211 protein-coding genes, 2 tRNA genes and 2 pseudogenes (2 of these 215 running past the window's edge) are annotated in these 230,686 nt (G+C 48.8%); 121 read left to right on the top strand and 94 right to left on the bottom strand.

Translation table 11 applies throughout. The annotated features are described in order from the left end of the window. The 4 genes from L6468_RS06635 to L6468_RS06650 all read right to left on the bottom strand — a co-directional run. On the bottom strand, positions 1 to 811 hold the 5' portion of the coding sequence (locus L6468_RS06635) for a tagaturonate reductase (protein WP_091851811.1). 632 nt of this gene lie to the left of the window's left edge; the window shows 811 of its 1,443 coding nt (coding positions 1–811); the start codon lies at positions 809 to 811; its stop codon lies off the left edge, out of view. Positions 812 to 844: 33 nt separating this feature from the next. Continuing rightward, positions 845 to 1,903: a phenylalanine--tRNA ligase subunit alpha gene (gene pheS, locus L6468_RS06640; RefSeq protein ID WP_091819231.1), complete on the bottom strand. Its 1,059-nt coding sequence runs from the start codon at positions 1,901 to 1,903 to the stop codon at positions 845 to 847. A gap of 320 nt (positions 1,904 to 2,223) precedes the next feature. Continuing rightward, on the bottom strand, positions 2,224 to 5,487 hold the full coding sequence (gene carB / locus L6468_RS06645) for a carbamoyl-phosphate synthase (glutamine-hydrolyzing) large subunit (protein WP_237796580.1): 3,264 nt from the start codon (positions 5,485 to 5,487) through the stop codon (positions 2,224 to 2,226). A 127-nt stretch (positions 5,488 to 5,614) separates the two neighbouring features. Next, entirely contained in the window at positions 5,615 to 7,225 is a 1,611-nt protein-coding gene (locus L6468_RS06650) for a glycoside hydrolase family 10-like protein (RefSeq protein ID WP_237796581.1), read from the bottom strand. A 109-nt stretch (positions 7,226 to 7,334) separates the two neighbouring features. On the opposite strand from L6468_RS06650, the gene L6468_RS06655 reads away from it, so the two are divergent. The 5 genes from L6468_RS06655 to ettA all read left to right on the top strand — a co-directional run bounded on the left by L6468_RS06655 (position 7,335) and on the right by ettA (position 13,538). Further along, a complete protein-coding gene (locus L6468_RS06655; protein ID WP_091819234.1) occupies positions 7,335 to 8,702 on the top strand; it encodes a carbon starvation CstA family protein in 1,368 nt (455 codons plus the stop codon). A 73-nt stretch (positions 8,703 to 8,775) separates the two neighbouring features. Then, positions 8,776 to 9,276 (top strand): hypothetical protein, encoded by a 501-nt coding sequence (locus L6468_RS06660; protein ID WP_237796582.1) that lies wholly within the window; start codon positions 8,776 to 8,778, stop codon positions 9,274 to 9,276. A gap of 18 nt (positions 9,277 to 9,294) precedes the next feature. Beyond that, positions 9,295 to 10,170 (top strand): carboxylating nicotinate-nucleotide diphosphorylase, encoded by an 876-nt coding sequence (gene nadC / locus L6468_RS06665; protein WP_237796583.1) that lies wholly within the window; start codon positions 9,295 to 9,297, stop codon positions 10,168 to 10,170. Between the two features lie 3 nt (positions 10,171 to 10,173). Next, on the top strand, positions 10,174 to 11,808 hold the full coding sequence (locus L6468_RS06670) for a dipeptidase (RefSeq protein WP_091819237.1): 1,635 nt from the start codon (positions 10,174 to 10,176) through the stop codon (positions 11,806 to 11,808). A gap of 32 nt (positions 11,809 to 11,840) precedes the next feature. Beyond that, the gene (gene ettA / locus L6468_RS06675) at positions 11,841 to 13,538 is read left to right on the top strand and encodes an energy-dependent translational throttle protein EttA (RefSeq protein WP_091819238.1); all 1,698 of its coding nucleotides are present in this window, start codon (positions 11,841 to 11,843) and stop codon (positions 13,536 to 13,538) included. Between the two features lie 88 nt (positions 13,539 to 13,626). On the opposite strand, the gene L6468_RS06680 is transcribed toward ettA, so the two are convergent. The 8 genes from L6468_RS06680 to dnaB form a co-directional block, all read right to left on the bottom strand. Then, on the bottom strand, positions 13,627 to 14,775 hold the full coding sequence (locus L6468_RS06680) for an AIR synthase-related protein (protein WP_091819249.1): 1,149 nt from the start codon (positions 14,773 to 14,775) through the stop codon (positions 13,627 to 13,629). A gap of 62 nt (positions 14,776 to 14,837) precedes the next feature. Beyond that, a complete protein-coding gene (locus L6468_RS06685; protein WP_091819239.1) occupies positions 14,838 to 15,422 on the bottom strand; it encodes a LemA family protein in 585 nt (194 codons plus the stop codon). A 41-nt stretch (positions 15,423 to 15,463) separates the two neighbouring features. Then, positions 15,464 to 16,729, bottom strand: coding sequence for a TPM domain-containing protein (locus L6468_RS06690; RefSeq protein WP_091819240.1), 1,266 nt, complete (start codon positions 16,727 to 16,729; stop codon positions 15,464 to 15,466). An 11-nt stretch (positions 16,730 to 16,740) separates the two neighbouring features. Beyond that, positions 16,741 to 17,490: a shikimate dehydrogenase family protein gene (locus L6468_RS06695; protein ID WP_091819241.1), complete on the bottom strand. Its 750-nt coding sequence runs from the start codon at positions 17,488 to 17,490 to the stop codon at positions 16,741 to 16,743. A 12-nt stretch (positions 17,491 to 17,502) separates the two neighbouring features. After that, positions 17,503 to 18,234: a bifunctional demethylmenaquinone methyltransferase/2-methoxy-6-polyprenyl-1,4-benzoquinol methylase UbiE gene (gene ubiE, locus L6468_RS06700; RefSeq protein WP_091819242.1), complete on the bottom strand. Its 732-nt coding sequence runs from the start codon at positions 18,232 to 18,234 to the stop codon at positions 17,503 to 17,505. Then, positions 18,234 to 19,181, bottom strand: a complete 948-nt coding sequence (locus L6468_RS06705) for a phosphoribosylaminoimidazolesuccinocarboxamide synthase (protein ID WP_091819243.1) — start codon at positions 19,179 to 19,181, stop codon at positions 18,234 to 18,236. Before L6468_RS06705 ends, ubiE begins: the two co-directional genes overlap by 1 nt. Beyond that, positions 19,159 to 20,130, bottom strand: a complete 972-nt coding sequence (locus L6468_RS06710; RefSeq protein WP_091819244.1) for a PhoH family protein — start codon at positions 20,128 to 20,130, stop codon at positions 19,159 to 19,161. The genes L6468_RS06705 and L6468_RS06710 overlap by 23 nt, the downstream gene beginning before the upstream one ends. A gap of 91 nt (positions 20,131 to 20,221) precedes the next feature. Next, positions 20,222 to 21,778, bottom strand: coding sequence for a replicative DNA helicase (gene dnaB / locus L6468_RS06715; RefSeq protein WP_091819245.1), 1,557 nt, complete (start codon positions 21,776 to 21,778; stop codon positions 20,222 to 20,224). A gap of 178 nt (positions 21,779 to 21,956) precedes the next feature. Here dnaB and L6468_RS06720 point away from each other — a divergent pair, with 178 nt between their 5' ends. Both L6468_RS06720 and L6468_RS06725 read left to right on the top strand, forming a co-directional pair. Further along, positions 21,957 to 24,956: a TonB-dependent receptor gene (locus tag L6468_RS06720; RefSeq protein WP_091819246.1), complete on the top strand. Its 3,000-nt coding sequence runs from the start codon at positions 21,957 to 21,959 to the stop codon at positions 24,954 to 24,956. Between the two features lie 280 nt (positions 24,957 to 25,236). Then, positions 25,237 to 26,271: a pectate lyase family protein gene (locus tag L6468_RS06725; protein WP_176756911.1), complete on the top strand. Its 1,035-nt coding sequence runs from the start codon at positions 25,237 to 25,239 to the stop codon at positions 26,269 to 26,271. A gap of 87 nt (positions 26,272 to 26,358) precedes the next feature. On the opposite strand, the gene L6468_RS06730 is transcribed toward L6468_RS06725, so the two are convergent. From L6468_RS06730 to L6468_RS06775, 10 genes are read right to left on the bottom strand one after another with little or no spacing between them, the layout of a single operon-like run. After that, positions 26,359 to 27,801: an NADH-quinone oxidoreductase subunit N gene (locus tag L6468_RS06730; RefSeq protein ID WP_237796584.1), complete on the bottom strand. Its 1,443-nt coding sequence runs from the start codon at positions 27,799 to 27,801 to the stop codon at positions 26,359 to 26,361. A gap of 13 nt (positions 27,802 to 27,814) precedes the next feature. Next, on the bottom strand, positions 27,815 to 29,323 hold the full coding sequence (locus tag L6468_RS06735; RefSeq protein ID WP_091818595.1) for a complex I subunit 4 family protein: 1,509 nt from the start codon (positions 29,321 to 29,323) through the stop codon (positions 27,815 to 27,817). A gap of 40 nt (positions 29,324 to 29,363) precedes the next feature. After that, the gene (gene nuoL / locus L6468_RS06740) at positions 29,364 to 31,355 is read right to left on the bottom strand and encodes an NADH-quinone oxidoreductase subunit L (protein WP_091818594.1); all 1,992 of its coding nucleotides are present in this window, start codon (positions 31,353 to 31,355) and stop codon (positions 29,364 to 29,366) included. Between the two features lie 9 nt (positions 31,356 to 31,364). Next, on the bottom strand, positions 31,365 to 31,673 hold the full coding sequence (gene nuoK / locus L6468_RS06745; RefSeq protein WP_091818593.1) for an NADH-quinone oxidoreductase subunit NuoK: 309 nt from the start codon (positions 31,671 to 31,673) through the stop codon (positions 31,365 to 31,367). Between the two features lie 3 nt (positions 31,674 to 31,676). After that, entirely contained in the window at positions 31,677 to 32,186 is a 510-nt protein-coding gene (locus tag L6468_RS06750; RefSeq protein WP_091818592.1) for an NADH-quinone oxidoreductase subunit J family protein, read from the bottom strand. Between the two features lie 8 nt (positions 32,187 to 32,194). Further along, positions 32,195 to 32,740 (bottom strand): NuoI/complex I 23 kDa subunit family protein, encoded by a 546-nt coding sequence (locus tag L6468_RS06755; protein WP_091818591.1) that lies wholly within the window; start codon positions 32,738 to 32,740, stop codon positions 32,195 to 32,197. A gap of 11 nt (positions 32,741 to 32,751) precedes the next feature. Further along, on the bottom strand, positions 32,752 to 33,840 hold the full coding sequence (gene nuoH / locus L6468_RS06760; protein ID WP_091818603.1) for an NADH-quinone oxidoreductase subunit NuoH: 1,089 nt from the start codon (positions 33,838 to 33,840) through the stop codon (positions 32,752 to 32,754). 17 nt (positions 33,841 to 33,857) lie between these two features. Next, entirely contained in the window at positions 33,858 to 35,423 is a 1,566-nt protein-coding gene (locus L6468_RS06765) for an NADH-quinone oxidoreductase subunit D-related protein (protein WP_091818590.1), read from the bottom strand. After that, positions 35,420 to 36,124: an NADH-quinone oxidoreductase subunit B gene (locus L6468_RS06770; RefSeq protein ID WP_091818589.1), complete on the bottom strand. Its 705-nt coding sequence runs from the start codon at positions 36,122 to 36,124 to the stop codon at positions 35,420 to 35,422. The genes L6468_RS06765 and L6468_RS06770 overlap by 4 nt, the downstream gene beginning before the upstream one ends. After that, entirely contained in the window at positions 36,115 to 36,465 is a 351-nt protein-coding gene (locus L6468_RS06775; RefSeq protein WP_237796585.1) for an NADH-quinone oxidoreductase subunit A, read from the bottom strand. Before L6468_RS06775 ends, L6468_RS06770 begins: the two co-directional genes overlap by 10 nt. A gap of 128 nt (positions 36,466 to 36,593) precedes the next feature. Between L6468_RS06775 and L6468_RS06780 the strand changes: the two genes are divergently transcribed. Further along, complete coding sequence (locus L6468_RS06780; RefSeq protein WP_237796586.1) at positions 36,594 to 38,666, top strand: TonB-dependent receptor plug domain-containing protein; 2,073 nt, start codon at positions 36,594 to 36,596, stop codon at positions 38,664 to 38,666. On the opposite strand, the gene L6468_RS06785 is transcribed toward L6468_RS06780, so the two are convergent. The 4 genes from L6468_RS06785 to L6468_RS06800 form a co-directional block, all read right to left on the bottom strand. Next, positions 38,645 to 41,356 (bottom strand): PD-(D/E)XK nuclease family protein, encoded by a 2,712-nt coding sequence (locus L6468_RS06785; protein ID WP_237796587.1) that lies wholly within the window; start codon positions 41,354 to 41,356, stop codon positions 38,645 to 38,647. The genes L6468_RS06780 and L6468_RS06785 overlap by 22 nt on opposite strands. After that, entirely contained in the window at positions 41,353 to 44,466 is a 3,114-nt protein-coding gene (locus tag L6468_RS06790) for a UvrD-helicase domain-containing protein (RefSeq protein WP_237796588.1), read from the bottom strand. Before L6468_RS06790 ends, L6468_RS06785 begins: the two co-directional genes overlap by 4 nt. After that, positions 44,460 to 46,535: a DUF5686 family protein gene (locus L6468_RS06795; protein ID WP_143005669.1), complete on the bottom strand. Its 2,076-nt coding sequence runs from the start codon at positions 46,533 to 46,535 to the stop codon at positions 44,460 to 44,462. The genes L6468_RS06790 and L6468_RS06795 overlap by 7 nt, the downstream gene beginning before the upstream one ends. A gap of 89 nt (positions 46,536 to 46,624) precedes the next feature. Further along, a complete protein-coding gene (locus tag L6468_RS06800; protein ID WP_091818583.1) occupies positions 46,625 to 47,497 on the bottom strand; it encodes a sigma-70 family RNA polymerase sigma factor in 873 nt (290 codons plus the stop codon). Positions 47,498 to 48,224: 727 nt separating this feature from the next. On the opposite strand from L6468_RS06800, the gene L6468_RS06805 reads away from it, so the two are divergent. Together L6468_RS06805 and L6468_RS06810 are read left to right on the top strand one after the other, a co-directional pair. Then, positions 48,225 to 52,649, top strand: coding sequence for an InlB B-repeat-containing protein (locus L6468_RS06805; protein WP_237796589.1), 4,425 nt, complete (start codon positions 48,225 to 48,227; stop codon positions 52,647 to 52,649). Between the two features lie 15 nt (positions 52,650 to 52,664). Then, positions 52,665 to 52,826: a hypothetical protein gene (locus L6468_RS06810; RefSeq protein WP_176944318.1), complete on the top strand. Its 162-nt coding sequence runs from the start codon at positions 52,665 to 52,667 to the stop codon at positions 52,824 to 52,826. A gap of 53 nt (positions 52,827 to 52,879) precedes the next feature. On the opposite strand, the gene L6468_RS06815 is transcribed toward L6468_RS06810, so the two are convergent. Then, on the bottom strand, positions 52,880 to 52,978 hold the full coding sequence (locus L6468_RS06815) for a smalltalk protein (protein WP_176756895.1): 99 nt from the start codon (positions 52,976 to 52,978) through the stop codon (positions 52,880 to 52,882). Between the two features lie 207 nt (positions 52,979 to 53,185). Between L6468_RS06815 and L6468_RS06820 the strand changes: the two genes are divergently transcribed. The 6 genes from L6468_RS06820 to L6468_RS06845 all read left to right on the top strand — a co-directional run bounded on the left by L6468_RS06820 (position 53,186) and on the right by L6468_RS06845 (position 64,019). Beyond that, on the top strand, positions 53,186 to 53,815 hold the full coding sequence (locus L6468_RS06820; RefSeq protein ID WP_237796590.1) for a hypothetical protein: 630 nt from the start codon (positions 53,186 to 53,188) through the stop codon (positions 53,813 to 53,815). A gap of 591 nt (positions 53,816 to 54,406) precedes the next feature. Beyond that, the gene (locus tag L6468_RS06825) at positions 54,407 to 57,787 is read left to right on the top strand and encodes a helicase-related protein (protein ID WP_237796591.1); all 3,381 of its coding nucleotides are present in this window, start codon (positions 54,407 to 54,409) and stop codon (positions 57,785 to 57,787) included. Position 57,788: 1 nt separating this feature from the next. Then, entirely contained in the window at positions 57,789 to 61,058 is a 3,270-nt protein-coding gene (locus tag L6468_RS06830) for an Eco57I restriction-modification methylase domain-containing protein (RefSeq protein WP_237796592.1), read from the top strand. A 1-nt stretch (position 61,059) separates the two neighbouring features. Then, positions 61,060 to 61,533 carry a DNA-processing protein DprA gene (locus tag L6468_RS06835; protein ID WP_237796593.1) on the top strand — a complete coding sequence of 158 codons (474 nt, stop codon included), beginning with the start codon at positions 61,060 to 61,062 and terminating at the stop codon, positions 61,531 to 61,533. 123 nt (positions 61,534 to 61,656) lie between these two features. Beyond that, positions 61,657 to 62,508: an ASCH domain-containing protein gene (locus L6468_RS06840; RefSeq protein WP_237796594.1), complete on the top strand. Its 852-nt coding sequence runs from the start codon at positions 61,657 to 61,659 to the stop codon at positions 62,506 to 62,508. Continuing rightward, positions 62,508 to 64,019 carry a DUF2779 domain-containing protein gene (locus L6468_RS06845; protein ID WP_237796595.1) on the top strand — a complete coding sequence of 504 codons (1,512 nt, stop codon included), beginning with the start codon at positions 62,508 to 62,510 and terminating at the stop codon, positions 64,017 to 64,019. The genes L6468_RS06840 and L6468_RS06845 overlap by 1 nt, the downstream gene beginning before the upstream one ends. 162 nt (positions 64,020 to 64,181) lie before the next feature. On the opposite strand, the gene L6468_RS06850 is transcribed toward L6468_RS06845, so the two are convergent. Then, entirely contained in the window at positions 64,182 to 64,592 is a 411-nt protein-coding gene (locus tag L6468_RS06850) for a type II toxin-antitoxin system HicB family antitoxin (protein WP_237796596.1), read from the bottom strand. 18 nt (positions 64,593 to 64,610) lie between these two features. Then, positions 64,611 to 64,805, bottom strand: coding sequence for a type II toxin-antitoxin system HicA family toxin (locus L6468_RS06855; protein ID WP_237796597.1), 195 nt, complete (start codon positions 64,803 to 64,805; stop codon positions 64,611 to 64,613). 1,033 nt (positions 64,806 to 65,838) lie between these two features. Here L6468_RS06855 and L6468_RS06860 point away from each other — a divergent pair. Together L6468_RS06860 and L6468_RS06865 are read left to right on the top strand one after the other, a co-directional pair. Next, positions 65,839 to 66,129: a helix-turn-helix domain-containing protein gene (locus tag L6468_RS06860; protein WP_091818604.1), complete on the top strand. Its 291-nt coding sequence runs from the start codon at positions 65,839 to 65,841 to the stop codon at positions 66,127 to 66,129. A 68-nt stretch (positions 66,130 to 66,197) separates the two neighbouring features. Beyond that, positions 66,198 to 66,593 (top strand): PaaI family thioesterase, encoded by a 396-nt coding sequence (locus L6468_RS06865; RefSeq protein ID WP_237796598.1) that lies wholly within the window; start codon positions 66,198 to 66,200, stop codon positions 66,591 to 66,593. Positions 66,594 to 66,647: 54 nt separating this feature from the next. Here the strand turns inward: L6468_RS06865 and L6468_RS06870 are convergent, their stop codons facing one another. After that, positions 66,648 to 67,733 (bottom strand): 5-methyltetrahydropteroyltriglutamate--homocysteine S-methyltransferase, encoded by a 1,086-nt coding sequence (locus tag L6468_RS06870; RefSeq protein ID WP_237796599.1) that lies wholly within the window; start codon positions 67,731 to 67,733, stop codon positions 66,648 to 66,650. A 151-nt stretch (positions 67,734 to 67,884) separates the two neighbouring features. Here L6468_RS06870 and L6468_RS06875 point away from each other — a divergent pair, with 151 nt between their 5' ends. From L6468_RS06875 to rplI, 18 genes are all read left to right on the top strand, one after another. Continuing rightward, positions 67,885 to 68,355, top strand: coding sequence for an Lrp/AsnC family transcriptional regulator (locus L6468_RS06875; protein ID WP_091818572.1), 471 nt, complete (start codon positions 67,885 to 67,887; stop codon positions 68,353 to 68,355). Between the two features lie 163 nt (positions 68,356 to 68,518). Beyond that, positions 68,519 to 69,475, top strand: coding sequence for a signal recognition particle-docking protein FtsY (gene ftsY / locus L6468_RS06880; RefSeq protein ID WP_237796600.1), 957 nt, complete (start codon positions 68,519 to 68,521; stop codon positions 69,473 to 69,475). Positions 69,476 to 69,497: 22 nt separating this feature from the next. Continuing rightward, on the top strand, positions 69,498 to 70,799 hold the full coding sequence (gene rimO, locus L6468_RS06885; protein ID WP_237796601.1) for a 30S ribosomal protein S12 methylthiotransferase RimO: 1,302 nt from the start codon (positions 69,498 to 69,500) through the stop codon (positions 70,797 to 70,799). A gap of 28 nt (positions 70,800 to 70,827) precedes the next feature. Further along, entirely contained in the window at positions 70,828 to 71,115 is a 288-nt protein-coding gene (locus tag L6468_RS06890) for an HU family DNA-binding protein (protein WP_091854661.1), read from the top strand. Continuing rightward, the gene (locus tag L6468_RS06895; RefSeq protein ID WP_237796602.1) at positions 71,115 to 72,269 is read left to right on the top strand and encodes an HU family DNA-binding protein; all 1,155 of its coding nucleotides are present in this window, start codon (positions 71,115 to 71,117) and stop codon (positions 72,267 to 72,269) included. The genes L6468_RS06890 and L6468_RS06895 overlap by 1 nt, the downstream gene beginning before the upstream one ends. Continuing rightward, positions 72,253 to 73,248 carry an AAA family ATPase gene (locus L6468_RS06900; protein WP_091818567.1) on the top strand — a complete coding sequence of 332 codons (996 nt, stop codon included), beginning with the start codon at positions 72,253 to 72,255 and terminating at the stop codon, positions 73,246 to 73,248. Before L6468_RS06895 ends, L6468_RS06900 begins: the two co-directional genes overlap by 17 nt. Before the next feature lie 52 nt (positions 73,249 to 73,300). After that, positions 73,301 to 74,170 carry a DUF58 domain-containing protein gene (locus tag L6468_RS06905; protein ID WP_091854712.1) on the top strand — a complete coding sequence of 290 codons (870 nt, stop codon included), beginning with the start codon at positions 73,301 to 73,303 and terminating at the stop codon, positions 74,168 to 74,170. 1 nt (position 74,171) lies between these two features. Next, positions 74,172 to 75,239, top strand: a complete 1,068-nt coding sequence (locus L6468_RS06910) for a BatD family protein (RefSeq protein ID WP_091854665.1) — start codon at positions 74,172 to 74,174, stop codon at positions 75,237 to 75,239. 12 nt (positions 75,240 to 75,251) lie between these two features. After that, a complete protein-coding gene (locus L6468_RS06915) occupies positions 75,252 to 76,268 on the top strand; it encodes a vWA domain-containing protein (RefSeq protein WP_091854667.1) in 1,017 nt (338 codons plus the stop codon). Further along, a complete protein-coding gene (locus L6468_RS06920; RefSeq protein ID WP_237796603.1) occupies positions 76,268 to 77,284 on the top strand; it encodes a vWA domain-containing protein in 1,017 nt (338 codons plus the stop codon). The genes L6468_RS06915 and L6468_RS06920 overlap by 1 nt, the downstream gene beginning before the upstream one ends. Next, positions 77,284 to 77,994 (top strand): tetratricopeptide repeat protein, encoded by a 711-nt coding sequence (locus L6468_RS06925; RefSeq protein WP_237796604.1) that lies wholly within the window; start codon positions 77,284 to 77,286, stop codon positions 77,992 to 77,994. Before L6468_RS06920 ends, L6468_RS06925 begins: the two co-directional genes overlap by 1 nt. A 92-nt stretch (positions 77,995 to 78,086) precedes the next feature. After that, complete coding sequence (locus tag L6468_RS06930; protein WP_237796605.1) at positions 78,087 to 80,651, top strand: BatD family protein; 2,565 nt, start codon at positions 78,087 to 78,089, stop codon at positions 80,649 to 80,651. A 19-nt stretch (positions 80,652 to 80,670) separates the two neighbouring features. Further along, positions 80,671 to 81,366 carry a phosphatase PAP2 family protein gene (locus L6468_RS06935; protein WP_237796606.1) on the top strand — a complete coding sequence of 232 codons (696 nt, stop codon included), beginning with the start codon at positions 80,671 to 80,673 and terminating at the stop codon, positions 81,364 to 81,366. Between the two features lie 9 nt (positions 81,367 to 81,375). Continuing rightward, the gene (locus tag L6468_RS06940) at positions 81,376 to 82,629 is read left to right on the top strand and encodes an S-adenosylmethionine:tRNA ribosyltransferase-isomerase (protein ID WP_091854671.1); all 1,254 of its coding nucleotides are present in this window, start codon (positions 81,376 to 81,378) and stop codon (positions 82,627 to 82,629) included. 11 nt (positions 82,630 to 82,640) lie between these two features. Then, entirely contained in the window at positions 82,641 to 84,569 is a 1,929-nt protein-coding gene (locus L6468_RS06945) for an NAD(+) synthase (protein WP_237796607.1), read from the top strand. Between the two features lie 129 nt (positions 84,570 to 84,698). After that, positions 84,699 to 85,043, top strand: coding sequence for a 30S ribosomal protein S6 (gene rpsF, locus L6468_RS06950; protein WP_091818559.1), 345 nt, complete (start codon positions 84,699 to 84,701; stop codon positions 85,041 to 85,043). Between the two features lie 3 nt (positions 85,044 to 85,046). Further along, positions 85,047 to 85,313 (top strand): 30S ribosomal protein S18, encoded by a 267-nt coding sequence (gene rpsR, locus L6468_RS06955; RefSeq protein ID WP_013064765.1) that lies wholly within the window; start codon positions 85,047 to 85,049, stop codon positions 85,311 to 85,313. 18 nt (positions 85,314 to 85,331) lie between these two features. Next, on the top strand, positions 85,332 to 85,850 hold the full coding sequence (gene rplI, locus L6468_RS06960) for a 50S ribosomal protein L9 (protein WP_091818558.1): 519 nt from the start codon (positions 85,332 to 85,334) through the stop codon (positions 85,848 to 85,850). Positions 85,851 to 85,945: 95 nt separating this feature from the next. Here the strand turns inward: rplI and trmD are convergent, their stop codons facing one another. Beyond that, positions 85,946 to 86,623, bottom strand: coding sequence for a tRNA (guanosine(37)-N1)-methyltransferase TrmD (gene trmD / locus L6468_RS06965; RefSeq protein ID WP_091818557.1), 678 nt, complete (start codon positions 86,621 to 86,623; stop codon positions 85,946 to 85,948). 14 nt (positions 86,624 to 86,637) lie between these two features. Continuing rightward, a complete protein-coding gene (locus tag L6468_RS06970; protein ID WP_237796608.1) occupies positions 86,638 to 87,237 on the bottom strand; it encodes a hypothetical protein in 600 nt (199 codons plus the stop codon). A gap of 105 nt (positions 87,238 to 87,342) precedes the next feature. Here L6468_RS06970 and ligA point away from each other — a divergent pair, with 105 nt between their 5' ends. Genes ligA through L6468_RS06990 form a run of 4 tightly spaced genes read left to right on the top strand, consistent with a single transcriptional unit; the run spans position 87,343 to position 91,656 of the window. Further along, a complete protein-coding gene (gene ligA, locus L6468_RS06975) occupies positions 87,343 to 89,340 on the top strand; it encodes an NAD-dependent DNA ligase LigA (RefSeq protein ID WP_237796609.1) in 1,998 nt (665 codons plus the stop codon). After that, positions 89,337 to 90,011 (top strand): B3/B4 domain-containing protein, encoded by a 675-nt coding sequence (locus L6468_RS06980; RefSeq protein WP_091818554.1) that lies wholly within the window; start codon positions 89,337 to 89,339, stop codon positions 90,009 to 90,011. The genes ligA and L6468_RS06980 overlap by 4 nt, the downstream gene beginning before the upstream one ends. Then, positions 90,008 to 90,736, top strand: coding sequence for a tRNA pseudouridine(38-40) synthase TruA (gene truA / locus L6468_RS06985; RefSeq protein ID WP_237796610.1), 729 nt, complete (start codon positions 90,008 to 90,010; stop codon positions 90,734 to 90,736). Before L6468_RS06980 ends, truA begins: the two co-directional genes overlap by 4 nt. Before the next feature lie 2 nt (positions 90,737 to 90,738). Beyond that, a complete protein-coding gene (locus L6468_RS06990; RefSeq protein WP_091818552.1) occupies positions 90,739 to 91,656 on the top strand; it encodes a DMT family transporter in 918 nt (305 codons plus the stop codon). Positions 91,657 to 91,675: 19 nt separating this feature from the next. On the opposite strand, the gene tilS is transcribed toward L6468_RS06990, so the two are convergent. The 3 genes from tilS to L6468_RS07005 are packed head-to-tail and all read right to left on the bottom strand — an operon-like array spanning position 91,676 to position 94,776. Then, positions 91,676 to 92,992 carry a tRNA lysidine(34) synthetase TilS gene (gene tilS, locus L6468_RS06995; RefSeq protein ID WP_237796611.1) on the bottom strand — a complete coding sequence of 439 codons (1,317 nt, stop codon included), beginning with the start codon at positions 92,990 to 92,992 and terminating at the stop codon, positions 91,676 to 91,678. Next, entirely contained in the window at positions 92,982 to 94,151 is a 1,170-nt protein-coding gene (locus tag L6468_RS07000; RefSeq protein ID WP_091854680.1) for a class I SAM-dependent rRNA methyltransferase, read from the bottom strand. The genes tilS and L6468_RS07000 overlap by 11 nt, the downstream gene beginning before the upstream one ends. After that, a complete protein-coding gene (locus tag L6468_RS07005; protein ID WP_091818600.1) occupies positions 94,123 to 94,776 on the bottom strand; it encodes a 3'-5' exonuclease in 654 nt (217 codons plus the stop codon). Before L6468_RS07005 ends, L6468_RS07000 begins: the two co-directional genes overlap by 29 nt. 107 nt (positions 94,777 to 94,883) lie before the next feature. Here L6468_RS07005 and L6468_RS07010 point away from each other — a divergent pair, with 107 nt between their 5' ends. The 5 genes from L6468_RS07010 to L6468_RS07030 are packed head-to-tail and all read left to right on the top strand — an operon-like array spanning position 94,884 to position 102,277. Then, positions 94,884 to 97,379: an FtsK/SpoIIIE family DNA translocase gene (locus tag L6468_RS07010; protein ID WP_237796612.1), complete on the top strand. Its 2,496-nt coding sequence runs from the start codon at positions 94,884 to 94,886 to the stop codon at positions 97,377 to 97,379. A 22-nt stretch (positions 97,380 to 97,401) separates the two neighbouring features. Next, positions 97,402 to 98,010 (top strand): outer membrane lipoprotein periplasmic chaperone LolA1, encoded by a 609-nt coding sequence (gene lolA1, locus L6468_RS07015; RefSeq protein ID WP_237796613.1) that lies wholly within the window; start codon positions 97,402 to 97,404, stop codon positions 98,008 to 98,010. Position 98,011: 1 nt separating this feature from the next. Continuing rightward, positions 98,012 to 99,496 (top strand): DUF5687 family protein, encoded by a 1,485-nt coding sequence (locus tag L6468_RS07020; RefSeq protein WP_237796614.1) that lies wholly within the window; start codon positions 98,012 to 98,014, stop codon positions 99,494 to 99,496. 32 nt (positions 99,497 to 99,528) lie between these two features. Next, on the top strand, positions 99,529 to 99,966 hold the full coding sequence (locus L6468_RS07025; protein WP_237796615.1) for a T9SS type A sorting domain-containing protein: 438 nt from the start codon (positions 99,529 to 99,531) through the stop codon (positions 99,964 to 99,966). Between the two features lie 16 nt (positions 99,967 to 99,982). Next, complete coding sequence (locus L6468_RS07030; protein ID WP_237796616.1) at positions 99,983 to 102,277, top strand: pectate lyase family protein; 2,295 nt, start codon at positions 99,983 to 99,985, stop codon at positions 102,275 to 102,277. Between the two features lie 85 nt (positions 102,278 to 102,362). Here L6468_RS07030 and L6468_RS07035 read toward each other — a convergent pair whose 3' ends face one another. The 4 genes from L6468_RS07035 to uvrB all read right to left on the bottom strand — a co-directional run bounded on the left by L6468_RS07035 (position 102,363) and on the right by uvrB (position 108,406). Then, complete coding sequence (locus L6468_RS07035) at positions 102,363 to 103,376, bottom strand: GGGtGRT protein (RefSeq protein ID WP_091818544.1); 1,014 nt, start codon at positions 103,374 to 103,376, stop codon at positions 102,363 to 102,365. Between the two features lie 14 nt (positions 103,377 to 103,390). After that, positions 103,391 to 104,092 carry an iron-sulfur cluster assembly scaffold protein gene (locus L6468_RS07040; RefSeq protein WP_027450376.1) on the bottom strand — a complete coding sequence of 234 codons (702 nt, stop codon included), beginning with the start codon at positions 104,090 to 104,092 and terminating at the stop codon, positions 103,391 to 103,393. A gap of 159 nt (positions 104,093 to 104,251) precedes the next feature. Further along, positions 104,252 to 106,306 carry a molecular chaperone HtpG gene (htpG, locus tag L6468_RS07045; RefSeq protein WP_237796617.1) on the bottom strand — a complete coding sequence of 685 codons (2,055 nt, stop codon included), beginning with the start codon at positions 106,304 to 106,306 and terminating at the stop codon, positions 104,252 to 104,254. Between the two features lie 81 nt (positions 106,307 to 106,387). Then, positions 106,388 to 108,406, bottom strand: coding sequence for an excinuclease ABC subunit UvrB (gene uvrB, locus L6468_RS07050; RefSeq protein WP_237796618.1), 2,019 nt, complete (start codon positions 108,404 to 108,406; stop codon positions 106,388 to 106,390). A gap of 119 nt (positions 108,407 to 108,525) precedes the next feature. Here uvrB and L6468_RS07055 point away from each other — a divergent pair, with 119 nt between their 5' ends. The 9 genes from L6468_RS07055 to L6468_RS07095 all read left to right on the top strand — a co-directional run bounded on the left by L6468_RS07055 (position 108,526) and on the right by L6468_RS07095 (position 115,195). Beyond that, positions 108,526 to 109,353, top strand: a complete 828-nt coding sequence (locus tag L6468_RS07055) for an outer membrane protein assembly factor BamD (protein WP_237796619.1) — start codon at positions 108,526 to 108,528, stop codon at positions 109,351 to 109,353. A gap of 15 nt (positions 109,354 to 109,368) precedes the next feature. Beyond that, the gene (locus L6468_RS07060; protein ID WP_091818540.1) at positions 109,369 to 109,707 is read left to right on the top strand and encodes a DNA-directed RNA polymerase subunit omega; all 339 of its coding nucleotides are present in this window, start codon (positions 109,369 to 109,371) and stop codon (positions 109,705 to 109,707) included. After that, positions 109,704 to 110,045 (top strand): DUF4293 domain-containing protein, encoded by a 342-nt coding sequence (locus L6468_RS07065; RefSeq protein WP_091854689.1) that lies wholly within the window; start codon positions 109,704 to 109,706, stop codon positions 110,043 to 110,045. Before L6468_RS07060 ends, L6468_RS07065 begins: the two co-directional genes overlap by 4 nt. 72 nt (positions 110,046 to 110,117) lie before the next feature. Next, complete coding sequence (gene yihA / locus L6468_RS07070) at positions 110,118 to 110,714, top strand: ribosome biogenesis GTP-binding protein YihA/YsxC (RefSeq protein ID WP_091818538.1); 597 nt, start codon at positions 110,118 to 110,120, stop codon at positions 110,712 to 110,714. 3 nt (positions 110,715 to 110,717) lie between these two features. Next, the gene (locus tag L6468_RS07075) at positions 110,718 to 112,499 is read left to right on the top strand and encodes an ABC-F family ATP-binding cassette domain-containing protein (RefSeq protein WP_237796620.1); all 1,782 of its coding nucleotides are present in this window, start codon (positions 110,718 to 110,720) and stop codon (positions 112,497 to 112,499) included. Further along, positions 112,499 to 113,110, top strand: coding sequence for a recombination mediator RecR (gene recR, locus L6468_RS07080; RefSeq protein ID WP_091854717.1), 612 nt, complete (start codon positions 112,499 to 112,501; stop codon positions 113,108 to 113,110). The genes L6468_RS07075 and recR overlap by 1 nt, the downstream gene beginning before the upstream one ends. Positions 113,111 to 113,121: 11 nt before the next feature. Further along, positions 113,122 to 113,589 (top strand): hypothetical protein, encoded by a 468-nt coding sequence (locus tag L6468_RS07085; protein WP_237792747.1) that lies wholly within the window; start codon positions 113,122 to 113,124, stop codon positions 113,587 to 113,589. Next, positions 113,586 to 114,686 carry a glycosyltransferase family 2 protein gene (locus L6468_RS07090; protein WP_091818535.1) on the top strand — a complete coding sequence of 367 codons (1,101 nt, stop codon included), beginning with the start codon at positions 113,586 to 113,588 and terminating at the stop codon, positions 114,684 to 114,686. Before L6468_RS07085 ends, L6468_RS07090 begins: the two co-directional genes overlap by 4 nt. Beyond that, entirely contained in the window at positions 114,683 to 115,195 is a 513-nt protein-coding gene (locus tag L6468_RS07095) for a GNAT family N-acetyltransferase (RefSeq protein ID WP_237792748.1), read from the top strand. Before L6468_RS07090 ends, L6468_RS07095 begins: the two co-directional genes overlap by 4 nt. Here L6468_RS07095 and L6468_RS07100 read toward each other — a convergent pair. Then, positions 115,190 to 115,912 (bottom strand): TrmH family RNA methyltransferase, encoded by a 723-nt coding sequence (locus L6468_RS07100; RefSeq protein WP_237792749.1) that lies wholly within the window; start codon positions 115,910 to 115,912, stop codon positions 115,190 to 115,192. The genes L6468_RS07095 and L6468_RS07100 overlap by 6 nt on opposite strands. Before the next feature lie 72 nt (positions 115,913 to 115,984). Between L6468_RS07100 and tamL the strand changes: the two genes are divergently transcribed. From tamL to L6468_RS07145, 9 genes are all read left to right on the top strand, one after another. Then, the gene (gene tamL, locus L6468_RS07105) at positions 115,985 to 118,207 is read left to right on the top strand and encodes a translocation and assembly module lipoprotein TamL (protein WP_237792750.1); all 2,223 of its coding nucleotides are present in this window, start codon (positions 115,985 to 115,987) and stop codon (positions 118,205 to 118,207) included. A gap of 41 nt (positions 118,208 to 118,248) precedes the next feature. Next, positions 118,249 to 119,052 carry an MBL fold metallo-hydrolase gene (locus tag L6468_RS07110; RefSeq protein WP_237792751.1) on the top strand — a complete coding sequence of 268 codons (804 nt, stop codon included), beginning with the start codon at positions 118,249 to 118,251 and terminating at the stop codon, positions 119,050 to 119,052. 93 nt (positions 119,053 to 119,145) lie between these two features. Further along, positions 119,146 to 119,634: a Fur family transcriptional regulator gene (locus tag L6468_RS07115; RefSeq protein WP_237792752.1), complete on the top strand. Its 489-nt coding sequence runs from the start codon at positions 119,146 to 119,148 to the stop codon at positions 119,632 to 119,634. Between the two features lie 20 nt (positions 119,635 to 119,654). Beyond that, complete coding sequence (locus tag L6468_RS07120) at positions 119,655 to 120,926, top strand: adenylosuccinate synthase (protein WP_237792753.1); 1,272 nt, start codon at positions 119,655 to 119,657, stop codon at positions 120,924 to 120,926. Beyond that, positions 120,927 to 122,282: a histidine--tRNA ligase gene (hisS, locus tag L6468_RS07125; protein ID WP_237792754.1), complete on the top strand. Its 1,356-nt coding sequence runs from the start codon at positions 120,927 to 120,929 to the stop codon at positions 122,280 to 122,282. It abuts the gene before it with no gap. Positions 122,283 to 122,303: 21 nt separating this feature from the next. Beyond that, positions 122,304 to 123,134 (top strand): rhamnogalacturonan acetylesterase, encoded by an 831-nt coding sequence (locus L6468_RS07130; protein ID WP_237792755.1) that lies wholly within the window; start codon positions 122,304 to 122,306, stop codon positions 123,132 to 123,134. Positions 123,135 to 123,232: 98 nt separating this feature from the next. Then, positions 123,233 to 123,790, top strand: coding sequence for an NADH peroxidase (locus L6468_RS07135; protein WP_237792756.1), 558 nt, complete (start codon positions 123,233 to 123,235; stop codon positions 123,788 to 123,790). Positions 123,791 to 124,117: 327 nt separating this feature from the next. Continuing rightward, positions 124,118 to 127,858 (top strand): InlB B-repeat-containing protein, encoded by a 3,741-nt coding sequence (locus L6468_RS07140; protein WP_237792757.1) that lies wholly within the window; start codon positions 124,118 to 124,120, stop codon positions 127,856 to 127,858. 62 nt (positions 127,859 to 127,920) lie between these two features. After that, the gene (locus L6468_RS07145; protein WP_237792758.1) at positions 127,921 to 128,121 is read left to right on the top strand and encodes a hypothetical protein; all 201 of its coding nucleotides are present in this window, start codon (positions 127,921 to 127,923) and stop codon (positions 128,119 to 128,121) included. A gap of 230 nt (positions 128,122 to 128,351) precedes the next feature. On the opposite strand, the gene L6468_RS07150 is transcribed toward L6468_RS07145, so the two are convergent. After that, positions 128,352 to 129,176, bottom strand: a complete 825-nt coding sequence (locus L6468_RS07150; RefSeq protein WP_237792759.1) for a nucleotidyl transferase AbiEii/AbiGii toxin family protein — start codon at positions 129,174 to 129,176, stop codon at positions 128,352 to 128,354. Further along, positions 129,160 to 129,795, bottom strand: coding sequence for a type IV toxin-antitoxin system AbiEi family antitoxin domain-containing protein (locus L6468_RS07155; RefSeq protein WP_237792760.1), 636 nt, complete (start codon positions 129,793 to 129,795; stop codon positions 129,160 to 129,162). The genes L6468_RS07150 and L6468_RS07155 overlap by 17 nt, the downstream gene beginning before the upstream one ends. 221 nt (positions 129,796 to 130,016) lie before the next feature. Here L6468_RS07155 and L6468_RS07160 point away from each other — a divergent pair, with 221 nt between their 5' ends. Both L6468_RS07160 and L6468_RS07165 read left to right on the top strand, forming a co-directional pair. Further along, positions 130,017 to 130,220 (top strand): helix-turn-helix transcriptional regulator, encoded by a 204-nt coding sequence (locus L6468_RS07160; protein ID WP_091818521.1) that lies wholly within the window; start codon positions 130,017 to 130,019, stop codon positions 130,218 to 130,220. Between the two features lie 75 nt (positions 130,221 to 130,295). Beyond that, positions 130,296 to 130,649: a HipA domain-containing protein gene (locus L6468_RS07165; RefSeq protein ID WP_237792761.1), complete on the top strand. Its 354-nt coding sequence runs from the start codon at positions 130,296 to 130,298 to the stop codon at positions 130,647 to 130,649. Between the two features lie 161 nt (positions 130,650 to 130,810). Here the strand turns inward: L6468_RS07165 and L6468_RS07170 are convergent, their stop codons facing one another. The 4 genes from L6468_RS07170 to L6468_RS07185 form a co-directional block, all read right to left on the bottom strand. Then, positions 130,811 to 130,912, bottom strand: coding sequence for a smalltalk protein (locus L6468_RS07170; RefSeq protein WP_348535104.1), 102 nt, complete (start codon positions 130,910 to 130,912; stop codon positions 130,811 to 130,813). Positions 130,913 to 130,948: 36 nt separating this feature from the next. Then, the gene (locus tag L6468_RS07175) at positions 130,949 to 131,485 is read right to left on the bottom strand and encodes an HU family DNA-binding protein (protein WP_237792762.1); all 537 of its coding nucleotides are present in this window, start codon (positions 131,483 to 131,485) and stop codon (positions 130,949 to 130,951) included. Between the two features lie 397 nt (positions 131,486 to 131,882). Beyond that, entirely contained in the window at positions 131,883 to 132,281 is a 399-nt protein-coding gene (locus tag L6468_RS07180; protein WP_237792763.1) for a PIN domain-containing protein, read from the bottom strand. After that, a complete protein-coding gene (locus L6468_RS07185; protein ID WP_237792764.1) occupies positions 132,278 to 132,541 on the bottom strand; it encodes a hypothetical protein in 264 nt (87 codons plus the stop codon). The genes L6468_RS07180 and L6468_RS07185 overlap by 4 nt, the downstream gene beginning before the upstream one ends. A gap of 214 nt (positions 132,542 to 132,755) precedes the next feature. Here L6468_RS07185 and L6468_RS14695 point away from each other — a divergent pair, with 214 nt between their 5' ends. Beyond that, complete coding sequence (locus tag L6468_RS14695) at positions 132,756 to 132,881, top strand: hypothetical protein (RefSeq protein ID WP_255380709.1); 126 nt, start codon at positions 132,756 to 132,758, stop codon at positions 132,879 to 132,881. Positions 132,882 to 133,267: 386 nt separating this feature from the next. Here L6468_RS14695 and L6468_RS07190 read toward each other — a convergent pair whose 3' ends face one another. Further along, positions 133,268 to 133,504 (bottom strand): hypothetical protein, encoded by a 237-nt coding sequence (locus L6468_RS07190; protein ID WP_237792765.1) that lies wholly within the window; start codon positions 133,502 to 133,504, stop codon positions 133,268 to 133,270. Between the two features lie 128 nt (positions 133,505 to 133,632). On the opposite strand from L6468_RS07190, the gene L6468_RS07195 reads away from it, so the two are divergent. From L6468_RS07195 to L6468_RS07230, 8 genes and pseudogenes are all read left to right on the top strand, one after another. Then, a complete protein-coding gene (locus L6468_RS07195; RefSeq protein ID WP_237792766.1) occupies positions 133,633 to 133,809 on the top strand; it encodes a DpnD/PcfM family protein in 177 nt (58 codons plus the stop codon). A gap of 310 nt (positions 133,810 to 134,119) precedes the next feature. After that, positions 134,120 to 135,022 carry a DNA adenine methylase gene (locus L6468_RS07200; RefSeq protein WP_237792767.1) on the top strand — a complete coding sequence of 301 codons (903 nt, stop codon included), beginning with the start codon at positions 134,120 to 134,122 and terminating at the stop codon, positions 135,020 to 135,022. Further along, the gene (locus L6468_RS07205) at positions 135,015 to 135,842 is read left to right on the top strand and encodes a type II restriction endonuclease (protein WP_237792768.1); all 828 of its coding nucleotides are present in this window, start codon (positions 135,015 to 135,017) and stop codon (positions 135,840 to 135,842) included. The genes L6468_RS07200 and L6468_RS07205 overlap by 8 nt, the downstream gene beginning before the upstream one ends. Continuing rightward, entirely contained in the window at positions 135,839 to 136,720 is an 882-nt protein-coding gene (locus tag L6468_RS07210) for a DNA-methyltransferase (protein WP_237792769.1), read from the top strand. The genes L6468_RS07205 and L6468_RS07210 overlap by 4 nt, the downstream gene beginning before the upstream one ends. A 138-nt stretch (positions 136,721 to 136,858) precedes the next feature. Beyond that, positions 136,859 to 137,890 (top strand): hypothetical protein, encoded by a 1,032-nt coding sequence (locus L6468_RS07215; protein WP_237792770.1) that lies wholly within the window; start codon positions 136,859 to 136,861, stop codon positions 137,888 to 137,890. Positions 137,891 to 138,013: 123 nt separating this feature from the next. After that, the gene (locus L6468_RS07220) at positions 138,014 to 138,730 is read left to right on the top strand and encodes a hypothetical protein (RefSeq protein WP_237792771.1); all 717 of its coding nucleotides are present in this window, start codon (positions 138,014 to 138,016) and stop codon (positions 138,728 to 138,730) included. A gap of 88 nt (positions 138,731 to 138,818) precedes the next feature. Continuing rightward, positions 138,819 to 139,127: a hypothetical protein gene (locus L6468_RS07225; RefSeq protein ID WP_237792772.1), complete on the top strand. Its 309-nt coding sequence runs from the start codon at positions 138,819 to 138,821 to the stop codon at positions 139,125 to 139,127. Positions 139,128 to 139,378: 251 nt separating this feature from the next. Next, a pseudogene (locus L6468_RS07230) lies at positions 139,379 to 139,834 on the top strand (Fic family protein); the annotation flags it as partial. A gap of 150 nt (positions 139,835 to 139,984) precedes the next feature. Here L6468_RS07230 and L6468_RS07235 read toward each other — a convergent pair. Beyond that, positions 139,985 to 140,407 carry an Hsp20/alpha crystallin family protein gene (locus L6468_RS07235; protein WP_176944353.1) on the bottom strand — a complete coding sequence of 141 codons (423 nt, stop codon included), beginning with the start codon at positions 140,405 to 140,407 and terminating at the stop codon, positions 139,985 to 139,987. A gap of 282 nt (positions 140,408 to 140,689) precedes the next feature. Between L6468_RS07235 and L6468_RS07240 the strand changes: the two genes are divergently transcribed. Beyond that, the gene (locus L6468_RS07240) at positions 140,690 to 142,033 is read left to right on the top strand and encodes a right-handed parallel beta-helix repeat-containing protein (RefSeq protein ID WP_237792774.1); all 1,344 of its coding nucleotides are present in this window, start codon (positions 140,690 to 140,692) and stop codon (positions 142,031 to 142,033) included. Here L6468_RS07240 and L6468_RS07245 read toward each other — a convergent pair. The 3 genes from L6468_RS07245 to L6468_RS07255 are packed head-to-tail and all read right to left on the bottom strand — an operon-like array spanning position 142,030 to position 146,801. Further along, entirely contained in the window at positions 142,030 to 142,503 is a 474-nt protein-coding gene (locus L6468_RS07245; RefSeq protein ID WP_091818702.1) for a cytidine deaminase, read from the bottom strand. The two genes, L6468_RS07240 and L6468_RS07245, sit on opposite strands and share 4 nt — an antisense overlap. Then, on the bottom strand, positions 142,500 to 145,340 hold the full coding sequence (gene uvrA / locus L6468_RS07250) for an excinuclease ABC subunit UvrA (protein ID WP_237792775.1): 2,841 nt from the start codon (positions 145,338 to 145,340) through the stop codon (positions 142,500 to 142,502). Before uvrA ends, L6468_RS07245 begins: the two co-directional genes overlap by 4 nt. A gap of 9 nt (positions 145,341 to 145,349) precedes the next feature. Next, positions 145,350 to 146,801, bottom strand: coding sequence for an aminoacyl-histidine dipeptidase (locus L6468_RS07255; RefSeq protein WP_237792776.1), 1,452 nt, complete (start codon positions 146,799 to 146,801; stop codon positions 145,350 to 145,352). Between the two features lie 112 nt (positions 146,802 to 146,913). On the opposite strand from L6468_RS07255, the gene L6468_RS07260 reads away from it, so the two are divergent. The 3 genes from L6468_RS07260 to L6468_RS07270 are packed head-to-tail and all read left to right on the top strand — an operon-like array spanning position 146,914 to position 149,130. Then, the gene (locus L6468_RS07260; protein ID WP_371836509.1) at positions 146,914 to 147,081 is read left to right on the top strand and encodes a hypothetical protein; all 168 of its coding nucleotides are present in this window, start codon (positions 146,914 to 146,916) and stop codon (positions 147,079 to 147,081) included. Between the two features lie 18 nt (positions 147,082 to 147,099). Beyond that, positions 147,100 to 147,708: an OmpH/Skp family outer membrane protein gene (locus L6468_RS07265; RefSeq protein WP_091854923.1), complete on the top strand. Its 609-nt coding sequence runs from the start codon at positions 147,100 to 147,102 to the stop codon at positions 147,706 to 147,708. Between the two features lie 48 nt (positions 147,709 to 147,756). Continuing rightward, positions 147,757 to 149,130, top strand: coding sequence for an SLC13 family permease (locus L6468_RS07270; protein ID WP_237792777.1), 1,374 nt, complete (start codon positions 147,757 to 147,759; stop codon positions 149,128 to 149,130). Between the two features lie 8 nt (positions 149,131 to 149,138). Here the strand turns inward: L6468_RS07270 and L6468_RS07275 are convergent, their stop codons facing one another. The 3 genes from L6468_RS07275 to L6468_RS07285 are packed head-to-tail and all read right to left on the bottom strand — an operon-like array spanning position 149,139 to position 152,176. Beyond that, the gene (locus L6468_RS07275) at positions 149,139 to 151,322 is read right to left on the bottom strand and encodes a putative porin (RefSeq protein WP_237792778.1); all 2,184 of its coding nucleotides are present in this window, start codon (positions 151,320 to 151,322) and stop codon (positions 149,139 to 149,141) included. Next, positions 151,319 to 151,576 carry a hypothetical protein gene (locus tag L6468_RS07280; protein ID WP_091854919.1) on the bottom strand — a complete coding sequence of 86 codons (258 nt, stop codon included), beginning with the start codon at positions 151,574 to 151,576 and terminating at the stop codon, positions 151,319 to 151,321. The genes L6468_RS07275 and L6468_RS07280 overlap by 4 nt, the downstream gene beginning before the upstream one ends. A 3-nt stretch (positions 151,577 to 151,579) precedes the next feature. Beyond that, the gene (locus tag L6468_RS07285; protein ID WP_091854918.1) at positions 151,580 to 152,176 is read right to left on the bottom strand and encodes a DUF4468 domain-containing protein; all 597 of its coding nucleotides are present in this window, start codon (positions 152,174 to 152,176) and stop codon (positions 151,580 to 151,582) included. Positions 152,177 to 152,323: 147 nt separating this feature from the next. On the opposite strand from L6468_RS07285, the gene L6468_RS07290 reads away from it, so the two are divergent. Continuing rightward, positions 152,324 to 152,893, top strand: coding sequence for an L-threonylcarbamoyladenylate synthase (locus tag L6468_RS07290; RefSeq protein WP_237792779.1), 570 nt, complete (start codon positions 152,324 to 152,326; stop codon positions 152,891 to 152,893). Between the two features lie 149 nt (positions 152,894 to 153,042). Here the strand turns inward: L6468_RS07290 and L6468_RS07295 are convergent, their stop codons facing one another. From L6468_RS07295 to nusB, 6 genes are all read right to left on the bottom strand, one after another. Then, positions 153,043 to 154,380 (bottom strand): NADP-specific glutamate dehydrogenase, encoded by a 1,338-nt coding sequence (locus L6468_RS07295; RefSeq protein WP_091818693.1) that lies wholly within the window; start codon positions 154,378 to 154,380, stop codon positions 153,043 to 153,045. Between the two features lie 259 nt (positions 154,381 to 154,639). Next, positions 154,640 to 155,071: a DUF5606 family protein gene (locus L6468_RS07300; protein ID WP_091818692.1), complete on the bottom strand. Its 432-nt coding sequence runs from the start codon at positions 155,069 to 155,071 to the stop codon at positions 154,640 to 154,642. A 69-nt stretch (positions 155,072 to 155,140) separates the two neighbouring features. Next, positions 155,141 to 155,698 carry a dephospho-CoA kinase gene (coaE, locus tag L6468_RS07305; protein ID WP_237792780.1) on the bottom strand — a complete coding sequence of 186 codons (558 nt, stop codon included), beginning with the start codon at positions 155,696 to 155,698 and terminating at the stop codon, positions 155,141 to 155,143. Between the two features lie 9 nt (positions 155,699 to 155,707). Continuing rightward, a complete protein-coding gene (locus L6468_RS07310) occupies positions 155,708 to 156,691 on the bottom strand; it encodes a CdaR family protein (RefSeq protein WP_091854915.1) in 984 nt (327 codons plus the stop codon). Between the two features lie 15 nt (positions 156,692 to 156,706). Continuing rightward, complete coding sequence (gene yajC, locus L6468_RS07315; RefSeq protein WP_237792781.1) at positions 156,707 to 157,027, bottom strand: preprotein translocase subunit YajC; 321 nt, start codon at positions 157,025 to 157,027, stop codon at positions 156,707 to 156,709. Positions 157,028 to 157,051: 24 nt separating this feature from the next. Continuing rightward, positions 157,052 to 157,996, bottom strand: a complete 945-nt coding sequence (gene nusB, locus L6468_RS07320; protein ID WP_237792782.1) for a transcription antitermination factor NusB — start codon at positions 157,994 to 157,996, stop codon at positions 157,052 to 157,054. A gap of 205 nt (positions 157,997 to 158,201) precedes the next feature. Between nusB and L6468_RS07325 the strand changes: the two genes are divergently transcribed. From L6468_RS07325 to queF, 5 genes are read left to right on the top strand one after another with little or no spacing between them, the layout of a single operon-like run. After that, a complete protein-coding gene (locus L6468_RS07325) occupies positions 158,202 to 158,795 on the top strand; it encodes a 50S ribosomal protein L25/general stress protein Ctc (RefSeq protein WP_237792783.1) in 594 nt (197 codons plus the stop codon). Between the two features lie 11 nt (positions 158,796 to 158,806). Then, positions 158,807 to 159,394, top strand: coding sequence for an aminoacyl-tRNA hydrolase (pth, locus tag L6468_RS07330; protein WP_091818686.1), 588 nt, complete (start codon positions 158,807 to 158,809; stop codon positions 159,392 to 159,394). An 18-nt stretch (positions 159,395 to 159,412) separates the two neighbouring features. Further along, positions 159,413 to 159,862, top strand: a complete 450-nt coding sequence (locus L6468_RS07335) for an RNA-binding S4 domain-containing protein (RefSeq protein WP_237792784.1) — start codon at positions 159,413 to 159,415, stop codon at positions 159,860 to 159,862. A gap of 50 nt (positions 159,863 to 159,912) precedes the next feature. Continuing rightward, the gene (locus L6468_RS07340; protein WP_237792785.1) at positions 159,913 to 160,980 is read left to right on the top strand and encodes a hypothetical protein; all 1,068 of its coding nucleotides are present in this window, start codon (positions 159,913 to 159,915) and stop codon (positions 160,978 to 160,980) included. A 6-nt stretch (positions 160,981 to 160,986) separates the two neighbouring features. After that, positions 160,987 to 161,460, top strand: a complete 474-nt coding sequence (gene queF, locus L6468_RS07345; RefSeq protein ID WP_091818683.1) for a preQ(1) synthase — start codon at positions 160,987 to 160,989, stop codon at positions 161,458 to 161,460. Here the strand turns inward: queF and L6468_RS07350 are convergent. Beyond that, a complete protein-coding gene (locus L6468_RS07350; RefSeq protein ID WP_237792786.1) occupies positions 161,430 to 162,188 on the bottom strand; it encodes a lipocalin family protein in 759 nt (252 codons plus the stop codon). The genes queF and L6468_RS07350 overlap by 31 nt on opposite strands. 116 nt (positions 162,189 to 162,304) lie before the next feature. Between L6468_RS07350 and L6468_RS07355 the strand changes: the two genes are divergently transcribed. The 4 genes from L6468_RS07355 to L6468_RS07370 all read left to right on the top strand — a co-directional run bounded on the left by L6468_RS07355 (position 162,305) and on the right by L6468_RS07370 (position 165,781). Then, complete coding sequence (locus tag L6468_RS07355; protein WP_237792787.1) at positions 162,305 to 164,086, top strand: oxaloacetate decarboxylase; 1,782 nt, start codon at positions 162,305 to 162,307, stop codon at positions 164,084 to 164,086. Between the two features lie 71 nt (positions 164,087 to 164,157). Beyond that, entirely contained in the window at positions 164,158 to 164,724 is a 567-nt protein-coding gene (locus L6468_RS07360) for a 4'-phosphopantetheinyl transferase family protein (RefSeq protein ID WP_237792788.1), read from the top strand. A gap of 2 nt (positions 164,725 to 164,726) precedes the next feature. After that, the gene (locus L6468_RS07365; protein ID WP_237792789.1) at positions 164,727 to 165,617 is read left to right on the top strand and encodes an RluA family pseudouridine synthase; all 891 of its coding nucleotides are present in this window, start codon (positions 164,727 to 164,729) and stop codon (positions 165,615 to 165,617) included. An 11-nt stretch (positions 165,618 to 165,628) separates the two neighbouring features. Then, positions 165,629 to 165,781 (top strand): hypothetical protein, encoded by a 153-nt coding sequence (locus tag L6468_RS07370; protein WP_237792790.1) that lies wholly within the window; start codon positions 165,629 to 165,631, stop codon positions 165,779 to 165,781. Here L6468_RS07370 and L6468_RS07375 read toward each other — a convergent pair. Then, positions 165,778 to 166,245 carry a nucleoside deaminase gene (locus L6468_RS07375; protein ID WP_237792791.1) on the bottom strand — a complete coding sequence of 156 codons (468 nt, stop codon included), beginning with the start codon at positions 166,243 to 166,245 and terminating at the stop codon, positions 165,778 to 165,780. The two genes, L6468_RS07370 and L6468_RS07375, sit on opposite strands and share 4 nt — an antisense overlap. Then, positions 166,242 to 166,889, bottom strand: a complete 648-nt coding sequence (locus L6468_RS07380; protein WP_091818672.1) for an HD domain-containing protein — start codon at positions 166,887 to 166,889, stop codon at positions 166,242 to 166,244. The genes L6468_RS07375 and L6468_RS07380 overlap by 4 nt, the downstream gene beginning before the upstream one ends. A 74-nt stretch (positions 166,890 to 166,963) precedes the next feature. Between L6468_RS07380 and menA the strand changes: the two genes are divergently transcribed. Both menA and L6468_RS07390 read left to right on the top strand, forming a co-directional pair. After that, positions 166,964 to 167,863, top strand: a complete 900-nt coding sequence (gene menA, locus L6468_RS07385; RefSeq protein WP_237792792.1) for a 1,4-dihydroxy-2-naphthoate octaprenyltransferase — start codon at positions 166,964 to 166,966, stop codon at positions 167,861 to 167,863. A 98-nt stretch (positions 167,864 to 167,961) separates the two neighbouring features. Further along, positions 167,962 to 170,103 (top strand): M6 family metalloprotease domain-containing protein, encoded by a 2,142-nt coding sequence (locus L6468_RS07390; RefSeq protein ID WP_237792793.1) that lies wholly within the window; start codon positions 167,962 to 167,964, stop codon positions 170,101 to 170,103. A gap of 77 nt (positions 170,104 to 170,180) precedes the next feature. On the opposite strand, the gene L6468_RS07395 is transcribed toward L6468_RS07390, so the two are convergent. The 3 genes from L6468_RS07395 to L6468_RS07405 form a co-directional block, all read right to left on the bottom strand. Then, complete coding sequence (locus L6468_RS07395) at positions 170,181 to 170,417, bottom strand: hypothetical protein (RefSeq protein WP_237792794.1); 237 nt, start codon at positions 170,415 to 170,417, stop codon at positions 170,181 to 170,183. Between the two features lie 933 nt (positions 170,418 to 171,350). Then, positions 171,351 to 173,021, bottom strand: a complete 1,671-nt coding sequence (locus L6468_RS07400; protein ID WP_237792795.1) for a hemin receptor — start codon at positions 173,019 to 173,021, stop codon at positions 171,351 to 171,353. 68 nt (positions 173,022 to 173,089) lie between these two features. After that, entirely contained in the window at positions 173,090 to 174,100 is a 1,011-nt protein-coding gene (locus L6468_RS07405; RefSeq protein WP_237792796.1) for a hypothetical protein, read from the bottom strand. 134 nt (positions 174,101 to 174,234) lie between these two features. Here L6468_RS07405 and prmA point away from each other — a divergent pair, with 134 nt between their 5' ends. Continuing rightward, positions 174,235 to 175,122, top strand: a complete 888-nt coding sequence (gene prmA / locus L6468_RS07410; protein WP_237792797.1) for a 50S ribosomal protein L11 methyltransferase — start codon at positions 174,235 to 174,237, stop codon at positions 175,120 to 175,122. Positions 175,123 to 175,168: 46 nt separating this feature from the next. On the opposite strand, the gene L6468_RS07415 is transcribed toward prmA, so the two are convergent. From L6468_RS07415 to L6468_RS07470, 12 genes are all read right to left on the bottom strand, one after another. Beyond that, the gene (locus tag L6468_RS07415) at positions 175,169 to 176,137 is read right to left on the bottom strand and encodes a F0F1 ATP synthase subunit gamma (protein ID WP_237792798.1); all 969 of its coding nucleotides are present in this window, start codon (positions 176,135 to 176,137) and stop codon (positions 175,169 to 175,171) included. A 3-nt stretch (positions 176,138 to 176,140) separates the two neighbouring features. Continuing rightward, positions 176,141 to 177,733: a F0F1 ATP synthase subunit alpha gene (gene atpA, locus L6468_RS07420; RefSeq protein WP_237792799.1), complete on the bottom strand. Its 1,593-nt coding sequence runs from the start codon at positions 177,731 to 177,733 to the stop codon at positions 176,141 to 176,143. Positions 177,734 to 177,746: 13 nt separating this feature from the next. Further along, positions 177,747 to 178,286 (bottom strand): F0F1 ATP synthase subunit delta, encoded by a 540-nt coding sequence (locus tag L6468_RS07425; protein ID WP_091818663.1) that lies wholly within the window; start codon positions 178,284 to 178,286, stop codon positions 177,747 to 177,749. A gap of 14 nt (positions 178,287 to 178,300) precedes the next feature. Continuing rightward, positions 178,301 to 178,816: a F0F1 ATP synthase subunit B gene (gene atpF / locus L6468_RS07430; protein WP_091818662.1), complete on the bottom strand. Its 516-nt coding sequence runs from the start codon at positions 178,814 to 178,816 to the stop codon at positions 178,301 to 178,303. A 17-nt stretch (positions 178,817 to 178,833) separates the two neighbouring features. After that, positions 178,834 to 179,073, bottom strand: a complete 240-nt coding sequence (gene atpE / locus L6468_RS07435) for an ATP synthase F0 subunit C (RefSeq protein WP_091818661.1) — start codon at positions 179,071 to 179,073, stop codon at positions 178,834 to 178,836. A 62-nt stretch (positions 179,074 to 179,135) separates the two neighbouring features. Continuing rightward, a complete protein-coding gene (gene atpB, locus L6468_RS07440) occupies positions 179,136 to 180,185 on the bottom strand; it encodes a F0F1 ATP synthase subunit A (RefSeq protein ID WP_091818660.1) in 1,050 nt (349 codons plus the stop codon). Positions 180,186 to 180,201: 16 nt separating this feature from the next. Next, the gene (locus L6468_RS07445) at positions 180,202 to 180,603 is read right to left on the bottom strand and encodes a hypothetical protein (protein ID WP_091818659.1); all 402 of its coding nucleotides are present in this window, start codon (positions 180,601 to 180,603) and stop codon (positions 180,202 to 180,204) included. Positions 180,604 to 180,609: 6 nt separating this feature from the next. Then, the gene (atpC, locus tag L6468_RS07450) at positions 180,610 to 180,858 is read right to left on the bottom strand and encodes an ATP synthase F1 subunit epsilon (protein ID WP_091818658.1); all 249 of its coding nucleotides are present in this window, start codon (positions 180,856 to 180,858) and stop codon (positions 180,610 to 180,612) included. 36 nt (positions 180,859 to 180,894) lie between these two features. Beyond that, entirely contained in the window at positions 180,895 to 182,421 is a 1,527-nt protein-coding gene (gene atpD / locus L6468_RS07455) for a F0F1 ATP synthase subunit beta (protein ID WP_091818657.1), read from the bottom strand. A 99-nt stretch (positions 182,422 to 182,520) separates the two neighbouring features. After that, the gene (locus tag L6468_RS07460) at positions 182,521 to 183,135 is read right to left on the bottom strand and encodes a DNA alkylation repair protein (RefSeq protein ID WP_237792800.1); all 615 of its coding nucleotides are present in this window, start codon (positions 183,133 to 183,135) and stop codon (positions 182,521 to 182,523) included. Next, positions 183,132 to 185,084, bottom strand: coding sequence for a dipeptidyl-peptidase 3 family protein (locus L6468_RS07465; RefSeq protein ID WP_237792801.1), 1,953 nt, complete (start codon positions 185,082 to 185,084; stop codon positions 183,132 to 183,134). Before L6468_RS07465 ends, L6468_RS07460 begins: the two co-directional genes overlap by 4 nt. Then, a complete protein-coding gene (locus tag L6468_RS07470; protein ID WP_091818708.1) occupies positions 185,081 to 185,530 on the bottom strand; it encodes a helix-turn-helix domain-containing protein in 450 nt (149 codons plus the stop codon). Before L6468_RS07470 ends, L6468_RS07465 begins: the two co-directional genes overlap by 4 nt. A gap of 181 nt (positions 185,531 to 185,711) precedes the next feature. Between L6468_RS07470 and purU the strand changes: the two genes are divergently transcribed. The 11 genes from purU to L6468_RS07525 all read left to right on the top strand — a co-directional run bounded on the left by purU (position 185,712) and on the right by L6468_RS07525 (position 196,708). Beyond that, positions 185,712 to 186,575 carry a formyltetrahydrofolate deformylase gene (gene purU, locus L6468_RS07475; RefSeq protein WP_091818654.1) on the top strand — a complete coding sequence of 288 codons (864 nt, stop codon included), beginning with the start codon at positions 185,712 to 185,714 and terminating at the stop codon, positions 186,573 to 186,575. Between the two features lie 5 nt (positions 186,576 to 186,580). Beyond that, positions 186,581 to 187,168, top strand: a complete 588-nt coding sequence (hisH, locus tag L6468_RS07480) for an imidazole glycerol phosphate synthase subunit HisH (RefSeq protein ID WP_237792802.1) — start codon at positions 186,581 to 186,583, stop codon at positions 187,166 to 187,168. Continuing rightward, the gene (gene hisA, locus L6468_RS07485; protein WP_237792803.1) at positions 187,165 to 187,899 is read left to right on the top strand and encodes a 1-(5-phosphoribosyl)-5-[(5-phosphoribosylamino)methylideneamino]imidazole-4-carboxamide isomerase; all 735 of its coding nucleotides are present in this window, start codon (positions 187,165 to 187,167) and stop codon (positions 187,897 to 187,899) included. The genes hisH and hisA overlap by 4 nt, the downstream gene beginning before the upstream one ends. After that, entirely contained in the window at positions 187,866 to 188,624 is a 759-nt protein-coding gene (hisF, locus tag L6468_RS07490; protein ID WP_091818651.1) for an imidazole glycerol phosphate synthase subunit HisF, read from the top strand. Before hisA ends, hisF begins: the two co-directional genes overlap by 34 nt. Beyond that, positions 188,621 to 189,268 carry a bifunctional phosphoribosyl-AMP cyclohydrolase/phosphoribosyl-ATP diphosphatase HisIE gene (gene hisIE, locus L6468_RS07495; protein ID WP_091818650.1) on the top strand — a complete coding sequence of 216 codons (648 nt, stop codon included), beginning with the start codon at positions 188,621 to 188,623 and terminating at the stop codon, positions 189,266 to 189,268. The genes hisF and hisIE overlap by 4 nt, the downstream gene beginning before the upstream one ends. A gap of 32 nt (positions 189,269 to 189,300) precedes the next feature. Continuing rightward, a complete protein-coding gene (locus tag L6468_RS07500; RefSeq protein ID WP_091818649.1) occupies positions 189,301 to 190,002 on the top strand; it encodes a cell division ATP-binding protein FtsE in 702 nt (233 codons plus the stop codon). Between the two features lie 33 nt (positions 190,003 to 190,035). Continuing rightward, positions 190,036 to 191,352, top strand: a complete 1,317-nt coding sequence (locus L6468_RS07505; RefSeq protein ID WP_091818648.1) for an aspartate kinase — start codon at positions 190,036 to 190,038, stop codon at positions 191,350 to 191,352. A gap of 18 nt (positions 191,353 to 191,370) precedes the next feature. Continuing rightward, positions 191,371 to 192,528 (top strand): diaminopimelate decarboxylase, encoded by a 1,158-nt coding sequence (lysA, locus tag L6468_RS07510; RefSeq protein WP_091818647.1) that lies wholly within the window; start codon positions 191,371 to 191,373, stop codon positions 192,526 to 192,528. Then, on the top strand, positions 192,525 to 193,466 hold the full coding sequence (locus tag L6468_RS07515; protein ID WP_237792804.1) for a glycosyltransferase: 942 nt from the start codon (positions 192,525 to 192,527) through the stop codon (positions 193,464 to 193,466). The genes lysA and L6468_RS07515 overlap by 4 nt, the downstream gene beginning before the upstream one ends. After that, positions 193,463 to 195,427: a fructose-1,6-bisphosphatase gene (locus L6468_RS07520; protein ID WP_237792805.1), complete on the top strand. Its 1,965-nt coding sequence runs from the start codon at positions 193,463 to 193,465 to the stop codon at positions 195,425 to 195,427. Before L6468_RS07515 ends, L6468_RS07520 begins: the two co-directional genes overlap by 4 nt. A gap of 144 nt (positions 195,428 to 195,571) precedes the next feature. Continuing rightward, positions 195,572 to 196,708, top strand: a complete 1,137-nt coding sequence (locus L6468_RS07525) for a Rid family hydrolase (protein ID WP_237792806.1) — start codon at positions 195,572 to 195,574, stop codon at positions 196,706 to 196,708. A 1-nt stretch (position 196,709) separates the two neighbouring features. Here the strand turns inward: L6468_RS07525 and L6468_RS07530 are convergent, their stop codons facing one another. From L6468_RS07530 to L6468_RS07545, 4 genes are read right to left on the bottom strand one after another with little or no spacing between them, the layout of a single operon-like run. Beyond that, positions 196,710 to 198,719: a tetratricopeptide repeat protein gene (locus tag L6468_RS07530; protein ID WP_091818707.1), complete on the bottom strand. Its 2,010-nt coding sequence runs from the start codon at positions 198,717 to 198,719 to the stop codon at positions 196,710 to 196,712. 26 nt (positions 198,720 to 198,745) lie between these two features. Then, on the bottom strand, positions 198,746 to 199,306 hold the full coding sequence (gene def, locus L6468_RS07535; protein ID WP_237792807.1) for a peptide deformylase: 561 nt from the start codon (positions 199,304 to 199,306) through the stop codon (positions 198,746 to 198,748). Between the two features lie 27 nt (positions 199,307 to 199,333). Further along, on the bottom strand, positions 199,334 to 199,750 hold the full coding sequence (gene ruvX, locus L6468_RS07540; protein WP_091818642.1) for a Holliday junction resolvase RuvX: 417 nt from the start codon (positions 199,748 to 199,750) through the stop codon (positions 199,334 to 199,336). Between the two features lie 12 nt (positions 199,751 to 199,762). Beyond that, positions 199,763 to 200,257 carry an SPOR domain-containing protein gene (locus L6468_RS07545; protein ID WP_091818641.1) on the bottom strand — a complete coding sequence of 165 codons (495 nt, stop codon included), beginning with the start codon at positions 200,255 to 200,257 and terminating at the stop codon, positions 199,763 to 199,765. Positions 200,258 to 200,474: 217 nt separating this feature from the next. On the opposite strand from L6468_RS07545, the gene L6468_RS07550 reads away from it, so the two are divergent. From L6468_RS07550 to L6468_RS07560, 3 genes are read left to right on the top strand one after another with little or no spacing between them, the layout of a single operon-like run. Then, positions 200,475 to 200,681: a YtxH domain-containing protein gene (locus L6468_RS07550; protein ID WP_091818640.1), complete on the top strand. Its 207-nt coding sequence runs from the start codon at positions 200,475 to 200,477 to the stop codon at positions 200,679 to 200,681. 47 nt (positions 200,682 to 200,728) lie between these two features. Continuing rightward, positions 200,729 to 201,076: a phage holin family protein gene (locus tag L6468_RS07555; RefSeq protein ID WP_091818639.1), complete on the top strand. Its 348-nt coding sequence runs from the start codon at positions 200,729 to 200,731 to the stop codon at positions 201,074 to 201,076. 15 nt (positions 201,077 to 201,091) lie between these two features. After that, positions 201,092 to 201,355 (top strand): hypothetical protein, encoded by a 264-nt coding sequence (locus L6468_RS07560; protein WP_237792808.1) that lies wholly within the window; start codon positions 201,092 to 201,094, stop codon positions 201,353 to 201,355. Between the two features lie 32 nt (positions 201,356 to 201,387). On the opposite strand, the gene L6468_RS07565 is transcribed toward L6468_RS07560, so the two are convergent. The 3 genes from L6468_RS07565 to L6468_RS07575 are packed head-to-tail and all read right to left on the bottom strand — an operon-like array spanning position 201,388 to position 204,019. Beyond that, positions 201,388 to 202,152, bottom strand: coding sequence for an MBL fold metallo-hydrolase (locus L6468_RS07565; protein ID WP_237792809.1), 765 nt, complete (start codon positions 202,150 to 202,152; stop codon positions 201,388 to 201,390). Further along, positions 202,149 to 203,171: a UDP-N-acetylmuramate dehydrogenase gene (murB, locus tag L6468_RS07570; RefSeq protein WP_237796658.1), complete on the bottom strand. Its 1,023-nt coding sequence runs from the start codon at positions 203,169 to 203,171 to the stop codon at positions 202,149 to 202,151. The genes L6468_RS07565 and murB overlap by 4 nt, the downstream gene beginning before the upstream one ends. Further along, positions 203,171 to 204,019 carry a DUF4348 domain-containing protein gene (locus tag L6468_RS07575; protein WP_091818636.1) on the bottom strand — a complete coding sequence of 283 codons (849 nt, stop codon included), beginning with the start codon at positions 204,017 to 204,019 and terminating at the stop codon, positions 203,171 to 203,173. The genes murB and L6468_RS07575 overlap by 1 nt, the downstream gene beginning before the upstream one ends. A gap of 130 nt (positions 204,020 to 204,149) precedes the next feature. Here L6468_RS07575 and L6468_RS07580 point away from each other — a divergent pair. The 3 genes from L6468_RS07580 (at position 204,150) to L6468_RS07590 (ending at position 205,276) form a co-directional block, all read left to right on the top strand. Further along, positions 204,150 to 204,223: transfer RNA gene (locus L6468_RS07580), tRNA-Arg, on the top strand. 8 nt (positions 204,224 to 204,231) lie between these two features. Then, a tRNA-Val gene (locus tag L6468_RS07585) sits at positions 204,232 to 204,306 on the top strand. Between the two features lie 370 nt (positions 204,307 to 204,676). Beyond that, positions 204,677 to 205,276 carry a response regulator transcription factor gene (locus tag L6468_RS07590; RefSeq protein WP_091818635.1) on the top strand — a complete coding sequence of 200 codons (600 nt, stop codon included), beginning with the start codon at positions 204,677 to 204,679 and terminating at the stop codon, positions 205,274 to 205,276. 26 nt (positions 205,277 to 205,302) lie between these two features. Here the strand turns inward: L6468_RS07590 and L6468_RS07595 are convergent, their stop codons facing one another. From L6468_RS07595 to L6468_RS07610, 4 genes are read right to left on the bottom strand one after another with little or no spacing between them, the layout of a single operon-like run. Next, the gene (locus L6468_RS07595; RefSeq protein ID WP_091854343.1) at positions 205,303 to 206,892 is read right to left on the bottom strand and encodes a peptide chain release factor 3; all 1,590 of its coding nucleotides are present in this window, start codon (positions 206,890 to 206,892) and stop codon (positions 205,303 to 205,305) included. Next, a complete protein-coding gene (gene rfbD / locus L6468_RS07600; protein WP_091818633.1) occupies positions 206,889 to 207,737 on the bottom strand; it encodes a dTDP-4-dehydrorhamnose reductase in 849 nt (282 codons plus the stop codon). Before rfbD ends, L6468_RS07595 begins: the two co-directional genes overlap by 4 nt. A 9-nt stretch (positions 207,738 to 207,746) precedes the next feature. Next, on the bottom strand, positions 207,747 to 208,289 hold the full coding sequence (locus L6468_RS07605; protein ID WP_091854341.1) for a DUF4924 family protein: 543 nt from the start codon (positions 208,287 to 208,289) through the stop codon (positions 207,747 to 207,749). An 8-nt stretch (positions 208,290 to 208,297) separates the two neighbouring features. Beyond that, positions 208,298 to 208,978, bottom strand: coding sequence for a LysE family translocator (locus tag L6468_RS07610; protein ID WP_091818631.1), 681 nt, complete (start codon positions 208,976 to 208,978; stop codon positions 208,298 to 208,300). Positions 208,979 to 209,118: 140 nt separating this feature from the next. Here L6468_RS07610 and L6468_RS07615 point away from each other — a divergent pair, with 140 nt between their 5' ends. The 4 genes from L6468_RS07615 (at position 209,119) to L6468_RS07630 (ending at position 215,827) form a co-directional block, all read left to right on the top strand. Further along, on the top strand, positions 209,119 to 210,105 hold the full coding sequence (locus L6468_RS07615; RefSeq protein WP_237792810.1) for an ROK family protein: 987 nt from the start codon (positions 209,119 to 209,121) through the stop codon (positions 210,103 to 210,105). 237 nt (positions 210,106 to 210,342) lie between these two features. Continuing rightward, on the top strand, positions 210,343 to 212,121 hold the full coding sequence (gene rpsA / locus L6468_RS07620) for a 30S ribosomal protein S1 (RefSeq protein ID WP_091818629.1): 1,779 nt from the start codon (positions 210,343 to 210,345) through the stop codon (positions 212,119 to 212,121). A gap of 189 nt (positions 212,122 to 212,310) precedes the next feature. Then, on the top strand, positions 212,311 to 214,041 hold the full coding sequence (gene recJ / locus L6468_RS07625; protein ID WP_091818628.1) for a single-stranded-DNA-specific exonuclease RecJ: 1,731 nt from the start codon (positions 212,311 to 212,313) through the stop codon (positions 214,039 to 214,041). Between the two features lie 13 nt (positions 214,042 to 214,054). After that, positions 214,055 to 215,827: a RecQ family ATP-dependent DNA helicase gene (locus tag L6468_RS07630; protein WP_237792811.1), complete on the top strand. Its 1,773-nt coding sequence runs from the start codon at positions 214,055 to 214,057 to the stop codon at positions 215,825 to 215,827. Between the two features lie 3 nt (positions 215,828 to 215,830). Here the strand turns inward: L6468_RS07630 and L6468_RS07635 are convergent, their stop codons facing one another. The 4 genes from L6468_RS07635 to L6468_RS07650 form a co-directional block, all read right to left on the bottom strand. Further along, the gene (locus L6468_RS07635) at positions 215,831 to 216,457 is read right to left on the bottom strand and encodes a LolA-like protein (protein WP_237792812.1); all 627 of its coding nucleotides are present in this window, start codon (positions 216,455 to 216,457) and stop codon (positions 215,831 to 215,833) included. An 83-nt stretch (positions 216,458 to 216,540) separates the two neighbouring features. After that, the gene (locus L6468_RS07640) at positions 216,541 to 217,458 is read right to left on the bottom strand and encodes a 3-phosphoglycerate dehydrogenase (protein ID WP_091818625.1); all 918 of its coding nucleotides are present in this window, start codon (positions 217,456 to 217,458) and stop codon (positions 216,541 to 216,543) included. A gap of 78 nt (positions 217,459 to 217,536) precedes the next feature. Further along, positions 217,537 to 218,604, bottom strand: a complete 1,068-nt coding sequence (gene serC, locus L6468_RS07645) for a 3-phosphoserine/phosphohydroxythreonine transaminase (protein WP_237792813.1) — start codon at positions 218,602 to 218,604, stop codon at positions 217,537 to 217,539. A gap of 140 nt (positions 218,605 to 218,744) precedes the next feature. Continuing rightward, complete coding sequence (locus L6468_RS07650) at positions 218,745 to 220,073, bottom strand: DEAD/DEAH box helicase (RefSeq protein WP_237792814.1); 1,329 nt, start codon at positions 220,071 to 220,073, stop codon at positions 218,745 to 218,747. Between the two features lie 185 nt (positions 220,074 to 220,258). Here L6468_RS07650 and L6468_RS07655 point away from each other — a divergent pair, with 185 nt between their 5' ends. From L6468_RS07655 to L6468_RS07685, 7 genes and pseudogenes are all read left to right on the top strand, one after another. Then, on the top strand, positions 220,259 to 220,753 hold the full coding sequence (locus tag L6468_RS07655) for an RNA polymerase sigma factor (RefSeq protein ID WP_237792815.1): 495 nt from the start codon (positions 220,259 to 220,261) through the stop codon (positions 220,751 to 220,753). A gap of 12 nt (positions 220,754 to 220,765) precedes the next feature. Further along, positions 220,766 to 222,079, top strand: a complete 1,314-nt coding sequence (locus L6468_RS07660) for a hypothetical protein (protein WP_237792816.1) — start codon at positions 220,766 to 220,768, stop codon at positions 222,077 to 222,079. 25 nt (positions 222,080 to 222,104) lie between these two features. Then, positions 222,105 to 222,611, top strand: coding sequence for a hypothetical protein (locus L6468_RS07665; RefSeq protein ID WP_237792817.1), 507 nt, complete (start codon positions 222,105 to 222,107; stop codon positions 222,609 to 222,611). Positions 222,612 to 222,767: 156 nt separating this feature from the next. Further along, positions 222,768 to 222,962, top strand: a pseudogene (locus L6468_RS07670) (DUF6078 family protein); the annotation flags it as partial. 193 nt (positions 222,963 to 223,155) lie between these two features. Further along, positions 223,156 to 224,385, top strand: a complete 1,230-nt coding sequence (locus tag L6468_RS07675) for a rhamnogalacturonan acetylesterase (RefSeq protein ID WP_091818623.1) — start codon at positions 223,156 to 223,158, stop codon at positions 224,383 to 224,385. Between the two features lie 4 nt (positions 224,386 to 224,389). Continuing rightward, positions 224,390 to 226,966 (top strand): glycosyl hydrolase, encoded by a 2,577-nt coding sequence (locus L6468_RS07680; protein ID WP_237792819.1) that lies wholly within the window; start codon positions 224,390 to 224,392, stop codon positions 226,964 to 226,966. A 5-nt stretch (positions 226,967 to 226,971) separates the two neighbouring features. Continuing rightward, a complete protein-coding gene (locus tag L6468_RS07685; RefSeq protein WP_091818621.1) occupies positions 226,972 to 227,163 on the top strand; it encodes a hypothetical protein in 192 nt (63 codons plus the stop codon). 1 nt (position 227,164) lies between these two features. Here the strand turns inward: L6468_RS07685 and L6468_RS07690 are convergent, their stop codons facing one another. Beyond that, positions 227,165 to 227,860, bottom strand: coding sequence for a tRNA1(Val) (adenine(37)-N6)-methyltransferase (locus L6468_RS07690; protein WP_237792820.1), 696 nt, complete (start codon positions 227,858 to 227,860; stop codon positions 227,165 to 227,167). A 90-nt stretch (positions 227,861 to 227,950) separates the two neighbouring features. On the opposite strand from L6468_RS07690, the gene lon reads away from it, so the two are divergent. After that, a complete protein-coding gene (gene lon, locus L6468_RS07695; protein WP_237792821.1) occupies positions 227,951 to 230,434 on the top strand; it encodes an endopeptidase La in 2,484 nt (827 codons plus the stop codon). Continuing rightward, positions 230,431 to 230,686 carry the beginning of a tRNA guanosine(34) transglycosylase Tgt gene (gene tgt / locus L6468_RS07700; protein ID WP_091818619.1) on the top strand. 887 nt of this gene lie beyond the right edge of the window, so 256 of the gene's 1,143 nt are visible here — the first part of the coding sequence; it begins with the start codon at positions 230,431 to 230,433; the stop codon falls past the right edge of the window. Before lon ends, tgt begins: the two co-directional genes overlap by 4 nt.

The following is a 230,686-nucleotide window of genomic DNA, read 5'->3' on the forward strand; positions in this document are numbered from 1 at the left end:
CGAACAGCACGTGCAGTCCGGCCTTGTCTGCAGGGAACTCCTGAGCTACTTCCTTTGGAGCCTCGATAACCCAGAGGTGGAAGTTCTCGGCCTGTACAACGAGGTTGTCACGATAGCCAACCTTCTCCTGAATCTCAGCAATCTCCTTGCGGGGGAAGCCTGGAACGATACGGTCTACGAGGGTAGCGTAAACGCCGCAAGACTCCTCGAACCATTTCTTGAAGCCCTCAGGCAACTGCCACAACTCGATGTATTTCTCGATGCAATCCTTCAGCACGTGACCATTCAGGAAAATCAGCTCACAGGGGAAAATGATAAGTCCCTTGGTGGGGTCGCCGTTGAAGGTCTGGTAACGACGGTACAACAGCTGAACCAGTTTACCGGGATAGCTGCTGGCTGGTTTGTCGTCCAACTTACAAGCGGGGTCGAAAGCGATACCGGCCTCTGTGGTATTAGAAATCACAAAACGAATCTCGGGCTGGTCAGCCAGTGCCATGAAGGCATCGTTCTGAGAGTAGGGATTCAGGGCACGACTGATAACGTCGATGCGCTCCAGGGTGTTTACGGGCTTACCGTTCTCACGGCCCTGCAGATTGACGTGATACAGACAGTCCTGACCGTTGAGCCAGTCTACCATACCGCGTTCGATGGGCTGAACGACTACGACACTACCATTGAAATTGGTCTTCTGGTCCATGTTCCAGATAATCCAATCTACAAAAGCACGAAGGAAGTTACCTTCACCAAACTGAATCACCTTTTCAGGCATCACGCTCTTAGGAGCGAATTTTTTGTTTAACGGTTTTAACATAGCGTTGTTTGTTTTAGAATTATGTTTTTAAAATTAGTCAGCTGCTTGGAATTCTTCCAGGAAACGGGTATCGTTCTCAGAGAACATACGGAGGTCTGATACACGATATTTCAGGTTGGTGATACGCTCTACACCCATACCGAAGGCATAGCCGCTATACTCCTTAGAGTCGATACCGCATTGCTCCAGTACGTTAGGATCCACCATACCACAACCCAGAATCTCTACCCATCCGGTGTGCTTACAGAAACCGCAACCCTCGCCACCGCAGATGAAGCAAGAGATATCCATCTCTGCGCTGGGCTCAGTGAATGGGAAGTATGAAGGACGCAGACGAATCTTTGTGTCGGCGCCAAACATCTCGCGGGCAAACGACAGCAGTACCTGCTTCAGGTCGGTAAACGACACATTCTTGTCGATATACAGACCCTCTACCTGATGGAAGAAACAGTGGGCACGGGCTGTGATAGCCTCGTTACGATAAACGCGACCCGGACAGATCACGCGGATGGGACCGGTCAGTTTGCCGTCCTCAGTATGCATGTTCTCCATCACACGAGCCTGTACGCTACTGGTGTGTGAGCGGAGCAGAATATTCTTGGTCACATCATTGGGATGCTGCGATACGAAGAAGGTGTCCTGCATATCGCGTGCGGGGTGATCGGCAGCAAAGTTCATACGGGTGAACACATGCAGGTCGTCCTCTACCTCGGGACCGTCGGCCAGCACGAATCCCATGCGACTGAAGATATCGATAATCTCGTTGGTCACAATGGTCAGGGGGTGGCGTGTACCCAACTGGATGGGGTAGGGCGTGCGTGTCAGGTCGATGGCTTCGTCGCCAGACTCCTGTGTGGTGCATGCCTCGCGCAGGGCGTTGATACGGTCTGTGATGCGCTGTTTCAGCTCGTTGATTTTCATGCCCACCTCTTTCTTCTGTTCTGCGGGCACGTTGCGGAAGTCCTTCATCAGCTCGTTCAGTTCACCATTCTTACTCAGGTACTTCAGTCGGAGCTTCTCTACTTCCTCAGCATTCTTTGCCTCCAGCGAGTCAACCTGCTGAAGGAGTTCGTTTATCTTTTCAAGTATCATTTTATATATAAAATTGCAATTTGTGTGCAAAGGTAACTAATTTAATTGAAAATTGATAATTGAAAATTGAAAATTTTGCTGCCGCACACCCAAAAAGTGCAGACGGTTGATAAAAAATTCCTATTATGCAACAAAAGCAGTATCAGAATCAGAATGGAGAGCTGGACACGGGAAACTAAAAAAACAGAGATTTCCAAACCTCTACGCGTACCGTGAACATATATGTACGCAAAGAAAGTTTGAAAATCTATGTTTTTAGTGTCCAGTGTCCAACGACTCTGTCCAAATTAGTCAACCATGTGTCTTACATATGTCATAGGTTAATTGTTGTACTCCTGCCAAGACTTTATCTTGATGTCGTCGAGACTCATGGCGGTGAAGGCTTCGATGAAGGCCTTTGCCAGACGTACATTGGTCATCAGGGGAATGTTGTGGTCAATGGCGCCACGACGAATCTTGTAACCGTTGGTCAGCTCACGTGAGGTGTGGTTCTTGGGTACGTTGATGACCAGACCCACCTTGTGCTGGGAAATGAGGTCCATCACATTGTTCTCGCCAGCCTCATCGGGCCATGCTACGGTGATAGCCTTCACGCCATTATCGTTGAAGAACTTGGCAGTACCGGCGGTGGCGTAGATGGTGTAGCCCTTCTTGGCCAACTGCTGTGCGGGTTCCAAAAGGGAAACCTTGCCTTTGGCACCACCAGAAGAGATGAGCACGGCATCCTTAGGAATAGAATAGCCAGTTGCTATCAAACTGTTCAGGAGAGCCTCGTTCAGGTCGTCGCCCAGACAGCCAACCTCACCCGTAGAACTCATGTCGACACCCAGGACAGGGTCGGCATTCTGCAGGCGGGCAAATGAGAACTGAGAAGCTTTGACACCGATGCGGTCAATATCAAATTCACTCTTCTCGGGCTTCTGGTAGGGGGCGTCGAGCATAATCTTTGTAGCCGTCTCGATGAAGTTGCGTTTCAGAATCTTAGAAACAAAGGGGAACGAACGGGAGGCACGCAGGTTACACTCAATGACCTTCACCTCGCGGTTCTTTGCCAGGAACTGGATATTGAAAGGACCGGAGATGTTGAGTTCGGCTGCAATCTTATGGGCAATCTTCTTAATCTGACGGATAGTAGAGAAATAGATGTGCTGTGCAGGGAACACCATCGTTGCATCACCAGAGTGCACACCGGCATACTCTACGTGCTCAGAGATCGCGTACTCAATCACCTCACCCTTGTCGGCTACGGCGTCGAACTCTATCTCCTTGGTCTCAGTCATGAACTTAGACACCACCACGGGGAATTCCTTGGATACCTCTGTAGCCATATTCAGGAAGCGTTGCAGTTCTTCCTCGTCATAGCATACGTTCATCGCAGCACCAGAGAGCACATATGAGGGACGCACCAGGACGGGATAGCCCACTTTGTCAACGAACTCCTTCACATCGTCGAAGCTCGTCAGCGCACGCCAGGCGGGCTGGTCGATACCAAGCTTATCGAGCATAGCTGAGAACTTGTCGCGGTTCTCGGCACGGTCGATATCTACGGGAGAGGTTCCCAGTACAGGCACACCCTGACGGTGGAGCTTCATGGCGAGGTTGTTTGGAATCTGACCACCCACTGAAACGATAACACCACGAGGCTGCTCTAAATCCATCACGTCGAGCACACGCTCCAACGAGAGTTCATCGAAGTAGAGACGGTCGCACATATCGTAGTCGGTAGATACGGTCTCGGGATTGTAGTTGATCATGATAGACTTATAGCCCAACTTACGAGCGGTGTTGATAGTATTTACTGAACACCAGTCGAACTCTACACTCGAACCGATACGGTAAGCGCCTGAACCTAAGACAACTACAGATTTCTCGTTATTGTAATAGTTGATGTCGTGGGCAACCTTGTATTTCTCGCCCTTGGTGTCGCCAAAGGCAGGTACGTGGGTATAGGTGAAGTAGAGATAGTTGGTGAGCTCAGGATGTTCGCTGGCTACTGTGGGGATGCGCTTTACAGAAGGCATGATGCCACGCTGTTTGCGGAGCTTGCGCACCTCAAGGTTCTCCTTCTCCATATTGGTTGACTTGGTCTTAAGCACAAAGCGTGCAATCTGGAAGTCTGAGAAGCCACAACGCTTCACCTCAAGCAGCAGTTCGTCTGAGAGATCCTCCAGCTTATCGAACTTCTGCAACTCGTGCTTCAGGTCAACGATGTGCTTCAGTCTTTCAAGGAACCATACATCAATCTTGGTCAGTTCCTCGATGCGCTCAATGGTATAGCCCTCTTCCAGAGCCTGGGCAATAGCGAAGATACGTAGGTCGGTGGGGTTAGCCAACTCGTTGTCGAGGTCGTCGAACTTGGTGTGGTCGTTGCCCACGAAGCCATGCATGCCCTGACCAATCATGCGCAAGCCCTTCTGAATCATTTCCTCGAAAGAGCGACCGATACTCATTATCTCACCTACGGACTTCATTGATGAACCAATCTGACGGCTGACGCCAGCGAACTTCGTGAGGTCCCAACGGGGAATCTTGCATATCATATAGTCGAGCGAGGGAGCAACATATGCAGAACTTGTAGTTCCCATCTCGCCAATCTGGTCGAGGGTATAGCCCAGCGCAATCTTAGCTGCTACGAAAGCGAGCGGATAACCCGTAGCTTTTGAAGCCAAGGCTGAAGAACGGCTCAGACGTGCGTTGATCTCAATGATACGATAGTCGTTGGTCGTAGCGTTGAAAGCAAACTGGATGTTGCACTCGCCCACGATACCCAGATGACGCACACACTTGATAGTAATTTCCTGCAGCATCTTAACCTGTTCCTCGGTCAATGAACAAGTAGGAGCCACTACGATACTTTCGCCCGTGTGGATACCCAGGGGGTCGAAGTTCTCCATAGAGGCCACGGTGAAGCAGCGGTCGTTGGCATCACGGATGCACTCGAACTCAATCTCCTTCCAGCCCTTCAGGCTCTCTTCAACCAGAATCTGGGGTGCAAAGGTGAAGGCCGACTCAGCCAGCTCTACAAAGGCTTTCTCATCAGGACAGATACCAGAACCCAGTCCTCCCAGCGCATAAGCTGAGCGAATCATGATGGGGAAGCCTATCTCGTGGGCTGCCTTCAGCGCATCTTCCATATTCTCTACGGCGTGGCTTACGGGCGTCTTCAGACTGATCTCGTCGAGTTTCTTCACAAAACGGTCACGGTCCTCGGTATCCATGATAGCCTCAACACTGGTACCCAGCACCTGTACACCATATTCCTTGAGTGTACCGTTCAAATAAAGTTCTGTACCGCAGTTTAGGGCTGTCTGTCCACCAAATGCCAAAAGGATACCATCAGGACGTTCCTTCTTGATGATTTCCGTGACGAAATGCGCATTAACCGGTTGGAAATACACTTGGTCGGCAATACCTTCCGAGGTCTGGATGGTGGCAATGTTTGGGTTTACCAACACGCTCTTGATGCCCTCTTCACGCAGGGCTTTCAGTGCCTGTGAGCCTGAGTAGTCGAACTCACCTGCCTGTCCGATTTTCAGTGCGCCCGAACCGAGTACGAGCACCTTCTTAAGATTCTTTTTGTTCATTTATTTTAGGGTTTAAGTCAAATTGGTTGCAAATTTACTAATATTTATTGAAATACCACGTCTAAATTTGAATATTTTTGCAAAATATGACGCTATTTGGATAGGGTGTTTATTTTTATGCAGGATATCAGCGTTTGATGCTAAAGAAACCGATGCGATGGTTACGTCCTTTTTTGCCCAGTGAACGCAGCTGATAGATGCCGTTAGGCAGACCATCTACCGACAAGAAAGCAGAGTAGGGGCGTAGGGCTACTTGGCGTCCATCGAGGGTTTCAACGATTACAAATTCAGCATCAAGGATGGTACCTTTTTCGGGCAGGGCGATAGGACGTCCGTCGGTCTTACTGATAGTGGGAGCTGCATAGCGCTTGCCCACGTTGAGCAGAAGTTGGGCGGGTGTGCTCTCTATGCCATAGCGGTTCATCGCTGTGACGGCATAGTTCTTTCCATTATTTGGCACCAGCAGACTTGTCTTGGTGATTCTGGCGGCTACCAGGTTCTCAGCCTTTGTGATATCTACGGGGAAGTCCTCGCTGGCATATATATTATAATAGATGTGGGGAGCATCGCTCTTATCGGTAGATGCCTGCCAGGAGAGGGTGTTATGATGCAGGGCAAGTTGAGAGGGTTCTGTTGGGGCTGGCTGCCCGGTCCATGTCATGGGTGGTACAAGTGCTGGCGTCTGGTTGAAACGCACGGTGAAGTCGTAGATGCCTTTCACGTTGTCGGTAAAGAACTTGGAACGGAAGAAGCAATGTCCCATGCCCAGTTGACGACTGACGTTCATCTGACGTACCACCTGGTCGAGTGTCCACTTGCCTTCGCGAGGGTCGAGGAAATAGATGCCAAGACCTGGTACTACAGGACGTCCGGCACTCTGTTCCTGCCAGTCGATTGCGAAGGGGAAAAAGTTATTACCCTGGAAATACATCATCGGGAACAGTCCGTCCATCAGTCCGTCGCGAAGCCAGGCTTGTGCATCCTGGCATACGGTGGTCCGGGCATTCCATCCACCGGCACGATAGCGGCGAAGGTCATCATATTTTCCAATAGGAGAACAAGTCAGTTTGACCCATGGCTTCTCTGTCTTAACTGCCTTGTTGATTTTACGAACGATGCTGGTAATGTACTCGCGGCCTTGCGGACGACTTACTTTGATTTTCCATGTCTCAGGATAGCGGATGTAGTCCAGGTGAATGCCGTCAACATCATAGTTGGTTACAATCTCCTTGCAGATAGAGGCTATATAGTCGCCAGTCTGCCCCTGTTCGGGATCCATGTAGCCATCGTCGCCAATCTTCTTGATTAGCTTGGGGAATTTCTGACGCAACTGCTTGCAACCCAGTTTGTTCCATTTTCCAACGGGGATGGTTACAACCCAAGCATGGCACTCCATGCCACGCTTGTGACACTCATCGATACACAGTTGCAAGGGGTCGTAGGAAGCCTTGCGGCCAGGCGTACCCGTGATGCAGCCGTCCCATGGTTCGATGGCCGAGGGATAAATGGTCGTACCGCGTACGCGTGTCTGTACGAGTACGGTATTGATACCTGCTTTCTGTAACTGGTCCAGTATTTGGGTGAGTTCGCGTTTCTGAGCTTCCGACTGATAGGAGTGAGGCCAGTCTATACCACCGATGGTTGTGAGCCAGACGGCCCTGACTTCGTACTTGGGAGATTGCGCCTGAACTGCGATAAAGGCGCATACTAGAATAAGAAAACAGATAAATTTCTTCATTTCTTGATGTTTTGCCTGCAAAGGTAGAAAATAATTATGAATTATGAATTATGAATTGTGAATTATTTTGTATCTTTGCATCGTCAAATTTGATAAAAGAAAAGCAGAAATGATTACTTTTGTACTGAGCCTTGCGGCTCTGGTTCTGGGCTATTTCCTTTATGGCCGTTTTGTAGAGAGAGTTTTCGGACCTGACGACAGACCTACGCCTGCCATTGCCAAGGCCGACGGTGTGGACTTCATGGTGCTGCCTTCATGGAAGATTTTCATGATACAGTTCCTGAACATTGCAGGTACTGGACCTATCTTTGGTGCCATCATGGGTGCCAAGTTCGGACCGGCTGCCTATCTCTGGATTGTCTTCGGATGTATCTTTGCAGGTGCTACGCACGACTATCTGAGCGGTATGCTGAGTATTCGTAACGGTGGCGCTAACCTTCCTGAGATTATTGGAAAATACCTGGGTAATGCCACAAAGCAGATTATGCTGATTTTCTCGGTTTTCCTGCTGATGATGGTAGGAGCCGTGTTTGTGTACAGTCCTGCCTTGTTGCTGCAGAAACTGTGCCTGAGTAGTGTGCCAGGCATCGAGATACTGAGTAACAGTACATTCTGGATTATTGTCATCTTCGTGTATTATATCATTGCCACGATGATGCCTATCGATAAGATTATCGGAAAGATTTACCCCTTGTTCGCATTCTCCCTGTTGTTTATGGCTGTAGCCCTGATGGCGATGTTGTTTGTGAAGATGCCAGATATCCCTGAGGTGTGGGAGGGCGTTGGAGAGGCCTCGCTCACAACGAAGAGCATCTTCCCCTGTCTGTTTATCACTATTGCCTGTGGCGCTATCAGTGGCTTCCACGCCACGCAGAGTCCGTTGATGGCGCGTTGCGTGAAGAGTGAGAAGATGGGTCGTCCTATATTCTACGGCGCTATGATTACTGAGGGTCTGGTAGCTCTTATCTGGGCTACGGTAGCTATGTATTTCTTCTACAATGAGCCAACACCTGGATATCAGGAGATGGCTGGTGGTGAGGAGATCATCAGTAAGGCACCGGCAATTGTGAGCATGGTGTGCGACAACTGGCTGGGGCTCTTTGGAAGTATTCTGGCCATTCTGGGTGTAGTGGCTGCACCTATCACCAGTGGTGATACGGCGTTACGCTCAGCACGACTCATCATTGCTGATTTCATCCACCTGGAGCAGAAGACGATGCGCAAGCGTCTGTATGTCTGCATTCCCATGTTTGCGGCTGTCATTGCCCTGCTTATTTGGCAGATGGCCAACCCTGAAGGCTTTGACGTCATCTGGAGCTGGTTCGGCTGGAGTAACCAAACCTTGTCTGTCTTCACACTATGGGCTATCACGGTTTATCTGTATCAACAGAAGAAGAACTACTGGATTTCGCTGGTTCCTGCCGTATTCATGACGGTGGTGAGTGTGGTGTATCTGCTAACGGAGCAAATTTTTTAATGTCACGATAACGTAACAACGTGATAACGATATAACGAGACAACGAATAATTATTAATTAAAAGATATCGATTATGAAAAAATTACTGTTTACGATGCTTTGCGGACTGATGTTCTCAGTCGCAGGCCAGGCTCAGACACAAGATCGTCTGCCATTTGCTAAGGATAAATACTATGCTTCTGCAGGATTGTCTAATTTCGACCTCAACTGGAGCAAGAATCAGAGTTGGCACATGGACCTGAATGCCAAGTGTGGTTATCTGTTTGAAGATGACTGGATGATAACGGGTACATTGGGTTACGACTGGCATAAGGTAGGCGACGATACGTTTACACTTGGTGCCGGTCTGCGCTACTATATTGAGCAGAACGGCTTATACCTGGGAGCCAGCGCCAATTATGTGAACAGTCCTATCCGTAAGGATTTTGTGCCCAGTGCCCAGTGTGGCTACGCCTTTTTCCTGAACCGTACCGTGACCATCGAACCGGAGGTATATTACAACCTCAGTACAAAGAATGTGACGGAGTATAGCGGCTTCGGTATCCGTCTGGGACTTGGTATTTACTTTGAGTAATAAAGTAGTGAAGAAATTATGTTAAGTGTAGAAGAACTGAACGATAAACTGATTGACCTCGCTTTTGCTGAGGATATTGGTGACGGTGACCACACCACGTTGTGCTGTATCCCTAAGGATGCCATGGGTGAGTCAAAACTGCTGATTAAGGAGGAGGGTATCTTTGCTGGCGTGGAGATTGCCAAGGAGGTATTCCGTCGTTTTGACCCTGAATTGCAAGTAGAGGTATATATTGAGGATGGTGCGCATGTGAAGCCAGGTGACATCGTGATGAGTGTGAAAGGCAAGGAACAGAGTTTGTTGCAGACGGAGCGCCTGATGTTGAATATCCTGCAGCGTATGAGTGGCATTGCCACAATGACGCACAAATATCAGCAGGCGCTGATTGATGCAGGCACGAAGACACGCGTACTCGATACCCGTAAGACAACACCTGGTATGCGTATGCTTGAGAAGGAGGCTGTGAAGATTGGTGGCGGTATGAACCATCGTATCGGCTTGTTTGATATGATCCTGCTGAAGGATAATCATATTGATTTCTGTGGTGGCGTGCATAATGCCATCTCGCGTGCTAAGCAGTATTGCAAGGATAACGGCAAAGACCTGAAGATAGAGTGCGAGGTGCGTAACTTCAAAGAGCTGGACGAGGCTCTGGCCGAGGGATGCGACCGCATCATGTTTGACAATTTCACACCTGAGGATACTGAGAAGGCGGTGAAGATTGTCAACGGACGTGCTGAGACGGAATCAAGTGGTGGTATTACCTACGACACAATGATTCCCTATGCCAAGGCGGGAGTTGACTTCATCTCGTTTGGTGCACTCACACACTCGGTGAAAGGACTGGACATGAGTTTCAAGGCTGCAGGCAGCGATAAACTGATTATTAAATAAATAATGAAAAGACAACTGATTTTATCAGCCATGCTCGTTGCTACGGCGGGAGCAATGGCTTGTACTAATTTTATTGTAGGTAAAAAGGCCTCTGTAGATGGCTCTGTGATTTGTTCTTATAGTGCCGACAGTTATGGCATGTTTCAGGGATTGAAGCATCAGCCTGCCGCCAAGCATCCGAAAGGAACGATGCGTCAGGTGTATGACTGGGACACGAATAAATATGGCGGAGAAATCCTGGAAGCTGAGGAGACTTATAATGTCATCGGCAATATCAACGAATGGCAGGTAACTATTGGTGAGACAACCTTTGGTGGTCGTGAGGAAATGGTGGATACCACAGGTATCATCGACTATGGTTCTCTGATTTATATCACCCTGCAGCGTGCTAAGACGGCTCGTCAGGCTATTGATATCATGACGTCACTGGTGGAGCAGTACGGCTATTGTTCTGAGGGTGAGACCTTCACAATCTGCGACCCCAACGAGGCTTGGATTATGGAAATGATGGGTTGCGCCAGCGACCGAAAGGTGGAGAAGGGCCGCACGGTATGGGTGGCTCTGCGCATACCAGATGATATGATTTGCGGTCATGCTAACCAGAGTCGTATCACAAAGTTTAATATGAAGGACAAGGAGAATGTGCGCTACTCCAAGAACGTGGTCTCTTACGCCCGTAAGATGGGATGGTTCAAGGGTAAGGATGAGGACTTCAGTTATAATGCTGCCTATGCTGCTCCTGATTTTTCAGGTCGTCGTATCTGTGATGCACGTGTATGGAGTTTCTTCAACCGTTATGCCGATGGTATGGACCGTTATATCCCCTGGGCTGAAGGTCATGATGCTAACGCAGAGGTGATGCCTCTGTGGGTGAAGCCCAATAAGAAACTCTCTGTGCAGGATGTGGAAACGGCTATGCGCGACCATTTCGAGGATACACCATTTGCGCTGGATAGCGACATGGGCGGTGGTATCTGGGAAATGCCCTATCGTCCTACACCTCTTTATTATAAGGTGGATGGCAAGGAGTATTTCAATGAGCGTCCCGTATCTACACAGCAGGCCGGCTTTGTGTTTGTAAGTCAGATGCGTTCTTGGTTGCCACGTCAGATTGGTGGCTGTTTCTGGTTTGCCAATGATGATGGTAATATGGTACCTTTCACACCTGTGTATTGCTGTGCTACGAAGGCTCCCCGTCCTTACGACACACCAGGTGCTGATGAACTGAACTTCTCCATGGACAATGCTTTCTGGGTACAGAACTGGGTGAGCAACATGGTTTATCCACGTTACTCTATGCTTTTCCCATCCTTGAAGGAGGTTCGCGACTCGCTGGATAATTCATATTTCCGTGCTCAGAAAGAGGTTGAGGATAAGGCGCTGACACTCGACGAGGCAGCACGTACAAAATATCTCACAGCCTATACAGCAGAGAAGGCTGAACAGATGTTGGCTCGTTGGCAGAAACTGGCTACTTATCTTATCGTAAAGTATAACGATATGACAGTTAAGCCAGAGGAGAATGGTCAGTTCACCCGTACAAAGTACGGACTTGGTGCTACGGTGAAGCGTCCTGGTTATTCTGAGAAGTATGCACGCGAAATCGTTAAGCAAACAGGTAAGAAGTTTGAGAAATAACAAGTGAAATTATTCACTATTCACTTAGAAATATGGCTACAGTTGACGACAAGAAAGTGATTTTCTCAATGGTTGGCGTAAGCAAGACCATTCAGCAAAATCAGAAACAAGTTCTTAAGAATATTTACCTCAGTTTCTTCTATGGTGCCAAGATTGGTATCATCGGTCTGAACGGTGCAGGTAAGTCCACATTGATGAAAATCATTGCCGGACTGGACCAACAATATCAAGGCGACGTGGTATGGAGCCCCGGCTATAGCGTGGGCTACCTTCCACAGGAGCCACCTCTTAATGAAGAGAAGACCGTCAAGGAGAACGTGATGGAAGGCGTTCAGCATGTGTATGATGCATTGGCTGAATATGATGAGATTAATGTAAAGTTTGGTTTGCCGGAATACTATGAGGATCCTGATAAGATGGAGAAACTGATGAACCGTCAGGCTGAACTGCAGGACATCATTGATGCTACCGATGCATGGAACATGGACTCTAAACTGGACCGAGCCATGGCGGCACTTAACTGTCCTCCGGGCGATTGGAGCGTGAAGAATCTCTCTGGTGGTGAGCGTCGTCGTGTGGCGCTCTGCCGATTACTCCTTCAGAAACCTGATGTGCTGCTCCTCGATGAGCCTACCAACCATCTGGATGCTGAGAGTATCGACTGGTTGGAGCAACATCTGCAGCAGTATGAGGGTACGGTGATTGCCGTGACGCACGACCGTTACTTCCTGGACGATGTGGCTGAGTGGATTCTGGAACTGGATCGTGGTGAGGGTATTCCCTGGAAAGGTAACTACTCTTCATGGCTGGAACAGAAGAGTCAGCGTCTGGCGCTGGAAGAGAAGGCCGCCTCAAAGCGTCGCAAGACGTTGGAGCGCGAGCTGGAGTGGGTGCGTATGGCACCGAAGGCACGTCAGGCAAAGGGAAAAGCTCGTCTGAACTCATACGACAAGATGTTGAATGAGGAACAGAAACAGAAGGAGGAGAAGTTGGAGATCTATATCCCCAACGGACCACGTCTGGGTAATAAGGTTATTGAGGCTGTCCATGTGGCGAAGGCTTATGGTGACAAGACGCTGTTCAGCGACCTTAACTTCAGTCTGCCACCTAATGGCATCGTTGGTGTTATCGGACCTAATGGTGCCGGTAAGACTACTTTGTTCCGTCTTATCATGGGCTTGGAACAGGCTGATGCTGGCACTTTTGAGGTTGGTGAGACTGTGAAACTGTCATACGTTGACCAGCAGCATAAGGATATCGACCCGGAGAAGAGTGTTTATCAGGTTGTGAGCCAAGGTAACGAAACAATACGCATGGGCGGACGCGACATTAATGTTCGAGCTTATCTGAGTCGTTTCAATTTTAGCGGTGCTGATCAGGAGAAGAAATGCGGGGTGCTCTCTGGTGGTGAGCGTAACCGTCTTCACCTGGCTATCGCTTTGAAGCAGGAGGGCAACGTCTTGCTTCTCGATGAGCCAACCAATGATATTGACGTGAACACGCTGCGTGCGCTGGAGGAAGGTCTTGAAGCCTTTGCCGGTTGTGCTGTCATCATCAGTCACGACCGTTGGTTCCTGGATCGTATCTGTACGCATATCCTTGCTTACGAGGGCGATGGTAATGTCTTCTATTTTGAGGGTAACTACAGCGAATACGAAACGAATAAGGCTCAGCGCTTAGGACTGGAAGAGCCCAAACGTGTGCGCTATCGTAAGCTGATGGATGAATGATATCTTGAATAAGATGATAAGAAAAGCCCTGACTAATTCAACTAAGTCAGGGCTTTTAATTTATTGGTATTCTAAGATTCCAAACCTATTAATATTCAAAGGTTCCGAACTCACTCTTAATCGTTAATGAGCGCTGTCCTTCTTCGATATGACCGATTACCTGTGCGTCGATATTGAATGACTTCGATATCTCGATAACTTTTTCTGCCATCTCAGGACGTACGTAGATTTCCATACGATGACCCATATTGAAGACCTGATACATCTCCTTCCAATCGGTGCCAGAACATTCGTGGATAGCACGGAAGAGGGGAGGAACGGGGAACATATTGTCCTTGATGACACGGCAGTTGTCATTGACAAAATGCAGAACCTTGGTCTGAGCACCACCAGTACAGTGTACCATACCGTGAATCTCGGGACGAATCTCATCCAGCAGACGCTTGATGACGGGTGCGTAGGTGCGGGTGGGAGAGAGAACCAGCTGACCAGCATCAACGGGAGAGCCTTCTACAGCATCAGTAAGTTTATACTTGCCGCTATATACCAAATCATTAGGAACGGCGTGGTCGAAACTCTCGGGATATTTCTCTGCCAGATATTTTGAGAATACATCATGGCGGGCTGAAGTCAGACCGTTACTGCCCATACCGCCATTGTAGCGTTTCTCGTATGTGGCCTGTCCAGTAGAAGAGAGACCAACGATAACATCGCCAGGACGGATATTGGCATTGTTGATGACATCGCTGCGCTTCATGCGACAGGTAACGGTAGAGTCAACGATAATGGTGCGAACAAGGTCGCCAACATCGGCTGTCTCACCACCAGTAGGATAGATACCGATACCCATCTCACGGAGTTCGCTGAGCAACTCATCCGTACCATTGATGATAGCCGAGATGACCTCACCGGGTACCAGCATCTTGTTACGTCCGATGGTAGAAGATACCAGGATATTGTCCACGGCACCTACACAGAGCAGGTCGTCGGTATTCATCACGATGGCATCCTGCGCAATGCCTTTCCATACAGAGAGGTCGCCCGTCTCTTTCCAATACATGTAGGCCAACGACGATTTTGTGCCTGCACCGTCGGCATGCATGATGTTACAATACTCAGGGTCGCCCCCCAGGATATCAGGGATAATCTTACAGAAAGCCTGTGGATAGAGTCCCTTGTCAATGTTCTTGATGGCTGCGTGGACATCTTCCTTTGCGGCACTGACGCCACGCTGCATATAGCGGTTATTACTCATAATTCCTTATTGGTACAATTTCTTTTGAAGCGTACTTTGCTTGCTTAAAATTCAACTTTAGGAGCGTTCTCAGAACCTGCGGCAGCCTCGAACTTATCCATCTTCTCAAAACCAAAGATGCCAGCCAACAGGTTGCTGGGGAACTTGCGAATGGCGACATTATACGTTTGAACGGCCTTGTTGAAGTTGTTGCGCTCCACGTTGATACGGTTCTCTGTGCCCTCCAGTTGTACCTGCAGTTCACGGAAATTCTCGTTGGCCTTCAGGTCAGGATAAGCCTCACCGATAGCAATGAGTCGTCCCAGAGCACTTGATAACTCGCCCTGAGCCTGCTGATATTCCTTGATATTCTCGGCATTCAGCGTGATGCTGGTAGCCTTTGAACGGGCGTTGACAACGCCTTCCAGAGTCTCTTTTTCATGAGAGGCATAGCCCTTTACTGTCTGAACCAGATTAGGAATCAGATCGGCACGACGCTGATAGGCCGACTGTACGTTGGCCAAAGCTGTTGTAGCTTCTTCCTCTACGCTAACCATTCCGTTGTAGGTACTCTTCACCCATCCAAAGAGAGCAATGGCGATCACTGCTATCACTGCTACAACGATTAAAACAACATAACTTTTTTTCATAACTTCTATTTGTTTTTTATGATTAATATCTTCTTGACTGATTACCAGCTGGATGTGGCACCACCGCCACCACTGCTACCGCCGCTGAAGCCACCTCCGAAACTGCCTCCTCCAAAGCCACCTCCAAAGCCGCTACTGCGACCGCCGCCAGTACCGATAATAACGGGGCCGGTATAGTGGCTCTTCTCAACAAACGGGTTGGGGCGTAACATACCAAGGGCGTAAGCCATCAGGTTCCATCCTAAGCGGCTGGCCATCGCGTAATACATGATACCCCATCCGATTAGAATAACGAGATAGAGGAATGGCAACAGGGGAACATCCTCGTCATCACTGCTTGTGCTACTCTTTGGCGTGAGTTCCGCCATCTCTGGCAGTTCCTTGCCTTGCAGAGTGTTATAGATGGCATCAACCATATAGATGAGTCCGCTATCGGGTAATTCTGCTTTCATACTGGGTATGAGGTAGTGCTCCTGCAGTCGGAAACATTCTACGTCGGTCAGTTCGGCTTCCAGGGCTCTACCGGTCTGAGTGCGGAACTTATGATCATCGTAGGCTAGTACCATTACCAGTCCGTAGTCTTTCTTTCCTACTTTGTAAATATCAAAGATTTTTTGAGCAAAGCCTTCAATATCAGCACCTTCCACATGACTGACAACTGCAACGACAGATTCAATGCCCAGCGAGTCGTCCAACTGCTTGAGTTTGGCATCGAGGCGGCTGACCGTTTCCTGACTGATGATGCTGTCCGGATTAGAAACGTAACGTCTTCCGTCCTTCAGATGAGGCATCGGAATATCCTCTGCCCGCCAGTAATGCTCTGTCGTGTTGGAGTAAGATAAATAGTCTTCATCTTCTCCGATTTCATCTAAAGCGTGTGTGCATGCACCCAAAGAAACGATAGCGCCAATGACAATAAGTCCTTTCCAATAGATAGTCCACTTGCGGTTGTTTTTACCCTGAGCGTTCCACTCGTGTATTATCTGACGGACCTCATTGGTATATTGTTTCTTTTCGTGCGTATATCTGCTTTGGTATTCTCTTCTAAGGGAAGTCGTGTTCTGACCCGTCAGTTTCTGAAAGATATTCTGCTTCGTTCTGAGTGCCTTCTTGTCTTCCTTATAGGATTGTTCCAAAGACTTTATCTGAATATTGTATTTCTGTGCACAGGCTTTCAGTTTATTCTTCTTATTCCTGATTAATGCCTGTCGTTCATTGTTGCTTGAACGCTCAGCATATAGTCCTCCGGCAATCAAGCTACCGAAGATAATGACGTAGAGGCTAAAAATCGTCCAGGCTGTTTCCATCTTCCTATCAGTTATTTCTCTTTACCATTCCAGAACTCCCAAGAGGCAAAAGCCTGCAAAAGAAGCATTTCCAATCCGTTTTTAACGCTAGCGCCTCGTTCTGCACCTTTTTTCATAAATAAGGTCTCGTCGGGATTATAGATAAGATCATAGAGGATGTTCTTTTCATCCATTGATTCATAGGGCAGTTTCGGACATTCTTCAGTCTTGGGGAACATGCCTACTGGTGTACAGTTAACTATGACATTATATTCTTTGATGACCTCTGGTGTGATATCTTCGTAGCAGATGGTGTCCGGACGTTGATAGCGGCTGACATAGACAGTCTCTAACCCCAATGACTGTAATCCATACGAGATGGCTTTTGAGGCACCACCGGTACCCAATACCAACGCTTTCTTGTGGTAGGACTCCAGCATGGGCTCAATGCTCTGTGTAAATCCGATAACGTCAGAGTTAAAACCTTTCAGCTTGATGTCATTACCTTCATGTGTCACCCTTATCACGTTGACGGCACCGATAGCACGAGCTTCTGGACTGATCTGGTCCAAATACTCCATCACTTTCTGTTTGTAGGGAATCGTAACATTCAGTCCTTTGAGCTCAGGATTCTGGTCAAGCACTTCTGCAAGCGCTTCGATGGTTGGAATCTCAAAGTTCATGTACTTGGCATTGATTCCCTCGTCAGCAAACTTTTGGTTAAAGTAATTGATTGAGAAAGAATGCCCCAATGGAAAACCTATAAGTCCATACTTGTCCATAATGTCGGTTTATTATTTAGTTGCGAAATACATCGTACATATTCCGAAAGTAAGGCGTTTGAATGTAGCCTCCTTAAAGCCTGCCTGACACAGAATCTGTTGCATTCTTTCGCCCTGGGGGAATGCTTCAATTGTCTTTGTCAGATATGAATAGGCGCTGGTGTCTTTTGAGATAAGGCGTCCGTAGACAGGTAACACCGTGTGAGAATAGATATGGAAGAGTTGTTTCATAGGGAACGACACGGGAGTGGTCAGTTCTACGATGCTGAGATGTCCGCCAGGTTTTAATACGCGACACATCTCACTGAGTCCCTTGTCCAGATCAGCAAAATTGCGAATACCAAAAGCGGCTGTGACAGCATCAAAAGTATTGTCTTCAAAGCTCAAATGCAGACAATCCTCCTTTGCAAATGAGATAGTGTCCTGCAAACCAAGAATATTCACTTTTTTCCTGCCAATCTCCATCATACCCTCGCTGATGTCGGCACCTATCAGTTTCCTGGGATGCAACATCTGAGCCGATAAAATAGCAAAGTCCCCTGTACCCGTAGCTATGTCGAGCATAGTCTGGGGTGCAAAGGGAGCTAACTGCTTGATGGCCTTTTTGCGCCATCCCTTGTCTATATCCCAAGAAAGCCGGTGATTGAGCGCATCGTAGGTGGGAGCGATGTTATCAAACATCTGCTCCACCTGCTGTGCCTTCTCACCCTCGTGGTAGGGTTTTATCTCTTCCTGTTTATACATTATCTTGTTTTCAGCCATTCGCTGACGTTACGCTCAATACGTGCGGCGATATCTCCTTCCTCAGCAGCCTTGTCGAACTTGGTGCCGGTGATGTGCTCATAGAGTTCAATGTAACGCTCTGATACGCTCTCTGCATACTCGTCAGTAATCTCAGGCATAGTTTGTCCAGGCTCGTTCATGAAGTTGTGCTCAATAAGCCACTGGCGAACAAACTCCTTAGAGAGCTGTTTCTGTGGCTCGCCCTTGGCGAGTTTCTCCTCATAACCATCAGCATAGAAGTAGCGTGATGAATCTGGTGTATGAATCTCGTCAATGAGGTATACCTTTCCGTCGCGCTTTCCAAACTCATACTTGGTATCAACAAGAATCAGACCGCGTTTAGCTGCAATCTCCTGTCCACGAGCGAAAATCTTACGTGTATAGTCCTCCATGATTGCATAATCTTCTGCAGAAACGATACCCTGTGCGATAATCTCTTCCTTGGAGATATTCATGTCGTGACCTTCGTCAGCTTTCGTTGTAGGTGTGATAATTGGCTCTGGGAAACGCTCGTTCTCGCGCATGCCATCGGGCAGTTTAACACCACACAACTCACGACATCCGTTCTTGTATTCGCGCCATGCAGAACCTGTAAGGATTGAACGGATAATCATTTCAACACGAAAGCCCTCGCATTTCAGTCCCACGGTAACCATAGGATCGGGGGTAGCCAGTTTCCAGTTGGGACAGATGTCAGTAGTTGCATCCAGGAACTGTGCTGCAATTTGGTTCAATACCTGTCCCTTGAAGGGGATTCCCTTGGGTAGCACCACATCGAATGCTGAGATACGGTCTGTGGCAACCATCACCATCAGATCGTCATTGATGTTGTACACGTCACGGACTTTACCGTGGTAAACACTCTTCTGTCCTTCGAAGTTGAAGTCAGTCTTTGTTAATGCTTTCATTGTTGTTTTTATATTCTTTATCGAAATTCTCGTATGCGTTGACGATGCGTGTCACCAGTTTATGGCGTACAATGTCCTTGCCGTTCAGGTTGACAACGCCGATGCCCTCTACATTATTCAAAATGTGCAGGGCTTCTATGAGTCCGCTTTTCTGTGAGTGGGGAAGGTCAATTTGAGTCATGTCGCCCGTAATAATCATCTTGGTGTTCCATCCCATGCGCGTCAGGAACATCCGAATCTGGGCGGGGGTTGTGTTTTGTGCTTCATCGAGAATCACCACAGCATCACTCAGCGTGCGTCCACGCATGAATGCCAGCGGTGCAATCTGTATGACATGCTTCTCCATCATGTCCTGAAGCTTTACCTGTGGTATCATATCCTCGAGCGCATCGTAGAGCGGTTGCAGATAGGGGTCAATCTTGTCCTTCATATCGCCAGGCAGGAATCCCAGTTTTTCACCAGCTTCTACGGCAGGTCTGCTCAAGATAATCTTTTTTGCTGTCTTTTCCTTTAGCGCCTTGACAGCCAAAGCTATGGACAGATAAGTCTTACCTGTTCCGGCAGGACCTACGGCAAACACCATGTCATTATTCTGATAGGCATCTACAAGTCGCTGCTGATTCTCGCTCCGGGCCTTGATGGGACGTCCGGCAATAGAATATACTATCACCCCTTCAGGCACATCATCGCGCGTGCGCTTACCTTTTATTATATCAAGGATGTCTTCTTCGCTGATAGAATTGAATTTTACGATATGCTGGCGCATCTTCTCCGTGCTTTCCTCGAAAGCAGCCATCTGTTCTTCGTCGCCCATAATACGTATCACATTATCACGAGCCACGATGCGAAGTTTCGGATATAATGCGCGCAACATCTGCAGGTGCGCATTTCCAACCCCATAAAACATTACTGGGTCTACATCTTCTATGACTATATGCTTCTCTATCAAAACGCTAATCTGAATATGTATTTACTGAAATCGAGTGCAAAGATACAACAATTTTTTGTAACCTTAAAGTAAATGACTGCACTTTTTATTTCTAAAATGGCATTGGCTCGTTGGATGGTGGTGGGATTGGCATTCCTCCGCCAAAGGAGTCAAAATCGTTGGGTAGGGGAGCGCCATTGTCGTCACCATTAACCTTTGAACTTAGAATCTCGCCACCTGACTGTGGACTCATAGGACCTAACCGGCCGTCCTCAGGATTCTCGAATCGGGTATATTCACCGCGGAAAGTCAGAAGTACATCACCTGTAGCACCTTTACGGTGTTTGGCAATGATAATCTCAGCCATACCGTGCAGGTCGCGTCCCTTATCATCCTGGAAAATATGGTAGTATTCAGGACGGTGTACGAAAAGTACCATATCGGCATCCTGCTCAATAGCACCTGACTCACGCAAGTCGCTCAACTGTGGTCGTTTACCTTCAAGACCTTCACGGCTCTCTACACCACGGTTCAACTGTGACAGTGCTAGGATGGGGATGTCCAGCTCCTTTGCCAGACCTTTCAGAGAACGACTGATCGTTGACACCTCTTCCTGACGACTGGAGAAACGCATACCGTTGGCATTCATCAGCTGCAGGTAGTCAATCATGATAATCTTTACGCCGTGTTCACGTACCAGACGCCGGGCTTTTGTACGTAACTCAAAAACCGACAGACCGGGTGTGTCATCAACATAGATAGGTGCACCCAGCAGATTATTGATTCGCTTATCGAGTCGGTCCCACTCGTCGGGCTGCAACTGTCCGTTCAGAATCTTCTTACCTGATACTTCGCAGACATTAGACAGCAGTCGGTTCACCAGCTGCTGGTTCGACATTTCCAATGAGAAGAAAGCTAGAGGAACCTGGTAGTCAGCTGCGATATTCTTAGCCATAGACAGTGCAAAAGCTGTCTTACCCATGGCAGGTCGTCCGGCAATAATCACCAAGTCTGAAGGTTGCCATCCGCTGGTTTTGTCATCCAGGCCATGATAACCTGTTGGAATACCCGTAAGACCATCCTTGTTCTTGGCAGCATCCTGAATCACCTTGACAGCCTGCGCAATAACAGGGTCAATCTGCGTGTAGTCTTTCTTCATGTTTTTCTGCGACAACTCGAAGAGAGAACCCTCAGCATGCTGCATCAAGTCATCAACATTGACCGTCTCGTCGAATGCCTTCGTCTCAATGTCGCTGGCAAATTGTATTAACTGTCTGGCAAGTGATTTTTGGGCAATGATTCGTGCATGATACTCCACATGGGCCGAAGAAGCAACACGTGAAGATATCTCGGCAATATAGGCAGGTCCGCCGACTTCCTCCAGTTGTCCGGTGTGTGCCAACTGATCGGCTACGGTGAGTACGTCGACTGGCTGTTCATTCATTGACAAATGCTGGATAGCCTCGTAGATAATCCTATTGCGTGGTTCGTAGAAACTCTCAGGTTTCAGTATCTCACATACTACGGAATAGGCGTCCTTGTCTACAAGAAGGGCACCTAATACGGCACGCTCTACATCAAGAGCTTGCGGTTGCAAATGAGCGTATGTATTGTCTACAGGTTGTTGTTGACGACTTTGTCTGCGTCGTGGCGTATTTTGTTCTGCCATATCTATTGATAAATTTGGAGTGCAAAGATACGAATTTTTTGTAAAGTGAGATAATTCGGATACGTTAAAGAATATAAAGATTTTATGGTGTAAGAAAAATATATAAGTGTAGATTAAACTTTTATAACAGACCTACGTCATATCATCAGTTGGAAAAATAATTAAAAACAAAAATATAATGAAGCGATTCTTACTTTTGATGGCCGTCGTTCTTTCGGCCCTATCAATGCAAGCACAGCGAACAATTACAGGTAAAGTGGTTGATGAAGCCAACGAGGCAGTCATTCAAGCCACTGTATCGCTGTTGAAAACAGACAGTACTTCTGTGACACATGCCGTGACCAACATGAATGGTCAGTACACGCTGACAGCTCCTGCTGACGGCAAGTACCTGGTCCGTGTAACGTATGTAGGTTACAAGACACAGGTTAGTAGTGTAACGATGGCAGGCAAGCCTGTAAATCTTGGCACAACATCTATGAAGGTAGATGCCGTCATGCTGAAAGGCGCAACTGTAGTCAAGAACCAGGCTCGTGTTTACTCAAAGGGCGATACCGTTATTTATAACGCGGGCGCATACAAGACTCCCGAGGGTTCTGTTGTTGAGGAACTTGTGAAGCGTCTGCCTGGAGCTCAGGTGTCAGATGATGGTACTATCACCATCAATGGTAAACAGGTGAAGAAAATCAAGGTTGACGGTAAGGAGTTCATGACAGGCGACACCCAGACTGCCATGAAGAATCTGCCTACCAGTATCGTAGAGCGTATCAAGACCTACGATGAGAAGAGCGACCTGAGCCGTATCACAGGTATCGATGATGGTAACGAGACTACCGTGCTTGACTTTGGCCTGAAAGCTGGTATGAATCGTGGTATGTTTGCCAATGTCGATGCCGGTGTGGGTACAAAGGATCGCTATACAGGTCGTGCCTTCGGTGCTGTGATGCGTGAAAACACCCGTGTGATGTCAATGCTCAATGCTAACAATGTCAATGACATGGGCTTCGGTGGCGGTGGCTTCGGTGGCCGTTTCGGTGGTGGTGGCCGTAGCGGCTTGCAGTCATCAAAGATGGCTATGGTGAACCTGAACTATGAGAAGACAGACCTTCTGCTGCTCGACGGATCTGTAACATGGAACCATCGTGACGGCGATACTTGGTCTCGTTCATCTTCTGAGAGTTTTATGAATCCTACGTCACCCTTCTCTGAGTCAGTCAATAGAAGTTTCTCCCGTTCAAACAGCTGGAGTGCCCAGGGTCGTGTTGAGTGGACTCCCGATACTGCCTGGAACATCAGTCTGCGTCCTACATGGAGCTACAATACAAATGACGGACAGTCTAAGAACGAATCAGGTACATTCAGCGTCAATCCCTATGACTATGTATCTTCTACGGATAATATCAGTGGAATGGTTGCTACCATGTTGGGCATCGACTCTTCGTTTGTTGTCAATAATCGTGTAAATGGCGGAATGAACTATAGCGATTCCAAGCGTCTGGGTGCTACCTTGCAGATTAACCGTAAGCTCAGTAATACCGGTAGAAATATCACGCTGCGTTCTACTTTCAATTATAGTGACGAGAATTCACAGCAATTCTCTAATAGCCTTGTAGGTCTGTATCAGTTGCTCACCGGCGACTCTACCTATCAGACAAACCGTTATAATGTAACCCCACAGAAGAACTACAGCTACGGTGTTCAGGCTACCTATAGCGAACCTCTTACACGTCGTACCTTCCTGCAGCTCAGCTACCAGTTCCAGTATAGCTATACCAAGAGTGAACGTAATACCTATGACTTCTGGAAGGATGGCGATCCTACACGTCAATATGACATGACTGGCGTTTATCCGGAATATCGCGATTGGGGTTCTATATTCAATCGTCTGAACGGTCATAGCTATACCGAGTTCCTCGATGACGATTTGAGTCGTTATTCAAATTACAAGAACTATACACATACTGCTGAAGTAATGCTACGAATTATTCAGCCAAAGTTTGACCTTAATTTTGGTGTGCAGATTGTGCCCCAGCTCTCTAAGTTCCATCAGGATTATCTGGGTAACAAGATTGATACCACTCGTACTGTGGTCAATTGGAGTCCTACTGCTAATTTCCGCTATCGTATTGGTGAGCGTGGTCAGTTGCGCTTGGAGTATCGCGGTTCAAGCAGCCAACCTTCAATGACCGACCTGCTTGAGATTAAAGATAATACCGACCCTCTGAATGTACGTACGGGTAACTCAGGTTTGAAACCTTCGTTCACACAGCGTTTCAACCTCCGCTTCAACAACTTCATTGAGAGTCACTCTCAATTTATCAATGCCAACATGAACTTCTCAACCACCAGCAACAGCATTGCACAGCGCACGGAGTATATCCTTGAGACTGGTGGTACCAAGTCACAGCCTGTGAATATCAACGGACAGTGGAGTGCTGGTGGTAGCGTGATGTATAACGTAGCACTCGATACACTTGGTTACTTCAATGTGAATACTGAGACTGGTGTGAACTACAACAACAACGTTGGATATTTCTATGATGGCAGCAGTAAGACTACAACGAAATCTACCACCAAGGCTACAACCCTGCGTGAACGTCTGGGCTTCAGCTATCGTAATGACTGGTTAGAGGTAGAGCTCAATGGTAGTGTGAACTACAACCACAACTCTAATGCCCTGCAGGCTAATTCCAACCTGAACACCTGGAGCTTCAACTATGGTTTCAATACTACCATCAATGCTCCTTGGGGTACACAGTTCACTACCAACGTAGGCATGGCCAGCCGTCGTGGTTTCAGCGATGCATCTGCTAATACCGACGAGCTCATCTGGAATGCCCAGATTGCGCAGAGTTTCCTTCAGGGTAAGCCCCTCTCTGTACGCCTCGAGTTCTATGACATCCTGCATCAGCAGTCAAACTTCTCTCGTATGGTCAGCGCCTTCTCACGCAACGATACCGAGTATAACGCAATCACCAGTTACGTGATGCTTCGTGTCAACTATCGCTTGAACCTTTTCGGCACAAAGGCTTCTCGTCAGCAGATGCGCAACGGCATGGGCGGTATGGGTCCCGGAATGGGTGGCTTCGGTGGCGGTCGCGGTGGTAACCGTGGTGGCAATCGTGGAGGCGGCTTTGGCGGCGGACGCGGCGGATTTGGTGGACCAATGATGTTCTGATTTCATCCACTTATATTATAATATACTACAAGAAAGGGCTCTCGATGGTAATTACCTCGAGGGCTCTGTTTTTTTATATGGATTGCCAATCTCTCAATAGATTAACTTCAGTGCTATACATAATCATGGTTTTAAAATTTTTTCAATATTTCTTTTCTTTATTCAATTTTATTTGTATCTTTGCCGTCGTGAAAATAATTAATAATTTAATCTAATGCGTATGTTTTTAAATTACAATCATCAACACTACAATCTAATGTTTGCAAGCATTATGCTTGTTATGTCTTGTTTTATCACTGCTTGTTCTGATGACGATAGTCCGTCAGAGAACAAGATTATCTCTTCAACCTACGACAGTCTGAAACCTATAGGCTTCGGTGAGAACACTACTGGTGGTAACAACCAAAAAGTTATAGTGGTAACAACTGCTTCACAACTGCAATCAGCCGTGAGTGGTACCAACCAGGCAACCGTATATGTGCAGGGTAATATCAGTCTCGACTCAATGCTTTTAGTTGGTTCCAATAAGTCAATTATAGGTCTTCAGGGTGCCACCATCAGTAACCTGAACCGTAGCGAAAAAGCTGGAATATTCCTTTTGAAAGGCAGTAGGAATGTCATTATACGCAATCTGACTCTGAAAGGACCTGGTGCCTATGATATTGATGCTAACTATAGTGATAACATCTGCTTGGTAGGTGCCAAGAACGTGTGGGTGGATCACTGTGATATACAGGATGGCATTGATGGTAATTTCGACATAGTGGAAGGTTCTGATAGTATCTGCGTCAGTTGGACACGTTTCCATTATCTTATTGAACCGATGGCTGGAGGCAGCGGTGGAAGTGATGATCATCGCAATTGTAACCTGATAGGTAATAGTAATAATACAGCTGATATCGATGAAGGTCATCTCAACTGTACGTTTATTTGTTGCTGGTGGGGCGAGGGATGTTCTGAACGTTGTCCGCGCGTTCGTTTTGGTAAGGTACATGTGGTAAACTGTTTATACGACGGTGATAATTATAAATACTGTATAGGTTATGGTGTCTATTCTAATATCTATGTAGAGAAATGCGCTTTCGTCTCTGAGAAAGCAAAGCAGAATGCCCTGAAAGATTATCGTAACAGCAAGGATTTTAATATCAAGGTTGTGGACTGCCTTGGTATAGATGACGTAGAACTGTCTCAGGGTAATTATAAGCAGTTTATACCTACCTATGATTATAAGACCTTCGATGCAGAGAAAGTAGAATCTATCCTGAAAAAGGATGACTATGGCGCTGGTGCCACTCTCAAAATATCACGCCCATAATTTTTGTTTTGAAAATATAGAAAAAAAAACTGGAGATATGCTCATCACGCATACCTCCAGTTTTAATATTTATCGATATGATAGAATTTACATAGCTACTGCAGCCTTGTCAATCCATTCGTAGATGCAAGAACAGATACCGAAGAGCAGGATACCCACGGTGCAAATGGCAAGGCTCCAGTTGATTGCGGCGCCATTCTTGAAGGTGGGCAGCGGATTCTCTTCCTTAGTAATATACATGGCCTTCACGATGAGCAGGTAGTAGTAAAGTGATACTACGGTATTCAGAAGTGCGATGAACACCACAAAGTAGGGCCAGAAAGGTGCACTTTCATGCCCACCAACTGCTGCCATGAACACAAAGAACTTAGAGAACATACCTGCGAAAGGAGGAATGCCTGCCAGTGAGAAGAGTGCCAGCGTCATCAGCAGAGCCAACTTGGGGTTGGTCTGATAGAGTCCGTTGTACGCATTCATCTGAGTCTTGCCGCCGTTGTTCTCCTCTACGGTGCTGATAACGGTGAAGACAGCCATGTTAGCTGCTACATATACCAGCACATAGAATGTCAGGGCGGTGAGACTGGCGGCGCTGTTACCTACTACTGCCAGCATGATATATCCAGCCTGTGAGATAGAAGAGAAGGCCATGAAGCGCTTTAGCTCATTCTGGCGGATAGCCATCAGGTTGCCCACGGTGATGGTGAGCATGATGACAATCCAGAGCAGGGGCTGCCAGTATTCAACGAGGCGTCCGAAGACATGCATCAGGATGATAGCCAGCGTCAGAGTGGCGGCACCCTTGGATACAACACTCAGGTAACCAGTTACTGGGGTAGGAGCACCCTCGTAGGTGTCGGCCGTCCAGAAATGGAAAGGCACCAAAGAAATTTTGAAGCCCAGTCCGCTGAAGAAGAACACCATACCCATGATAGTGAGTGGGGTGAACTGCATCTGAGCGGCCATATCATCGAAGTACAATGTGCCTACAGCACCATAAAGGAATGAGATGCCATAGAGCATCACGCCGCTTGAGAAGGTGGCGGTGAGGATGTACTTGGCAGCAGCCTCGGCCGACTTTTGCTTGTAGCGATCGAAGGCCACAAGGCAGGCCATGGGTACAGAAGCCATCTCAAGACCAAGGAAGAACATGAGGAAATGTCCTGCAGACATCATCATGTACATACCTAGCAGGGTAGAGATAACCAGCAGGTAGAACTCGCCAGAAATCTTTGTGGCATGATTATTCAACCATGACTGAGACATCACCACCACAATGAACGTACCCAGTGTGAGCACGGTCTTCATCACATTAACGATGGCAGATGATACATAGAGGCCACCGAAGGCTGTTGCAGGCTCGGCCAAGAAGCAGGGCACCAGCTGACAGAGCAGCAGAGCGCCTGTGAGTATGCTCAGCACATAGGTCTTGCGGGGACTCTTGCTCAATGCGAAGTCTGCACAGAAAACTATAATCAAGGCCAACATCAGGGTTGCCTCGGGAATCATATTCAAAAATTGACTGTAATCCATTTCTTTTCCTCCTTTACATGACTCCAATTGAACTTAAGATATTTCCTACTGAGGGCGAGATCATATCGCTGAAGAAGAAGGGAGCGCATCCCAGACCAGCCACACAGAAAATGAGGCAGCATACAGCAACACGCTCGTCCCATGAAGCATCGGTGAGTTCTAAGAAGTGCTTGTTCTCAACTTCGCCATAAAGAATCTTACCTACCACACGCAGGATATAGACAGCGGTCACCACAATAGATGTACAAGCGATGATTGTTGCCACCATACGGAATGATGATGAAGGATCACCTGCAAGCTCGTGTGCTCCAAATGAACCAACGAAGATGGTCATTTCAGCAATAAATCCAGAGAAGCCGGGAAGACCCAGGTTAGCCAGACCGGCGATAACATAACCCACAGCCAAGAAAGGCATAATCTTCATCAAACCAGCCAACTCGCGGATATCACGAGTGTGAGTACGACCATAGATCATACCAATGAGAGCAAAGAAGAGGGCTGTCATCAAACCGTGAGACAACATCTGCAGGATAGCACCGGTGCAGGCTGTCTGCTGCATCATCAGCAGGGCGAAGAGCACCAGGCCACAGTGAGATACTGAAGAATAAGCGTTGATGTACTTCAGGTCGGTCTGTACACAAGCGCTCAGGGCACCGTAAACCACAGAGATAGTAGTCAGGATCAGGAAGATCCAAGACAGGTTCTGAGCAGCGTCGGGCAACAGATACATAGCTAAACGGAAACAGCCATAACCTCCGAGCTTCATCAGCACACCAGCGTGGAGCATAGATACTGCTGTAGGCGCAGATGCGTGACCATCAGGAGACCATGTGTGGAAGGGGAACAGAGCACCCAGCACACCGAAACCGATGAAGATGAAGGGGAAGAAAGCGTTCTGAACCTCCTCAGGGATGTTGTGCATAGCAGCAATCTCGTTGACGTTCATTGTGGTATGACCACTGAAGTAGTAGATACCCAGTACGCCGAGAATCAACAGTGCAGAACCACCCATCAGCATCAGGGTGAGCTTCATGGCTGAGTACTCCTTGCGACCAGAACCCCATACACCAATCAGCAGGTACATAGGAATCAGGGCCACCTCATAGAACATGAACATGGTAAACATGTCGGTGCAGATGAAGAATCCATATACACCTGTAGAAAGGAGGGTGAACCAAAGGAAATACTCCTTGGTCATGGGTTTCAGCTGCCATGAGGCGAAGGTACCAGTGAACACGATGATGCTTGACAAGAGCAGCATCACCACAGAGATACCGTCAACACCAACGCTGTAGGCAATATTCAAGGGCTTGAACCAAGGCGTAGAAGCCACGAGCAGCATCTCTGCATCGTTACCTGCATTACGCTCGGTTACGAAATAATAGCAAAGCCATATTGACAGGGCCAGCAGCATTGAAGAGCCAGCCACCATCACACCACGCACCTGATTGAGGTTGCGGGCAATCCACAATCCCAGAAGCATCAGGGCGGGAATCAGTACGAATAGACTTAATATATTCATTTTCGTTATTACGTTATTTCGTTATTACGATATTACGACTTTACAATGCGAGCAATACGAGCGTTAATGCTACAGTACCTGTGAGGAACCATACGGCATACTTGCGCACGTCGCCACTCTGCCAAGCACGCAGACTCTCACCTCCTTCGTTAGCACCCCATGCCAGGAAGTTGAACGTGCCGTCAACAACGTGGCGGTCGAACCAGGCAATAGGTGTAGAAACGCAACGGAAGATGATGCGGTGGGTGACAAACTGCCAGATCTCGTCCTGATAGAAACGCTTGTAGGCAGCACGATGCAGTTTGGGGAATGTCCTGTACAGACGATCGGCAATAGGCTGACTCTCACCTTTGTATATATAAGTAGCCAGACAGATACTCAGGATAGCGATGACCGTTGAGGTAGCAGCAATCTGAGTGTCGAAGTGAATCGTATAGTCAGTACCAGCCGCAGATACGAAAGAACCGAAGCTGCCGCCCCAGCCCAGGAAGCCTGCGAGGGTAGAGTAAACACCCACACCAACGGTGATGACGCAGAGTACAATCAGAGGCAAGGTCATGGTGAGAGGAGCCTCGTGTGGCGTGTGATGCTCGTGAGCCTCCTTGTTCTCTGTACCCCAGAAGATACCGTAGTACAGACGGAACATATAGAAAGCCGTCATTGCAGCGATACCAGTCATGATCCAGCCAACCACAGGACTGTAGGCCATGCAGGCGGTGATAATCTCATCCTTTGAGCTGAAGCCCGAGAAGAAGGGGATACCAGCGATAGCCAGACAGCTGATGAGGAAGGTGATGTGCGTGATAGGCATATACTTGCGCAGACCACCCATCAGCGCCATCTCGTTAGAGTGAACGGCGTGGATGATACAACCGGCACCCAGGAACAGGCAAGCCTTGAACATAGCGTGGGTAAACAGGTGGAACATACCAGCCATATAACCCAGTTGAGCGTGGTTGTCGAGCAGCGCACCATGATGACCAGGCAGGCAAACACCCAGAGCCACCATCATAAATGCAATCTGTGAGATGGTTGAGAAGGCGAGCACACGCTTGATGTCGCTCTGGGCGCAAGCCACGGCAGCAGCATAGAAAGCGGTGATGACACCCACCCATACCACGATTGACATAGCCTGAGGAGCATACTCAATCCAGAGGGGGAACATACGTGCAATCTGGAATACACCGGCTACGACCATCGTAGCAGCGTGAATCAGGGCAGATACAGGTGTAGGACCCTCCATGGCATCGGGCAGCCAGATGTGCAGAGGGAACATAGCACTCTTACCGGCACCACCGATGAACATCAGAACGAGTGCGGTAGGCAGGATGAAACCACCTGCAGCAACGGCCTTGGCCATATTGCCCTCGATGAATGGGGTAGTGCCCTGGCCCATCACGATGTCGCCAGCAAACGAGAAGCTGAACGAGTCGGTGAAGTAGCCGAAGGTCAGGATACCAATCAGGAAGAACATATCAGCAAAACGGGTTACGATGAAGGCCTTCTTAGATGCTGCGATAGCGGGCTTCAAAGGATAGTAGAAACCGATGAGCAGGTAAGAAGAAACACCCACAAGCTCCCAGAACATGTACATCTGGAAGATGTTGGTAGCCAGTACAAGACCCAGCATTGACATGGTGAAGAGGCTCAGGAAAGCGTAGTAGCGCTGGAAACCTTTCTCACCGTGCATATAGCCGAATGAGTAGATGTGAACCATCAACGAAACCGTTGAGATGACCACAAGCATCATCACAGAGATAGGATCCAGGAGGATACCCATGTCGAAGTGAAGATTACCCAGTGGCAACCAGGTGAAGTTGAAGGGCACGATAGTCTGATACACACCCTCAGCAGTACGGTCGGCAGTGAAATAAGTGATAGCCGTCCAGTAAGAGAGGATCGTAACCAGTGACAGCGAACAAGTACCGATAAGTCCGGCAGTCTTGTGCTGCATCTTCATGCCAGCCAGTCCCAACACGATGAAGGACAGCAGCGGCAGAAGCAGAATCAAATAAGATAATTCGTAGATCATAGCGTCGTTTTATCCTTTCATGTTAGAAATAGCGTCCACGCTGTCACTCTTGAAGTTGCGGAACACATTAATAATAATCGCGATAGCCACAGCACTCTCGGCTGCACTCACACCGATTGAGAAGAGAGTCATGAAGAAGCCCTCGAGCTCACCGGGGAACAGCAGACGGTTGAACGCTGCGAAGTTGATATCAACGGCATTCAGCACCAGCTCGATAGAGATGAGCATGGCGATGAGGTTGCGACGGGTGACGAAACCATAGACGCCGATGAAGAACAGCAGTGCACTCAGCACAAAATAACATTCTACAGGTACCATAGCTTAATCCTCCTTTTTACGTGATACAACCAAACCGCCGATGATACATGCCAGCAGGAATACTGAGATAAACTCGAACGGCAACACATACTGATACTTGTCGCTACCCAGCAGGGCGGTACCAATCTGGTCCATAGGCAACTCGTCGGTCGTAGCGGCGCTGATAAAGCTGTTCTTCAGGAAAACAACAACTACCGTTGCCAGGCCTACCACAGAGAGAAGCAAGCCCTGAAGCATGCGTGAGCACTTGATATGCTCTACTATACCCTGCAGTGTCTGCTTGCTAACCAACTGGATGACAAACACGTAGATCATCGTTACGCCACCAGCGTATACAGCAATCTGAGCAGCACCCAGGTAGGTGTAATCGAGCAGGAAGTAAAGACCTGCTACGCCAAAGAGCACGAACAACATATATGTTGCAGCTCTCATGATTCGCTTTGTTGTCACGCACAACAGGGCAGAACCCAGGATGACAACAGCGAGAATAGAAAATACTACTATACTAGCCATAGTGCGGTTTACTTCTTTTTAGTGTTAAACTTACCGACCTGCCAGTCAGCGCCGCCCTCCAGGATGTTGGGCAGTGAACCGCCCTGATAAACCTCCTTGTCGAGGTGGAGCACCAGAGAGTCACGACTGAACGTGGCATTCTCGAAGTCGTTGGTAAACTCAATAGCGTCGAAGTTGCAGGCGTTAGTACAGAGCTGGCAGAACATGCAGTCGCCCAGGTCGTACTGATAATCGTCGAGCACCTTTTTCTTCTTACCCGTCTCAGGATCCTCCTGCATGTGGGCAGTAATCTTGATAGTGCCGTTAGGACAAGCCTTCTCACACAGCGTGCAGGCTGTGCACTTATAGGCGCCGTCTTCGTTGCGCTTGAAGACCAGACGTCCGCGATGACGCTTTGACACGTGGAGTGTGGTCTTACGGTTCTCAGGGTACTGCTCAGTACACTTGTTGGTCCAGTAGTCCTTGAAGTACTCACCGATGGTGACCTTCATACCGGTGGCCAACGTCTTGATGCCGTGCCCTATTTCTCCGAAATATGATTTATTATCTTCCATTTTGCTATACCTTATTTAATATAAAGTCCGAAAGCCACGATGACCGTCATCAGCACCAGGTTGATGAGTGCCAGCGGCATGAGGTACTTCCACTCCAACTTCAGGATCTGGTCGATACGCAGACGTGGGAAGGTCCACTTGATCCACATGAGCAACCATACCAGCAGGAAGGCCTTACCCATGAACCACACAATACCGGGGATATACTGCATCACCTCGTCGAACGCCTCGACACCAATCTGGATAGGTGCCCATCCGCCCAGGAATACGGTGGCAGCAATACCTGCAATGATAAAGAGGTTCAGGAACTCGGCCAGGTAGAAGAAGCCGAAGCCCATACCAGAATACTCAGTGTGGTGACCAGCTGTCAGCTCACTCTCAGCCTCGGCCATGTCGAACGGGCCGCGGTTGGCCTCTGCATTACCTGCTACGAGGAATACGAGGAAAGCGATGATAGCGGGCACATGACCCTGTACGATGAGCCATCCCCAAGGTCCGGCCTGAGCCTCCACGATACCGCTCACCTGCATCGTACCAGTCAGGATGACAGCCGTAATCAGGCAGAGGCAGAGAGACATCTCGTAAGAAATCATCTGTACGGCAGCACGCATGGCTGACACCACAGAGTACTTGTTGTTAGAGCCCCAACCTGCGAGGAAGATACCCACCACGCCAATAGAAGAGATGGCGGTAAGCAGGAAAACACCTACGTTGAAGTCGAGGATTTGGGCACCACGGTTCCAGGGCAGGAAGGCAAAAGCGCCTACAGAGCCGATGATAACCAGGAAGGGAGCTACGATGTAGAGCAGCTTGTCGGCCTTGTCAACGAAGAAGATCTCCTTGATGAGCATCTTCAGCACGTCGGCCAGCACCTGCATCAAGCCCCAGGGTCCTACGCGAACCGGGCCGATACGGCACTGGAAGTAGGCGCAGACCTTACGCTCCATGAAAATCAGTATCATAGCGATTACAGAGTAGGCGCCCAGGATTGCAGAACCCACGAGAACGCACTCAATCAGAATCGCAAAGAACTCGCTCAGTCCCAGTGTCTGCAGGAGCAGCTCATGAAACCAAGTGGTCACTTGTGAAAAATCAAATATATGTTCCATAGTTTGTTTTATCTGTCGATGTCAGGTATAACAATATCGATAGCAGCGCCAGTAGTCACCAGGTCGGCAATCTTCTGTCCGCGCAGCATCGGATCGAGTGCACCAACGAGCGAGAGACCCATAGGACGCATCTTCATGCGGTAAGGACTCTTGTCGCCCTTAGAATCGAGGTATACGCCAAACTCACCTGCAGCACCCTCTACAGAGAAGTACCACTGTCCCTCGGGCACCTTGATGATAGGCTTCTGCTTCACGTAGAAGTCGCCCTCAGGAATATTGTCGATGAGCTGCTCGATGATGTTCAGGCTCTGGTACATCTCGTTGATATGCACGAGGTAACGACCCATAGAGTCGCAGCTGTCAAGAGTGATCTGTTCGAAGTTCACCTTGTCATACATATCATAAGGATGGTTCTTACGCACGTCGTTCTTCCAGCCAGAAGCACGGCCGGCAGGACCCGTCACACCATAGTTGATACAGTCGTCGAGTGACATAGGACCAACGTTCTCCAGACGGTTGTGAGCGATGATATTGTCACCAAACACATCCATATACTCCTTAATCATCGGACGCAGGTACTTGCACAGCTCCTTCACATTCTTCACGAAGTTGGGATCGATATCGTCCTGCAGTCCACCGATGCGGTAGTAGTTCTGGATCAGGCGTCCGCCAGTTGTCTCCTCCATCACGTTCAGCACATGCTCACGGTCGCGCATACCGTAAAGGAAGGCGGTGAGAGCACCCAGGTCCTGAGCGCAGCAAGAAGTAAACAGCAAGTGACTGTCCAGACGCTGCAGCTCGTCCATGATGGTACGGATATAGTGGATACGGTCGGTCAGTTCCACCTCCATAGCCTCCTCGATAACGCCCACCAGCGCATGACGCTGCTGCATGGCGCAGAGATAGTTCAGGCGGTCGGTCAGCGCCAGTGTCTGAGGATAAGTCATTGACTCCCACATCTTCTCGATACCACGGTGGATATAACCCAGATGGGGATAGATGCGCTTCACGGTCTCACCGTTCAGTACGGTCTGCAGACGGAGCACACCGTGAGTAGAGGGGTGCTGAGGACCGATGTTGATGACGTAGTCGTCGGAAGTGAAGAGCTTGTTCTCCTTCTTCTGCAGACGGCCGTCGCGGTCGAGAGAATACTCCAGGCCATAGTCGGGCTCGTTATCATCCTCCAGCGTATACTCGTCGGTAGCCTTGAAGTCCTTGCGCAGGGGATAACCCTTGAAGTCGTTGCGCAGGAACAGGCGACGCATGTCGGGGTGTCCCAGGAACTTAATGCCGAGGAAGTCGAAGCACTCACGCTCCAGCAGGTCGGCACCCTTCCAGATGTTAACCACGGTAGGAATGACACTCTCGCCATCCACCACCTTTGCCAGCATCTTCACGCTGACGCGCTCGTGGTTCTCCGTGTTCTCAAGGATATATACACAGCCAAGACCTTCTTCTTCGCCGAAGTCCTCGCCAACGATGGTCACCAGGAAGTCGAAGTGCTTCTTGTCTTTCAAGTTCTGCATCTCCTGTGCGAACTTGTCAAAATCAAATACAAGATGATTCAGTTTCATTTCGCTTCCTCCTGTTCTTTTTTAAGTGATTCAGTAAACTCGGCAGGTACCTCAGTCACCACGATGGGCTTCTTGCCACCGCGTCCGTAGGTCAGTTCCTCGTTAGAGACGCCCAGGGCAGCCTCTTCCTTGGTCTGCTTATGGTTGGCACCACCAAAGAATTTCTCAATCTTCACCTTACGCTGCAGCTGCATCATACCGTAGAGGATGGCCTCCGGACGGGGAGGACAGCCAGGAATGAATACGTCCACGGGAACGATTTCCTCGATACCCTTTACTACGTGATAGCTCTGCTTGAAGGGACCGCCACTGATGGCGCAGCCACCAACGGCAACCACATACTTAGGCTCTGCCATCTCGTCGTACAGACGCTTCAGTGCAGGAGCCATCTTGTGTGTGATAGTACCAGCACACATAATCAGGTCGGCCTGACGTGGTGAGTTACGTGTCACCTCGAAGCCAAAGCGTGAGAAGTCATAGCGTGAACAACCGCAAGCCATGAATTCAATACCGCAGCATGAAGTGGCGAAAGTGAGTGACCACAGTGAGTTAGAACGTCCCCAGTTAATCAGGGAATCCAAGTTACCGGTTACGACGTTGACACCGCCCTCATGGAGCTCGTCAACGATTTTCTCCAACGACTCGTTATCCTTGAACTCGTCGTATGGCAGAGACTTGATTGATGGTTTTCTTACTTCCATTCCAGTGCTCCTTTCCGCCAAGCATAAGCCAAGCCAAATACTAATACTACCAGGAAGAACCCGATTGACAGCAGAGCCATCGGTCCGAAGTCCTTCACAACCACAGCCCACGGATACAGAAACACGGTTTCTACATCGAACATGAGAAAGAGGATGGCAAACAAATAATAACCTACGTTAATGGGAATCCAACTGGATCCGTGCGTTGGGATACCGCACTCAAACGGCTCTCCCTTAATCTTGTTATAAGAACGCGGACCCAATAGTTTTGCCATCACATAGGCAGCTGCCACCAGTGTAATAGCCGTCATGAGGACGGTAATTAACATTGTGAAATTCATAAACTATTTAATGTTATAACAATATTGTTCTTAATAGCGGCTGCAAAGGTACAAAAAAAATACGGAAAATGAATGCGGAATTCATAAATATTTTGTACCTTTGCGCCGTTTTTTTTAAATAACTCAGTATGTTTAAACCTCAATTTCAGAAACGCCAGGTAATGGTATTCCACCAATTCCAGCGAAAAGGCTATTCCCTCTTCGCTGCATTGGGTCGTGAAGTTGTCATTTCTGTGCTCAGCGTTGCTACCTTGTCGGCTAGCAAAGCTGCCAGCATCAGCGATGAGACTTTCCGTGTGGATTCTACCAAGGCGACTGCCCGTGAGGTGACGCTAGATGATGTATGCGTCACAGGCTCCAGGGCACCCCTGACCGTGAGTCAGGCTGCGAGAATGGTAACTGTACTGAGCCGCGAGGATATTGCGCAGGCGCCAGTACAAAGTGTTAACGATTTGCTGAAGATGGCCGTTGGTGTAGATGTCAGGCAACGAGGCCCGCTAGGCTCCCAGACCGACATCAGTATAAGAGGCGGCACCCAAGAGCAAATCGTTGTGTTATTAAACGGCATCAATATCTGCGACCCCCAGACGGGACACAACACCTTTGATCTTCCTTGTGACCTTTCCGACATTATCAGGGTAGAAGTGCTGGAAGGACCTGCCGGACGCGTTTATGGCACGTCATCACTTGTTGGTGCCATCAACATCGTCACCTCAGCCCACAAGGACAGCGGAAACAGTGCGGATATCAGTCTGGAAGCAGGCTCTTTTGGCTATGCCAAAGTGGGTGCTGCCGGCAGTTATGCCCCCGGCAGCGTACCGCTGACCTCCCGTCTGTCGTGTTCGTACGCCCGTTCCGATGGCTATTCGCGTTCACGGGCAGGTAGGCTGAACACCGACTTCAGTGGTGCGAAAGCCTTTTATCAGGGTGCTTATGATGATGACCGGATAAAGCTCTCATGGCACGCCGGACTGTCGGACAAGGGGTGGGGGTCAGGTACATTTTATGCTACTCCCCGCTGGCAGGCCGACGAACAGTATGAGCATACCACGAAGGTACATACCGCCTTGCAGGGAGAAAATAAAGATGGTGTCTTGCACTTCCAGCCGTCCGTCTACTGGAACCATTACCAGGACCGGTACGAAGGTTACCGGGGACGCCCAAACACCATGAAGTATAATTATAACCGATGTGACGTATACGGCTTAAAGCTAAATAGTTACTTTGACTGGCTCTGCGGACGTACAGCACTAGGCGCGGAGATACGCAACGAAGACTTGGTGAGTGGTAACCTGGGCGAACCGCTATCCCGCACGCATCATATCAGTGGTACCGACCGCGACTATACGCTGGGCGTGAACCGTACGAATATCAGTGCCCACCTGGAGCATAATGTGATATTCGACCACCTGACCATTTCCGCTGGCTTCGTGGCAGCAAAGAGCTCGTGGAGCAACATGAACATGACCATCTACCCGGGTCTTGACGTGAGCTATGTGATGGGCCGCGTGAAACTCTTCGCATCCTATAACTCCTCCCTCCGTCTGCCCTCCTTTACGGAGATGTACTATAAGTTGCAGGGCTATGCCGCCGACCCCCATCTGAAACCGGAGGAGATGCAGGCCGTTGAACTGGGTTCGCAGATCCATACCCCTGTGGTCAGCGCGAAGGTATCGGCCTATTACCACCACGGTAAGAATATGATAGACTGGATTATGGATACGACGCAGGGCGAACAGGCACAGTGGCAGAGCGTGAACCACACCCAGCTCAATGCCTACGGACTGGAAGCCGCCCTGCAGGTACCTGTGAAGATTGGTCAGTTCGACTTGTCGTATAGCTATATCTATCAGGATAAAGCCAACGAGCCCGGCATCGTGTCGCAGTATGCCCTGGAGTATCTGCGCCATAAACTGGTAGCCGGTCTGCAGACCAAGGAGTGGCGTGGCATCAGCATGCGTCTCAACTGCCGTTGGCAGGACCGTGTGGGCGCCTATACCAGTTTCGACGGCACCCTGTGCGACTACCGTCCCTACGCACTGGTAGATGCCCGTATCCAGAAACAGACACAGCGCTATATGGTTTATGTCGAAGCCAACAACCTGTTTGACAACCGCTCGTATGTGGATTTCGGCAACGTGCAGCAGCCCGGCCTATGGGTTGTCACAGGCCTCAAAATCTACTTGCACAGCAGGCGGTAAGGACAGTACGTGCAACGCTCCCGTTGTTCGGTAGGCTGATACGGGATATCCGCATTAAACATATCGTCAACGGTTGTACGCAGCAGTTCCATGAACCGTGAAATATTTGGCCCCACATCTGTGATAGGCTCACGTCCGAAGCAGAGCGTGGGGTCATAGTCTTTTCCGGCCGAGTGCTGGATGAAGAGCAGGGCAGGGGATACCGGTACTTCGGGGTACTTTTTCTTGACGAGCGCCGCATACAGGAAGGTCTGCAGGTAATAGTCGCTGTGGTTGGCCAGACTCTCCTGCTTGAAGATAGCATCCACGTCAGCCAGCCCTTTCACGTTGCCGCCACCCGTCTTGTAGTCAATCACGCGAATCCTCTCCACGCCATCCTTCACAATACGGTCCAGTCGGTCTATGCGTCCGCCGATGACGGTGCTGATATGCGGTGTCTGGAACGTATCGCGCACATCCGTCTCCAGTCCGATGATACTGAACGGTGCCAGCTCGTGGTCCAACTGAAGCAGCTGGCGCAGGTAGTGTATCAGCACCTGACGGTTGATAATCTGCAGTCCGTTGAGCCGCTTCGTATCCAGCGACGCCACCTTCAGCTCCTTCTGTATCGCCTCGTCAATCACCCGTTCTATCTCACTGTCGTTCTTCAGCAGTTCCTCGATATCACTCTTCTGTATCTGGTGGCTCCTTGACAGCATCCGCTCGTAGAGCTGTTGCGAAGCCTCGTGGAAGATATTTCCGAACACGCGGTTGTCGATGGTCTCCTCCATATCCTCCTCAGGCTCAAGCAGTCCGCACTCATACTTGTAGTAATAGCGCAGCTGACAGCGCATATAGGTGTTGATAGCCGTTGGTGTGAGGAAGCCCAACTGCTTTTTCTTCTCCATCCTGATGACCGGCGGATTGCTGCGCATGATGGCAGCTGGCGTCTGGATGGCGTTGAAATGTATCTGATGCTGGTTGTCCTCCACCATCATCTGCAACATGAAGCGCGACATCTCGCCAGCCTTGCCGTCGGTCGTGCTGTTGTTATACAGTATCGTGATATCCGACGCACGCTGCAGCAGCCGGTGGAAATAATAGCTGTAGATAGCCACCTTGTGGTCGATGGTCGTCAAACCGTTGGCATCACGGATGGTATAGGGGATAAACGACGTATCGTTGACACCACGGGGCATGTTGCCCTCGTTGCACGACAGGAGCAGCACATGCTCGAAGTCCAGGTTACGCGTCTCGAGCACGCCCATAATCTGGATACCCTCTATCGGTTCGCCGTGGAAGGGCACGCTGGTCGACTGTATCAGCTGGTTCATCAGTCGCTGCAGGGTGTTGTCGTCTACGGTGAGGTCCCCGCTCTCCACCAGCGCCTGCAACCTGTTCAGCAATGTGTAGCAGCGGAACAGGCACTCCTGGAACAGCGGGTCGTCATCATGGATGCAGCGGGCTATATGCAGGATGATGGTACGCATCCATTCCAGCAGGGCCGTCTTCTCCTCCAGCAACCCGCGCACGTCGTCCTCGTCCAGTTGTGCCATATAGGGATGACGCAGTACGGCATCCAGATAGCGCTTGCGGAAATAGTTGCGCTGCGGGTCGTAACCCAGCAGACGCAGTTCGCAGAGCAGGGTGATGAGCGAAGCCACAGGCGACTGTGCCAGCGGATATCCGGTGGTGATGTTCACCTTCTCCACCTCATCCGGAATACAATGGACCACAGCCGGCAGCAACGCCTCGTTGCACAGCACCACCGCCGTCTTGCTGCCAGCCTCTATGCGTCCGTTCCCGCGCAACCACTGACTGACAAACCGTGCCTGCGCATTCTCCGTGGTCGATGAGACATAGTGAATCTCCTTGGCCTTGGCATATTGGTTATAGATGGCATCATCCTCCACGTCAAACTCATTGGGGAAGTCGGCCATCAGTCGCTTGATATAGAACCCCGACTCATTATCGTGCATGTACGACTTGTCAAAATCCCAGTAAAAATGGGCCTTTCCTTGCTCCTGCAGATACCTGAACACACATTGTTCTACGGGCTGCACCAGGTTGAAGCCCACAAACAGGTAGGTCTCGTAGGTCGTGGCCGACGGATGCAGGTTCTCGGCAACCTGCCTGTACAGGGCACCCTCGTAAGCCAGTCCCTGCTTCGCCAGACGCTCGTTGAAATCATGATAGATAGCCCCAATCTTCGACCAGATATTCAGGAACCGCTGCTTCAGGATGGTGTCCTGGTCGTCCGAGAAATTCCTGAAGAACCGTTTGATAGCCTCACGCTGTTCGTCGGTGAGGTGACTCACGTCGTCGTACTCGTGGATATCGCGCAGATTGGCAAACACCTTGTCGGCATTCGCCATATTCTTGTCCAGGTCGTCGAAATCGGCCAGCAGCAGCTGTCCCCAACTGTAGAAATGATCCAGCGACTCGTTGGACCCGGTGATGGTGACAAACGACTTGTACAGGTCGCATACCAGTTTGATGGGGTCGGCCACCTTCAGTTTCCCGTACTCACGAAACAAGTCGCTGATGGTCATGTAGGCCGGACTCCATATGGGCTTGTCCGACAGCCTTGCCAGCTGACTGTTCAGGAATAGCGACGCACGCTTGTTGGGGAATACCACGGCGACGCGCGACAGGTCGCTGCCGTATTTCCGTAATATATCCTCTGCTATATATTCTAAGAAAGTACTCATTTCACCTCGATAATTTGATTGCTGTAAACAAACCACAGATAGCCCGTCACGTTCTGGTGACCCATCTGCCTGAGCAGGTCCATGTATTCACGCACCTGTTCGTGGTATTCCTCGCGCTGATGACCGAACTTGAAGTCTATGACCACCGTCTTGTCGCCATTCGTCATCACTCGGTCGGGCCTGCGCTCCTGGCCATCGGGCAACAGGATCGTGCACTCGTTGTAGAGCGACCATTCCGCCGTGAACCACTGCGCCACGCGCTTGTCGCCCAGACGCTTATGAATCATCGCCTCAATCTTCTCACGCGTCAGTTGGGCATCATAGATAATACCCTCCATCTCCATCTGCTGCAGGGCACTGTCTACGTCCTGTGCTGTACGGATATGTGCAAACACATTGTGCAGGATGTTACCCATCTTGATATAGTTCGACTGCTGGGTAAACTCCTCATCCTCTGCATTCACGAAGTCCTTACTCTGGTTGCTCTGCCTGAACGATGTCTTCAGGCTGAAGGTCTCTATCTCCACCGGGATGATGGTGCTGGGCTGCGTGAAGGGGTTTGATGTCTGAGGGCTGAGGGCTGAGGGATGATGGCTGAGGGATGATGTCTGAGGGAGGTGTCCATAGGAGAATACAATGGGCTGGGTCTCGTCGTCCAGACCGGATATACAGGCACCCTCGAGGTCCAGCACCGGCAACACCTGTTCGATGCGTTCAGAGCGTGAGTTCTTGCCCTGGCGCTTACCGATGACGAAGAGACTCTCTACCGCACGTGTGAACGCCACATAGAGCAGGTTCAGGTTGTCCACCACGCTCTGCAGGTGTTCCGTCTTGTAGTCGTCCTCGTAGATGGTACCCATCATGCCCTTCTGACTATAGTCGATAGCTGCCAGAGGCAAGGCCATATACGGGTCCTCCTTGGGTTCGCACCACAGCACGTCGGGCATCTCCATACGCCAGTCGCAGAACGGAATCAGCACGTGGTCGAACTCCAGTCCCTTTGACTTATGGATGGACAGGATGCGGATGCCGTCGACGTCGGAGCACTGGATGGTCTTGCTGCACAGCGTGGCGTCCCATTCGCGCAGGAATCCGTTCACATCCGTCGATTTCTCTCCGATATAGTTCAGAACGTGGTCGTAGAACGTGCAGAGATAGGCACTCTGGTCCTTCATCCCTTGCAGGTTGAAGATACCGTAAAGGCGTTCCACCAGGTCGTAGAGTGGCAGGAGCAGCAGCGAGGCGTCGAAGTCCTCAGGCAGTGCACCGTCAATCTTTCCGCTGTAGGCCTTCTGCAGGAATGCCCGTGTAATCATGTCGTCAGGATGCGTCAGACTCCTCAGCGCATGGATAATCACCTGGACGGCAGGCGACGCATCCAGGCGGAAGGCCTCGTCGCTGATCACGCTCACCTCTGGCATCGTGGCCATCAGGTGGTTGGCTATCACGGTGATATTGGCGTTCGAGCGCAGCAGGATGGCAATCTGCCTGGGTGCGACGCCCTGCGACAGCAAGTCCGAGATATGTTCCACCAGCAGGTCCAACGTCTGTTGCTGGTAGTCCTCGCCCGTGAGCAACTGGATATCCACGCGTCCCTCGTCGGCCTTGGATGCCGGCCATTTCTGCTCCACGTCGTCATAGGCCGCCACCTCCTCCTGACTGGCTGCCTCTGTGAAGAAGGCGTTGTTGAAACGAATGACGTTGGGCGTAGAACGGTAGTTGGTATCCATCGGCAGCACCTCCAATCGCTGACTGGCATTCTGGAACTGGTCCCTGATATTGGCCAGCAGGCGCCAGTCGCCACTGCGCCAGCGGTAGATGCTCTGCTTCACGTCGCCTACTATCAGGTTCGACGTGCCCTCATGGCTCATCGCTTCCTCCAGCAGTATCTTGAAGTTCTGCCACTGCACGGTAGAGGTATCCTGAAACTCGTCAATCATGATATGTTCCAGGTGGGTGCCAATCTTCTCAAACACAAAGGGGGAGTCGCTGTCCTTGATCAGTTCGTGGAGCAACTGCTGCGTGTCTGACAACAGGAAGCGGTTGGCGTTGTCGTTCAGTTCGTGCACCTTACTCTCGATGCTGCCCAGGAGGCGCAACTGACTCAAGTGGCGCAGGGTCAGGTCGGCCGACTTGTACCGCTTGTACTGTACGGGCTGCTCACTCTTAACTGTGTTAAGAAGAGGAATTAGTTTGTCTTCTGCAAGGGCGTGAATAAATGGTCCCCGCTGGCATGTTTTTGTATACCATTTCGTAGGGTCTGCAGCTGCGGCATTGGCTGTTGCATTAAAAATGTCTTCACCAAAATCCCCGCGCTTCAGTTTCAGAAATACACCACAAACTCCACTGCTTTTCTTCGCAAAGTCGTCCACCGTGAGCCCCTCGGCCTTGATAATCTCGAAGAAGGTCTCCGCCAGTTGCATCATCTTCTCCTTGGCATCGTCGCGCTCATGGCGCAGCGTGGCCGAGTACTTGTCGAAGAAATCTTTCTCGTTGTTGAGCACCTCCAGCCGGTGGCTCTTCTCCTTATAGAAATCGCGGAAGATGGTCTTACCGAATTTCTTGATAGGTCCGATGACGTTCCACGAGCGGTCGTCACGGATGGTGTCCATGATGTATTTCAGGAGCCACTGCAGCAGCAGGTCGGTGGCCTGCAGACTCTCAATGAGCTGGTCTACAGCCTGTTCCTCCACCTGCACGTCGTTCAGACCCACGCGCAGGTTGGCCGTCAGGTCCAACTCGCGAGCCAGGTTGCGCAGCACGCACTGGAAGAACGAGTCAATCGTCTCCACACGGAAATAACTGTAGTTGTGCAACAGCAGGTGCAGGGCCATGCCCGCCCGTTCCGAGGCCATCTGGGGCGACACCTCCAGCTCCTCGCACACCTTACTCATATAGCCCTTCGACTCCTCCTGCTGACGCCAGATGCCGTACAACTGGCTCAGAATTCGTGATTTCATCTCGGCTGTGGCCTTGTTGGTAAATGTCACAGCCAGTATCTGACGGAAGGCATAGGGATTCTGTACCAGCAGCTTGATATATTCCACCGTGAGGCGGAAGGTCTTACCACTACCAGCACTGGCCTTATAGACAATCAGTGGTTTTACCATCTATTGAATAGTTCAAATGTGAATTTACAGCCCATATCCTGGTACTGGTAGTTCAGGAAACTGGTGAAGATACCCATCGAGAAGATGCGACAGGTGAAGCCGTAGCCCAGTTCAGAATATAGGCGGGTGTTATCAATGCTCAGACTGCTTACATACACGCGCTCGCGCTCTACGTAGCGACCTACGATAGGCACCAGGTAGCCGGCCATCAGGGGGGTCTCGAAACTGACGTTGCCCCTGAGGTAGTATTTCGACTCGTTATAGAGGCGTGAGTTAAGCAACTGGAAATTTCCCGTGAAGTCATCGTCCCATCCGCCGGGTATGTTGTTATCGTGGAAGTTGGCGAAGTCCATGAAGAAGTTGTTGTCCTTGGCCGTATAGAGACCGCCGCCAAAGCGCAGGTTGAGCTGCTGGGTGCGGCACAGCGGTTGCTTGTACGACGCATCGGCCTCCCAGCGCTCATAACTGATGTACTGGTGGTTGACCTTCACACCGCGCTCGTAGTCCAGCGACATCATCGGTGCTTTTGATGAAGGCATCCATTTCACGCTCAGCGACGGAGCCAGCGAGAAATACTGCGTCTCCTTGCCGTATTTGCGCATCTCCTCGGCATTGAGCGACTTACGGTTGTGGAACACCAGACCCGTCTCCAGGCGCAGGCGTTTCGTGGCCTGTATATGATGGCGCAGGCGGATGTAGTTGTCGTCAAAGAGCTCCAGGTTCTTACCGTCCAGGTCCAGGTCCTCACCGTATTGCTGCTTGATCTCGTCGAGTATCACCGAACTGCCTATACGGTTGTCGTTACCGAATATCAGTTCTACGCCGGCATCCTTCTTGTCATTATAATAGAGGTGGATCGGCGCCTTGTAGTAGAACTCGCGGAACTTGAAGTTGTAACCTACGTAGGGGTTGAAGTTGATATACGACGTCTCGCTTATCTTATACTTCGCACCGAGCTTGATACGATAGGCCAGTCCCTTGCTCTGACTGTAGCTGATATACTGCGGGTCGAGGATAGGCGACAGTTTCAGGTAGCCCTTGTCGCCCTCGGTCTTCAGACTGTGGATCAGGTTCTCGCCAATCAGGTCCCAGCCAATCTCCTTCAGGTAGTTGCGGCGTCGGCGTGGGGCAGGCTCCGGCTCCTCTTCCTTCACCCATGTCTGCGTAATCTGGATAGTGTCGCTGTCCACCTCGGGCTCCGGTTCCTCTACCAGTCCGTTCCTGCGGTCGTAATCGTCCCATACGGCCAGTTCTGCGGGCGACAGGCTGATAGGGCGGATGGAGTCCATCAGGTCGCGGTCGCCCTTCACGTTGACGGAATCGGCCAGGGTGATAGGACAGTCAAACACGGCCTCAAACTGTGAGGTGACGTGGTTGCCGCCAAACTTAAACGAGATGTTGGTCTGACAGATTCGTGGCAGCAGGGCATGGGCGCCTTCCTTACCCATCATCGTCAGGGTCTGGAAGCGTATCATGTCAAACTCGCCCTCCATCTCCACCTGCTCGATGCGTCCTGTCAGGGCGTCGATGATGGCCTTACCGCGTACCAGCTGCGTGTTGCGCACCAGTCGCGGACGGAAATAGAGTCGCACCTTGTGGTTGGCCAGGGGCACGGTCTTATAGCGGTAGTAAATCCTGTTCTCCTTGTTAAACGGCGACAGCACGTGGTCGTCGTATATCGTCACGTGATAGAAATTGGGCGTCAGATACATAAACAGCACCGACATCGCACTTCTGTTGCGTGGTATGGTGGTGCAGTAGGCCTGTCGCTTGTTCTCGTAGTGAGCTATATTATGAAAGGTGAACCTGTCGTACTCCTCGCACACATACACACGCTCGCCGTACGAGAAGTTGTACATCGACGGCACTGCCATCATCGTGGCATTTCGCTTGTGTATCTGATAGAGATGTTTGGCGTAGACATTCGTGGAAAAGCCTTCGAGTTTGTCTACATTGTTCTTCAGGAAACTGTACATGCGATTCATGACAAGCGAATCAACCTGTGTTTCGCCTGATACGGAGGTCACAATGGCCAAAGTTGTTAGTATCGCAAGTAATAGACGTTTCATTATATTTCAGGTGCAAAGATAGCATAAACAAATAGAAAAACCAAAAAATTTTTGGTTTTTCTATTCCTATCTTTTATTTACCTGAAAATTTATCCCAGATATTTCATCAGGATGCGGGCATTACCAGAGTCACGGAGCTTGGCAATACTCTTCTCACGGATCTGGCGCACACGCTCACGGGTCAGTCCCAGCTCGTCGCCAATCTCCTCGAGTCCCTTCTCATGACAGCCAATGCCGAAGCACTCGCGGATAATGATAATCTCGCGATCCTTTAATACGCGCGACAGTACTGAGTTCAGCTCCTGAGCCATTGACTCGTGGTCTACCTGGCGGTCCGTACGGGTGTCGTCGCCACCGGCCATCACGTCCAGCATACAGTTGTCCTCACCATCCTGGAAAGGTGCGTCGATAGACACGTGGTGACTGTCGGCCTGCATGCTCTGGCCAATCTTCTCCTCGTCGAGGTCGGTCATCTCGGCCAGCTCGCTCACAGAGGGGTGACGCTGGTTCTCCTGCTCAAACTTGTTGATCTCGTGGTTAATCTTGTTCAGAGAGCCAACCTGATTCAAGGGCAGACGCACAATACGGCTCTGCTCGGCAATAGCCTGGAGGATGCTCTGGCGAATCCACCATACGGCGTATGAGATGAATTTAAAACCGCGGGTCTCGTCAAACTTCTGGGCTGCCTTAATCAAACCGATGTTGCCTTCGTCAATCAAGTCGGTAAGTGTCAAACCCTGATGCTGATACTGTTTGGCCACAGAAACGACGAAGCGCAGATTGGCTGTCACCAGCTTGTCCTTTGCACGCTCACCCTCAAGACCACCCTTGCGAATTTTCTGTGCCAGCTCAATCTCTTCATCAATGCTGATAAGAGGAGCACGACCGATTTCAACAAGGTATTTATCCAGTGCCTCACTTGAACGGTTTGTAATACTCTTTTGAATCTTTAATTGTCTCATCTGTATTTTCCTTAGATTTCCTTAACTAACTGCCTGATATATAGGCTTATACGTATAAACTCTTTTATTTTGCGGGTGCAAAGTTACGAAAAATATCAATACGTTGTTCTCGAGACACCCGTTTTTTTATGTTAAAAAAAGAAAAGAGCCCCCATGACAACGTCCCGACGGCGCCAGCGCCGCCTTGGCGGCAAGTCCTATAAGTCCTTGAAGTCCGTAGACATAAATAAAGTGAGCCCGGCAATTTGCCGAGCTCACTCTTTTCGCACATCTGTATCCCTGCCGCTTACGCTATTGATGGTGTTTTGTATAGTATTTTCAATTCTTATATTTCCCCCTTATAATACCCCTGAAAATTTGAGTTAACTCAAATCATGATTTGAATTAACTCGATTCATGATTTGAGTTAACTCAAACGATTAAATTAGTTAACGGGTCATTTTTAAGGCCCGTAATTATGTATACTTTTTTACTTACTTGAATTGTCCATGGATATTTTTGTCTGCGACGCTACACGAATGACCATAAATATACATAAATGACTCATAAATATTATTCAGAGGTGACAGGTACCAGTCCCCGGCATCATATGAGAAGAGTGCTCTCTTTTTTTTATCCATTTATTTGGTCTTTACGGATTTTTTTGTATCTTTGCAAAAGTTTACCAACGAAATAAAACTACGTAATTTATAATCTTTATAATTTGTATAATTAAAACCTAATAAAAATGGACAAAAAATTCTTAACCATTATCGCCCTGCTCTGCACCGTGATACAGGGAATGTGGGCACAGACAACCGTCAGCCTCACTGAGGATACAGGCGAGAAAGCTGGTACACCGGCACACTGGTATATCAACATGCCTGCAACAGACACAAGCACGTTGACACTCGACGGCACCATCACTACCTTCAAGGTCTATGATAATGGCGGCAAGGACGGCACTTACAGTGACAACTGTGACGGAACCCTCGTACTGACTGCACCAGATGGCTATGTGTTGCAACTCTCGGGTAACATTTGTTCTGAAAATAATCATTACCTGTATGTCTATGACGGTAGTGATAATAAAGCTGATAAACTCATCGATGGGGCGTGTGGCAATAATAATGGTTTGGCGATTGATATTCCCACCGTCATCAGCAACGATCAGAGTATGACCCTCTGCTTCAAATCAACAGGTAACTCCTATCAAAGAGCCGGCCTCAACTTGACGGTGACACTTATCAATACCAATACGCTACATGAGATTAGCGGATTGGAGAATGTTTCGAACGGTAGCACTACTGCCAAAGTTAATGATGCTACTGTAACCCAAGCGAAGTATAGGGACGTAGTGGCCCTAACAGCTTCACCAGACGATGGCTATATCCTCAGTAATCTCAGCGTTAAGGACGCCAGTAACAATGACGTAAGCGTAAGTTGGCCCATTTGGTCAAACAATGCCACCTTTACCATGCCTCCATCGGCTGTTACCGTCACTCCGACGTTCACCCATAAGAACAGCCTCTCTGTCAACATGCCGGTGGATGGCGTAAAGACGGTGAGGATTCCTGCAGGTGTTCAGACTTTCAAGGTCTATGACGATGGCGGCAGCACCAGTGGGTATAGCAACAATTGTGAAGGCACCCTCGTGCTGACTGCCCCCGAAGGCTACGTGCTGCAACTGTCGGGTGGCATTGCTACTTATGAAGGGGTTGATTATCTGACTGTTTATGATAATAATGAAGCCAGTGGAACGAAACTTGTCGATGCAGTGAGCGGCAGGGGCGATCAGGGCAAGTTGAAGGACATTACAACTGTTACCTCAACCGGCAACAACATGACGCTTTATTTCTATTCGATTATTGGCAATAATTACACCGGTCTCGACCTGACGGTGTTGGTATATAACCCCACGATGGAATATGCCATCAGCGGATTAAGTAATACCACGCATGGCAGCATCGCTGCTACTGTCGGAGGTAATGCTGCAACTGCTGCCAAGTGGAAAGATGAGGTCACCCTCTCTGCCACCCCCGATGAGGGCTATGTACTTGATGCCCTGAGTGTGGTCGATGAAAACAGTAACGCCGTGGATGTGACGTGGAACCATTGGGAGAACAGCGCTTCCTTTACGATGCCCCTCTCGGCAGTCACTGTCACCTCTACGTTCACCAGCAAGAATAGCCTCTCCATTAACATGCCCACAAAGGCCACTAGAAATGTGACGATTCCTGCTGGCGTATCCTCGTTCAAGGTATATGACGACGGCGGTGCCGGAGGCAACTACAGCAACGGATGTGATGGTACCCTCGTGCTGACCGCCCCTGTGGGTTGCCGACTCCAGCTCTCGGGCACAATCTATTCAAGTAGCGGCGATAATCTGTCTGTCTATGATGGCAGCGACAAGAGCGCTCTGATACTCATCAATGAAATGCATAGCACAGGCGGCTCGGTTATCGAGACGACCTCTATTCCCACAGTAAGCAGCACTGGGCGAAGCATGACGCTTTATTTCCATACGGACGATTATTATCAATTGGGTGGCCTCGACCTGACGGTAACGGTTCTTGACGCCAGCGCTGAATATACCATTAACGGAATAGGTGACGTGACGAATGGTAGTATCGCGGCTACGGTCGGTGGCGAGGACGTAACGAAGGCTAAATTGAGCGATGTTGTCACCCTGACAGTCACACCTGCTGATAACTATGTACTGAGCGATCTCAGCGTGGTGGGCGCCAACAGCGAGACCGTGTCAGTGACCAGAGATTTCTGGGCAAATACTGCCACCTTTACCATGCCTGCTTCGGAAGTGACTGTCACCCCGACGTTCACCAACGATATTTTTGTCAACATGCCAAAGACGGGCGAAAAGACTGTAACTATCCCGGCGAATGTACATTGGTTCAAGGTCTATGACGATGGCGGCAAGGACGTCAGCTACGACTTCGGCTGCAATGGCACCCTCGTGCTGACCGCACCAGAGGGCTGTCAGCTGCAACTCTCGGGCAATATCACGACAGATAATGTGGACTACCTGACTGTCTATGACGGTGACCAGGCGGACAATAAGCATATACTTATCAACCAGGCGCATAGTTCAAGTAGTAGCACCTCAACCGCTATTTCTACCGTCTTCAGCACCGGTCGTAGCATGAGGCTCTATTTCTATTCGGACAACGGTGGCAGGTACGACGGACTTGACCTGACGGTGACGGTTATTGACCCCAATAAGAAGTATGACATTAGTGGGTTGGGCTCTGTGACGAATGGTAGCATTACTGCTACTGTTGGAGGTATAAACGTAACGCAGTCAAAAGCAAGTGATGTGGTCACCCTGACGGTAGCGCCTGATAAAGGTTATGTGCTTACCAACCTCAGCGTGACTGATGGCAGTAGCAATCCTGTAACGGTGACTAGAGATTTCTGGGCTAACACCGCCACCTTCACCATGCCCGCCTCGGCAGTTACCGTCACCCCGACGTTGACCAATAATCTAAATGACATCTATATCAACATGCCGCAGACGGGCACAACGACGGTGACGATCCCTGCAGGTGTCCAGTCGTTCAAAGTCTATGACGATCGCGGCTCTGATAACTACTACAGCGACAACTGCAATGGTTACCTCGTTCTTACTGCCCCTGAAGGCTATGTGTTGCAAATCTCAGGCCGCGTTGATACCTCTGAACCTAATGACTACCTGATTGTCTATGACGGTACCAATGACGCTGCTGATGTGCTTATTCCTGTAACGTCTGGCTACTATACAGATATTCCCACTAAAACCAGTTCTGGTCGAAGCATGACAATAAGTTTTGTTTCGAACAGCAGTACACATTGGGGCGATGGCCTTAACCTGACAGTGACGCTGATATTGAATAATGAGGTGGAACTGGCCAATGATGCTGATAACAGCACGATAATCAGCAACAACGACGGCAAGGATGCTAATGTGACGCTCTTTGGCCGCACGCTGACAAGGTCGGGCGAATGGAATACGCTGTGCCTGCCATTCAACGTAAGCGCTGCACAGATGGCAGAGACGACGCATCCGCTCTATGGGGCTATAATCAAGGAACTGAACACTTCTACGTCTAACCTAGCCGCCAACGGCCAACTGACACTGAACTTCGAGACAGTTACGGCAATCGAGGCCGGAAAGCCATATATCGTAAAATGGACGCAGAGCAATCCACAGAGACCGATTTTCTCTCCGTCTGATGAATTCCTTACAGCATTGGGCTTCATTAACGAAGTGGCAACTGTGGACTGCGGACAGAACAGCAATTGGAACGCAGACCTGGAAAAGGGAGAAAACTACAATAAGTTGGTGGACGGCAACACAAGCACTAAGTACGGACTGAGCGACAATGACCCCTACGTGGAGTTCCACTACCCGACAGCTATCACGCCGAAAGGCTATGCGCTTTGGACGGCTAACGACGAGCAGGGAAGGCGTAATCCAGTACAGTGGACCATCATGGCCAAGAACAAGGATGATGCCCAATGGACTACGCTTGTCACTGTTGACAACACTGCCAACGATAAGTTGCCACTGGCCGATAACGCGTGCACCGTCTTTGCACTCAACAACACGACGGCATACACGCACTTCCGCTTTGAGGCTACACGCCGATGGAACGGCAGCCTACAGTTCCAGTTGGCCGAACTGCAGTTCTGCACCGAGCAGCCCTCAGCGCCGCTTACGGATATCACCGATCCCGTGTTCAATGGTGTTACCATCAGCAGTACGACTCCTACACCTGTTGAGTTTAGCATTGAGAATAGCAGTGAGAAGTGCCAGTTCTTGGGGCAATACTCACCATTCAGCATCGTGGAAAGTGGAGCTATAGGCGACAATCAGGGCAACCTGAACGAAATCGTCATGCTGGGCAGTGGTAGCAAACTGGGCTACTCTAAGAACGCCAGGACGCTGAAGACCTTCCGCTGTCATTTCTATGTGCCTGCCGACGGCGGCGTTGCAGGAGCCCGCGCCTTCGTAATGAACTTCGAGGAGGGTGAGACAACGGGCATCATAACGATGTCTGATGTGAGAAGTGAGATGTCTGATGGATGGTACACCATAGACGGACGTAAACTCAGTGGCAAGCCCAGTGTGAAGGGTGTATATGTGAATAATGGACGTAAGGTAATTATTAAATAAATGGAGGATTCTGATATGAAAAAACAGTATATAAAACCCACCATTCAGGCAGTGCTATTGCAGCAACAGCACATTATCTGTGGCAGTCCCGACGGCTTTGCCAAGAGTGTGAGCAACAGCAGTGAAGGCATCAGTTGGAATGATAGTGGTTTCGATGACAATGATGACGACTATTAAATGGTTAGTATATCCTCAAGGAGCAGTGTCTGCTCCTTGAGGTAATTTTTAATTTACGCCATGCAGCTGGTCACACCCAGTGCCGTTGCAATGGCCGACAGCACACTAATGGCTGTTTGAATCGCGAATTTCCAAAATGTCTTGTTCTTCATGGTTCAGAATTATAATGTTTAATGTTTAATGTTTAATGTATTCACACCCCCAAAATCTTCACTCGAGTGAATTCATCGAATTAGCTAGCTCAAATCATGAAATCACTCGAGTGAATTCATGATTTCAGCTATATAGTGTGTTTCGCTACGTTTTTTTCTTCAAAAATGGAAACAGATTGCATACTTTTTTGTACCTTTGCATCTCGTATGAAACCGATAATCATTGAAGACAACATATTTGACTTTGAACCTTGTGAGGAAGACGGCTCCGTGCTGTTGGCAGAAGAGACTCCGTGGAGAGGTTTTGCTGACGAGCTACAGGATCTACACTATCTGAAAGGTGCCCAGTTTATCAATCAATTAAAACTTATTGTCAACTGTGGCGAATTCCGCCCAATTGCTGGTGAGACTAATATTTTTAGTGCCATTGGTGAAGAAAGTTCGGATTATGACAATCTGATAAAGGCTGCTCGAAAATTATCGAATCATGGTTATCGTGTCTATATACTGCCAAATCCCAAAGGAATCAGAACTGCAGATTTTATTTTCGAACGCAAAGGAGTTTTTAAATTGTTCGATCTAAAGAGTATTACCGGTAAATCATCCGTTAGTAATAGACTTATGGAATCCATTGGTCAGACTAATCATGTGGTTCTGAATATGCTAACGGATTATGCTCCTCGTCTGCTAGCAAAAGATGTACAATCCTATTTTGAAGCAAATACGAATGCGCGAGAAGTGCTAATTATAAGAGGAAATAGAATCTTATCCGTTTCACGTCGTTTTGTAGAGGGTAATTGCTACATCAAAATGTTTATGAAAAGATATTTGAGATAAAACAAAAAGAGCCTCAGAAGAGGCTCTTTTAAATGGGTAGTGTCGATATAGTCTTGCCCTCTCGGGATTCTGCCCGGATAGTAAATCGAATTGATTTACGTTGCAAAGATAGGAAGTATTTTCGTTAATTCCAAATTTTTGAGAGGAAATCTTTCTAAATCTCATTTTTTTTCTTGTACTATTTGACAAGATTACTTTTTTTTACTACCTTTGTAGGCAATTACCGGCAATTGTCGTTGTTCGACCTCTGGTCGCTTGTTCCCGTAAGGGTCTCAAGAAACAGCGCATGCTGCAAAGCATCAGTCTCTGAGAGCAGAGAGCCGGTATGATTTTTGAGGGTAAAATAACAATAACAGCATTAGCAGTTATTCGGCGTGTCTAGAAGGTGAGAGTTTTAGTATACGAGTCTCGAATATGGATAATGTCTAGTGTCTGCGCTTTATAGCGTGGACATTTCACTTATCATTCGAGACGGGTTTCTCTCACCACCCAGACACGGATAAGCGGTCCACGCTATTTCTGTGTCTATTGGTAGGTGAAGAATCTCGTTATATCCGATAAGTGCTATGCTCCTAAAACATAAGTGCAGACATGGCAAGGATATTTGACAACATTGAGTCAAAGTTCACAGAGGGTCTGAAAAGTTTGATATCCAAAAGTGGAGTTAAACGTGTAGACTTCTGTGTTGGTTATTTCAATCTTAGAGGTTGGAATCTAGTTATTAATGAGGTAGACAATATTGAGGGTGACTATGTAGACGAAAACGAAGATAGAGTGTTTCGCTACTGTCGCTTGCTGATAGGTATGCAACGACCAAACGAAGACCTTATTAAGCAATTCTATTCAGCTTCAGGGCCTGAGATGATAGACTCTCAAAAGATGTTGCAATGTAAAATGGAGATAGCTCGCGATTTCAGAAAACAACTGTTATTGGGACTACCCACTAAACAGGATGAATTGACTCTTCGCCGCCTATCAGCTCAACTCAAGGCAAAGAAGGTATGTGTAAAACTCTATCTTCGTGAACCACTTCATGCAAAACTTTATCTGGCTCATTGTCCTTCAGATACGCTTCATCCTATTACTTCATTGATGGGTAGTAGCAACTTGACTTATTCTGGTTTAACTGGTAACGGTGAGTTAAATGCTCTCTTTGGTGATGATGACCAGAACGATAAATTTGCTGCTTGGTTCGACAAGCGTTGGAATGATCGCACTTGTATTGATATCACAGAAGAACTTATCAAGGCCATTGACGAAAGTTGGGCTAGTGAACGAACCATTCCCCCATATTATATTTACTTGAAAACGGCCTACCATCTGAGTGAAGAGGCACGTTCTGGTATCAAAGAGTTTTCACTTCCTCCTGAATTTCGTCATGACCTGTTCGACTTTCAACAAACGGCAGTAAAAATTGCAGCTCGCCATCTAAATAGTGAAAAGCGTGGTGGTGCAATGATTGGCGACGTAGTAGGATTGGGTAAGACCATTACTGCGTGTGCCATTGCCAAGATTTTCGAGATGACCTATGCCAGTAGCACGCTAATCATCTGTCCTGCCAATCTGCAGGAGATGTGGGATAAGTATCGTAAGAAATACGACTTGAAGGCAGACATCATGTCAATGGCGAAACCTATTGATGTAGAGCAGGCAAGATATTATCGTTTAATTATTGTCGATGAGAGTCATAACCTGCGTAACGATAACGGTAAACGTTATCAGAACATCAAAGCATTGATTGAACGTCAGAATTGCAAGGTGCTTTTACTGACCGCTACGCCCTATAACAAAGATTATTCTGACTTGAGTAGTCAGCTGAAACTCTTTATCAGCGAGGATGATGACTTGGGTATTCGTCCAGAGAACTATGTTGCTGAACTAGGTGGCGACCGAGCATTCCTACAAAAGCATAGCGATGTGCACATTCGCAGTATCAAGGCTTTTGAAAAGAGTGATAGTGCCGATGACTGGATGGACTTAATGAAGATGTTCCTGGTACGTCGTACACGAACCTTTATCAAGAATAACTATGCCAAGTCTGACAGCAGAGGAAAATACCTTGAGTTTAATGATGGTCGTAAGAGCTATTTCCCAGAGCGTATCCCTAAAGCGTTAAAGTTCAAAACAGAAAAGGGTGACCAGTATAGTAGATTGTACTCAGATGATATGATATCGATGATGGAAAATCTTCTGTTACCTCGCTATGGATTATCGCAATATGAGGATAGTTCTAAGACTGCCCAAGCATCTAAGGCTGATAAGGACCTATTGGAGAACCTTTCTCGTGCAGGCCAACGTATGATGGGTTTCTGTAAGAGTACGTTCTTCAAGCGTATGGATAGTAGTGGCTTCTCGTTCCTATTGACACTCTATCGTCACATTCTTCGAAATGCCGTGTTTATCTATGCTATCGAGAACAAATTACCATTACCAATTGGTGATGAGAACTCTCTGCCTGATGAATATATTGAGGATGCCGACATCAACGATATTTTCAGTAACAATGACCAAGATGAAAGTAGCATAGGAGATTACAATGAGCTGGATATTCCTACAGATATGAAGGTCTATATGGATAAGGCTCGTGATTATTATAATCTGTTGGCTGAGAAAAACAATGTTCGTTGGATAGATCCTACCTATTTCAAGCGTACGTTGAAAAGTCATTTGCGTAAAGACTGTGACCAGTTGATAGAGATGATTTCGCTTTGTGGAAAATGGGAACCTCAAGACGACCAGAAACTGAATATGCTGGAAGAACTCCTTAATGGAGAACACGGAAAAGAGAAGATACTTATCTTTACTCAATATTCTGATACTGCCAACTATATCTATCGTCAGTTGAAGAAACGTGGAATGCAAAGGATTGGCCGGGTGACTGGTGGTATGCAAAATCCAACGGCGATAGTTGATCGCTTCTCGCCTCTGAGTAATAAAGCCAATGTATCTGCATCTGATGAACTGCGTGTACTTGTAGCTACAGATGTACTTTCAGAAGGTCAGAACCTTCAGGATTCACATATCGTCGTGAATTTTGACTTGCCCTGGGCCATTATCCGACTAATACAGCGTGCTGGCCGTGTGGATCGTATTGGACAGGAAGCAAAAGAGATATACTGCTATTCTTTCTTCCCTGCAGATGGTGTCGAGAAAATTATTAATCTTCGTTCTCGTTTGAATGCTCGTATCAACGAGAATGCCAGTATCGTGGGTAGTGATGAGATATTCTTCGAGGGCAACGAGCAGAACCTCCGCGATATGTATAATGAGAAGAGTGGTTCACTTGATGAAGATGAGGACGATGTAGATGTTGACCTGGGCTCACAGGCTTATCAGATATGGAAGAATGCCACAGATGCTAATCCTGAGCTAAAGCGGATTATTCCTCAATTAAGCAATATTATCTATTCTACAAAGAAAGCGGCAAGTCCTATAGAGGATGGCGTTATTACCTACGCTAAGACGCATAATGATTTCGATGTGTTGACGTGGTACGACTCCAAGGGGGAAATTATCAGCCAGTCGCAGCGTCGCATCCTTCAGGCTTTAGCGTGTAGCGCAGACGAACCTGCTCTTTCTCCACTCGACAATCATTTGGAACTGGTAGGTAAGGCTATTAACGGTATTCGTACAGACAATACCAGCGTAAGCGGTATCTTGGGTAGCCGCTTCAGTACACGTTATCGTATCATCGATTTGATGGAACACTTCTATAATCAGCCGCCTACGCTCTTCTTGCAAGGTGAGCGTAGAGACCAACTGAAGATGGCTATTGATGCAGTCTATAACTATCAGTTGCAAGAGGGTGCCAAATTTACATTGGGACGAATGCTGCGCAGCAATTCCAACGATGATGTGCTCGATACCATTTTGGAGTTGTATGCAAACAATAACCTCTGCCGCATAGATGAGAACAATAACACGCATAAAGATCCAACCATCATCTGTTCGATGGGCTTAAAGTACGATTGATATGATGAACAAACAGACATTCAAAGAGCTAATTGCAGGCTCAGCTTTCAAAGAGCTCTTTATTGCGGAAATGGGGTGGAATAATCCCCAAGGTAGTATCCGTCTTCCAAATATTATCATTGATGATACAAACTATGCTTTCGAACAGATAGCTGTACGTAGTGGGTTCCAAGTGTTATCATGTCAGGTTGACGCAATTCCGACATCTTCTAGCTGTAAGAAGATTGATACGCAACTGCGTAAACAGGCCAATGACTACATCTGTATTTATTATATTCCTCAGACTGAGCATCATCTGTGGGTAGTGCCTGTGAAGAAGGTTGATAAACGTGACTTGGTATTGATAGAATACGATTCTGCAGCAAAGGCTGAATTCCTGTATTCTAAGATGACTGACCTTACATTTGCCTATGATGATATTACTACCATCATGGATGTAAAGGAAAAGGTACAGGCAGGCTTCATTATTAATTCGGAGAAAATAACCAAGGACTTCTATACTGGATTCCGTAAGGAACATACCAACTTTGCAAAGTATATCACGGGTATTGATGATGAGATTACAGACTTGAAGAAAAACCGCAATAAGCAATGGTACACCTCTGTAATGCTCAATCGCCTGATGTTCTGCTACTTCATCCAGAAGAAAGGATTCCTCGATAGAAATGTCAACTACTTGCGTGATAAGTTGGCTTGGGTTAAGAATGAGAAAGGCGAAGACCGCTTCTACGGAACTTTCTATCAAGGATTTTTGCTAAGTCTTTTCCATGAAGGACTAAACTCGCCTAGACATGAGCAAGGCTTTGTCCAGAAGTACGGACGCATACCTTATCTGAATGGTGGTATGTTTAGTATTCATGAACTTGAAGAACAATACCCCGAGCTTGATATTGCTGATGAAGCTTTTGAGAGCCTCTTTGCCTTCTTTGACCAGTGGCATTGGCATCTTGATGATCGTTTGACGGCCAGCGGTAAGGACATCAATCCGGACGTTCTGGGTTATATATTTGAACAGTACATCAACGACCGTGCTCAGATGGGTGCCTACTATACTAAGGAGGACATCACAGAGTATATTGGTCGTAACACCATTCTGCCATTCTTGATGGATGCCACAAAGAAGATGGACGAGAAGCCATTTAAATCCAATGGTGAAGTCTGGCAATTCCTCAAACAGAGTGGTGATACCTATATTTTTGATGCAGTCAAGAAAGGTGCAGACTTAGAGATACCAGAGGAGATCGCCATTGGTATTGATACTACGAAGCCTAACCTTTTGGAGCGTCGTAGCCATTGGAATGAAAAGACTCCTGAAGCATTTGCTTTGCCAACAGAGATATGGCGAGAGACGATAGAACGCTTGCAAAGGTATTCTGATATCAAAAATAAGCTAGAGAATGGTGTGCTAACCGAGATTAACGACTTTATTACTTATAATCTCGACATCCGACAGTTTGTGCAAGACTTCCTTGCAAAGACAGATGACCACTTGTTTGTTAAGCATTTCTATGCCCAATTACGCAAGGTTACTATCCTTGATCCCACTTGTGGTTCTGGTGCTTTTCTCTTTGCAGCTCTCAATATCCTTGAGCCACTTTACGAGGTATGTATTGACAGAATGCAAACATGGAATAGGGAGAACGACAATCAGTTCAAAGAGGAACTGAGTGAACTTAATGGAAAGTATCGCTCAAATATCCGCTATTTCATATATAAGAACATCATTCTGCGCAATCTTTATGGCGTAGACATTATGGTTGAGGCTACGGAAATAGCCAAACTCCGACTATTTCTGAAGATGGTCGCAGTTGTGGATGTAAATCCTCGTGAAGAGAATCTTGGTCTCGACCCATTGCCAGACATTGATTTTAATATTCGTTGTGGCAATACCCTTGTAGGATATGCAACTGAGGCTGACCTGGAAAGAGACTTAGTTGAGGGCGATATGTTCGCACGTCAAGAGTTCAAAGACAAGGTACATGTTGAAATGGATATCGTGGCCCATGCTTACAACACCTTCAAAAAAGTACAACTTGAACAACATGCGGACTTGGATACCTATCGCAATGCAAAGAAGGAGCTAAAAGAACGTCTCAAGAAATTAGATGACCTTCTAAATAAGAAATTATATTCATCCACAGCAACCGAGGCTCAATACTTTGGTGGCTTAGGCTATGATGCATGGTTAAAGTCTCATCAACCTTTCCATTGGCTTGCAGAATACTACGATATAATAAATGGTAATAGAGGTTTCGATGTGATTATTGGTAATCCGCCGTATGTGACATTTACAGACAGAAGTATTCCATATAACGTTAGACACTACATTTCTTATGATTCTAAGAATTTATTCGCACTTGTAGGAGAGCGTTGTATAAGTATATCTAATGGCAAATCTTCAATAGGGTATATCATACCTCTTAGTGGTATGTCTATTGATGGATTTGCAAAATACCAAAATCTAATATATCACAATTGTGAGAGTTGGAATAGTTACTATTCTGGAGATAGGAACCCTTCAGAATTGTTTACTGGAGTAAAAATTAGAGCGGGTATATATATAGGAAGAAAATCAAATGTGTCTCATAAATATGTTTGCAGATATTTGAAATATTATGCAAATGAACGCTCAATTCTATTTAATAAAATAAAATATGTGGAATGCTATGATTGCGTTTCAGCCCCAAAACTAGATGGAGAAATAGGACGATCTGTTATAGAGAAACTTTTACAGTCTGGTAAACCTTTGGCTTCAGAGTTTTTCAACGATAGTTATATTTATTATCATGCAGCACCCATTTATTGGTGTAAGGCATTGATGAATATCGATACCCTCATAAATAGTGGCTTAAACATTGCTGATTCATATAAAAAGAGGGAGATTTCTCAAAAATATCAGAATTATGCTTTTTCTCTTCTAAATTCTTCCACTTTCTTCTATTATTGGATAGTACTTTCAGACTGCTACAATTTAACGAAAAAATATATATCAGATATTAGGGTTCCCAAAAATTTGTCAGATAATACACTAAAGAAAGAGGCAGAAAAACTTAATGCTGACTTAAATAACAATATCCAGGTTGCAGAATATCAATATGCTAATAGAGGTGCGGTACGATTCGCGCAATTCTTTCCAAAGAAATCTAAACCAATCATCGACGAGATTGACAAGATTCTAGCCAAGTATTACGGCTTTACGGATGAGGAACTTGACTTTATTATCAACTACGATATAAAATACCGTATGGGTGATGAGTTGAACGAAGAGTAAGATGAATTGTATTGGTAACAAGGATCTTTTGAAGCTAAAGAAAACAGCCTTTTTAGCCTCCAGCACCATACCATTAGATATGGTGTTGAAGTGCTATGACTGGGCATCAGGGAAACATGAGGAAGGCGAATGCGTTATTAGTGGTTTCAGTAGTAAGTTGGAACGCGACGTGCTGCATTTCCTTATAAAAGTCAAATGTCCTGTCATCCTGGTACTTGCAAGGCGTTTATATAGCAATACCCCAGAGGAATTAAGAGAACCAATTGAGCAGGGGAGACTACTTCTTATTTCAAATACCAATTCACCTCGCCAGACACGTGCGACAGCCAAAATTCGCAATAAATATGTCTGCAATATATCTGATAAAGTTCTCATTGTAACTGCGAACTCAAAGTCAAGTCTCGTACCCCTTTCTATGGAATTTAAATCAAAACAAATATCGGTCGATGGCTCATCTCAGACTAATGCTACCTAAATCTGAGGATAGAAGAGGGGAAACCTGAATAAAAATATCTTCTGTTCGCTTTGAGTGAACAAATAATTGCTATCTTTGCAAACAGAATCTAAGAATAAACGTATAACTAAAAACCGAAAGACTATGAAAGTACTATCAGTACAACAGCCCTGGGCATCGCTAATTTGCGCAGGCATTAAGGATGTAGAGAACAGAACATGGAAGGCAGCAAAGGTGCCTGGCCGTATTCTGATTCATGCCAGTTCGAAGAAAGTGACAAGAAACTTCTTTGCTGGTATTCCTGAGTATATGGAGTCAATCATCAAGAATGAAGTAGGATTTGGAAACCTTCCTGCTCTTGACACACTTCCTACAAGTGCCATTATTGGATATGTTACTGTTAAGGGATTCGAGGAAGGCAAATCTGATTCCTTATGGGCTGACGGTCCTGGGGTAATCAAGTGGGAGTTGGAAGATGCCTGGATGTTTGATGAGCCAATACTGAATGTAAAAGGTAAGCTGAATCTTTTTGACTATGATGAGGTAGATGAGGATAATCTGCCTCCAGCTCATCAGGTGCCATTAAGCGCTGTCGATCTTAATGATAATGAAGATGAGGTCTTTATACCATGCGAAGAGAATACTTTTGAACAGATAAAATCTGGTGAACTTGACAGCATGCAGCTGTATCTGGAAGGCTATCTGTATAATACTCTTTGCGTTGAGTCAACATTAGAGATGAAACCTTTTAAGGCTGTGACGATTGAATGTGGCAATGAATTTGTGAAGTTCGAACTGAAAGATGAGTCTGGCATTTTTGCTCTTCCTGATCCTGAAGATGAAACGAAGCCGTATGTTATCCAATACCCTGATGGGAGTGAATGTGGATGGTTGATTGCTGATTTCGTGTTTGGCAAGAAACTTGATGAGGGAGAACTTGTTGGTTTTTGTGGAGGAATAAAGAAGGATATGATAGACCAACTGATGAAGAATTAATGATGAAGCAGTTGTCAAAATCAAAGTACGCCAAGTATTGCCAGTGTCCTAAGTGCTTATGGATGAGTGTGTATAAGCCTGAGGAGGAAGTGGTGGATCCCAGTAGCGAAGCAAGATTCGAGAACGGTACTGAAGTGGGAGACCTGGCTATGGGATTACTGGGGGAATATGTCGACGTCACTACCAATCAGGAGGATGGTAGGCTCGACCTTTCAGCCATGATTACCAAGACTAAGCAGCTGATGGAGGCAGGGCAGGAGAATATCTGCGAGGCTTCATTCAGTTATGATGGAAATTATTGTGCTGTGGATATCCTTCATAAGACGGAAAATGGCTGGGCTATCTATGAGGTGAAGAGTACCAGCTTCCCGGAATTTAATGGTAATCCGGCCAAGTTGGACAAGTATCTGCCAGACGTGGCCTATCAGAAATGGGTGCTCAAGAAGTGTGGCGTCAACGTAACGGGCACCTTCCTGGTCTGCCTGAATTCTGATTATGTCAGGGAGGGTGAGTTGGACCTGCAGAAGTTGTTCGTGATAAACGACATGGAGGAACTGATAGCCAATGAATATGATAAGGTGGAGAACGGACAGGCAGCGGCAAGGAAACTGCTGCAGCAGACAGAAGAGCCAACGATGGATATCTGGGAGGGTTGCAAGAAGCCTTATGACTGCGGTTTCTTCAAATACTGCTCACGTCACTTGCCGTCACCATCTGTCTTTGACCTCTATCGTATGCGTTTCTCTGATAAGCTGAAGTATTATCGCCAGGGGCTTGTAACTTACGATGATATCAAGAATGAGAGACTGACTCCTGTAAGACGGATACAAGTGGATAGCGGATTATCAAACACCCCTCATGTTGAGGCTGATAAGATTAAGGCTTTTCTTGATACATTGACCTATCCGTTGTATTTCCTGGACTTCGAGACGATGCAGCAGGTGATTCCGCAGTTTGATGGTACGAAGGTGTATCAGCAGATTACGTTCCAGTATTCACTTCACATCATTGAAAAGGAGGGTGGGGAACTGATCCATAAAGAACATCTGGGCATATCGGGTACAGACCCGAGAAGGGCTTTGGCAGAACAGCTCTGTCAGGATATTCCCATGGATGTGTGTACGCTGGCATACAACAAGTCCTTTGAGTGTACGCGCATCAAGGAACTGGCTGGATGGTATCCTGATTTGGCAGAGCATCTTCTGAACATCATGAAAAATATCAAGGATTTGCTCGACCCGTTTGCGGCTGGTCAGTATTACCTGCCATCCATGGGAGGCTCATTCTCAATCAAGAGGGTGCTGCCGTCGTTGTTCCCCGACGACCCGTCGCTGGATTATCATAACCTGGAAGGTGGCGTGCAAAATGGTAATGATGCCATGACTATCTTCCCAAAGATACAGTTCATGGAACCGAAGGAGCAGGAAGCGGCTCGCAAGGCCTTACTGCAATACTGTTGCCTCGATACGTATGCTATGGTGAAGGTGTGGGAGAAACTAAAAGAGGCATGAGGACTGAAGGCTGAAGGCGGGAGATGTAAGAGGGAAGATGTTTGATGTTTGATGAGGTGCTCATCATTCTTCGACAAGCGAAGCGGCAGAGCCGAGCGGACCCAACTAAAATATGGCAGGTTATCAACATGATACCTGCCGTTGTACATCTATAAATAAGTGTTATTCCACAGCAATAAGTTCACGGCCTATTTTGTGCAGACCTTCAACGATGCGACGGCGCTGTTCTGGACGAGGCTTTTTAATACCGTTGGCATAGTGGCTCAGCTGGTGCTGATTGATACCTGAAGCACGGCTGATTGCAGCAATGGAGGCATAAGGAGAGCACATCTGCAGCAAGGCTGCGGCATCCAGATGGTACTCGAATTTGTAGTCGCCATCGCGAAGCCACTGGGGAACATCATCGCCATCTGCAATCATTCCTTCTATATGGAAGTTGAGTGTGTTGCGTACTTCATCAATAAGTTCGTTGTACGTTTTGGCAGTAACAACCACTGCACCAGGCACGTTCTCGCTCAGAGCTGCACCATAATTCTTGTCACACCAAGATACATTTACAATAATTTTTTCCATATCCATTCCTTTTTTTTATTATTTCCAACCTGCCTGTTTCCAAATACTATTCAAGAGAAATTGGTTTAATACCTCATTTTTATGTCCTCTGATAGTCACCTTGCCTTTCTTCTGAGGATGTTTATATTGTCGATGGTCACCTTTGGTGGCTACAAGTACCCATCCGTCAGCTTCAAGCATTTTGATGACTTCAATAACCTTATACGCTTTCATGTTTATACTTTATGTTGGTACAAAGGTAATAAAAAGAATACCATTTTGCAAATAAAAGCATCAGAAAAGTATTCTTTTTAATACTCTTTAAGAAAAATAGCATTCGTACAAACGATATGTCAGGTGTCTGAGTACAGAGGGGACGGGTGAGTGTCGGAAGATGTCTGAAGTATGATGTCTGAAGTCTGATGTCATATTAACCCGTCAACAGATTCTAGTCGTGAGATAGAGAACTGACAACCTAAATCAGTTCCTAGCCAGTTCTTAGGCAGCAATCACTCTGCTCCTCATTGCTTCATTACTCTATGGTTTTTAAGTCGTTACTCTATGGTTTACGATGTGTTAACCTATGGTTTACGATGTATAAGTCTGTGGTTTACTAAAAGGATCTGTTCCTAATGAACATTGTCTGGCTTGTATTTCTTCTGTATAGGCTATGCGAATCTGATTCTGATGGAATGAAATTCATGTCACAACTTTTTAGTGCTTTCACTAATTCAGCTTCTAGCCTGCAGAGAGTGACAAGGTTTTCAGTACGATGTAAACGATGTTGACAAGTAATTCAGTTTAACCCGGTGAAAACTGTCAAGTGAGTTTAGGAAAAGGCACTAATTCAGCTTCTAGCCTGCTCTTAGGCAGCAATCACTCTGCTCCTAGGCTGCTCCTAAGCTGCTCCTAGGCTGCTCCTAAGCTGCTCCTAGGCTGCTCCGTGGAGCACTCACGAAGCAGGCTAGAGTATGGCTAGAGTATGGCTAGAGTATGGCTAGAGTATGGCTAGAAGCAGGCTAGAGTATGGCTGAGGGATGATGTAAGAAGGAAGATGTAAGAGGGAAGAGGTCTGAAGGCTGAGGGCTGATGGCGGGAGACGTAAGAGGGATATGACTGGTGATGGATTCCTTAATTGTCTTTTGAATTGTCTTTCTTGCCAAAATATTTGCGGAAATCAACTTTTATGTATATTTTTGCAGCAGATTTAGAAACTATATGGAAAAGAATCTGTTTATAGAGCTGTTGGAGGATGGCGAGAAATATTATGAAGACTAACAGAATTATGGACGATATTCGTAGTACTATCTCTCCAGAGATGAAACTACAAATGGAACTGTCTGTAGCTATTGCTAACCGCATCTACGACATCCTTGAAGAAAAGGGAATGTCGCAGAAGGACTTTGCCCGTCTGATGGGAAAGACAGAGACAGAGGTGAGCCGATGGCTCTCTGGTACTCACAACTTGACAATGGCCACTATTTGCAAAATATCTGCTGCTCTTAATGCTGATGTTGTGAAAGTGGCAGATCGCGAATTGGAGCCTGCGTGTGTGTGATACTATAGAGATGATGTCTGATAACGCAGCAGGGCTGCCTCTATAATATACGCAAAACATAAACGACAATGGATATACAGGAATTATTGAATAGGACGGATAGGTTTGCAGCCAATGCTGGTTGTAGGATTACGGAGGTGGACGGGCAGCATGCCGTGGCGCAGATGACGGTAACGGCGATGCACCTGAATGGTGGTAATGTGTGTCAGGGTGGGGCGCTGTTTACGCTTGCCGACTTGGCCATTGCTGCCTGGATGAACTACAACGGACAGCTGACGTTTGGCATCAATAGCAGCATCATGTTTGTATCGAGTGCTCGTGAGGGTGATGTGCTGTGGGCTGAGGCTGTCGGTATATGTGACCACCACAAAATCCCAGCCGTAGAGGTGCGCGTGACCAACCAGGAGGGAAGGCTCATCTGTCACGTGACGGGCATGGGATATCGTAAAAATGTGATGATGTAAGATACAGCAAAAATCCTGGTGCTCATGCATCAGGATTTTTGCTGTTTTCAGGTCTTATGAGTTACTTCCCCATACTTCGTCGGATATCTCCTTGACCAGACGGAGCTTGGCCCATTGTTCGTCGACGGTGAGCTTGTTGCCGATGGCACAAGAGGCGAAGCCACATTGGGGCGAGAGCGACAGACGGTCGAGGGGGATGTACTTGGATGCCTCGCGGATGCGGGCGATGATGGCGGCCTTGTCCTCGAGTTCGGGACGTTTGGTGGTGATCAGTCCAAGTACCACGTGCTTGTCGGGGCTCACCTTGGCCAGAGGCTCGAAACCGCCTGAGCGCTCGTCGTCGTACTCCAGGTAGAGCACATCCACGTTCTCGCGTGCAAACACCCAGTCGGCCACCGAGTCGTAGGCACCGCTGTTGAACCACGTAGAGTGGTAGTTGCCGCGACAGATGTGGGATGCTACAAGCAGGTCGGCAGGACGCCCCTCGAGTGCCTGATTGTTGACCTGCAACAGCAGATCCTTCACGTCGTCAAGGTTGGCACTCAGACTGGCATAGCGTTGTGAGGCGGCCTCGCCCAGGACGGCACCCCATGTGCAGTCGTCGAGTTGAAGGAAACGGCCTCCTGCGTCGTAGAACTGACGGATGAAGTTCTGATATACCAGGGCTATATCGCGAATCAGTTCCTGCAGGTGGGGGTAGATGGCGATGGTGCCGGCGTAGTTGGCGGGCATGATGAGCTGCTGGAAGAACTGTGCAGGCGAGGGGATGGTGAGCTTGGCGATGGTCTGCCCGTCCTCAAACTGCTGTACACGACGGAAATCATCGATAAAAGGGTGGGGCTGTGCCTTGAGTTTGCCTGTGAGGAATACGCGGTCCAGTCGGGCTGTCTCGCCATTAAACACCACGTCGCCGCCCTCTTCGTGGGTCACGCCGCCAAAGCCCCAGAAGAAGTCGAGGTGCCAGAAGGTGCGGTTGAACTCGCCATCGGTGATGACGTGATAGCCCAACTGCTTCTGCTTATCGGTCAACTCGCGTACCAGTTGGTTGCGTGTGCTGTCTGACAGGTTCTGGGGACGAAGGAAACTGCCTACGAAATCGGCTCGCTGTGGAACCTGGATACCTTTGATTACTTTGCTCATTGTTGCTATTTAAGTTTATGTGATTAATGAATTTCCGGGTGCAAAAGTAGATAAAAGGTATGATATTCTGTAATTTATTTGGCAAGTTCAGTAAAATATTCTATCTTTGTACCGTGAATCTATGATATAACAGAATATTATTCGGTAAATTATGACATACGACGAACTGGACAACACCGACCGCAAGATATTGCGCATCTTGCAAAACGACTCTACGCTTACCGTCAAGGAACTGGCTGCCAGGGTACACCTGTCGGCCTCGCCAGCCTTCGACCGTCAGAAGCGACTGGAGCGTGAGGGCTTCATCAAGGGCTATCATGCCATCCTTGATGCGAAGAAGGCGGGTAATGGCATCACCGTGCTCTGCCACATGCGCCTGAAGCATCACTCGCAGGTGCTGATGGACGATTTCATGGAGGCTATCCAGAGCATTGAGGAGATAACGGAGTGTTACAATACGAGTGGTGAATATGACTTCACGCTGAAGATACAGACGCGCGACATGGAGTCGTATCAGGAGTTTATGCGCACCAAGTTGGGCAATATAGACAGCGTGGGCTATTTCCACAGCGTGTTCGTGATGAAGGAGGTGAAAAACACGCACGGTGTGCCGCTGAAGTAGAGGAGGGCGAAAAATGCCCGATTTCATCGGTGGAATTGGTGTAAAATCCGTGAAATGTACTAAATAAAGTGAAAAGGGAAGAGGTAAGAGTGAAAAATTTGTCGACGCTGCAAGGTTTTGGATTTTTCTTTGTAATTTTGCAGTTCGTAATACGTATTCGAATATGGGATTGTTTGATTTTTTTAGTAAGAAAAAGAAGGAAGAGACACTGGACAAGGGATTGGAAAAGACCAAAACCTCCGTGTTTGACAAGCTGGCTCGTGCAGTGGCAGGTAAGTCGAAGGTCGATGATGACGTACTCGACAACCTGGAGGAAGTGCTGATTACGAGCGATGTGGGCGTGGATACCACGCTGAAGATTATTGAGCGTATCGAGGAGCGTGTGGCTCGCGATAAGTACGTATCAACCAGTGAGTTGAATGGAATCCTTCGAGAAGAGATTGCAGCGCTGCTGGCTGAGAACAACACAGATGATAATGATAACTGGGACTTGCCTGCAGACCATAAGCCCTACGTCATCCTGGTGGTTGGCGTGAACGGTGTGGGCAAGACCACAACGATAGGTAAGCTGGCCTGGCAGTTTAAGCAGGCCGGCAAGAAGGTGTATCTGGGTGCCGCCGATACATTCCGTGCTGCTGCCGTGGAGCAGTTGTGTATCTGGGGTGAGCGCGTAGGTGTGCCTGTGGTGAAGCAGCAGATGGGTAGCGACCCCGCCAGCGTAGCCTTCGACACCTTGCAGAGCGCCAAGGCCAATGATGCCGACGTGGTGATTATTGATACTGCCGGTCGTCTGCACAACAAGGTGGGCCTGATGAACGAGCTGAAGAAAATCAAGGACGTGATGAAGAAAGTGCTGCCCGAGGCACCCGACGAAGTGATGCTGGTGCTCGACGGTTCTACCGGTCAGAATGCCTTTGAACAGGCAAGGCAGTTTGCTGCCGTGACGCAGATCACGTCGCTGGCTATCACCAAACTGGACGGTACGGCCAAGGGTGGTGTGGTCATCGGTATCAGTGACCAGTTGAAGGTGCCCGTGAAGTACATCGGACTGGGCGAGGGTATGGAGGATTTGCAGCTCTTTAATAAAAAGGATTTCGTTGATTCGCTTTTTAAAGGGTAAAGTGAATAGTGAAAAGTGAAAAATGAAGACGATTGATTTTATTTCGCTTGGTTGCTCTAAGAACTTGGTGGACAGCGAGAACCTGATGGGCATGTTTGAGGCCAATGGCTTCCACGTGACCCACGACAGCGACGACCCGCAAGGCGAGGTCGTTGTGGTGAATACCTGTGGTTTTATTGCTGACGCCAAGGAGGAAAGTATTAATACCATCTTGGAACAGGTGGCTCGCAAGAATGCTGGTGAGGTGGAAAAGATATATGTGATGGGATGTCTCTCAGAGCGCTATCTGGCCGACCTCGAAGCCGAGATTCCTGAAGTGGACGGATGGTACGGAAAGTTCAATTATAAGGAGCTATTAAAAAGACTCACCCCCAGCCCCTCTCTGCTCAGAGAGGGGAGTGGTCAGACTCGAAAACTGACTACGCCACGCCATTATGCCTATATCAAGATTAGTGAGGGATGTGACCGCCACTGTGCGTACTGCGCCATCCCGCTGATTACGGGCAGACACCAGAGCCGCCCCATGGAGGAGATCCTGGACGAGGTGCGCTGGCTGGTGAGTCAGGGTACGAAGGAGTTTCAGGTCATCGCACAGGAACTGACCTACTACGGCATAGACCTGTATGGCGAACAGCGTATTGCCGAACTCATAGAACAGATGGCTGATATCGAGGGCGTGGAGTGGATTCGTCTGCATTACGCCTATCCCACACATTTCCCCTGGCGCCTGCTCGACGTGATGCGCGAGAATAAAAACGTGTGCCGCTACCTGGATATCGCCCTGCAGCATATCAGCGACCATATGTTGACACGTATGCGCCGCAACACCACGAAGGCGGAGACGATGGCACTCATCGAGCGGATGCGACGTGAGGTGCCCGGCATCCATATCCGCACCACGCTGATGGTGGGATTCCCAGGCGAGACCGACGAGGACTTCCAGGAGCTGGTGGACTTCGTGAAATGGGCGCGCTTTGAGCGTATGGGCGCCTTTGCCTATTCCGAGGAGGACGGTACCTATTCTGCCGACCACTACGAGGATGACGTGCCCGAGGACGTGAAGCAGCGCCGACTGGATAAGCTGATGCGCGTGCAGCAGAATATCAGTGCGGAGATAGAGGCCGAGAAGGTGGGACAGACGCTGCCCGTGATTATAGACCGCACGGAGGGCGACTACTACATTGGTCGCACGGAGTTCTGTTCGCCCGAGGTAGATCCCGAGGTGCTGATTCGTCAGGACGTGAAACTGGAGATTGGAAAGATATATCAAGTGAAGATAACCGACTCTGAGGAGTTTGACCTCTACGGAGAAGTGATTAATTGATAATTGACAATTGATAATTGACAATTGGATGAACAACAAGGAATTTATAAGCATACTGGCTGGTCGCACGGAGAAGAAAACCTCCGAGACACAGAAGATGGTGGAGTCGCTGATAGCAGTGATGAGCGACTGTTTTCAGGAGGGCGACAGCGTACAGATGGCTAATTTCGGCAATTTTGAAGTGAAGAAGAAACTGGAGCGTGTGATGGTGAACCCCACCACCGGACAGCGTATGCTGGTGCCACCAAAACTGGTGCTGGCCTTCAAGCCTAATCCTACCTGGAAGGATAAGATCAAGAAAGGAGGAGCCGAGTAATGGGTAAGATATTCATGGCAGAGCTGGCCGACATGCTGGCTCAGAAAGCTGGTATCAGCAAGCGCGAGGCACAGCAGTTCCTGACGGATTTCGTTGAGACGATCCAGGACGGTGTGAACAATGATAAACTGGTGAAAATCAAGGGCCTAGGCACGTTTAAGGTGATTGACGTGGATGCGCGCGAGAGCGTCAACGTGAACACGGGCGAACGCGTCACCATCGACAGTCACCAGAAACTGACGTTTACGCCCGATGCGGCGATGAAGGAACTGGTGAACAAGCCCTTCTCGCAGTTTGAGACCGTGGTGCTTAACGACGGCGTAGAGTTTGACGATGAGCCCGAGGTGGAAGAGCCCGCTATCGCTGAGGAGACACCGGAGCCCGTTGTAGAACCGACTCCCGAGCCGGAACCAGAACCAGTTGTCGTTCCCGAGCCGGAACCAGAGCCAACGATTGTTCCTGAGCCGGAACCCGAACCGGTTGTCGTTCCTGAACCGGAACCTGAACCCGAGCCTATGCCCGAGCCCGAGCCTGAGGCAGCCCCCGCTCCTGTAGAAGAGGATGTGGCAGAGGAAGCAGAGGAAAAGTCGGCTTCCTACTGGTGGTTGTGGCTGCTGATAGCCATTATCGCCTGCGTCATCAGTTTCGCTGGAGGCTATCTCTACGGCCGTCATATGGATATGCAGGAACTCTTTGCAGAAGACGCTTCTGCCGACACTGCCGCCGTACAGGCAGCACCCGTAGTAGAGGTGAAGGATACCGCCAAGGTAGACACCATGCAGGTGAAACCCGAGGCAGAGGAGCAGGCAGAGGTGAAAGAGCCCGAGGTGAAACAGCCCGAGCCCGAGGTGAAGCAGCCAGAGCCAGAACCCGATTGGAAGAAATACGAGGCGATGGACGTGAGGGTACGCACGGGAGCCTATGGCATCGTGGGTACCGACCGCATGGAGAAGGTACGTCCCGGCGACACCATGAAACGTATTGCCAGACGTACGTTGGGCGAAGGAATGGAATGTTATATAGAGGTTTACAATAATATCACCACGAGCGCCCTGAAAGAGGGGCAGGAGGTGAAGATTCCAAAACTGAAACTAAAGAAATTCTTAAGACAGAACAAAACAAACAAAAAAATTAACTATGGCAGAAAATATTGATATCCGCGAACTGAACATGCGGATTGAACAGCAAAGCTCATTCGTCACCAACCTGGTGACGGGTATGGATCGTGTGATTGTTGGACAGAAACACTTGGTTGACTCCCTGCTCATCGGACTGTTGAGCGACGGCAATATCCTGTTGGAAGGTGTGCCTGGTCTGGCAAAGACTCTGGCAATCAAAACATTGTCACAACTGATTGATGCGAAATACAGTAGAATACAGTTTACCCCCGACCTGTTGCCTGCCGACGTGACCGGTACGATGATCTACTCACAGAAGGACGAAAAATTCCTGGTGAAGCAGGGTCCGGTATTCGCTAACTTCGTGCTGGCCGACGAGATTAACCGTGCACCTGCCAAGGTACAGAGTGCACTGCTGGAGGCTATGCAGGAGAAACAGGTGACCATTGGCAGCGAGACCTTCAACCTGCCCACGCCATTCCTGGTGATGGCTACGCAGAACCCCATTGAGCAGGAGGGTACCTATCCGCTGCCCGAGGCACAGATGGACCGTTTCATGCTGAAGGTGGTTATCGGCTATCCCACGCTGGAAGAGGAGAAGCAGATTATCCGTGAGAACATCGCAGGCAGTCTGCCCAAGGTGACTCCCGTGACCACGAAGGAGGAGATCCTGAAAGCCCGTGAGGTGGTGCGCGAGGTATATATCGACGAGAAGATTGAGCAGTATATCGCAGACATCGTATTCGCTACCCGTTACCCCGACCGCTACGGTCTGAAGGATATGAAGAACATGATTTCATTTGGCGGTTCGCCCCGTGCCAGCATCAACCTGGCCAAGGCTTCACGCGCCTACGCCTTCATCAAGCGTCGCGGATACGTGGTGCCCGAGGATGTGCGTGCCGTGGCTCACGACGTGCTGCGCCACCGTATCGGACTGACCTACGAGGCCGAGGCATCTAACGTGACCAGCGAGGAAATCGTGTCTAAGATTATTAATAAGGTAGAAGTGCCCTAAGGAAGGTAAAAGGGTATAGTGAAAAGTGAATAATTTGCTACCGCTATAGATGATGGAGACATCTGAGATACTAAAAAAGGTAAGAAAGATTGAAATCAAGGCGCGCGGACTGAGTGCCAATATCTTTGCAGGCCAGTATCACTCGGCCTTCAAAGGTCGTGGTATGGCCTTCTCGGAGGTTCGTGAGTACCAGTATGGCGACGATGTGCGCGATATCGACTGGAACGTGACGGCCCGCTTCAACAAACCCTATGTGAAGGTGTTTGAGGAGGAGCGCGAACTGACGGTGATGCTGCTCATCGACGTGAGTGGCTCGCTGGACTTCGGTACGCAGAAGCAGCTGAAGCGCGACGTGGTGACCGAGATAGCTGCCACCCTGGCCTTCTCGGCTATCCAGAACAATGATAAGATCGGCGTTATCTTTTTCTCTGACAAGATAGAAAAATATATCCCACCAAAGAAGGGTCGCAAGCATATCCTGTACATCATTCGCGAGATGCTGGACTTCCACGCAGAGAGCCGTCGTACGGACCTGGCACAGGCGGTGGAGTTCCTCACGAGTGTGAGCAAGCGCAAATGTACGGCGTTCATACTGAGCGACTTCTACGCACGTCAGGACTTCCTGCAGCAACTGACGATTGCCAACAGGAAACACGACGTGGTGGCTATACAGGTGTACGACAAGCGCGCCTGCGAACTGCCTGACGTGGGACTGATGAAGGTGGTGGATGCCGAGACGGGCTACGAGCAGTATGTGGATACGAGCAGCAGGAAACTGCGCGACACGTATCACCGCTACTGGCTGAACCGTCAGGCAGAACTGAAGGAGACTTTTGCAAAGTGCAACGTGGACAGCGTCAGTATTGCTACCGACGATGACTACGTGAAGTCGATGCTGGGTCTGTTTAAACAACGAGGATAACATGAAAAAAGTACTAATCATATTTCTCGTCTCTTATCTCTCATCCCTTTCCTCGCTGGCTCAGGTCAAGGTGGAATCCAGTCTGAGCAGTGTGGAGATGCTGGTGGGACAGCAGGTGGAGCTCTCGGTGTCGGCCACGACAGACGAGAATGCCAATGTGGTGTTCCCGAAGGAGGCCTTGCTGCCGGAAGGTATCGAGGTGCTGGGTTTCGTGGAGGTGCCCGATGAGAAGGTGGATGGCGGACAGGTGCGTCACCGCAGGAACTATGTGCTGACGTCTTTCCAGGACACGCTCTATTACCTGCCACCCTTCACGGTGAAGGTTGACGGTAAGGACTACGCGGCTAATCAGTTGGCCCTGAAGGTGCTGACGGTAGATGTGGACACCACGAACTACGAGCAGTACTTCGGTCCGAAGGACGTGCAGGACAATCCCTTTGACTGGGAGCTCGACGACTGGGCCCTGCCTTTCTGGCTGAGCGTGCTGCTGCTGGTGCTGCTGGCTGTGCTGTATTACCTGTATATCCGCTTGCGCGACAACAAGCCCGTGATTGCCCATATCCGCATCGTGAAACGCCTGTTGCCTCACCAGAAGGCCATGAAGGCCATCGAGGAGATCAAGGCCGACAAGATGGTGACATCGGAAGACCCGAAGGAGTACTACACACGACTCACCGATACGCTGCGTAAGTATATAGAGGAGCGCTATGGCTTCAACGCGATGGAGATGACCAGCAGCGAGATTATCGACCAGCTGATGAAGAATGCTGATCAGGAGTCGCTCGCAGAATTGCGCCAGCTCTTCCTCACGGCCGACCTGGTGAAGTTTGCCAAGTACTCTACGCTGATCAACGAGAACGATGCCAACCTGGTGAGCGCCGTTGACTTCATCAACAAGACGAAGATAGAACAGCCTGTAAGTCAGGAGCCTGTGAAACCGCAATACACGCAGGAGGAACAGGAGACACGCAAACGCCGCCTGGTGCTGAAGACCACGATTGCTGTCATCGCTGCCGGCTGTGTGGTTATCTTCGGTGCCATCGCATACTACATCTATGAGTTATTGTAAAACTGTTGAGTGATGGAATTTGCAAATAAAGAATATCTGTTTCTGCTACTGCTCATCATACCCTACATTGTGTGGTATGTGATGTTCAGGAAGAAGAGCGAGCCTACGATACAGATGGCCGACACCTACGCCTTCCGCTTTACGGGGCGCAGTTGGAAGGTGATGCTGATGCCCGTACAGCTCTTCCTGCGCATCCTGGCTTTCACGATGCTGGTGGTGGTGCTGGCGCGTCCTCAGACGCACGACTCCATGCAGAACGAGAATATAGAGGGTATCGACATCATGCTGGCTATGGACGTGTCAACGTCTATGTTGGCTGAAGACCTGCGTGATGATGCCCGTGACATTACCAACCGTATGGAGGCTGCAAAGGCGGTGGCGGCAGAGTTTATCGCCGGTCGTCCTAACGATAACATCGGACTGACCATCTTTGCCGGTGAGGCCTTTACGCAGTGTCCGATGACGATTGACCACGCCTCACTGCTGTCGCTGTTGCACAACGTGCGTACGGATATTGCCGCCCGCGGACTGATTGAGGACGGTACGGCTATCGGTATGGGTCTGGCCAATGCGGTGAGCCGACTGAAGGACTCGAAGGCGAAGAGTAGGGTGGTGATACTGCTCACCGACGGTAGTAACAACCGCGGTGACCTGTCGCCCATGACGTCGGCAGAGATAGCCCAGAGCCTGGGCGTACGTGTCTATACTATCGGTGTGGGTACGAACGGTACGGCGCGCTATCCGTTGTCGGTAGGTGGCGGCGTGCAGTATATCCAGGTGCCGGTGGAGATTGACACGAAGACGCTGACGGATATTGCCAATACGACGAACGGAAAGTTCTACCGTGCCCGTAATGCAGAGGAACTGCGTGAGATTTATCACGAAATCGATAAGTTGGAGAAATCCAAGATAGAAGTGCAGCGCTACAGCCGCCGCTATGAGGACTATCAGAAATATGGCCTGATAGCACTGGGCGCCCTGTTGCTGGAGATACTTCTCAGAATAACGATCTTTAGGAGGATACCGTAATGTTTAGATTTGAAAACCCTGAATATCTGTGGCTGTTGGTGGCAGTGGCTGTGTTGGCCCTGATCCGCTTTGTCACATATTTCAACCAGAAGAAAAGGCTGCGTAAGTTTGGCGACCCGAAACTGATGAAGCAGTTGATGCCCGACGTGTCGCGCTGGCGTCCGCTGGTGAAGTTCTGTCTGCTGGAACTGGCACTGGTGCTCGTCATCCTGATGCTGGCACGTCCGCAACAGGCCAACGGTATCAGTCAGGAGAAGCGCTCGGGTATAGAGACGGTGATAGCACTGGATATCAGTAACTCGATGCGTGCCGAGGATGTGGCTCCTACACGTCTGGACCGTGCGAAGATGATGGTGGAGAACCTGGTGGAGAGTTTCAGCAACGATAAGATAGGACTGATTGTCTTTGCCGGCGACGCCTTTGTGCAGTTGCCCATCACCAGCGACTATGTGTCGGCGAAGATGTTCCTGAGCACCATCGACCCCTCGATGATTGTGAACCAGGGCACGGATATAGCCGGTGCCATAGAGATGGCCAGTCATAGTTTTACGCAGCAGGAGCACGTGGGCAAGGCCATCATCGTCATTACCGACGGTGAGGACCATGAGGGTAATGCCGTGGAGGCTGCTAAGGCAGCCCACGAGCAGGGCTTCAACGTGTATGTGCTGGGTATCGGTTCGACGAACGGTGCACCAGTGCCCGACCCTGATACGGGTAACTATATGATTGACAACCAGGGCAACACGGTGATGTCGTGCCTCAACGAGGACATGTGCCGTGAGGTGGCTCAGGCCGGTGGCGGCGCCTATATCCACGTGGACAACAACAGTAGTGCGCAGCGCCTGCTGGACGAGGAACTGGACAAGCTGGAGAAGGGTGAGACCACCATCTACAGCGACTATGCAGAGCAGTTCCAGTATGCTGCGGCGTTTGCCCTGCTGCTCTTAATCATAGAAATATGTATCCTGGATCGCAGGAATCCTATACTCAAGAAAATAAAACTCTTTAAGCGATAATGAGACATTCTGGATATTATATTATATTGCTACTGCTGACGGCATTATCTGTCTCATCGTATGCAGATAACCGTCAGGCCCGCAAACTGATCCGTAAGGGTAACGCGCTCTACAGGGCCGACAAGCGTCAGGAGGCTCAGGTGGACTACCTGAAGGCCTACCGTGCCGACAGTACGGATGCGCGCGTGCAGTACAACCTCGCCACGTCGATGTTTCCGCAGGACTACAAACTGGTGCAGAAGGAACGTTGCGACACGATGGCAATGATGTTTGAACGCGCTGCGCAGGCTGAGACGAATCCGCTGCGTAAGGCGAAGGCTTATCATAATGAGGGCGTGGCCTATCAGGGCGTGAAGGATTTCGGTAAGGCTATTGAGGCCTACAAGAACGCGCTGCGCTGCAATCCCAATGATGATGAGTCGCGCTATAACCTGGTGTTGTGTCAGCGTCAGCTGAAGAATCAGGGCGGCGGCAACAACAACCAGCAGCAGGATAAGCAGGATAAGCAGGATCAGCAGGATAAGCAGCAGCAACAGCAGAAGAAGCAGAAGAAGCAGGACCAGCAGCAACAGCAGCAGGAACCGCCGATGAGCAAGGAGAATGCCGAACAGCTGTTGAACGCGGCTATGCAACGTGAGAAGGAGACGCAGAAACGTATGAAGGAGGCACAGCAACAGCCTCAGCGTCGCAGAATCGAGAAGAACTGGTAGACTGACAGATGATAGATGATAGATGACAGATGAAAGATATGATTAGACATAGTTTTCAGAAGAAAAGTGAGCAAGGGACAATGAGAAAGAATATGATTGCAGGAGTAATCATATTTCTCATCTCTCATTTCTCCTTTCTCCCCTTGGCGGCGCAGACGCTGACTGCCAATGCGCCGCAGCAGGTGGCCGTGAACCAGCAGTTCCGACTGACCTACACGGTGAACACGCAGGATGTGAAGGGATTCCGTATCGGTCAGATTCCGTCGGAGGCTTTCGAGGTGCTGATGGGTCCGAGCACCAGCACGCAGTCGAGCTTCAGCATGGTGAACGGACGCACGTCACAGTCGTCGACGGTGACCTATACCTATATATTATGTGCCCTGAAGAATGGTACGTTTACGATTCCTGCCGCCACGATTACGGCCGAGGGCAAGCAGATCTCGTCTAACGCGCTGAAGATTCAGGTGAGCGGGACGGCGCAGGCCAACGGCGGTCGCAGCAGTCAGCAGCCTGAGACACGTGCTGCCGGTTCGCGGATATCAGGTTCTGACCTGTTTATCAGGGTGAGTGCATCCAAGAAACGTGTGGTGGAACAGGAGCCTGTGCTGCTGACCTACAAGGTGTATACGCTGGTCAGTCTGACTCAATTGGAGGGAAAAATGCCCGACCTGAAAGGCTTCCACACGCAGGAGATTCCCCTGCCTCAGGAGAAGAGCTTCAAGATAGAACAGTTTAACGGGCGCAACTATAAGACAGTGACGTGGAGCCAGTATGTGATGTTCCCGCAGATGTCGGGCAAACTGCAGGTGCCACCTATCACGTTCAATGGCGTCGTGGTGCAGCAGAACCGCAACATAGACCCGTTTGAGGCATTCTTCAACGGCGGCTCTGGCTATGTGGAGGTGAAGAAACAGATCCAGGCACCTGGCGTCAAGATTGAAGTAGACCCGCTGCCCACGCGTCCGGCCAATTTCTCGGGCGGTGTAGGTAAGTTCACGATGAAGACGGAGATTGACAAGACGTCGTTGAAGGCCAACGACCCCTTCACGGTGAAGGTGACCATCAGTGGTACGGGTAACCTGAAGCTGATGAAGCAGCCGGTGGTGAATTTCCCGAAGGATTTTGATACCTATGATGCCAAGACGACGGATAAGTCGCGCCTGACGATGAGCGGACTGGAGGGAAGCATGGTCTATGAGTTCCTGGCCGTGCCGCGTCATCAGGGACAGTACACCATCCCTCCCGTGGAGTTTGTGTATTACGACACGCAGGCCAAGCAGTATAAGACGCTGACATCTGAGGAGTATCACCTCGATGTGGCCAAGGGTGAAGGTGGCGAGAGTCAGGTACAGACCTTCTCGGATCAGGAGGATATCCAGATGCTGGGTAGTGACATCCGTCATATCAAGTTGGGCGGAGCAAGCATCAAGGCCGACGGCGATTATTACTTCGGTTCGGGACGTTACCTTTGGACGATTGTGATTCTGCTGAGCTTCTTCATGATGCTGTTCCTCGTATTCCGCAAGCGTGCCATCGAGAATGCCGACCTGGGCAAGGTGCGTGGAAAGAAGGCCAACAAGATTGCCACGAAGCGACTGAAGAAGGCGGCTAAGTTGATGAAGGACAACAAGCCTGGCGAGTTCTATGATGAAGCACTCCGTGGTCTGTGGGGTTACGTAGGCGATAAACTGAATATCCCCGTAGAACAGTTGTCGCGCGAGAATATCAGCGAGCGTCTCTCGGCCCATCAGGTAGATGGCGATGCCGTGAACCAGTTCCTGAGTGCTATCGATGAGTGTGAGTTTGAACGCTACGCCCCCGGTGATCCCAAGGGTAATATGAATAAGGTGTACCAGACGGCAATGACTGCCATCGAGAAAATTGAAGAGGGTATGAATCGCAAACCGAAGAAAGGGGTGGCTACGGCTGTCCTGCTGCTCCTGATGCTGATGCCTTCATCGGCTTTCGCACTGTCGAAGGCAGAGGCAGACAGCAGTTATGTGAACGAGAACTACCAGCAGGCTATTCAGCAGTATGAACAGTTGTTGAAGGTAGGACCCAGTGCAGAACTGTATTACAATCTGGGTAACTCGTACTACCGTATGGAGAATATCACGCGTGCGGTATTGAACTATGAACGCGCATTGCTGCTCTCGCCTGGCGATGAGGATATACGTTTCAACCTGCAGCTGGCCCGCAGCAAGACGGTGGACAAGATTGTGCCGCAGTCGGAGTTCTTCCTGACCACCTGGTATCGCTCGATGGTCAACATGCTGAGCGTCGACGGATGGGCTTATGTAGCCGTATTCTGTCTGATGTGCGCCATTTGCCTGATGCTGGTCTATCTGTTCTGTTCACCTGTATGGCTGCGTAAGATCGGCTTCTTCGGCGGTCTGCTCCTACTGGTGGGCTTTGTTATGGGAAATGTCTTTGCCTGGCATCAGAAGCAGATGATTGACCATCGTGACGGCGCCATCATCATGGAGTCGGCAGTGACGGTGAAGAGTACGCCTGCACAGAACGGTACTGACCTGTTTATCCTCCACGAGGGCACGAAGGTGACTGTCATCGACGATACGATGGACGGTTGGCGCGAGGTACGTGTGCCCGACGGAAAGCAGGGATGGGTAGAGACTTCGCAGATTGAGGTGATTTGAGGTTTGAGATTTGAGGATTATGGAAGAATTGATACAGTTAGACAAACAGTTGCTGCTCTGGTTCAACGGAAGTGATTCGTTGTTCCTTGATGGTCTTGTCGAGACACTGACGACGGCCACCACGTGGATACCGCTTTACCTGGGCCTGTTTTACCTGGTGCTCAAGAACAACGACAACATACAGAAGGTGTTGCTTGTCCTGGGCTGTGCAGGATTATGCGTCTTCCTGGCCGGTTCCCTCAATGACCTGTTTGTGAAACCCTGGGTGGCACGCTGGCGTCCTTCCCGTGACCCGGAGATTGCGATGCTGGTGGATGTGGTCAATGGCTATCGCGGCGGGCGCTATGGCTTCTTCTCGTCGCACGCTGCCAACACCTTCAGTCTTGCTATCTTCTTCACACTTCTGGTACGGAGCAAGGTGCTGTCGGTGGCGATGATACTGTGGTCGCTGCTGAACTGTTGGACACGTCTGTATCTGGGCGTCCATTTCCCCGGTGACATCCTCTGCGGACTGCTCTGGGGCGGTGTCGTCGGTACGGGGATGTGGTTCCTGCACCAGCACATCTACAAAAAGATTAATACACAGGATTTTTATGTTTCAACGCAATATACGGCGACAGGCTATCAGAAGTCTGACGTGGACATCGTGATTTGCATCCTGCTGCTCACGATCGTCTATGCTATCCTGAAGTCGTGCTATACACTTTATACTTAAATACAATTAATGGATACAAAACATATTCATATAAGCGATTACAATTATCCTCTGCCTGATGAGCGCATTGCGAAATTCCCATTGGCGGAGCGCGACCACTCAAAACTGTTGCTCTATAAGCACGGTGAGGTGGGAGAGGACGTCTTCTATAATCTGGCCAGTCATCTGCCAGAGGGCGCTCTCATGGTTTTCAACAATACGAGGGTGATTCAGGCGCGTCTGCATTTCCGTAAGGAGACGGGTGCCCTTATCGAGGTGTTCTTGTTGGAACCGGCTTTCCCTGCCGACTACGAACAGATGTTCCAGACACGCGGACACTGCGCCTGGTACTGTCTGGTGGGCAACCTGAAGAAATGGAAGGAGGGAACACTGGCCAGGGAACTGTCGGTCGGTGACTCAAAACTGACGATCAAGGCTACGCGCGGTGAGATGCACGGCACGAGTCATCGCATAGACTTTGAATGGGATAACCAGACGGTGTCTTTTGCGGAGATACTGGAGTCGATGGGCGAGCTGCCTATCCCGCCTTACTTGAATCGTGAGACGCAGGAGAGTGACAAGACAACCTACCAGACGGTTTACTCGAAGATAAAGGGTAGTGTGGCTGCGCCTACGGCGGGCCTGCATTTCACGGATGCTGTGCTTCAGTCGGTTGACGCCCACGGCATTGACCGTGAGGAGGTGACGCTGCACGTGGGTGCCGGTACCTTCAAGCCTGTGAAGAGTGAGGAGATTGAGGGTCACGAGATGCACACGGAGTATATCTGCGTGAAGCGTCAGACTTTCGAGAAACTGCTGAAGCACGACTGTCAGGCGATTGCTGTGGGTACCACGAGCGTGCGTACGCTGGAGAGCCTGTATTACATGGGCCTGAAGGTGCTTCGTAATCCCGATATCCAGGAGGATGAGTTGCACGTTAACCAGTGGGAACCGTATGAAAGGGAAGAGGGAAGAGTGAAGAGTGAAGAATCTGCTTCCGCTGCCATGGATGTCTCTCCACGTGCTGCTATCCAGGCTTTGCTCGACTGGCTCGACCGTAACGGGTTGGCATCGCTGCACAGCAGTACGCAGATTATCATTGCCCCTGGCTATGAATATAAGATAGTGAAGATGCTGGTCACGAATTTTCACCAGCCGCAGTCAACGCTGCTGCTGTTGGTGAGTGCCTTTGTAAAGGGTGACTGGCATAAGATTTACGACTACGCCCTTGCTCATGATTTCCGCTTCTTGAGCTACGGCGACAGTTCGTTGATAATTCCTTAAACCTCAAATCAATGAAGTACGGATTAATCAAAGTGGCTGCTGCCATACCAGGTGTGCGCGTAGCCGATGTGGACTATAACGTTCAACAGATAGAGAACCTCATTGCCCAGGCTGAGGGAAAAGGTGCTGAGGTCATCGTGTTCCCGGAGCTGTCTGTCACGGGTTACACTTGTCAGGATCTGTTCCGTCAGCAGTTGTTGCTCGAGAAGGCCGAGGAGGCTATCATCAAGTTGCTCGACTTCACCCGCAAGCTGGATATCATCAGTGTGGTAGGTGTGCCTGTGCGCATCGGTCCACTGCTTTATAATTGTGCCGTTGTCGTACAGGGTGGCACCATCCTGGGTGTTGTTCCCAAGACTTATCTGCCCAATTATTGTGAGTTCTATGAGAAGCGCTGGTTTGCTTCTGCTGCCGACCTCATGCCGCAGGATATCTATCTGGCTGGCAGTCTGATTCATGTGTCTGCAGAACCTATCGTCTTCCGTACTTGCGACGGGGTTGGTTTCGGTATTGAGATTTGTGAGGATGTATGGGCTCCGCTGCCTCCAAGTAATAACCTGGCGCTGGCTGGGGCGGATATCATCCTGAACCTGTCGGCAACGGATGAGCTGCTGGGCAAGCACAACTATCTGTGTTCGCTGCTGGCTCAGCAGAGTGCCCGCATGATGTGTGGCTACGTCTATAGCAGTTGCGGCTTTGGCGAGTCCACGCAGGATGTGGTGTATGGCGGTAACGCTATGATTTTCGAGAATGGACGACAGCTGGCTACGGGTGACCGCTTCTCATTGGAGCCTCAGTTGCAGATTCAGCAGATTGACGTGGAGCGTCTGCGCGGTGAGCGACAGAATAACACGACGTTCCGCACGGCACAGGATGGTGCTACGGCACGTGTCGTCTATGCGAAGAGCGTCAACGCGCGTCCCTTCGAACTGGTTCGTCCGGTCAATCCGCATCCGTTTATCCCTGAAGATGGACAGATGACTTCTTCGTGCGAGGAGATCCTGAATATCCAGACGATGGGACTCTGTCGCCGGTTGCACCATACGCATTGCGACAAGGCGGTGATTGGTATCAGCGGTGGTCTCGACTCTACGCTGGCACTGCTCGTCGTGGTACGTGCTTTCGATAAGCTGGGGCTCTCACGCAAGGGTATCATCGGTATCACCATGCCTGGCTTCGGCACTACCGACCGCACGCACGATAATGCTGTCAGTCTGATGACTTCCCTGGGTATCTCCCAGCGGGAAATCAGTATTGCCAAGAGTGTCACCCAGCATTTTGAGGATATCGGCCATGATGCCGCTGTTCATGATGTGACCTATGAGAACTCGCAGGCGCGCGAGCGTACGCAGATATTAATGGATGTAGCCAATCAGGTAGGCGGTATGGTTATCGGTACGGGCGACCTCTCAGAACTGGCTTTGGGCTGGTGTACGTATAATGGTGACCACATGTCTATGTATGGCGTCAATGGCGGCGTTCCCAAGACGCTGGTACAGTATCTGATTCGCTATCTGGCACAGTTGCCCGCATTTGCCGAACAGCGTGATGTGCTGATTGATGTGATAGAAACGCCTATCTCGCCAGAACTGACACCTGCCGATGAACAGGGAAATATCCAGCAGAAGACGGAAGACCTCGTAGGTCCCTATGAGCTTCATGATTTCTTCCTTTACTATATGTTGCGCTGGGGATTCCGTCCTTCGAAGATATTCATGCTGGCACAACATGCCTTCGAGGGGAAATATGATGATGACACCATTTGTCATTGGCTGCAGACGTTCTGCCGTCGCTTCTTTAACCAGCAGTTCAAACGCTCTTGCCTGCCCGACGGGCCCAAGGTGGGAAGTGTCAGTCTATCACCCCGTGGAGACTGGCGAATGCCAAGTGATGCATTCAGTACTTTATGGCAAAAAGAGTGTGAAGCACTGGAAAGATAGACCAAATCTCATATAATATGTTAAATTGTGGGCGTAAAAGTACGAAAAGTTTTGTTAATTCACGAAAAAGTCGTACCTTTGCGCCCGCATTTTGCAAAATAATATTATTTTAACTTTTTAATTAAACGTATGAATAAGTACGAAACCGTTTTCATTTTAACTCCCGTTTTGTCTGACGAACAGACAAAGGAAACGGTCGCTAAGTTCAAGAAGGTTCTCGCCGACAAAGGCGCTGAGATCGTGAACGAAGAGGCCTGGGGATTGAAGAAACTGGCTTACCAGATTGAGAAGAAGACCTCTGGCTTCTATTTCCTCATCGAATTCAACGCTGAGCCAGCTGTGATTAAGACATTGGAGACTGCCTATCGTCGTGACGAGAAGGTTATCCGTTTCCAGACTGTTAAACTTGACAAGTATGCTGCTGAATATGCTGAGAAGCGTCGTAGCAAGCTTGGTAAAAAAGAGGAGGCTTAAATTATGGCAGAACAGAGTGAAATCCGTTATTTGACTGCTCCTTCTATCGATACAAAGAAGAAGAAGTACTGTCGTTTCAAGAAGAGCGGTATCAAGTATATCGACTACAAAGATCCCGAGTTCCTGAAGAAGTTCCTGAACGAGCAGGGTAAGATTCTGCCCCGTCGCATCACCGGTACCTCTCTGAAGTACCAGCGCCGTGTGGCTCAGGCCGTTAAGCGTGCACGTCAGATTGCATTGCTGCCTTACGTAACCGATTTGATGAAATAAACAAAGGAGGACGCAAGAATGGAATTGATTTTGAAAGAAGATGTTATCGGCTTGGGATTCAAGAACGATATCGTAAATGTTAAGTCGGGTTATGGCCGTAACTACCTGATTCCTCAGGGTAAGGCCGTTATCGCTTCTCCCTCTGCTAAGAAGATTCTCGCTGAGAACCTGAAGCAGCAGGCTCACAAGTTGGCTGCTCTGAAGGCTGCCGCTGAAGAGAAGGCTGCCGCTCTCGAGGGTGTTGCACTTACTATCGCTGCTAAGGTTAGCGCTACTGGTCAGCTCTATGGTTCTGTTACTAACATGACCGTTGCTGAGGAGCTCGCTAAGCTGGGCAAGGAAGTTGATCGTAAGATCATCGTCCTGAAGGATATTAAGAAGGTTGGCGACTATGTTGCTGTTGTTCGCTTCCACAAGGAAGTAAGCGCTGAGATTCCCGTTAAGGTTGTTGCCGAGGGTGCTCCCGCTGAGGAAGTAGCAGCTCCTGCTGTTGAAGAGGCTCCTGCTCAGGAAGCAGAGGCTCCCGTAGCTGAGTAAGTTCGCTGTAAAGCAATATCATTGATATTACAACGCAAATCCCAGTCACTGTCAGGTGGCTGGGATTCTTTATTGTTTCAACTTTAATAATCTGATTATTTTTTCAGCAGGTCAGGACGCAGTCGCTTGGTACGTTCCATGGCTTGTTCCATTTCCCAGTCGCGTATCTTTGCTTCGTTACCGCTCAGCAGGATATCGGGCACTTTCCAGCCTTTATAGTCGGCAGGACGGGTGTAGATAGGCGCTGCGAGGATGTCATCCTGGAAGCAGTCGGAGAGGGCACTTTGTTCGTCGCCAATGACGCCAGGTACAACGCGTACCACCGCGTCGGCTATCATTGCAGCAACAAGTTCTCCGCCAGTAAGCACAAAATCGCCAATTGAGATTTCACGGGTAATCAGGTGGTCGCGCACGCGCTGGTCAATACCCTTGTAATGACCTGCCAGGATGATAAGGTTGCCTTTGAGCGACAGTTCATTGGCCATGTGCTGGTCGAAGCGCTCACCATCGGGTGAGGTGAAAATAACTTCGTCGTAGTCGCGTTCTGCTTTCAAGGCTGTGATGCAACGGTCAATTGGCTCGCATTGCATCACCATACCGGCACTACCGCCATAGGGATAGTCGTCTACGCGGCGCCATTTGTCGAGTGTATAGTCACGCAGATTATGAAGGCGTATTTCGGCCAGTCCTTTTTTCTCGGCACGTGCCAATATAGATTCATGTACAAAGCCCTCAAGCATCTCGGGCAGTACGGTAATAATGTCTATTCGCATATAAAAATGTGTGTTTACTCTGCTATTTCTGTTTTTCCTTCGTGTATCATGTATATCTCATTGAAGGACACGATGTCCTTGTAGTCGCGCTCAAACTGCGCCTTGGCCTCCTTGCTGCTATTGGCATCGTATTCGTGTTCGCCTGACTCGTCACGCCAGCCTTTGTATGCAGCACGAATCTGCCACAGATGGTTGTCGCTGAGCACCTGATGCTCATTCTGGTATTGGATCACCTCCTCAAGTTTTCCTTCGCCCAGCATCGTCACGATATCATGATAGCCATTGACCAGATTGATAAAGGTGGAATCACAATGGGATGCGTTGATACTGTCCTGAAGCCACTCGTACATGTTGTCAACATAGACGTAGAGCAGATTGTCGCTTTCCAGCTGGCTCTTGAATTCCTGCACCTTGCTATCGTCGAATTGCTCCTTGGGCTGGGGCTCCTGGACGGTCTCAATAGGTGCTTGTGCCTGTGCGGTATCGTTCTCGTCAGTGTTGGTGAACAGGCTGATAATGCCCACACCGGCAAAGCCAATGATGAATGTCACGCATGCCGATGCAATCAGTTTTTTCTTATCCTGAGTACTTATTTTTCTTTGATTTGGTTTCATAATCTGCAAATTTACCGTTTTTTCTTTAATCATACAAATTTTTTGCGCGTTTTGTGTTATTAGCGGTATATTTTTTGTAATTTTGCGGATTGAAAAGAAGAACCTATGGACGAAAAACAAAGAATAGAACAACTGCGACAAGAGTTGCATGAGCATAACTATCGCTATTATGTGCTGAATCAGCCGGTGATTGGTGATCAGGAGTTTGATTTGATGATGCATGAGTTGCAGGACTTGGAAGCACGTCATCCCGAAATGGCTGATCCTAACTCGCCAACCCAGCGCGTGGGCAGTGACTTGCAGACGGGATTCCGTCAGGTAGCCCACCGTTATCCGATGCTTTCGCTGGCAAATACCTACAATGAGCAGGACGTACGTGACTGGTATGAAAGTGTGCGTAAGGGATTGGCCGGCGAGGATTTCGAAGTGTGCTGCGAGATGAAATACGACGGACTGAGTATCTCGTTGACTTATGTCGATGGACATCTGATGCAGGCCGTGACACGTGGCGATGGTGTGCAGGGTGATGATGTGACGCAGAATGTGAAGACCATTCGCACCATTCCGCTGATACTTCCAGGAAAAGGGTATCCAAGGGAATTTGAGATTCGTGGAGAGATTCTGATGCCGTGGGCTTCGTTCGAGCGACTGAATGCTGAACGTGAGGCTGCTGAGGAACCGCTCTTTGCCAATCCCAGAAATGCGGCCAGTGGTACCTTGAAGAGCTTGGACTCAAGGGTTGTCGCACAACGCTCGCTGGATGCGTATCTCTACTACTTGCTAGGCGAGGAATTACCTGCCGACGGACACTTTGAGAACCTGGAAGCAGCCCGCAACTGGGGATTCAAGATATCCGAGGGTATGCGCAAGGTGAAGACCGTAGAAGAGATTATCGACTTCATTAACTATTGGGATACCGAACGCAAGAACCTGCCTGTTGCTACGGATGGTATTGTGCTGAAAGTTAACTCGTTAAGACAGCAACGTTCATTAGGATATACAGCCAAGAGCCCGCGCTGGGCAATCGCCTATAAATTCAAGGCTGAGCGTGAATGCACGCGTCTGCTGGAAGTGACTTACCAGGTAGGTCGTACTGGCGCGGTGACGCCTGTTGCCAACATGGAACCTGTACAGCTGGCAGGTACTGTCGTGAAGCGTGCAACGCTGAATAACGAGGATTTTATCCGTAGTTTCGACCTCCACATCGGTGATATGGTCTATGTGGAAAAGGGTGGTGAGATTATCCCCAAGATTGTGGGTGTGAACATTGATGAGCGTCCTATCATCTCGCAGCCCGTACAGTTCATCAAGCGCTGTCCGGAATGTGGCACACCGTTGGTGCGCTATGAGGGCGAGGCTGCATGGTATTGTCCCAACGATGCCGGTTGTCCGCCGCAGATTAAGGGACGCATCGAACATTTCATTGCCCGTAAGGCGATGAATATCGATTCTCTTGGTCCTGAGACCGTGAATGAATACTATCAGCGCAGGATTATCCATAACATTGCTGACTTGTATGATATCGAGGTACAGCAGATTAATGGTGACGGCTCGCGTACGAAATCGGCCCAGCGTATCGTCAACGGTATACAGAAATCGAAGGAAGTGCCCTTCGAGCGCGTTGTCTTCGCACTGGGTATCCGTTTTGTAGGTGAGACCTCGGCTCGTTTGCTGGCACGCCACTTCAAGTCGATGGATGCATTGATGAATGCCGGACTGGAGGAACTGCAGGAGGTGGAAGGTATCGGTGAGGTGATGGCAAAGAGTATCATTTCCTATTTCCATGATCCAGAGAACCAAACAATCATAGAACGTCTCCGCGGATACGGTTTGCAGATGGCATTATCGGAAGAGCAGACGATGCCCGCAAGTGATAAGCTGGCAGGTCAGAGTATCGTGATAAGCGGTGTGTTTGCCCATCATAGCCGTGATGAGTATAAACTCATTATCGAGCAGAATGGAGGTAAGAATGTTGGTTCGATTAGTGGTAAGACCTCTTTCATCCTTGCCGGAGAGAACATGGGACCATCGAAGCTGGAGAAAGCCCAGAAGTTGGGCGTGAGGATTGTGAGTGAGGATGAATTCCTGGAGATGTTGGCATGAAGATTATTGTATCAAAAGAAATAGAACAGGTTTGTCCTGAATTCGTAGGTGCTTGTGTTGAAGCTCAGGTACGGAATACGTCGTATCATGCTGAATTATGGGATGAGATCAGTCGCCTGGGAGACAAGTGTCGTCAGGAGTTGACCACCGAGTCGCTTAAGGAACTTCCTTCTATTGCCGCTACCCGTAGGGTTTACAAGGCATGCGGGAAGGATCCTTCACGTTATCGTCCCGCCAGTGAGCAACTGATCCGACGTATGTTGCAAGGGAAGGAACTCTACCAGATAGACACCCTTGTGGACTTGGTGAATGTGGCTTCGATAGCCTATGGTTACAGCATTGGCGGCTTTGATGCCGATAAGTTCGTGGGTGACACGCTGACACTTGGTATTGGTCGTGAGGGTGAACCCTACGAGGGAATCGGTCGTGGGATGCTTAATATTGCCGGACTGCCCGTATACCGTGATGCTCAGGGTGGAGTAGGAACTCCCACGAGCGACAATGAGCGTACGAAGATGACGTTGGAGACGACCCACCTGGTGGTACTGGTCAATGGGTACGACGGTAATCGTGAACGTGTCATGGCCAATGCGGAATATCTGAAGGAACTGATTGTGAAATATGCTGCAGGTTCTGATTGTAACATAACACTTTATAGTACGAAGGAATGAGATATTTTATAACACTGAGTTACGATGGAACACGTTTCCACGGATGGCAGGTACAGCCTAATGGTATCTCTGTGCAAGGTGAACTGCAGCGGGGCTTGTCGCTATTGCTTCGCGAAGAGATACAGATTACCGGTGCCGGTCGTACGGATGCGGGGGTGCATGCCAAGATGATGGTGGCTCATTTCGATACGGAGTCTGCGGTTGATTGCAAACAGTTGGCATATAAGTTGAACAAACTGCTGCCACAGGATATCGCTGTGCAGAAAGTAGAACCTGTCAGCGATGACTTGCATGCCCGGTTCTCTGCTACCTCGCGCACCTATTATTATTATGTACATACAGTAAAGTCTCCTTTTGCGCGTCATTATTCCTGCGAATTGCATTATCCGCTGGATTTCCAAAAGATGAACGAGGCAGCACGGATGCTCCTGGAGTATGAAGATTTTGGTGCTTTCTGCAAGAGTCATGCAGATGTGAAGACTACGCTCTGTAAGGTGACGTGTGCTGAGTGGCATCAGACATCCCCGTCAACATGGTATTTCGAGATTTCGGCCAACAGATTCCTGCGTAATATGGTGCGTGCCGTTGTCGGTACGTTGATTGAGGTTGGCCGGGGTAGAATGTCAATAGATGATTTTCGTCGTGTGATAGAGGGCAAACGCCGTACGGAGGCTGGCGAGTCGATGCCGGGCAATGCCCTTTTCCTAGTAGATATTAAATATTAATTATGTGGTTAATCTTAGCATTTTTGTCGGCTGCCTTTTTGGGTATCTATGATTCTCTGAAGAAAAAGGCATTGAAGGATAACGCCGTCATTCCAATTTTGTTTCTTAACACGCTGTTCTCATCGCTGATATTCCTGCCGTTTATCCTATTGAGTGGTATGACGGATATGCTTGATGGCAGCATCTTCCATGTGGCCAGTGGTGGTTGGGAGGTTCATAAGTTTATCGTGTTGAAAGCACTTATCGTACTCTCTTCATGGATACTGGGCTATTTCGGTATGAAGCATCTGCCGCTTACCATCGTTGGACCTATCAACGCCACGCGACCGGTGATGGTGCTGGTAGGTGCGTTATTGTTCTTTGGCGAGCGACTGAATGTGTGGCAATGGGTGGGTGTGTCACTTGCTGTCATATCATTCCTGTTGCTCAGTCGTAGCGGAAAGAAGGAAGGTATCGACTTCAAGCATGATCATTGGATATATATGATTGTAGGCGCTGCTGCGCTGGGAGCTGTCAGCGGCCTGTACGATAAGTATCTGATGGCACCAGCAGGTCAGGGTGGTGTAGGACTGGATCGTATGATGGTACAGTCTTGGTATAATATCTACCAGTGTTTCATGATGCTGGTGATGTTGCTGCTCTTGTGGTGGCCAAAACACAATCAGACAACCCCTTTTCATTGGGATTGGGCTATCATTGGCGTCAGCGTGTTCTTGTCCACGGCCGACTTCATGTATTTCTATTCGCTCTCTTTGCCAGAGGCCATGATCAGTATCGTGTCAATGGTACGTCGTGGTTCGGTCATCGTGTCGTTCCTTTGTGGGGCGATGTTCTTCCGCGAGAAGAACCTGAGGGCAAAGGCTGTTGACCTGGCTTTAGTTCTCCTTGGAATGATATTCTTATATATTGGAAGTCATTAGTGCTTCTTGGAGATTTGAATTATTCTTGTATCTCCAGTGTAATAATAAGGGTGGAGTGGGTAGATGAAGTGACGCAGAAATGGGCATCTGGGCGGTAGCCTGCGAGCCAGAGGATGGTGCCATCAGACTGGCATAATACCAGGGTGCGACGTTTCTCGAAGACGGAGAGATGTAGGTCGGTGAGATAGTCGCTGATAAGTTTTGAACCTTTCATGCCAAACGGTGTGAAGCGGTCGCCAGTAGCGACGGGACGCAGGATGAGGGGGAAATGTATCTTCTCTGCATCGAGACAGGCCGTGGCTGGTTGTTTGATAACGGTGGAACCTTTCTGTTGCGACAAGCGAATTTTGGTGGCTTCATCGTAGATATATACTCCAGTCTCAGGAATACGTAGGGTAGGGCGCTCTGCCTGTTTGGGTTCCACGATAAGTTTGCCGCGACAGATGGTGAGCTGATGGGTGGATGAATACCACTCTGCACCCGACTGTGATGTGGCTACCGACTGCCAGATGTTCTCAATCAAGGCGGAAGTGAAGCCGAGGGGACTGAGCCACTGGTGCAGGATACTTTCGGGAGATGGCTCCTGAAGCAGAGTGTCGATAGTGATGGAATCATTATCTACCAGGCGGCCAATGGCCTCCTGCATATAATGGTCATAGACGGTGGTAGCCTCGCTGATGTGTTGGGCCGTCTGGAGAATATTGCTGACGGCACTCGGCGTGATGGCTTGCAGTTGTGGAATGACGTTCAAACGGAGTTTGTTGCGTACCACATCGGCCTCCAGATTGGTGGAGTCGGTGACGTAAGTCTGATGTTGTCCGGCCAGCCATGCTTCAATCTCCTTGCGACTGACACAGAGCAGGGGACGGAGAATAAAACCATTGCGAGGCTTGATGCCTGAGAGTCCGTGAATACCTGTTCCACGTAGCAGATTCATGAGGATGGTCTCTACGGAATCGTCCTGGTGATGGGCCACGCAGATACCCTCTGCCTGAATATCACGTCTGAGATTCTCGAAATACTGATAACGCAGGTCGCGGGCTGCCATCTCGATGCTGACCTTATGCAATTGGGCGTAAGTGCGTGTGTCGAAATGGATGACATGGAAGGGGATATCGTGCTCGTTGCAGAGCGTCTGGGCAAAGGCTTCGTCACGATGGCTCTCGTCGCCACGCAACAGGAAATTACAATGCGCGCCCTCCACCTGATAACCCAGTTGTTTTAAAACAAGAAGCAGACAGACGCTATCGGCGCCACCACTGAGGGCCACCAGATAGCGTTTGTCTGCATCCAGCAAACGATGTTCGGAGATATACTGCCTAACTTTATTCAACATAGAGTACGAGGCCCTTCAGATACTCACCCTCTGGGTGGTAGATATTGATGGGGTGATCAGCAGGCTGGTGCAACTGGTGCAGGATGCGCACCTTGCGCTTGGCCTGTGCTGCAGCCGTGAATACGGCATTGCGAAAATGATCCTTGGAGACCACCTGAGAGCAGGAGAATGTGAACAGGATGCCACCTTTCTCAATCTTCTCGAATGCCTTCTCATTCAGACGGGTGTATCCCTTCAAAGCGTTATGCAGCGCTCCACGATGCTTTGCAAAAGCTGGTGGGTCAAGGATAATGAGATCGTAAGTGTGTGATGAGCTGTCCAAATACTTGAAGGCATCCTCACAGAAAGCCTCATGACGTGGGTCGCCAGGGAAGTTGAGTTCCACATTGCGACGGGTCAGCTCGATAGCCTTGGCAGAACTGTCGACAGAGTGTACCAGCTGGGCACCACCGCGCATGGCGTAGAACGAGAAACCACCTGTATAGCAGAACATATTGAGAACACGCTTACCCTTGGCATATTTTTCCAGCAAAGCGCGGTTCTCGCGCTGGTCCACGAAGAAACCGGTCTTCTGGCCACGGAGCCAGTCCACATAGAAACGCAGGCCGTTTTCAATGGCGATGTTATCATCACTATTACCAAGCAGGAATCCATTCTCGGGCTCCATAAAGGGTAGGGTGGTCTCACTCTTGTAGTAGATATTCTCAATACGACCCTTCATGACCTCAGCCAGGGCTTTTGCAATAGCGTGGCGCGACATGTGCATGCCAATGCTATGAGCCTGCATCACGGCGGTCTTATCATAGACGTCGATAATCAGTCCTGGTAGCAAGTCACCTTCACCATGCACCAATCGGAAGGCATTGGTATTGCTACTGTTGGCCAACCCGATGTCCTGACGCATGTTGAGGGCCGACTGAATGCGAGAGTGCCAGAAAGCGTCATCTATTTCTACATCATTAAAGGTGAGTACGCGTACGGAAATAGAGCCTTGCTGATAGTGACCTACAGCGATGAAAACGCCCTTTTCTGATACGACACGTACCACGTCGCCCTCCTCAATGCCATCGTCAAGATGATGGATGGCACCTGAAAAAACCCATGGATGGAAACGTAACAGACTTTCTTCTTTACCCCTTTTCAGATATACTTGCTTCATTCTTATCTTCTGCTTTAATAATTAGTTTGTAATCCCTTGTCTCTTTGAGTCTTATAATCTCGTTGTATATTTGTATGCATGCCCATGCATCGGTAGCAGCATAGGACTTCTGCTTGTCTGTCAGGATGTCGGCTTCCCAGTTGCTCAATTGCTGGCGTTTGCTGATTTTCTGGTCAAACAGGTTGGCATAGATTTTCTGCAGACTCAAATCCTCGATACCCAGTTCTTTGGCATGATGTTGGATGTCGATGAATCTGCCCATTTTGAATTCCTTGAGCTTATGGAGTGAGTTGATGTCATCGTGCCACGAGAGGCCAATCTTCAATACACTCTCGTCTTCCAAGAGCTGGATGAGTGAGTCTGTCAGTCCCGTATAGTTGAGCCTGAACAGAAAACAGATGTCTGGTGTGGCCACCTGCAGGAGGGAAACTTTATGCTGATGACCTTTTCTGAAAGACGGACGCGTCTCTGTGTCGAAGCCCAGTATAGGTTGCGACAATAGGAAACGCACAGCTTTTTCTGTTTCTCCTGGCGTTAGAACGACAATGATTTTCCCTTGGAATTGCGCTATGGGAAGCGATGAAATCAATGCCTTATCGTACTTGTTGTATATTGTTTTAAGCATCTTCTTTCCTTTTCGAGGTGCAAAAATACAAAATATTTCATAAATCTTATACTTTAATTCATATTTATTTTCTACCTTTGCAAAAGAATTAACGAATAATAAAGAAAATGTCACGGAATACAGACAAGAAAAAGACTAAAAGAAGTCAGAATAAAGCTAATACTACAACCTTGGGTGAAGCAACGGGCTTTTCAAAAATCTTGGATTTTACAAGGAGTGAGAAAGTACATTTCTTTCTCGGCATCATATTATTGGCCATCTCCATCTGTATGGCTTGGTCGTTTGTATCCTTTTTTACTACAGGAGCTTATGATCAGAGTATCATAGAGAACTTGCGTTCTGGTGATATGGAGAACCAGAACGAACTCTTCAAGAATGCCATCGGTAGCTTAGGTGCATGGATGTCGTATTACTTCATGAACAGATGTTTCGGTCTGGCTGCCTTCGGTATTCCCTTGTTCCTGGTGATGCTTTCACTTTCTTTAATGCGCGCCTATAGGGTATCATTGCTGAAATGGTTTTTCTGCATTGCCCTGCTGACGGTTTGGTCGTCGGTGGCTCTTGCTATGTTTGTAAATCCCATCGTCAACGAGTCGCATTTCTGTCTGGGTGGCGAACACGGCTTGTATATCGGTGATTTCATTTCGCGCTATGTTGGTTTGCCTGGATTGGTTGCCATCCTTGCCTTGGTGGCTTTGTGTTTCCTGGGCTATGTGAGCAATCAGACCATTATCTGGATTCGCAAGATTCTGAATCCCACGAAATTCCTGGAGAGGGTGAAGTTTACTGTGACGAATACTGCGAAGGAAGAAGACGGGGAACAGCCCAGTTCTTACGAGAACCTGATTCAGACAGAGGAAGACCCCGAGGTGTTTGACGACCCCAAGGCAGAAGAGATTGTGTTTGACCATCAGGAGCCTGCCTATAATGAGAAGCCTGTGGTCATCGATGATTCAGACATCAAGGAGCCTGCCGGCAATAGCAAGGGTCAGGATGATACCGATATGGATATTGTAGTGGCTGAGGATGTAGAGAAAGCCGACGGACAGAACGTGAACGAGACGGCATTTGAGAATATGGAGCCCTATGACCCCAAGCGCGACCTGGAGAATTATCATTATCCAACGCTCGACCTCCTGCAGACTTATGAAAGCGACGGAAAGCCCTATATCGATATGGATGAGCAGAATGCCAACAAGAACCGCATCATTGAGGTGCTGCGTAATTTCGGCATAGAGATTTCGTCTATCCGTGCTACCGTAGGTCCTACAATTACGTTGTACGAGATTACCCCTGCCCAGGGTGTGCGTATCGCTAAGATCCGTAACCTGGAGGATGATATCGCTTTGAGTCTGAAGGCTCTGGGTATCCGTATTATCGCACCTATCCCTGGCAAAGGTACTATCGGTATTGAGGTGCCCAATGCGAAAGCCAATATCGTGTCAATGGAATCCATCCTGAACTCCAAGAAATTCCAGGAGACCACGATGGAGTTGCCCTGTGCCATGGGTAAGACCATCACCAATGAGGTGTTTATGTTCGACCTGGCGAAGGCGCCTCACCTCCTGGTGGCAGGTGCTACCGGTCAGGGTAAGTCAGTAGGTCTGAATGCCATCCTCACCTCTTTATTATATAAGAAGCATCCGGCAGAGATGAAAATTGTGCTGGTGGACCCCAAGATGGTGGAGTTTTCTATCTATGCAAAGATAGCCAACCACTTCCTGGCAAAGGTTCCCGATGAAAACGCATCTCCCATCATCACGGATACGTCAAAGGTAATCCGCACGCTGCAGAGCCTCTGTGTAGAGATGGATGCCCGCTACGAGTTGCTGATGGCAGCAGGCGAGAGAAATATCAAGGACTACAACAAGAAGTTCATTGCCCGTAAGCTGAATCCTGAGAAGGGACATAAGTATATGCCGTATATCGTCGTGGTCATCGATGAGTTTGGTGACTTGATCATGACTGCCGGTAAGGAGATTGAGTTGCCTATCGCCCGTATCGCCCAGAAGGCACGTGCCGTAGGTATCCACATGATTATTGCTACCCAGCGTCCTACGACGAATATCATTACGGGTACTATCAAGGCCAACTTCCCTGCACGTATTGCCTTTAAGGTGAGTCAGGGTATCGACTCTAAGACCATCCTCGACCGTATGGGTGCCCAGCAGTTGATTGGCCGAGGTGATATGTTGTATCTGCAGGGCAACGATCCAGTGCGTGTGCAATGTGCGTTTGTTGACACCCCTGAGGTAGATAATATCAACCAGTTTATTGCTCAGCAGCAGGGCTATCTGGAGCCTTATGAGTTGCCAGAGCCTCCCGTTAGCGAGAGTGATGGTATGTCATCAGGCAGCAATGATGCCGACCTGAGTCATCTGGATCCGATGTTTGATGATGCCGCCCGTCTGATTGTTCACGAACAGAGCGGTTCTACCAGTCTGATTCAGCGTAAGTTCGCCATTGGCTATAACCGTGCCGGCCGATTGATGGACCAGTTGGAGAAAGCCGGTATCGTAGGTGCTGCTCATGGTTCCAAGCCGCGTGAGGTATTGATTCAGGATGATATGAGCCTCGAGAATCTATTGAGTTCTTTAAGATAAATAACTAAAAATTGTTCAGGATATGAAAAAGTATATATTAGCATTATCAATAGTATTCAGTCTTTTTACAGTTAGTAGCGTACAGGCACAGAGCGCCAAGGAGGTGCTTGATAAATGTGCGGCAAAGGTGAGTGCTCGCAATGGTGTTAAGGCTGATTTCTCAATGACAAGTGCGCAGTATGGCGATGCCAGTGGAAAGATTGCTGTCAAAGGAAAGATGTTTCATGCTACCACACCGATGGCTACAATGTGGTTTGACGGAAAGACACTCTGGACCTATATGTCAAAGACTGAAGAGGTCAATGTGGCAAATCCCTCAGAGTCGCAGCTTCAGGTTCTCAATCCCTATAACTTCGTGAATATGTATAAGAAGGGATTCAAGTACACCATGACCCAGACGGATAAGTCGTACAAGGTGCATCTCACGGCTACGGATCAGAGCCGTCGTGTCAGGGAGATGTTTATTACCGTAGACAAGAAGACGTATCATCCTACAGAGGTGAAACTGTTGCAGAAGCAGAAGTGGACCACTTTTGTGATTAGTAATCTGGTGACTTCAAAACTGCCTGATTCCGAGTTCCGTTTCAATTCCAAGGATTTCCCCTCTGCCGAGGTCATTGACCTGAGATAATATGAATCGCCTACGCCTTCTCCTGCTGCTGCGTAAGCAGAATAGTCTTGCCCTGCGTCGTAATCCGGCCTTCGACCAGAATGTTGTTGCCAAGGTCATGATGTATCTGGGCGCAGGTATAATGATTATCTACCTGATATTCCTGGGCACTATGTTGGCCATGCCGGCCAGCGAGGCACGTATGTTCACGATGGTCCTGGCCATGTCGCCCCTGTGGCTGGCTATCGATTTCGGTTCGCGTTTTGCCGTTCAGCAGACGCCTGCCATGATGGTGATGCCCTACCTGCTGCAACCCATGCCGTTTCACTCTGTGATTGAGACATTCCTGGTGAACACGCTTCTGGCTGGCTACAACTGGGTGTGGCTGGCGCTCTATCTGCCATACGCTTTCATCGTGCTTTGCGGCGGTGCCTCATTTGCAACAGCTCTGTTGATTATTCTTTGTGGCATCTTATTGACACTTGCCAATAGTCAGTTCTATCTCATCGTACGCACGTTGACAGCCCGTTCTATCCTGTGGTGGGTGCTGCCTATCCTGGTATATGGCGGTTTCTGGTTGCCGGTTGCTATCAATGAGAAGTGGATGGACAAACAGATAGATTTCCTCTGCGATTTCACTTCAACCTGGTATTTCTTCCTCTTCTGTGCCGTACTGCTCTCGGGTCTGTTCATGCTCAACCGTTGGATGCAGTTCCGTTATGTGCGTGAGGAGATTATGAAGTTGGACAAGAAGGAGGCTGCCATGAAGAAGGTCTATCAGTACACCTTCCTGGAGCGCTTCGGACAGACCGGTGAGTATCTGAAACTGGAACTCAAGTCTATCTTCCGTAATAAGGCTATCCGTTCACGTGTCATCATGAGTCTGGCGCTGATTATCGTCCTGACATTACTCATCTCTTATACATCTATCTATGATGGCAAGATGATGCTCAACTTCTGGTGCTTCTATTGCTTTGGCCTCTATGGTATGACCACGTTGGTGAAAATCATGGGACCGGAGGGAAACTATATCGACCTGCTGATGACCCACAAGGAGAATATCCTCTCCCTGCTCAAGGCAAAGTATTATTTCCATGTGGCTATCCTCATAGTGCCAATGCTGCTGATGTTACCGGCAGTCGTCGCAGGCAAATTCTCGATGCTGATGATGGTGGCCTATCTGTTGCTGTCCAGCGGATTACTTTATTTCACGTTGTTTCAGTTGGCTGTATACAACAAGCAGACGATTCCCCTGAACCAGAAAATCACGGGAAAGAATAATATAGAGAATGGTGTACAGATGATTATCCAGATGTTTGCCATGTTCTCACCCCTGGTGCTGGTGGCTGTCCTGGTGCTGCTGTTCAATGAGACCGCGGCCTACTTGGTGCTGGGAACCGTAGGACTGATACTGACCCTGGCTCATCCGTTATGGCTCCGTCATATCTATATCCGTTTGATGAAACGGAAATATGAGAATATGGAAGGTTTCCATGCCTCCCGATAAATAGACTCCAATAACTAACTGAATAAAAACAAATGAAAAAACTAAAACTATTTACTATGGCTTGTCTGCTGTCTGTTGCCTTCACGGCACAGGCCGGGAATGTGCAGACGTTGGTGATTAATGGTGAGAAGGTGGAGAAGGTGGTTGCCCGTATCACCTTCGAGGGCGATAATGTCGTTCTAACGTTTAGCGACCAGACCGCACAAACGGCTGATATGGAAAACGTCAAACTATCGTTCACGCCTGAAGACCTTACTGCTATCGGCACTATCAGGAATGCCGTCAACAAGACTTTCTCTATCGAGGGACTTGAACCTGGAACAGAGATCCTCATCTATAATGCTGATGGCAAACAGGTGCTCACAACGCATGCTTCCGAGGATTTGACCATTCTCAAGATGACATCCCTGAAGAAGGGTGTCTATCTGATGAAAGCCGGCAAGCAGGTCGTGAAATTCATCAAGCGCTAACCTAACAAGTATCAAGATGAAAAAATTCCTTCTTTCTGTATGTGCTCTTCTCTCAATGGTAGGAGCACAGGCCCAGGATGTTGTCACGCATGCCGTGGCACGGGATTTCAATGTGAATCAGGCGCAGATTATACAGACATCGGGCGACAAGAAATACTATAATACGACGGATGTGTCGGCTATAGACCTTGATCAGGCTACAGGATGCATCACCGTGAATTTGGGGACAGGGACAGATGTCTTTAATGGTTCCGTGTCGGGTATCGTCTTTACCAAGAAACTCTCGAATGCGCAAGGTGTTCAGATTATTGATGCACAAGGATGGCTGGAATCGGCTTTCGTGAAATTTGCCGATTATGCCGGCGCCACTACTTATCATGTCTATGTGAAGGGAGGAAAGTATGCTGATTTTACCCGTATTGATGACCAGCTCATCCGTAGTTACGGCACCTATAACCGTGCTGATGCCATGGGCCTGAAAGCTGGTGAGTATGCCTTGAAGGTGGTACCTGTTATTGATGATACGGAGGTAGAGGCTGGTGCTAATGTGGTTTCCGGACTTGTGGTCAGGAATTACAACCGTGATGGTTATGCGCATCATCAGGCAACGGCAGGTATCGGTGCCTACAATAATGATGGTACGCTGAAGTCTGATGCACGTGTGCTCTATGTCAGTAAGGCGAATGCCAAGACGGTAACCCTCGAGATGCAGGTCGGAAGTAATAAATATGAGACGCGTACCGGTATCCAGAGTATCATCCAGGCTTATGAAAAAGGTGTTGAGACGCGTCCGTTGGCCATCCGTATCATCGGTTTGCTGAAGATGGACGATATGCCTACGCTGGGTAGCAGCAGTATCGGTTTGCAGGTGAAAGGCAAGGGACAGAATATGAACCTCACTATTGAGGGCGTCGGTTCCGATGCTACTTTTCACGGCTTCGGTGTCCTGGTACGTGCCTGCAGATATGTGGAACTGCGAAATCTCGGCGTGATGATGCATGAAGAGGATGGCATCAGTTTTGATACGGATAATGAACATGTATGGGGACACAACCTTGACATTTTCTATGGCAGGAATCATGGTGGCGACAAGGCTAAGGGCGATGGCTCTTTCGATGTGAAGGGTACGTTCTATTGCACGGTTAGCGATAACCATTTCTGGGACAGCGGTAAGTGTAACCTCAACTCGAATGGTGATGAGGTGGATTACGTGACCTATCGCCATAACTGGTACGACCACTCCGACTCTCGTCATCCGCGTGTACGTAAGTCGAAACATCTGCATGTGTACAACAACTATTTCGATGGTAATGCGAAGTATGGCGTTGGTGCAACCACCGGCTCATGTATCTTTGTGGAGAAGAATTACTTCCGCAACTGCAAATATCCCATGCTGATTTCCAAACAGGGGTCTGACATCCATAATGGCGTTGGTTCGGCTGCTGATACGAAAGGCACATTCTCCAGTGAAGACGGTGGTATCATCAAGGCCTACGATAATTTTATGACCGGTCAGAAGAGTTTCGAGCCTTATGTGGCTGGGCATACAACTTACAGTAAGCATTTTGATGCCTATGTAGTGGAGAACCGTGGTGACCAGGTGCCTGCGGAAGTCGTTACCCTTCAGGGAGGTACGGGCTATAATAACTTTGACACCGATGCTGATTTCTATACCTATACGCCTACAGACACTCAGGATGTGCCTGCTGTTGTTACAGGTTGGTATGGTGCAGGCCGCTGTGAACATGGTGACTTCCAGTATACCTTTAATAATGCGACGGAGGATGCGAACTACGATGTCATCCTTGACCTCTCGAATAAACTCGAAGCCTATATCAGTTCGTTGGTGAAAATCTATGGTGACATGGGTGCTGTTACGGCCGACCCTGACCCCACACCCGATCCGACGCCCGATCCGGAACCTCAGGAAGGTAACATCATCTGTACTTTTGACGGGTCGCCTTCAAATTCGATGTTCACCGTCAGTTCTACCACCGCTTATGGCGATGGTAAGATAACCTATGACGGTACTTATCTGAAGAAAGGTGTTAAACTCGACAGTAAGGGCGCCATCTGCTTCACCCCTCAGAAGGATTACAACATGATCCTTGTCCTGGCTACGGCAAAGTCAGGACGTGACGTCAAACTCAACGACGTGAAGACCACCGTTAGTGGTACCGAGAATACTGCTGGTGCCTACTATGAGTTACAGCCCATCGCCCTGACATCTGGTACTACCTACACGATACTCAAGGGTAGTGCCGAGTCACTCGTGATGATGATTAAACTGGTGGAAGTTAATCATCAATAAGATTATCTGTAGGATAACGACGTATATAAAAAGACGGACGTGAAAACTATCACGTCCGTCTTTTTATATACAAGTAATGTAGGAATTACTTCTTGTTCAGGGCGAGGTCAATCTCTACTGCGATAGAAACGGTAGCACCTACCATGGGGTTGTTACCAATACCCAGGAAGCCCATCATCTCTACGTGTGCAGGAACAGAAGAAGAACCTGCAAACTGAGCGTCTGAGTGCATACGCCCCATAGTATCGGTCATACCGTAAGAAGCAGGACCTGCAGCCATGTTATCGGGGTGCAGAGTACGACCGGTACCACCGCCTGATGCTACAGAGAAGTAGGGCTTACCAGCGAGCACACGCTCCTTCTTATAGGTACCAGCAACGGGGTGCTGGAAGCGGGTGGGGTTGGTAGAGTTACCAGTAATTGATACGTCAACGTTCTCCTTCCACAGGATAGCAACACCCTCACGAACGTCGTCAGCACCGTAGCACTTTACCTTAGCGCGAGGACCGTCAGAATAAGGAACTTCCTTAACGACCTTCACCTCACCAGTGTAGTAGTCGAACTGAGTCTGTACGTATGTGAAACCGTTGATACGGCTGATGATCATAGCAGCGTCCTTACCAAGACCGTTCAGGATAACGCGGAGGGGCTTTTTACGCACCTTGTTAGCCTTCTCGGCAATCTTGATAGCACCCTCGGCAGCAGCGAATGACTCGTGACCAGCCAGGAATGCGAAGCACTCGGTCTCCTCGCGGAGCAGACGGGCAGCCAGGTTACCGTGACCCAGACCAACCTTACGGTCGTCAGCAACAGAACCGGGGATACAGAAGCTCTGCAGACCGATACCGATAGCCTCAGCAGCCTCGGCAGCGCTCTTTACGCCCTTCTTGATAGCGATGGCAGCACCGCAAACATATGCCCATTTAGCGTTCTCGAAGCAGATACGCTGGGTCTCTTCACACATCTGATAGGGATCAACGCCAGCCTTCTCGCAAATCTCGTTAGCCTCTTCAATGCTATTGATGCCGTTCTCCTTCAGAGCAGCCAGCACCTGGTTGATGCGACGCTCGTAGCTCTCGAATGATACTTTTCTAATCATAATTTCTGTCCTCCTTACTCTTTACGTGGGTCAATAGCCTTAACAATTCCCTGCTCAGCAGTTGTACGACCATAAGAACCTGTGAACTTCTTCACAGCCTCGTTGGCGTCCATGCCGTCCTTGATAGCTTCCATCATCTTGCCCAGGTGTACGTACTCGTAACCGCAAACCTGATTGTCCTTATCCAGGAACTGCTTGGTGATGTAACCCTCAGTGAGCTCCAGATAACGGGTACCCTTGGCAACGGTGCCATAGAGTGTACCAGTCTGTGAGCGCAGACCCTTACCCAGGTCTTCCAAACCAGCACCGATAACCAGACCGCCCTCAGAGAAAGCACTCTGTGTACGTCCGTAAACGATCTGCAGGAACAGCTCGCGCATAGCGGTGTTGATAGCGTCACAAACGAGGTCGGTGTTCAGAGCCTCGAGAATGGTCTTACCAGGCAGAATCTCAGAAGCCATAGCTGCAGAGTGAGTCATACCCGTGCAACCAATAGTCTCAACGAGAGCCTCCTGAATAACGCCGTCCTTTACGTTCAGGCTCAGTTTGCAGGCACCCTGCTGAGGAGCGCACCAGCCAATACCATGGGTATAGCCCGAAATGTCCTTGATCTCTTTGGCCTGAATCCACTTGCCCTCTTCGGGGATGGGAGCAGGACCGTGGTTGGGGCCTTTGGCCACAACGCACATGTTTTCAACTTCCTTAGAATAAATCATTGTTACCTATTTTAAAATAGTGAAATTAATTTCGTGGCTGCAAAGTTACGAATTTTCAATGAGAATACCTAAAAATGAGTAGAAAAAAATTGTTATGTAAAACAGAAAAGGGGCGGATTTATATCCGTCCCCTTGTTATGAAGTGTAATTTTGTAATCTCTACTTGATAAGTTCAACGCTACGCTGCAGGAACTTATCGAGTGCTTCGCCCTTAAGCATACCGTTCTGGAGCAGGGCCAGGTCGATGAGCTGATGGATGACGTCGTTCTTCTCAGCAAAGCCGCGAAGCACGCCTTCCTTCTTCTCTTTCTGTTCGTCGATAGCCTTCTGGGTATTGGCCTTGTCGTCCTTGATTTCCTGTGAAATTTCCTCAGGCTTCTTACCCTCTGTCTGCTGGTTCAGCGCAGCCAGACGGGCTTCCTGTCCCTTGATTTCACCCTCGATGGGCTTGAGCTCTTCACCCAGTTGGGCCTGAGCATCGCCAAGTACACGCTTAATCAGGGCGTGATCACTATTCAGCACGATGTTGAATGTGTCGGGCATCTGTCCGTAGAAGCCCATGCCACTCTGATAACGGCTCATCTCCTTCATACGGCGCATCCACTCGTTTTGTGTGATGACAACAGGACGCTGTTCGCTGCCCAGGGCGTTCACCTCAACGATAAACTCAGCCTTGTCGAGTTTAGGCATCTGAGTCTGGAACATGGCTGACAGATTGTCACGCTCTGTGTCACTCAGGTCTGTCTTGGACTTGTCTTCCTTCTGGATGAGGTGATCTACGGTGTCAGAGTCAACACGTGTGAAACGACTCTTTTCGAATTTCTGCTCCAAGGTCTGGATACAAGGAACGTCAAGCTGTCCGTCGAAGAGCAGCACAGAGTAGCCCTTGTCCTGGGCAGCCTTGATATAAGAGTACTGGTCGTCCTTTTTTGTAGCATAGAGGTAAACCAGATTGCCGTCCTTATCCTTCTGGGCAGCCTCGATGAGCGTCTTGTACTCGTCGAATGTGAAGTATTTACCCTCTGTATCCTTGAAGAGTGAGAAGTCCTTGGCACGATCATAGAAATTCTCCTCGGTCAGGATACCGTAGTTGATGAAGAGTTTCAGGTCGTCCCATTTCTCCTCATAGGCCTTGCGGTCCTCATTGAAGATAGCCTTCAGTCGGTCAGATACCTTCTTGGTGATATAGGTAGAGATCTTCTTGACCTCACGGTCGCTCTGGAGGTAAGAACGAGACACGTTCAGAGGAATGTCGGGTGAGTCGATAACACCATGAAGCAGGGTCAGGAACTCTGGTACGATACCCTCTACCTGATCGGTCACGAACACCTGATTGCAGTAGAGCTGAATCTTGTTCTTCTGCAGTTCCAGCGAGTTCTTGATGCGTGGGAAGTAAAGAATACCCGTAAGGTTAAATGGATAGTCCACGTTCAGGTGAATCCAGAACAGAGGTTCATCGTGCATGGGGTAGAGGGTACGGTAGAACGACTTGTAGTCCTCATCCTTCAGCGTAGAGGGAGTCTTCGTCCACAGCGGCTCTACATTATTAATAATGTTATCCTCGGCTGTCTCTACCTGTTTGCCGTCTTTCCACTCAGTCTTCTTACCAAAAGCCACGGGAACGGGCAGGAACTTGCAATACTTGTTCAGCAGTCCCTCAAGCTTGAACTTATCGAGGAATTCCTTGGAGTCATCATCGACATAGAGGATGATGTCAGAACCGTGAGCCTCGCGCTCAGCATCATCAATCTCATAGGCTGGCGAACCGTCGCAGCTCCATTTCACGGCCTTTGAACCCTCTTTCCATGACTTGGTGATAATCTCCACCTTCTTGGAAACCATGAATGAAGAGTAGAAACCCAGACCGAAGTGACCAATGATATTGTTGGCATTATCCTTATATTTCTCAAGGAAATCGGTTACGCCTGAGAAGGCTATCTGATTGATATACTTGTCAATCTCCTCCTCGGTCATGCCGATACCGTGGTCGCTGATGGTGATGGTTCCTTTTTCGGTATCCAGGCTGACGCGTACGGTCAGGTCATCCAGTTCACCAGTATATTCACCCTTCTCTTTGAGAGTCTTTAATTTCTGTGTGGCATCCACAGCGTTAGACACCATCTCACGAAGGAAAATCTCCTGATCGCTATAGAGAAACTTTTTGATGACGGGGAAAATGTTCTCGGTCGTAACCCCGATATTGCCTTTTTGCATATCTTTAATATTTTGAATTGTCCGATATGCCTAAAAGCAAAATCCGTGCCAAGATACAACCAAGGCACGGATTTCCTTGCGTTATTTCAGTTCTATTTCCTTCTGCAGACGGATAATCTCGTCGCGATACTGGGCCGCTTGCAGGAAGTCCAACTGCTTGGCTGCCTCCTTCATGCGTTTGGTTGTCTCGACAATGAGCTTCTCTATCTGCGGACGTGTCATCCGTTCTACGATAGGGTCTGCAGCCATGCTGGCAGGCTGGCTTGTCGTGGCAGTCAGCTTGAGTTCCTTGATATCCGGACGGTCGTCGCGCGACAGCGAACTCTTCAAGGACTTCTGCACCTGTTTTGGCGTGATATGATGTTCCTCGTTATAGCGCAACTGTTTCATACGGCGGCGGTTGGTCTCGTCGATCGTTTCCTGCATGGAGCGCGTGATGGTATCGGCATACATAATCACCCTGCCATTGATGTTTCGGGCTGCACGGCCGGCCGTCTGAACCAACGAACGGCGACTGCGAAGGAATCCTTCCTTGTCGGCATCGAGAATTGCCACCAACGACACCTCAGGCAGGTCCAGTCCTTCACGCAGCAGGTTGACACCCACCAGCACATCATATTCTCCCTGACGCAGTTTTTCCAGAATCTGCACACGGTCCAGTGTGGCCACATCACTATGGATATAGGCTGTGTTCACGCCGTGGTTCAACAGGAATTCCGACAGTTCCTCCGCCATGCGTTTTGTCAGCGTTGTTACCAGCACACGTTCCTGACGCTCTATACGGATGCGGATCTCCTCCAGCAAGTCGTCAATCTGATGCTCGCTGGGACGCACCTCAATCTCAGGGTCTAGAAGACCGGTAGGACGGATCACCTGTTCTACGACAACGCCTTCCGACTCTTCTAGCTCAAAGTCAGCAGGCGTAGCACTCACATATATCACCTGGTTGACCTCCTTCTGGAACTCGTCGAATGTCAGCGGACGGTTGTCGAACGCCGCAGGCAGACGGAAACCGTATTCCACCAAGTTCGTCTTGCGTGCACGGTCGCCACCATACATGGCCCCTATCTGGGGTACAGACACATGGCTCTCGTCAATGAAGAGCAGGAAGTCATCAGGGAAGAAATCCAGCAGGCAATATGGACGCTCGCCAGGCTGACGCCCATCAAAATAGCGTGAATAGTTCTCGATGCCGGAACAATGTCCCAGTTCCTTGATCATCTCCATGTCATATTCCACGCGTTCCTTGATGCGCTGTGCCTTGATTCCATCGCCCAGTTCCTCAAAGAAAGCCACCTGTTTGGTGAGGTCATCCTGAATATCATGTATGGCCTTGTTGGTTTGCTCCTGCGTAGTCATAAAGAGGTTGGCAGGGTATATCTTATACTCCGCATAGCGACCCATACGCAGCATGGTGACAGGTTCCAGTTCCTCGATCGTGTCAATTTCGTCATCCCAGAAATTGATGCGCAGGATCTTCTCGCTGTAGGCCATGTAGATATCTACGGTATCACCCTTCACACGGAAGTTTCCACGTTCCAGCGCCAGGTCGTTCCTGACGTAGAGAGACTGCACTAATTTTCTTAACAAAGCATTACGCTCGATGTTCTGCCCCTGGCGGATTTCTATCACGTTTTCTGACAAGGCGTTAGGGCTTCCCATGCCGTAGATGCATGAAACAGAAGATACAACGACCACATCTTTTCGTCCTGAAAGCAAACTGCTTACGGCCGAAAGGCGCAGGCGGTCTATCTCCTCGTTGATAGCCAGGTCCTTTTCGATATACGTATCGCTGGATGGCAGGTAAGCCTCCGGTTGGTAGTAGTCATAATAGCTGACATAATACTCAACGGCGTTGTCAGGGAAGAAGCCCCGCATCTCATCGTACAACTGGGCTGCAAGGGTCTTGTTGTGACTAAGAATCAGGGTAGGGCGGTTCACGTTGGCAATCACGTTTGCCATCGTAAATGTTTTTCCTGATCCGGTAACACCCAGCAATACCTGGGCCCGGTCACCGCGGTTTACACCGTCGGTCAGTTCTCGAATTGCCTCTGGCTGATCACCAGTAGGTTTGTATTTAGAAGTCAGTTTAAAGTCCATTTCAACCTGCAAAGTTACTAATTTTCTGTGAAATGTGTATAATCTGCGGTTAAAAAATATGTAAACGCTTTGTATTTTGAGGGGAAATTTGTAATTTTGCAGTCCAAAATCTGTAATTAATGAAAATCAGAACCATCATATTGTGCTCCGTCGCAGCCATGATGACGGGATGCGCAGGCGAGTTTAACAGGGTTATCAAGAGTAGCGACTATGATTATCGTTACGAATATGCCAAGCAATGTTTTGCAGAAGGCAAGTTTGGCCGTGCAGAAATATTGCTGCAGGACCTGATAACTTTGAAGAAGGGTACTGACGAGGCAGAGGAAGCCCTCTATATGTTGGCCATGTCGCAGTATATGAACCACGACTTTGAGTCAGCTGAAGCCACGTTCAGGAAGTACTTCTCTTCTTACCCCAAGGGTTTTTATGCTGAGCAGGCTATGTTCTATGTAGGCCAGTCGCTTTATGAGAGCGCTCCGGAGCCCCGTCTGGACCAGACGCCTACCATTGGTGCCATCAACGCCTATCAGCAGTTCCTGGATTTCTATCCCAACTCCCAGTTGCGTGAACGTGCTCAGGACAGGCTCTTTGAGTTGCAGGACAAGCTGGTCATGAAAGAGCTCCTGTCTGCCCAGCTCTACTACAATCTGGGTGGCTATTTCGGAAATATCAACTCCAATAGCGAGAGCAATTACAGCTCAAGCATCATTGTCGCTCAGAATGCCCTGAAGACATACCCTTATTCCAATCACCGCGAGGAATTCTCGCTGCTGATTATGAAGAGTAAGTTCGAACTGGCCGAGAATTCCAGCGCAGACAGGAAACTGGAGCGCTATCAGGATGCTGAGGATGAATGCTATGGATTCCTGAATGAGTATCCTGAGTCCAAGGACAAGGCCTTGGCTGAGAAGTATATTGAGAAATGCAAGAAAATAACGAAAGATTAATTTTATAATACAAAGATGGATTACAAGAAATCAAAAGCACCGGTTAATACCGTGACTCGAAACATTATGGATCTCTGCGATGAGACTGGAAACATTTACGAAAGTGTAGCTATCATAGCTAAGCGCGCTAATCAGATTTCAGTTCAGATTAAGGAAGATCTCTCAAAGAAGTTGGCAGAGTTTGCCTCTTATAACGAATCTTTGGAGGAGGTTTTCGAGAATCGCGAGCAAATCGAGATATCACGTTACTACGAGAAGCTTCCCAAGCCCTCTCTGCTTGCTACACAGGAGTTTATTGAAGGTAAGGTTTATTGGCGCGACCCCGCTAAGGAGTCACAGACTGCAGAGGCATGATCCAGCGTATCCAGACCGTATACCTCTTGCTGGCAGCAATCGCTTTAGTGGTGGGGTGTATCTTTGAGCCGATGGGCTATAACAAAGGTCTCACGGGAAGCATGGCTCTCCTGACTCTGCTTATTGTGTTTCTGTATAAGAACCGTACATACCAAGCAAATATCTGTTCTGTTCTTATGGGAATAGGCATAGTCTATTATGTAGCGTTGGCTGTGATGCAGCCTTTACTTGAGTGGTTTGCCGTGATGCCTATGGTGGCAGTTCTCTTCCTGTTCCTTGCCAGAAAAGGAATTCTGAAAGACGAGAAGCTGGTAAAATCGCTCGATAGGATTAGATAATCAGAAATATTTTATTGAGGGGCGTCGAGCACAGGAAAATGGCGAGTCGCCCCTTCTTTTGTCTTCAACCGTATGGATATCAAGACCGCAGAATTCACACTTTCAGCCCCCAGGGTTTCCATGTGTCCTAACGACACAAAGCCCGAGTATGCATTCATAGGCCGTTCAAATGTAGGAAAGTCGAGCCTGATCAATATGTTGTCGCGCAACAAGAAGTTGGCGAAGACATCATCCACTCCGGGTAAAACGCTCCTGATTAACCATTTCCTGATTAATCGCGAGTGGTATCTGGTAGACCTTCCCGGCTATGGCTATGCCAAGCGTTCCAAGACTGAAGTAGCCAAACTCGACCAGATGATCCGTGGCTATATCCTGGAGCGCGAGCAGCTGGTGAACGTGTTTGTCCTGGTAGATATCCGGTTGGAACCCCAGAAGATTGACTTGGAATTTATCAATTGGCTGGGATTGTCGTCTATTCCCTTTGCCATCATCTTCACGAAGGCCGATAAACTTTCAGAAGGAAAGGTGAAGGCCAGTGTTGACGCTTATGTCAGGAAGATGCTGGAGACATGGGAAGAGATGCCCCCATATTTCGTCACGTCATCAGAAAAAGCCCGTGGACGTGATGAGGTATTAGACTATATTGACCAAATCAATAAGTCCCTGTAATAGATGGCCAAGGAAATACCATACTTGGAAGTCCAGAACCTGACGAAATCGTTTGGTTCGCTGGTCCTTTTTGAGAATATCAGCTTTTCTATTGCCGAACGTCAGCGCGTAGGACTGATTGCCAAGAACGGCACAGGTAAGTCTACGCTCCTGTCATTACTGTCGGGTAAGGACGGTTATGATACGGGTGACATCATCTACAAGCGTGATCTGAAGGTAGGATTCCTGGAACAGTCGCCTGTGTTCGACCCCGACGACTCCGTGCTGGATGCCTGTTTCAATCATCAGGGTGACGACGAGAAGGTGCTGAAGGCCAAGCAGATTCTGACCCAACTGAAGATTCGCGACTTGCATCAGCCCATGAGGCAGTTGAGTGGCGGACAGCAGAAGCGTGTGGCCCTGGCCAATGTGCTGATTACCGAACCCGACCTGCTGATTCTCGACGAGCCCACCAACCATCTGGACCTGGAGATGATTGAATGGCTGGAAGGATTCCTGAACCGTGGCAATAAGACGCTGCTGATGGTTACCCACGACCGTTATTTCCTGGACCGCGTATGTTCCGTGATTCTCGAGATCGACGACCGCACCATATATACCTATCGTGGCAACTATTCCTATTATCTTGAGAAGCGACAGGAGCGCATCGATAATCGCAGGGCAGAGATAGCACGCGCCAATAATCTGTATCGTACCGAACTGGACTGGATGCGCCGCCAGCCTCAGGCTCGTGGTCATAAGGCCAAATACCGAGAGGATGCCTTCTACGACCTGGAACGTCTGGCCAAGTCGCGTATCGAGGAACGTGCCATCCGCCTGAAAGCCTCCAATGTCTATATCGGTTCCAAGATTTTCGAATGCCAGTATATCTCGAAGGCCTTTGATGATACCATTATCATGAAGGACTTCTACTATAATTTCTCGCGCTTCGAGAAGATGGGTATCGTCGGCAATAACGGCACGGGAAAATCTACGTTTCTGAAGATGCTGTTAGGACAACAGCAGCCCGATGAAGGCCGCATCGTTATTGGCGAGACGGTACGCTTCGGCTATTTCTCACAGGAAGGCCTGAAATTTGACGAGCAGCAGAAAGTGATCGATGTGGTCCGTGATATTGCTGAAGAGGTTGACCTGGGAAGCGGACGCCGCCTGTCGGCCAGCCAGTTCCTGCAGCATTTCCTCTTCACCCCCGAACAGCAGCACAACTATGTCTATAAACTCTCGGGTGGTGAGAAACGCAAGCTCTACCTCTGTACGGTATTGATGCGAAACCCCAACTTCCTGGTACTCGATGAGCCTACCAACGACCTGGATATCGTGACCCTTCAGATCCTGGAGGAATACCTGCAGGATTTCCCCGGTTGTGTGATTGTGGTCAGTCACGACCGCTATTTCATGGACAAGGTCGTTGACCACCTGCTGGTCTTCAAGGGACAGGGCGAGATTAAGGACTTCCCCGGCAACTATACCCAGTATCGCGAGTGGCAGGCCCTCCAGCCTAAGGAATCCGCATCTGCCGCCCAGAAACCTGCCAAGGTGACCACCGATACAAGGAGCGAGCGCGAGACGAAGCGCAAGATGTCGTTCAAGGAAAAGCGTGAGTTCGAGCAGCTGGAGAAAGATATCGCCACCCTGGAGGACGAGAAGAAGCAGATTGAGGATGCCCTCAGTTCCGGCACCCTTTCTGTTGACGAGATAACGCAGATGAGCAAACGTCTGCCATTGTTGAATGACGAGTTGGACGAGAAGTCCATGCGCTGGTTAGAACTAAGTGAGTTAGCATGATACAACAATATCCTTCACGACTATTGGAGCGGGCAGTACAGGAGTTCTCCCAACTGCCGGGCATCGGACGCAAGACCGCCTTGCGACTGGTGCTCCACCTCTTGCGTCAGGATGCCGATGATGTGTTTCAGTTTACCGATGCCATCAGCCGGATGAAGGAAGAAGTGAAATTCTGCAAGGTCTGCCATAACATCAGCGACCAGGACGTCTGTCCTATCTGTTCCAACGACCGTCGTGACAGTTCTACTATCTGTGTGGTAGAGAATATCCAGGACGTGATGGCAGTAGAGAATACCCAACAGTTCACCGGCCTGTATCATGTCCTTGGCGGACTCATCTCGCCGATGGACGGCATTGGCCCCGCCGACCTGGAGATAGAGTCGCTGGTGTCGCGCGTTTCCGAGGGTCATGTGAAGGAAGTGATCCTGGCGTTGAGTTCCACCATGGAAGGCGACACCACCAATTTCTATATCTTCCGCAAGCTGGCCCCTTATGATGTGAAGATATCCATTATCGCCCGTGGTATTGCCGTGGGCAATGAGTTAGAATATACCGATGAGGTGACGTTAGGACGCTCTATCCTGAACCGGACCCCCTTCGATGGCAAATAAAACATATAGTGATGAAGAAGACACGAAATATACTGATGTTCGTCTATTGGCTGCAACTCCTGGCTGCTGCCATCATCTATGTCTGTGGCGACTATCTGGAGTTTGACATGGCAGTCCTCGCTTCCGACGAGGCCCGTCATACAGGCTATTATGTCCAGATGGTGATGATACTCCTGACACTCGGTCTCGTCCCCCTGGCTCTGCGCCTGTTTAAGTTCAGGAGCATCCATGCCTCCCTGCTGGCCCATCCGGCCAAGGCCCTGATGAAGTGGGGCGGTCTCCGCGTCCTGATCCTGGGTCTGCTTCTGTTTGCCAACACCTTATTATATTATGTATACGGTTTCGAACCCACCTACGGCTATCTGGCCGTGATGGTGATGCTGACCATGCCTTTCGTGCTCCCCACCATGGGACGTTGCAAGGCTGAGACAGAAGAACCTGCAGAGACAAAAGAAGAAACAGAACCAGAAGAAGCATGAAACTGTCAGTTATCATAGTCAACTATAACGTACGCTACTATCTTGAACAGTGTATCTACAGCGTGCAGCGTGCTGCCGAGGGCCTGGAGTACGAGATCTTCGTGGTTGACAATCACTCCAGTGATGATTCCATCAGATATCTCAAGAAGCGCTTCAAGGATAGTATCAACCTGATAGAATGCAGTCATAACCAGGGTTTTGCCAAGGCCAATAATATTGCTATCCGACAGTCGGAAGGTGAATATGTGCTTCTGTTGAATCCTGATACGATTGTTGGCGAGAAGTGTATCCGTGAGGTTCTGGATTTCATGGATGCCCATCCACAGGCGGGTGGGGCAGGTGTGAAGATGTACGATGGTGCCGGACATGTGGCCCGTGAGTCGCGCCGCGGTCTCCCCACACCCTTCGTCTCCTTCCTGAAGATGCTGGGCTTCACCCGACGCTATTACATGAGTCATTTGTCATGGGACGAACCGGGCCAGATTGAGGTGGTGAGTGGCGCTTTCATGATGCTGCGTCGTGAGGCACTCGATAAGATTGGTCTCCTGGACGAGGATTTCTTCATGTATGGCGAGGATATCGACCTGTCATACAGAATCCTGAAGGCAGGTTACGAGAACTGGTATGTGCCGGGCCGTATCGTTCATTACAAGGGCGAGTCTACGCAGAAGTCCAGCTTCCGTTATGTCCACGTTTTCTATCAGGCCATGCTGATTTTCTTCCGTAAGCACTATGGTCACCTCAGTCTGCTGGTCACACTGCCCATCAAGGTGGCTATCTATTTCCGTGCGCTGATAGCCCTGATACAGATGTTGTATATGCGCTTGCGTAAGTCGCTGGGTTTCTTCCCCAAACGCCGATACGACATCGTCTATATCTATAAAGGCAGCAAGAGGGTGCGGTCGCGCTTCAATGCTATCGTCAAGCGTAAGGGACTGACCACTGCAACAGGTGGAAACGGCTGTTTTGTTTATGATACGAGCACCATATCCTATGAGGATATCATATCCGATATGGCCGCGAATCCTGGTCATATCCTGGGCACATATACCAAGGAGAGCAACGTGATTATAACCCCGATGGAGATAGTAGGATGAAACAGGTTCAGCAGATATCACTCAGGGCGATGGAGCCTGAAGACCTGGATTTGCTCTATCGTATAGAGAACGACGAGTCTATGTGGGGCATGAGTCTCACCAACGTGCCATACTCCCGTTTTGTATTGCACGAGTTCATGTCAGATACCACCGGCGATATCTATACCGACAAACAAGTCCGCCTGATTGTCGAGGATGACCGGCACCAGCCCATCGGACTGGCCGATATCATGAAGTTCGACCCCAAGAACCAGAAAGCAGAGATAGGCATCGTTATCTGTAAGTCCTGTCGCTGTCAGGGTTATGCAAAGGCAGCTGTAGAGCGCCTGCATCAATATGCCCACGACACCCTTCATCTGCACCAGTTGTATGCCGTTGTTGCCGTGGAGAACGAAGCCTCTCTGCACCTGTTCCAGGGAATGGGCTATCGCCAGACAGGCAGCCTGAGTGACTGGCTTTTCGATGGAAAAACCTATCACGACGCCATCGTCCTGCAACGCCTGTTATAGGGGATAGCGACGCCTGAATTCCGAACAGGTGATAGCTGTGGCAATAGCCACATTAAGACTTTCCGGACCTTCGTGAAACTGTGGTATCAGCAGCCTGCGGTTAATCAGCTTACGGATAGGTGCCGAGATGCCATTTCCCTCGTTGCCCATCACGATGATACCCTCCTTGCTCAGTTCCTGCGTGTAGATATCTTGTCCGTCGAGCAGCGTGCCGTAGACAGGTACCTGTGCCTTACTGATCAGTTCCTGTAAGTCTGTATAAATAATGTTCACGCGCGCAATACTGCCCATCGTAGCCTGTACCACCTTGGGACTCCATGCATCCGCCGTATTCTCCGAACAGTAGATGGTGTCAATACCAAACCAGTCGGCTATCCTGATGATCGTACCCAGGTTGCCCGGGTCTTGCACGTCGTCAAGGGCCAGTGACAGACTGGAAACCGATGGTATCGATTCCGTAGGGATGAAAAACAGCGCCAGAACCCTTTGTGGATGCTGCAGGAAACTCACCCGGCGCAGTTCCTCATCGCTGACCTCCTGGAAGGTCTGCCCCTGACTTTCCCATTCGCTTGTGGCAAATATGGTGTGAGCCTTGAATCCTGCACGCAGCAGGTCGCCAACCACCTTTGGTCCTTCTGCCACGAAGAGACCTTCCTTCTTGCGGTATTTCTTTTGCTCCAGTTGGCGCACAAATTTTATCTGGTTTTTGCTAATCATATTGCAAAATTACTAATTTTTTTTATAATACCGTCAGATTTTCTTATTTAATTAGTACCTTTGCATCTGATTATGCGAAACGTACACTTTCTGACCTCTTTTTTTCTGGGTGCGATGGTCTTTTTCTCATCGTGCTCCAGCACAAAATATGTACCAAAAGACCAGTATCTGCTGAAAAGCGTGAAGGTGAAGTCGGAAAGCAACTATCATGATATCAATACGTTGGCTCTGCGCAATTATGTCAGACAAATGCCCAATAGCCGATGGTTCTCGCTCTATAAGCTTCCCCTTGCCGTCTATTCCCTGTCGGGCAGGGACAGCACGAAGTGGATCAACCGCACGTTGAAGTCGATGGGCGAGGCTCCTGTCGTGTTCGACAGTCTTTCTTCCGTACAGACTTGTGCCGACCTGGCCCAGCAGTTGAAGAACGAGGGCTTCCTTGACGCACAGGTCAGGCTGCAGGTATCCACGAAAGGACGCAAGGCGAAGGTCGAATATCTCCTGCAACCCGGCGAACCCTATTTCGTGGATAGTATCGGCTATGCGACTCAGGATACCACCATCGCCCGTATCTTGTCCCAGCAGGGTGCGTCTGCCAGTCTGTTATACAAGGGCATGAAGTTTGACGTGTCCAAACTGGATGCCGAGCGCAAGCGTATCAGCACGCTCCTCTCAGATTCCGGCTATTACCGTTTTCATAAGGACTATATCACCTATCAGGCTGATTCCATATCCCATTCGCGACTCATCAACCTGACGTTGCATCTGGCGCCTTATCAGCTGCCCAACGAGGAATATGTGCCTCATACGCGTTACTGGATGCGTCATATCAATTACGGTAGCGGCAGCCCCGGTGATAACCAGATTCACCTCCGCCAGCATGTGCTCCAGGAGTGCACGCACCTGCATTCTGGCAGTCCTTATTCCGCCTCCGGTTTGCAGAATACGTATAACCACTTCGGACGCCTGCAGGCCGTGAAATATACGAATATCACCTTTAAGCAGGTGCCGGATGCCGACTCGCTGGATTGCCAGATCCTCCTGCAGAACAACAAGCCCTCTACGCTGAGTTTCCAGCCTGAAGGTACGAATACGGCGGGCGACCTGGGCGCTGCGGCCTCGCTGACTTACCAGAACCGCAACCTGTTTCGTGGTAGCGAGGTGCTGAGCGTCCAGTTGCGTGGTGCCTACGAGGCCATCCGCGGTCTGGAGGGCTACTCCAATCAGAACTTCGTGGAATATAGCGCCGAGGCCAAGTTGCAGTTCCCCCGATTCATCTCGCCCTTTGTCAACCGGCGAATCCGTCGGCTGGTCAATGCCACCAGCGAGGTGTCCCTGCTTTACGATATGCAGGACCGTCCTGAGTTCCACCGCCGGCTCCTCTCTGCTGCCTGGCGCTACAAGTGGAGCTTCCCGCATCGCAAGGATAAGTTCCAGGTGGATGTGCTCGACCTCAACTATGTCTTCATGCCCTGGATATCAGAGACGTTTCATAATGAGTATCTGAGAAATGACAACAACCGTAACGCCATCCTGCGTTATAACTACGAGGATCTGTTTATCACCAAGATTGGTTTCGGATATTCCATCACCAAGGGCAATACGGCGTTTAAGTCGAATATCGAGACCTCGGGTAACCTGCTCTCACTGGCGTCTCGCATGTGGAATGCCAAGAAAGACGAACTGGGTCATTATCAGGTGTTTAACATCGCCTTTGCGCAGTATGTGAAGTGCGATTTGGATCTGAGTCATGTCCTGATGATTGATAAGAACAACCAACTGGTTTTCCATGCTGGTCTTGGCGTGGCCTATCCCTATGGCAACTCCACCGTGATGCCCTTTGAAAAACGCTATTTCTCCGGTGGTGCCAATAGTGTGCGTGGATGGACCGTGCGTTCTTTGGGACCGGGACAGTATAAGGAACAGGACGGACGTATCAACTTCATCAACCAGACGGGTGATATGAAGCTCGACCTGAATGCCGAGTATCGCACGTACCTGTTCTGGAAATTCAACGGAGCCCTCTTCGTGGATGCCGGTAATATCTGGACCATCCGCCAGTACGACGAACAGCCCGGCGGACAGTTCAGCTTCAAGGATTTTCCCCGTCAGCTGGCAGTCAGCTATGGACTGGGCCTGCGCCTGAACTTCGACTATTTCATCCTGCGTTTCGACCTGGGTATGAAGGCGGTCAACCCGGCTTACGAGGCCGAGGACGATGAGCACTATCCTGTGCTTCATCCTAACTTCAAGCGCGACTATGCCTTCCATTTCGCCGTGGGAATGCCGTTCTGATTCAATTAAGAATTAAGAGTTAAGAGTTATATATATCATAAATGCTGAGATTTATATCATTTGGAAGCGGAAGCAGTGGTAACTGCTATTATCTATACACAGAGACGGACAGTCTCATTATTGATGCCGGCGTAGGCATCCGTTCGTTGAAGAAGTATTTTCGTGACTACGGACTGGACATCTACAAGGTGCATCGCATCCTGATTACGCATGATCATGCCGACCATATCAAGTGTGTGGGCAGCCTGAGCCATGATTACCAACTGCCCGTCTTTGCCACCCGTACCGTCCACGAGGGTATTGACCGTAATTTCTGTGTGGTACGTAAGGTTGGTGCCGAACTGCGTCATTACGTGGAGCCAGGTGTCACGGTACAGTTGGGCGAGTTCGCCGTAACCCCGTTCACCGTGCCCCACGACAGTAGTGATAACGTGGGCTATATGATTGAGGTCCAGGACACCACGTTCTGCATCATTACCGATGCCGGCCGTGTGACCGACGAGATGGCACAGTATATCGGTCGTGCCCAGCACCTGGTCATCGAGGCCAATCATGATTGCGAGATGTTGCAGCAGGGACCCTATCCGCAGTATCTGAAGGAACGTATTGCCAATGGCTTCGGTCATCTGAACAACGAGGCGTGTGGTCAGGCTATTGCCACGAACATGTGCGAGCACCTGCGTCACGTATGGCTTTGCCATCTCTCGGAGGAGAACAACCACCCCGAACTGGCACGCAAGACCATCGAGACCATCCTGCGCTCCTATGGTATCGTGGCCGGCAAGGATTTCGAACTGGAAGTGCTGAAACGCACCAAGCCTACGGGTATTTTTGACTGCGTCTAATTAACAGCCGCCTGCATATTTATTCGTATAGCGTATTTTTTTTTCCTTTTATACCTGATATTCAATATAATTTTGTAACTTTGCGGTCGGTTTATGAAGACTATTGATAAAATAGAAGGAACATATGCTGCTGTAGTACGGATTCTGGATAATTATCTGGAAATGAATAATCATCGCAAAACGCCCGAGCGTTATGCGATTCTTCGTGCGGTTTATAGTATGGATGGGCATTTCACCATTGATGAACTGGGCGCGAAACTGGCAGAGAATGATAAATTCCCCGTCTCCCGTGCCACGCTTTATAATACGCTGAATCTCTTCATGGAGTTGCGCCTGGTGATCCGCCACCGTTTTCAGGGCACTACGAAATATGAGGCATGCCGTTCTGACAATAACCATTGCCACCAGATATGTACCGTGTGTGGCAAGGTGACCGAGATCAAGGTTCCCGAGGTGGTAGAGGCCATAGAGGACATGCACCTGAAGCGATTCCGCAAGGATGGCTTCTCCCTTTATATATACGGCATCTGTTCTGTGTGTCAGGGTGCACTCACAAGGAAAAGTAAAAAGAGAAATAATTAGAATACAAAAACATAAAGACAATGAAACAAGGTAAGGTTGATGTCCTGCTGGGTTTGCAGTGGGGCGACGAAGGTAAAGGAAAGGTTGTTGACGTGCTGACTCCCCATTACGATGTGGTAGCCCGTTTCCAGGGTGGTCCTAACGCTGGCCATACGTTGGAGTTCAACGGCGAGAAGTATGTACTCCGTTCTATCCCTTCAGGTATTTTCCAGGGTGGCAAGGTAAACATTATTGGTAATGGCGTTGTGCTGGCTCCCGATCTCTTCATGGAGGAGGCAAAGGCACTCGAGGCCACTGGCCATCCCCTGAGAGAGCGTCTTCATATCTCAAAGAAGGCTCACCTCATCATGCCTACCCACCGTGTGCTCGATGCAGCCTATGAGGCTCAGAAGGGTAAGAACAAGGTGGGCACCACCGGTAAGGGCATTGGTCCTACTTATACCGACAAGGTTAGTCGCACGGGTCTGCGTGTTGGCGATATCCTCGAGAATTTCCCTGAGAAGTATGCTGCTGCAAAGGCTCGCCACGAGGCTATCCTGAAGTCGCTCAACTTCGACTATGATATCACGGAGGTAGAGAAGAAATGGATGGAGGGTATCGAGTACCTGCGCCAGTTCCCTATCGTTGATTCTGAGCACGAGATCAACCAGATCCTGCGTTCTGGCAAGAGTGTGCTGTGCGAGGGTGCTCAGGGCACTATGCTCGATGTCGATTTCGGCAGCTATCCCTTCGTTACTTCTTCAAACACCATCTGTGCTGGTGCCTGCACCGGTCTGGGTATCGGTCCCAACAAGATTGGCGAGGTGTTTGGTATCATGAAGGCCTACTGCACCCGTGTTGGTGCCGGTCCTTTCCCCACAGAGCTCTTCGATGAGACTGGCAAGAAGATTCGTGACCTGGGTCATGAGTATGGTGCCGTGACTGGTCGTGAGCGCCGTTGTGGATGGATTGACCTCGTAGCCCTGCGCTATTCTATCATGGTAAACGGTGTTACCCAGCTCATCATGATGAAGAGCGACGTGCTCGATGGCTTCGATACCATCAAGGCCTGCACTTCTTATAAGGTGAATGGCGTGGAGACACGCGACTTCCCCTACAACATCGAGGAGGGTATCGAACCTGTATATGTAGAGCTGCCCGGTTGGAAGACCGACATGACGAAGTTCACTTCTGAGGACCAGTTCCCCAAGCAGTTCTCTGACTACATCAAGTTCCTCGAGAAAGAACTCGAAACTCCTATCACGATTATTTCAATCGGTCCAGACCGTGAACAAACTATTGTTAGAAAATAAATGGCAAATAAACCTTCTATTCCAAAGGGAACGCGCGACTTTGGCCCCGTAGAGATGGCCAAGCGCAACTATATCTTTAATACCATCCGTAGCGTGTACGAACTCTACGGATTCCAGCAGATTGAGACTCCTGCGCAAGAGACCCTTCAAACCTTGATGGGTAAGTATGGCGAGGAGGGCGACAAACTGCTCTTCAAGATTCTGAACTCTGGCGACTACCTGTCGAAGATTGAGGATAGCGAACTGACCGAGCGCAACACGCTCCGCCTGGCTTCCAAAATCTGCGAAAAGGGTTTGCGCTACGACCTCACCGTGCCTTTCGCCCGCTATGTGGTGATGCACCGCGAGGAACTGCAGTTGCCCTTCAAGCGCTATCAGGTGCAGCCCGTGTGGCGTGCCGACCGTCCCCAGAAGGGCCGCTATCGTGAGTTCTATCAGTTCGATGGCGATGTGGTGGGCTCTGACTCGCTGCTCAACGAGGTGGAACTGATGCAGATCGTCGACACCGTGTTCACCCGTTTTGGCGTGCGTGTGCAGATAAAAATCAACAACCGCAAGATCCTTACGGGCATTGCCGAGGTGATCGGTGCTGCCGATAAGATCGTGGATATCACCGTGGCTATCGACAAGCTCGATAAGATTGGTATCGACAATGTGAATGCCGAACTGCGTGAGGATGGTCTCACCGACGAGCAGATAGAGAAGCTGCAGCCTATCATCATGCTCGAGGGTACTAACGAGCAGAAGCTCGAGACCATCGCCCAGGTGCTTGCTTCCAGTGAGACCGGCTTGAAGGGCGTCGAGGAAACCCGTTATATCTTGAGTTTCCTGACTTCACTTAACAATGAGATTCAGCTCGACCTGACCCTGGCTCGTGGCTTGAGCTACTATACCGGTGCTATCTTCGAGGTGAAGGCGCTCGACACACCTATGGGCTCTATCTCTGGTGGTGGTCGTTACGACAACCTCACGGGTATCTTCGGCATGCCTGGTCTTTCAGGTGTAGGTATCTCGTTTGGCGTGGATCGTATCTACGACGTGCTCAACGCGCTCGACCTCTATCCCAAGGACTCGCTGCAAACCACTCAGGTGCTCTTCATCAATTTCGGTGAGAAGGAGACAGCCTACTGTCTGCCCATCATCGCCAAAGTGCGCCAGGCTGGCATCCGTGCCGAGATTTTCCCCGACAGCACGAAGATGAAGAAGCAGATGTCGTACGCCAATGCCAAGCAGATTCCTTTCGTGGTGCTGGCTGGCGACAACGAGATGGCTGAGGGCAAGGTGACGCTGAAGAATATGGAGACGGGTGAACAGACACTCGTTTCGCCCGAGGAGCTCATTGCGAAGCTGTCGTAAACCCTTTATAAAAACAAATCAATGAAACAAATCAAACTACTTACTGTATTGTTGGCCTTGGTGCTTCTCTGCACCTCGGCCACCAAACAGAAAACTACAACAATATTTATTATAGGAGATTCTACCGCCGCACAGAAAGATCTCTCTAAAGGCAAGCAAGAGCGAGGGTGGGGGATGGCCTTGCAGGAATACTTTGACGAAGAGTATATAGTCGTTGACAATCATGCAGTTAACGGACGCTCGTCGCTCTCGTTTCACAACGAGGGTCGCTGGGAAAAGGTGCTGCAGAAGATGAAGCCCGGCGACTATGTCATCATCCAGTTCGGACATAATGACGAGAAGCCCAAGGCCGACCGCCACACCGACCCCGGCTCTACGTTCGACTATATGTTGGCACGCTATGTGCGCGAGACGCGCGAGCATGGTGGCATCCCCGTGCTGATGAACTGTGTGGTGCGCCGCAACTTCTTTGTCGAGGCACCTCAGATCGAGGATGATGAACTGCTACGTACCACCACCTTCAAGGATGGTGTGAAGATGGTGGAGGGCGACTCGCTGATAGATACCCACGGCCTCTATCGTGTGGCGCCGCGTGATGTGGCTCGCCGCATGAACGTGCATTTCGTCGATGCCAACAAGATTACGCACGACCTGGAACAGGGACTGGGGCGCGAGGCATCCAAGAAGCTCCACATGTGGTATCGTCCGGGCGAAGAGCCCAGCGAACCCAAGGGTAAGCAGGACAACACTCACTATAATGTCTATGGTGCCCATGTAGTGGCTGGTCTGCTGGCCGATGCCCTATGCGAGGAGATTCCCCTGCTGAGCAAATATCGCACGAAGAAAAAATAATAACATAAAATCCTGCAAAAAACTTGCAGGATTTATTTTTTATCCTTATCTTTGCAAAAAATAATACCTATTACTAACCAAATACTAGTTTAAACATTATGAAGAAAAAGTTTATCTGCGCCGTTTGTGGATATATCTACGAAGGCGATGAAGCTCCCGAGAAGTGTCCCATCTGTAAGGCTCCTGCCTCAAAGTTCTCTGAACTGAAGGATGATGCTGATATGACTTATGCTACCGTTCATAAGATTGGTGACGGCAAGCCCGAGGGAGTTAGTGAGGAAATGATCAACGACCTGCGTGCCCATTTCAATGGTGAGTGTGGTGAGGTTGGTATGTATCTGGCAATGGCTCGTCAGGCCGATCGTGAGGGTTATCCCGAGATTGCCGAGGCCTTCAAGCGCTACGCTTTCGAAGAGGCCGACCATGCCTCTCGTTTCGCTGAGCTGCTGGGCGAGGTTGTATGGGACACCAAGACCAACCTTGAGAAGCGTGCTGCTGCCGAGGCAGGTGCCTGCGAGGACAAGTTCCGTATTGCCAAGAACGCCAAGGCTGCCGGTTTCGATGCCATCCACGACACCGTACACGAAATGGCCAAGGACGAGGCCCGTCATGGTGCCGGCTTCGCTGGTCTGCTGAAGCGCTATTTCGGCAAGTAAGTATTATCTGAAAATATATATTGAAAGCGAGCTCGGCAAAATTGCCGGGCTCACTCTTTTTTACATGTCTGTAGACATTAAAATTCTAAGGAGTAGGGGAGCCGGAGAAGGTTTTTAGACGATTTCATCGGAATTAGGTGTTAGAATTCGCGGAATTTTAACACCTAATTCCGTAATTTTAAACACCTACTTGGAATTTTAAACACCTTATTATAAAAAAAATGTGTACCTTTGCGGGCGTTTTTTGGGATTTTTCAACGATGAGAAAGTTTGAGGTCATATTTATACCCTACGAGACAATTAAATAATCAATAATAAACAATAACAATGAGTATTAAGAAAGACTTTTTCGCGCCCTTAGCCTCGGGGCTGGGCGCAACGCGACGGGCAGCCATGCTGCTGCTTGTGATGATGCTCACGACTGCAACGGCATGGGCACAAACCACAATTACGCCAACCACCCCCTCGCAGGATGGTGACGGCTTTTACAGCATCGGCTCTGCCGCAGAACTTTACGGCTTTGCTGAGCTTGTCAACAATGGCAATGCTTCAGCCAACGCTAAACTGACCGCTGACATTGTGGTCAATGAAAACGTGTTGGACGCCAACGGAGAAGCCAACACCGGCGACTTTGTGCAATGGACACCGATAGGAAATGATTATTTTGAGGGCAAGGTTTATTCCGGCACATTCGATGGGCAGGGACACACCGTCAGCGGACTCTATGTCAGCGGCAGTAGCTGGCGTGTCGGACTTGTTGGTGCAGTAAGCGGTTCAGCCGTCGTCAAGAACCTCGGCATTGTGGATTCGTATTTCAGCAGTTCCAACAACTTCCTTGGTTCGATAGTAGGTGGAGTCGCTAATAACTCTTCCGTTACTCTCGCCAATGTGTATAGCACAAGTACCGTAAAGGGCGACAACTGGATTGGCGGGCTTGCGGGCGGTGGCGATGGCTCCGTCTCTGTCGTCAATTCCTATTTTGCAGGAAAGACAAGTGCAAATTGGGCCTACGGCACTCACCACGACGATCTTGTGGCGGGCGATTTTGACAGGTCCACTCTCACTGTGTGCAACGCTTTTGTCCTCGGTACTTCGCAATATGGCACATCGGTTACGGCAGAGCAACTTTCCGACGGCACGGTGGCTGCGGCTCTGCATTATTATCAGGACGCGCTTGCCGACGGCTCGATGTTTGGTCTGAGTGGTGGCAAGACGAATTTCTCCGGCACGATTGACGGTGTGAGCGTAACTACTGCAAACATCACTTTGCACACCTTTGACGGTGACGCAACGGCTTATTCGTCAAAATACATTGTCGGGAATACCACGCCGCTGCCCGTAAACGTAGAGCGTGAGGGTTACACATTCTTTGGCTGGTACGACAATGCCGACCTTGAAGGCGATGCCGTTACAAGCATTTCTTCTTCCGAAACCGACGACAAAGAATATTGGGCGAAATTTGAAAGAAGTCACGCTGTGTCGTTTGTCCTTGGTGGCGGCACAATCCGAAGCGGAGAAATCGACCATTACATTGAGGGAGAAACAACGGTACTTCCCACATATGTGACGAAGGTCGGTGCTTCGTTCGAGGGCTGGTACACGACGGAGGACTTCACAGGCAGCCGTTATTACTCCATTCCAGCCACGGCAACCGAGGATATGACGTTTTATGCGAAATGGGGCGAAGTAAAAACGACATTCTATCTTGTTCAAGGCGGCAGTCCTGAGCCTGTGAGCATCCTCTACGAAGGCGAGAGCATTGTCTGGCTCGACAAAACGACGACGGAAAGATATGTTATTTCCGATAACTTTTACAATTATTGGGGTTCTAATCCAGATATCAATGTGCCTTACACCGGCGGAGAATCCACATTCGGCAATTACGCAAGTGAGTTTAGTGTTGCTCAAAGCGGATTCTATGTGTTCACTCTGACGGACAAGGGCGGTGAAAGTTGGTTTGTGTCGATATTGAAGTCTATGCTGAACTGCGACGTGGCATCTATACCCACCCAGGTCTATACGGGCTCGGCAATCGAACCTGACGTGACCGTTAAAGATGGAGAAACAACGCTCACTCTTGGCACGGATTACGAGGTGGCTTACAGCAATAACGTCAACGCAGGAACAGCCACAGTCACCATCACCGGCAAGGGCAACTACTCGGGCGAGAGCGCAGCAACGTTCACTATTGTAAAGTCCATGACCAATGATGGCATCACTATTGCCGCCATCGCTGACCAGACCTACACCGGCTCTGCCATCGAACCTGCCGTGACCGTAACCGATGGAGAAAAAACCCTCACGCTTGGAACAGATTATACCATCGGGTATTTTGCCAATGTGAATGTGGGTACAGCCACTGCTACCATTACCGGCAAGGGCAACTACACGGGCTCAAGAGAGGCGACGTTCACTATTGTCTATCCCACCGTCACCACGTCGTATGTCGAGGCCGACGGCACACTGCACGAGAATGTTGTCGCCATCCCGCTAATCAATGCCATGACAACACTGCCGGCGGGCACCTATGTGGTGAACAGCGACGTGGCCTATACGGGCACCGTGACACTCAGCGGCGACGTGACGCTGATTCTCGGCGACGGCAAGACGATGACTGTGACGAACACGGGAACGGACGTAAAGGATCGTGCCATCTATGGTGATGAGAAGACGCTACACATCTACGGACAGAGCCAGGGCACGGGTGCCCTGACGGCTACGGCTGTTGGAGGCGATGCTGCAATCTGTTTGTTGATTAATCAAAAAGCTACAAGTCTGCTTGGCATCCACGGCGGTGTGGTATCGGCTTCGACAGAGTACGCCAGTGGCAACGGTATCCTAGTGCAGTGCGAAACTGATGCCGGCGGCATCGTTATCGATGGCGGACAGGTAACGGCCTCGGGTAACAATTTTGGCATCTACTGCGAGGGCGGACACTTCGACATACTGGGCGGACAGGTAACTGCCACGGGCACAAACTTTGGCGGATTAGGCATTTGTGACTGTAGTTTACCCGGTGTGCTGACACTTGGCTACTCAAAGGCAAGCGACTTTGTTAGCACCAACAGTATATACAACTACTGCGGCGAGAGTTTTGCCGGCGAGGTTAAGATTGCCGACGACCAGACGCTGGTTGACGGAAATGGAAACATTTGGAGTGGAACGCTCAGTAATGATGAGATCCAGAGCATCCACAACCAGACACTGCGACCTGTTACGGGCGTGGCGCTGACGAAGGATGGCAATAACGTCTCCGCCACATTCAACGGCTCATCGGAGACGACGGTGAGCATCCCTGTGGATGTCAATGTAACTAGCGTGACCTACAACCGCGCATTTACCGAGGGCAAGCCATCCACTGTGATGTTGCCGTTCTCGCTTGGCGAAGGACAGACGCTGACGGGCGGCAAGCTCTATAAGTTCTCGGGTGTTACGAAGAATGAAACGACAGGCAAGTGGGAGGCTACGATGACCGAAACGACGACGCTACAGGCAAACACTCCGTATCTGCTGATGCCAGACAATAAACTGACAGACGCCAAAGTGACCTTCGATCTCAACAATAATACTGTGACGCTCAACACCAATGGCGGCGGCAACTGCGAGACGGCTGCCCCTGGCAGTCACTGGACGTTTAAGGGAACATACAGATTTAAAGAATGGAATTCCAACGATTATAACGACGCTGAAGAGATAGGCCGTGCCTACGGCTTTGCCGGTGTGGCGAAAGATGGCATTAATGTGGGTGACTTCGTAAGGGTAGCCAGCGGCGCCAAGATTCGCCCGATGAGAGCATACCTGCTGTGGAACGACATGCCGAATGCGGCTAATGCGCGTTCCTTCACACGTGGTGCAGCAGCTAAGGACGAGGAACTGCCACAGAGCATCATCGTGCGCCTGGTAGGCAGCAATGGCGAGACAACCGCCATCGGCACGCTCGATACTGAAACGGGCGAGATGACCTTCGACAGCGAGGCATGGTACACGCTCGACGGTGTGCGTCTGAGTGGCAAGCCAAGCAAGAAGGGACTGTATATTAATAATGGACGTAAAGTAGTAATTAAATAAAGGCGCCCCCACCCTTTACCCTCCCGAGGGAGGGGGTAGGGCTATTTAAAAATTATAAAGCAATGAAAAAGAAAACATACGAGAAACCCACAATGACAGTTGTCGAACTACAATATCGTACATGTCTGCTTCAGGCAAGTGGAGAGCAAAAACCTGACGCTAAAGACTACGACGACTGGCTGGGTGCCCGCGAGTTCGTACTCGATGACGACGAGCCCAGTGGCCGAAAAGCAAACGGCATATGGGACGGCGAAGAAGACTGAAATGAATAATAAATAATTACAACTGTTCCTATACGACTGGTATGGGAGCAGTTTTTTTATTCACCATATTCAACTATAAGCATTTGCAGTAAAGGGAAGATGAGGACCTGAGATAACAGCCCTGAATATTCAGTCTACGGATTCTTGGGACTAAAGGGATAGTGGCAGCGCCAGCGCCGCCTTGGCGGCAAGTCCTATAAGTCCTTGAAGTCCGTAGACAATTATAAAATTCACTTAAACACAATCATGTCGGCCAATTGCAGGAAGTAGTCGTTGCTCCAGATATCGAGCTCTCGCTTGTCAATGATATAAGGGATGACATCGGCCTTTACCACATCAATGTCCGCTTTGGAAATACGTTCCTTTAGAAGCTCCAAAAAGAGTTCCTTGGTAAGGTCAATATCATTAAACTCCTTTGTCCTGACCTTTAGATGTTCAAAATCCAATGTCACACGATTTCGCACATACCATTCGAAATCGTACCAGTCGCGTCCCTTGATACGATTCTTCCAAGCACGAAAAGTAAGAGCATGCATCTTGCCGGCATACAGATCGGGCAGGGTAAAGCAACGCGTGGTAAACGAGAAAGGCTGCATAAGTAGCTTCTGCTCCGTAGAAAACTCAAGAGGAGGATTGACATCTACCTCTATCTTTATCTTCAATGCTTTTTCGGTCTGAAACGTCAGGTTGTACACATCTGTATTATCCTTCAGGAAAGCTGATTCCACCTTGCCAAAGGTACGCTTATCCTTCTTTGTAATAGTAACCGTTCGCCCTAAGATTCGAGCCTCTTCGATAATGGCAGGAAAATAGGGTTCGAGCGTAAAATCCGGATTCTTTGCCAGTAAAGAGAAATCCATATCTTCAGAATATCGCCTTAATCCGTGAAATATCCTGAGACACGTGCCACCGTAGAAGGCTGCCTCTTTAAAGAAACCGCCACGGTAAAGACCGCTCAGCACCACCTGCTGCATCACCTCGTAGAGGGCATTCTTCCTATCGTTATCGCCTGCGATAGTATGCTGCGCTATCATTTGTTCAAAGATGTCTGACATGCTTTATATACTTTATTAACATGTTAATACTCGATTGCTTGCGACTTGCTAATGCACATCGTTCAAGAAGTTTGATATCGAAGCCCTCAAGTGCGTCAGTGTCAAAACGGATGTCTTCCTCAAGATAAGTCTCTACATCCTTCATGAAACGTAGATTCAGGCACTTGCTAAAGTTGATCACATCGCAGAGTGCCTTCTCGGGGGTAGCTATCAAGAAGTTAACACCATCTGCATGCTCTATCCTTACGCCAACTGCGAAGTATTCTGGCGAGCAGTTCTGATAACTGAAACGGCCTACGGCATTCTCGAAATCCCTGGAGTGCTTGGTGGTAACCGATGTTACCTGATACACCCTTTCTGGTATCAAACCATAATGGCGCATGGCATATTCACAGCCCACATACGATGGCCCGTAAATATGATTGGCTATCAGTTCCTTCGACAGTTCCTTACCGGTTTCCATTTTGCTGGCCACGTACATACCTTTCTTTAAGCGTATAATCAGGCCATTCTTTTCGAGCGCACGTGCCTTCTCGGTAATATGCTTATGGTTCGGAAAAACCGCACTTAGCACATTAACGTCAAAGGGGATGTTGCCTATGTTCTCAAACGGTGTCATCTAAATAGATTTAGTGCTTACACGGTGCAAATATAGTTATATTCCGTACAAAAAACAAATATTTTCTTTGTTTTCTGTTCAAAACATTACTATTTTTAACTTTGTTTAGAAAAACTATAGCCGAAACCATATAAAAATGTTAAAAATGATACATTTTATATCAGAAATGATGTAGTTTGCGAATAATTATATATTTTTGCATGCGAAATAATATAATTTGTATGGAAAAGACAAAATTATCGGTAGTGGTGAAGGCTCTGCGCAAGGAATATGGCCTTACACAGGAAGACCTGGCTATGAAGTCGGGTGTAGGTCTTTGCTTTGTACGCAATCTGGAGCAAGGAAAGTCTACTCTTAGGATGGATAAGGTCAACCAGCTACTTGACTTGTTTAACTACGAACTGACAGCAACTAAAAGGCAATGAGACAGGCTGAGATATATCGGAAGGACATCCTTGCGGGTGTCCTGACTGAAGATGGTGGTGAATACCGTTTCTGTTATGGTGAGGCGTATCTTGCACGTGAAGAACTTCTCGCTCTACCGACCGGCCGCAGACTATCAGCTGACACCGGCTTATGACCTCCTGAATGTGGCTATTGCTAATCCGAAGGACAAGGAGGAACTGGCGCTTACGCTTTGTGGAAAGAAATCAAAACTTACTATGAACGACTTCCTGACTGCGGCAAAGACGATGGGGTTGGAGGAGAACGTGGTGCAGCGTCTCATCACCAGTTTCCATAAGGCGCTACCCAAATGGCAGCAGCTCATACAGGATTCCTTCCTCAGCGAGGAGAATAAACAGGCGTATGCAGAGCTTATTGCTTCGCGATTGGATAGATTGAAAGTGGATTAAGGACACAAAAATCCCATTGGATATTTTTCGTCTACGGACTCTAGGGACTAAAAGGACAGTGGCAGCGCCAGCGCCGCCTCGGCGGCAAGTCCTATAAGTCTTTGAAGTCCGTAGACATAAATAAAGTGAGCCCGGCAATTTGCCGAGCTCACTCTTTTTTTTTACGCCATGCACGAGGTGACTCCGAGTGCTGTTGCGATGGCTGACAGCATACTAATGGCTGTTTGAATCGCGAATTTCCAAAATGTCTTGTTCTTCATCATTCAGAATTTTAATGTTTCATGTTTAATGTTTAATCCTTAAGGATTCACCGGTCCGCCGCCGTTGCCAGATTCGGAGCTAGAACTGCCGCCTCCGCCGTTCTCAGGGTTCTCGCCGCCTCCGTTTTCAGGGTCTTCCACCTCGCCCGATGTTGAGGTGACGCGCTTCACTTCCTTACCGTCTCTGTCGAAACAGGTGATCTGGATGGCGGTCTTTGCCAGCTCCTCCTTCAGGTCTGTGTCGGGCGTGAAGATGATACGACGACTGGTGATCAGCTCTGCCTTTACCTCGTTCACCGTCTCTACGCTCTTGGCACGCAGACCGAAGCGCATGGTACCCAGTCCAGGCAGTGCCACCGAGTGACCTTCCGTTGCCCATGCCTTGATGACATCACCGGCTGCATCCCAGCATGCCTGCATCACGCCTCGGCTCACACCACTGCGAAGGGCAGCCTCCTTGATTACCTTGTCCTGTGTGAGGGCGGTGTACAACTCAGGCATCATCACGTAGCGATACTTACCAGCGTAGGTGCCTACCTTCTGCAACTGTTCTTTTGCTTTTACTTTCATTGACATAATCTAAATGTGTTTTAAATGGTTATTAAATGTTTAATCTTTTTACCTTTGTCAATTTCGGGTCTCTAGAGTGCCTTCGTGCTTCCAAACTTCCTCGTGCACTAGGAAAATTTTTCTCGCTAGTTAGGGCGCAATATTTATCCCTTATTGACAATGCAAAGGTACTCATAAAAAGCGATACCTACAAATATTCTTTGTCAAGAAATATAAAAACATGAATATCTTACAATCTTACAATCTTACATTCTTACATTTCATATATTTTTTGTAGTGGTAGAGTTTAAGTAATATAATAATATTATAATATTATTATATTACTTAATTTTCTTCCCTCATTTTTTATGCCAAATGTAAGATTGTAAGAATGTAAGATTGTAAGGTTTAGGTGTCGTATATTTTATACTGCCCAGTCCTCAATCTTCAAGCCTTCTATATGCTCAAAGTGCTTGCGGTTATGGGTTACGACTATCAGATCCTTAGCCTTAGCAGCGCAGCCAATCAATAAGTCGAAGTCTTCAATTTTCTTACCTGATTTCCAAAGTTTAGCTCTTTCCTGCGCAAAAGTATGGATGGTCTGGTCGAAGGAAATCACATTCATTTCGGCAACAAACTCTTCTACCTGTTTGAGATTGTCTTCGATTCGATCACTGTAATATGCACCAAAAACGAGTTCTGCTACAACAATATCTGTAATGTAGCAGCTACTTTCTTCAATATCGTTGAGTTTATTTTCAACGTTACGATTTCCTCTAAGCAGAAAAATACATGTACTTGTGTCGAGCAGATATCCGTTCATAGTTCAGCGTCAAATGTGTTATTTGTCCTTGCAGTACGTATTTCTTCCATGATTTCTTCTGCCGAACGGCTATCCTTCCACTTACCAGCAAAACGGCTGGCCCATCCCTTGCGAGGTTCTTTCTTTTCCTCCTCTGGACGAGTCATTGAACTGCTAAGAAGCGTTATGAGCTCCAGTTTAACATTGTCGCTCAAATCCTTCAATTCTGACCAATATTTGGCGCTAATCGATGAAGGTGATACTAAAACATTGGTATTCATATACTCAATTTTTATTGTTTCTGACTGCAAAAATAAATAATAATTCCGAATTCACAAAACAATTTATCCAAGAAAAATCGAGTCTATCATATCTTTTTCTGCTTGAAAAGCATCATTTTCGTAATCTTTTGTATATTTGCAGCGAGATTAAAAACATAACAACACCAAACTTGTACACGAGGACTTCGACATTTATTCCTATCCATTCGTACTGATGGGCTGGAATTTGGGAGCCGACGTTCGTCCGCACGCATACACAAAGGACGAATGGTTCAACGGACCTCATGCTATGTTTTATTACAACGTAGAAGAAGATAAGGAGGTGCTTTATGAGTCTTAGTGAAAAAAGCTCCAGCACCTACGCGATTACTTATTGAGAAGATCAAGCAGTATATCGCGAATAAATAATAATGAAGCTGACAGGTACCAGTCCCCAGGCGTCCTGTCAGGGCGATAATCAACCGCTGGGCGCCGCCTAATGAGAACAATACGAAGCGGTACATTGAGAATGTATGCAGGTTCACGGGCATCGGAGCTGACGAGCCCCTGGGCATCCCCTCGGATAAGCCATCCCGCTGGATGAAGTTGGGTGCCGCGATGTGCGTCCAGGAATGCGGTGCAGAAGGACTGGATTGGATTGCCTTGCTCGACGGCTGGGCCTTGGCGAGAGAGTAGGGACAACGCCTCAACGAGGAGGGAAATCCTCCTTGTTGGGGCGATTACTGTTTATACTTCCCTCATCCACCACTGGTTGGCATAAACTTCCAGGAATTCTGATTCTGTATACCATGTGTAGTCAAACCAATTTGTGGAATCCCCAAACTTTTGACGCTTTGATGAATACTCGAGCCAATGTGTGGAACGCAACATACCACCAAGATAATGGCAATATTGCTGTTCCGTATCCGCCTCTCTTATCAATGCCTCGAGCATCTCTTCTGTCTTAACCCATTTCTTTTCCATCTTTTTTGCTGCGAAGGTAAGAGATCAAAAGGAGAGCAGCAAAGATTTTTGATCAATTTTGATCTATTTTGTTAAGTTTTGATCTAATCGCAAAAATCTCCTGTATTTGTGGTAATTTTGTGCCTCGTATGAAGAAGTTCAGCATAGAAGTATTGGAGGTGCTAAGCCGTATCGTGGAAGTGGAGGCCTCAGACGAAGAGGACGCCATCAAACAGGTGAGGCAAAAGTATCGAAAATGCGAGATTGTGCTGGATGATTCTGACTACAAAGAAACAGAATTCAGCGTGAAAGATGAAAAATCATAGTAAGTGCTGATAGTTTTCAAAAGAAAATGACTATCTTTGCACCGCTTTTGATACTCATCATGAGCGCAAAATGACATCGTGGAAATTAGATAGCAGTATCTAGATTCGAAGAGACCTCAGACATAAAAAGTCCACCAAACATTTTATACAGAGGGGCTCGGGGAATGCGGATACGCCTATTCTGTATAGGCGTACCCCTTCCTTTCCTTCTCTCTGTATGGGCTTCTGTGGTGGACTGCCTTTGTCTGGAGTTGGAAAACGAAGGTGGTGCGCTTTCTTTTTGTCCACGCCCAAAACGGCAAAAAGAACGATGAGTACAGAAGCAAAGCCTTTCTTGAAATGGGCTGGAGGCAAAGGACAACTTTTATCACAACTTGACGAACATCTGCCTGGTGAATTGCAAGGGCAGGCGTTTACTTATATTGAGCCATTCGTGGGTGGTGGAGCAATGCTATTTCACATGCTTCGCAAGTTTCCCAATATCACCCATGCAGTTATCAACGACATCAATCCGCATCTGGTTACGGCTTATCGCGTCATCAAGCAGCAGCCGGAAGAATTGATACGCCGGCTCTCTGCTTTGGAGCAGGAATACTTCTCGCAGTCTGATGAAGAGGCAAAGAAGGACTATTTCCTTAACGTGAGGAATATCTTCAATGAAACGGTACTGGATGATGTTGAACGCACAAAGTATCTGATGTTCCTGAATCGCACCTGTTTTAATGGTTTGTATCGTGTCAACAGCAAAGGCAAGTTCAACGTGCCCTTTGGTCGCAATTCTCATCCTACAATCTGCAACGTTGATACTATTCTGGCTGACAGTGAGGTATTGAATCGCGCTGATGTGACGATACTGAATGGCGACTTTGAACGGACTGCCGATGAAATGCAAGAAGGACCTGTCTTCTTCTATTTTGACCCTCCATATCGTCCGCTGAATGCCACCTCCAGCTTCAACTCTTATGCCAAAGAGGAGTTCAACGACGATGAGCAGATTCGCCTGCGTGATTTCTGCTCTCACCTCAATGAGCAGCCCAATGTTAGGTGGATGCTCAGCAATTCCGATTGTTCTGCCAAGAATCCTGAGGACACTTTCTTTGAGGACATCTATGCTCCTTTCCACATACATCGCGTCTATGCCTCTCGTGCCATTAATGCGAACCCAGAGAAGCGTGGTAAACTAACCGAACTATTGATCAAGAACTATGAATAAGGATTTTGATTTGTTTATGTCTCAACTTTATGAGACAAATGCGACCCTTGATTTCTATTGTGATTTTGAAAAGATTCAGCAGAATGTAGATGAGATTTCAATAAGTCTGAATACGCTCAATTATCTCATAGGAAAAGAAGACCTTCGGACTGCAGTAAAATTATTATGGGACAGAGACCCTCGAGTTTTTCAGGTATTAGACATTCTAATTGCCACTAGACGAAAAGACGACAAGATGTATCTATTGCCTGATAAAACAGCTCGCCCAATAAAAGATTTATATTTGTCTGTAGAAGGTGTTATGGAATTTTTAGATGGAACAGGCTTAGCACAAGTTTTTAAAAGCAGGGAAATAAAGAATCTTGTTGACTATGTATTTGGTGTAGAGACTGGACTTGATTCTAATGCTAGAAAGAATCGGAGTGGACATGTTATGGAGAATTGGGTGCATGACATTTTTACAAAGAATGGGATTCCTTGCCAAGCTGAAGTTCCATGCAAAAAGATCCCAGACGTTAAAAACGTACTTGGAGAAGATATTAAACGTTTTGACTTTGTGATACGAACCCAAAAACAGACATATTTGATAGAGGTGAACTTTTATTCAGGTGGTGGTTCTAAACCAACTGAGACTGCAAGGTCGTATACCAAATTATCCCCCAATATTAATTCAATCAAAGGTTACAAGTTCGTATGGATTACGGATGGTATAGGATGGCATGGAGTTGGTGCGTTTAAGGAAGCATATGAAAAGATACCATATGTTTATAATCTAACTACTATCAAAGAATTTACAGATTTAGTACGCTCGGAATTGTGATAATACCTTACTATAAATCTCCCAACCACGATTTCAACCTGCTTCATGGCGATACGTTTGAGTTGCTGCCGCAGTTCAACTTCAAGTTCGACATGATATTTGCCGACCCTCCATATTTCCTGTCGAGTGGCGGCATCAGCGTGCAGAACGGCAAGGTGGTTTGTGTGGATAAAGGTGACTGGGACAAAAGTATGTCGCAGGAGGAGATTGATGCCTTTAACATGAAGTGGCTGGCGTTGTGCAGGGAGAAACTGAAGGACAATGGCACCATCTGGATTTCCGGCACATACCACAATATCTTTTCTGTGGCCAACTGTCTGACGAAACTTGGCTACAAGATTCTCAATGTCATCACATGGGCTAAGACTAATCCGCCGCCTAATGTCTCTTGCCGCTACTTCACGTATTCAACGGAGTTTGTTATCTGGGCACGTAAGAAAGCGAAGGTGGCACATTATTATAATTATGAGTTGATGAAGCACATTAATGACAATAGACAGATGACAGATGTGTGGCGCCTACCTGCTATTGCGCCCTGGGAGAAGTCGTGCACGAAGCATCCTACGCAGAAGCCTCTGGGGCTGCTGAGTCGTATCATCATGGCTTCCACAGAGCCTGGTGCATGGATTCTCGACCCGTTTGCAGGCTCGTCAACAACGGGTATTGCAGCAAATCTGCTGGGGCGTCGTTATCTGGGCATAGAAAAGGAAGATGTGTTCGCAGGCATCAGCAGGGCTCGTCGTGAAGAGATTGAGAATCCCAAGACGTTTGCCACTTTCAAGAAAAAGATTCCTGACATCGTCAAGGCCGAATCCCTTCAGCCAGACTGCTTCATTTGTCATGATGAGATAGAAGACAGACTCCCTTTCTTGGACTAGAATATAAAAAAATATTATCCGTATAGTTGGACTATGCGGATTTTTTTATATCTTTGCAGAATATTATTACTAAAGATCTTATTACAAAAGATACGTTAATCCGAGTAACAGAAAGATTATTATAATAGATACTCGACAATGATAGAATATAAATATTTAAATGGGTTGAAGGTCGCTGATGCACAGTATTTCAAGCTTCTAGATACTGCCGTAGAGGATGTCTGGGGGAAGAAAGAATTGGGTAGGAAACCGGAAATTAGAGTGATCGATAACTACGATTATATAGTAAGCCATCCAGATTCAGATGCAACAGATGAAATAGAATTCTATCTTATTTTTCCAACGACTGAACTTTACGTAAATGAGCTCATTTGTTTAGCTGAGATAATAGAATTTAGTGTAGAATTCATGTCTGTTCTTACATCCAAGAACGGTAAACTGATTGTGGCATGGAAGGAAAAGGTGATATATCAAGACCTAGTTGAAAAGAAACACGTAGATACAAGTGAATTGGTAAGTGTTGGAAATAAGTTTATTCAAGAAGTAAAATCGCTAAAGAATAATGGGGAACCAGTAAATCTAAAGGGTATCCGGGAAATACTTAACTGCTTAAAACTCGACTTCGGATGGTACTTGGGTCTAAGATTTGCCGAAATAAAAGATTTTGGCGATAAGTCTTGGTTCTATTGTCATCAAGGTGATGACACTTATTGTGAAGACTATTTGAAGACAGTTAAATCTGGAAATTATATGACCCCTTTTTGGAAGTATTATGATTTTGCCCCAATTTATGATATTTATAAACATATGATAGTGAAATGGTCAGAGATGGGTGTTTGGCAAGCTTATCTCTTGAGTAAGGCGACGGCTTTACTCCCATTTGTGTGGCATGGAGGTTATGGCAGAAAGACCCTTTTGTTCTGTAAGGAAGATAAAGCGAAAATTCCTCCATTATTCAAGCGGATAGATATTCCTGATGTGGAAGATGACCTTAGTCCAAAAGTAAGGATAGAAGGTAATGTAGCCACGGTAAGTTGCTGTTTCTGGAATGACTGGAGAGGTCTTTACAGAGAAACTGAGAAGATAACTTTAAATGATACAAGACTAGAGTTTGACGGAAACTCTAAAATAGATGTATTATTTAAATATGAATGTGGGGTAAGATATTGATAAAGAACATTAGTGACAGGTCTATATCTCGGCTGATATAAGATGACATGCCCCTGGCAACTTGATAATGAAGAAATAATGAAATGTCTTGCATGTTTCCTTAAAAACTCTTATATTTGCAGCATGAAAGTAACTCAGGAAGAACAAGTAATTGAAGTGCTTCGTAATGAAGGTGGTTACGCCACATTACGAAAGCTTAATGGTCTTATTGACTTTTCATCCTGGGCTACAAAGACACCTGAGGCTTCTGTAAGACGAATTGTTCAGAATAGTAAACGTATTTTTAGAATACGACCAGGACTGTGGGCATTAGAGGAAATGCGCAATGATGTATTGAATCAATTAAGTATTAATCCTGAGGATAAGAAAAGTGAGGATTTGTTTACTCATGGATATTATCAAGGATTGCTTGTCGAAATCGGAAAGTATCGTCATCAAAGAACTTATGTACCTGCTCAAGATCAAAACAGAGTTTTTATAGATAAAAAACTCGGAGAGATTACAGATACTACTATATTACCAGATTTTACTCATGAAGAACTAAAGAGAAAAGCTCGTACGATAGATGTAATTTGGTTCAATGAACGAAGCATGCCAACAGATTTCTATGAAGTTGAGCATACCACAGATATAAAGAACTCACTATCCAAGTTCTACGAACTACAAGATTTTAACTCGGGTTTCTATATTGTGGCAGATGTTTGTAGAAAGAACGAGTTTGAAGATAAACTTCATGCATCCATGTTTTCTTCAATAGAGAACCGCGTAAAATTCCTGTCCTATGATCAAGTAGCAGATTTATACCAAGGACTGAAAATCGTAGATAGAAGCCTCTGGTAGGTAATTCAGACAATATTTCAGACTAAAGTCTCGTATGATGAACTTTAAGTCAGAGTATTATAAGTAACCATAATAAAACGAATACGCTATGCGAGAATTTGAATACGAAAACCAGAACGGAACGAAGAAATTCATTATCGTCTTTTTGACTATCTTGGTAGTCATGTTTGTGGCTGTGGGAATAGCAGGTTGGAGTTTTATATCCAAAATGAAGGAGGCTCAAAGTGATAGGAGCAATGTCCCAGCTCAAAGTCAAACTACGTATGTGGAAGATAATAGTGCTGAGGGTGAAGGTGGATTCGTGGTCTCGGAAGAGGAATGGAATGCTCTGCAAAATGAGGTGAAGCAGTTGCGTGAGGAAATAGAGCAACTGAAGAGAAAGAGGGCTGATGGCTGAAGTCTGATGGCTGATGACTGATGTATGATGTATGAGGGAAAATGACACCTGAAATCCCGGAATCGGCTCAAAATTCATACTAAAAATATGATTATTTAGATCAAAATGAGCCGATAATTTAAAAAATATCCGTATCTTTGCGCCGATAAATAACGTAAAAGGTATGGATATCTCTAGAGAAATATTGCAGTTTCTGCACTACCATCCACTATCCTCGCGCGACGAGATAGTTTGTGGAACGGCTTTCGAGTAATTCTGACTATCTGCAGCAGTTGACGGTGAGCCACATAGAAGATATTCACCAGCTGCTGACCAAGGAGCTATCGGTGGACAGGGGCATCCGTCATCGCCGTGTGGGTATTACAGGTACCAACTACCGTCCGCTAGACAATGAGTTTCAGATTCGCGAGGCCATGCACGACACCTGCGACTTGATAAACAGTCGTGATAATGTGTTTGAGAAGGCTCTGCTGGCGCTGGTACTTCTCTCGTATATTCAGGCCTTCTCAGACGGCAACAAGCGTACGGCTCGTATTACCAGTAATGCCATTTTGATAGCCAACGGCTACTGTCCGCTGAGTTTCCGTTCTGTTGACTCCATCGACTACAAGAAGGCAATGCTCATCTTTTACGAGCAGAACAATCTGTATGCCTTCAAGCAGATTTTCATCGACCAGTTCGATTTTGCTGTGAGGGAGTACTTTTGATGGCTGATGGAAGAGGGAAGATGTAAGAGGGCTGAGGGCTGAGGGCTGAAGGAAGAGGCCTGATGTCTGAGGACAAGTGAACGGATACGAAGAATCCCTGACCTGCTCAATTGCAGGTCAGGGATTATTTACTTGCTTGAATGGGCTGTGTTATGACACCTCAATGGCCTTGGTCACTTTCTCCTTCGGTTCGGTCTTCGGCATGGTGATGGTCAGAATGCCGTCCTCCACCTTGGCAGAAATCTTGTCGCGGACCACATCATCAGGCAGTGTGTAGTTCTGCTCGTAGTTCGAGTAGCTGAACTCACGGCGCAGATAGTGGCGGTGACTGTCCTCATGCTTGTGTTCCTGTTTGTTCTCGATGGCGATGGTGAGGTTGCCCTCGTCGTTGATGCCTACGCGGCAATATTCTTTCTTAATGCCTGGAGCTGCAAGTTCCATGGTGTAGGCCTTTTCACTCTCCTTGACATTGACTGCGGGTGCTGTACTGTTGGCACGAGGCATCCAATCATTGTTAAAGAAATCCTCAAATACTGTTGGCATCCAACTGTTCTGAAACATTACTGGTAACATAATTAATACCTCCTAATTATACTTTTAGTTTAACTTATTGTTCTATGATCGCCTCGGCCTGTTTGCTTCGGCTTTCACTAACACTTGTGCAAAGTACGTGCCTGCGAAAATACTGACTGTCGTGCTTGTCATTCTGGCACGGAATTTAAACTCGCTTAAACTATGCTGACAATCCTTTAAACTCAGTTAAACGTTGGTCTGAATAATTGTCAGATAACTTTTTCTGTCTTTTGCATAGTTATATAAAAAATAAAACAGGAAAAAATACGTTGTATTATTGTTATGATACGTCGGATTTTATTTTTCTTCGCTATATTGATGGCCCTGGTGGGCTGTGGGGACAACGACTCGTTTACGACGAGTACGTCGGCCAGGTTGTCGTTTTCGATTGACTCGCTAAAGATGGACACGGTGTTTTCTACCGTGGGGTCGAGAACGTATGATTTCTGGGTGTATAACCGAAATAGTGACGGCGTCAGGTTGCAGAGCGTCAGACTGGCTCAGGGCAACCAGACGGGCTTCCGCGTGAACGTGGACGGGGCGTACCTGGATAATTCGCTGGGCTCGGTGGTGACCGATCTGGAGGTGAGAGAGGGCGACAGCATCCGCGTGTTCGTGGAACTGACGGCACCTGAGAATGGGGCGCTGGAGCCTCAGCTGGTGGAGGATAAGCTGGTGTTCAGGCTGGAGAGCGGCGTGGAGCAGCAGCTGGTGTTGCAGGGACATACCTGGGATGCCGTGGAGATGCGCAACGTGGTGGTGCATCAGGACTCGCTGATAGAGAGCAAGAAACCGATTATCGTGTATGGCGGACTGAAGGTGGACAGTGCGGCGACGCTGACGATACGTAACACGACGTTGTATTTCCATGAGGGTCCGGGACTGGAGGTCTATGGACGATTGCTGACGGACAGTGTGGTGATGCGTGGCGACAGGCTGGACCATATGTTTGACTACCTGCCTTACGACCGTGTGAGTGGTCAGTGGGGAATGGATGGCGGCGTGGTGTTCCGCAGTTCGTCAACACGCAACGTGCTCAGGAATACGGAGATACGTAACGCAGGGAAGTATGGCATCTGCTGCGACTCAACAGCCTATACGGAGAACGTGAGGCGCCTGGATATGGACCATTGCATCGTACATAACTGCAAGGGAGCTGGCGTGGTGAGCTATAACGCGAATATCCGGCTGCGCTACTGTCAGTTGTCAAACACGCAGGGCGACTGTCTGGCGGTGTATGGCGGAAAGGCCGACGTCAACAGATGTACGTTTGCGCAGTTCTATCCCTTTGTAGGCGGACGCGGTGCTGCACTACGGTTCAGCAACATACTGCCGCTCTACGGCATGAACTGCGACAGCAGTATTGTGACGGGCTATGACGAGGATGTGGTGATGGGTGTCGTGGTGGACACGCTGAAGACCTACAACTTCCAGTTCTCGAACACGCTGCTTCGCACACCCTACGAGGAAGGCGTGGACACGCTGCTTTTCAGAAATGTGAAATGGGAATCACCCAAAGACTCTATTCAAGGAAAGAAGCACTTCAAACTGATCGATGAGGATAATTTGAAGTACGACTTTCACTTGGATTCTATCTCACCCGTCCAGGGGTGGGGATGCTATTAAAACTCCGTAAACGACAGCGGCATCAGGTTCTTGATACCATCCATCACGTAGATACGGTTCTTGCCGTAGAGCAGGATGCGCATGGGCTTGGAGAAACGGGTCTCGGTCTCGATGATGACCTGACGACAGGTGCCACAGGGACTGACAGGCTCGCTGGTGAGTTCGCCTCCGGGCTCGCGGGCAGCAATGGCAATCACCTCGACAGCCTCGTCAGGATACTGGGCTCCGGCAGCAAAGATGGCTGAGCGCTCAGCACAGATGCCTGCGGGGAAGGCGGCATTCTCCTGATTACATCCGGGTATCACAACACCGTTGGACAACTGTATGGCTGCGCCTACGTGGAAGTGGGAATACTTCGCGTAACTGTTGTTCGTAGACTCAATGGCTTTCTGCAGAAGGAACTGCTCGTCGTTGGTGAGCTCCTCCATCTGACATTCCATGATGACGGGTTTTAATTTCAGTTCTTTCATATTTTTAGCTTTAAGTATTGACCGGTTATACTGTTCTTACATTTTGCCACTTCTTCAGGTGTACCTGCGATAACGAGGTTGCCACCCTTGTCGCCACCGTCAGGACCGAGATCTATGACATGGTCGGCCAGTTTGATGACGTCCATGTTGTGCTCGATAATCAGCACGGTATGTCCGCGCGCTATCAGGGCGTCGAGTGACGACATGAGGCGCTTGATATCGTGGAAATGCAGACCCGTGGTGGGCTCGTCGAAGATGAAGAGCGTAGGCTCCTGCTTCTCCTGACCGATGAAATAGGCCAGTTTGACGCGCTGGTTCTCACCACCGGAGAGCGTGCTGGAGTTCTGTCCCAGTTTGATATAGCCCAGACCAACATCCTCCAGGGGCTTCAGACGGTTGACGATGGTCTTCTGTCCGTTGGCCTTGAAGAACTCGATGGCCTCGGTGATGGTCATATTCAGGATGTCGTCGATATTCTTGCCCTCGTATTTCACGTCCAGGATATCGTGCTTGAAACGCTTGCCGTGACAGGCTTCGCACTCCAGCACAAGGTCGGCCATGAACTGCATCTCGACGGTGATAGTGCCGGCACCCTTACACTCGTCGCAGCGTCCGCCATCGGCATTGAACGAGAAATACTGCGGCGTGAAGCCCATCTGTTGCGACAGGGGCTGGTCGGCATAGAGGTCGCGAATGGCATCGTAGGCCTTGACATAGGTGGCGGGATTGGAGCGCGAGGACTTACCGATAGGATTCTGGTCCACGAACTCCACACGACGGATAGCGTCGAGGTCGCCCGCCAGTCCGCTGTATTCGCCAGGGGCATCGCAGACGTCGCCCATATGGCGCTTGAGGGCAGGGTAGAGGATACCCTTGATAAGGCTGGATTTGCCGGAACCCGATACGCCCGTCACCACCGTGAGCACGTTGAGCGGTATCTCTACATTGATGCCGCGCAGGTTGTTCATGCGGGCGCCCTTGATATCGATATGGCGATTCCAGGGGCGGCGGCTCGCCGGCACAGGGATGGTCTCCTCGCCAGAGAGGTACTGGAGGGTGTAGGAGCGGCTAGGGGTACTAGGCTTGCTAGTTTTACTAGTCTCACTAGTAGTACTAGTAGTACTAGGATCCCCAGCATAAACAACCTCTCCTCCCAGTCGTCCTGCGTCAGGACCGATGTCGATGATATAGTCGGCAGCACGGATAATCTCCTCGTCGTGCTCCACCACAACGACGGTATTGCCCAGCGCCTGCAGTTCCTTGAGGACATGAATCAGGCGGTCGGTGTCGCGGGAGTGCAATCCGATGCTGGGTTCGTCAAGGATATAAAGTGAACCAACCAGACTGCTTCCAAGCGATGTGCAGAGGTTGATACGCTGACTCTCACCACCAGAAAGAGAGTTGGACAAACGGTTGAGCGTCAGATAGCCAAGTCCCACATCCAGAAGGAATTGCAGGCGTGAGGTAATCTCCAGCAAGAGGCGCTTGCCCACCTCGGCATCATGCTCAGGGAGTTGCAACTGGGCGAACCAGTCCTTCAGGCGGATAACGGGCATCTGTACGAGATCCGTGATGCTTCGTCCGTTGATTTTCACATACTCAGCCTCTGGCTTCAGACGCGTGCCGTGACAGGTAGGACAGGTGGTCTTTCCACGATAGCGCGCCAGCATCACACGATACTGAATCTTGTACTGATTCTCTTTCACCATCTGGAAGAAAGCGTCAATACAGGGTTTCTCCTTGGCGCCGCGGTCAGAGGGCAGACCGTGCCACAGCCAGTCTTTCTGCTGTTGGGTCAGGTTGTAATAAGGTTCGAAGATAGGGAAGTCGTCGTTGGCCGCATGACGGATGAACCAGTTCTTCCATTCGCCCATCTTCTCGCCGTGCCAGCAAACCACGCAACCATCATAGACCGACAGACCTGTGTCGGGGATGACCAGATGCTCGTCGATACCCATCACCTTGCCAAAGCCCTGGCACTCAGGACAGGCACCTGCGGGTGAGTTGAACGAGAACAGCTGGTCGGTAGGCTCCTCGAACGTGATGCCGTCGGCCTCGAAACGGGTGGAGAAATCATAGCTCAACCCTGAGGGCAGCACCATGAGGCGCATCTCGCCGTGACCCTCGAAGAAGGCTGTCTCGGCAGAGTCAACGAGTCGGCTGATGGTCTCCTTGTTATCAGAAGACGACAGGCGGTCGATGACGAGATATGGCATCTCGGCGGGCTCTGATTCGGGATTGGACTCCAGGTAGTCGTCGATGCGGATAAACTGTTCGCCATCGGGCGTTCCTGGTGACGTCATCCTGCTGTAGCCCTGGAGGATACAGGCCTTGAGCTGTTGCTCCAGAGTACGGCCTTCAGGTACCTTAATAGGTGCCATCACAACGAACTTGGTGCCTTCGGAGAACTCCAGCATCTTCTGCACCACATCTTCCGTGGAATGTTTCTTCACCTCTTCACCGCTGATGGGAGAATAGGTGCGGCCGATGCGGGCAAAGAGCAGGCGCAGGTATTCGTAAATCTCTGTGGACGTGCCTACGGTGCTTCGTGGGTTGCGCGCAATCACCTTCTGTTCGATGGCGATGGCAGGCGGGATACCACGGATGAAGTCGCACTCGGGCTTGTTCATTCGTCCCAGGAACTGACGGGCATAGCTGCTAAGGCTCTCCACATAGCGGCGCTGACCCTCGGCATACAGCGTGTCGAAAGCCAACGATGATTTGCCGGAACCTGATACACCAGATATGACAACAAACTTATTACGAGGGATGCGCACGTCAATATTCTTGAGATTATTGACGCGTGCACCCTTGATTTCTATGTATTCTTGACTCACCTTATTATATTAGATGCGTTTCAAAACGAGCAACAGGTGATCCCATACCATCTCAACGGTGGGGATATACAGGCGCTCATCAGGTGTGTGAACATCACGCAGCGTGGGACCGAACGAGATCATGTCGATATTGGGATAGCGTTCTGAGAAGAGACCGCACTCCAGACCGGCGTGGATACCACGTACAACAGGCTCCCTGCCAAACAGCTCCTTGTAGGTCTCAACGACAGTATCGCGCAACTTGCTCTCAGCTCTCATCTTCCAGGCGGGATAGCCGTCGCTGCTGTGGGCCTCGGCACCAGCCAGTTGGAAGGTAGCTACGATGGTGGCACACATATTGTCGAGATTAGACATCACGTTAGAACGCTGTGAGGAGAGAATTGTTATTTCTGTCTCTGCAGAGTGGATAGCAGCAATGTTTGAAGAAGTCTCTACCATACCGTTTAGTTCGGGATCCTGACAGATAGCGTAGATACCATTGTCCACAGCCTGTAGTGCCCATACGAAATTGCGGGCTACCTGAGCCTCGATAACTGGCTCTGCCTCTGTGCTCTCCATCGACCACACCATCTGGGTATCGGTCACATGGAACTCGTCCTCTACCTGGGCAGAGAAAACGTTCCAGTCGGCCTTCACGTTCTCCTTGACATCATGGGGAACGGCGATGACAAACATACCGTCGCGGGGAATGGCATTGTGGAGCTTGCCGGAATGGAACTGTGCCAGGCGTACGCCCTCGTAGCGGTTCATGGTCTGGAAGAGGAAGCGGCCCAGCAGTTTGATGGCGTTGGCACGCTTCTTGTTGATATCATCACCAGAGTGACCACCCGTCAGACCTTTCAGTTGGGCACGCAGGAAGAATGAACCGGCAGGAGCCTCCTCACGCTTGAAGGTGAACTTGGCCTGCGTGTTGCGACCACCGGCGCATGATACGAACATCTCGCCCTCGTCCTCAGAATCGAGGTTGATGAGGTAGTCGCCGGTCATGAAGCCTGACTTCATGCCCTCGGCACCGCTAAGACCTGTCTCCTCGTCGCGGGTGAACACGCACTCCAGGGGGCCGTGCTCGATATCCTGGGCCTCAAGGATAGCCAGTTCGATAGCGCAACCGATACCGTCGTCGGCACCCAGTGTGGTACCCTTGGCCTTCAGCCAGTCGCCGTCAACATAGGTCTGGATGGCGTCCTTGTCGAAATCGAAGTCAACATCCACCAGCTTGTCGCATACCATATCCATATGGCTCTGCAGAATCACGGTCTTCTTGTTCTCGTATCCCTTGGTGGCTGGTTTGCGGATCAGCACATTACCCGTCTCGTCGACTTTTGTCTCAAGACCATGGCTCTCGCCCCAGTTCTTGAGGTATTCAATCATCTTTTCTTCACGTTTGGAAGGACGGGGAATTTCGTTTATTTTAGCAAACTGTTCAAATACAGAAGCAGGTTTTAGTGTGCTTTTATTCATTTTTAATGTTTTATTGTTTAATGTTTAATATTTAATTATTACCTTTGCAACCGCAAAGTTAGTAAAAATGGTTGAAATAATTGCAATCAGCACGTTAATAATTGCTATCTCGATGGCATTTTTGTGCATTAAACTGGTTTTTCGTAAGAATGGGCGCTTCTCGTCGCAGCATATCCACGATTCAAAGGCCATGCGTCAGCGTGGTATCCACTGTGTGATGGATCAGGATCGTGAACAGCGCAGAAGGAGCAGCCTGGCAGTCAATGAAAGAAATAATTAATAATATCAATAACAACAAATGAAAAAAAACTTTATCCGTGCTTTTGCACTTCTGACCCTCGTTGGTCTTACCTCAGCTTGTAACAACTCTGCCCCTAAGATGGACGAAGAGCCCGAGGCAGTAGCAACAACAACTGGTGAGGGTATGCGTATCGCCTACATTGAAATTGACACTTTGACAGCTCAGTATGAGTTTGCTAAGGAGAAGTCACTCGAATTAGAGAAGAAGGGTACCAATGCCCGTAATACCATCCAGGCCAAGACGGCTCAGTTGGATAAGAATGCACAGGCTTTCCAGCAGAAGCTCCAGAGCAATGGCTTCACATCACGTGAGCAGGCCGAGGCCGCTCAGGCTAACCTGCAGCGCGAGCAGCAGAACATCGTGGCCCTGCAGCAGCGTCTGGAGAACGAGCTGGCCAACGAGCAGCAGAAATTCCTGCAGGCTTTCCAGGACAGTCTCGATAACTTCCTGGCCGACTATAACAAGGACAAGAAGTATGATATGATTGTCAACAAGGCTGCTGTGCTCTATGCTGACAAGCGCTTCGATATCACTACTGATGTGGTGAACGGCATGAACCGTCGCTACAAGAAGATGACTGCTTCTGACTCTACGAAGACGAAGTAAGTCATTTATATCACCCCCAGAGTATATCCATTATAAACGTCTTTACCAATGACATTGATTATTATTTTATTGCTGCTGCTTAGTTATCTTTTGATTGCTACTACTCACCTTACGGGTGTGAACAAGGCAGCTATCAGCATCTTCCTTGCAGCTATCGGATGGGTAGTCTATATCATTTGGGGTAATGACTTTGTAATGGATATGCATCCTGGGGCCTATGAGGCTTTCCTCGATGGCAATGCTGCTTCCAGCGAGCAGGTGAAGAACTTTATCTACGACAGTATTTTCCTGAAGTATGTAGGTAAGGCTGCGGCCATCGTCATGTATCTGCTGGCAACGATGTCCATCATTGAAATCCTGAATACAAATGGGTGTTTTGACTTTATCAGTGAGTGGATTCGTACACGCGAGACAAAGCGCCTGCTTTGGACCATCACGCTGGCTACCTTTATCCTTTCAGCCAATCTGGATAACCTGACCACCACGATTGTGATGCTGGTTATCATGCATAATATCGTGAAGAGTCGTGCACAGCGCATGTTTATCGGTTCTGCTATCGTGCTGGCTGCTGTCTGTGGCGGCTGCTTTACCGTGATTGGTGATCCTACGGGTCTGATGCTGTGGGCCAACGAGGCCGTGACGGCTTCCGACTTCTCCAGCTATCTGGCCTGGCCTGCGCTTGCAGCGTGGGTGGTGCCTACCTATCTCATCGGACGCCAGTTGCCTTCCCGCCTGGATATAGAATGGGGCGTAGCGCCTTTCCGCGGCGATGATACCCGCCTGAACCGTTGGCAGCGCATGCTGATGTTCCTGGTTGGTATCGGCGGCCTGTGGTTTGTGCCTACCTTCCTGAGTATCACGCGTCTGCCTGCTTTCCTTGGTGCCTTGGTGGTACTGGCCCTGCTGTGGGTCGTCAACGAGGCTTTCAACCGTAAGCTGATGAATGCCGACCAGACGTCGCAGCGCCGTATTCCCCGTGTCATTCAGTATGAGGCCATCCAGCAGATGCTCTTTGTGATGGGTATCATGCTGGGTCTTGGCGTGGTGAGTGAAACGGGTGTCTTCACGGAGGTGGCCGACTGGATTGACGCGACGATTGGTAATCTGTGGGTTGTGAGTATCCTGTCGGGTATCCTCAGTAGTCTGGTGGACTCGTTCACGATTGCTGCCAGCGATATCTTTATGTACGACGTATGGAATGCCGGTGACTATGCCCAGAACGGTACCTACTGGAAGGTGATTGCCTATTGTACGGCAGTAGGCGGCTGTCTGCTCAGCGTAGGCAGCGTCTGTGGCCTGGCCCTGATGAAACTGGAGCATATCCACCTGAGCTGGTACATCAAGAACATCACGCTAAAAGTACTCATAGGATGGCTTTTGGGTTTAGCCATCCTATGGTGTGAAGTACTTATTTACTCTTAAGAAAAATCTTAGTTGAAGAAGTTCCACGATACGCCGAAATGAATAGTTGCCTCATTTTGTGCGTAGTGTGGCGTCAGGAAATAATTCTTGTTGAATGATGATGCTGTGGCATTCTGCATCATCAGGAAGAAGCGTGCGTGCTTCAGGTGCAGGTTGGCATAGACGTCAACGAAGGGGAAGTTGCCAAGCTCTGTACGGGTCTGGCCATTTTCCTGTACGGCAAACTGGTTGATGCCAGGACAGAAGTCGGGCGCATTATACTTGGTGAACCAGGTAGCGGCACCGCCCAGTTCTACGCGCAGCACACCGGCAATCATAAACTCCAGGTAGAGGTTGGAGAAGGCGTTAAGCGTGGGCAGAGGGAGCACGTCCTCATTGGATGATGACTGATAGGTCAGCACATTATCCCAATGAAGGGGACCCAGCTGCAACTTCTGGTCCAGTTGGGCGGTGAGGATATTCAGGTTGCCGCCATGCTGACGGACACCAGCCGTGAGCAGCGTATTGGTATCGTTGGCACGCGTGTAGGACATGCCGTAGTAGGTGTAGTTCTGAATCTCTTCCACAGCCACACGCAGCGTTGTCCTGGTCTTCTCGTAGGTGAAGTTACCCTCCACGCGTGTACGTGTCTCCTTGTCCAGGTTATTGTCCCACCAGAAATGCTTGGCGTGGAATTTACGCTCATACATCGTGTGGTTCAGCCTGTGGAAATAGCCTTTGGCAACCAGACGTACGGTGTCTCCCAGGAAGGCGAAGTTCAAGTCGGCCTGTCCGTCGAGCTTCAACTGACCCATATCCTCGCCGGCCACCCATGTCTCTGCCAGGGCGTTATAATGGAGGGTGTGTCCCTGCGTACGTTGCAGCTGTCCGCCAATGCTGACACTATGTTCATTGATGGTGCCCATCGTCGCATTGTCATTGGCAATATCCATTGGCATCTTGGCGCGGCGCAGCTCATGGGATGCGAAGACTTTCAAGCCTGCCATCGCATATTTATTGAATCCTTCCATCAGGGCGATGGCAAGGGTGTTCTTCAGACTGAAATAGTTGGTCAGGTCGAAAACGGAGTCGTTGGCATAGGTGTCATTATAACGGTTATAATAGGTATTGCCGTAATAGTTGGCTGGCGTCTGGTAGGCCTGGTATCTGCGCTCATAACTGCCCAGTTCTGCGGTGTGGATGAAACTGGTCACGGGTTTGAACTCGCGTTTCATAAACAGCATAGCAGAGTCGGGCTTAACTGTCCCGTCAGATGCGTCGATACTGTCTTTCTTATTGTCGAGTGCTGATGCCAGGGCAAACTCCTTCGCTTTTCTCTCTTCCTCGGTCATGGGCACATCCTGGTAGAAGCCCAGGCTGTAGCGGTGTGTCAGGAACAGGTGCTGGTGGTCATTACGGTTCCAGTTCTGCTGGAGGATAACGGGAATCTCGTTGGCAGAGTACGACTGCTCCGTGAGTTCCGGATGCCTGATATAGTCATCATTGGTGACGCCGCCATTCTCTGTAGCCTTCTGGTGATTGGTGGAGTAGAGGGCGTGCAACTGATACTGGTCGCCCAGGTAACTGGCATAGAACGTGGCCCCGAAATGGCTGATGCTCTGGTTCTGGAAATAGCCGCGGGCATAGGAATAGTTCAGGTCCATACCCAGGCCTATGCGCTTGCCTGCATTCGTAGCAAACTTAGCCTGCAGGTGATCCTCACCATTGGTCTTGTTGCCGCAGTTGTCATAACTCAGGTTGGTGATGGGCGAGAGGGTATTGGTGAAATGGAAGTCGCCGGGCTGTTTGAGTACCATATCATAGACCTCGGTGAAGGCAAACTGCTGTTTCTCCTTGCGGTCTATGAAGATACGGTTCTGGCGGGCGGTGTAGTTATTACCCAATGTGTTATACTGCATCTGTCGTCCCATGGCCAATGTGGTCTGGGGGTAGAGATGCGGCATCGTGTCTACGTCAACTCTCTTGATATCTCCGAATTTCTGGTCAACGGTCCATACGTAGATTCCCTTCGGAATCTCTTTGTGCTGCTTGGTGGAGTCGTTGTCAAAGGGATTGAATGTACGACCGTTCTGATCATCACTGTCAAAACTGTCAAAGCTGTTGGACGATCTTTGCGTCTGTGCCAACAAATAGTGGCCGTTCAGCAAACTGACGGCCATCATTGTAAGAAGCAGATACTGCTTTTTTCTCATATTTTCAGTATGCGCAATGCTAATTCTATGAATTTAAAACCACACGATATTGCTAAGATCCACATGGCCACCGGCTGACTGGCATAGAAATAGACCACTAAGCCTGCAATGGCACCTATCATAAAGAGGATATTCAGCCAGAATCTCAGCTCTCGTGTCCTGCTGGAATCCCGGAAGGGTTCCAGGTTGTGGCGTTTTGGATGCTCCACCTTGTCGCGCTCTTCTGGTGGCAGCAGCGATTCTTGTTCTGACATATTTTATTTCTGAAGCAACATTTTGAAACGGTTGAAGAGGTAGTCAACACGATCAACGGTCTTACGACGGAACTTTCCGCTGACACGGGCCAGCTTGTTCTTCTTCTTGTTCAGACCATACTGATCGGTAATCCATTCCTCAGCCTTATAGGTTGTCATGTCACGCTCCTCGTCGTAGATATAGACGATACGGTTCAGCTTGATATCAGCCTGTCCGTCCTTGCAGTCTGCAATAATCTGGTAAAGGAATCGTGTACGGTCCAGGTTCAGGGGCTTGTTCTTGAAAACCAGCCATTCCTGATAACTGGCTACCAGTTTGTGGGCGTCTTTGTCATCGAGCGTAATACGACTCTGCTCAATCTGATTGGGCTCCTTGGTCATTTTCAGCAGTTCGTCATGAAGCACGTCATAAATCTGCTGGGCACTCTTGCCAGGTGCGTTGATTGTCGTTGAGAATACAACGTGTCCATCAACTTCAGGCACTGCTCCTACCAAGTATTTCTGGTCAAGGTTGTTCTGTTGTACCTGTTCCCATGTGTTGTCCTGAGCTGAGATGACTAACGGCATCGACAGCATCATTGCAATCAGTATTTTTTTCATCTTTTTAGTTTATTAATCGATGATGCAAAGTTACTAAGTTTTTTTCTTTCCTCCAATAGTTTATAACGCGTTTAAGGATTTTTTCAGTAAAATGTCGTTTTTTTATTATAATAATGTGTAACTTTGCACCGGCAAAATCAGAATATTATGACACAGGAACAGGATATTAAGAATGCCATTGAGGCAATGAGAAAGGGTGGGGTGATTCTCTATCCTACGGATACCGTTTGGGGAATCGGTTGTGATGCTACCAATGCGGAGGCCGTGAAACGTGTGTATGAAATCAAGCAGCGTGATGATTCCAAGGCGCTTATCTGCCTGGTTGACAGCGACGCCCGTCTGCAGCGCTATGTGAGAAATGTGCCCGATGTGGCCTGGCAGCTTATTGACTGTGTAGAGAAACCTACAACGCTGATTCTTGACGGGGCTGTGAACCTGGCACCGAATCTGATTGCCGAGGATGGTTCTATCGGTATTCGCATCACGAAGGAGGCTTTCTCTCACGAACTCTGCTTCCGTTTCCAGAAGGCCATCGTATCTACTTCGGCTAATATCAGCGGTGAACCTGCTGCGCAGAACTATCGTGATATTGACCCTCGTATCCTCGAGCAGGTGGACTATGTTTGTTGGACGCGCCGTCAGGAGCATCAGCCCCATCAGCCCTCCAGCATTATTAAACTGTCGGCCGACGGACAGGTAGTGATTATCAGAAAGTAGTTAAGGAGTTAAGACGATAGACTAACTATTAATAATAAAAGACTCGCTTCCATTTCGGAGGCGAGTCTCTTTTTATAGTAACTGTTTTTGTGTTGTCTAGCTTATACGATGACTTATCATCATCGTAAATAACCTTGACTTCGTCTAGCTTATACGATGCCCTGAGCCATCATAGCCTTAGCAACCTTCATGAAGCCTGCTACGTTAGCACCCTTCACGTAGTTGATGTATCCGTCAGCCTGTGTACCGTACTTCACGCAGTTCTCGTGAATGTCGTTCATGATACGCTTCAGGTAGTCATCAACCTCCTTGGCAGTCCAGCTCAGACGCTCAGAGTTCTGACTCATCTCAAGACCTGATACTGATACACCACCGGCGTTAGAAGCCTTACCAGGAGCGTACAGGATCTTAGCATCCTGGAAGATCTTGATAGCCTCGGGGAGTGAAGGCATGTTAGCACCCTCAGCAACAGCGATAACACCATTGTCTACGAGAGCCTGAGCCTGCTCGCCGTTGATCTCGTTCTGAGTTGCGCAAGGCAGGGCGATGTCAGCTTTCTCGAACCAAGGACGCTTGCCCTCGTAATATTTAGCTGTAGGATACTCCTCAACATACTCCTTGATACGTCCGCGCTCTACATTCTTCAACTGCATGATGTAGTCGAGCTTCTCGCGAGTGATACCATCGGGATCGTAGATGTAACCGTCTGAGTCTGACATTGTCATGGGGATAGCACCGAGCTGCAAGCACTTCTCAGCAGCGTACTGTGCTACGTTACCAGCACCAGAAATCAGAACCTTCTTACCCTTCAGCTCGATGCCGCGAGTCTGCAACATTGAAACGAGGAAGTATACTGTACCGTAACCAGTTGCCTCAGGACGGATGAGTGAACCACCGAACTGGATTCCCTTACCTGTGAGAACACCCTGGAACTGATGTGTCAACTTCTTGTACTGACCGAACATGTAGCCAACCTCACGACCACCTACGCCGATGTCACCAGCAGGTACGTCCTCATCGGGACCAATATGACGATAGAGCTCGTTCATGAAGGCCTGGCAGAAACGCATAACTTCTGCATCGCTCTTGCCGCGTGGAGAGAAGTCAGAACCACCCTTAGCACCGCCCATAGGCAGAGTTGTCAGTGAGTTCTTGAAAGTCTGCTCGAAAGCCAGGAACTTCAGGATACCCAGGTTTACAGACTTGTGAAAACGGATACCGCCTTTGTACGGACCAATAGCGTTGTTGTGCTGAATGCGATAACCCATGTTTGTCTGAACATTACCCTTATCGTCGGTCCATGTAACACGGAACTCAATCACGCGATCGGGGATGCAAAGACGCTCGATGAGGTTGCTCTTTTCAAACTCGGGGTGCTTGTTGTACTCTTCCTCAATAGTGGGAAGTACCTGACTTACGGCCTGAATGTACTCGGGCTCGTTAGGAAAGCGCTGTTTCAGCTGCTCTACAACTTGTGCTGCATTCATAATCTTTTACCTTTAAAATTAATTGTTGAACTAATGGTTTGTTTCAAATTGCGGTTGCAAAGGTAAAGCAAAAAATTGAAATACCAAACATTTTATCAACTTTTTTATCGAAAAACTATCTTTTTGACACATTGTTACGTAAATAGTTGACTTATGTCAAGAGGTTGTATTATGTACATTCAATCTACACCTTATTATATATAAAAAGGACTCCCGAAGTATTCCGGGAGTCCATATCGTTTTGTCTTTGCAGATCAGTTTAAGCTTCCTTTGCCTCTTCTGCTGTTTCGGCTTCAGCATCCTTGAATTCGCTGATACCATTCTCAATAAGGATGTTGTACCACTGGATCAGCTTCTTGATGTGGCTGTTCTGCACGCGGTCGCGGTCGAAGTTGGGCAGAATCTTTGCGAAGTATTCGCGGAGCTCATCGCCACTTGCCTTCTTGTAGTCAACGCTTGACTTCTTGCCACCTTCCACATTCTTCATGCTCTCCAGTACGTCAGTCAGGGGCACGTCGTCCTCGTCGGTGAACATAGCGATATCGTTCAGAGAGGTGATGCGGTCAGAACCGAAAGCGGGCTGACGACGGTGTGTAGCGTCGAGTGCTTCAACGATGAGGTTGTTCTTACCGTGTGATACAAGTTTGTAAAGTCCGGGTTTGCCGGCGATTGCTAAAATTGTTTCTTTCATTTTGTTTTAAATTCTTTTTTTTATTTTCGTTATTACGCGTTATCTTGTTATGACGTTATCACGACATGATCACGACATGATCTTTTTGATGATTCCTTCTATCTGTGGTTCCAGGGGACGCCCGTCGTTGATGATTTCAAAGTCAGACCGGCTGCGCACCTTGTCCTGCGACCATTGGCGGTGAATCCATTCAAGCGCCTTCTCGCGTGTGATGCCGTCGCGCTGCATGATGCGATGGATGCGGATATCCTCAGGAGCCGTAACAGCGATGACCTTGTCAACCAGTTGTTCGAAACCAGACTCATAGAGTATGGCACATTCCATCCACTGGTACCCGCTCTCCTGGAAGTCCTGCGCTACGGCAGGATGCACGATGGCATTGATGGCCTGTGCGTTCTGTTCTGAGAGCAACAGGTATCGGGCCACTTCGGCCTTGTTGAGCTGACCCTCCGCATCATATGTGTCAGGACCTATCAGTTTCGTGAGTTGCTGACGCAGTACTGGCGAAGTGCGCATCAGTCGCTTTGCTGCCGAGTCACAGTCATAGATGCTGATGCCATGTTGCGTGAGCAGTTGGCATACATAACTCTTGCCGCTCCCTATACCACCGGTGATAGCTATCTTCATGATGCGTACTTATTGTTCCTCTATCAGATAGTCCACCTGCTTGACGTTCAGCGTTGCCCGTGACACACCCTCAGGTACTTTTTTCACCTGCAGGGTGCATTTGTCGGAAGTTTCATCCTTGAACTGCTCATAGTCAGCCACCACGAGGATGTCGGACGGCATGATAGCCTTATAGTTTTTCATGCCTGTGACAATCTTGACCGAAACCCTTGAAGGGAAGGTACGCAATACTTTCCCCTTCGGCATGTTGATGCCTACAACGGGAATGCTGTCGATGGTCTCCTCTGTGAGCACGTCAGTCTGGATGTTTATCTTCACCCTGTTGGGTACAATCTTCACACCCTGCATACGTTGCAGTTCGCTCGTTACGATGAGCGTATCGTGAATGTCGGAATAGTTGAGCTCGCGCGTATATACATAATGGATACTGTCCAGCTTCTCGCGTGAGGCAAAGATGGTGACACTGTCGGGCTCTATGAGCGTCTTGGCAATGAAATAATGCGGGTCTGTCTTCAGATGACCTCTCCATCTCACAGGTACCTTCTTCTTCTCACCATTATTATAATAGAACACCAGTTTCTCCGTCTTCAGACTCGTAATCTTTGCTGATGTGGGCAACAGCTGTTCTATCATATGCTGCAGGTCGATAGCCGGTACAGATCCGATACCGTCGGGCAGGGCATATTTCGTGAAGTCAATGTCGATGGTGTGACTGTCACGTGAATAGATAAAGGCAAAGAGACTGAATCCCTTGTCGCTGATGTTCACATGGATACTGTCCGACTCGCCCGAGGTGAGCACTGCACTCTGGGGTACGTTGACATAACGCACGGGCAGTACGATCTCCTTCTCGTAGGTCTCGTTGAAAGTCATCATCAGCCAGAAGATGCCCGAGAGCAGGAGGAACAACAAAAAAATCAGAAATTCCCTGTTTGTTTTGCTAAACAGGAAATCTCTGATGGTATGCAGTGTGTCAGTGGGCCTGAAGGTCATTTCTCAAGACCTGGTTTATTTCTGCAAGCCCATGCTTGACATATCCTTGAACACATAGCTCTTGTCGACCGTGACGACAACATCGCGTGCAATCTTCACGTCAACAGTGCCCTTAGCGAGGTCAATCTTCTGAACGGTGCCATAGATACCGCCACCTGTTACAACAGAGGTTCCTTCTGTCAGTTCGTTCTGGAACTTCTGAATCTCCTTGCGCTGTTTCTGCTGAGGACGAATCATGAAGAAATACATAATGGCAAAGATCGCACCAAACATGATGACAGTCATCATCAGGTTTCCGCCTCCGTTGGGGGCTGCTTGTAAAAGGAAATTAATCATCTTGTATAATTTGTAATTTAGTTATTAATTATTGTCTTTCTTATCCATCTGCTTCAGCAGTCTGCCAGTATTAATAAGGTGACGGGCAATGGTGTCGAGCATGCCGTTGATATAGCCGGCGCTGCGAGGGGTAGAGTAGAACTTAGCCAGCTCTACGAACTCGTTGATGGTGACGCTGAGGGGGATGCTGGGGAATGTGAGCATCTCGGCAATGGCAATCTGCATGATGATGACATCCATGTAGGCCAGACGGGAGAAATCCCAGTTCTGTGAAGCCTCAGTCATCATATGCTGATAGTCGTTTGCATTGAGGATGGTGGCCCGGAAGAGCTTGCGTGCGTAATCCTTTTCCTCTTCTGAGTCATATTCGGGGAGCAGTTCCTGCTTGTCGCCGTTTTTCTCATCGAATCGCTTGATAGTCTTCAGTACAAAGGTGTCAACCACATCCTTGTCATCATTCCAATAGAGGCTCTGCTCTTCCAGGAGTGAGTCGAGGTCTTCGTTTTCCTGAATGAAGGTGCGATAGAGCTTGCGCCACAACTCGCGATCGGCAGCATAATTATCCTCCTTATCATTCATATAGTCCTGATAAATCTGACTCTGCTCAATCTGTTCAAACATTTTTCCGATGAATTCAGGATAATCAGCCCATGTACGTTTCTGTGTTTCCATAAACTCTCCCAACTGGATATTACTCTCCAACTGCAGGGCGAAACGGTTGCTTGTGAATTTGGCTGATGGCATTTTCGACCCTTCGCGCAGGGCCTTTGCTTGCAGCACCTCCTGACGGCGCTGTGCTTCCCTTGTGATAGCAACTATCAAAGACAGAAGTTGGTTGTACAAGTCATAGGCTTTAGAGAGGCTGAAGAACAGCTCTTTCTCTGCGGTATCAATGTTCTTGTTACCATTTTGATAGTATGCGTAGGTTAACTGAACAATCTTAATTCTAATGATTTCTCTATTAATCATACGTGTAAACTCTTTTATCGGATGCAAATTTAGGCATTTTTCCGCGATTACACAAGAAAAAGCTACTTTTTTTAGAAATTTTTCCACAATCGATTGTCTATATCAATTTTTCTTCGTACCTTTGCACCCGCTTTTTTCGTGTGATGGCGAATTAAGTCAAACAATTTTATGTATTAACAACTTAATTTAGAGTAACACAAACGTTATGAAAGAAATCGCAATCAATGGCCAGAAGCGCGAGCTGACTGGTAAGAAGGCTTCTAAGGAACTCCGTAAGGAAGGTCTTGTTCCCTGTAACCTGTATGGTGAGAAGAAGGGTGAGAACGGTCTGCCCGAGGCAATGTCATTCACCGCTTCATTCGCAGAGCTGCGTAAGGCTGTTTACACTCCTCACGTATTCGTTGTAAACCTGAACATCGACGGTAAGGAGCACAAGGCTATCATCAAGGAGCTTCAGTTCCACCCCACAACAGACGCTCTGCTTCACGCAGACTTCTACGAGGTAAACGAAACAAAGGAAATCACCGTTGGTATTCCTGTTAAGCTGAACGGTTTGGCACAGGGTGTACGTGATGGTGGTAAGCTGAACCTCTCTATCCGTAAGATTGACGTTACCGCTCCTTATAAGCAGATTCCTGAGATTCTGAATATTGACGTTACTAACCTCGGTCTGGGTAAGGCTATCAAGGTTGGTGAGCTGAGCTTCGACGGTCTGAAGCTTGCTACTCCTGCACAGGTTGTAGTATGCTCAGTTAAGGAGACTCGTGCGTCAAAGGCTGCTGCCGCTGCTGCTGAGTAATCAGACGTGAGATGGAAAAGTATTTGATTGTAGGCTTGGGCAACGTAGGCTCTGAATACGAATTGACCCGCCACAATACTGGATTTATGGTATTGGACGCTTTTGCTAAGGCGTCCAATATCGTTTTTGACGACCGTCGTTATGGCTTTGTGGCCGAGACATCGTTAAAGGGCCGCAAGGTTTTCCTCTTGAAACCATCGACCTATATGAATCTGAGTGGCAATGCTGTGAGATATTGGCTCAACAAGGAGAATATCGACCAAAAACACCTGTTAGTGATATCTGATGATGTCGCACTGCCGTTGGGTGCCTTTCGTTTGAAGGCCAACGGTTCTAATGGCGGTCATAACGGACTGGGGCATATCCAGCAACTCATTGGTCAGGATTATGCACGCTTGCGTATGGGTATTGGTAACGAGTATCCGCGTGGCGGACAGATAGACTGGGTGCTGGGGCGCTATAGTGATGAGGAGCAGAAAGCATTGCAACCCTCCATCGACCTGGCTGTGGATATCATCAAGAGTTTTGTTTTGGCAGGTATTGATATTACCATGAACCAATACAATAAGTTGGGTAAGGGAAAAGTGAAAAGTGAATAGTGAAAAATTTGCTACCACATGAGTGAAGCACGTATAGATAAATGGCTTTGGGCAGCGCGTATCTTTAAAACACGCTCTATTGCTTCTGACGCCTGTAAGAACGGACGCGTGGCTGTAAACGGTGTCAACGTAAAACCCTCACGTATGGTGAAAGAGGGCGACACTATCAGCGTACGCAAGCCGCCCGTGACTTATTCGTTCAAGATTCTGAAGCCCATAGAGCAGCGCGTAGGCGCCAAACTGCTTCCTGAGATTTATGAGAACGTGACGCCGCAGGATCAGTATGAACTGCTGGAGATGAATCGCATCAGCGGATTTGTTGACCGCGCTCGCGGCACCGGTCGCCCCACGAAGAAAGATCGCCGTCAGATGGATGCCTTTGTGGCTCCCTCGCTCGAAGGATTCGGAGGATTCGACTTCGATAGTTGGGACGATGATGAAGATGAAGATGAAGATGACGATATTTAATTAAAAATCAATAGGTTATTATGGAAACTAAAAAGACTTTATTTGGGATAATGGCAGCAGCAACAATGCTGACCTCCTGTGTGAATGACGAGGGTAATTTTAGGGCTGGTTTTGGTATAGAGAGCCCTTCAAGTAATATCTCGTATTACTATGCCAACAACGTGTCAGACTCCCTGATTTTCTTTGGCTATGGCAACTGGGATATCATTAATTTGAGTGATTACGACAACTCCTGGCTGACGGTGCCCTTACTCAAAGGAAAAGGTGGCGTGCTTTACAGCCAGGAGGTGAAATTCGAACAGAATACTACCGATAATGGGCGTACTGCTGCCATCCAGATTCGTGATACCAATCATCCTGGTGAGGCGCATATCTCATTGGCTTTTATCCAGTATGCCACCCGTGGCGATGGTTCGTTGGGTTCTGCTGCCGATGTGAAGTCTATCACCGGTTCTGACGATAGCAATATTACGCTCGAATATGATGTGCTTCATCGTCCTACGCTGGTGAAGATTCAGAAAGCAGAACAGACACTTGGCAACCTGCAGATTACCTATGGTAAAAAGCAGATGACCGTGAAGGATGTCAAGAAAGGAATCACCTATAGCGTGGACTGCGGCAACGACTATCAGCCCCAGATGCTTATCAATAGTGGCGATACCGTTGGCTATTTCACACGCTATTACAGTAGCATGGCTGTAGCTCCAGCTAATTATATCTTCAACTTCGAGCATCGTGGTGCGTTGACTTCTTCGTGCGTCACATACCGATTCACCTATAATAAATACTCGCTCAATGCCGATAGTCTGCACAATTGCGACAGCATCTTCTATTACGACAACCAGAAGCTGACACGCAAACTGGCCCTGAGCTATGGCGAACAGGACAACCGTCACCAGACTGTTGATGCCAACCAGCTGCTGCTTGGTGTAGAGGCGTGCGATCCCTACCTGCTGGCTTCGCTCTTCCGCTATGCCCGCAACACCAGTATCATTGCCGAGGCGAAGAATGATAAAGAGAATATTCAGGTTTCCGCAACGCTGAATGCCGACAAGAGCATCCATCAGCTGATGGTAAGGCGTGACGACGAAACCATTACATATACATTTAATTATTAATACGTTATGAGTTCAAGAGAAAACGAAGGTCTGCAAACGCTTGGACGTAAGACCGAATACAAGATGGACTATGCCCCTGAGGTGCTGGAGACCTTCCAGAACAAGCACCCCGAGAACGACTACTGGGTGCAGTTCAACTGTCCCGAGTTCACCTCGCTGTGTCCTATCACCGGTCAGCCCGACTTTGCAGAAATCAAAATCCTGTATATCCCCGGCGAGCGCATGGTGGAGTCAAAGAGCCTGAAGCTCTATCTCTTCTCCTTCCGCAATCATGGCGACTTCCATGAAGACTGTGTCAACGTCATCATGAAAGACCTTGTGAAGCTGATGGACCCAAAGTATATTGAGGTTATCGGCCTGTTCACGCCCCGTGGCGGCATCAGTATCTATCCTTATGCCAACTACGGCCGGCCAGGCACTAAGTATGAAAAGATGGCAGAGCAGCGCCTTTATTCCTTTGGCTCCTCTACCTTCCGGTAGTAGCTGCGCACGCCATCCTTGAAGCGCAGCATCAGCGAGTCGGCTTCCAGCAGCACCACGTCTGCGGTATCAGAAGCCAGCGTTTGCATCTCGCCCAGCGAGTCGGCTGCGCAATGGAACATCACAAATCGTCCGTTGAATATTTTCCATTCGTTGTAGAATTGCGCGATGGGATATTCCACGGGCGATTCTTCGTCTGACGTCACATGTTTGACGTGAGAGCCGGGCACATACATCATGTTGTCATGCAGGATGTCCAGTCCGTATTCCTTGGGGATAGCCAGCAGCGCCTTGATGGAGTCGGGCAACTGAGCTATCTTCTGTCGCTCGGTGTTTCCCTCCATGTCGGCACGCTCGTGCAGGGTGGGGTATACCAGGTGGCGCCATTGTCCCATGAGCTGTTCGGTGACAATCACGAGGTCGGCCACCGTCGAGTCAGTCTCGTTGCGCATGATAGCCAGTTTGTCGCCAATACGTATCTTACCCATGATATGACGCTGTTTTACAGCATCCAGGATGTACAGCGTATCGGGGTCGCTTCCGTTGTAAGGCAGTCTCAGGAATACCACCACGGTGTCGTTGCACCCGTCGCAGGCCAGTCCGTAGATAGTCTGGTCGTCAGTAACTTCTGTTGTCAGGATTTCTTCGCTTTTAGGTGCTTCCTGTTTTGTGCCACATGCTACAAGCATCAGGGCTGCTATCGTAAGAAATAATGTATTAATTTTCATAATTGTCCGTAATTTGCGGCAAAGATACGAAATTATTCTTAATTCTTAAGTAATAATTCTTATTTATTTCGTACCTTTGCATCCAATTTGAGAATTTAGATATAAACATAGTAATTATGGCAACAAAGAAGAAAATCAAGTTTAGTCTCGTCTACCGCGATATGTGGCAGTCGTCTGGAAAATTCCAGCCACGCAAGGATCAGTTGGAGCGTATAGCCCCTGTGATCATTGAGATGGGCTGTTTCTCACGTGTAGAAACCAATGGTGGTGCCTTTGAGCAGGTGAACCTCATGGCAGGTGAGAATCCTAACGATGCTGTACGCGCATTCTGTAAGCCCTTCAATGAGGCCGGTATCCAGACCCACATGCTGGACCGTGGTCTTAATGCCCTCCGCATGTATCCTGTTCCCGATGATGTGCGCGAGCTGATGTATAAGGTCAAGAAGGCTCAGGGTGTGGACATCCCCCGTATCTTCTGCGGTCTGAACGACACACGTAATATCATCCCTTCTATCAAGTGGGCCAAGGCTGCAGGCATGATTCCCCAGGCCACCCTTTGTATCACCAACTCACCCGTTCACACTGTTGACTACTATTCAAACATTGCCGACGAGGTGATTGCTGCCGGTGCAGAGGAAATCTGCTTGAAGGATATGGCCGGTATTGGTCAGCCCGCTATGCTTGGTGCCCTGACCAAGGCTATCAAGACCAAGCATCCTGAGATTATCATCCAGTATCACGGTCACTCAGGTCCAGGCCTCTCTATGGCCTCTATCCTCGAGGTCTGCAACAATGGTGCCGACATCATCGATACCGCTATCGAGCCTCTGTCATGGGGTAAGGTTCATCCCGATATCATCTCTGTTCAGTCAATGCTGAAGAACGAGGGCTTCGATGTACCTGAAATCAATATGAACGCCTACATGCAGGCCCGTACACTCACTCAGGAGTTTATCGACGAATGGCTGGGCTACTTCATCAATCCTGCCAACAAGCATATGTCTTCACTCCTCTTAGGCTGCGGACTGCCTGGTGGTATGATGGGCTCTATGATGGCCGACCTGGGTGGTATCCAGACCATGATCAACAAGATCCGCGCTCAGAAAGGCGAGCCCGAGTTGACCATGGACGACATGCTGGTGAAGCTGTTCAACGAGGTAGAGTATGTATGGCCACGCGTGGGTTATCCCCCATTGGTGACCCCATTCTCTCAGTACACCAAGAATATCGCCCTGATGAACCTCCTCACCATCGAGCAGGGTAAGGGTCGCTTCGTGATGATGGACGACGCTATGTGGGGCATGATACTTGGTAAGAGCGGAAAGATTCCTGGAACTATCGACCCCGAGCTTGTTGAGTTGGCTAAGAAACAAAACCGCGAGTTCACCGATGTTGACCCCCACACACTTCTCGAGAACGCCCTCGACGGCTTCAAGAAGGAGATGGACGAGAACGGCTGGGACTACGGTAAGGACAACGAGGAGCTCTTCGAACTGGCTATGCACCCAGAGCAGTACCGCGCCTTCAAGAGCGGTCAGGCTAAGAAGCAGTTCCTGGCCGACCTCCAGAAAGCCAAGGACGCTAAGCTCGGCTCAAAGATGAGTGCTGAGGAACTGGCTGCCTTCAAGCATGCTAAGGCTGATGCGCTGGTGGCTCCCTCTGCCGGTCAGATTTTCTACGAGTTCAATGGCGAGGGTGAGTGTGCTCCCTGTCTGGAGCCGTTCATCGGTCAGAAGTACCAGGAAGGTCAGACCTTCTGCTACCTCATGGAGAAATGGGGCGAGATTGTTCCCGTGCCTGCTGCCCTCGGTGGTAAGCTCGTTGAGGTAAGCGCCAAACAGGGTGCTAAGGTTCGCAAGGGCGACGTGCTGGCTTGGATTGAGCGCGACGATAAATAATCCGCAATCATGATACTTAAGAATGGGCTCTCGAAGCACTTCGGGAGTCCATTTCGTACCTTTTCACACGAATGAAGGTATACATCAACGACCATATAGGAGATTTCGACTTGCAACTGGCCCTGCAAAGCATCAGCAGTCAGAGACGTGAGCAGGCCCTTCAGTTTAAGTTTGAACAGGGTCAGCGCCTCTGTGTGGCTGCTTATATGCTGCTGAAACAGGCGTTGCGTGAACAGGAGCGCATCCTGGATAATCCCATATTCGAATATGGAGAACACGGAAAACCTTCCATCGTTGGTCACCCTGAACTCTATTTCAGTCTGAGTCATTGCAAGGAGGCTGCCGTTTGCGTACTGAGCCGCAGACCCGTTGGTATTGATGTGGAAAGCATCGGACGCTACAGTGAGTCGGTAGCACGCTATGCCATGAGCGATGACGAAATGCAGCAGATTCATCAGTCGGGTAATCCCGGACTGGCCTTCATCCGATTGTGGACCATGAAGGAGAGCCTGCTGAAACTGACTGGCGAAGGCATCAATGACAACATGAAGGAAACTCTGAAAAACGCTAAGGCAGAGTGGTTTACGACGACAGAGAGAATAGACAAGAATTACTTATATACAGTTTGTGAACAATGAGAATGAATACTGGATATAACCGCATGGGTGAGTATGATCACTATGTGGTGAACGAACAAAAGCCGTTGCTGGAATGGCTGTTGGAAAACGTCAAGGAGAGTCGCACCAAGATCAAGGCGACGCTGCAGGGACGTGGTATCAAGGTCAACGGCAAGACCGTGACACAGTTTGATTTCATGCTTGAACCAGGCATGAAAGTTGCTGTGAGCAAGACCAAGCGCAACCAGCAGTCGTTTAAGAGTCGCTATGTAAAGATTGTCTATGAAGACCAGTGGCTCATAGTCGTTGAGAAAAATATCGGTATTCTGTCGATGGCAGCAGGCCATTCCTCGCTCAATGTCAAGTCTGTGCTTGACGATTACTTCAAGAAGAGCCGCCAGAAATGTACGGCTCATGTGGTGCACCGTCTGGACCGCGACACCAGTGGCCTGATGGTCTATGCCAAGGATATGGAGACCGAGCAGATACTGGAGCACAACTGGCACCAGATTGTCTACGACCGCCGTTATGTGGCCGTGGTGAGTGGCGAGATGGAGCAGGACGAGGGTACTATCCAGAACTGGCTGAAGGACAACAAGGCCTATGTGACCTATTCATCGCCTGTGGACAATGGTGGCAAACTGGCTATCACGCATTTCCATGTACTCGACCGTACTACCGAACATTCGCTTGTGGAATATAAGCTGGAGACGGGTCGCAAGAACCAGATTCGCGTACATTCTGCCGACATGGGCCATCCCGTATGCGGCGATACCAAATACGGCAATGGCGACGACCCCATTCATCGCCTCTGCCTGCATGCCTGGCTCCTGTGCTTTTCGCACCCCCGCACAGGCGAACCCATGGAGTTCGAGACCCCTGTGCCCACAGCCTTTCGTCAATTGTTTAAATAAGAAAACACATCATGATTAGTAACTGGATATATTATGTTGTTGCGCTGCTTGTTGTCATCCTGGCAGCATATATGATAAAAAAAGTAGCCAGCTGCATGCTGAAAATCATCGTTTTCATCGTGCTACTGGCCGCTTTAGGAGCCGGATACTTCTACCTGTCTTAGTATTCCGTCTTATCTTCTTTCTCTTCCCACATACGGAAAGCTTCCAGCGCCTCGTCGCGCAGCAGAATTTCCGAAGGTTTGTTGCGCTTGTCGGCAGGGAGGGCTATCTCCTGGTAGATGAAGTCATCATCAAACCCTATCTTAGCAGCATCCTTGCGGTCGTTGCCCATGTAAATCTTGTCTAGGTGTGCCCAGTAGATAGCGCCAAAGCACATCGGACAAGGCTCACACGAGGTATAGATCTCGCATCCGCTCAGATCAAAAGTCTTCAGGGCTTTGCAGGCCTTGCGTATGGTTGACACCTCGGCATGCGCCGTCGGGTCGCAGTCTATCGTTACACAGTTTGACCCTTCGGCAACAATCTTGCCGTTACAGGCTATCACGGCCCCGAAGGGACCTCCGCCATTCTGGACACTCATCTTGGAGAGTTCGATGGCACGTCGCATCAATTCCTTGTTTGTCATACTTCTTCGGATTTAGTTTCTAATTCATAATATTGATTGAACTTCTCACGCAACAGGGGCGTATTCGCAATGATGTTACGCAGTTCCGTCAGTTTCTCTTCATTAGGCGAGCCCGGAATCCACAGGCGTATATAGCCGTTGGCCGAGTATTTCTGGTCCATATGCTCCTTGAAGCGCAGCCAGTGATGCTCCTTGTCCAGCTCAGGATAGTTGGCCAGTCCGAACTGTACCGTGCGCTGAAATACCACCTCGGGCACGATGTCACGGTCGGCCTCGGCCACAATCTTTCCATACAGACTGCGTGGGGCGCGTGAGGCCGAAGCCCGGTGGTCCTCAATGGCTTCCTTCATAATCTTAATCTGCTCGGCCGAGAACCATTTCTTCAGGCGGGCATCACTTTGCAGGATTTTTCCGCCCGTGATGTGATGCACGGCACGGGGGCCCGACATGCCCACGTCGTGGTAGGCGGCAATGGTGTAAACCATATCGATGTCGGCACCTGTGCGGTTGGCTAATTCAAGCGAACGGCGAATCACACGCGTCACGTGCTCCATGTTGTGTGCACGGTCAAAATTAGCGTATTGGGGCAGTATCTGCGTCTCAATAAACTCTACGAGGTCAAGACTGGCAGTGTTTTTTATCATAACTTTTTCAAGGTTTGGTTTGCAAATATACAAGATTTTATTTACTTTTGCAAGCGTTTTCAGAAAAAATTGAGATGGACGTAAAGAAAGACTCCTTTAAGGCATGGTTTCTGGCCGCAAGACCAAAGACGCTGACAGGTGCAGCCGTACCCGTGATGATTGGTTTGTCGCTGGCTTGGAAAGATGCCCAACTGTATGCTGGTGATGTGTTCAACTGGTGGGCGGCAGCGCTCTGCCTGCTCTTTGCCTTTATCATGCAGATAGATGCCAATTTCATCAACGACTTCGTGGACTACGCCAAGGGTACCGACGACCGTGAGACGCGTCTGGGGCCTGAGCGAGCCTGTACACAGGGGTGGGTGAGCATCGAGCGGATGCGTCATGCCATTGCTGCCACCACCGTCCTGGCCTGCCTCGTCGGACTGCCCCTCGTGTGGTTTGGCGGTCTGGAGATGGTACTTATCGGCGTGCTCTGCGTGGTGTTCTGTTTCCTCTATACCACGCACCTCTCGTATATGGGACTTGGCGACGTGCTGGTGCTGGTATTTTTCGGACTCATCCCTGTCAGCATCACGTACTATATCCAGTTGCATACCACCACCGTTGAGGTCCTCACGGCCTCGCTGGCATGCGGCATTGTCATTGACGGACTGCTGCTGGTCAATAATTTCCGCGACCGCGATACCGACAAGCAGGCTGGCAAGAATACCCTCGTGGTCCATGTGGGCGAGAAGGCGGCTATCATGCTCTATCTGATGGTAGGCATCGTGGCCTGTCTGATGGGCCTTGTCTTCGGGCTCAACGGCCGTTGGTGGGCGTTCGGCCTGCCGTTCATCTACCTGGTGCTGCATGTGCTCACCTATCTGAAGATGAAGCGCATCTGGAAGGGTAGGGAACTGAACAATTGTCTGGGTGCAACGGCGCGCAACATCTTCATTTACGGCCTGTTGGTATCGTTAGGTATTCTTTTTTAGGACAATTTTTTTTGTTTTATACAGGAAAATACGTACCTTTGTACGCTTTTAAAAGCGATTTTTGTTAACCCATTAAAATATATTTTACAAACAAACGAATGATTAAGAAACTATTGATGACAATTGCCTTGGGGATTATCACCTCATCGGCAATAGCTGTCCCTGCCAAGCGCGGACAATGGAAAACGCTGAAGCTGGTCGACGGCACAGAGGTTAAAGCGATGCTCGTAGGTGACGAGTTTGGTCACATCTGGAAGGGTGAGGACGGCAAGGCCTACACCTTGAAGGGTGACTTCTATCAGGCCATCGACGCTCAGGTCACACTAAAGCGTGCCCGATCGCTCCGACAGCAGGAAAATGCCCGACGTGTCCGACGCATGCCAACAGACGCTGCCACCCATTATACAGGTCAGAAAAAGGGACTGATTATCCTGGTCAACTTCCAGGACGAGACATTCCAGGCTGAGCATACTAATGAACTGTTTACGCGTATTGCCAACGAGGAGGGCTTCTCTGAGGGTAAGTTCAAGGGCTCTATGGCCGACTATTTCAAGGCTCAGAGCCGCGGACAGTTTGAGCTCGACTTCGACATCGTAGGTCCTGTGACGGTCAGTCATAAAGCCAGCTATTACGGCAGCAACGACTCAGAAGGCTACGACCAGCATCCTGAACAGATGGTTTTCGAGGCTGTCAACCTGGCAAAGAACGAGGTGACCAACTGGAAACAGTATGACTGGAACAACGATGGCGAGGTGGATCAGGTCTATGTGATCTATGCCGGTATGGGTGAGGCCGACGGTGGCGCAGAGAATACCATCTGGCCCCATGCGTATTCTTTGTCTTATGGCGGTGAAACCAGTGCTGTTACAGTAGCTCAGAATCTTAAAGTCGATAATTATGCATGTGGCTCTGAGCTCAATGGCAGTCGGGAAATCGACGGTCTGGGCACCATCTGCCATGAGTTCTCTCACTGTCTGGGATATCCCGACTTCTACGACATCGACTACAGTGGCGGTCAGGGCATGGGCTCTTGGGACCTGATGTGCGCTGGTTCCTATAATGGTGATGGCTACCAGCCTGCCGGTTATACCAGTTACGAGATGTGGATGGCCGGATGGCTCGAGCCCATCGAACTGGATGCTGAGGATGTGCAGGTGCAGAACATGAAGTCGCTGCAGAATGGCGGCCAGAGCTATATCATCTATAATAAAGGTAATAAGAACGAGTTCCTCATGCTGGAGAACCGTCAGCTGGAGGGCTGGGATGCCTCACTTTACGATGCAGGTCTGCTGATTGTACACTGCGACTACGATAAGGATGTATGGTACAATAATGGTCCTAACGATGATCCTGACCACCAGCGCATGGTGGTTGTTCCTGCCGACGGCCGTTGCCAGAAGGAAACATATATGGGCGAGACCTATTTCACCGAAGAGAACGATGCCTTCCCTCTGACCAATGTGACAGCCTTTAACAAGGACTTCAAGACCTCTGACAAGATTGCCAAGAAGGCTGCCCAGTTCTTTAACAAGAATACCAACGGCACCAACTGGATTGACTCTTCTGTCGAGGATATCACCCTCAATGCCAATGGCACTATCTCATTCAATTATGTGGCTGAATACACCAGCACCGGTGGCAACGGCGGTACAACTACCGATGTGCCCGAGGGAGCCGTGTTCTACGAGTCATTCAATGATTGTTCAGGAACGGGCGCCAACGATGACAACTGGGGTAGCTCTGTAGCAAGTGCAAAATTTGCTGCCGACAACGACGGATGGGATGCTGAAGCCCTCTATGGTGGCTATCAGTGTGCACGCTTCGGAAGCAGTAAGAAGAGCGGCGTTGCTACATCTCCCACTATCACGCTCGCCGGCAATACTCACACCTTGACCTTCAAGGCAGCAAGCTGGGGCAACGACGGTACCGGCCTGAAGCTCTCAGCTACTGGTGCCACCGTACTCATCGAGCCCTCAGAGTTCACGATGAAGAGCAGCGAGTGGACCACCTTCACCGCCACCATCTCAGGTACTGGCGATGTCAAGCTGGTGTTCACTCCCGCCAAGCGTTTCTTCCTTGACGAGGTAGTTGTGGTGGATACCATGGTTCAGACCGGTATCGAGACCGCACCTCAGGCCACCAAGCAGACCTCAGCCATTTACAACCTGAATGGCCAGAAGGTAACCAATCCCAAGAGTGGCCTCTACATCATCAACGGCCGCAAAGTCGTGATCAAATAAAAAACAAACTATCTTATATAAAAATAGGGGTTGGCAATGCGCCAACCCCATTTTTTGTATTTTGTAAGTACTGAAGGTTATGAAACAAATGGGAAGTAGGGCGTATTGGCTATCTCTTCTGCCAGTCGGTTAAGCATTAGGCATTGTTCTCGCGAGATAGTCTTACGCTGCATGTGGTAATCCCACGGACTTATCTGTAACAGTCGGCCTTCGGAACAGGCGGTGAAAGACTCACCAGACGGCTTATAATAATCAGGGAAACCGTTCTCGCGAAGATAGATTAGGCAATAACCGCGGTCCATCGCCTCACGCATCACCTCCTTTTCCCTTTTAGCGATAGCAGCACTTATCAGAACACCGCCGTTTTCAGCAAGGGCGAGCCATTTGTTTTCAGTTCAGCAAACTCTGCGTCATTATAGGCACTATGAACGACCACCGCCGCTTTTTCTGGATTATTGAGAAGGAAACGGTTACCTACTGCCTTGCACCGCCATTTCCCTATGTTTACTTGATGCATAATAGTGATAATGTAATATTTTGTATTTAAACCTGTATAAGATGCTAAGGAAAAAGTTGATAGGGTAGAGAGTAGTAAAATTGTTAAACATTTTAAAGGTTGTAAATAATATTCCTATTTCTTAAAACCTTTTCCTTAATCCTTGTTTTTACTTCTAAGCTATACAGAACTTCCTTGTGCACTATGAAAAATTTTCTCTTTAGCCATGTCGCAAATTCCATATGCTTTATCTGTTTTACATCTTGACGCAAAAGGTATGATAATTTCAAATCTTAGATCATGTCAGGTTACTCACTTACAACTTACTCACTTCGGACATCTGTATTCTGAGATTATCTCTAAACAGAATTTTTATATTATAATATTAATATATTAATATTATAATATAAGATATATTTTAGTATATTACTTCTTAATTTATCCATTTATTCCTTTTCCATATCCAATCCGATTTAGGAAAACCTAAATGTCCGAAGTGAGTAAGTTGTAAGTGAGTAAGTTTTTCTGCACTACGCATTGTAAACTAGCAATGAGCGAAATGTACCGCGGCTGGAAAATGGCTCGAGAATGATGAAAAGAACCTTTCTATTTTCTTTGCCTATTTCTAACGAGAATCTGCATTATGATAAATAGATGTTTTTTTAAGAAAGAGATACGTCCTCTCTCCAAGCGAGAAACGACGTATCTCTCATCGATAAACAACGTATCGTCTTTAACTCCTTAACTCCTTTTAAAACGTATAGCCCACAGTGAACAGCAGCTGATGACGATTGAACTTGACGTCGCTTGGTGTGCTGGCGTTTATCTCATAATTGTAAGAGCCGTCGTCGTTTGGCACGATATCTGTGAAGTTCATGCTCTGGAACGGGAAAAATTGTCCCTTTGTAGCGCTGTACTGATATGCCAGGTCAAAATTCCATCCCTCGTGCTTGAAACCCAGTCCGCAGGTGATGCGGTTGGTAGATTTCCAGTTGGTATAGTCGGCCGTGCTGGAATACCAGTTGCCTATGCTGCCCAGACGGGTGTCTCGTACCCCATTCTCCTGATACATGGGCGACACGTAGTTGTAGCCAAAACGTACGGCAACACTTGGATCGGGCTTGAATTCCAGACCAGCTTTAAGTGTAGAAACGCCCCTTAATGTATTCTCCGTGTGGCGGTTCATCACGTCGTCGCTATAGGAATCAGGATTGCCGTATTCGTCGTAGGTTCCGTCGTTGATGCGGTTGTCAGCGCAACCATAGTCGGCATATTCCCATCCGGCACCCAGTGCCAGGTAGTTGCCAAAGGTATGGCCGGCACTCAAGCCAAACTTCCACGGCGTGTAGTATCTGAACTCATAGGTCTCACCGCTTGAGAACTCATCATAGCCCCAGTTACGAAGGCCTGGATTCAGTTTGTTATAGTCGGTGGCGTTGATAAGCAGCGTGGCATTGCGTGACTTCAGGTTGTACCATGTTGGCGTGGTGATGGTGAGTCCGACGCGGAATGGCGACTCATCGATTGGACGGTAGATGGCACCAAAAGCGAGGTCAACACCCGTACCTGTAATCTTACGCTCGTCGGCCAAAACGGTGTTGCCGATATAGCGGTCGCTACCATCCACGACGCGCTCCAGATACTCGCTATAGCCCTTATAGTCAACCTGTTTGACGCCCAGTGTGACACCTAGGAACAACTTATTATTGATGTTGCCCGAGAGATTGAAATCAAAGTTGGCTATATAACCACTATGCGCACGGTCAAACTCATAGCCCTCGGCCTCGAGGAACACGTTTTTGTAGGGCTCGCTGGGGTCAAAATTGTCCTGATCCCAGTTCACGCCGTTGGTATAGACATGGTCCCACTGCGTATAGGTGTAGGCGCGGTTGTTGCTCGAGCGGTCGTGCCAGCCCTCCGCTACCCCATTCGTATTCTCTTCCAGATAGTAGCCACCCTGACGCTCGTCCTGCATGCAGCTCTTGCCATAGGCCAGTTTGCCAAGAGAGGCATGGTTGAGCGAGTTGGCAGCCGAGAGAATCTGGTCGAAGTTACGACTCTTGTGATAGTTGAACGCGAAGTTCAGGAACGAGTTGCGGTCGGTCTGCGTAGAATACACGAAACCAGCCTGATCGAAACTGAAATTGGTCTTGCCCACCTGGTCGAACCGCTTCGTATCTTCCTGGGACACAATGCCCATAGAGACACTGGCGGTGCTATGACGGAACACGCCGATGGCAGCAGGATTGGTGCCGATGGTAGAGATATCAGCGCCCAGGGCATCGAGCGCACCACCCATACCCACATAGCGGGCTGTGCCGTTGAGATCAGCGCCCAGCAAACGGGCATTCTCGTACGTATCTTGTGCAGCCGCTGGCAACATGGCTAGCGTAAAGACTGCGAGGGAAACAATCTTTTTCATATTTTCTGATTATGATGACTGATTAATATTATAGCGGTAGCAAATTTTTCACTTTTCACTCTACCTTTTTACCTTCTTCCTCCTCCGCTACGGCCTCCACCGCCGCCACCTGCAGAGCGTGTGCCACCACCGCTGCTGAAGCCACCGCTGGAGCGATTGCCGCCGAAGCTGCTACTGCTGCTGCTTGAGAAACTGCCGCCGTTGCCACTCTGGAAGGTAGCTGCGCGACCAGCATCGTAATTGCTGGAGCTGCTGTAGCTGCCCGACGTAGCACGAGTAGCGGTGCGATTGGTTGACCGTTCGACGGCACGTGTCGTAGAGCGCGTCGTAGAGCGGTTGGTATTGCCTGACACCGTGCTGCGTCCGCTACCACTGTTATAGGCTCGGTTGCGGGCACCGTCGAAACGGGCACTGCTGGTATAGTTGGCCACGCGTCCGCCGGTGGTAGAGCGACTATAGTTGCCGTTGCGATTCAGCGTGCCGGTATTGCCTGTGCCATAGTAGCGGGAGCCACCGTGGTAATAGCCGATGTAAGGACGGTCATAGTAAGAATAATAATGGTAGGGATAATAGCCCCAATGCCAACTGTAGTAGTCGTAGTACCAGGGATCGTAGTACCAGCTGTAGTGCCAGCCATAGGGATAGTACCACGAGTCGTACCAGGGATAGAAAGAGGTATAGTACCAGGGCGAATGCCAGTACCATGAGTCGTGACTGCCATCGTAATAGCCCTCCCAGTAGGCCTGCTTGGGTGTGTAACCCTCCCAGCGAGCCATCTTCTTGGTCAGCTGATAGTCGGCTGTAGAGTCGGGATAGACGCCCTCAACGGCTGAGAAATCGATGATGTCGCTATCCTGAGGCTGCACATCGTAATTGCCTCCGCGTCGGTTATACTCGTCGACACCGCGCTTGGAACCGGTATGGTAGACAGGTGCAGGGCTGACAGGCTCCCAGCTGGAAGCGCTGCGATAAGTACTCTTCTGCTGCTTGGCGGAGCCGAAATACATATCGTCGTCCTGTGCCATCATTGAGAGTGGCAGCAGAGCGAAAGCCATTGATAAATAGAACCAATTTTTCATATCTCTAATCGTTTTAGTTATTCTTTCACGATGCAAAAATACATCTTATTTTCATGCAAAGATAGGGAAAAACCCTAAAACGTGGTAGGATTTTCCCTATTTTTATTAATTTTGCAGGTAAATTTAACAAGGCTATGAAGTACTACGAAGTGAATTTCACCATTGAGGCGCCTGCCGAACTGATGCAGGACGCACGCGATATCCTCTCGGCTCTGGCTGGTGAGGCAGGTTTCGAGACGTTTGAGGATACGGACGAAGGCGTCAAGGGCTACGTGCAGCAGGGACTGTTTGAGGAAGAGGTGCTGAGGGCCCTGATAGCCGACTTCCCCCTACCCTCGTGCACCGTCGCGTATACGGTGAGCGAGGCCGAGGACAAGGACTGGAACGAACAATGGGAGCAGCAGGGCTTTGAGCCGATAGTGGTCAACGACACCCTCGTGATTCACGACGGACGCCATCTGCCTCAAATCTCAAACCTTAAACCTCAAACCTCAAACCTCAAACCTCAAATCTCCATCGAGATTGACGCCCACCTGGCTTTCGGCACAGGCACCCACGAGACCACCCGTATGATGGTAGGTCAGCTGATGAGTCTGGACCTAACGGACAAGCGCGTGCTGGATTGCGGCACGGGTACGGGCATCCTGGGTATCGCAGCCCTGAAACTGGGTGCACGCGAGGCTGTGGGCTACGACATCGATGAATGGAGTGCCGACAATGCGCGTCATAATGCGGTGATCAACATGGTGGACGGTCAGTTTACGTCGCTGCTTGGCGATGCCTCTATATTAAAAGAGGTAAGTGGACAGTTTGACGTCGTCCTGGCCAATATCAACCGTAATATCCTGCTGAACGATATGGAAGCCTTCGTAGGGAAGATGGCACCCCACTCTACCCTTCTGCTCAGCGGATTCTATGAGCAGGATATCCCCATGCTGGAAGAGAAAGCGGCCTCACTGGGACTGAAAAAACAAACCCAGCAGCACGATGGCGACTGGGCTTGCTTGATGTTTATGCGCTGAAACTGCTGACGCTTACAGCGATGACAGTTACAGGGGGCATTTATTCTTAGTTGTTCACGGAACCTCCTACGATATCGAGCAACTCGCTGGTGATAGCCTGCTGACGACTCTTGTTGTACTGCAGGTTCAACTGGCGTAGCAGTTCGTCGGCATTATCCGTAGCCGTCTGCATGGCCACCATACGGGCGGCATGCTCAGAGGCAACGTTGTCGAGCAAGGCGGTATAGAGCATCAGATGACCCATCTTGGGGATGAGCTGCGACAGCACGGTGTGCATATCGGGCTCCACGATGAAGTTATCATTCAGCGGTGCCACCTCGTTCTCCTTCACCTGCTTCTTGCGACCCTTCTTCTTCAGGTACTCCTGTGCCTGCTTGGTCACCACGTTCGACGTCAGGTCGCGCTCGTGGTCGGCATTCAGTTCAGACTCCAGGTCGATGGGCAGGAACGTCTTATGCGTCAGAATCTGCGAACCGGCACTCTTGAAGTGGTGATAGATCAGCTCTACCTTGTCGATCTCGCCCTTGGCAAAGCGATCGCCCAGCTCCATGGCCAGGTCGATACACTGCTTCACGTTGGGATGGTCCACCAGGTCGGCCAGGTCGCACTTCACGTTGTAACCCAGTTTGCGAGCCTTCTCGGTCACCTTTCGGCCTATAGGATAAACCTCCACATTCTCCTTGCCCAGTTCTTCTGAGAGTGCGTTCACAGCCTTCATCATCACCTTGATGATATTGCCGTTGAAAGCACCGCAAAGCGACGAGTTGCTGCTGAAGACCACAAGTGCCACACGCTTTACAGGACGCTCTTGGTCATAGATGGTCTGAGCGCCTGCCTCGGCTGCCAGGAACGACTTCAGGATATGCTCCAGCATCGTCTCGTAGGGCAGCATGTTCTGGATAGCCACCTGTGCATGATGCAGCTTAGATGAAGCTACCATCTTCATCGCACTGGTAATCTTGCGTGTCGAGTTGACTGAGGATATACGTCCTTTGATTTCTTTTAAACTTGGCATCTCTTAGGGGGTAGTGTGAAAGGTTCCTGCGATATCGGCCATCACAGCCTCGATCGTGTCTGTGGTCTCGTTGTCAATCTTGCCGCTGGCCAGTGTCTCGATAACCTCGGGATGGGCACTGCGCAACTTGTCGAGGAACTGGTCCTGACATTGGCGCACCTTGTCAATGGGCACTTGGCGCATCAGGCCGTGCACACCACAGTAGAGAATGGCAATCTGCTCGCCTACGGGCATAGGACTGTACTGGGGCTGAATGAGCAGCTGGTTGTTCTTGCGGCCGCGGTCGAGGGTCATCGCCGTCACGGCATCCATATCGCTGGAGAACTTTGAGAAGGCTTCGAGCTCACGATACTGAGCCTGGTCAATTTTCAGCGTACCTGCTACTTTCTTCATAGACTTGATCTGGGCCGAACCACCTACACGAGATACGGAGATACCTACGTTGATGGCAGGACGGAAGCCCTGATTGAAGAGGTCGGACTCCAGGAATATCTGACCATCGGTGATAGAGATCACGTTGGTGGGGATATATGCCGACACGTCGCCAGCCTGGGTCTCGATGATAGGCAGAGCGGTGAGCGAACCACCACCCTTCACATGGCCCTTCATACACTCGGGCAGGTCGTTCATCTGCTCGGCCACCTCCTGCTGCTCGTTCATCTTGGCTGCACGCTCCAGCAAGCGGGAGTGCAGGTAGAACACGTCGCCAGGATAGGCCTCACGACCAGAGGGACGGCGCAGAATCAGCGACACCTCACGATAGGCTACTGCCTGCTTTGACAGGTCGTCATAGACCACCAATGCGGGCAGACCGCGGTCGCGGAAATACTCACCGATAGCAGCTCCTGCGAATGGAGCGTAATACTGCATAGCGGCGGGATCGGCGGCTGTTGCGGCCACGACGATGGTATAAGGCATGGCGCCGTGCTCCTTCAGGGTCTGCACCAGGGCGGCCACTGTAGAGGCCTTCTGACCGATAGCCACATAGATACAATATACGGGTTTGCCTGCCTCGTAGAAACTCTTCTGGTTGATGATGGTGTCCACGGCAATGGCGGTCTTACCCGTCTGACGGTCACCAATAATCAACTCACGCTGGCCACGACCGATAGGAATCATCGAGTCAACGGCCTTCAAACCTGTCTGCAGGGGCTCCTTCACGGGCTGACGATAGATAACGCCTGGTGCCTTACGGTCCAGGGGCATCTCGAACGAGTCTTTCAGGTCGATTTCGCCCTTGCCGTCGATGGCCTGACCCAGTGGGTTGATGACGCGGCCCAGCATATTGTCGTTCACGCGGATAGAGGCAATGCGCTTGGTACGCTTCACGACCATACCCTCCTTGATGCCCGACGTGGCGCCCAGCAGCACACAACCCACGTTGTCTTCCTCGAGGTTCATCACGATGGCCATCGTGCCGTTCTCGAATTCCAGCAGCTCGTTGGCCTCGGCATTGCGCAGGCCGTAGATACGAGCCACACCGTCAGAGACCTGAAGCACGGTACCCACCTCGTCGAACTGGGCACTGTTTGAGAGGCCGTTCAACTGTTCGAGCAGCACCTGAGAGACTTCGCTTGGTTTAATTTTATCTGACATTGTTTTCTTTCTTTTATTTCTTTAGTGTTTGTAGAATGGCGTTAAGGCGCGACTTCACACTGGCATCCATGCGGAAGGTGTCGTATTCAAGCACGAAACCTCCGATAATGTCAGGATTAACCTGCGTCTCAAACTCCACTGTGCCATGAGTCTTAGCTTCCACCATCTGGCGCATCTTCTGCTCGGTGGCAGCTGACACACGGGTAGCGGTGGTCAGTTTTCCAAGGATGATATTCTTCTGCTGACGATAGAGCGTGACGTAAGAATTGGCCATGAACTGAATCATGTTCTCGCGACCTTCCTTGAGCACCAGGGCTATGAAAGCTTTAGAGAGAGCCGACGACTCACTGCCACCAACGGCGGTCTCGAGCAACATCTGCTTCTTCTCCTTGGCGAGCATCGGGTTGTCTATCGTGTGGCGAAGGGCGGGCACGTCAATGAAACTCTTTGCCAAGAGCATCATCTCCTGATAGACCACGCTTTCCTGCTTCGCATCGGTGGCACTCTTCAAGAGCGCACGCGCATATCTAACCGATATTACTCCTATATCCATACGTTTACACCTTATTATTTATTAGAAGATACATCATCCAACATACGGTCGATGAGATCCATCTGCGACTTATCGTCCTTCAGGTTCTGCTTCAGAACCTTCTCGGCGATTTCTACACTTAATGTAGCTACTTGCTCGCGGATATCGGCTATAGCGGCCTGCTTCTGCTGCTCAATCTCAACCTTGGCGTCATTGAGCAAACGGGCACTCTCCTCACGGGCCTTTTCCTGGGCTTTCTCTACAATGGCATCGCGTGTCTCAGCAGCCTCCTTCAGCATCTGGGCCTGCTTTTCGCGTGCTTCCTGAAGAATGGCTTCACCTTCTTGCTTGATATTCTCAAGGCGCTCTGATGCCTCGTGTGCCTTCTGCAGACTCTCGTCGATATACCGCTTACGCTCGTCTACCATATTGATGATAGCGGGAAAGCCGTACTTTGCGAGCACAAAGAAGACCACCAGGAACGCGATGAGCATCCAGAACAAGAGTCCGAGATCGGGCGTCAGGATTGATGGCAATTTAGTGAAATCCATTAGCGATCGTTATTTTTTTATTTGATAAGGAATGCACAAGCAGCAATAGCAAACAGAGCACAACCCTCCACGAATGCTGAGGTCAGAATCATGTTGGTCTGAATCTTACCTGTTGCCTCGGGCTGACGTGCAATAGCGTCCATAGCGCTACCACCGATCTTACCAATACCCAAACCTGCACCAATTGTTGCAATACCAGCACCAATACCGCAGCCCAGCTGTGCCAGACCTTCAGCGGCCAAAATAGAAATAATCATAGTCGTTAATGTTTTAATTGTTATTACTTAATTTTATCTTTAATTGTTTCTCGTTGAATGATTTACTCAGCGTGATGCTCCTTATGGGCCAGTCCGATAAACACGGCACTGAGCATCGTGAAGACATAAGCCTGAACAAAGGCTACCAGCAACTCCAGGCAGTTCATGAAGAGCAGCATGATGATACTGAACGTGTTCAGACCGATACCATAGCCTACGCCCATGGACCAACCCAGGAATATCACGCAGGTGAAAGAGAGGATCACGGCGTGACCGGCCATCATGTTGGCAAAAAGACGAATCATCAGGGCAAAGGGCTTGGTGATGACACCAAAGAGCTCGATGACGGGCATGATGGGCGCGGGATAGGCCTTCAGGAACAGAGGCACCTCTGGCCAGAAGATTTCCTTCCAGTACTCTTTGTTGGCAAAGATATTGATAGCCAGCATCGTGCAGAATGCCAGGAAGAACGTGATGTTGATATTGCCAGTCACGTTGGCACCTGCAGGGAAGATGGGAATCAGGCCAATCAGGTTGGTGGTCAGGATAAAGAAGAACACGGTGAGCAGATAGGGCGCATAGGGCTTGTAGTGCTTCTCGCCGATGGACGACTTAATCAGATCGTCATGGATCATCATCACCACCATCTCTATGGCTCCCACAAATCCCTTGGGCGCTTCGCTATGGGCATCGTGGCGCTTATACCAGCGGGCACACGACAGGAAGATGGTGATGAGCACGATGACTACAATCCATATCTGGGCAACGGTCTTGGTGATGCTCAGGTCTATGGGGCGCACCTCTTCGCCTCCTACACGCTCATAGATCTTGCCATGATGCTCTTCACTGAAGAAAAAGGGCTCTGGCAGGGTGTGGGCTGTGCAGAAATGCCACTCGCCTGTATTCTCGCTCCTGACGATGATGGGCAGGGGCACACTGAGATGCTTGCCTTCGTACGAGGCGATATGCCACTCATAGGCATCGGCCAGATGCTCCAGCACAATCTCAGGGATGTCCAGTTCCTTGCTTTCTGCCTCTTCAGCATGGATGTGCTGGACAGGGACAAGCAGGAATGCCACCAACAGGAGTATTATAGACTTGAAATGTTTCATTATTATTAATGTATTATCACGAACGGTTAGAGACTTTCGCGAAGAAGACTGAATGATGAATGAGCAGCAGCACGTAGAACACCATGAATACCAGGAAGAATGGCAGCATGGCCTCGCGTCCTGCAATGAGATAATAGACAAACATCGTGGCCAGTGCCAGCAACATCCTGAAACCTGAAAGGGCCGTGAAGAATGTCGTCAGACTGTCTGGATGGTTCGTGGCCACCAGTCGCCAGATATTTCCTTCTGCAAGCACAATGGCCAGCGAGAACCCACAGCCGAACATCACTGGCACGCGCAGGTCGCCCACACTGGTGAATTGCTCCACCAGGAGTGTGCCTATCGTGGCAATGATGGTCAGGACAATGCCCTGCACCAGATACAGGATGCTCAGTTTGCTGATATCTTGCTTAGTCATAGCTGCTTACTTGTTAATCTCTACACACAAACTTACTTCGTTTTTCTGAACCTCAACGAATCCACCAAGGATGTTAAGCGTGGTCTTCTGGCCAGATGCCTCCGTATATTCAGCCACTCCTGTTTCGAGTGATGAGATAATGGGTGCGTGGTCAGTAAGTATCTCAAAGTTACCAGCCATACCCGGTACCTTGACACTCGTCACTTCTCCTTCGAATTCGATTCTCTCGGGCGATACAATTTTCAGTCTCAGCATAAATCTTAATTCTAAATTCTTAATTCTAAATTAAGATTAGCCCTTCGCTGCCTCAAGCAGTTTCTGGGCCTTAGCCTTTGCATCGTCGATAGTACCCACGTTGAGGAATGCCTGCTCGGGCAGGTCGTCAACCTCACCGTCGAGGATGGCGTTGAAGCCCTTGATGGTATCCTCGATGGGCACCATCACGCCTGGCAGACCGGTGAACTGCTCGGCCACAGAGAATGGCTGACTGAGGAAACGCTGTACACGACGTGCACGGTTCACGGTCAGCTTATCCTCGTCAGAGAGCTCGTCCATACCCAGGATGGCGATGATATCCTGCAACTCCTTGTAGCGCTGCAGAATCTCCTTCACGCGCTGGGCACACTCGTAGTGAGCCTTGCCGACAATCAGCGGGTCAAGGATACGGGAGGTACTGCCTAGGGGATCCACAGCAGGATAGATACCCAGCTCGGCAATCTTACGGTCGAGCACGGTGGTAGCATCCAGGTGGGTAAAGGTGGTAGCAGGAGCAGGGTCGGTCAAGTCGTCGGCAGGCACATAAACGGCCTGTACAGAGGTGATAGAGCCCTTCTTCGTAGAAGTGATGCGTTCCTGCATGGCACCCATCTCTGATGCCAGCGTGGGCTGATAACCTACGGCTGACGGCATACGTCCCAGCAGGGCTGATACCTCAGAACCGGCCTGGGTGAAACGGAAGATATTGTCGATAAAGAACAGGATATCGGCTGCACCACCGTCCTTGCCGCCTGCATCACGGAATCCTTCGGCAACGGTAAGACCTGAGAGGGCTACAGAGGCACGTGCACCAGGGGGCTCGTTCATCTGACCATAGACAAGGGTAGCCTGACTCTTCTTCATCTCCTCCGGATCAACCAGCGAGAGGTCCCACTTACCTTCTGCCATAGCTTCCTTGAACTTCTCGCCATAGCGGATAACGCCTGACTCAATCATCTCGCGGATCAGGTCGTTACCTTCACGAGTACGCTCTCCAACTCCGGCGAATACAGAGAATCCGTTGTGACCCTTGGCGATATTGTTGATAAGCTCCATGATAAGCACGGTCTTACCTACACCGGCACCACCGAAAAGTCCAATCTTACCACCCTTCATGTAAGGCTCCAGCAGGTCGATGACCTTGATACCTGTAGAAAGAATCTCTTTCTTGGTTGACAACTCCTCGAAGGTTGGTGCTTCGCGGTGAATAGGATAAGCTCCTGTCATATCAAGGTCTTTCATGCCGTCGATAGGACTGCCTATCACATTAAGCATACGGCCCTTGATTTGTTCACCTGAGGGCATCAGGATTGGTGAGCCCATTGGAACGGCCTCCAATCCACGCTGCAAACCGTCAGTATTGTCCATAGCTACACAACGGACAGTATCCTCACCGATGTGCTGCTGCACCTCTACGATAAGTTTCTGTCCATTGCCACGGTCAATACGAAGAGCTTCATGAATTTTTGGCAGCACTTTCTCGGCATCCAGTCCCTTCGTGTCAAAATACACGTCAATAACGGGACCAATAATCTGGGAAATGCGTCCTGTAATTTGTGACATAGTTGTTTATTTTATATTTAAAGTTATGTTTTTAATCCAAATGGTGTTGCAAAGGTATGAAAAAAAAAGAAAATGGCAAAGGTGTTTTGCCATTTTTTTCTAAATAAAATCTAAACCGATACTGCTTATTGCCGAATGTGCCAAACGCTGATACATCAGTCCTAGTTCCGAGAATCGGATAAGTGCTTGCATCGCTGCTTTCCTTACAGGAACAGAGGGGGATTGGAGGGCCACGAGTGCCTGGTCAATGAACTCATTGATGCCCCGCTCGTTGGGCTCTTGCTTGTTCATAAACAGGCGCGACAGGATGTGGTAGCCGCATATCTGCGGAATATCGTCGGGCGAGGCCAGCCACAGAAAGGCTTTGTCGGCGGCAAAGGGCAGGTGCTGATACAGGTTGAAGGCTGCCTGTTCGGCAATTTCAAGACTGTCGGTCTGCTCCATCCAGATGTCCACCACTTCAGGCAACATCTGTTCTGCCGGCATGATCATGGTGGCCAGGATCTTGCATTCCCTGACATTCTCCTTCCACAGGGCAATGGCCAGGTCGTAATCCTTGCCTATCTCGTCAGCCTTCTCTTTCAGGCGCGGCAAGGTGGCTCCCCAGTTCAGATGGTAGTTGACACCTTTGTCACGCATGGACTGTGCGATAGAGCCATCCATCATCTGACGGAATGACTGCTTGATTTCCTTGATCTGTTCCTGTGTACTCATATTAATGTACCATACTCTGTGCTATAACGCATCATCTGATGGTCGTAGGATTCTGAATAGTTTACCTGAATGTCTGCTATTTCACCATTTTCGTCAAGCACCGGCAAGAGCCAGGGGTTAATGAATCCCTTGTAAGGAGCAAGGTTCAGTTTCTTGTAACGCTCCAGCACTTCCTGGTGCATGTCCTGGTCAATCTGTACGGCATAGTCCTCAACCAGCTGGCGGGCAGCGTCAAAGTCGCCCTCGCTCTTGATGCGCTGTATCTCGGCAAGCAACTGGGCGATGAGTCCTCTCAACTCCTCGTAGTCGTCAATGACCAACTCATAGAAACCCTTCTCGCGAGTGAGTCTCATATGTTTGGCATGAGCCAGGCACCATCTGGCTATCAGGGCACGGTTACGCATGTGGGCCTCCTCTATCTGCTGGCCTGGCTGGATGCGTACCAACTGGGTAAGCAGACCATTTAACATATACGTGAAGTAATGTGCTTTATATGCCTCATTATTAGGTAGTAAACCTAACTCGACTAACTTCTCATCTGCCATGTAGTAGAGACCAAATAGGTCGGCCCTCGCCTCCTCTATTGTGTTGCCGTAAGCCTTCAAGGCATCAGGGTCGGTACCAGGTAATAGCTGACCACTTCCGTGACCCAGACACTCATGCAGGTCGGTATGCAGATTGTCGCACACGTCATCGTATTTGTCAATGAGCTCAAGTGTCTGAGGGTCCTTGACAAATTCCTCACGGAAACCATTCCCATGAGCTGCCTTGCTGTAGGCTTCAGTGATGTTGCTGATAGTGATACTCTTTGAGCCATAGTTAGCCCGGATCCAGTCAGCGTTGGGCAGGTTAATACCTATAGCTGTAGATGGATATTCATCGCCACCCAGCATCGCAGCACAGATAACATTGGCCGATACGCCTTTCACCACCTTCTTCTTGAAACGGGGATCTACGGGCGAATGGTCCTCGAACCATTGCGCATTATTACTAATAGTACGCGTGCGCGAGGTAGCCTCCTCGTCGATATATTCCACAAGCCCCTCCCAGGAACCTTTCAGTCCTAAGGGGTCGCCATAGACTTCGATGAAGCCATTAATGAAGTCAATCTTAGTACCGGTGGTCTGCAGCCATTTGATGGAATACTCGTCAAAGACTTTCAAATCGCCAGTCTGATAGTATTTTATCAGTAGTTCGATGGTTTCCTTCTGGTCTTCATTTTCTGCCACTTCAGCAGCTTTCGTCAGCCAGTAGACGATATGCCGGATGGCGTTCGCGTATTTCCCGTTGGCAGACCACACCTCTTCTTTTATAACACCATTTTCCTTCACCAGGGTCGTGTTAAGGCCATAGGAAGGAGGTTCGGGGTTGTCGGACTGCTTGAGTGAAGCATAGTATTTCTCGGCTTCTTCCTGGGTGACGTCCTGGTAGAAGTTGCACGCGGAAGTAGCCACCAGATCCTCACCGTCAACTTTATTGACGCGCTTTGTTAACACTTTTTCGTCGAATATGACTGGGGCTATCTCCTCAAAGAAATCGTTGACACCCTGGCCTTCCCTTAACGGCAGACGATGGGCATCAACAATATTCATACACGTCTTCAGGTAATCGGCACTGAAGCCTGGTTTGAATTTCTCACAACCATAATGGTGATAGATACCATTCGAGAACCAGACACGTTTCAGATATACCTGCAATGCACGGAAATCATCATTGTCCCTGGGAATGCGAAGGTCGCTATATATCACCTCCAGTGTCTTGCGAATACGTAAGTTGTGTTTTCCGAACTGGTCAAACGTGATGTCTCTGCCATACAGAGTTGCTTTCACGAGGAAGTAGACGAGACGTTTCTGATTGAGTGTTAGTTTCTCGAAACCGTTAAGCCGGTATCGTAACATCTGCAAGTCAGCGAAACGCTCGTCACTAAAATTAAATGGTGTTAATGTCATTTGCTTTTCTTTTTCACCATAGCGGCTGCAGCCGAGGCAAGATGCTGCACCTTGTACTCTTTAGGTGTAATGCCAGTGATCTTGTAGAACGATGCATAGAACGACTGTCTGTTTGCAAAGCCTACCATATCACTTACCTCCTCAATGCGCAGGTGTTGGTAGCGCTTGTCGACAAGGATGGACATAGCCTCTTCAATACGATACTTGTTAACAAATGATGTGTAATTCATGTGAAAACGTACGTTCACCACGGCCGAAATGTAACGCGTGTTTGTTCCAAGGTCAATTGCCAAGTGCTTGGCAGAATAATTCTTGTCCTTGTACTTCTTCTGCATCACAATCACATTGAGGATTTTTTCTTTAAGATCATCCATCAATGCAGGGCTTACCAAACTGCGATAAGCGGCCTCTCTTTCTTGTTTTTCAATAATGTTGTACTTCGTCATAACGGCATCCTTCATAAGTTGGATTAAGCGAATGTCACTTAAATTTTCTGCAAATATACAATTTTTTTTCATATCTCGGATAACTTTTTGCGAGAAATATTAAAAAAGTCCGCAAATCTCTGCAAAAAAAGATATTTTTTTGTATCTTTGCACATTGAAAAAGAGATTTTTTAAGACAGAAATGAAACCAACCGCAATTTTACTTCTGCACTGCCCAGACCAACAGGGTATTATATCAGAAGTCACAAAATTCATTACAGACAACAAAGGTAACATTGTTGACTTAGACCAGTATGTAGATCATCAAGACGGAATGTTCTTTATGCGTGTTCAGTGGGAACTTGATTCCTTCCTGATTCCACGTGAGAAAATCAAGGAATATATTGAGACGCTCTACAAGCAACGCTATCAGATTGAATTCAGTTTGTATTTTAGTGACCAACGTCCCCGCATGGCAATTTTCGTCTCGAAGATGAGCCATTGCCTGTACGACTTGCTGGCACGATGGAAAGCTGGAGAGTTTGCATGCGACATTCCCTGCATTATCAGTAACCATGAGGACTTGCGCTATGTAGCCGACCAGTTTGGCATTCCTTATTATGTGTGGTCAATCAAGAAAGACCACTCCAACAAGGCTGAGGTCGAGGAGGCGGAGATGAAGTTGCTCAAGGAGAATGGAATAACCTTCATCGTACTGGCTCGTTACATGCAGATTATCAGCGATGCGATGATTGCCGCTTATCCACATCATATTATTAATATCCACCACTCGTTCTTGCCTGCCTTCGTAGGTGCAAAGCCCTATCATCAGGCATGGGAGCGTGGCGTGAAGATTATCGGTGCCACCAGCCATTATGTTACTGCGGAACTGGATGCCGGTCCTATCATCGAACAGGACGTGACACGTATCACCCATAAGGATACACCTGAGAGTCTGGTGCTCAAGGGAAAGGACCTGGAAAAGATAGTGCTGTCAAGGGCCGTGTCCAAGCATATCCAGCGCAAGGTGCTTACCTATAAGAACAAAACAATTATCTTTAGTTGATAGATATGCAAGTAGCAGTCGTCAAATATAACGCGGGCAACATTTACTCAGTCATGAATGCATTGAAGCGACTGGGTGTGGAACCGTTGCTCACTGATGATGCCCAACAGCTGAGGCAGGCAGACCGCGTGCTTTTCCCTGGTCAGGGAGAGGCAAGTGGCGCTATGGCTTATTTGCGTGAACATGGGTTGGATCAGGTGATCCGCTCGCTGACTCAGCCTGTACTGGGTATTTGTATTGGCCAGCAGTTGCTCTGTCGCCATTCGGAAGAAGGTAATGTGGATTGTCTGGGCATCTTTGATGCGGAGGTGAAGCGTTTCTCCCCTACCCGACATGAGGACAAGGTGCCCTGCATGGGATGGAACAAAATCTACGACACCAAGTCAGAGCTGATGACAGGCGTTGAGGGACAGTTTGTCTATTTCGTACATAGCTTCTATGTGCCTTCTTGTCCTGAGACCATTGCTACAGCCGACTACATTCAGCCTTATTCCGCTGCATTGCATAAGGATAACTTCTACGCAACACAGTTTCATCCGGAAAAGAGTGGAAGTGTTGGTGAACGAATCATTAGAAATTTCTTAGAACTATGATTGAACTGATTCCTGCAATAGATATTATCGAAGGACACTGCGTCAGACTGACCAAGGGCGACTATGAACAGAAGACTGTTTATGGCGAACCTCTGGAGATGGCCCGCCAGTTTGAAGAGATTGGCTATACCCGTCTTCATGTGGTTGATCTTGACGGAGCGAAGTCGCGTCATATCGTTAACAGCAAGGTTCTGAGCCGACTGGCCGAAGAGACATCGCTGAAGATTGACTTTGGCGGTGGCATCAAGACAGATGATGATATCGGCAAGGCTTTTGAAGCCGGTGCATCAATGGTGACTATCGGCTCTGTTGCAGTCACCCATCCGGAACTGCTGGAGCGCTGGTTGGTGAAGTATGGTCCGGAGCGCATCATCTTGGGTGCTGATGTACGTAATGGCCGTATCAGCATCAATGGTTGGAAAGATGACTCGGAACAGGAACTCCTTCCCTTCCTGAAACATTATGTTGACATGGGTGTCGTGAATGTCCTGTGTACCGAAATCTCTAAAGACGGAACTTTGTCAGGACCGGCTATACCTTTATATAAAAAGGTGATGGAGACGTATCCTCATTTGCATCTCATTGCAAGTGGTGGGGTTAGCTCTATTGATGATATTAAGGAACTTGATGCTGCTGGCATCCCCTCGGTGGTATTCGGGAAAGCTATTTATGAGGGAAGAATCAATTTGAAAGAACTATGGGACTGGCAAAACGAATCATCCCTTGCTTAGATGTGAAGGACGGTGAGACCGTCAAGGGAATAAATTTTGTACAACTGAGAAGTGCAGGAGACCCTGTAGAGCTCGGCAAGGCCTATAGCGAGGCTGGTGCCGATGAATTGGTATTCCTGGATATCACGGCTAGTTTTGAGGGACGAAAGACCTTTACGGAGATGGTCACCAAGGTGGCCCAGCAACTCAATATCCCGTTTACGGTTGGCGGTGGTATCAATGAACTGGCTGACGTAGAACGCATGTTGTATGCCGGTGCAGACAAGGTGAGCATCAATAGTGCCGCCTTGCGCAATCCTCATCTGATAGAAGAGGTGGCCAACCGTTTCGGTTCTCAGGTGTGTGTGGTGGCTATCGATGCCCGACTGGATGCTGATGGCTGGCATTGCTACCTGAAAGGTGGACGCGAGAGAACGGAACGTGGCCTGTTTGAATGGGCCCATGAGGTTCAGGAGCGTGGTGCTGGCGAGATTCTTTTCACGAGTATGAATCATGATGGCGTGAAGAATGGATATGCCAATGAGGCACTGGCGCAACTGGCCGATAATCTTGATATCCCCATCATTGCCAGTGGCGGCGCAGGTAAGAAAGAACATTTCAGGGATGTGTTCCAACAAGGACATGCTGATGCGGCATTAGCTGCAAGTGTCTTCCATTTCGGTGAGATACCCATACCAGAATTAAAACAATATTTGACACAAGAAGGAATAAACGTAAGACTATGACAATAGATTTTGAGAAGATGGGGGGCTTGGTTCCTGCCATCATACAAGATGCTGACACAAAGAATGTGTTGATGCTGGGCTTCATGAATGAGGAGGCCTATAAGAAGACTGTGGAAACAGGAAAGGTCACTTTCTGGAGTCGCACCCGTCAGACTCTCTGGACTAAGGGTGAGACAAGTGGAAACTTCCTGAATCTGGTCAGTATGGATATTGACTGCGATAATGACACATTACTTGTGAAGGTGCACCCTATTGGTCCTACCTGTCATAAAGGTACGGATACCTGCTGGGGAGAGACCAATCAGAAACCTGCCATCAGTTTCTTGTCTGAATTACAGGACTTTATCGAGAAGCGCTATCAGGAGATGCCTGAGGGAAGTTACACCACAAAACTATTCCGTGATGGTGTGAACAAGATGGCTCAGAAGGTGGGCGAAGAGGCTCTTGAGACTGTTATCGAGGCAACAAACGGTGATGATGAACATCTGGTCTATGAGGCATCTGATATGATTTATCATCTGCTGGTGCTCCTGACAAGCAAGGGCTTACGTATAGAAAATATCGCAGAAGAATTACATCGCCGTCATGATCCTGAATGGGATGCCAAACGTCGTAAGGCTAAGGCTGCAGGCGAGATGAAATAATTATTTTCTGTGACTGAAAAATCTTCAAATAGATGTTGATAGAATATAAAAAAGTAACAGTTTGCCAAAAGGATGGTATTCCCGTCCTTAAGGATGTTGACTTCCATGTGAGTAATGGAGAGTTTGTATATATTATAGGTAAGGTGGGCTCTGGTAAGAGTTCGCTGCTGAAAACCATCTATGCCGAACTGTTCATTGACGAGGGTGAAGAGGCAAAGGTGCTGGACCAGGATATGCTGACATTGAAACTCAAGCAGGTGCCTGCCATCCGTCGCCAGCTGGGTGTCGTCTTCCAGGATTTTCAGCTTCTGGCCGACCGAAGCGTGCTGAAGAATCTGCAGTTTGTCTTGAAGGCTACTGGTTGGAAGGACAAGAAGGAGATGCAGGAACGCATCGAAAAGGTGCTCAGTGATGTGGGCATGTCTGAAAAGATCAACAAGATGCCCCATGAGTTGTCGGGTGGCGAGAAACAGCGTATTGCTATTGCCCGGGCTATCCTGAATTCTCCCAAGCTCATCGTGGCCGACGAACCTACGGCTAATCTTGACCCGGAGACGGCTGATGGTATCATGCAGCTGATGCGTCAGATATCACAGACAGGTACGGCTGTTATTATGTCAACGCATAACATGCCGCTTCTCGATAAGTATCCTGGCATCGTGTATCGTTGCTTCGATGAACATCTTGAGGAGGTTACCAACGACTTCAACAAGATGAAGATTGAGGATGATTAAATACTGAATCACAAACACAAAAAACATATACCTATGAAAGTAATGAAATTCGGTGGTACTTCAGTTGGTACCCCACAGAGAATGAAAGAGGTAACCGCACTGGTTACAAAGTCTGGTGAGCCCGTGTTTGTAGTACTTTCTGCTATGTCTGGTACTACCAATTCCCTCGTTGAGATTTCTGACTATCTCTACAAAAAGAATCCTGATGGAGCCAATGAGGTAATCAATGCGCTGGAGCAGAAGTATTACCGTCATCTGCCAGAGCTCTATACCACAGAGGAATATCAGACGCTGACAAAGGACTTCCTGAGTGAGGAGTTCGATTATCTGCGCTCTTTCACAAAGGAATTATTTACTTCATTTGAAGAGAAGAGCATTGTGGCTCAGGGCGAGATGATGTCCACGAATATGGTTGTCAACTATATGAAGGAGAATGGCATCAATGCTGTATTGCTGAATGCACTCGATTTCATGCGTACCGATAAGAATGCAGAGCCAGATCCTGTATATATCAAGGAGAAACTGGGTGCATTGATGGAGAAGAATGCTGGTGCACAGGTTTATGTCACTCAGGGTTTTATCTGTCGTAACGCTTATGGTGAGATTGACAACCTGCAGCGTGGTGGTTCTGACTATACTGCTTCTCTGATTGGTGCAGCCTTGAATGCTGAAGAGATTCAGATTTGGACTGATATTGACGGTATGCATAATAATGACCCACGTGTCGTTGACAAGACTGAACCCGTTCATCAGTTGCACTTTGAGGAGGCTGCAGAGCTGGCCTATTTCGGTGCTAAGATTCTGCACCCCACCTGTGTGCAGCCTGCCAAGTATGCTGGTATACCTGTTCGCCTCTTGAACACAATGGATCCTGATGCTGAGGGTACAACGATTTCCAATGCTACCGAGTACGGCAAGATTAAGGCTGTTGCTGCCAAGGATAATATCACGGCCATTAAGATTAAGTCATCACGCATGCTGTTGGCTACAGGTTTCCTGCGTAAGGTGTTTGAGATCTTTGAGAGCTATCAGACGCCAATCGATATGGTATGTACCTCAGAGGTTGGCGTGTCTATGAGTATTGACAACTCGGCCAACCTGGGTGGCATCATGGATGAACTGAAGAAGTATGGCACCGTTACGGTTGACACCAATATGTGTATCATCTGTGTCGTTGGTGATCTGGACTGGTCTAATATCGGTTTCGAGACAAAGGTGATGGATGCTATGAAGGACATCCCCGTACGCATGATTTCCTATGGTGGTAGCAACTACAACATCTCATTCCTGATTCGTGAGGAAGACAAGAAGCGTGCTCTTCAGAATCTGAGCGATAATCTCTTCCATTAAAAATTCCCCCAAGTAAAGATGAAAGGTATATTTCCTATAGAAAAGTTTCAGTCACTGAGGACACCCTTCTACTACTACGACATGGATTTGCTGCGTGAAACGCTGGCTTCTATCAACCAGGAAGCCGGTAAGCACGAGGGCTTTATCGTGCATTATGCCGTAAAGGCCAATGCTAATCCAAGTGTGCTCCGCTGTATCAAGCAGGCAGGTCTTGGTGTAGATTGTGTCAGTGGCGGTGAGATAGAGGCAGCTCTGAAAGCTGGTTTCTCTGCCGAAAAGATTGTGTTTGCAGGAGTTGGTAAAAGTGATTGGGAAATTAACCTTGGTCTTAAAGCAGGCATCCACTGTTTCAACGTGGAGAGTATCCCAGAGTTGGAGGTTATCAATGAACTTGCAGCCCAGCAGAATACCATTGCCCAGGTAGCTTTCCGCATCAATCCTGATGTGGGTGCACATACTCATGCCAATATCACAACAGGTCTGGCTGAGAATAAGTTTGGAATTGCCATGCGCGATATGGAAAGTGTTATTGAACTGGCTTTGTCGATGAAAAATATCCGTTTTATTGGATTGCATTTCCATATTGGTTCGCAGATTCTTGACATGGCCGACTTCCAGGCACTTTGTAATCGTATCAACGAATTACAGAATCAGTTGGAATCTCATCGTATCATCGTTAAGAGCATCAATGTAGGCGGTGGTCTGGGTGTCGACTATCAGCATCCTAACCGACTGTCTATCCCTGATTTCAAGTCTTACTTTGATACCTATGCCACGAAATTGAAACTTCGTCCAGGTCAGGAATTGCATTTTGAGTTGGGACGTGCTGTCGTAGCTCAGATGGGTAGCCTGCTCGCGCGTACCTTATATATTAAGGAAGGTGCAAAGAAGAAATTCTGTATTGTCGATGCTGGTATGACCGACCTTATTCGTCCTGCCCTTTATCAGGCCTATCATAAGATTGAGAATATCTCAAGTGATGAACCTATGGAGGCATATGATGTGGTTGGTCCTATCTGTGAATCCAGCGACGTCTTTGCCAAACAGATTGATTTGAATAAAGCTAAAAGAGGCGATCTCATCGCTATCCGTTCTGCGGGTGCCTATGGTGAGATTATGGCGTCACAGTATAACTGTCGCCAGCTTCCGCAAGCATACACCAGTGATGACATATGATTAAAGTCTTGCATGTCTACCCAAAGAACGATTCGTTGACGGCTCGGTTTATCCATCTCCTGATGGATAAAATCGAGTCGAAAGCAACGGATAATGCTGATGAGTTTAAGCGATTATGCCGGGAATGGCAACCGGATATCATTCATCAGCATGGTTCTGTGGATGTGAAATGGCAGGCAGACGCAAGATGGGTTGTATCGCCCAACGGCCTTCGGTCAACTTTCGACGACTACTATGCTGTTGTAGCAAGAAGTCCTTTGGAAGCTGAGACTTTGCGTGCCCTTGGTGCCAAGCGCATCGAGGTTATCATGAATCCACTGGTTACCAAACAGGTGGATATCGATGAAACGGCACAAAAGATGATGCAGGTCTATCAGAAAGTGATGAATTCTAATCCTCTTGCTTTAATGGAAGAGGCTACGAAGGATGCTCTTCCTGTGATTTTGAAGGCTGCTATTCATGGCGACAAAAGGTGGGTTGAACAGGAAATTCCCATTCCATCGATACAGCAACCTCGTTTATTGTATATCTATTCTTCACTCGAAGGCATCAGTTCTTTGCTTGAAAAAGGGCTTTCTGTCTTAGGCATGGAACAACCGGCACATGACGCTTTTGAGTGCTATCTGCCTGAAAATTATACCGTTCCATCGAGTATAACGGGCACCAATATCATTGGTATGCTTGATGATATTCAGCGTAATGGTATCACTTTAATCCGTCTTGTTAATATCTACAAAGCACTGATTAGTGATAGTCATGATGACGAAAAACTTCTTGAACTAATTGAAGAAAATGATTATAATGCACTGTTTGTAAGTGTATTACAGATTTTAAAAGAACAGTTACATCTTGACGAGGGCTATTTCCCTTGCCCACCAGAAGATAATAATAACACCGGAAGACTTCGGGATGACCTTCAAAACCATTTAAGACTATGAACACCGATTTACGTTATCTCCATCTACTGTCAAATACCTACCCCACGGTTGCTGATGCAGCCAGTGAAATCATTAACCTTGAGGCTATCCAGAATCTGCCGAAAAGTACAGAACATTTTCTGGCAGACCTTCACGGCGAACATGAAGCCTTTATTCATGTATTGAAAAATGCCTCTGGTAATATCAAACGTAAAGTGGGTGAAATCTTCGGTAATACCATACGCGAAACTGAGAAGAAAGAGTTATGCACGCTGATTTATTACCCAGAACAGAAACTTGAACTGATTAAAGCTGCAGAAGAGGATCTGGACGACTGGTATCGCATCACGATTCATCAGCTGGTACGTGTCTGTCGTGATGTGTCCAGCAAATACACGCGTTCAAAGGTACGCAAGAATCTGCCAGAGGAGTTTTCGTATATCATTGAGGAACTGCTACATGAACGTACTGACGATCAGGATAAGGCAGCTTATGTGGCTGTTATCGTTGATACCGTCATCTCTACAGGACGTGCCGACGATTTCATTGTTGCCATCTGTAATGTGATTCAGCGCCTGGCTATTGACCAACTGCATATCCTGGGTGATATCTACGACCGCGGTCCTGGTGCCCATATTATACTGGATACGCTTCGTCAATATCATTCGTGGGATATCCAATGGGGTAATCATGATATCCTTTGGATGGGAGCTGCAGCAGGTAACGATGCCTGTATTTGTAATGTATTGCGCCTGAGTCTGCGCTATGCTAATCTGGCTACGTTAGAGGAAGGATACGGTATTAACATGGTACCGTTGGCCACCTTTGCCCTTGAGGTCTATGGTAATGATCCATGTGAGGAGTTTATCCCTAAGCTCCTGAAGGACGACGGACGTCTCGATGAAAAGACGCGCCATCTGATTGCTAAGATGCACAAAGCCATTGCTGTGATACAGTTCAAGACTGAGGCTGCTATCTTCAATCGTCGACCAGAGTGGCAGATGAACGACCGTAACCTCTTGGAACATATAGATTTCACTAATCAGACCTGTACTATTGATGGAAAGGAATATGCTATGAAATCGTGCCACTTCCCAACCATCTCAGCTGATAATCCCAATGCATTAACGCCCGAGGAAGATACCTTGATGAAGAAGCTGCATCATTCTTTCCGTGTGTCTGAGAAACTACGTAAACATATTCGTACCATTCTGAGTCATGGCTGTATGTACACCATCTGCAACCAGAATCTGTTGTTTCATGCTTCCATACCGCTCAACGACGATGGAACCTTGAAAAATGTAGAGATTCTGGGAAAGTCATATGCAGGTAAGGAACTGATGTCATATATAGGACAGTTGGTGCGCGCTGCTTTCCAAAGTGATACCCCGGCCGACTTAAAGGAATATGCCAAGGATTATTTCCTATATCTGTGGTGTGGAAAGGAATCTCCCCTATTTGACAAGTCAAAGATGGCTACCTTCGAGCGCTATTTCCTGACGGACAAATCAACCTATCAGGAGGAAAAGGGCAACTATTTCAAACTGCGTAATTCCGAGGATGTCTGTGACCGTATTCTTGATGCCTTTGAGGTGACTGGTGCCAACCGCCATATCATCAATGGTCATGTGCCTGTACACGCATCAAAGGGTGAGAATCCTATTAAGGCAGGTGGTAAACTGATGGTGATTGACGGCGGCTTCTCTGAGGCCTATCATAGTGAGACAGGTATTGCCGGCTACACATTGGTATATCATAGTCGCGGTTTCGTCTTGGTACAACACGAGCCGTTCACCAGTGCCCAGGATGCCATTTTACGAGGCACGGATATCAAGTCATCAACCCAGATTGTAGAGATGTCGGCCCATCGTATGCTCGTTGCAGACACAGATAAAGGCGAAGAGCTGCGCAGTCAGATATCAGAACTGAAAGACTTGCTCTACGCTTATCGACATGGTATCATCAAGGAGAAACGCAATTAGCGCGTTCATAAATAAGAAAAAGAGCTCCTGAAGCACAATGCCTCAGGGGCTTTCCCCTTTTTTAGGTATGCAGGGCAAATTTTCCACGATACATTTTCAATTGTCGATTTTATTAATTAACTTTGTATCCCAAAATAAAAACCTATGATACAACATATCGATTACACTAACGCAAATGCTGACGTCTTCGCCTTTGATCGCGGCGAAGGAGTAAAAGAATATCATGCTATTATGCACGTGACAGACTGCCGTCTGACTTTCCACACACAACTGGATGCGCTGATGAATGCGTATCAGCAGTTGATAGATGGGGAACTGAAGGGAACGGTGGCCGTGTTTAAGCGCTACTTCCTGAGTGATGCGGCTAACCAGGCCGACGAGGTGGCAGTGGCCGATTCGAGCGACTGTGCCAAGAGTATCGTGGAACAGGCACCGCTGGACGGTACGAAGATTGCCTTATGGGTGTATCTGCTGACGGATGTGGAGACGCGTCCATTGGCAAGTGAGCTCTTTGAGGTACGTCATGGAGCCTATCGTCACTTGTGGAACGCCAGTGCTCACAACATGGCGGCCAACTCGGAATATCAGATGCGACTGCTCTTCAACGAGTATGTGATGCAGCTGGCTCAGGAGGGATGTACACTAGAGGCCAACTGCCTGCGTACATGGCTGTTTGTCAACGATATAGACCTGAACTACGGTGGCGTGGTGAGGGCTCGCAACCAGGTATTCTTCACGCAGGGACTGACCAACAGCACGCACTTCATTGCCTCGACGGGCATCGGTGGACGTATGCACGATCCCAACGTGCTGACAATGATGGACAACTATGCTGTGGATGGTATCAAGAAAGAGCAGATAACGTATCTCTATGCACCTACGCACCTGAACCGCACCAGCGACTATGGCGTGAGTTTCGAGCGCGGCACACGCGTGGACTACGGTGACCGTCGCCACGTACTGATATCAGGTACGGCGAGCATCAACAACAAGGGTATGGTGGTGCATCAGAAGGACGTGGTAAAGCAGACGCACAGGATGTGGGAGAACGTGGAGGCCCTGCTCAGCGAGGCAGACTGCACCTTCGACGACGTAGCCCAGATGATCGTGTACCTGCGCGACGGAAGCGACTATGCGGTGGTGAAGGAACTGTTTCAGGAGCGTTTCCCCAATAAGCCACTGGTCATCGTGAGAGCAGCAGTATGTCGTCCTGACTGGCTCATCGAGATGGAGTGCATAGCTGTGAAGGCTATAGACAACGAAAGTTTCGGGAAATTCTAAATCACTTATTATTCTTCTTTATCAGGCTATAGGCATGATAAAGTCCCAGTTCGCCCGCCTTACTGAGGTCGAGCACGGCTTCTTGTTGCTGCTTCAGATAGAGGCGGCACAGTCCGCGGTTGAAATAAGCCTCGGCAAACGAGGGGTCATGACGGAGGGCTGCAGTGAAATAATCCACGGCAACGGCATAATCCTGCTGGAAGGCAGCCATGGTTCCCAGGTTATATAACAGCCAAGGTGACTCAGGACTCAGTTCGAGGGCATGCGTCAAGTCGCCACGCACACTGGCATTCTGCAACTGCACATTGGTGCCCTGAGAAGCCTGGAAACGATTGATACGCATCTGGCACACAGCGCGTTGCCAAAGGGCAAGCACGGAGGTGGAGTCGATATAGAGATAAGTAGAAAGGTCCTCAATGGCGGCCTCGAAATTCTGGAGCATAGAGTAAGCCACAGCACGCTGCAGCAACAAGTTGGCAGCACTTACAGTAGATGATGTATTCTCAATGCCCTGCGAGAGTGTGTCAATGAGCTGGAAATAGACAGCCGACTGCGCATCATCGAGCGACGTGTGGGTGTTGCTGATATAGAACTGACGATTCTTCAACTGAGCATTCGCCTTTTCCACCTGTTCGTCATATGGATTACGACTGTTCACCTCGTGCTGCTGAGGCACATACGACAGGGCAAACATCGGCTGGAAATCCATCTCCACACGACGGTTCTGCACGTGACCACGATACTCGTTCTCGTACTCCTGCTCCTGTTCCTGCTCGTCTTCCATCACCAACTGGTTGTATTTCTCCACATCAGCATCGCTACGCTTACGTATCTGACTGGGATCCATGCGTGGCTGGGTGCCGTAGAGATGCTTATAGAGGCGCGCCTTATAGACGGTGAACTCGTCGGCCTCGGCCTGCTTGGTCATACCCAACTTACGATAGCAGGCCGCACGGAATTCCAGTCCAGTCCAGAAATTGGGGAACTCATCAATCACCTTGGAATAGTCGCGGATAGCAGCCTTCAGGTCGCCCGTCTTATCGAGCAGCACGGCACGATTAAACAGCGCCAGCATATTATCTGGTTCCAGTTTCAATACGAAGTCGAAGTCGGTAATAGCACGGTTATCATCGCCCACCTGCGCACGGAGCAGTCCGCGGTTATAATGCCCCAGGAAATTATTGGGCTCCAGATCCAGCGCCATGTCATAGTCGGCCATGGCCCCACGCAGATTATTCAGATGAATGCGAGCCAGGGCGCGATTGATATAACAGCCTGCATGACGCGGCATCAGGTGGATGGCACGGTCCAGTTGGACCACTGCTGAATCCCACTCCTCACGGGAGAGATAGATGATGCTGCGCGCCGCCCAAGCCTGTCCGTCATAGGGGTCAATCTCAATACTTTTATCGAGTGCCGAGAGGGCCTGCACGGTATCCTTCATCTGCATATACACATCAGCACGCATCACGTAGGCACGGGCATACTGGCTCCAGCGACTCTGCATGGTATCAAGTTCAAGCAGGGCCTCATCGTACTGCTTATCGTGCATACGACAAAGCACGCGGTTGTGCCACAGGCCACGGTTGTCGGGGGCATACTTCAACGCCCGCGTATAGTCGTCGATGGCCTCGGAGAACTTCTCCTGCTGGATGCGCGTCAGTCCGCGCAGCTCGTAAAGGTTGGTGACATAAGGATTACGTTTGATAGCCTCCGAACAATCGTTCTCGGCACCAGCATAATCGTCGAGGTAATACTTGGCTATACCCCTGTAGAACCAAGGTTCATAGAGGTAAGGTTTGGCTATAACGGCCTGATTGAAATACTGGATAGACAACACGTAGTCCTCATAATAGAGCGCAGAACGGCCTATGGCAATGAGACGGTCAGTGTTGAACTGGGCAAAAACAGGTGAAAAATGAAAGATGAGAGATATGATTACAAAGGAAATACGAGAAACGCAGCCCAGTTTATTCCCAAAGCACAATCCTCTCGTGAAAGAACTAATCATATCTTTCATCTCTCACCTATCATTTCTTATCTCCTGACGGGCTTGGTCTTGTAGCCACAACGATAGCGACCCTGAGTAAGCGCTTTCAACTTACTCTTGATGAGTTGCTTGCGAAGAGGAGAGATACGGTCAATGAACATCTTTCCGTCCAGGTGGTCGAACTCGTGCTGCATCACACGTGCCAGGTAACCCTCAATCCACTCGTCATGAGCCTGGAAGTTCTCGTCCATCCACTGCACACGGATACGCGTGGGACGAATCACCTTCTCGTGGATAGCAGGCAACGACAGACAGCCTTCCTCAGAAGCGTCGGTATTGGTTTCGTCGTACTCCACGATATGAGCATTAATATATACCTGACGGAAATCCTTGTATTCAGGTAAATCTTCAGACAATGGGTCTAAGTCAATGACTACCAAACGAATATCAAGTCCGACCTGAGGCGCTGCCAATCCGATACCTTCTGAATCGGCCAGTGTCTCCCACATATTAGAAATGAGTGTCTTCAACTCAGGATAGTCGGGCGTAATGTCTTCTGCAACCTTACGCAGCACGGGCTGTCCGTAAATATAAATAGGTAAAATCACTTTAGATTAAAGATTAAATATTTAACATTAAAACTTACGGCTACGCATATAGTCCTCAAGGATAATCGTAGCACTAATCTCGTCAACCAGTCCCTTGTTCTGACGCGCCTTCTTGCGCAGACCGCCGTCAATCATGGCCTGATGCGCCAATACCGACGTGAAGCGCTCGTCGTAATACTCAATGGGAATGTTGGGCACGGCTTTGCGCCAACGGTTCACAAACTGCTGCACACGTGCCAGGTTCTCGCTGGGTTCACCATTAGGCTGACGCGGTTCGCCAATCACAATACGCTCCACAGGTTCACGGGCTATATAAGCCTGCAGCCACTCAAAGAGCTCTGATGTAGCAACAGTCGCCAATCCGCCAGCAATAATCTGAAGCGGATCGGTGACTGCTAAACCTGTTCGTTTACGACCGTAGTCGATAGAAAGTATTCTTGCCAATCGTATTGATGCTTAGCGAGTGTAGAACAGCAACCATGCATCGGGATAGGTAGCTCGCAGCTGATCGCGGCTCTGAACAGCCTCTGCCTTTGTAGCGAAGGTAGAAGCGATAACACGATACATGTTACGCTCATCGTTCTTTACAATCTGAGCTGCATAACCGGCATTCTTCAGACGCTGCTGCAGACCCTCGGCATTTGCAATCACAGAGAAAGAACCAACGACAACGCTGAAGTCCTTCAGACCAGCACCGTTGACAACAGACACGCGCTCCTGACGAACGGTGACGTTATCCAGATTGTCAACAACCTTTGTCTCGGTAACGGGCTTTGTGACAACAGGCGTCACTACGGGAGTCTCCTGAACTACTGGTGTTTCCTGCTGTGTGGTCTGAGCCTGAGCCTGGGCTTTCTCGTAAGCCTTCTTGTAGGCACTCTCACTAGATTTACAACCGGTAAATGACATAGCCAGGCAAAGGCCTGCGCACAAAACGATGTACTTCTTCATAATTCTTTTATTTATTATTCTTGAATAATTCAATTTTTTACCGTGCGAAATTACAAAATATCGTCGAAATATGGACCAAAAAGGTGCATAAACTTTGTTAAATGGACAAAATATGGGCTATTTAACAAAAAAATCCACGCAAAACACTTGTCTTTTCTATATTTTTGTGTAAATTTGCTCGCAGAAAATTTATTTATTCACTTATCATTTATTAGTTATGAAAGGTTTAGGTTATCTGGGAGCTTTCCTTGGTGGGGCATTAGCTGGTGCAGCCATCGGTATTCTCGTGGCTCCCGACAAAGGCAGCAACACACGCGAGAAAATATCAAACACCGTGGATGAATTTCTGAAAAAGCACAACATCAAACTGAACCGCAAGGATGTGGGCGATCTGATTGACGACCTGGATGAAGCTGCGGATTAAGGGAATTGACAATTGATAATTGAAAATTGACAATTGTAAATTAGGAAATGCTGTCAAGCGATAAGAATATAGAGACTATCACCCAACTCGTTGAGATGGTGAAGCATAACTTCGAGCTTCGCAAGGAATATGCGAAACTGGATGTTGTAGAGAAGGTAGTGCGCCTATTGAGTGCCATAGCACTGGCTGTGACACTGGCCGTTATTCTGTCTATCTCGCTATTCTTCCTGTCGGCAGCTTTTGCCGTGTGGTTGTCGCAATTCACGGGGCTCGTCCTGTCGCTGGTGATTGTAGCCGGTATTTATCTGCTCCTGTTGCTGATGGTCTATGGCTCACGTAAGTCATGGATTGAGCGTCCGCTGGTGAAATACCTGTCAAGAATGTTGCTTAACTAACGCTTGTTACTGACTATGGCAAAGAAGAGACGTGTAAGACCGTATCACTCAATAGAGGAAATCCAGATGCGCAAAGAGCAGTTGGACGAAGTCATCGAGTTGGAAAACGAGGAGATTAAGCAGTTATGGGGCAAACTGATGGAGAAGGAGGAAGACCTGTCGCGCAGCGAACAGATTCTGAAATACGTGAAATTCGGCTTCATGGCCTACGACGGCGTGATGATGCTGCATAAACTGAAGCGCAACTACGGCAGTATCCTGAATATTTTCCGACGCTAAAGAATAAAATGAGTCTCAGCAATTGCTGAGACTCATTTTATTTCTAATACCTGACCATCGAAAGCCAACTCAAAACCTTCAGGCAGTATCTTGTTGACCTCTTCGTGCAGACCTACATCATGACACATGTGGGTAAGGAGTGTGCGCCTGGCCCCTACTCTTCTGGCAAAGGCGATGGCATCACCTACCAACTGATGGGAGTGGTGGGGCTTATCGAAACGCAAAGCGTTGACGCATAGCGTCTCCACACCTTCGAGCAAGGGCAACTGGTCGTCCTCAATATACTTCATATCCGTGATATAGGCGAAAGTGTCGAAACGGAAACCGAGAATGGGCAACTTGCCATGCATCACGCGGATGGGCATCACGGGGATATCGCCAATGGTGAAGGGACTGCCGGCACTGATCTCGTGCAGACCTATCTGAGGCACACCTGGGTAACGGTTCTCTACAAAACAGTAAGGCAGCATCTCGAGCATCCCTCTACGGGCGATGGCATCGGCATAAACATTCATCTCGCCAAACTGACAATAAGGACGGATATCGTCCATACCGCCCATGTGATCGTAATGGGAATGGGTGACCAGAATGGCGTCGATGCGACGGAAGGGCTGTGGCAGGATCTGCTGACGGAAATCGGGACCGGCATCAACGAGGATACGGGTGTTGTCGGTCTCTACCAGAATAGAACAGCGCAGACGCTTGTCCTTGGGGTCTGTGCTCTGACAAACCTTACACTGGCAACCTATCACGGGTACGCCACACGATGTGCCTGTGCCGAGGAATGTGATTCTCATATGATATTCACCTCTGGATTTATCTGAATGCCGAAGCGATCAAGGACATCCTTCTGAATCTGTTGACAGAGGTACACAATGTCAGCACCTCTCGCTCCACCACGATTCACCAGCACCAATGCCTGACGGTCATGTACGCCAGCGGGGCCTATAGACCGCCCCTTCCAGCCAGCCTGTTCGATGAGCCAGCCGGCAGGAATCTTCTCGTGCTGCTCGTCAATATGGTAATGAGGCATCTGGGGATATTGCGCCAAGAGCTGTTCGTACTGCTCACGACCCACCACAGGATTCATGAAGAAACTGCCAGCATTCCCCAGGACTTTGGGGTCGGGCAGTTTATTGTTACGGATATCAATAATCACGTCGCGCAACTGCTGCAACGTGGGATTATCTATATGTCTGCGTTCCAGTTCGGCACGGATATTACCATACTCGATATTGAGGTTGCCTGTCTGCTTTGAAAGACGGTAGGTGACGTGGGTAATCAGGAACCGGTTTTTCCACTCTGTCTTAAAACGACTCTGGCGATAGCCGTACTGACAATCTTCGGCCTTAAACTCACGGAGCTGACCTGTAGAGATTTCAACGGCTTCCACCTTATATATAATATGGCTGGCCTCACTACCGTAGGCACCGATATTCTGAACGGCAGATGCCCCCACCTCACCTGGTATCAACGAGAGGTTTTCGGCACCCTGCCAACCATTCTTCACACATAGAGCCACCACATCGTCCCATACCTCACCACTACCTACACGCAGCAGCAGGTGATCAGCATCATCAGCAGGAAGTACCTCATGTCCTTTGATGGCAGAGTGAACCACATAACTGTCATAGTCACCCGTAAGCAATAGGTTACTTCCACCACCGATAATAAGCGGGGGCGTCGATATACCACGCAACATTTTAGCAACCATCTGGGCATCTTCAATGTCAGCATATTCCAGAAAGCGAAAACACCTGGCGTCGATGCCGAAGGTGTTGTGGGCTAACAGACTATAGTTAACTTCATCTCTCATCATTCAGACAGTTTTGTGAGTTTCCATTCGTTGTGCTCACGGCGGAAGGTCAGTGCTACCTCCATACCGTTGGCAATGCCTCTCAACAGGAATATCTTGACATTAGAATGTGTGTGAGGATGGCCATACACAATGTTATAAATGGTACCGTGAGGGAGTTCAGGTGCAAAGGCGTCCCAGAAATCAGGCGTAATGACGCCCTCCATCTGTTCAAAGTCATTATCAGGATCAGGACCACTGAAGGCTATCTCCTGTGCCAGACTCTGCTGACGGAAAACGGAATCGGTGGCAAAGCGACGATAGAATGAGAGGAAAGAAGCGTTGGGATTATGAGACATTGTCTGCTTGTTCATCCTGTCGAGCATCCAGCGTCCGTTCTTACGGTCGAACTGATACTGGCACACAAACCCCTGGTCCAGGAAGATTTTCTCAACGATGGCGTGATTCACGGAGGTATCTGAAACGGACTCCATCTGTGCCTCACTATCGAATATCAGCGTATATTCCCCATGATGCATGAAGAAATGTTCCATCTGCCATTCCTTCCTATCAAGTGTGTCGGCCTTAGCCTCCGAACTCACAATAATCGGGAATTTCACACGCTCCATCTGGAGACGCTTGTTAGACGCGAAGTTAAACAGGAAATCATCAAACAACTCCTCTGCCGCCACAGGCATAGGTGCTTCCGAAATCAACTCGTCCATACTCTCTTCTCCCGTTAGCGAATCAGCCAACTCCAAAGAGTCTTCATCCAGTGTTGAGTCATCAGATTTTTGAGGTTTTAAATCCTTGCAACAAGTCAGGATTAAAACCATTACGATACCAAGAATCAGCGTTCTTTTTTCCATCAGTTTGTTCTATGCTTACTTTCGAGGTGCAAAGTTACAAAGAATTCTATCAATCGTTGCAAATAAATGAAAAAAAATTTGCACCTTTAGAAAAAAATGTGTACTTTTGCACCCGCTAACGAACACAAAGGGACCCGTAGCTTAGCTGAATAGAGCGTCAGATTCCGGTTCTGAAGGTCAAGGGTTTGAATCCCTTCGGGTTCACAAAGCACAGGAGCATAGCTCAGTTGGTTTAGAGCGCTTCAGTCACATTGAAGAGGTCTTGGGTTCGAGTCCCAATGTTCCTACTGAAAGATGAAGACTTCGGTCTTCATTTTTTTATACCCTATAATCACCAGCAGACAAGAAAAACGATACGAGAACATGAATGCCTTGGGTATAGATACGAGAAAAGGGAACCTTCACAGGCTCCCTTTTTCGTTTAGCAATTACAAATCGTAATTGCTTTGGGGGAAGATTGTTTGTCTCGCGACAATCAATCTTCGATAATTAACCTTAATAATCTAATACCATGAAAAACACGCTGCAAATTTAGGATTATTTTCTCAAATAAACAACACTCCACCCAAAATAATTCCAATATTTAAACTTTATTAACCTAAGCACATCCTAACACTTTGGTATATTTGTAAATTGTTTGTAACTTTGCAACCCGTTATGAATAAAGAAGGTCGACCACATATTGCCATCATCGATCCCAACACCCTGGCAGTGCTCGGATTGAAGCAGTTACTACAAAACGTGATGCCCATAGCTACCATCGATACTTATGGTTCGATGGCAGAATTGATGGCCAACAATCCTGAGCAGTATATGCACTATTTTGTTTCGATGAACATCGTGCTGGAAAACAAGTCCTTCTTTACGGAACGTCAACGTAAGACGATTGTGCTGACCCTCTCGCTCAACAGCGGTAATACGCTAACGGAATTTCATTCACTCTGCATCAACGTACCCGAGTCTGAGCTTGTGCGCTCACTACTGACGTTGCAGCATAGGGGGCATGCCAACGGACGCAACATGCCCGAGATGCCCAAAATCCTGCAACAGAAAATCCTGTCGGACCGTGAGATAGAGGTCATGTCGCTGATTGTACAGGGCTATATCAATAAGGAGATAGCCGACAAGCTGAATATCGGACTGGCCACGGTGATTACCCACCGCAAGAATATCATGGAGAAACTGGGTATGAAAAGCGTATCCGCGCTCACCATCTACGCGGTGATGCACGGATACGTGGATATCAATAAAATCTAGGAGATAATTCCTTAGTCTTATTCGTCTTAGAACTCACTGGTAAAGTGGAACTGGATATGCTCAAAGTCCTGCTGTGCCATCTGGAGCACGTAGCCTGAGTCGGCCAGGAACACATCCCTACCCTCTTTATCCTTTGCCATATACTGGTACTTGCGTTTCTTGAAGTTTTCCAACTCTTTCTCGTCATCGCTGGAAATCCAACAAGCCTTATAAAGATGTACAGGTTCCCAACGGCATTTTGCGTTGTATTCGTTCTCCAGACGATACTGGATAACCTCAAACTGCAGCTGACCAACCGTACCGATAATCTTACGGTTGTTGAACTGGTTGACAAATAATTGTGCCACACCTTCGTCCATCAACTGGTCAATACCTTTCTGTAGTTGCTTGGCCTTCATGGGGTCATCATTCTCAATATACTTGAAGAGTTCAGGCGAGAACGAAGGCAATCCGCGGAAATGCAGCTGTTCGCCTTCAGTAATCGTATCACCGATCTTAAAGATGCCTCCTGTATCAGGCAGACCTACGATATCTCCTGGCCATGCCTCGTCAATAGTAGACTTACGCTGCGCCATGAACTGTGTGGGCGAGGTGAAACGCATGGTCTTTCCCTGACGTACGTGCAGGTAGGGCTGGTTGCGCTGGAACTTGCCTGAGCAGACCTTGCAGAAAGCAATACATGAACGGTGGTTGGGATCGATATTGGCCGTAATCTTGAAGATAAAACCTGTAAACTTCTGTTCCTCGGGTTGTACCTCACGCTCCTCAGCCTTTGTAGGACGGGGGCTGGGCGCAATCTCCACGAAGCAGTTCAGCAGTTCCTGCACACCAAAATTATTAAGCGCAGAACCAAAGAATACGGGAGCCACCTCTGCAGAGCGATAGGTCTCCACATCGAATTCCGGATAGACTCCGTCAACAAGTTCGAGGTCTTCACGGAGCTTCTCAGCATCCTGCTCGCCAACGCGCTTATCGAGCTCTTCAGAATCAATTTCCACTTCAACCTTCTCTGTAACGCGCTGCTTATCAGGCGTAAAGAGGTCCAGTTTCTGTTCGTAGATATTATACACGCCCTTGAACTTGGCACCCTGGTTGATAGGCCAAGACAGAGGACGCACCTTGATTTCAAGTTCCTTCTCCAACTCGTCGAGCAAGTCAAAGGGGTCACGACCCTCGCGGTCCATCTTGTTCACGAAGATAATCACGGGCGTCTTGCGCATACGACACACGGTCATCAGCTTACGCGTCTGTGTCTCCACACCTTTGGCTCCATCAACGACGATGATGGCAGAATCAACAGCTGTCAGCGTACGGAAGGTATCCTCAGCGAAATCCTGGTGACCAGGAGTATCGAGGATATTCACCTTATACTCAATATTCTTGCCATCAGGCGTATAGTCAAACTCCATCACAGAGGTTGACACCGAGATACCACGCTGCTTCTCGATCTCCATCCAGTCGCTCGTGGCTGTCTTCTTGATTTTGTTACTCTTCACGGCACCGGCCACCTGTATCTGTCCGCCAAAAAGCAGGAACTTCTCGGTCAGCGTGGTCTTACCGGCATCAGGATGCGAAATAATCGCAAACGTTCTTCTTCTTTCTATCTCTTGATTCATAATTTCTTAATACATTCTGCAAGGGAGTCTTCCCAATAAGGTATCTCTATACCGTATGTTTGCTTAATCTTAGTCTTGTCAAGTACGCTATAGTGCGGACGGGCTGCTGGTGTGGGATACTCAGAAGTATGAAGCGGGCGCACCTTACAGGTCACGATGCCAGCAAGCCGGTGGATGGCTTTTGTGAAATCATACCATGAGGTAACGCCTTCGTTACTGAAATGATACACCCCCGGAACAATACCCTTATTGATGGCAGAGAAAATAGCGACTGCCAGATCGCGGGCATATGTGGGTGTGCCTATTTGGTCGAAGATAACACCCAGTTCCTGACGCTCACGTCCCAGACGAACCATCGTCTTCACGAAGTTATTGCCAAACGATGAATACAGCCAGGCCGTACGGATAATCATGGATTTCTGACAGAGTTTCTGCACATTCAGCTCACCCACCAGTTTGGTACGTCCGTAAACGCTATTAGGACACGTGTCCTCATCCTCGGTATAAGGTGTGCAGTTGGTGCCGTCGAACACATAGTCAGTAGATATATGAATCATCCAACCACCACGACGCTCAATGGCATGTGCCAGGAAAGCAGGTGCCTCGGCATTAAGCTTCTGACACAGGGCTTCGTTTACTTCTGCGTTGTCAACAGCCGTAAAAGCGGCACAGTTCACGATACCATCAATGGCATGCTCATCAAGAAAAGCTTCGATAGCATCCTGATTGGTGATATCCAGTTCCTGTACATCCGTATTAAAATAGGTGTGCTGCAGATTCTTCTTTTCCAACAGTTGCATCTCGTTGCCCAACTGTCCGTTACAGCCTGTTATTAGTATGTTCATCTTTTTTAGTTAAAACTCCAATGGTTCTTCTTTGTCTTTCTTGTAATAATCACTCAGCATACCTACAAACGTAGACACCTCTTTCAGGGCGTGCTGCGTATTAGGCGTAATCTCTTTCTTCTGCAAACGCAGCATCATAACGCCATAGAGCAGGTTCAGACAGGTTTCCACCTCACCCTCTTCCTTATTGGCGCCACGATTACGCAATTCTACGATAAAGGGCAATACCTTATAGTATTCTGCGTTGTAGAAAGGGAACTTAGACGACGAGAGCAACTGCTGATGCAACTCTGTCATCATCTGCAACGTCACTTTATTGATTTGCAGGTGACCCTGCTGGCGACAGCCCTCGGTATTCATCATGCGAATCAGATTACCAAACCAGTCGGCTTCCTCCTCCTTCTGTTCTTCATTGTAATCAAATCGGTCAATATATTCGCGGCGAATACGTGCCAGCGAGCAGTCGAAGGCACGGATTGTATCCTCTACCTGCCACATGTAAAGCAGGTATTCCGCAATATTCTTCTTACGTAATTCCTGTGCGATAAACATATCTTGTATTAGAAAATATTATATAGATGCAAACTGAATAGCGTGGTGAGCAACACAATGATACTACCAATAATAACCAGCGTACCAATAATCCTATTAATAATACGTATGCCGTTATTGTCGAACTTCAGACGTATCACGTCTACCAGCCATGTCAGGCCCCACCACCACAGCAAGGCACCACCGATGATACTGATGAATCCGGCAACCAACTCAATGGGCTTATCAATCTGCAGACCAAATGAGAACTGTGCATAGAGCGCCATAAAGAGGAAAACGATAAGCGGATTGCTCAACGTTACGAGGAAAGCCGTAATACCATTATGTGTCAACGTGCCTTTATTCTGTCCAGGCTTTCGCAGATTCTTCGTAGGGTCTGTGCGATATGTAAAAACGCCAAATGCCAAGAGCATCAGGCTACCAACTATCTGCAGGTAGAAACGATTGGTATCATTACTTACAAGCTCTACCACCATACCCATTCCCAAGCCGGTAATACCAGCATAGATAATGTCACTCAGGGCAGCGCCGCAACCTGTTACAAAGCCATACCATCTGCCCTTGTTCAATGTGCGCTGAACACATAGCACACCTACAGGACCCATAGGCGCAGAAGCAATGATGCCTATCAAGAGTCCCTTAAAGACAATATCTAACAAATTTGGTATAGTGTTTACATCGAATGTCATAGTGTCTGCAAAGGTACTACTTTTTTGGGCACTACAAGCAGTGTAGGCAGTTAAAAGGAGTTAAAGGCGCTTGTTTTTACCCGTAATCTTCTTACCTTTGCATGAAAACTCATATAACACAAGGATAATTTACACCAGAAATGAACGAACAAATGATACAAAAGCCCTATGTCATCGGACTTGACCTAGGAGGTACTAATTCTGTTTTCGGTATTGTCGACGCCCGAGGAGACATCAAGGCTACAACTGCCATCAAGACCGGCGGCCACACCACACCGGAATCTTATGTGGATGCCTGCATGGAGGTTCTCCTTCCCGTTATCGAACAGGTAGGCGGCCTTGACAAAATCAAGGCTATGGGCATCGGAGCTCCCAATGGCAACTATTATAACGGCACCATCGAGTTTGCCCCCAACCTGCCATGGGCTCATGACACCGTGGTACCTCTGGCACAAATGTTCTCAGAACGACTGGGAGGCATTCCCGTAGGACTGACCAATGATGCCAATGCTGCAGCAATGGGCGAGATGGTTTACGGCGTTGCTCGCGGCATGAAGGACTTCATCGTTATCACATTGGGTACAGGCGTCGGCTCAGGTATCGTGGTCAACGGACAGGTAGTATACGGTCACGACGGATTTGCCGGAGAACTGGGGCATGTCACCATGGTGCGTGGTGCTGAGGGACGTCCCTGCGGCTGCGGACGTACAGGCTGCCTGGAGACTTATTGTTCTGCAACCGGTGTAGCACGTACGGCTCGTGAACTGCTTCAAAACACCGATCGTCCATCCCTGCTCCGGGAACTTGACACAGAAAGCATCACTTCTCTCGACGTGAGTATTGCTGCCGAGAAAGGTGACGAATTAGCTAAAGAAATATATGATTTCACCGGAAAGATGCTGGGGGAGGCATGTGCCGATTTCGCAGCCTTCTCATCACCCGAGGCCTTCATTTTCTTTGGAGGCATGACCAAAGCCGGAGAGCTCATTATGAAGCCTATTCGCGAAGCTTACGAAGCACATGTCATGAAACCTTTCCGCGGCAAGGCACAGTTCCTTGTCAGCGGCCTTGACGGTGCCTCTGCTGCCGTTCTTGGTGCATCGGCTATCGGATGGGAGTTAAAATAAAGTCAAACGATACGTACAGCGATACAGTTAAAGAAAATTAATTTTTTAAGCATAATTGGGTGCAATGGTCTCATTTTCAAATAATTTGAGTACCTTTGCACCCAATTTTGACTCATACTGGGTCGATAGGAGCCGGAACAGGCGCCGACACCTATATAATATTAACCAATTAAAATTGTCTGATAAACGTCTGTTCAGACAAACAATAATGCCCACTAAAGGGCGACAATTAAATTTATGTCAGAATTAACAAAGAACGTTCAGCCGTTGCAGGACTTCAACTGGGACGAGTTTGAAAATGGCACCGTAGCCAACATCAGCAAGGAAGAGCTTGACAAGGCTTACGATGAGACCCTGAACAAAGTTGCCGATCATCAGGTAGTTGAGGGTAAGGTCATCTCAGTTGACAAGAAGGAAGTAGTCGTTAACATTGGCTACAAGAGCGACGGTATCATCCCCGCTGGTGAGTTCCGCTACAACCCCGACCTGAAAGAGGGTGACGTAGTAGAAGTCTATGTGGAGACCGCTGAGGACAAGAAGGGTCAGCTGGTACTTTCTCACAAGAAGGCTCGCCTGAGCCAGGCTTGGGACCGCGTTAATGAGGCTCTCGAGGCACAGGAGATTGTACAGGGCTACATCAAGTGCCGCACAAAGGGTGGTATGATTGTAGACGTATTTGGCATTGAGGCCTTCCTGCCCGGCAGTCAGATCGACGTTCATCCCATACGCGACTACGACCAGTTCGTTGGCAAGACTATGGAGTTCAAGATCGTGAAGATCAACCAGGAGTTCCGCAACGTAGTTGTAAGCCACAAGGCCCTCATCGAGCAGGAGCTCGAGGCTCAGAAGCAGGAGATTATCTCTCGCCTGGAGAAGGGTCAGATCCTCGAGGGTACTGTCAAGAACATCACCTCTTACGGTGTGTTTGTTGACCTCGGTGGTGTTGACGGACTGATTCACATCACAGACCTGTCTTGGGGCCGAATCGACGATCCTAAGAAGGTTGTTGAGCTCGACCAGAAGATCAACGTTGTTATCCTCGACTTCGACGAGGAGAAGAAGCGTATCGCTCTCGGTCTGAAGCAGCTCACTCCTCATCCTTGGGATGCTCTGGACGCTAACCTCAAGGTTGGTGACCACATCAAGGGTAAGGTTGTTGTTATCGCTGATTACGGTGCATTCGTTGAGGTTCAGCCCGGTGTTGAGGGTCTGATCCACGTTTCTGAGATGTCATGGAGCCAGCACCTGCGCTCAGCTCAGGAGTTCCTGAAGGTTGGCGACGAGGTTGAGGCTGTTATCCTGACTCTGGATCGCGAGGAGCGCAAGATGTCACTGGGTATCAAGCAGCTGAAGGAAGACCCATGGGAGGCTATCGAGGTTAAGTACCCCGTTGGCAGCAAGCACACCGCTAAAGTTCGCAACTTCACCAACTTCGGTGTATTTGTAGAGCTCGAGGAGGGTGTTGATGGTCTGATCCACATCAGCGACCTGAGCTGGACCAAGAAGGTTAAGCATCCTTCTGAGTTCACAAAGGTTGGCGAGCAGATCGACGTTGTTGTACTCGATATCGACAAGGAGAACCGTCGTCTCTCTCTCGGTCACAAGCAGCTCGAGGACAATCCTTGGGACGCTTTCGAGGAGAAGTACACTGTAGGTTCTGTTCACACCGGTAAGATCACAGAGGTTCTGGAGAAGGGCGCCGTTGTTTCTCTCGAGGAGAACGTTGAGGGCTTCGCTACTCCTAAGCACCTCGTTAAGGAGGACGGCTCACAGGCTCAGCAGGGCGAGGAGCTGGAGTTCAAGGTGATCGAGTTCAATAAGGACAGCAAACGTATTATCCTCAGCCACAGCCGTACATTCGAGGATGCACAGCGTGAGGAGAAGCGTGCTACACGTAAGGCTGCCGCTCCTAAGAAGAGCGACGCTCCTAAGATTGAGAATGTTGCAGCTAGCACCACTCTGGGTGACCTCGACGTTCTGGCTAATCTGAAGGCTCAGATGGAGAAGGGCGAGTAATTCGCATCTACATCCAAACATAGCAGAAGCCCGGTTCTGAAAAGAGCTGGGCTTCTTTCTGTTTAAATATTCGTTAAAACTATTGGAAGAAGAACACGCATTTCAGTTTTTTTCGCTAACTTTGTATGCTAATTTGCCGTAATAGGCGAATTTTGCACCTAAAGCGCGAAAATAAAAAAATACAATATAATGAATTTTAAATGGAATTACGAACCGCCAACACCCGAACGCAAGCAGCAGGCTAAGGAACTGGCCGAGAAGATAAGCATGAGCCCTATACTGGCCGAACTGCTTATCCAGCGCGGCATCAAGACCGAGAGTGCCGCCAAGCGATTCTTCAGGCCGATGCTCAACGAACTGATAGACCCGTTCCTGATGAACGATATGGATGTCGCCGTTGACCGACTGAACGATGCAATGGGGCGAAAAGAGCGCATCATGATTTATGGCGACTATGATGTGGATGGCTGTACAGCTGTCGCATTGGTCTATAAATTCCTGTTGCAGTTCTATTCTAACATCGAGTATTACATACCCGATCGCTACGAGGAAGGTTACGGCATCAGTCGTAAAGGTTTGGACTATGCAGCAGAAACAGGTGTCAAACTGATTATCGTGCTTGATTGTGGCATCAAAGCTATCGATGAGATTGCTTATGCCAAATCGCTGGGTATTGACTTTATCATCTGCGACCACCACGTACCCGACGACGAGTTGCCTTGCGCCGTGGCTATCCTGAATCCCAAGCGTCAGGATTCCACCTATCCTTTCAAGCACCTCTGCGGGTGTGGCGTAGGCTTTAAGTTTATGCAGGCTTTTGCCAAGAACAATGGTATTCCCTTTTCCCAGCTCATTCCCCTACTCGATTTCTGTGCCGTGAGTATCGCAGCAGATATCGTACCTGTAACGGGTGAGAACCGCATCATGGCTTTCCACGGTCTGAAACAACTGAATCAGAATCCGTCGGTAGGCCTGAAAGCAATTATCGAGATTTGCGGTCTGACAGGACGCGAGCTCACCATGAGCGATATCATCTTCAAGATAGGTCCTCGTATCAATGCCAGTGGACGCGTCCAGAATGGTACCGAGACCGTTGACCTGCTTGTAGAGAAAGACATGCAGAAGGCATTGGCCGAGGCTATTCATATCAATGAGTATAACGACCAGCGCCGTGATATCGACAAGCAGATGACAGAAGAAGCCAACCAAATTGTAGCTCGTCTGGAGAGTCAGGAACATCAGTCTGCTATCGTCCTTTACGGCGAAGGCTGGAAGAAAGGTGTCGTAGGTATCGTAGCTTCACGCATGACGGATATGTATTTCCGACCTACAGTCGTACTTTCATGCAACGACGGAATAGCCTCTGGTTCAGCACGTAGCGTAGCCGGTTACGACGTATACGACGCTATCAAGAGCTGTCGTGATTTGCTGGAGAACTTCGGTGGTCACACCTATGCGGTAGGTCTGACCTTGCGTGTTGAGAATATTCCAGAGTTCCGTCGCCGTTTCCAGCAATATGTCAGCGAACATATCGGTACACGTCAAACGGAAGCTTCCATCGATATTGAGGCAGAGGTAGATTTCAAGGATATCACCAAGAAACTGCTCAACGACCTGAAGAAATTCGCTCCTTATGGCCCCGAGAATCCAAAACCATTATTCTGTACGCGCGGCGTTTACGACTATGGAACATCAAAGGTTGTGGGCAAGCAGCAGGAACATATCAAACTTGAACTGGTGGATTCACGTTCCAGCAACGTCATGAACGGCATTGCCTTCGGACAGAGTCAGGCAGCCCGTTATATCAAGTCGAAACGTTCGTTCGACATCTGCTACACCATAGAGGAAAATATCTACAAACGCGGCGAAGTACAATTACAGATTGAAGATATCAAGCCAAGCGACTCTGATAATGGATAATGAATGATTGATAATGGATAATGAGAACAACGCACCAAATAATTGTCAATTATCAATTGTCAATTATCAATCATTATTGAAGAAATACTGGGGCTACGATGATTTCCGAGGCATTCAAAAGGAAATCATCGAGTCCATTGGTGCTGGCAAGGATACACTGGGACTTATGCCCACCGGTGGTGGCAAGAGCATCACATTCCAGGTACCGGCATTAGCACATGAGGGCGTGTGTATTGTCATTACCCCGCTCATCGCCTTGATGAAGGATCAGGTGAGCAATCTGCGCCGTCGTGGAATCCAGGCATCAGCCATCTATTCGGGCATGAAGCACGACAGTATTCTCATGACACTTGAGAATGCGGTGTTTGGTGGTGTGAAGATACTGTATATATCGCCCGAACGCATATCCACCTCTTTATTCTTAGAGAAGTTGCGCCACATGAAGGTGAGCTTTATCTGTGTGGACGAGGCCCATTGCATCAGCCAATGGGGTTACGACTTCCGTCCGTCTTATCTCTCCATCGCAGATATTCGCAAGGAACTGCCCGACACACCCGTCTTGGCCCTTACTGCTACGGCAACGCCAGAGGTCATCGACGACATACAGGAACGTCTGCATTTCCGTGAGAAGTGTGTGTATAAGATGAGTTTCGCCCGTAAGAACCTCGCCTACGTTGTACGTCACACATCCAACAAAACAGGCCAGCTCATTCATATTCTGAATCACGTACAGGGGTCGGCCATCGTCTATGTGAGAAGCAGAAAACGTACAAAGGAATATGCTGAACTCCTAAACACGAGTGGTATTAGCGCCACATTCTATCATGCCGGATTGGACAATCAGGAGAAAGACCAGCGTCAGAAAGCATGGCAAGAGGATAAGGTACGTGTCATGGTAGCTACGAATGCCTTTGGCATGGGTATCGACAAGCCCGATGTACGTGTGGTGATACATATCGACTGCCCCGACTGCCTGGAGGCTTACTTCCAGGAGGCCGGACGTGCTGGTCGCGATGGCAAGAAATCATACGCCGTACTGCTCTATGACAATAGCGACAGGGCCAAGCTCCAGCGTCGTGTTGTTGACACATTCCCTGATAAGGATTTTATCCGTCAGGTATATGACCAACTGGCCTATTTCTACCAGATAGGCGTTGGCTCCGGATATAATGCTTGTTTTGAATTCCCCTTGGAACGGTTCTGCAGGATCTACAAACATTTCCCCATACCTACAGTTTCAGCCCTCAATATCCTGACACGTGCCGGCTATATTGATTTCAAGGAAGAGGACGACATGCAGGCACGCGTGATGTTCAGCGTAGAGCGCGACGATCTGTACAAGCTACGTGGCAATGAACCACAGGAAGATGCTGTCATCGTGGCATTACTCAGAAACTATACAGGTCTGTTCCAGGGATATCAGTATATCGACGAGGGTGTGATAGCAGAGCAATGTGGTCTCACGCAACCACAGGTGTACATGACTCTGCGCGCACTCACCCAGAAGCATATCCTGGATTTCATTCCCCAGAAGCATATTCCCTTTATCCGTTACACCCAGCGACGTGAAGAGTCTGAGCGACTGGTTATTTCCAAGTCTATCTACGACGATTTGAAAATACGCTTTGCCGAACGAATAGAAAAGATGCTGGAATATGCCAACAGCGGAAATATCTGTCGTAGCAGGATGCTGCTCAGATATTTCGGTGAGACGAATACGGAGGACTGTGGACAATGTGATGTTTGTTTGAACCAGAAACACTCATGGACACCACCGGAATCATAGAGGTTAATCGTTACGTTTATCTACGTACTTATACCCTTCTTTATAACGATCGGCAGGAAAAACAAACTGGGCATCGGGCACACCACCAGAACGGAAATTACTGATTTTTATCTTTACCCAGAAGAATGCCACCTTCAGTTTCAGACTCTTTGGTGTATAGGTCTTTGCATCTACTTGCGCACGGACCTCTTTCACTGTACCCTTTGCACCCTTCTGCTGTTTCAGCGTAAAGATGATATCCTCACCGCTATTCTTCATAGAATACCTGAAGTCATCAAGTGAGAATTTGAACTTTCCCGAATATTTATCTTTCTTATCAGATTTTGCATCATGAATCTCAATGGTCTTCTTCTTCTTAAACACCATGTAGGCCGTCACACCATCGTTCCACGTATTGACACGTTCATCAGAGAAGCATTGTTTGTTGCCCTTATACCAAATAGTGCCATGAGTCTTGTAGATACCAATGATATTAACATCATAGCGCAACGTGGAACCTTGCGGTCCAAACACCATGTTATATATTTTTTCAAATTCCTGACGTGCCTTATTGGGTGTATCCTGAGGAGTAGCTGCAACCAACTGTAGTGTGCAGAACATCAAAGAGAAAAGAAAGAAGTATTTCTTCATGAAAAGACGTTTGTTCCGTAAAAAAGGGGGCACCCAAATACAAGACTCGGATGCCCCTTGAAAAAGATTTATTAATTTAGTTATTATTTGTTCACCTGGAATTTAGTGTCACCATCCTTGAAGAAGGCATTGATCTGCTTGGCAGCAGCAATACCGGCATTGGTATTAGCTTCAGCTGTCTGAGCACCCATCTTCTTAGGAGTAGAGAAATAGCGACCCTCGAATTTCTGGAAGTCAGCATTAGCATCAGGCATAATGTCTGTAACGAACTTCAGGTCCTCACGCTCAGCCATCAGCTTCAGCAACTCAGGCTCATTGATAACCTCCTTACGAGCAGTATTCACCAGGATACCACCCTTCTTCATCTTACCAACAAGTGCATAGTTGATGCTCTGCTTGGTCTCAGGAGTAGCGGGGATATGGAGTGACACAACATCGCAAGTCTCGAACAGAGCCTCCTGATTAGCAACAGCATGAACACCAGCCTTCTCGATAACCTCTGCGGGGCAGAAAGCATCGTAAGCATAAACATCCATACCAAAGCCCTTGGCAATACGAGCCACGTTGCGACCAACGTTACCGAATGCCAGGATACCCAGTTTCTTACCCATCAACTCTGTACCGGCCTTTCCGTTGTAGAAATTACGAACGGCGAAAACCAGCAGACCGAATACGAGCTCAGCCACAGCGTTGGCATTCTGACCAGGAGTATTCTCGGCCACCACATTGTGAGCAGTAGCTGCAGCAAGGTCGATGTTATCATAACCTGCACCGGCACGTACCACAATCTTCAACTGCTTGGCAGCATCCAGTACTTCTGCGTCAACCTTATCACTACGGATAATCAGCGCATCAGCATCCTTTACTGCGTCAAGCAACTGTGCTTTCTCTGTATATTTCTCCAGCAGGGCCAGTTCATTACCTGCTGCTTCAATCTCTGCCTTGATACCATTCACAGCAGCTGCTGCGAAAGGTTTCTCTGTTGCAACTAATACTTTCATAAAGATTTAATGTTTAATCTTTCGCTCGGCTTTGCCGCTTGGCTCCGCCAAGAATGTTTAATCTTTAATATTTAATCATTAATGTTTAGCCTCGAACTCCTTCATGCAAGCTACGAGAGCGTTGCAGCCTTCGATGGTCTGTGCGTTGTAGCAAGAAGCGCGGAAACCACCTACGTCGCGGTGACCCTTTACGCCAACCATACCCTTTGATACGGCGAAGTCGAGGAATTCCTTCTCCAGCTCCTTGTACTCGGGAGCCATCACGAAGCAGAGGTTCATCAGAGAGCGGTCCTCTTCCTTAGCGGTACCTACGAACAACTTGTTGCGGTCAATCTCACCGTAAACGATCTCGGCACGCTGCTTAGCCAACTTGTCCATAGCCTCTACGCCACCCTGCTTCTTAACCCAGCGCAGGTTCTCAAGAGCGCAGTAGATGGGCACCACAGGAGGAGTATTGAACATAGAACCCTTAGATACGTGTGTGCGATAGTCGAGCATGGTAGGAATCTCACGGGGAGCCTTACCCAGAGCGTCGTCCTTCACGATAACGATAGTCACACCAGCCATTGACAGGTTCTTCTGGGCACCAGCATAGATAGCGTTGTACTTGCTTACGTCAACAGGACGGCTCATGAAGTCAGATGACATATCGGCAATCAGAGGTACGTTAACATCGAGGTCCTTACGGAGCTCAGTACCATAGATTGTATTGTTGGTTGTGATGTGCAGGTAGTCAGCATCAGCAGGAACAGCGAAGTCCTTGGGAATGAAGGTATAGTTAGCATCTGCAGAAGAAGCCACTTCTACTACTTCACCGAAAAGCTTTGCTTCCTTCATAGCCTTCTTTGCCCAAACACCAGTGTTCAGGTAAGCAGCTTTCTTAACCAGGAAGTTGAAAGGAATCATGCAGAACTCCAGGGATGCACCACCACCAAGGAAGATTACTGAATAACCCTCAGGAACGTCAAGGAGTTCCTTAACAAGTGCTACAGCCTCGTCTACTACAGGCTGAAAATCCTTTGCACGGTGACTGATTTCCATCAGAGAAAGACCAGAACCGTTGAAATCGAGACACTGTTTGGCGGTTGCCTCAATGACCTCACGGGGAAGCATTGATGGACCTGCATTAAAGTTGTACTTCTTCATAATTTACTAATAGGTTTTATAATGGTTTCGAAATTTGGGTGCGAAATTACACTTTTTATTTGAATTGGGCAAATATTTTAGCAAAAAATAATGTAAAAGGGTATATTTCGTAACATTTTGCAATCTGAAAGTGACAAATTCTATCTCACTAGTTCTACGACTGTACGTATTCCCTTGATTTTCTCGCCACGTGTCAGTCGAAGCACTTGTTGTACCATTTTACAACTGACGGCAGCATAGGCATAACGGTCGTTGACGTCTATTTTTCCTATATCAGAAGGCTCCAGTCCACCTTTCTTGCAGAGATAGCCCACAATATCGCCTTTCGATATCTTGTCCTTCTTACCTTTACCTATATATAATGTGGCCATACGCGGGCGTGGTATGGGGACATTATTGTCTATCTCATCTACAGAGAATGGTTCGGCTTCTACGAACTCAGGCAGATGTTCCTCTGGTCCTATCAAAAAGAATGTTTTACCCAACTGGTCCCAACGGGCTGTACGTCCCACGCGATGTACGAGTGCATCCTCAGTGTTAGGCAAATGGTAATGAATGATATTATCGATATGGGGAATATCAAGACCGCGAGAGGCTAAGTCTGTGGATACCAAAACCGTGGAAGAGCCATTAGAGAATTTGTACAAGGCATCTTCACGCTGGCGCTGTTCTAATCCACCATGAAAAGCACTGGTCACGAATCCCTGCTTGCGCAGATACTCGTCAGTACGCTCCACGGAGTCTCGATAGTTAAGGAATACGATGCTCTGGGTGTCCCCCAATGTTAGGAGCAGACGTGAAAGGGTTGCCAGTTTGTCCTTCTCAGGACTATCTACACGAAAGACCTCTACCCTATCATTTATAGGCTCATCATCTATGAGATAATCCAAGCGGTCTGTGCGACGCATCTCTACAAACTGCGGAATCTGTTCCGCATCAGTTGCAGAGAGCAGAAAACGACGCTGCAGATTCGTGAGTTTCCCCACCAGTCGCGACATTTCATTCAGAAATCCCATCTCCAGACATTTGTCGAACTCGTCTATTATTATATATTTAATATGGTAAGAATCTATGTTTCCTTTATCCAAGTGGTCGTTCAATCGACCTGGTGTACCAAATACCACATGAGGACGATTCTGCTTCAGCACGCGATGCTCATCCATAGCAGCACGTCCGCCATAGCAGGCCTGCGAGCGGATACCCGTGCCCATACTCTTAAGCACAGCATTTGACTGCATAGCCAGTTCACGACCTGGCACCACAACCAGCGCCTGCACCTCATCACTCTCAGCATCAAGCATCTGTACAAGGGGAAGCAGATAGGCCAGCGTCTTACCAGAACCTGTTGGCGAGAGGACCACCACGTCATTGCGTCCTCTCAACATGCATTCTTGTGATTCCTGCTGCATCGCATTCAGCGAATCGATGTTCAGTTTCTCTAATACCTTATTAATATTTACGTCTTTCATATTCTTCGCAAAGTTACGGATAATTTTCGAAGCCACCAAACAAAAAGAAAGGAAAAGCAATCATCTCCAAAATTTTTCGTACCTTTGCAATCAGAAATCATATTTTTCAAAATAAATTGAGTTTCCGTAAAAAAAGATGAGCTTAGATTGTCTTATAGATAAAAACAATCTGATATTAAGCAACAATGACTGACATGCTTGAAAAAGAGATTCTTGAACAACTATTCCGCAAGTACTACAGCGACATGTATTACTTGGCCAGGACATTGTTGGGCGAAGACAAAGAAGCTGAAGACATTGTTCAGGATGTATTTGTACAACTGATGAAACGGGACATCATACCATCAGAAGATAAAATTAGAGCCTACCTGATGACCTCCGTACATCACGGCTGTTTAAACATCATCCGAAGGACCTCTCTCCGCAAACAAATAGAAAACTTATACCCTGTGGACGAGACAACCGACTTGCAGCCTACAGACAAATTATCAGAGCAGTTGGAAACTATTCAATCATACATTGATAGCCTTGAGGAACCCCACCACAGCATCTTTCGTCTGCGCTTTGACGAGGATCTAACCCTGAAGGAAATCGCTCTGCGTCTCAATATGAACCAGAACACGGTCTACAAGTATCTGCAACAGAGCATTCTGAAAATTCGTTCAAAGTTATATCGTTAAACGACAATTGCAATGGAAACTAGTAATGACAATATCCGCAAACTTCTCGAGATGCTAGATAACCCCGCAGCATACTCCAAAGAGGAGATCCACGACATCATCAACTGTGATGATGACACTCGTGAGGTATATCGTTTAATGGTAGAGGCGAAACGCAGCAGTCGCAGAAAACTGTCCTGCCAACCCATCGACATCGATGCAAAGTGGACAAAATTCGAACGCGAAGTGATAGGCAAAAAGCCAAGGTCGAGGAAACCTCTCTTTTGGAGTGTCGCTATTGCTGCCTCAGTTTTGCTTTTAACTGGATTCTTCCTTTTTGCACCCAATTCTAAGGAGCCTCGTCAATTGCAGGCAGATGCAGGTCAGAAGGCTATCTCTAAAACGGAAAAGCAAATTACAGCAAAGGCAGAGGAAGAAACGAGAAAAAGCGAAGGGGAAAAGATTGTACAAAAGACGGATGTTCGTCATCCGAAAATCACCTTACAAGGCCAACGAGAAGAAAAGAATACGGACAAAGAGGTTGTTCTCCATGTGGCAGAGCGTGTCGTACTAGAATCAGATGATGTAAAAGACGAAAGCAAAAAGTCACAAGAACAACCCATCAAGCAGCATGAAACTAACAGGCTTGCCGAAGTAGTTTTTGTAGGGTTAGATTCTGTTGGCAACCTCGTTTCCATAACGAACTACGAGGATGGGAAAAGACTTGCAGAGCAATTATCTATCCATACGGACAGTGCATCGGAGGCTTGGCAGAAAAAGCATCAGCGAATAGCATTCTACTACAAAGAAAAAGCACGACTTTTGAAGCCTAAGAATATGGCATTTGGTATGAGTTGTGAACATTCGCAAGCAAATGAGTGGATATTATATTATGACTCCATTGCTCATGCCCTCATCTACAAGGAAGCCAAGAAGAACATCTGGCAAGCCACGTTCAAAGCCCTGTTTAAGAAAAAGAGAATTGACAAAAATAGATTCTTATCAGATCTGCGCAAGCATCCCAAGAAGTGTAAAGGGATTAAAGTAAAGACATATTCCATGCCCATTACCGATAGACAGGCACAGGATTTGAAAAGCATGTGGTTGGATGTCGTCAGTTGTGGAAAGAAAAAGGCATTTTTGCAGTGTGACATGAAATACGAATTTCCCCTTGGTGAGTTGAAGGTGACAGCCCCTAACGCAAAGAATCCATTTGTATCGTTTACCAATGAACTGTCAGAAGCTGTCATGAAGGGCAACGTAAGCCACAAAGACTCCATGCTAACAGACCCCATGATAAAGAAATGCCTGACAGACATGAAAGAGGCAATACAACATACAAAATAATTACTAAACAAAACAACCAAAACTTATGAAAAAATTAATCATTTTGATGGCTGTAGCGCTTATCAGTGCTATGCAAGTGGATGCTCAAGAAAAAGTGTCCGAAAAAGAACTCGTTGGTGCATGGATGATGGATTCTATGCTTTATGATAACGGGAAGACCATTGCCTTTGGTCTGAAACAGGGCTACCGCCAGTTCAAGTATTACGGCCCCAAGGGCGAATATGCTGCTGCCGGAATCTCATTAAGAATGAAGGGCAGGGTGTTAATCGGTCTGGAAATCACACCACAAGAATATGGTGAATACACTTTCAAAGACGGTTGGTATTCTGAAATGGGCCGAAAAGCTACCAATGACGGTTTAAATCTCACAGACAAGAACACCTTTAAAGGAAGATGGCAGAATCATCTGGACGTATGGAAAAGAGCCCCTCTCTCTGACAAGACGGTAAAATACATCGTTGACTGCTGCAAGACAAAAAACATACCAACTGATATTAAACAAGATATCTTAAAGGAGATGTTTAGCGAATAACACCCCTCGATTCTCATTCGTTCTTCTAAATAAAAAACTTTCCATTCAATTTTGATGGAAAGTTTTTTTTACAATATTTCCCTTGCTATCCAAGCCGTGTTATGACATCAAGATTATAAAGTACAATTTCTTGTATCTGCTGTTTCCCTTCAATGTCAGCGCTACAGCGAAACGGAACTGATGAAGAAAGCATGGGGCTTCAGTAATATCTATAACAACGTGCCAAATTATCAGAAGGCAGAAGCGCGTCGGAGGGTGAAGAGCTACTTCAGTTGGGGTAACGGCCCCTATTACCGTTATCATCATGGAGAGAACAAACTGTCACCCCGTCAGCAGCAAGACATCATTTGACAATACCGAAGGATTGGCCTTCGATCATTACGAAATGGACTATGATTTCAGTTAAAGAATCATGTCGTTCATGCAAAAAGAGCCATAGCAAATAGCCTATTTACACGAAATTCATTGAATAATTTGGCATATCGGAAAAAAAAATGTAATTTTGCAACGTCTAAAATAATTCAATCAAATAAACAACTACTTTATGCGTAAAACTATTCTGGTCTTGATGACCCTGATGCCTGTGGCTTTAAATGCCCAGACATATGACTTTGACATGACAAAGCAGCAGCCTGTGTATAGCGATTCACAGGGATACGGTTACGACGTACTGCCTGCACCCGACAAGAAGAAGCCTGCGGAACCTTTCTATTTCAGCGTGAAGGTACCTGATGGCAATTACCTGGTAAAAGTGGTGCTGGGTGGTAAGAAAAATTCAAACACTACAGTACGTGCTGAAGGTCGCCGGCTGATGATGGACAACATCACCACCAAGAGGGCCAAGGACACGCAGGAAGTGTCTTTCACAGTCAACAAGCGCACACCGCTGATTGACGAGAAGAACCGCGTAAAGATTAAGGACCGCGAGAAGGCATATTTCACCTGGGACGACAAACTGACGCTGGAGTTCAATGGCGACATGCCTGCGGTAAAACATATTCACATTGAGAAGGCAGACGTGCCCACCATCTACCTCTGCGGCAATTCTACCGTTGTGGACCAGAACTACGAGCCCTGGGCCTCATGGGGACAGATGATTACCCGCTGGTTCGGTCCTGAGGTCGCTATCAGCAACCACGCGGAAAGCGGACTCACCGCACGCACGTTTATCGCCTCGAATCGTCTGGACAAAATCCTGACCACACTCAAGAAAGGCGACTATGTCTTCGTGGAGTTCGGTCATAATGACGAGAAAGAAAAGAAGCCCGGCGACGGTGCCTGGTACCACTACCAGTATCAACTGAAGATATTCGTTGACCAGGTACGCAAGAAGGGCGCAGACATTGTGTTCTGCACCCCCACACAACGCCGAGCCTTCAATGATGACAAGAAGACGCTGATGAATACGCACGGCGACTTCCCCGCAGCCATGAAGATGGTAGCCGAGAAGGAGAATGTGCCCCTGATAGACCTGAACAGTCTGACGAAGACATTCTTCGAGACATTGGGCTACGAGGACTCAAAACGCGCGCTGGTACATTATCCCAAGGAGATGTACGGACGCGAACTGGCAGACAATACCCACTTCAACCCTTATGGTGCCTACGAGGTGGCCAAGTGTGTGGTGATGGGTATGAAGCAGCTGAACCTGCCTGTTGTGCAGTACCTGCGTGCCGACTGGCAGGACTTCAACCCTGCGCAGCCTGATGACTGGAAGACCTTCAAATGGGCACCATCACGTATTTCTGAAAATGTAAAACCTGACGGCAATTAAGGATATGAAAAGAATTGTTTCTTCTATCGCCCTGGCCTCACTGGCGCTGACCATCAATGCACAGTCGTGGCCTACGGTCACACCAGAGGCCAAGCCTGGCACACGCTGGTGGTGGCTAGGATCTGCCGTCGACCAGGAGAACCTCAAATGGAATCTCTCTGAATATGGCAAACATGGCATCGGAGCCATCGAGATAACCCCACTCTACGGTGTTCAGGGTAATCAGCAGAATAATATCCCCTACCTCTCTGACAAATGGATGAGCATGCTGCGCTATACGATGACGCAGGCAGAGCGCAACGGTATTGAGGTGGATATGACGACCGGTACGGGATGGCCTTTCGGTGGTCCGTGGGTACCCTTGAAAGAGTCGGCTTGCCGGGTGGTCTTCGTAGAAAAAGACATCAACGGAACGGGCACAATCGACTTGTCGCCATCCGAGAAAGACGCCAAGAACGCCTTCCTGGAAAAGGTGATGCTCTATGAAAACGGACAGGCTCGTGACGTCACCCAGCAAGTTACCGGCAGCAACCTGACCTATCGCACATCGCAACAGGCCAAGTTGGTGGCTGTGTATATCAAATACGGCGTGATGCGCGTAAAACGAGCTGCGCCTGGCGGTGAGGGATTGGTCATCGACCATTTCGACAAGACAGCCGTGGCCAATTACCTGAAGCATATCGAGGAAGCCTTCGAACGTACGAAGACGCCCTACCCTCACACCTTCTTCAACGACTCCTACGAGGTGGCAGATGCCACTTGGACGCCAACGCTCCTGCAAGAATTCGAGAAACGTCGCGGCTACAAACTGGAGGAACATCTGCCGGAACTGATAGCCTATGAACCCAAGGTGCTGAGCGACTATCGCGAAACACTGGGTGACCTGTTGCTCGAGAATTTCACCAACCAATGGACGGCATGGGCCCACAAGCATGGGGCTATCACGCGCAATCAGGCCCACGGTTCTCCTGCCAACCTCATCGACTGCTATGCTGCGGTGGATATCCCTGAGATAGAAGGCTTCGGCCTGAGTGAGTTTGGTATCAAGGGCCTGCGTCAGGACAAGGGTAAGACGCGCAAGAACGACTCCGATTTCTCAATGTTGAAATATGCACCGTCGGCTGCACATATCTGTGGCAAGCCCTACACCTCCAGCGAGACCTTCACCTGGCTCACGGAACATTTCCGCACATCGTTGTCGCAACTCAAGCCCGACATCGACCTGATGTTCTGTGCAGGCGTCAACCATATGTTCTTCCACGGCACCTGCTACTCACCCAAGAACGACGAGTGGCCAGGGTGGAAGTTTTACGCCTCCATCGACATGAGTCCTACAAACAGTATCTGGCGCGATGCCCCCTACTTCATGGACTATGTGTCTCGCTGTCAGAGTTTTCTGCAGATGGGACAACCCGATAACGACTTCCTCGTTTATCTGCCCGTACGTGATATGTGGCAGAAAAATACGGGCAAACTCCTGATGCAGTTTTCTATTCATGCCATGGGCAAACTGGCTCCCGATTTCATCAAGAGTATCCTGGCTATCGACAAGGCCGGGTATGACTGTGACTATATCTCAGAACGACTGCTGATGGATACCAGGTGTGAGAACGGACAACTCATCACGCAGGGCGGCACAAGCTATAAGGGACTGATTATCCCCGGCAGCGGAAAGATGCCCGAGAACGTCAGACAGCACATCGAACAGCTCAAGGCTCAGGGTGCCCATATCATCTATGGCATCAACGAGAAAGAGATGGGCAAAGCGGCGAAGGCAGAAGCCATGAAGACCCAGCTGGGCCTGAAAGCTATCCGACGCAAGAATGCCAACGGTTACCATTATTTCATCGCCAACCTGAGTCCAAAGGATGTCTGTGAATACGTCTCATTACCAGTAGATTACGAAGAAGCCATTTGGTTCAATCCGCTCAACGGCGAACGTTATGCCGCCAGACAGGATGGCCGTCAGATTCTCATCAGTCTGCGTAGTGGTGAATCCATGATTCTGCAGACCTTCAACAAGAAAAGCCACTTCCAACAAGTGCCCCGTCTGGAGGATGAAGCTAAAGTACCAGTGAAGACCTACGACCTGAACGGCAAATGGACACTCTCGTTCGTTGACGAGGCACCTGCCGTAGGAAAGACCTACCAACTGGACAAACTCCAGACATGGGAGACCCTGGACGAGAAGACACGCGTCACGATGGGTACCGGTGTTTATACCACGCATCTCAACCTCAAGAAAAAGGACCTTGCAGATGCCCATGCATGGACCATCGATTTGGGCGATGTTCGTGAGTCGGCTCGCGTCTATATCAACAATCAGTTTGTTGGTTGCGCCTGGAGTGTGCCCTATGTGCTCAACTGCAGCAACGTGCTGAAAGAGGGCGACAACCTGATTCGTATTGAGGTGACCAATCTGCCCGCCAACCGTATCAGCGACCTCGACAAGAAGGGCGTGAAATGGCGCAAGATGGAAGAGATCAATGTCGTGGATATCAATTACAAGAAAACAACATACGACGAGTGGGCTCCCGTAGAAAGTGGCCTTCACTCAAACGTAGCAATTATTAAATATTAAATATCATGTCAGAAAACAGCAATGAACATCACCACCATCATCACCACCATCATAAGGAAGATGATGCAACACGTTTCAAAAGAGAAGCGCTGAACTCCATCCGCATGAAAAAACTGATTGCAAAATGGGCATTCAGAATCCTCTGCGTGATTGCAGCCATCATGGTGATTGCAGCCGTTGTGGTGAACCACCTCTGATTTAATGGAGGTAGAAAGGAGCAGTTAAATCTGCGTACCATGAAGAGCGTAGGCCGGGAGCGTCTTCTATAAGACCAACTCCTGTGTCTATCGACTCACAACTATGAAGAGCAAAAGTTAAGAGAAGACGCTTTGGCTGCTTGCGAGGCGTTGTCTGGACCGACCATTCTCTGTGCAGGAAGAAACCATTCATGGCAGCCTCCTCAAATACCCTGTTTCTATAATCGTAAGGCACTACAAGAGAGAAGATCCCCCGTTCTGTCAGGAGTGATTTGACGGCCTTAAACAAGCTGGCATACGACAGACTTGTGTCGTGACGTGCCTGCGAGCGCAAGTTGTCAGGACACGTCAGCGACTGTTCAAAGAAAGGCGGATTAGATACGATACAGTCGTATTGTCCCTCAAACTGGCACACATCCGCTTCCAGGATAGTGATCCTGTCGACAAACGGCGACGCCATGACATTCTCGCGGGCCTGTTCTACGGCCGACGGTACGATGTCAATCCCCGTTACCTGGGCATCCGGAAAACGCTGTGCCATCATGATGGCTATCAGTCCCGTTCCAGTACCGATATCCAGAATCCGCCGGCCACCATCCGCCCATGCTCCAAGCAGCGTACCGTCCGTACCCACTTTCATCGCACATTTCCCTTGGAAAACAGTAAATTTTTTGAACTTAAAATAGTCGTTTGCCATATTTAGGGCACAAAGTTATACATTTTTTGTTAATTATCCACCATCCTTACTTAAAATATCAATTTTAATTCGTACCTTTGCAAACGAATTATGGAGTTTAAAATTAAGATGAGTGACAATCAGTTTAGCAATAAGTCTATCTCGATGATAGCCGATATTGAAGGTGATTTTACAGACATGATAAACACCGAAATGCCTTCGGAATTACCTATACTTCCCGTTAGAAATATCGTTTTATTCCCTGGTGTCGTATGGCCCATCCTGCTTGGACGTGCTTCAAGCATGAAACTGGCTCGTCAGGCCGAGAAGAATGGCGAGGTCATCGGTGTGGTGTGCCAGCGTGATCCGGATATTGAGGTGCCCACCTATGACGACCTGTATGAATATGGCGTATCTGCAAAGATTGTGAAGCAGTTCACCCTGCCTGGTGGCAACACCACCGTCATCGTGCAGGCCCAGAGCCGTTTCCATCTGGACAGACTGACCAAGGAGAAGCCTTTCCTCAAAGGAGAAGTGACCCCTATGCCAGACCTGCATCCCGACAAGCACGACCGCGAGTGGAAGACTGCCGTTGACGACCTGCGCCGCATGGCCGAGGAATATATCTCGATGGTTGACGAGATGAGCGATGAGGCTACTTTTGCCATCCGCAACATCCACAACGACGAGATGATGCTGAGTTTCGTCTGCGCCAATATGCCTTTCACTATCCAGGAGAAAATCAAGTTGCTTGGCGTGGAGACCGTCAAGGAGCGCCTCTTTGGCGCCATGAAGGCCCTGAACCGCGAGATCAACCTGCAGAAGTTGAAGACCGACATCCGCAACAAAACCCGCGAGGATATCGACGAGCAGCAGAAAAACTACTTCCTCCAGCAGCAGATCAAGAACCTGCAGGCCGAGATGGGCAACCAGCAGCAGCCAGAGAAAGCAGAACTTTTACGTAAGGCCAGGAACAAGAAATGGCCTGACGAGATAGCACGCATTTTCTACAAAGAGGCCGACAAGCTGGACAACTTCCAGCCCCAGAGCCCTGATTTCAACGTGCAGTTGAACTATCTGCAGACGTTTGTATCGCTGCCTTGGGGTGAATATACCAAGGACGACCTGAACCTGCAGCGTGCCCAGAAGATCCTGGACCACGACCACTACGGCATGGAGAAGGTGAAGGAGCGCATCCTGGAATATATGGCCGTACTCTCCCTGCGTGGCGACCTGAAGAGTCCTATCCTCTGTCTCTATGGCCCTCCGGGAGTTGGTAAGACCTCTCTTGGAAAGTCTATTGCCGAGGCCATGAAGCGCAAGTATGTGCGCGTATCGCTGGGCGGTCTGCACGATGAGGCCGAGATCCGTGGCCACCGTCGCACCTATATCGGTGCCATGCCCGGCCGTATCATCAAGAGCATTCAGAAGGCCGGTTCCAGCAACCCCGTCTTCATTCTCGACGAGATCGACAAGGTGACACAGAACACCATCAATGGCGACCCCTCTTCTGCCCTCCTCGAAGTACTCGACCCCGAGCAGAACACGGCTTTCCATGATAACTATCTGGATGTGGACTATGACCTGTCGAAGGTGATGTTCATCGCCACCGCCAACAACCTCTCAACGATTCCCCGTCCACTGCTCGACCGTATGGAGATTATCGAGGTGAGCGGATATATCACTGAGGAGAAGATTGAGATTGCCAAGCGCCATCTGATTCCCCGTGAACTGGACAATACCGGTTTGAAGACCCTGTCGGAGAAACCTAAGTTCAGCAAGGCCACCATCGAGAAGATCATCGAGCAGTACACTCGCGAGAGCGGCGTGCGCCAGTTGGAGAAGCAGATCAACAAAGCCATGCGCAAACTGGCTTATAAACGTCAGGTGGAAGACAGTCTCGTGAACTGGAAGATTACCCCCGAGTCATTGGAGGATCTGTTGGGCAAACCACCCTTCTACCGCGATATCTACCAGGGCAACGAGTATGCCGGTGTGGTCACAGGACTGGCCTGGACCAGCGTAGGTGGCGAGATTCTCTTCATCGAGACCTCGCTCTCAAAGGGTAAGGGTTCCAAGCTGACGCTGACTGGTAACCTGGGCGACGTGATGAAGGAGTCGGCCGTGCTGGCGCTCGAGTATGTCAAGGCCCATGCCGACAAGCTGGGTATCGACTATCGTATCTTTGATAACTGGAACATCCATATCCACGTGCCCGAGGGTGCCACGCCCAAGGATGGTCCTTCGGCTGGTATCACCATCGCCACCTCTATCGCCTCTGCGCTGACCCAGCGTAAGGTCCGCAAGAACACGGCGATGACCGGCGAGATAACCCTTCGCGGCAAGGTACTCCCCGTGGGTGGTATCAAGGAGAAGATCCTGGCCGCCAAGCGTGCCGGTATTACCGATATCGTGATGTGCCAGGAGAACGAGAAGGATATCCTCGAGATTCCTGAGATGTACCTGAAGGGCGTACAGTTCCACTATGTAGAGAACGTACAGGACGTGTGGAATTTCGCACTCTCCGACGAGATTGTGGACAACCCTCTGAAGTTTGAGATTGAAGAGGAAAAAGATAAAGACAAGAGCAAATGACATTCGAACTGCAACATACAGACCCATACAGTAGTGCCCGCGCAGGCATTATCACCACTGACCACGGACAGATCAAGACGCCAATCTTCATGCCCGTTGGTACCTGTGGTAGCGTGAAGGGTGTTCATTTCTCTGAACTCCGTGAACAGGTGAAGGCACAGATCATCCTGGGCAACACCTACCACCTGTATCTGCGCCCGGGTCTCGACACCCTGCGTAAGGCCGGTGGCCTGCATAAGTTCAACACATGGG

The organism is Prevotella communis (assembly GCF_022024115.1).
GTDB lineage: Bacteria > Bacteroidota > Bacteroidia > Bacteroidales > Bacteroidaceae > Prevotella > Prevotella communis.

Coding starts and splice junctions, on each gene's coding strand:
- L6468_RS07655 (WP_237792815.1), top strand. CDS start 220,259: ATGACTGACATGCTTGAAAAAGAGATTCTTGAACAACTATTCCGCAAG.
- L6468_RS06750 (WP_091818592.1), bottom strand. CDS start 32,186: ATGGCTAGTATAGTAGTATTTTCTATTCTCGCTGTTGTCATCCTGGGT.
- L6468_RS06730 (WP_237796584.1), bottom strand. CDS start 27,801: ATGGATTACAGTCAATTTTTGAATATGATTCCCGAGGCAACCCTGATG.
- L6468_RS07160 (WP_091818521.1), top strand. CDS start 130,017: ATGGAAAAGACAAAATTATCGGTAGTGGTGAAGGCTCTGCGCAAGGAA.
- prmA (WP_237792797.1), top strand. CDS start 174,235: ATGAAGTACTACGAAGTGAATTTCACCATTGAGGCGCCTGCCGAACTG.
- uvrB (WP_237796618.1), bottom strand. CDS start 108,406: ATGGACTTTAAACTGACTTCTAAATACAAACCTACTGGTGATCAGCCA.
- L6468_RS06935 (WP_237796606.1), top strand. CDS start 80,671: ATGGAAGAATTGATACAGTTAGACAAACAGTTGCTGCTCTGGTTCAAC.
- serC (WP_237792813.1), bottom strand. CDS start 218,604: ATGAAGAAGTACAACTTTAATGCAGGTCCATCAATGCTTCCCCGTGAG.
- L6468_RS07275 (WP_237792778.1), bottom strand. CDS start 151,322: ATGAGAAAAAAGCAGTATCTGCTTCTTACAATGATGGCCGTCAGTTTG.
- L6468_RS07595 (WP_091854343.1), bottom strand. CDS start 206,892: ATGAATCAAGAGATAGAAAGAAGAAGAACGTTTGCGATTATTTCGCAT.
- L6468_RS07685 (WP_091818621.1), top strand. CDS start 226,972: ATGTCAGAAAACAGCAATGAACATCACCACCATCATCACCACCATCAT.
- yihA (WP_091818538.1), top strand. CDS start 110,118: ATGGATATCAAGACCGCAGAATTCACACTTTCAGCCCCCAGGGTTTCC.
- L6468_RS07175 (WP_237792762.1), bottom strand. CDS start 131,485: ATGTCAATGAAAGTAAAAGCAAAAGAACAGTTGCAGAAGGTAGGCACC.
- ftsY (WP_237796600.1), top strand. CDS start 68,519: ATGGGATTGTTTGATTTTTTTAGTAAGAAAAAGAAGGAAGAGACACTG.
- L6468_RS07615 (WP_237792810.1), top strand. CDS start 209,119: ATGAACGAACAAATGATACAAAAGCCCTATGTCATCGGACTTGACCTA.
- L6468_RS07040 (WP_027450376.1), bottom strand. CDS start 104,092: ATGATTTATTCTAAGGAAGTTGAAAACATGTGCGTTGTGGCCAAAGGC.
- rfbD (WP_091818633.1), bottom strand. CDS start 207,737: ATGAACATACTAATAACAGGCTGTAACGGACAGTTGGGCAACGAGATG.
- L6468_RS07155 (WP_237792760.1), bottom strand. CDS start 129,795: ATGACACCGTTTGAGAACATAGGCAACATCCCCTTTGACGTTAATGTG.
- L6468_RS07140 (WP_237792757.1), top strand. CDS start 124,118: ATGAGTATTAAGAAAGACTTTTTCGCGCCCTTAGCCTCGGGGCTGGGC.
- L6468_RS07270 (WP_237792777.1), top strand. CDS start 147,757: ATGACATTGATTATTATTTTATTGCTGCTGCTTAGTTATCTTTTGATT.
- atpB (WP_091818660.1), bottom strand. CDS start 180,185: ATGAAACATTTCAAGTCTATAATACTCCTGTTGGTGGCATTCCTGCTT.
- L6468_RS07575 (WP_091818636.1), bottom strand. CDS start 204,019: ATGGAAAAAAGAACGCTGATTCTTGGTATCGTAATGGTTTTAATCCTG.
- L6468_RS06650 (WP_237796581.1), bottom strand. CDS start 7,225: ATGAAGAAATTTATCTGTTTTCTTATTCTAGTATGCGCCTTTATCGCA.
- L6468_RS07610 (WP_091818631.1), bottom strand. CDS start 208,978: ATGACATTCGATGTAAACACTATACCAAATTTGTTAGATATTGTCTTT.
- L6468_RS07165 (WP_237792761.1), top strand. CDS start 130,296: ATGGTGAGGCGTATCTTGCACGTGAAGAACTTCTCGCTCTACCGACCG.
- pheS (WP_091819231.1), bottom strand. CDS start 1,903: ATGATACTTGAAAAGATAAACGAACTCCTTCAGCAGGTTGACTCGCTG.
- L6468_RS07145 (WP_237792758.1), top strand. CDS start 127,921: ATGAAAAAGAAAACATACGAGAAACCCACAATGACAGTTGTCGAACTA.
- L6468_RS07285 (WP_091854918.1), bottom strand. CDS start 152,176: ATGAAAAAAATACTGATTGCAATGATGCTGTCGATGCCGTTAGTCATC.
- L6468_RS07660 (WP_237792816.1), top strand. CDS start 220,766: ATGGAAACTAGTAATGACAATATCCGCAAACTTCTCGAGATGCTAGAT.
- L6468_RS06725 (WP_176756911.1), top strand. CDS start 25,237: ATGTCTTGTTTTATCACTGCTTGTTCTGATGACGATAGTCCGTCAGAG.
- L6468_RS06845 (WP_237796595.1), top strand. CDS start 62,508: ATGATGAAGCAGTTGTCAAAATCAAAGTACGCCAAGTATTGCCAGTGT.
- L6468_RS06865 (WP_237796598.1), top strand. CDS start 66,198: ATGGATATACAGGAATTATTGAATAGGACGGATAGGTTTGCAGCCAAT.
- tamL (WP_237792750.1), top strand. CDS start 115,985: ATGCGAAACGTACACTTTCTGACCTCTTTTTTTCTGGGTGCGATGGTC.
- L6468_RS06920 (WP_237796603.1), top strand. CDS start 76,268: ATGTTTAGATTTGAAAACCCTGAATATCTGTGGCTGTTGGTGGCAGTG.
- L6468_RS06905 (WP_091854712.1), top strand. CDS start 73,301: ATGGAGACATCTGAGATACTAAAAAAGGTAAGAAAGATTGAAATCAAG.
- L6468_RS06940 (WP_091854671.1), top strand. CDS start 81,376: ATGGATACAAAACATATTCATATAAGCGATTACAATTATCCTCTGCCT.
- L6468_RS07185 (WP_237792764.1), bottom strand. CDS start 132,541: ATGAATACCAATGTTTTAGTATCACCTTCATCGATTAGCGCCAAATAT.
- purU (WP_091818654.1), top strand. CDS start 185,712: ATGAAACCAACCGCAATTTTACTTCTGCACTGCCCAGACCAACAGGGT.
- L6468_RS07355 (WP_237792787.1), top strand. CDS start 162,305: ATGGCAACAAAGAAGAAAATCAAGTTTAGTCTCGTCTACCGCGATATG.
- L6468_RS06735 (WP_091818595.1), bottom strand. CDS start 29,323: ATGAATATATTAAGTCTATTCGTACTGATTCCCGCCCTGATGCTTCTG.
- L6468_RS07425 (WP_091818663.1), bottom strand. CDS start 178,286: ATGGATATAGGAGTAATATCGGTTAGATATGCGCGTGCGCTCTTGAAG.
- L6468_RS07235 (WP_176944353.1), bottom strand. CDS start 140,407: ATGTTACCAGTAATGTTTCAGAACAGTTGGATGCCAACAGTATTTGAG.
- atpF (WP_091818662.1), bottom strand. CDS start 178,816: ATGGATTTCACTAAATTGCCATCAATCCTGACGCCCGATCTCGGACTC.
- murB (WP_237796658.1), bottom strand. CDS start 203,171: ATGAGAGATGAAGTTAACTATAGTCTGTTAGCCCACAACACCTTCGGC.
- nadC (WP_237796583.1), top strand. CDS start 9,295: ATGTTAAGTGTAGAAGAACTGAACGATAAACTGATTGACCTCGCTTTT.
- L6468_RS07065 (WP_091854689.1), top strand. CDS start 109,704: ATGATCCAGCGTATCCAGACCGTATACCTCTTGCTGGCAGCAATCGCT.
- L6468_RS07195 (WP_237792766.1), top strand. CDS start 133,633: ATGAAGAAGTTCAGCATAGAAGTATTGGAGGTGCTAAGCCGTATCGTG.
- L6468_RS06660 (WP_237796582.1), top strand. CDS start 8,776: ATGAAAAAATTACTGTTTACGATGCTTTGCGGACTGATGTTCTCAGTC.
- L6468_RS06820 (WP_237796590.1), top strand. CDS start 53,186: ATGAAACCGATAATCATTGAAGACAACATATTTGACTTTGAACCTTGT.
- L6468_RS07650 (WP_237792814.1), bottom strand. CDS start 220,073: ATGAAAGACGTAAATATTAATAAGGTATTAGAGAAACTGAACATCGAT.
- L6468_RS07680 (WP_237792819.1), top strand. CDS start 224,390: ATGAAAAGAATTGTTTCTTCTATCGCCCTGGCCTCACTGGCGCTGACC.
- L6468_RS07405 (WP_237792796.1), bottom strand. CDS start 174,100: ATGAAAAATTGGTTCTATTTATCAATGGCTTTCGCTCTGCTGCCACTC.
- L6468_RS06830 (WP_237796592.1), top strand. CDS start 57,789: ATGATGAACAAACAGACATTCAAAGAGCTAATTGCAGGCTCAGCTTTC.
- nuoL (WP_091818594.1), bottom strand. CDS start 31,355: ATGATCTACGAATTATCTTATTTGATTCTGCTTCTGCCGCTGCTGTCC.
- L6468_RS06915 (WP_091854667.1), top strand. CDS start 75,252: ATGGAATTTGCAAATAAAGAATATCTGTTTCTGCTACTGCTCATCATA.
- L6468_RS06800 (WP_091818583.1), bottom strand. CDS start 47,497: ATGAGACAATTAAAGATTCAAAAGAGTATTACAAACCGTTCAAGTGAG.
- atpD (WP_091818657.1), bottom strand. CDS start 182,421: ATGTCACAAATTACAGGACGCATTTCCCAGATTATTGGTCCCGTTATT.
- L6468_RS07135 (WP_237792756.1), top strand. CDS start 123,233: ATGAAGAAAAAGTTTATCTGCGCCGTTTGTGGATATATCTACGAAGGC.
- L6468_RS07390 (WP_237792793.1), top strand. CDS start 167,962: ATGATTAAGAAACTATTGATGACAATTGCCTTGGGGATTATCACCTCA.
- L6468_RS06685 (WP_091819239.1), bottom strand. CDS start 15,422: ATGAAAAAAAGTTATGTTGTTTTAATCGTTGTAGCAGTGATAGCAGTG.
- L6468_RS07340 (WP_237792785.1), top strand. CDS start 159,913: ATGGCAGCAGCAACAATGCTGACCTCCTGTGTGAATGACGAGGGTAAT.
- L6468_RS07085 (WP_237792747.1), top strand. CDS start 113,122: ATGAAGAAGACACGAAATATACTGATGTTCGTCTATTGGCTGCAACTC.
- L6468_RS07205 (WP_237792768.1), top strand. CDS start 135,015: ATGAATAAGGATTTTGATTTGTTTATGTCTCAACTTTATGAGACAAAT.
- hisH (WP_237792802.1), top strand. CDS start 186,581: ATGCAAGTAGCAGTCGTCAAATATAACGCGGGCAACATTTACTCAGTC.
- L6468_RS07515 (WP_237792804.1), top strand. CDS start 192,525: ATGATTAAAGTCTTGCATGTCTACCCAAAGAACGATTCGTTGACGGCT.
- pth (WP_091818686.1), top strand. CDS start 158,807: ATGGAAAAGTATTTGATTGTAGGCTTGGGCAACGTAGGCTCTGAATAC.
- L6468_RS06680 (WP_091819249.1), bottom strand. CDS start 14,775: ATGCAGCGTGGCGTCAGTGCCGCAAAGGAAGATGTCCACGCAGCCATC.
- hisIE (WP_091818650.1), top strand. CDS start 188,621: ATGACAATAGATTTTGAGAAGATGGGGGGCTTGGTTCCTGCCATCATA.
- L6468_RS07240 (WP_237792774.1), top strand. CDS start 140,690: ATGATACGTCGGATTTTATTTTTCTTCGCTATATTGATGGCCCTGGTG.
- L6468_RS07060 (WP_091818540.1), top strand. CDS start 109,369: ATGGATTACAAGAAATCAAAAGCACCGGTTAATACCGTGACTCGAAAC.
- L6468_RS07115 (WP_237792752.1), top strand. CDS start 119,146: ATGAAGACTATTGATAAAATAGAAGGAACATATGCTGCTGTAGTACGG.
- atpE (WP_091818661.1), bottom strand. CDS start 179,073: ATGATTATTTCTATTTTGGCCGCTGAAGGTCTGGCACAGCTGGGCTGC.
- L6468_RS07370 (WP_237792790.1), top strand. CDS start 165,629: ATGATTAGTAACTGGATATATTATGTTGTTGCGCTGCTTGTTGTCATC.
- L6468_RS06655 (WP_091819234.1), top strand. CDS start 7,335: ATGATTACTTTTGTACTGAGCCTTGCGGCTCTGGTTCTGGGCTATTTC.
- L6468_RS07095 (WP_237792748.1), top strand. CDS start 114,683: ATGAAACAGGTTCAGCAGATATCACTCAGGGCGATGGAGCCTGAAGAC.
- L6468_RS07150 (WP_237792759.1), bottom strand. CDS start 129,176: ATGTCAGACATCTTTGAACAAATGATAGCGCAGCATACTATCGCAGGC.
- L6468_RS07245 (WP_091818702.1), bottom strand. CDS start 142,503: ATGAAAGAACTGAAATTAAAACCCGTCATCATGGAATGTCAGATGGAG.
- L6468_RS07630 (WP_237792811.1), top strand. CDS start 214,055: ATGGATAATGAGAACAACGCACCAAATAATTGTCAATTATCAATTGTC.
- L6468_RS07470 (WP_091818708.1), bottom strand. CDS start 185,530: ATGACGAAGTACAACATTATTGAAAAACAAGAAAGAGAGGCCGCTTAT.
- L6468_RS07005 (WP_091818600.1), bottom strand. CDS start 94,776: ATGCTTAAAACAATATACAACAAGTACGATAAGGCATTGATTTCATCG.
- L6468_RS07520 (WP_237792805.1), top strand. CDS start 193,463: ATGAACACCGATTTACGTTATCTCCATCTACTGTCAAATACCTACCCC.
- L6468_RS06815 (WP_176756895.1), bottom strand. CDS start 52,978: ATGAAGAACAAGACATTTTGGAAATTCGCGATTCAAACAGCCATTAGT.
- L6468_RS06970 (WP_237796608.1), bottom strand. CDS start 87,237: ATGAAACCAAATCAAAGAAAAATAAGTACTCAGGATAAGAAAAAACTG.
- L6468_RS07190 (WP_237792765.1), bottom strand. CDS start 133,504: ATGGAAAAGAAATGGGTTAAGACAGAAGAGATGCTCGAGGCATTGATA.
- L6468_RS07035 (WP_091818544.1), bottom strand. CDS start 103,376: ATGATTAGAAAAGTATCATTCGAGAGCTACGAGCGTCGCATCAACCAG.
- L6468_RS06840 (WP_237796594.1), top strand. CDS start 61,657: ATGAAAGTACTATCAGTACAACAGCCCTGGGCATCGCTAATTTGCGCA.
- L6468_RS07225 (WP_237792772.1), top strand. CDS start 138,819: ATGCGAGAATTTGAATACGAAAACCAGAACGGAACGAAGAAATTCATT.
- L6468_RS14695 (WP_255380709.1), top strand. CDS start 132,756: ATGGGCTGGAATTTGGGAGCCGACGTTCGTCCGCACGCATACACAAAG.
- lysA (WP_091818647.1), top strand. CDS start 191,371: ATGAAAGGTATATTTCCTATAGAAAAGTTTCAGTCACTGAGGACACCC.
- L6468_RS07000 (WP_091854680.1), bottom strand. CDS start 94,151: ATGAAGCAAGTATATCTGAAAAGGGGTAAAGAAGAAAGTCTGTTACGT.
- L6468_RS06835 (WP_237796593.1), top strand. CDS start 61,060: ATGAATTGTATTGGTAACAAGGATCTTTTGAAGCTAAAGAAAACAGCC.
- L6468_RS07400 (WP_237792795.1), bottom strand. CDS start 173,021: ATGAAAAAGATTGTTTCCCTCGCAGTCTTTACGCTAGCCATGTTGCCA.
- L6468_RS07445 (WP_091818659.1), bottom strand. CDS start 180,603: ATGACTAAGCAAGATATCAGCAAACTGAGCATCCTGTATCTGGTGCAG.
- rpsR (WP_013064765.1), top strand. CDS start 85,047: ATGGCAGAACAGAGTGAAATCCGTTATTTGACTGCTCCTTCTATCGAT.
- L6468_RS07530 (WP_091818707.1), bottom strand. CDS start 198,719: ATGATTAGTTCTTTCACGAGAGGATTGTGCTTTGGGAATAAACTGGGC.
- rimO (WP_237796601.1), top strand. CDS start 69,498: ATGAAGACGATTGATTTTATTTCGCTTGGTTGCTCTAAGAACTTGGTG.
- L6468_RS07550 (WP_091818640.1), top strand. CDS start 200,475: ATGAAAGGTTTAGGTTATCTGGGAGCTTTCCTTGGTGGGGCATTAGCT.
- L6468_RS07075 (WP_237796620.1), top strand. CDS start 110,718: ATGGCCAAGGAAATACCATACTTGGAAGTCCAGAACCTGACGAAATCG.
- L6468_RS07555 (WP_091818639.1), top strand. CDS start 200,729: ATGCTGTCAAGCGATAAGAATATAGAGACTATCACCCAACTCGTTGAG.
- menA (WP_237792792.1), top strand. CDS start 166,964: ATGGACGTAAAGAAAGACTCCTTTAAGGCATGGTTTCTGGCCGCAAGA.
- L6468_RS07545 (WP_091818641.1), bottom strand. CDS start 200,257: ATGAAGAAGTACATCGTTTTGTGCGCAGGCCTTTGCCTGGCTATGTCA.
- nuoK (WP_091818593.1), bottom strand. CDS start 31,673: ATGGTACCTGTAGAATGTTATTTTGTGCTGAGTGCACTGCTGTTCTTC.
- L6468_RS06860 (WP_091818604.1), top strand. CDS start 65,839: ATGAAGACTAACAGAATTATGGACGATATTCGTAGTACTATCTCTCCA.
- L6468_RS07300 (WP_091818692.1), bottom strand. CDS start 155,071: ATGAAAGAAACAATTTTAGCAATCGCCGGCAAACCCGGACTTTACAAA.
- L6468_RS07120 (WP_237792753.1), top strand. CDS start 119,655: ATGAAACAAGGTAAGGTTGATGTCCTGCTGGGTTTGCAGTGGGGCGAC.
- hisF (WP_091818651.1), top strand. CDS start 187,866: ATGGGACTGGCAAAACGAATCATCCCTTGCTTAGATGTGAAGGACGGT.
- L6468_RS07110 (WP_237792751.1), top strand. CDS start 118,249: ATGCTGAGATTTATATCATTTGGAAGCGGAAGCAGTGGTAACTGCTAT.
- L6468_RS06810 (WP_176944318.1), top strand. CDS start 52,665: ATGAAAAAACAGTATATAAAACCCACCATTCAGGCAGTGCTATTGCAG.
- L6468_RS06910 (WP_091854665.1), top strand. CDS start 74,172: ATGAAAAAAGTACTAATCATATTTCTCGTCTCTTATCTCTCATCCCTT.
- L6468_RS06765 (WP_091818590.1), bottom strand. CDS start 35,423: ATGAAACTGAATCATCTTGTATTTGATTTTGACAAGTTCGCACAGGAG.
- L6468_RS07365 (WP_237792789.1), top strand. CDS start 164,727: ATGAATACTGGATATAACCGCATGGGTGAGTATGATCACTATGTGGTG.
- lolA1 (WP_237796613.1), top strand. CDS start 97,402: ATGAAAAAGTATATATTAGCATTATCAATAGTATTCAGTCTTTTTACA.
- L6468_RS07255 (WP_237792776.1), bottom strand. CDS start 146,801: ATGAATAAAAGCACACTAAAACCTGCTTCTGTATTTGAACAGTTTGCT.
- ligA (WP_237796609.1), top strand. CDS start 87,343: ATGGACGAAAAACAAAGAATAGAACAACTGCGACAAGAGTTGCATGAG.
- L6468_RS06990 (WP_091818552.1), top strand. CDS start 90,739: ATGTGGTTAATCTTAGCATTTTTGTCGGCTGCCTTTTTGGGTATCTAT.
- atpA (WP_237792799.1), bottom strand. CDS start 177,733: ATGTCAGATAAAATTAAACCAAGCGAAGTCTCTCAGGTGCTGCTCGAA.
- L6468_RS07380 (WP_091818672.1), bottom strand. CDS start 166,889: ATGATAAAAAACACTGCCAGTCTTGACCTCGTAGAGTTTATTGAGACG.
- queF (WP_091818683.1), top strand. CDS start 160,987: ATGAGTTCAAGAGAAAACGAAGGTCTGCAAACGCTTGGACGTAAGACC.
- L6468_RS07180 (WP_237792763.1), bottom strand. CDS start 132,281: ATGAACGGATATCTGCTCGACACAAGTACATGTATTTTTCTGCTTAGA.
- L6468_RS06670 (WP_091819237.1), top strand. CDS start 10,174: ATGAAAAGACAACTGATTTTATCAGCCATGCTCGTTGCTACGGCGGGA.
- L6468_RS07500 (WP_091818649.1), top strand. CDS start 189,301: ATGTTGATAGAATATAAAAAAGTAACAGTTTGCCAAAAGGATGGTATT.
- L6468_RS07525 (WP_237792806.1), top strand. CDS start 195,572: ATGATACAACATATCGATTACACTAACGCAAATGCTGACGTCTTCGCC.
- rplI (WP_091818558.1), top strand. CDS start 85,332: ATGGAATTGATTTTGAAAGAAGATGTTATCGGCTTGGGATTCAAGAAC.
- L6468_RS06890 (WP_091854661.1), top strand. CDS start 70,828: ATGAACAACAAGGAATTTATAAGCATACTGGCTGGTCGCACGGAGAAG.
- yajC (WP_237792781.1), bottom strand. CDS start 157,027: ATGATTAATTTCCTTTTACAAGCAGCCCCCAACGGAGGCGGAAACCTG.
- L6468_RS06855 (WP_237796597.1), bottom strand. CDS start 64,805: ATGAAAGCGTATAAGGTTATTGAAGTCATCAAAATGCTTGAAGCTGAC.
- L6468_RS07260 (WP_371836509.1), top strand. CDS start 146,914: ATGGCATTTTTGTGCATTAAACTGGTTTTTCGTAAGAATGGGCGCTTC.
- L6468_RS06870 (WP_237796599.1), bottom strand. CDS start 67,733: ATGAGCAAAGTAATCAAAGGTATCCAGGTTCCACAGCGAGCCGATTTC.
- L6468_RS07295 (WP_091818693.1), bottom strand. CDS start 154,380: ATGAATGCAGCACAAGTTGTAGAGCAGCTGAAACAGCGCTTTCCTAAC.
- L6468_RS06925 (WP_237796604.1), top strand. CDS start 77,284: ATGAGACATTCTGGATATTATATTATATTGCTACTGCTGACGGCATTA.
- L6468_RS07675 (WP_091818623.1), top strand. CDS start 223,156: ATGCGTAAAACTATTCTGGTCTTGATGACCCTGATGCCTGTGGCTTTA.
- L6468_RS06900 (WP_091818567.1), top strand. CDS start 72,253: ATGGCAGAAAATATTGATATCCGCGAACTGAACATGCGGATTGAACAG.
- L6468_RS07130 (WP_237792755.1), top strand. CDS start 122,304: ATGAAACAAATCAAACTACTTACTGTATTGTTGGCCTTGGTGCTTCTC.
- L6468_RS06690 (WP_091819240.1), bottom strand. CDS start 16,729: ATGGAAACAGCCTGGACGATTTTTAGCCTCTACGTCATTATCTTCGGT.
- L6468_RS06705 (WP_091819243.1), bottom strand. CDS start 19,181: ATGAAAGCATTAACAAAGACTGACTTCAACTTCGAAGGACAGAAGAGT.
- rpsA (WP_091818629.1), top strand. CDS start 210,343: ATGTCAGAATTAACAAAGAACGTTCAGCCGTTGCAGGACTTCAACTGG.
- L6468_RS07090 (WP_091818535.1), top strand. CDS start 113,586: ATGAAACTGTCAGTTATCATAGTCAACTATAACGTACGCTACTATCTT.
- L6468_RS06695 (WP_091819241.1), bottom strand. CDS start 17,490: ATGGACAAGTATGGACTTATAGGTTTTCCATTGGGGCATTCTTTCTCA.
- L6468_RS06755 (WP_091818591.1), bottom strand. CDS start 32,740: ATGGAAGATAATAAATCATATTTCGGAGAAATAGGGCACGGCATCAAG.
- nusB (WP_237792782.1), bottom strand. CDS start 157,996: ATGATTAATAGAGAAATCATTAGAATTAAGATTGTTCAGTTAACCTAC.
- L6468_RS07025 (WP_237796615.1), top strand. CDS start 99,529: ATGAAAAAACTAAAACTATTTACTATGGCTTGTCTGCTGTCTGTTGCC.
- L6468_RS07200 (WP_237792767.1), top strand. CDS start 134,120: ATGAGTACAGAAGCAAAGCCTTTCTTGAAATGGGCTGGAGGCAAAGGA.
- L6468_RS07265 (WP_091854923.1), top strand. CDS start 147,100: ATGAAAAAAAACTTTATCCGTGCTTTTGCACTTCTGACCCTCGTTGGT.
- L6468_RS07170 (WP_348535104.1), bottom strand. CDS start 130,912: ATGATGAAGAACAAGACATTTTGGAAATTCGCGATTCAAACAGCCATT.
- L6468_RS07465 (WP_237792801.1), bottom strand. CDS start 185,084: ATGACATTAACACCATTTAATTTTAGTGACGAGCGTTTCGCTGACTTG.
- coaE (WP_237792780.1), bottom strand. CDS start 155,698: ATGAAGATAGCTATCACCGGTGGTATAGGGAGCGGCAAGAGTTATGTA.
- L6468_RS06945 (WP_237796607.1), top strand. CDS start 82,641: ATGAAGTACGGATTAATCAAAGTGGCTGCTGCCATACCAGGTGTGCGC.
- L6468_RS07665 (WP_237792817.1), top strand. CDS start 222,105: ATGAAAAAATTAATCATTTTGATGGCTGTAGCGCTTATCAGTGCTATG.
- L6468_RS07280 (WP_091854919.1), bottom strand. CDS start 151,576: ATGTCAGAACAAGAATCGCTGCTGCCACCAGAAGAGCGCGACAAGGTG.
- L6468_RS07605 (WP_091854341.1), bottom strand. CDS start 208,289: ATGTTTATCGCACAGGAATTACGTAAGAAGAATATTGCGGAATACCTG.
- L6468_RS07505 (WP_091818648.1), top strand. CDS start 190,036: ATGAAAGTAATGAAATTCGGTGGTACTTCAGTTGGTACCCCACAGAGA.
- L6468_RS07010 (WP_237796612.1), top strand. CDS start 94,884: ATGTCACGGAATACAGACAAGAAAAAGACTAAAAGAAGTCAGAATAAA.
- atpC (WP_091818658.1), bottom strand. CDS start 180,858: ATGCTGAGACTGAAAATTGTATCGCCCGAGAGAATCGAATTCGAAGGA.
- L6468_RS07030 (WP_237796616.1), top strand. CDS start 99,983: ATGAAAAAATTCCTTCTTTCTGTATGTGCTCTTCTCTCAATGGTAGGA.
- L6468_RS07215 (WP_237792770.1), top strand. CDS start 136,859: ATGATAGAATATAAATATTTAAATGGGTTGAAGGTCGCTGATGCACAG.
- L6468_RS06785 (WP_237796587.1), bottom strand. CDS start 41,356: ATGAGTACTTTCTTAGAATATATAGCAGAGGATATATTACGGAAATAC.
- L6468_RS07100 (WP_237792749.1), bottom strand. CDS start 115,912: ATGATTAGCAAAAACCAGATAAAATTTGTGCGCCAACTGGAGCAAAAG.
- L6468_RS07220 (WP_237792771.1), top strand. CDS start 138,014: ATGAAAGTAACTCAGGAAGAACAAGTAATTGAAGTGCTTCGTAATGAA.
- truA (WP_237796610.1), top strand. CDS start 90,008: ATGAGATATTTTATAACACTGAGTTACGATGGAACACGTTTCCACGGA.
- L6468_RS07055 (WP_237796619.1), top strand. CDS start 108,526: ATGAAAATCAGAACCATCATATTGTGCTCCGTCGCAGCCATGATGACG.
- L6468_RS07310 (WP_091854915.1), bottom strand. CDS start 156,691: ATGACCTTCAGGCCCACTGACACACTGCATACCATCAGAGATTTCCTG.
- L6468_RS07290 (WP_237792779.1), top strand. CDS start 152,324: ATGACACAGGAACAGGATATTAAGAATGCCATTGAGGCAATGAGAAAG.
- L6468_RS06930 (WP_237796605.1), top strand. CDS start 78,087: ATGATTGCAGGAGTAATCATATTTCTCATCTCTCATTTCTCCTTTCTC.
- recJ (WP_091818628.1), top strand. CDS start 212,311: ATGAATTTTAAATGGAATTACGAACCGCCAACACCCGAACGCAAGCAG.
- L6468_RS07020 (WP_237796614.1), top strand. CDS start 98,012: ATGAATCGCCTACGCCTTCTCCTGCTGCTGCGTAAGCAGAATAGTCTT.
- L6468_RS06795 (WP_143005669.1), bottom strand. CDS start 46,535: ATGAAACGTCTATTACTTGCGATACTAACAACTTTGGCCATTGTGACC.
- L6468_RS07375 (WP_237792791.1), bottom strand. CDS start 166,245: ATGACAAACAAGGAATTGATGCGACGTGCCATCGAACTCTCCAAGATG.
- L6468_RS06775 (WP_237796585.1), bottom strand. CDS start 36,465: ATGAATTTCACAATGTTAATTACCGTCCTCATGACGGCTATTACACTG.
- L6468_RS06895 (WP_237796602.1), top strand. CDS start 71,115: ATGGGTAAGATATTCATGGCAGAGCTGGCCGACATGCTGGCTCAGAAA.
- L6468_RS07560 (WP_237792808.1), top strand. CDS start 201,092: ATGGCAAAGAAGAGACGTGTAAGACCGTATCACTCAATAGAGGAAATC.
- L6468_RS06825 (WP_237796591.1), top strand. CDS start 54,407: ATGGCAAGGATATTTGACAACATTGAGTCAAAGTTCACAGAGGGTCTG.
- ubiE (WP_091819242.1), bottom strand. CDS start 18,234: ATGTATAAACAGGAAGAGATAAAACCCTACCACGAGGGTGAGAAGGCA.
- L6468_RS07690 (WP_237792820.1), bottom strand. CDS start 227,860: ATGGCAAACGACTATTTTAAGTTCAAAAAATTTACTGTTTTCCAAGGG.
- L6468_RS06770 (WP_091818589.1), bottom strand. CDS start 36,124: ATGGAAGTAAGAAAACCATCAATCAAGTCTCTGCCATACGACGAGTTC.
- L6468_RS06980 (WP_091818554.1), top strand. CDS start 89,337: ATGAAGATTATTGTATCAAAAGAAATAGAACAGGTTTGTCCTGAATTC.
- hisS (WP_237792754.1), top strand. CDS start 120,927: ATGGCAAATAAACCTTCTATTCCAAAGGGAACGCGCGACTTTGGCCCC.
- htpG (WP_237796617.1), bottom strand. CDS start 106,306: ATGCAAAAAGGCAATATCGGGGTTACGACCGAGAACATTTTCCCCGTC.
- tilS (WP_237796611.1), bottom strand. CDS start 92,992: ATGTTGAATAAAGTTAGGCAGTATATCTCCGAACATCGTTTGCTGGAT.
- L6468_RS07395 (WP_237792794.1), bottom strand. CDS start 170,417: ATGCGTGAGGCGATGGACCGCGGTTATTGCCTAATCTATCTTCGCGAG.
- ettA (WP_091819238.1), top strand. CDS start 11,841: ATGGCTACAGTTGACGACAAGAAAGTGATTTTCTCAATGGTTGGCGTA.
- L6468_RS06780 (WP_237796586.1), top strand. CDS start 36,594: ATGTTTAAACCTCAATTTCAGAAACGCCAGGTAATGGTATTCCACCAA.
- L6468_RS07565 (WP_237792809.1), bottom strand. CDS start 202,152: ATGAGAATCACATTCCTCGGCACAGGCACATCGTGTGGCGTACCCGTG.
- L6468_RS07335 (WP_237792784.1), top strand. CDS start 159,413: ATGAGTGAAGCACGTATAGATAAATGGCTTTGGGCAGCGCGTATCTTT.
- L6468_RS06875 (WP_091818572.1), top strand. CDS start 67,885: ATGACATACGACGAACTGGACAACACCGACCGCAAGATATTGCGCATC.
- L6468_RS07635 (WP_237792812.1), bottom strand. CDS start 216,457: ATGAAGAAATACTTCTTTCTTTTCTCTTTGATGTTCTGCACACTACAG.
- hisA (WP_237792803.1), top strand. CDS start 187,165: ATGATTGAACTGATTCCTGCAATAGATATTATCGAAGGACACTGCGTC.
- L6468_RS07590 (WP_091818635.1), top strand. CDS start 204,677: ATGAATAAAGAAGGTCGACCACATATTGCCATCATCGATCCCAACACC.
- L6468_RS06790 (WP_237796588.1), bottom strand. CDS start 44,466: ATGGTAAAACCACTGATTGTCTATAAGGCCAGTGCTGGTAGTGGTAAG.
- L6468_RS07360 (WP_237792788.1), top strand. CDS start 164,158: ATGAAGGTATACATCAACGACCATATAGGAGATTTCGACTTGCAACTG.
- trmD (WP_091818557.1), bottom strand. CDS start 86,623: ATGCGAATAGACATTATTACCGTACTGCCCGAGATGCTTGAGGGCTTT.
- dnaB (WP_091819245.1), bottom strand. CDS start 21,778: ATGGCAGAACAAAATACGCCACGACGCAGACAAAGTCGTCAACAACAA.
- L6468_RS06850 (WP_237796596.1), bottom strand. CDS start 64,592: ATGGAAAAAATTATTGTAAATGTATCTTGGTGTGACAAGAATTATGGT.
- L6468_RS06805 (WP_237796589.1), top strand. CDS start 48,225: ATGGACAAAAAATTCTTAACCATTATCGCCCTGCTCTGCACCGTGATA.
- L6468_RS07415 (WP_237792798.1), bottom strand. CDS start 176,137: ATGCCAAGTTTAAAAGAAATCAAAGGACGTATATCCTCAGTCAACTCG.
- L6468_RS06720 (WP_091819246.1), top strand. CDS start 21,957: ATGAAGCGATTCTTACTTTTGATGGCCGTCGTTCTTTCGGCCCTATCA.
- carB (WP_237796580.1), bottom strand. CDS start 5,487: ATGAACAAAAAGAATCTTAAGAAGGTGCTCGTACTCGGTTCGGGCGCA.
- L6468_RS07640 (WP_091818625.1), bottom strand. CDS start 217,458: ATGAAAGTATTAGTTGCAACAGAGAAACCTTTCGCAGCAGCTGCTGTG.
- rpsF (WP_091818559.1), top strand. CDS start 84,699: ATGAATAAGTACGAAACCGTTTTCATTTTAACTCCCGTTTTGTCTGAC.
- L6468_RS07325 (WP_237792783.1), top strand. CDS start 158,202: ATGAAAGAAATCGCAATCAATGGCCAGAAGCGCGAGCTGACTGGTAAG.
- L6468_RS07350 (WP_237792786.1), bottom strand. CDS start 162,188: ATGAAAATTAATACATTATTTCTTACGATAGCAGCCCTGATGCTTGTA.
- lon (WP_237792821.1), top strand. CDS start 227,951: ATGGAGTTTAAAATTAAGATGAGTGACAATCAGTTTAGCAATAAGTCT.
- L6468_RS07460 (WP_237792800.1), bottom strand. CDS start 183,135: ATGAGTACACAGGAACAGATCAAGGAAATCAAGCAGTCATTCCGTCAG.